Origin of the sequence: Rhodococcus sp. IEGM 1330 (assembly GCF_033142445.1) — a bacterium.
GTDB lineage: Bacteria > Actinomycetota > Actinomycetes > Mycobacteriales > Mycobacteriaceae > Rhodococcoides.
The window spans coordinates 1-213,616 of sequence record NZ_JAWLSB010000010.1 but is presented as its reverse complement, the minus strand read 5'-3'; the positions used below and the strand labels follow the sequence as shown (position 1 = coordinate 213,616).

The window sequence follows — 213,616 nt, the reverse complement described above, 5'->3', positions numbered from 1 at the left end:
TGAACCCCACATCGACTGTCATCACGACTCTCCTCCGCTACTTGATCTCGACTCACAAGCAGCCTGGCAAAGAGGGTCAGCGCGGCTGGTTGCACCCGATTCCGACACGAAAAAGCCCGACACCTCGAAAGGTGCCGGGCTCTTCTCGTGCGTGAGGGCTGGACTCAGAAGTCCATGCCGCCCATGCCACCGGTCGGATCGCCTGCAGGCGCTCCGGCCTTCTCGGGCTTGTCGGCGACGACGGCCTCGGTGGTGAGGAACAGAGCCGCGATGGACGCTGCGTTCTGCAGTGCCGAGCGGGTGACCTTGACCGGGTCGTTGATGCCTGCAGCGAGCAGGTCCTCGTACTCGTTGGTCGCGGCGTTGAGGCCGTGACCGGCGGGCAGGTTGGAGACCTTGTCCGCAACGACGCCGGGCTCGAGGCCGGCGTTGAATGCGATCTGCTTGAGCGGGGCGGACAGTGCGACGCGAACGATGTTCACGCCGGTTGCCTCGTCACCGTCGAGCTTGAGGTTGTCGAGTGCGGGCGCTGCCTGGAGCAGAGCCACGCCGCCACCGGCGACGATGCCTTCTTCGACGGCTGCCTTGGCGTTACGCACGGCATCTTCGATGCGGTGCTTGCGCTCCTTGAGCTCGACCTCGGTTGCCGCTCCGGCCTTGATGACTGCAACGCCGCCGGCCAGCTTGGCCAGGCGCTCCTGCAGCTTCTCGCGGTCGTAGTCGGAATCGGAGTTCTCGATCTCGGCGCGGATCTGGTTGACGCGACCGGCGATGGCGTCGGAATCTCCCGAGCCTTCGACGATGGTGGTCTCGTCCTTGGTGATGACGACCTTGCGTGCCTGACCGAGCAGCTCGAGTCCGGCGGTCTCCAGGGAGAGGCCGACCTCTTCGCTGATGACCTCGCCACCGGTGAGGATGGCGATGTCGGCGAGCTGCGCCTTGCGACGGTCACCGAATCCGGGAGCCTTGACGGCAACGGACTTGAAGGTGCCACGGATCTTGTTCACCACGAGGGTGGAGAGAGCTTCGCCCTCGACGTCCTCGGCGATGATGACGAGCGGCTTGCCGGACTGGATGACCTTCTCCAGCAGCGGCAGCAGATCCTTGACGGTGCTGATCTTGGAGCTGACGAGCAGGATGTACGCGTCTTCGAGGACGGCTTCCTGGCGCTCTGCATCGGTGGCGAAGTACGCCGAGATGTAGCCCTTGTCGAAGCGCATGCCCTCGGTGAGCTCGAGCTGCAGGCCGAAGGTGTTGGACTCCTCGACCGTGATGACGCCTTCCTTGCCGACCTTGTCCATTGCCTCGGCGATGAGCTCGCCGATGGACGGGTCGCCAGCGGAGATGCCAGCGGTAGCAGCGATCTGCTCCTTGGTGTCGATCTCCTTGGCGGACGCGAGCAGGGCTTCGGTGACGGCTGCAACAGCCTTCTCGATGCCGCGCTTGAGGCCGAGCGGGTTCGCGCCGGCTGCGACGTTGCGCAGGCCTTCACGGACGAGTGCCTGAGCGAGAACGGTAGCGGTGGTGGTGCCGTCGCCTGCGACGTCGTCGGTCTTCTTGGCGACCTCCTTGACGAGCTCGGCACCGATCTTCTCGTAGGGGTCTTCGAGCTCGATCTCCTTGGCGATGGAAACACCATCGTTGGTGATCGTGGGAGCTCCCCACTTCTTCTCGAGTACGACGTTGCGACCCTTGGGGCCCAACGTCACCTTTACTGCGTCGGCGAGGGCATTGAGGCCTCGCTCGAGGCCACGGCGTGCCTCTTCGTCGAACGCGATGATCTTGGCCATTGCGAAGTGATCCTCCGGATTGGGGGTGACACATTGCTGGCCGAGCTCGGTGCCCGCGACGGACGACCAGGGGTGTCGTTGATTCCCCGGCCTCACCGTGTCCCGACCTGGCACTCACGTGTCGAGAGTGCCAACTGCATTTCTAGCACTCGACCATGGCGAGTGCAAGGTCGTCCGCCGACGGTGAACCCCGGCAACCCCTCTGCCCGACGCCACCGCGCCCGGTGGATCGCGAGCAGATGCTCACCTCATCGAATTTCCTTCACACACTGTTCACACCCGTACGCATTGTTAACATCCGAATACTGTGCACCGAACCCTCGACGCTAATACCGTTGAGCGACAACAGCTTCGACGCCAAGAAATTCGGACAAACGCCAACAAATGCGACAGTAAGGATCGAAACATGTCCGATACGGTCGACACCTCGTACGACAATTCGGCGATGGACCACGAGGAGGAGGGCTACCACAAGGGCCTCAAGCCTCGTCAGTTGCAGATGATCGCGATCGGCGGAGCAATCGGTACCGGCCTGTTCCTCGGCGCAGGCGGACGCCTCGCCAGCGCAGGGCCCGGCCTCTTCCTCGCGTACGCCCTCTGCGGAATCTTCGTGTTCTTCATCTTGCGTGCCCTCGGCGAACTGGTACTCCACCGCCCGTCCTCGGGCAGCTTCGTCTCCTATGCTCGCGAGTTCTTCGGTGAGAAGGCAGCATTCGTCGCAGGCTGGATGTACTTCCTGAACTGGGCGATGACGGCCATCGTCGACGTCACCGCCATCGCGACGTACATGCACTACTGGGGCAGCTTCGAGGTGATTCCGCAGTGGGTCATCGCGTTGATCGCGCTGGTCATCGTCATGAGCCTGAACCTCGTCTCGGTCAAGTGGTTCGGTGAGATGGAGTTCTGGGCGGCCATCATCAAGGTCATCGCCTTGGTGACGTTCCTGATCGTGGGCATCGTGTTCCTCGCAGGCCGGATCCCCGTCGGTACCCAGATGCCGGGCATCAGTCTCATCACCGACAACGGCGGCCTGTTCCCGTCGGGTGCGTGGCCGTTGGTCATCGTCATCTCGGGTGTCGTTTTCGCTTATGCCGCAGTCGAATTGGTGGGCACCGCGGCGGGTGAGACCGAGAACCCGGAGAAGATCATGCCGCGGGCGATCAACTCGGTCATCGCCCGTATCGCACTGTTCTACGTCGGCTCGCTGGTGTTGCTCGCACTGCTGATGCCGTATACCGCGTACCAGTCCGGGACCTCGCCGTTCGTGACGTTCTTCTCGAGCATCGGCCTCGGCGGTGCGGGCACCATCATGAACATCGTGGTGCTCACCGCAGCGTTGTCGAGCCTCAACGCCGGCCTGTACTCGACGGGTCGCATCCTGCGGTCGATGGCGATGAACGGCAGCGCACCGGAGTTCACCAAGAAGATGACCAAGGGCGGAGTGCCGTTCGGCGGCATTCTGCTCACCTGCTTCATCACGTTGTTCGGTGTCGCCCTCAACGCGATCGCCCCCGGCGAGGCGTTCGAGATCGTGCTGAACATGTCTGCACTGGGCATCATCGCCAGCTGGGCCACCATCGTGCTGTGCCAGATTCAGCTGTTCCGGTGGTCCGAGAAGGGCATCGTGGAGCGCCCCAAGTTCCGCCTGTTCGGAGCGCCGTACACCAGTTACGCAACGCTGGTCTTCCTGTTCGGCGTACTGGTGCTGATGGCCTTCGACGCCCCGATCGGGTCGTGGACCATCGCCACCCTGGTGGTCATCGTTCCCGCGCTGATCGGTGGCTGGTTCCTGGTACGCACCAAGGTGCTCACCGTCGCCGAGGAACGCCTCGGCTACACCGGCCAGTACCCGGTGGTGGCGAACCGCCCGACCGAACCGGAGGAGTAGCGATCTCACATGACGGGGCTCGCAGGCGCGGGCCCCGTCACGTGAATTTGAGCCAGCGCGATCGCGTGAAGGGCGACCGCCGCGGCGGCGGTTCGGGCACTCCTGCAGCCACCGCGGCCGCCACCGCGTCACTGAGTTCGACACAGGTTCGGAATCGATCCGACGGATCCTTCGCCAACGCCCGCGCGACCACCGCGTCGAGCCCCCGCGGTAGTGACCGTCGACGCCTCGTCACCGCAGGAGGCTCGGCCGTCAGGTGTGCGGCCGTGATCGCCAGCGGGGTGGTGAGCGGATACGGAGGTCGGCCGGTCGCCAGTTCGACGAGCGTCGCTCCGAGTCCGTAGACGTCCGTCTGCGCGCTCAACACTCCCCCGCGCAGTAGTTCCGGTGCGGCGTACTGGATGGACGCCAGTACCGTCCCCTCGGCCGCGAGCGGGGTCGAATCGTCGAGCATCCGCGCAATTCCCCAGTCGGACAACAACACCTGCTGGTAACCGTCGAATCGTTCGGTGGAGATCAGGATGTTCGCGGGCTTGACGTCCCGATGCACGACGCCCTTCGAGTGGGCATAGTCGAGGCCCTTGGCCACCTCGGCGACGATGCGTGCCACCCGAGAGACATCGAGGGCGATCTGCCCGCGCGCCACGAGCCGCGCGGCGCTGTAGCCGTCCACGTAATGCATCGACATCCAGAGCTGGTGCTCGAACTCACCGTGCTCGTGCACCGACACGATGTTCGGATGCACCAGTTCGGCGGCAACGGCCGCTTCCATCCGAAACTTGTTGCGTAACCGCGGTGATCGAGAGGCGTCCCGATCGAGAATCTTGAGTGCCTCCAGCCGGTCGTGGCCGCGACCGAGAACGAGGTAGACCTCGCTCATGCCACCGACCCCGAGCCGGCGCTGGACCCGAAAGCCGGCGAACTCGGACCCCGACTGTAACCGGCCGGTCATCAAATCTCCTGCTGCACAGCAGGATTCGCGGCACGACGATCAACGAGAGACCAGACCGGACACGTCCGCAGCATCGTCAGAACTGTACTGCGTGCGGGCTTGCGAGGCGACTCGGCAGCCGCTTGCGAGTTCGCTACCAGCATCGCTGTCGTTTACGCTGTTTACCGGTACTTGACCGAAACAAGAGAAAATGAACGGCAAACCGATAGTGGTCAGCCGGTTACGGTGACTCGAGTTGTAAGGAAGTCAAGTAAGTGAAAGCAATAAAAGAAGCGTGGGGCGGCCTGCTCAAGCCGGTGTTCGTCCCCGCGTCGATCATCATTTTCGTCATGATCGCCTTCTCCGTGATCTACGCGAGCACGGCGGCGGATTCGTTCGAGAAACTCAACGAGGCCATCACCGCAGGCGTCGGCTGGTGGTACATCTTGGCGGCGACCGGTTTTGTGCTGTTCGCCCTGTACTGCGGCTTGAGCCGAGTGGGCAACATCCGCCTCGGCCGAGACGACGAGAAGCCCGAATTCGGCGTCCTGTCCTGGTTCGCCATGCTGTTCAGCGCAGGAATGGGCATCGGCCTGGTGTTCTACGGCGTCGCCGAGCCGCTCTCGCACTATGTGACTCCACCCGAAGCCGGCGGCATCCCCGGCAGCACCGACGCCTCTGCGCGCCAGGCGATGGAGCTCACCCTGTTCCACTGGGGCCTGCACGCGTGGGCCATCTACGTCGTCGTCGGCCTCGGCATGGCGTACATGACCTATCGCAAGGGTCGCCCGCTGACCGTCCGCTGGCTGCTCGAGCCGCTCCTCGGCCGCAAGCGCATCGAGGGTCCGATCGGTCACACCATCGACACCGTCGCCATCGTGGGCACCCTGTTCGGCGTCGCGACCTCGCTCGGGTTCGGCGTTCAACAGATCTCGGCAGGCCTCGAATACCTGGGCTGGGTCGAGACCACCAACTGGTTCGTGATCGTGCTCATCGCCGCCATCACGGGAATAGCCACCTTCTCCGTGGTCAGTGGCGTCTCCAAGGGACTCAAGTGGCTCTCCAACATCAACATGGGACTGGCGGCTGCGCTGGCCCTGTTCGTACTGCTCCTGGGTCCGACGCTGTTCCTGATGCAGTCCTGGGTACAGAACCTCGGCGGCTACGTCCAAGCCCTGCCCGAGCTGGCCCTGCGCACCTCGCCGTTCTCCGACGACGGATGGGCCGGCGGCTGGACCATCTTCTACTGGGGCTGGTGGATGAGCTGGGCGCCGTTCGTCGGCATGTTCATCGCTCGCATCTCCCGCGGCCGCACCATCCGTGAATTCGTGTTCGGCGTGCTGTTGGCCCCGACCATCGTCGGCTCGCTGTGGTTCACCATCTTCGGAGACACCGGCATTCTGCGGCAGCGCAACGAGGGAGATCTGCTCGACGCCGAGGGCGCGGTGAACACGAACACCAGCCTCTTCCAGGTGCTCGACGGCCTTCCCATTGCAGCAATCACCAGCGTGATCGCCATCGCCGTCATCGTGTTCTTCTTCGTCACGTCCTCGGACTCGGGATCGTTGGTCATCGACATCCTCTCCACCGGTGGCGAACTGGAGACCCCGAAGATCACCCGGGTCTACTGGGCCGTGCTGCAGGGCGTGGCTGCGGCCGTGCTGCTGCTCGTCGGTGGAACGAGTTCACTGACGGCACTGCAGACGATGTCGATAGCCACGGCGGTGCCGTTCTCGGTGGTGCTGGTGCTCGCGTGCGTATCGATGCTCAAGGCCTTCCGCTACGACGTCGCCACCACACCGCGGTACGTGCGCGTGACGACCACCTCGGACATCGCAGGCGACGAACCGACGGTGTCCACACCTGCCGCGTCACGAAAGCGAGCGACGGCCGGGATCTCCTCGACCTTCTCGGGATTGACGCCGTCACAGGAGGGGCTGACCCCATCCTCAGGCGGCGGAGCCGTCGTTCTCGCGGTGCACGAGGTGTCCACCGAACAACTCGAAGTCCATCCCGAAACCGGGGCCGTCGAGTACTCCGGCGACAACGCTCCGGTCGATCCGCTGCGCGGCGAGGTGTTCGACACCCAGGAGTTCGCGGACTCGGCCGAAGGCCAGAATCAGAACAACCAACCCGGCTGATTCGACCGACCACCTTCTGACCCTCGCGAGCCTCTCGCGAGGGTCAGAGGTTTTTTGCGGACCACTCCGTGAGCGCCTGCAGTGACGGCAGCAGCGCCTCGCCGGATCGCGTCAGGCTGTATTCCACCGAGATGGGTGGCCCGTCGTCGACGGTGCGCGCCACCAGACCTGCTTTGGCGAGTTCTCCGAGTCGCTCGGACAGCACCGAATCACTGATACCACCGACGGCACGACGCAGGTCCGAGAATCCCATCGGCCCGTTCATCAACGTCGCCAACAGAATTCCGTTCCACCTCTTACCGAGGAAGCCGAAGGCCTTGGTCAGTGCTCCATCACACGCCCGAGGTTCGTGCGGCTGCTCGTTCGTGACCATGACTCCACACTACCGAGGTGCTACAGTCCGCCTTGCTGCTTCTGAATTACTAGTAGCCTCAGAAATGAAAGCAGGGCTCATGTTCATCGCAACCCTCATCGTCTCGGTCCTCCTCGCCGTCGCGCTCACGTTCTCTGCGATCGGAAAATTGACGAAGAATCCATCCGTCGTCCCGATGCTCGAGCAGGTCGGCGTTCCAGCCGACAAGATCCCGTGGCTCGCCTACCTCGAAATCCTGGGAGCCGTCGGCCTCCTGGTCGGCCTGGCGGTATGGCCCATCGGTGTGGCAGCCGCCGTCGGCGTCTTCCTCTACTTCGCCGGAGCCGTCGCCGCACACATTCGGGTCAAGGACAAGGACTTCGCGCCGGCCGCTGGATTGGCCGTCTTCACCGTCGTCGCACTGGTCCTACGGGTGCTCAGCGCCTGACCAGTCGTAATCCATCTGGCCCGCGGTGGCGAGAGCGTGATCCGCTCCCGCCCACCGCGCGACCAGATGCAACGCCAGATCCAGACCGGCGCTGATCCCGGCCGACGTCGCGAGATCGCCGTGGTCGATGTACCGAACACCCTCGTGCACGACGAGTGCAGGCCAGCTTTCCTGTAGCAATTCCAGATCTTCCCAGTGCGTGGTGACCGGTCGCTGGTCGAGCAGCCCCGCCGCCGCGAGTACGAAAGCGCCGGTGCACACCGACGCCACCAGCTCGGCGTCGGACCGAAGTCGCTTCAACCACTGCAGAACCCGGCTGTCGGCCGAGACCGCATCGACGACACCGCCCGGCACCAGGACGACGTCGTATCCACGCGGATCGTCGATCGTGGTGTCGACGCCGATCCTCATTCCGCCCCGGGCAACAACCGCCCTGCCTTCTATCCCGACGAGCGTCACCTCGAAAGGCGCTGCGCTGCCGGCGCGTTCGGCCACCCGGTCGGCAACCGAGAACACCTCGAACGGACCGCACGCGTCGAGTACCTCGACATCGTCGAACAAGAGAATTGCAACGCTTCTACTCATAACCTGGCCTTCAGCTGCTCGTGGTCGACACGATGACGGGCACCATCACCGCGGCCATCACCGCAGCGTTCACATCCGAGACGGCCTTGCGCACAGCCGCGCCGGCCCACTCTCCCTCGGCGATCTGCTTCGCGCGGTGCCCGAGCTGCTTCTTGTCCGCGTCAGCGATCACCTTGTGCGTCAGGTCCACCGCCGAGATCAACGAGATCAACGCAGCGGTGTGGGGCGACGGCGTCGTCCCGTCGACCAGCGCGCTGCGCAACGCATCTCGCAACACCTTCTCGTGCGAGGTGTCCCGAGCGGGCCATGTCGTCGTCGGAAACAGCCCCAACACCTTGTCCTTCTTCTCGGTGACGAAGCCCTGAGCCACCAGCCGCGCAACCAACACTTTCGTCAGATTCTTCTGCGACTTCTCGATCACCTTCTGCGGCTTCATCGGCCGCGATGCCGACGCGACCAGATCGAACACTCGACGCAGCAGCTCATCGCCGGGAGTGGAGCCTGCGACAACCACGTGATCTTTCTTCATCTGCTCGTCTGGCCCGGTGATGCGCAGCGATCCGCTCATGGCGAGCTCGACCACCAGAGCGCCCGCCAGTACCCGCGGCAGCTTGGTACTGTCGGCCAGCGGCTTGCCCGAGTCGTCGTCGAGCAACAACAACAGGAGGTCCTCCGCAATCAAGGTCATGACGCGAGGCTACCCAGAATGTATTGGTAGTTGTGAACCACCAGTTGCTCGAGAATCGCTATGTCCACATCGTCGAGTTTGTTCACGTACAGGCAACCCGCTCCTCGCTTGTGCTTACCCAGCTGTTCCAGCAGCGAGTCGGATTCCGGGGCGTACGTAGCGCCGTACACGGACAGACTCGACTTGCGCGGGGAGAACCCGACGACGAAACACTCGCCCCGACGGCCACTGCCCGTCGTGTAGCGGTAGGCACCGAAACCCACCATGGTCGGCCCCCACATCACTGCCGGCTGCCCGGTCACGCGACTCATCATCTCGGCGAGAGCCAGACCACCCGCACGCCGAACCGGATGTTCGACGGCCGTGAGGAAATCCTCGGCCGATACGTCGGTGGGTCGCGTCAGGTTCTCGTTCAATTGATCAGGGCCTGCCAGTTCGACGGCACCCGCTCACGCGGACCGGGGACAGTCTGATCGAGTGGATGATGTTGTGGTGGAGCCAGTTCGGGCCCGTCGTACATCTGCTCGTCTGCGTAGTTGTAGAACCAGTCCTCGCCGGGCTCGTAACTCCGCACGAACTGATGCCGGGTGGACTCGGCGTGCTTGCTGGCGTGCTGGGACGGCGAAGAGTCACAACACCCGATGTGCCCGCACTGCGCGCACCGACGCAGATGCACCCACCAACCCTCGGTCTGCGTGCACTCCACACACCCTGGACCCGACGGTGGGACCTCGGGGTCGATGCCTTCGATGGTCATGATGCCTCCTCTATCGCCGGGTTGACGGGCAGTCGCACGATGAATCGCGTGTCACCGGGTTCGGACACCACTCGCAGATCACCCTGATGCTTGTTCACCACGATGCGCCACGAGATGTCCAGGCCGAGACCCGTGCCTTCGCCGACCGGCTTGGTGGTGAAGAACGGCTCGAAGATGCGCGACCGAATCTCTTGCGGCACACCGGATCCGGTATCGCAGATCTCGATCTGGACCTGATCCTCATCCAACGATGTACGCACCGTCAACGTGCCCTTCGCGCCCATGGCCTGCACCGCATTGTCGATCAGATTGGTCCACACCTGATTGAGTTCGGCTGCGTAGGCCGGGATGGGCGGCACCGCGGGGTCGTAATCCTTCACCACGCGGATGTCGTCACCGATCTTGCGCCCCAACATGATCAGGGTGCTGTCGAGCAGTTCGCGCACATCCACCGTTCGATACGGCGCACGATCCATCTGCGAATACTGTTTCGCTGCACCGACGAGCGTGGAGATGCGAGTGGTGGAATCCGCGATCTCGTTCATCAACAACTCGGTTTCGACGGTGTAGTTGAGCCACCGGATCGCACCCTCGAGCATCGTCGGATCGTCGACCGTCGCGGAAACCTTGTCGAGCCACTGCACATCGAGACCGGCCGAGACGAACGTGGGAGCCAGATCCCAACCGTCACCGATGCCCTTGTCCTCGAACCATTCTCCGAGTTCGTCCTCGCGGTCCGACGCCTCCATCGCGGTGAGCTTCGGAGCCTTGGCCACCAGCTCAACGGCCTCGTTCTGCAGTCCGACCAGATGCGCCATGCTGCCGCGATCGAGAGTGCCGCCGGCGATCATCGCCAACTTCTGCCGCATGTGCGCCACCCGATTCCGCAATGCCGACGTCGCCCGCACCGCAGCCGCCGCCGGATTGTTCAGCTCGTGCGTCAACCCGGCCGACAGAGAACCCAACGCCAGCAGGCGTTCTCGCTGCTCCACTATCTGCTTGGTGTTCTGATTGCCGAAGAACAGACCCTCGAGCAGGTGCAGCGCCATCGGGAACCACTCCCGCACGATGGACGCGAAGCACTCGGCGTCGAGCACGAAGAACCGGGAGCGCTCGGTCACCCGCATCGAACCCTGGTACGTCTGCGGTACCCGATCACCCAGGTACGCCTGCCACGCACCCGCGTACACCCCGCGCTGCGAGGTCCGGTTGACCACCAGATCCTCCCCGCCCGAGAGCTTCGAGAGCACCACGGCTCCGTCCATCAGAACGTAGAAGCACGTCGCCGGATCACCCTCCGCATACACCGGCCCGGGCTCGATCGTTTCGATACGTCCGTCCCGGCACAACTCCGCCAACTGCGAGTCGGTGAGCTGCTCGAACAGGAACAGCGTCCGCAACTCCTCCGGATCACATGCGGGCCCACTCTGCGTCTGCTCGCTCACGGGTTCGCCAGATATCTGTGCACCAACATCACGGCCATCGCTCCCTCTCCCACTGCCGACGCGACGCGTTTCGCCGAGTCGGATCGCACGTCACCGGCCGCGAACACGCCGGGCACACTCGTCTCGAGATGGTGTGGCAGACGATCTCGGGTCCACCCGGCAGGCCCACGTCCGTCGACGACGAGATCCGGCCCGGTGACCACGAATCCATGGTCGTCCCTCACGAGCACCCCGTCGAGCCACTCGGTGCGCGGTGCCGCACCGATGAACAGGAACAGATACTGCGCGTCGACGGTCGAGGTCTCGTCGGTTGCCCGGTTGCGCAGCGTGATCGACTCGAGGTGACCGTCGCCCGACACGCCCACGACCTCGGTGCACGGCCTGACGCTGATCTTCGGATTCTCTTCGATCTGTTTGATGAGGTAGTACGACATCGACGCTTCGAGGGAAGACGCCCGAATCAGAATGGTCACCGACTTGGCCCCGCGCGAGAGGTACACCGCCGCCTGACCCGCCGAGTTCGCGCCGCCCACGATGTAGACGTCCTGCTCGGCACACCGCGCCGCCTCGGTCATCGCCGATCCGTAGAACACGCCTCGGCCGGTGAAGTCGTCGATTCCGGGTGCGTCCAGCCGACGATAGGCAACACCGGTGGACAGGATGATCGTCTGCGCACTGATGCTGCGGCCGTCTGCGAACCGCACGGTTCGCGCGGCACCGTTGGTTTCCAGGCCGACGACATCCTGGGTGGTGACCACCTCGGCACCGAACTTCAACGCCTGCCGCCGTGCCCGCTCGGCTAGCTGCGCACCCGACACCCCGTCGGGAAAGCCCAGGTAGTTTTCGATGCGTGAACTCTGACCGGCCTGGCCGCCGGTTGCGGTCCGTTCGATCAGGGTCGTCCGCAGGCCCTCCGACGCACCGTAGAGCGCAGCTCCGAGTCCCGCCGGTCCGCCGCCGATGACCACCAGGTCGTAGAACTCCTCCGACGGTGACACCGTCAACCCGAGCCGGTCGCCGAGTTCGGCGTCGGACGGCTCGATCAACGCATCGCCCTCGGTGGTGATGACCACCGGCAAGCGGCTTCCGTCCACACCCGCGGCGGCCAGCAACCGCGCACCCTCGGACTCGTCGGACATGTACCAGCGATACGGCAGCTGATTGCGAGCGAGGAACTCGCGGATCTCCGACGAGCGCGCGGACCAACGATGGCCGATGATCTTGGTGTCCTCGACGGCCCGGTGGTCGTACGCACACCAGGCCTCGAGCTGGGCGTCGAGCACGGGGTAGAGCTTTTCCTCGGGTGGATCCCACGGCTTGAGCAGGTAGTAGTCGAGATCGATGACGTTGATCGCGTCGATCGCAGCGTCGGTGTCCGCGTAGGCGGTGAGGAGGATGCGACGGGCCGTCGGAAAAATGTCCATGGCCTGCTCGAGAAATTCCATGCCACTCATCTGCGGCATGCGGTAATCCGCCAACAGAATGGCGACCGGGGTGCCGCGCAACGCGAGTTCCTTCAGCGCGTCGAGCGCCCCGGCACCGGACTCCGCGCGCACGATGCGGTATTGCTCCCCGTAGCGACGACGCAGATCGCGGGCGACCGACCTCGACACTCCGGGATCGTCGTCGACGCTGAGAATGACCGGTTTCATGACCCTCCAGGACTGGTGCTCGTCAACCTCATGAGCATGCCATCACCTGGCCGAGGATGGGAGTCGACCGGTGGCCTGAGCCTGGGAACAGCAGGGTCAGATTCGGCCGCGTCGAATCAGATCGAGTTCCTGCGGGGTGAGGAGTCGCTCGAGCTTCTCGGCGGGCCACGTACGCGGGCTACCGCTCATCCTCGCGGTTTTCAGCAGAGGGAGATCACTGCTGGTACGACGCATTATCGACTGTAATTTCACGGTGGATCACTCCGAACAATTTCTTCGTTGGTCCCGACACTCCGCTTGCTACATCGATCAGTGTCCGCCCGGTGTTAACGCCTCGGTGGGATCTCGTGCGGCGTTTCGCCGGGGTAACGCAGTTTCCACCCGCCCTGGCCGGGGTAAACCTTTCTTCAAATCTACTGATCGGGGAACGTTCGTGAACACGTCGGGAAAATCTGTTGCCAACACCGTCCAGGACAACGGCGCATTCGAGAAAGCGGCGCGCGCCGGTCACTTCGTCAGCGGAGTACTGCACATCCTCATCGGATACATCGCGATCCGCCTGGCGTTCGGCCAGGCCGGCAACGCAGACCAGTCCGGTGCACTCGCCGAATTGGCCGAGAAGCCCGGCGGAAAGATCGCGCTCTGGGTCGCAGTGGTCGCATTCGTAGCGCTGGCCCTGTGGCGAATCGTCGAAGCGATCGTCGGCAAGAAGTCCGACGCCGACGAAGGAAGTGCGCTGGATCGCCTCAAAGCAGCCGCGCTGGCCGTCGTCTACATCGCGTTCGCCTTCTCGACCTTCGGTTTCGCGACCGGCTCGGGCAAATCCAGTGGGCAGCAGAACGCCGGCTGGTCCGCGCGACTGATGGAATCCGGCGGCGGCAAGCTCGTGCTCATCGCCATCGCGCTGGTGGTCATCGGAGTCGGTGGATACCACGTCTACAAGGGCCTTTCGAAGAACTTCCTCGACGATCTCGAAGGGCACCAGAGCGGGGCCGTCGTCAAACTCGGCATCGCCGGATACGCCGCCAAGGGCACTGCCCTCGTCGGAGCCGGACTCCTCGTCGTGGTGGCAGTTCTGCAATCCGATCCGTCGAAGGCCACCGGCATCGACGGTGCCCTCAAGACCCTCGGCTCACAGCCCTACGGACAGGTTCTGCTGATCCTCGCCGGAGTGGGCATCGCGCTCTACGGGCTCTATGCCTTCGTCTTGGCTCGCTTCGCTCGCATGTGAGCGGGAGTGGAGCCTGCGGAACGACCCAGTTGGGCGGGAGTGGAGCCTGCGGAACGACCCAGGTGCGCGGGATTCGTAGTGGGCTACGAAGTTCCACTCACCTACCTGGCCAACTGTGTCCGTTGACACATATGATGCGCACGATTGAGTGTGACAGTCAGTTGCAGCTATCCCCACTACCTGGAGGCCCACGTTGAGCAAGACTCTCGAAGCCACGATCGACATCGCCGCGAGCCCGGAGACCGTCTGGTCGATCGTCTCGGACCTACAGCGCATGGGCGAGTGGAGCCCGCAGTGCAAGAAGATGAAGGTCTTCGGCGGGCCGGTCGGCAAAGGCACCAAGACGCTCAACATCAACCGCAAGGGCCTGCTCGTCTGGCCGACCACGGCCAAGGTCGTCACCTTCGAGCCCAACCGCGAACTCGCGTTCCGCGTCGTCGAGAACAAGACGATCTGGTCCTACACCCTCACTCCAACCGCCACCGGAACGACCGTGGTCGAGAAGCGGGAAGCGCCCACCGGCACGACCGCCGTGTCGTCGTTGCTGGTCAAGCGCATCCTCGGGGGAATCGACGAGTTCGACGTCGAACTGGTCGACGGCATGAACAAGACTCTCCTTCGTATCAAGACCGAGAGCGAAAAGTCGAGCAAGAAATAACTTTTCTCAGGAATGTTTCAGGTTCGTTTCCCAGGGGCATCCGATTGATCGAACAGACCCGTTCATCAAATACGGAAAGAGGGGGCACACATGACACCCACACTCGGCTGGATTGCCTGGATCATCATCGGCGGACTCGCTGGCTGGATCGGCAGCAAGATCATGAAGACCGACGCTCAGATGGGCATCATCCTGAACATCGTCGTCGGCATCATCGGCGGCCTGCTCGGCGGATTCCTGCTCAGCGCAGTCGGCGTAGACGTTGCGGGCGGAGGCCTGATCTTCAGCTTCATCACCTGCCTGATCGGTGCCTGCATCCTGCTGTTCCTGGTCAAGCTCGTGACGGGCCGCAGCCGCGTCTGATTTCACTCGCACCTCTCGACTGCCGGGGCCCTCACGTACGCTGTGATGGCCTCGGCAGTCGTGCGTTCACACCTCGATTGCTCACAGCACCACGACTTGCCGACACCTGTCCGACGAAAAGTTAGAGGAGACCGTGGCACGCCGTCCCGCCCCGATAGGTCAACCGCCCCGCACCGGAGTGGCTCACATCGTCGACTTGGTTCGTGAAACGGTTCCACCGCTACACCCCGCAGGCCTGCCGTTCGTCGGCGGTCCGCTCGCCGTCGCAGTTCTCGGCCGCCGTTCCAAGTGGGTCCGAAACGCCGGGCTCGTCGCCGCCGGAGCCTGCGCCACCTTCTTCCGCCACCCGTCACGGGTGCCGCCGAATCGTCCCGGCGTCGTCGTCGCTCCCGCCGACGGTCTGGTCACGCTCGTCGACACCGCCGTCCCGCCTGCCGAGCTCGATCTGGGCTCACAGCCGGTTCCGCGCGTGAGCATCTTCCTCTCGGTTCTCGATGTCCACGTGCAGCGCGTTCCCGTTGCCGGTCGAGTGGTCGAGGTCGTGCACCGCCGTGGCCAGTTCAAATCCGCCGACCTGGCCGAGGCCAGCGAGGTCAACGAACGCAACAGCATGCACATCAGGACCGACTCAGGTCACGACGTCGCCGTCGTGCAGATCGCCGGTCTCATCGCGCGACGCATCATCAACAACGCCAAAGTGGGCGACACACTGTCGATCGGCGACACGTACGGCCTGATCCGTTTCGGTTCCCGCGTCGACACCTACTTCCCCGCGGGCACCACACTGCTGGTCGAACGCGGCCAACGCGCGGTCGGTGCCGAAACAGTGCTCGCCGAGCTCCCGCAGTAGAAACCGACATGATCACCAGACGCGCCAAGCCGCCTGCTGCCATCCGTCTGCTCCCGTCCGTCGTCACGATTCTCGCGCTGTGCTCCGGCCTGTCCGCGGTCAAGTTCGCCCTCGACGGCCAGCTCGGCACCGCGCTCGCCATGATCGGTGCCGCGGCGATCCTCGACGCGTTGGACGGTCGCATCGCCCGATTGCTCGACGCCACCAGCAAGATCGGTGCCGAACTGGACTCGCTGTCCGACGCCATCTCGTTCGGCGTCGCGCCGGCGCTGGTGCTCTACGTGACTCTGCTCGAGGGCAGCAGCGGCGGCTGGATCGTGGCGCTGGTCTACGCCGTGAGCATCGTGCTCCGCCTCGCGCGCTTCAACACTCTGCTCGACGAGGACGACACACCCGCATACGCCCGCGAGTTCTTCACCGGTGTTCCCGCCCCCGCCGGAGCGCTCATCGCCATGGCACCGATCGCGGGCTTCGAGCAATTCGGCGACGGCTGGTGGGCCTCGTTCTACGTCGTCGCCGGATGGGCGATCCTCACCGCCGGTCTGATCGTCAGCCGCATCCCCACGTTGGCGCTCAAGACCGTCTCGGTGCCGCCGCGGCTGGCCGCGATCCTGCTGGTACTCGTCGCGCTGCTCGCCGCCGCGCTCATCACCTTCCCGCTGATTCTGCTGATGGGCTTGGTGCTGGCCTACCTGGTGCACATCCCGTTCGCGGTGCGCTCGCAGCGTTGGACGGCCGCGCGCCCGTACACCTGGGACGCCAAGCCGGCCGAGCGCCGCGCCGAGCGCCGCGCCATCCGACGCGCTCCGGGTAACAATCGCCGGTCGCAGGCTCGTCTGGGACTGCGTCGACCTCGCAGTTAGTGTCTCGCCGCTACTGTTGACCGTGTGACCGAATCTCGCTCGACGACGCCTGAGCTCGTTCTCACCGCCCGCCTCAACACCTCGGCCGCCGATGCCCGACGCGGCGTCGTGCGCCTGCATCCGGAAGTTCTCGCGGCCCTGGGCCTGCGGGAGTGGGATGCTGTGTCGCTCATCGGTTCTCGTCGCACGGCCGCCGTCGTCGCCGTGGCTCCCGAAGGGTCACCTCAGGGCACCGCATTGCTGGACGACGTGACTCTGTCCAACACCGGCCTTCGCGAAAATGCTTCTGTCGCAGTCGGACCCGTCACCGTCTACGGAGCCAGAGCCGTCACGGTGACGGGCTCCGCACTCGCAACCGGTTCCATCTCCGATGCCACCCTGCGCCAAGCGTTGCTCGGCAAGGTACTGACGGTGGGCGACACGGTTTCACTTCTCCCCCGCGATCTCGGACCCGGCACCTCGACCACATCGGCGACGCAGGCGCTGTCGAGGACATTCGGGGTTGCCTGGACCACCGAGCTGTTGACCGTCTCGGCCGTCGACCCGTCGGGTGGGCCGGTGAGCGTGCAGCCCAATTCGGCGGTCGGGTGGGGCTCCGGCACCGTCACCGCTGCACAGCCGCCGGCCGCGTCGATTCCCGCGCCGAAGACCGCGGCACCGCCGGTGAGCGTGGCGGATCTGGTGGGAGTGAGTGCCCAACAGTCCAAGCTCACCGAGTGGCTGAGGCTCGCGCTGGACGAGTCGGAGTTGTTGGCAACGCTGGGCGCGTCGCCGCATCTGGGTGTGCTGATCACCGGACCCGGCGGGGTGGGCAAGGCGACGTTGGCGCGCGCGGTCATCGGCGAACGCGCATGCGTCGTGCTGGACGGACCGTCGATCGGTGCGCTCGAGGCCTCGGCCCGGGTCGATCGGGTCACCGCAGCAGTGGACGAACTCGCGGGCTCCGGAGTTCTGTTGATCACCGATGTCGACGCATTGCTGCCGTCCGACCCCGAACCGGCATCGACATTCGTGCTCGATGTGCTGCGCCGGGCCGTCGACACTGCAGGCCTCGCGCTGATCGCGACGACGGCGCATCCGGAGGCCACCGATCCCAGACTGCGCGGTCAGGACCTGTGCGATCGTGAGCTCACCCTCACCTTGCCCGACGCGGCGGGCCGCAAGGGACTGCTCGAGCATCTACTCCGCAAGGTTCCGCAGGGCGACGTCGATCTGGGCGAGATAGCTTCACGGACACCGGGTTTCGTGGTTGCAGACCTGGCCGCACTGACGCGGGAGGCGGCGCTGCGAGCGGCGGCTCGCGCATCGAACGATTCGGCCGCGGCCTCGTTGACACAGGACGATCTGGTGGGCGCTCTTCAGGTGATCCGCCCACTGTCGCGTTCGGGAAGCGAAGAACTGGCCATCGGCAGTCTCACGCTCGACGACGTCGGCGACATGGTCGAGACCAAGCAGGCGCTCACCGAGGCGGTGCTGTGGCCGCTACGTCACCCGGATTCGTTCGCGCGCTTGGGAATCGAGCCGCCGCGCGGTGTGCTGCTCTACGGTCCGCCCGGCTGTGGCAAGACGTTCCTCGTGCGGGCACTGGCCAGTTCCGGGCAGCTCAGCGTGCACTCGGTCAAGGGTGCCGAGCTGATGGACAAGTGGGTCGGATCCTCGGAAAAGGCTGTCCGAGAACTCTTTCAGCGCGCCCGCGATTCCGCTCCCTCACTGATTTTCCTGGACGAGGTGGATGCGCTCGTGCCCCGACGCGGCCAGAGTTCGGATTCCGGCGTCGGCGATCGGGTCGTCGCGGCGCTGCTGACCGAGCTCGACGGCGTCGAACCGTTGCGCGATGTCGTCGTACTCGGGGCAACCAATCGACCCGATCTGATCGATCCTGCACTGTTGCGCCCCGGCCGCCTCGAGCGCCTGGTGTTCGTGCCGCCGCCGGATTCCGATGCCCGCGTGGACATCCTGAAGGCGTCGGGCAAATCCATCCCGCTCGCCGAGGACGTGGATCTGGAGTCGCTGGCGCGCGATCTCGACGGGTACTCCGCGGCCGATTGCGCCGCGTTGCTTCGCGAGGCCGCGCTGACGGCGATGCGGCGGTCTATGGATGCCGCCGACGTCACCGCCGCCGATGTCGCCGCCGCTCGGGCGACGGTGAAGCCGTCACTCGATCCCGAGCAGGTGGCGCATCTGCGGGCCTACGGGTCGTGAGCGGAAATTCGTAGCAGGCTACGAATTTCCATGCACGTGCGGCGAAGCCGCTCTCACTTCCAGCGGGCGAGGACTTCCTCGGCGCGCTTGGCGAGTGTCATCTGGAAGATCGGGCCGAAGCTGATGCGACCGACGCCGAGGGAGGCGAAGTGCGAGAGGTCGCCCTCGGCCGGGTTGGCGATCGCGTTGATCGGCAGGGGCAGTTCTTCGGCGAGGCGCTTGTAATCGGCGTCATTGTGGAATCCGACGGGGTAGAGCGAGTCGGCTCCGGCTGCGGCGCACAGCTTCAGGCGTGCGATGGCGCGCTCGACGCGGTCGCTCTCGTCGCCGATCGCCTTGACGAACAGGTCGGTGCGGGCGTTGATGACGACGTGGACGTCGGTGGCGTCGGACGCTGCGCGCAGTGCTCCGACGAAGTCTGCATGTTCCTGTGCTTCGCGGAGGCGTCCGCCTTCGCTGTGCACGGTGTCCTCGATGTTGAGGCCGACGGCTCCGACGGAGATGAGGCCGTCGATCAGTCGCTTGGGGTCCTCGCCGTACCCGGCTTCGATGTCGACCGACAGCGGCACGTCGACGGCTGCGGAGATCTGCGAGATTCGGGCGAGCAGTTCGTCGAAGGTCATGCCTTCGTTGTCGGGCTTGCCGATGGAGTCGGCGACGGGGTGGCTTCCGACGGTCAGCGCGGTGAAGCCCGCGGACACGGCCAGGTTGGCGGACCAGGCGTCCCATACGGTCGGCAACACGACCGGGTTGCCCGGCTTGTGCAGCTCGAGCAGGGCGGTGGCTTTCTGGGACAGGTTCGTCATGGAGGCTCCTTCACGGTGGCTGTGGAGAACGTACGTTCTCTCACGGACCAACATACCTGCTTCAGTCGATCAAATCGAGTGCTTTCATCCGGTCGAACACCATCAGCGACCCCGGAGCGACGTCGGGCATCGCGGCGTACTCGTCGCGGGTGAAGTACCGGATCTCGGCGATTTCGCTGGTCGGCGACGGTTCCTCGGACAGATCCGCCACAAAACACGTGATCTCGAGCGGTGTACCGGGCGGGTGCCCCCAGGCCTCGCACTCGAACACTCCGAGGAGTCGGGCACCGACCACCGCCGAGTCCAGCTCCTCCCTGATCTCCCGATGCAATGCCTGCTCTGCAGTCTCACCTGGGTCGATCTTGCCGCCCGCCATGTAGAACGCGGATTTGCCGACCGATCGCGTCTGGATCATCCGACGATCGCGGACGTAGGCCAACCCGGCAGTACGAATGAGCTTCGGATGGTTCACCGACGCACTCCCCTCCACTTGTGACACGTCCGTTCTGTACCGCATGGGACGCTGTCGACCACGCAAAGTAGGATGAACAGGTGTTCTGACGTGCTGCCATTCGGGAGCCGTTCAGTTATTTCACAAAGACTCACTTCGAATTTCACCCAGATTGCCAGACCCTACTCATCGCCGCCCTACGACCACCGCGCCGGCCTCACCGCCGATGCGACCGAGACGACGGAGTGATTTTTGCTCGCTATTCTTCTTGCGCATGCCGCGGCTGCGCTACTTGCGCCGCTTCTCGTTCGGTGGTGGGGTCGTACTGCGTTCTTCCCGCTTGCTCTCGTTCCCCTCCTGAGCCTGGGCTGGGTGTTCGGCAACTGGAACACCGAGCAGAAACTGAGCATCGAATGGGTCCCCGGCCTGTCGATGAACATCGACATGCGGTTCGACTCTCTCGCCGCCATCATGTCGCTGCTGGTCCTCGGCATCGGCGCACTGATCCTGCTGTACTGCGCACGCTACTTCGAGGACGACGAGCCACGGCTCGGCCTGTTCGCCGCCGAAATGGTCGCGTTCTCCGGGGCGATGTTCGGGCTGATCACCAGCGACAACATGCTGGTGCTCTACATCTTCTGGGAAATCACGACTGTCCTGTCGTTCCTGCTCGTCGGCCACTACGCCGAGCGAGCCTCGAGCAGACGCGCAGCCACCCAGGCACTGCTCGTCACCACCGCGGGCGGCCTGGCGATGCTGGTCGGCATCATCATCCTCGGCCAGGTGTCCGGCACCTACAACCTCTCCGAGCTGGTCGCGAACGCGCCGGGCGGCTGGTTGCCCGGTGTCGCGATCGTGCTGGTTCTGATAGGCGCACTGAGCAAGTCGGCCATCGTGCCACTTCACTTCTGGCTCCCCGGAGCCATGGCCGCGCCGACGCCGGTCAGCGGTTACCTGCACGCCGCGGCGATGGTGAAGGCCGGCATCTACCTGGTGGCTCGGCTGGCACCGGGATTCGCCGACTCCGGTCCGTGGCGCGCCACCGTGATCACCCTGGGATTGCTGTCGATGATCCTGGCCGGCTGGCGAGCCCTGCGCGCGTTCGACCTCAAGCTGATCCTCGCCTTCGGCACCGTCAGCCAGCTCGGGTTCCTGATGGTCTTGGTCGGCATCGGCTCGGAGAAGGCGATGCTCGCCGGCCTGACGATGGTGATCGCGCACGCGATGTTCAAAGCGACCCTGTTCATGGTGGTCGGCATCATCGATCACACCACCGGCACCCGCGACATCCGCAAGCTCGCCCACCTGGGCAAGAAGGCTCCCTGGCTCGCCGCGATAGCGGCGCTGGCCGCGGCCAGCATGGCCGGGCTTCCACCGATGCTCGGGTTCGTCGGCAAGGAGACGGCGTTGTCGGCCGTGATCAGCACGCCGACGCTCGATCCCACGGTCGCGGCCGTCGTCGTCGCAGGCCTGGTGATCGGCTCGATCCTCACGGTCACCTACAGCATCCGGTTCGTCTGGGGCGCGTTCGCGCGCAAGCAGCTCAAGCGGGCGAGTCCGTCGGTCAAGGCGATGCACGCGCCGTCCGCACTGTTCCTGGCCGCACCCGCATTCCTGGCGGTGCTCGGTCTGGTCGCAGGGTTCGGATCCTCGGTCGTCGACCACATCGTCAGCCCGTACGCACGAACCTTGCCGTCGTACGGCCAGGAGCCGTACCACCTGGCCCTGTGGCACGGGTTCAATCTGCCGCTCGCGCTGACGGTCGTCGTCGTCACCGGCGGTGTCGGGTTGTTCATCGCTCATCGGGTCGTCAACCGGCTCAAGTTCGAGCACCCACCGCTCGGTAATGCCGACCGCATCTACGACAACGTCCTCAAGTTCATGGACACCCTGTCCATCCGGCTCACCGGCACCACACAGCGCGGTTCGCTCCCCCTCACCCAGGGCACCATCCTGCTGACATTGGTACTGCTACCGATGATCGTGTTGCTCGTCGGCCAGGATTCCGGCCTGGACTACACGCTGTGGAACACCCCGTTGCAGCTGGTCATCGGGGTGATCATGATCGCGGGCGGTCTCGGAGCCACGGTGATGCGCAACCGTCTGGCCAGCGTTATCCTCGTCGGTCTCACCGGCTACGGCTGCGGCGTCATCTTCGCCATCCACGGAGCACCGGACCTGGCCCTGACTCAGTTCCTCGTCGAAACTCTGACCCTCGTGGTCTTCGTGCTGGTGTTGCGCAAGCTCCCGGCCGAGGTCGACGACCGTGGCTCGACCGGCTCTCGCGGACCCCGTGCCGTGCTGGCCGTCGCCGTCGGCGCGACCGTCAGTGTGCTGGGCGCATTCGCGATGAACGCCCGCAACACGGCCCCGGTGTCATTGCTACTGCCGGACGCCGCGTACGAACTCGGCGACGGCAAGAACGTCATCAACGTGATCCTCGTGGACATCCGCGCCTGGGACACCCTCGGCGAGATCTGCGTGCTGCTCGTCGCGGCAACGGGCGTGGCCAGCCTGGTCTTCCGCAACCGCCGGTTCGGCAGCGCTCCGCGGGTGTCCGACGCCCCCGCATCGTCCTCGGATGGGAATTCAGCTGCGGAGACGACGTGGCTGCTCGGCGGCGATCTGATCGATCCGAGACATCGCTCGTTGATTCTCGAGGTCACGACGCGGTTGATCTTCCCGACGATCATGGTGCTCTCGATCTACTTCTTCTTCTCCGGCCACAACGCTCCGGGTGGCGGTTTCGCCGGTGGCCTCACTGCCGGATTGGCGCTGGTGCTGCGGTACCTCGCAGGTGGGCGCTACGAGCTCGGCGAGGCGGTGCCGATCGATGCCGGGAAGATCCTCGGTCTCGGGTTGATCTTCGCGGCCGGTACGGCGGTGGCGTCGATGTTCCTCGGTGCCCCGGCGTTGTCCTCGGCGACATTGGAGATGACGTTGCCGATCCTCGGTGACATCAAGTTGGTCACCGCGCTGTTCTTCGACCTCGGTGTGTATCTCATCGTGGTCGGGTTGGTACTCGACGTGCTCCGTAGTCTCGGTGCCCGTCTCGACGCTCAGGTGGAAATGCAGAGCCAAGGCCGAGTGAGCGCCCCATGACCGCAGATCTCGGAATGCTGATCATCACCGGCGTCCTCGTCGCATCGGGCGTGTACCTGCTGCTCGAACGCAGTATCACCAAGATGCTGCTCGGACTGCTGTTGTTCGGTAACGGCGTCAATCTGCTGTTGCTCACCGTTGGCGGGCCTGCAGGGGCACCACCCATCGTGGGCCGCGACAACGCCGTCAACCAGGAGATGGCCGATCCTCTGGCCCAGGCGGTGATCCTGACGGCAATCGTCATCACGATGGGAATCGCGGCGTTCGTCCTGGCGCTGGCCTATCGGTCGTTCACCCTCAACACCAAGGACGACGTCGAGAACGACCCCGAGGACACCAAGGTCTCCCAGCGCCGGTCGATGGCCGAGGCACCCGACCGCGACCGCTCCGACGACCCGGTGACGGGCGAGCCCAGCTTCGGCGGCGACGCGTTCGACTCGAAGGGCAACCCGATTCCGATCGAACAACTCCTCAATCGCGAGGACCTCGAATGCTACGAGGATCTGCACGACGGTGACTTCGACAACGACGACGACGATCCGCAGGTGCGCGGGCTCGACGGCATCGACACCGCCGAGAAGGACGACAGCAGGCCCGAGAAGAAGGGAGACGACCAGTGACGATCTCCCCAGGAGTGATCGACGTTCTGACTCCGCTGCCGGTGCTGATTCCGATGCTTGCGGCGGCCCTGACGTTGGTCCTCGGCCGCAAGCCCCGCGCGCAGCGTTTCATCACCATCGTCGCGCTGACCGCTGTGGTCGCGATCTCGTCGGTGATGCTCTACCTCGCCGATCGCGACGGCACCAGCGCCCTGCAGGTCGGCGGTTGGGACTCCCCTCTCGGCATCTCCCTCGTGGTGGACCGCCTGTCGGCGATGATGCTCGTCGTCTCGTCGATCGTGTTGCTCGCCGTCATGGTCTACTCGATCGGCCAGGGCATCCGCGACGGCAGCGAGAACCAGCCCGTCTCGATCTTCCTGCCGACCTATCTCGCGTTGACCGCAGGTGTCTGCAACGCGTTCCTCGCAGGGGACCTGTTCAATCTGTTCGTCGGCTTCGAGGTGCTGCTCGCGGCGTCGTTCGTGCTGCTGACACTCGGCGCGAGTGCGGACCGCGTGCGCGCGGGCGTGTCGTACGTGATGGTGTCGATGGTGTCCTCGCTGATCTTCCTGATCGGCATCGCGCTGGTCTACGGCGCAACCGGGACGCTGAACCTGGCCCACATCGCGGTACGGATGGACGACATCAACCCCGGAACCAGAACTGCGATCTTCGCGGTCCTGCTGGTGGCGTTCGGCATCAAGGCCGCGGTGTTCCCACTTTCGACGTGGCTGCCCGACTCGTACCCCACTGCCCCGGCACCGGTCACCGCCGTGTTCGCAGGCCTGCTGACGAAAGTCGGTGTGTACGCGATCATCCGCGCGCACACCCTGCTGTTCCCCGACGGCTCGCTCGACAACGTACTGATGGTCTGTGGCCTCCTGACGATGCTCGTCGGCATCCTCGGCTCCATCGCACAGAGCGACATCAAGCGATTGTTGTCGTTCACCCTCGTCAGCCACATCGGCTACATGATCTTCGGCGTCGCGCTGTCGACGCAATCGGGACTGTCCGGCTCGATCTACTACGTCGCCCACCACATTCTGGTGCAGACGACACTGTTCCTCGTCGTCGGCCTCATCGAGCGTCAGGCCGGTTCGTCGTCGCTTCGACGCCTCGGCGGTCTGGCTGCGGCCAGCCCGGTTCTGGCGATCGTGTTCCTGGTGCCGGCCCTCAATCTCGGTGGCATTCCGCCGTTCTCGGGCTTCATCGGTAAGGTCGCACTGCTTCAGGCCGGTAGCGAGCAGGGCAGCGTGTTGGCCTGGCTGCTCGTCGCAGGCGGAACGGTCACCAGCTTGCTGACGCTGTACGTCGTCGCCCGTGTCTGGACGAAAGCGTTCTGGCGGGCCCGCGCCGATGCCCCCGAGGGCGATCTGGCGGACAACAGCCCGTCCGCTCTGCTCGACGACTCGTCGGACATTCAGTTCGGTGACCGCGAGGATGTGGGCCGGATGCCCGCCTTCATGTTGATCCCGACCATCGGGCTCGTTGCCGTCGGCTTGGCCATGACGGTGTTCGCCGGCCCCATCATCGACATCAGCGACCGCGCTGCGGCAGACCTTCGCGATCGCTCGGTGTACATCGATGCGGTACGCGGAGCGGAATTCGTCGGCGATCAGGTCTACGAGCAGTCGCGCACGAACGAGGAGGGCACCCGATGAAGATGAACCGCTCCGTTCTGCTGCGCCTGTGGACGCTGGCATGGCTGACGGCAATCTGGGTACTGCTGTGGGGCAACGTCTCTGCGGCGAACATCCTCGGCGGCATCGCGGTGGGGCTGCTGATCATGGTGCTGCTGCCGTTGCCTCGCGTACCGGTCGAGGGCCGCATTCATGTGTTCTCCCTCGTCAAGCTCGCAGCCGTATTCCTTTACTACGCAATCGAATCCAGCGTCAGCGTGGCGTGGTTGGCGATCCGCCCGAAGGCCCCACCGGTCACCGGAGTGCTGCGCTGCCGCATCGCGATCAAGTCCGATCTGGTGCTGACGCTGTTCGTCGACGCGATGAACCTCGTGCCCGGCACCATGGTGCTCGAGATCGACCGGACCAGACGCCTGCTGTACGTGCACGTACTGGACATGGGCACTCAGAAGGCCGTCGACGGCTTCTACGCCTACGTCCGAAACCTGGAGAAACTCTTCATCGCGGCATTCGAGCGAGATTCGGACTGGAAGCCAAGCCCCCTGCACTACCAGGAGTACGAGCAGTATCACGGGGTGCTCGGCGACGATCCGGCCGCACAGGATCTCGACGCCCCTCGGGACGACAAGAAGACCGACGACAAGAGGAAGGGGGACTGGTCGTGACCGTTGTCCTGGCGATAGCCGGAGCCCTCCTGATCGGTGCCGCGATCCTCACCGCGTACCGACTGCTCGACGGCCCCAGCACGCTGGACCGTCTCGTCGCCATGGACACGATCCTCGCGGTCTCGATGTGCGGGCTCGGGGTGTGGGCCGTATACAGCCGCGACACCACGCTGGTTCCGGCGATCGTCGCGTTGTCGCTGGTCAGTTTCGTCGGATCGGTCAGCATCGCACGATTCAGAGTGAGGGACGAATGAGCACCGTAGCCCAGGTCATCGCCTCCGTCTTCATCCTGTTGGGGGCGTTGCTGGCCTTCACGGCCGCCGTCGGCATCGTGCGCTTCCCCGATACCCTGTCGCGGATGCACGCGGCCACCAAGCCACAGGTGGTCGGCTTGATCATGGTTCTGATCGGAGCCGTCATCAGCCTTCGCGGCAACGTCGACATCTGGATGCTCGTGCTGGTGGGTATCTTCACCCTGGTGACCGCCCCGGTGATCGCGCACACCGTCGGCCGCGTCGCCTACCGGGAACAGCGCGGCCGCGACGGACTGCTGATCGTCAACGAGATGGAACCGAACGAATCGGATCAGTAGGGCGACCGGATCAGGATCGGAGGTCGGTGACCAACGATTCCACGACCGCTCGCAGATCGCCGTTGGATTTCGCGGCCACCGCCCGCTGGCGCTGGTACGACGCCCCCAGCCGCGGGATGTCGGCCACCGCTGCCAACTCGTCGACGCAATTCAGTCGCACCGCCGTCGGCGTCAGCTTCTCGAGCAGGTCGTTCAGATCGTCGGTGACCAGACGTTCGTTGCTGTCGGAGTCGAGAATGATCTCGGCATCGAGGCCGTACCGAGCGGCCCGCCACTTGTTCTCCTGGACGTGCCACGGCGGTATCGACGGCAGGGTCTCCCCCGCTTCGAGACGTTCGTCGAGATGGACGATGAGGCAGTGTGTCAACGCGACGAGAGCCGCGAGCTCCCGCTTGGTCGACGCCCCGTCGCACACCCGGACCTCGATCGTTCCCCACTTGGGGGCGGGCCTGATGTCCCAGTGCATGCCGCCGAGTTGTTCGATGACACCGGTCTTGAGCTGATCGCGAACAAATCCCTCGAACTGGGACCAATCCTCGAACTGGAACGGCAGACCGGCCGTCGGCAGTTGCTGGAACATCAGCGCGCGGTTGCTGGCGTAGCCGGTGTCGTTGCCCGCCCAGATCGGTGAGGACGCCGACAGCGCCAGCAGGTGCGGGTACTGCAGCAGCAGTGAGTTGAGAATGGGAAAGACCTTGTCGGGAGACGACACTCCCACGTGCACGTGTACACCCCAGATCAGCATCTGCCGACCCCACCACTGGGTCCGAGCGATCAACTCGTCGTAGCTCGGGGAACTGGTGAGCTGCTGAGTGGACCACTCGGCGAACGGATGGGTGCCCGCCGAGAACAGATCGATCCCCAACGGATCCGCGGCGCGGCGCACCAGGTCCAGAGAGCCACCGAGATCGTCCATCGCTTCCCCGACGTTCTCGCACACTCCGGTGACGAGTTCGACGGTGTTGCGCAACAGTTCCTTCGTCACCCGCGGGGTGTCCCCGGCCAGATCGCGAACGCCGTCCATGACCGCCTCGGCGGAGTTGACCAGGTCTCGCGTGTTCTTGTCGACCAGCGCGATCTCCCACTCGACGCCGAGCGTCGGGCGCGGTGAACTCGCGAAGTCGATCCGGGGAGCGCTCAAACTACTGCAGTACCGCGCATGCCACCCGACCGCCGGCATCGCCGGTCATCAGGGTCGTCATGTCCGGCACAGCGGCACCGTCGGGCAGCGTGTATCGCGGCGGGATGTTGGCGAAGTTGTCGGCACCCTCGTGCACCATCACCGCGGTTCCGGCACCGTCGGCACGCAGATCGTCGAGTGTGATCGCATCGGTGGTGGTGGTGAGCATCCCGGTGCCGTCCTCGCCGACCTGGATGGACGCCAGATCGCCGCTGGCGGGATATTCGGTGCGGCCGTCGACCTGCAGGTGACCGCCTGCGGACAGGAAGTTGCCCGGCTCCCCGCCGGTGGGCGCCACGGAGTTGGGCTCGCAGGCGGCAACGCTGTGGACGTGGAAGCCGTGAAATCCGGGGGTCAGACCCTCGACCTCGGCGGTGACCGTGAGCTTTTCGCCCTCGGACGCGAACGTGACCGTGCCCACCTCGGCACCGGCAGCGTTGCGCAGGGTGCCCTCGATGGTCTCGCCGGAGCCGGACTCGGCCCGGCCGTCACCCGCGTCGGCTGCTGCCGACGGATCGGCTTCGCCGGTCCAGACGGGCGGCACGGTGCCGGGCGTGTCGGACGCGACCTCTCCGTTGCTGCAGGCAGAGAGCCCGAGCGCAGCGATCGCGAGGACCGGGGCCACGTACCGCATCGAGCGGGTCGCAGCAGTGCGTCGCTTGAACTTGTCCATCGGAAATCGCTCCTCTTTCAGGCATTTCGCCGGGCTCGGAAATGATAACGTGCCGACCGATTCGGCCGAATCGGGCATGGAAGTCGATGCTGTGGAACTGGCCGCGGTAGGACTACTGGGTCACGATGACGACGACGCCTGCCGTGGATTCGAGTGAGGTCGGCTTGGGTTCGGCCGGGACGCCGAGCTGCGTGGCGATCGTCTGCGCAGCCTGTTCCTCGCCTGCTGTCGTGCCGTAGTACACCGCGGTCTGCGCGAACTGGGCTTCACTGAAGTTGCCCGTCTCGGCGACGTTCCAGCCCTCGGCGGTCAACGTGCCAGCTGTGCCTGCCGCCAGGCCGGAGACGTTGGAGTTGTTGAGTACCCGCACCTCGACGTCGGCTGGTGTGCCCGACGTGGTGGTAGCTGCAGAACCGGTCGACGCTCCGGCGGCCGGTGCCTGCGCTGCCGGAGCCTGTGCGGTGGGTGCGACTGCGGCCGGTGCACTCGTCGTCTCGGCGGCGGGCTCGGCGGCCGCCTCGTCGGAATCGGAACCCGTCAGCGACAACGCGCCGATGGCTGCGAACAGGATCGCGAGCGAAATCAACACCATGGCCAGGGCACGGAGTGGTGGCCCGGTCTGTTCCGGGTTGGGGCTGCTCACGTAGTCGACCCTAGCCGACCGTCGACGGCGCCTCGGCACACGGAATGGAAGAACCTGCTCAGACGTCGAAACCCAGCCGACGTGCCGCACGAGCCTTCTGCCGACTCGCACGCAACCGGCGCAGGCGCTTGACCAACATCGGATCCGCGGCGAGTGCCTCGGGACGATCGACCAACGCGTTCAGGATCTGGTAGTAGCGGGTTGCCGACATGGAGAAGAGTTCTTTGATGGCCTCTTCCTTCGCCCCGGCGTACTTCCACCACTGCCGCTCGAAGGACAGGATGTCGTGCTCTCGTCGACTCAGTCCGTCTGCACCGACCTCGTTCGGATCCTGAGAGCCGTCCGAACTTCCCGGTTGCTGAGACTGGTTCGAGTCACGCGCTGCTGCGCCGTCCATCCCACTCCTCGACTTCTCGACTCCCCCGGGTCTGCACGATCACCTACCCGGAGAAATCTGCTTCCCCCAGCACTGCCGGCACCCGTAGGAGCACCGACCGAATTACACAGTTGTACTTCGGGGATCATTCAACCATGCTCGACGGCTCGAGTACGGCTCCCGCGAGGTACCGGCGCGTGGCGTGTTCCACGTGCTCGACCACATGCAGCAGGCACTATCCTTGTCGACCATGGCAATTCTTCCCATCCGGATCGTCGGCGATCCGGTGCTGCACACCGCAACCGCTCCCGTCACCGAGTCACCCGCCGAGCTGGCCGAGCTGATCGCCGACATGTACGAGACGTTGGCCGCCGCGAACGGCGTCGGTCTCGCCGCGAATCAGGTCGGCGTCGGCAAGCGTCTGTTCATCTACGACTGCCCCGATCAAGGCGAGGACGGCAAGATCTTCCGCCGCCGCGGCGAGGTCGTCAACCCGGTGCTCGAGACGTCGGAAATCCCGGAGACGATGCCTGATCCGGACGACGACGACGAGGGCTGCCTGTCCGTTCCCGGCGAGCAGCACCCCACCGGGCGCGCCGAGTGGGCCCGGGTGACCGGTACCGACGCCAACGGCGATCCCGTCGACATCGAGGGCCACGGCTTCTTCGCTCGCATGCTCCAGCACGAGGTGGGTCACCTCGACGGCTTCCTCTACACCGACGTTCTCATCGGTCGACATGCGCGGGCCGCGAAGAAGGCCATCAAGCGCGCCGGGTGGGGCGTGCCCGGGTTGAGCTGGACGCCCGGCACGGTGGACGACCCGTTCGGGCACGACGACGACGAGGACGACGACTGACCGTCCCGGTGGGTACGCGGGTGATGCTGCGCTACCGGTTGCCACCCGGCCACACCCACCCGATGACGGACGTGATCGGCGAACTGGTGTCCATCGACGCCGGTGCGGTCTCGGTTCGCAGCAGGGACGGCGCGCTGGTGCAGGTCGCCGCCGAACGAGTCGTAGCATTGAAACCCCTGGGGCCCAAGCCGATTCGAACGTCGGAGATCCGCTCGCTCGAGGCTGCTGCCGCCGACGGTTGGCCGGGCGTCGAGCGGGAATGGATCGACGGTTGGCAACTGCGTTTCGGTCACGGGTTCACCGGCCGCGCCAACTCGGCGGCCCCGCTCGAGCCCGGCGCCTCGATGACGGCCGAGACTCTCGCGGAGATCATCGACCGATACGCCGCTCGCGGACTGCCGCCGACGCTCTCACTCCCCGACCGTCTCGGCAGCGCGCCGGCCGGGTGGCGGACCTACAACGAAACTTCCGTCATGGCTGCGGACATCTCGAAGCTCGTTCTGCGCGAAAGTGATTCGGCCATCGCCGTGACCGCGGTGCCGACAGCCGAGTGGTTGACTTCCCTGCGCTACCAGGGCAGGGAGGCACCTGCGGGCGCCGCGGAGGTGGTCGCCGCAGTCCGGGGCGGCACCCTTGGTTTCGGCATGATCGGGGCGCGCTCGTCATCGGCAGTCGCTGTCGGTCGCGCGGCCGTCACCACCGCCCCGGACGGTCGATGCTGGGTGGGACTGACCTCGCTCTGGGTCTCCCCCGAGCACCGCCGCAACGGGCTCGGCACCCTGATGTGCGGAGAACTGGTGCGCTGGGGACGCGGGCACGGCGCGACGCACGCGTACCTGCAGGTGGCCGTCGACAACACCGAAGCCGTTGCCCTGTACCGAGACCTGGGCTTCGAGGACCACCATCGGTATCGCTATGCCCGGCCCGAGAACGCGATCGGTCCGAACCCTGTCGGAGGCGTTAGATAGGGTTCCTACCCGTGCGCTTGGCTACTTGGAATGTGAACTCCGTCCGCTCTCGTCAGGATCGAATCGTCGATTGGCTGCAGCGATCCGATGTCGATGTCCTGGCGATGCAGGAAACCAAGTGCAAGGACGCACAGTTTCCGTATCAGCGGTTCACCGACATCGGGTACGAGGTCGCCCACGTCGGGCTGAGTCAGTGGAACGGCGTCGCGATCGCCTCTCGCGTCGGCCTGGACGACGTGCAGGTCGGGTTCGAGGATCAGCCCGGGTTCAGCAAGGATCCCGAGATCGATCCCGCCCAGGAGGCCCGCGCCATCGGTGCCACGTGCGACGGGGTCCGCGTCTGGAGCCTGTACGTGCCGAACGGCCGCGAACTCGCCGATCCGCACTACGCCTACAAGCTCGAGTGGCTCGCTGCGCTCAAGGTCGACGCACAGGCGTGGGTGGCGGCCGATCCGCAGGCGCAGATCGCGCTCGTGGGCGACTGGAACATCGCGCCCACCGACGACGACGTCTGGGATCCTGCACTGTTCGAGGGCAAGACCCACACCTCCCAGGCCGAACGTGATGCCTTCACCGCATTCGGCGACGCCGGCTTCACCGAGGTGACGCGGCAGTTCACCCCCGAACCCAGGACGTACACCTACTGGGACTACACACAGTTGCGGTTCCCCAAGAAGCAGGGTCTGCGTATCGACATGGCGCTGACCTCCCCTGCCCTGGCGGCTCGGGTGACCGGCGCGTCCATCGACCGCGAGGAGCGCAAGGGCAAGGGGGCAAGCGATCACGCTCCGGTGATCGTGGAGATCGGCTGAACAGAGTCCACCGACCTGTCTGCCATCGCCCTGGCGGCAAGAATTGCCCCGACGGCGATCAGCACTCCGTGCGCAATTCGCACGGCCGGCGGGGTGTAGAACTGCGGAAGAAAAAGCACGAACCCTGCAGCGAGCACCGCGGCGTAGCGGTTTCGTAGAGCGAATGTCGCCAGCCCGACGGCGATCAGCACGAGTCCGAGCCCGAACATGACGGACTGCACGAGCGAGTACCGAATCGGGTCGGCCAGATCGATCAGGCCCGGATTCGCGTTCTGTGCGGCATCGACACCGAGTGCATGCAGCGCGAAGGTTTCCGCGCCGTAGTACGGAAGTACCAACCCGACGCCGATCCAGGTGGTCACGACCGCAAGATCGGACCGTCGACCCGTGTAGAGCACGGTCAGCCCGAGCGCGATGAAGCCGAGCATGGCGAAGGTGTGGGAGAGCACCCAGTTCGAGGATGCGAAGGCGTCGGCTCCCGCGCTGCCCACCTCGTCCGAGTAGGGGCGCAGTGCGGGATATGCGGCGAACATGACTCCGACGAACAGATACAGGGCTACACGCATCGGGGAATGCCATCCTTTCGAGAGCGGCGCTCTCTACAGGAAGCAGTATTCACCCATTCGTCTGCTGAAACAAGAGCACCGCTCTCTATTCGGCGATCAGATCCAGGAATTCCTCATGTTGCGCCAGATACCGCCGGACGTAGGTGCAGATCGGAACGATGCGCCACTGCCGATCACGAGCGGTGTTCAGCGACGCTCGTACAAGCACGCCCGCCCACCCGCGGTCGCCGTATTCCTCCTTGACGACGGTGTGCATGAGCGCGACGACCGGGCCGACGCCGCCGTCGTCGCCCTCACCGAAGCGATATCCGAGAATGCCGACGAGTTCGTCGTCGACGAAAAGATCGAATCTGTTGTGATCGAGGTCGTCCTCGATACGAACGACGGGCCGGTCGATCGGAGCGTGCCCGTGAACCCGCCGTGGAAGTATGTGACTCATGTCACTCATGAGACCAGTGTTGTCCATGTGACGCGAGGCGAGTGCTTCGATCGTCGCCGAGTCGAGTCCTTAATGTGACCAGCCCTACCGTGACCAGCCCTACCGTGACCGAGCGATATCGCAGGAACCGAACGTCAGAGAGCGACGAGCATGTCGTTGTACTCCGGATTGGCCGCGGCGAAGCGCTGCACGTAGGTGCAGACCGGCTTGACCTTCCAGCCGTAGGACCGAGCACTGTCGAGCGCGCGCCGCACCAGAATGCCGGCCAGACCCTGATGACCGAAATCCTCGGTGACGACCGTGTGCATGAAGGACACGACATGAGTACGCGTCGCGCGCGGGCCGTTTCCCTCCACTTCGAAGAATCCGACGATCCCGACGAGATCGCCGTTCAATCGAAGCTCGAACCGGTTCTGGTCTTTGTTGATCGAGACATCAGCGCTAGGAGAACTCGCAAGCATGGGACGCCTCCTTCGCTGTGTATGGAGTGGTGAACGAATGAACTCGATGTGACGTGCACCACTATTAAACATGCGCACGGTGGGTCTGTCACCTTTTCTACCAACAAACCTTCGGATGCGTAGGTTCGTCGGCCGAACACAACACGAATGCTGGTACGGATCATAAGCGACCCTGTTCGACGTTGTGATACAACAACATTCAAGACCGACTCATGATTTCGCCACATACTCGGCAATCCCGTACACCTGCGGAGACCGCCGTCGCCCCGCCCGCCGGTACTGTCTTCTCTCGTGAAGTTCCTACCGCTCACGCCCAACGGCGAGACTCCAGTCCGCGCGCTGACCATCGCCGGAACCGACTCCGGCGGCGGTGCCGGAATCCAGGCGGACAGCCGAACGATGGCCCTGCTCGGCGTCCACGCCTGCGTTGCTGTCGCTGCGGTCACGGTCCAGAACACCGTCGGCGTGACGGGCTTCCACGAGATTCCGCCGGACGTCGTCGCAGCGCAGGTTCGCTCCGTCGTCTCCGACATCGGTATCGGCGCAGCGAAGACCGGAATGTTGGCCTCCACCGCGATCATCGAAGCGGTCACGGCCGTCTGTACCGAGGTGGGCATCGGCAGAGATCAGCCGGTTCCCCTGGTCGTCGATCCGGTGTGCGCGTCGATGCACGGGGATCCGCTACTGCACGCCGAAGCCCTCGACGCCATCCGCCACACCCTGTTTCCCATCGCCTCGCTGGTAACCCCCAACCTCGACGAGGTTCGGCTCATCACCGGCATCGACGTGGTCGACGACTCCAGCGCACACCGCGCCGCGGAGGCCCTGCACGGCTTGGGCGCGCAGTGGGCCCTGGTCAAGGGCGGTCATTTGCGGACGTCCACCCATAGCACCGACCTGCTGTTCGACGGCGACAAGTTCCTCGAATTCACCAGTGACCGCATCGACACCGGCAACGATCACGGCGGCGGCGACACCCTCGCTGCGTCGATCGCGTCGGCGCTGGCGCACGGATACTCCATGCCCGACGCGGTGGCGTTCGGCAAGGAGTGGGTCACTCGTTGCCTGGCCGCGTCCTACGATCTGGGCGCGGGCCACGGACCGGTGTCACCGCTGTGGCGACTGCACGAGTCGAAGGATGCGTAGGTCGTCGGGTGCGCCCTTGATCTTCGGCGCGAAGAAGCTGCGGCGATAGGGCTTGGAGACCACGCGCAAGGCGTCGAGCACCTCCGGCGGGACCCCCTCGAGGGCCGCCGCGGAGATCATCACGTTGCCGTTGCCGCCGGTCTGCATCACCCGGGCGGCGACGGTGACGTCGACGCCCAACCAGTCCGATCCCACCTGACGCGGGCTGCCGGTGTGGATGCCGACGCGCATCGTCGGGGTGTAGCCGTCGACGTCGACGCCCTTCAGGGCCTCGCGGGCCGCGAAGACCGCATCGACTGCTTTGCCCGCATCGGCGAACACCGCCATGATGCCGTCGCCCAGCCTCTTGACGACGTGGCCACCGCGGAATGCGACCTCGGGTTCGACAGCTTTCGAGACCTTGCGCAGGAGCGTCAGGGTGGCGGTGTCGCCGGCCCGGAGCGACCACGACGAGAACCCGACGAGGTCGGTGAACACGATGGTGACGTCGAGCTCGCCGCGGCCTCGGCCTGCACGTTCGAGGATCGCCTGCCACAACTGCAACGCCCCGAGGCCCACTTCGCGGGACGCGCCGGGTTCGTCGTCGAGTCCGTTCGCAGCCAGGAACCTGTCGGCGACGCGGGCGACGGCCAAGGCTCTGCCTGGACCGTCGATCGAGAGGGGATCGCCGAACGTGGGGTCACCGGGTAATGCGCGGCGCACACGCCGAACCGCCCCGACCACCGCGGGCGCTCGGTTGGTGGTGCGGACCCACTCCACGACCGAGGAGACGACTGCGTTCACAGCATCGAGCGTAACCCACGGTTACACATACTTTCCCTATCCTTCGGCGCGTGCGGCCTCACGGGCAGCACCTACCGGAACCCCGTTGGGGCCCTCCACCGACTGCGCGTAGACGCCGATGCCGTAGGCCACTGCCGCACCGTTCTTCGCCAGCGCGGCGCGGTCGACGTTCGCAAGAGTGTCCTGGTCGGTGTGGTAGTTCTCGTCGAAGGTCTGATCCGCGGTGCCGCCCCACTTCTCGGCCTGCGCAGCAGTCTTGTTCTCGTCCGCTCCGCTGAACACGCCACCGGAGGGGATGCCGACCTCGATGAACGGGCCGTAGTCCGAGCGACCGTCGAAATCGGTCCCGTCGACGGCTACGTCCTCGGCTGCCAGGTGCTCGACGAAGGTGCGCTCGATGGCGTCGGATCCGGCCGGTCCGGCGGGCTCACCCACCTGGTCGGAGTCGTCTCCGTCGTAGGCGAGGTAGCCGGCGTTGTGCGAGCCGATCATGTCGAAGTTCAAGTACAGCGCGATGTTTCGCTTGTCCTCGTCGGACAGGCCCTCGACGTACTTGGTTGAACCGACGAGTCCGTTCTCCTCGGCACCCCAGAACGCGAAGCGCACCGCGTTGGTGACCTCGGGGGCACTGCCCATCTGCAGTGCGGTCTCGAGCACTGCCGCCGTGCCGGTTCCGTTGTCGTTGATGCCGGGGCCCTCGGGGACGCTGTCGAGATGTGCACCGGTGACCACCACGTTCTCGGTCGAACCGGTGGTGGTCTGCGCAATGATGTTGCGGCTCGTGGTCGTTTCGGTTTCGGTGACGAGTGTCAGCGTCACCTCGGGTGCGGCCAGAACGGCCGCGCCGTCCTCCTGGCTGACACCGCCGGTCGGAATCCGGGCGGTGTCGGCGTCGCCGAGCGTGCCCGAATCGAGCGGTCCCGGTTCGTTGTTGACGACGATCGCGGCGGCCGCTCCCAGTTCTGCTGCGACGGTTTGCTTCACACCGAACGGGCACACTCCTCGCGGCACGACCGCGACGGCTCCGGCCAGGTCGAGGCCGGTGTAATCGGCTGCCTCGCAGCCGTCTGCACCGGCGGGAGCGCCGACGACGCGTGCGGTGATCCCCTCGGCGGTGGTGGTCGGCGAGTAACTGAGCGCGAACACCGGGATCTCGGTGCCCGCCAGCGACAGAGTTTGGGTCTGCGCCTCGAAGGTTTCGAACTCGAACTCCGGAGTGGTGACCTCGAACCCGGCCGATTCGAGTTGCGAGACAACATAATCGACACTCGCGTCGTAACCGGCGGTCCCGGCCGCGCGATTTCCGTCGTTCTCGGCGGCGATGGCTTCCAATTGTTCGAGGTGCCCCACCAAGGCCTCCTCGGTGACCGCGGCAGACAGGCCGGGCCCGTCGGGTGTCGCGAAAACTCTGGCCGGTTCCTCGTCCGAGGTGGACGAGCAACCGGCCAGAATCAAGACAGTGACAGCGCTACCTGCAAGCAAGGAAATCCGCATAGCGGACACCCTACCGGCGAGCGGCGTCAGGCGTCCCGACGATTGACGACGAACACCGCTGCCCCGAAGATCACTGCGGTGAAGGCGACGAAGTAGATCAGGCTACCGATCGGACCCCAGTGGAAGTCGATGCCGCCGCTGGAGCCGAGGAAGTGATTGGCATTGAGAAACGGCATGAACGGCTGGATCTTCTCGCCCACCTTCGGGATGAGGCCGATCACGTTCTCGATGAGCAGCGGCCACAGCAGCAACACGGCGATGGCGCCGGCGGACTGCCGAATGAGCGCACCCACTGCTACTGCCAGAACGATCTGTACGAACGCCAGGATCGCCGCGCCGTAGACGACACGCCACGTACCGTCCACATCGAAGCCGAGGAGCGCCCCGGCCTCCTCGCCTGCAATCGACTTCGCCAGGAACAGCGCACCGAACGCCAGGATGAGAGACAGCACCGCGCCGTACACACCGACGATGAGAGCCTTCGCACCGAGGACCGAAGCCCTATTGGTGACCGACTGGAACGTCGTACGGATCAGACCGAACCGGTATTCGCTGGTGACGGTCAGTGCCGCCAGAATCATCAGCACCATGATGCCCAGCCCGCCCACACCGCTGGCGACGACGTCGTATGCAGTCGTCGGAGGCAGGCCTTCCGGTGCGTCGGGTCCGATGGCGGTTTTGGCCGCCCACCCGAGGATGGCTCCGAAGCCGAGGCCGAACACCACCACTATCGCGCTGCACCACCACGGCGACTTGGTCGAGGTGAACTTGATTCTTTCTGCTGCCAAGACGCCCATCAGAGTGACCCGCCCATCGCTTGCTGAGAATTGGGATCTTCGGCTCCCGCGCCGTGATATTGCACTGTGTCTCCGGTGAGTTTCATGAATGCTTCCTCGAGCGATCCTCGCTGGGAGGCCAACTCGTGCAATGTGATTCCAGCTCGGCCGGCGATGTCACCGATCGCGTCGGTGCTCGAGTTCAGCACCACGAGCGAGGGCTGCAGCTCGTCCGTCTTGTCCGGCTCACGCACGGTGAGACCGGCCGTGGTCAACGCCTGGCGCAGACCGTCGAGCTGCGGGCTGCGAACGCGCACCGATGCCTCGGAAGCGTGGTCGATGAATTCCTGCACCGACGAATCGGAGATCAGCTTGCCGCGTCCGATGACGATGAGGTGTTCCGCGGTCTGCGCCATCTCCGAGAGCAGGTGGCTAGAGACCAGCACTGTGCGGCCCTCGGCTGCCAAGCGCTGCATGAACTTTCGGATCCAGACGATGCCCTCGGGATCGAGTCCGTTGACCGGCTCGTCGAACAGCAACACCTTGGGGTCACCGAGCAACGCGCCGGCGAGTCCGAGCCGCTGCGACATACCGAGCGAGAAGCCACCGGCATTCTTCTTCGCGACCTCGGACAGGCCCACCAGACGCAGAACCTCGTCGACTCGCGACTTCGGAATGCCGTTGGAGGCCGCCATCCACTCGAGATGTGCACGCGCCGAACGGTTCGGATGTACCCACTTGGCGTCGAGCAGAGCGCCGACGGTACGCAGTGGTTGCTTCAGATGGCTGTAGCTCTTGCCCTCGATGGTCGCCGTTCCCGAGGTGGGGCGGTCGAGACCGAGGATCATCCGCATCGTGGTCGACTTGCCTGCGCCGTTGGGGCCCAGGAAGCCGGTCACGATGCCGGGTTTGATGGTGAAGGTGAGGTTGTCGACCGCCGTCACCGCGCCGTATTGCTTGGTCAGTCCTGTCACTTCGATCATGGGTACAACTGTCCCCCACAGTCAGCGTCCGCACATCGACCCACAGTCGCCGATCGCGTCATCCTTTCGGATGACACACACCCTGAGACAGTCGGTCACATCGGCGAGCTCGCCTGCGCCCAGAATCGTTTCGGGATGCGGCCGGCATGTCGGGCCTGGTAGCCCGCGGCCACCGCGTTCCGCATCGCCGACGCCATCAGCGCCGGATCTTTCGCCCGGGTCACCGCGGTCGCGAGCAGCACCGCGTCGCAGCCGAGTTCCATCGCGAGGGTGGCGTCGCTGGCCGTGCCGATGCCCGCGTCGAGGATCACCGGAACCGATGCGGCGTCGACGATCATCTCGATGTTGTGGGGGTTGGAGATGCCGAGGCCGGTGCCGATGGGCGAGCCGAGCGGCATGACGGCCACGCAGCCGATGTCCTCGAGTCGCTTGGCCAGTACCGGGTCGTCGGTGGTGTAGGGCAGCACCTGGAAGCCGTCGTCCACGAGTTGTTCTGCGGCCTTGACCAATTCGATGGCGTCGGGCAACAGGGTTCGCTCGTCGGCGATCACTTCGAGTTTCACCCAGTCGGTCTCGAGCGCCTCACGGCCCAGTTGGGCGGTGAGCACTGCCTCGGCCGCACCGCGGCAGCCTGCGGTGTTCGGCAACGGGGCGATGTTCAACCGGCGCAGCAGATCCAGCACTCCCGTCCCACCCGCGGCGTCGACGCGGCGCATCGCGACGGTGGTCAATTCGGTTCCCGACGCGACGAGGGCGTCCTCGAGTACCGCGAGATTGGCCGCTCCCCCGGTGCCGGTGATGAGCCGGGAGGTGAAGGTGCGATCGGCGATGACCAGTTGCTCAGCCACCCTGAACCGCCGTGAGAACATCGATGGTCCAACCCTTTTCGACGCTGGTGGTGTCCCAGCGACTCTTGGGCACCACCGCTCCGTCGACGGCGACGGCGATGCCCTTCTCGGGCAGCCCCAGGAATTCGAGCAGCCGACGCATGGTCATGTCCTCGGTGAGCAGGTGATCCTCGCCGTTGACGGTGATACCGATCGCGACCTGTGTCATAGTGTCCTTTCGATTCGAGAAGAGTCGATCTGTGGGAAGCGTTCGGGTGTGGCTGCTTTCGCCTCGGGCAGCGTCTCGCCGGAGATCAGCGCGGCGACGGCGTCGGCGGTGATGGGCGCGAGCAGGATGCCGTTGCGGCCGTGGCCGGTCGCGACGACGACGTTCTCGGTCAGCCTGCCGATCAGCGGCAGTCCGTCGGGGCTCATCGGCCGTAGACCGGCAGCAGTTTCGTACAGTTCGTATTCGCCGATGCTCGGCATGAGTCGTTCGGCGTCGGCGATGAGGTCTCGTACCCCGGCAACGGTGACCTGGGTGTCCTGACCGGATTCGTATTGGGTTGCGCCGACGACCAATCCGTCGCCGCGCGGTACCAGGTAGATCGCGCGACCGTGCACGGTTCCGCGGACGGTGCGCGATGGTGGCGGTGCGGCGCTCGGCCGTCTCCGCAGTCGCAGGATCTCGCCTTTGACCGGCCGGACCGGCAGCGCGGGCCACAGTGCCGCCGACTGCGCCCCGGCGGCCAGAACCACCTGGTCGGCGTCGGGCATGATCTCCACCGGGGTGGTCACGAATTCCACGCCCGCATCCAGGCATCCCTGCTCGAGTGCGGCGATCAGCACCCGATTGTCGACCGACAGTTCGGTCGGAGCCAGCAGGCCCAGTCGAATGTTCTGTGCCAGAGCAGGTTCGAGCTCACGTAGCTGCGCCCGTCCCAGAATCTCGAGTTCGTGCCCCTGTTCGCCCACCCACTCGGCGATGGTTCGTAGATCGGCGGCGTCGGCGGAGTCGAGGGCAACCGTCACCGATCCGCTCGCGGAGAACACCGAGGGGCCGGGGAGGCGTCGGGCGAATTCCGGCCACCGCGCCAACGAGGCAGCGCCCAGGTGCAGCAGTTCGTGTTCGCCGGGCCAGCCCTCGGACAACGGTGCCAGCATTCCGCCTGCGACCCAGGATGCGCCCTTGCCCACAGCCGGATCGTGAACCGAAACTCGGTGGGCGTCCTGGGCCAGGCGCAGCGCCGTCGACAACCCGATGACGCCTCCGCCGATCACAACGATGTGCACGCGATGTCTTCCTCACTCCCTGCGCCCGCATGATCGGGTTCAGGTATTGACGGTAAGGGCGGCGAACCCACTCTCAGCCCCACGATCCTCGGGACTCCCGCGATATCTCGGCCACTCCGTTTTCGGTGGCGGCCACCATGAGAATACAGTTCGTTTCGTGCATCCATCTCAGACCGCCCGCAACCAGACTCCCCGTGAGCGTCTTGCGTCCGCACGCCTGTACCTGTGTACCGATGCCAGGCGCGACAAGGGCGACCTTGCGCAGTTCGCCGAGGCCGCGTTGTCCGGTGGCGTCGACATCATTCAGCTGCGCGACAAGAATTCCGCCGGCGAGCGCGAGTTCGGTCCCCTCGAAGCCAAGGACGAGCTCGCTGCGCTGGCGATTCTGCTCGCTGCGACCAAGCGGCACGGCGCGCTGCTTGCGGTCAACGATCGCGCGGATCTGGCGTTGGCCTCGGGTGCCGACGTGCTGCATCTGGGTCAGGGCGATCTGCCGGTGCACTACGCGCGGCAGATTCTGGGGCCGGACGTGGTGATCGGGCGCTCGACGCAGAACCGCGCTCAGTCCTCGCTCGCCGCGATCGAGGACGGCGTCGACTATTTCGCCGTCGGGCCGGTGTGGCCGACGCCCACCAAGCCCAATCGCAAGGCCGCGGGACTCGAGGCTCTGCGGGCGACGGCGGACGCACTCCCGGAGCGGCCGTGGTTCGCCATCGGCGGCGTCGACGCGACCAATGTCGATCAGGTTCGGGCGGCCGGTGCCGACCGCATCGTGGTGGTCCGCGCGATCACCGAAGCCCGGGACCCGCAGGCGGCCGCTCGTTCGTTGGTGCAGGCGCTCCAGGCCTAGAGCCCTGGAGCCACGCGAGAACCGTGGACGGCGTCAGGACCTGCACCGATTCCGGCAGGCGGTCGCGTAGTCCGCGGTCGGCGGTCACCAGCGCCGTCAGATCTCCATCGAGGTTGGCCTGGTCGGCGAGGGTGTCATCGCCACTGCCGTCGGCGAGAATCGTCCGGGTGCGCGGGTCGTCCACCACGGCGTCGCGGGCCTGGCCTTCGAGCACGGCTTCGATGCGGGTGAGCCAGCCGTACTGACCACTGGGCAGTTCGACGGTCCGCGGCAGCGTCTCGGCGAGCGAGGTCAGCAGTGCGCCGGTGGATCCGGCGCGGTCCTTCCACCATCCGTTCGGTCGCGAGCCCAGCACGTTCGCGGTGTCGAGCAGCACCCGGAGCGGCACGGTGCGCAGGGACGGCCAGCTGGACGCGAAACCCGGGTGCAGCGGGAGTTCGTCGACGATCGACTCCGGTACCCAGCGCAGCTCGGTGCTCTCCCCGTTGGGCACGGTGGTCAACGGATGATCGGTATCGGCGACGACGGTGGTGTAAGACCAGCCGCTCTCGACGCTCGCGGTGACGCGCTCGCTGCGCACACTGACCTGCTCGGCCGAGATACCGGCTTCTTCCTGGGCCTCGCGCACCGCCGCGTGCGCGGTGCTCTCGTGGGAATCGCGGGCCCCGCCGGGTAGTGCCCAGGTTCCGCCCTGGTGGCTCCACAGTGCGCGGTGCTGCAGCAACACCATCGGCTCCCCGCTGCTGGACGGCCCGCTCGACGGTGCACGCAGCAACAGTCCGGCCGCACCGTGCTTTCCCCAGTGCCGAGTGCCGTTCTCGCCGATCACCCAGCCGTCCCCGTCACCACGCATGCTCACCACCCTAGGTGAATCACCTGCCTGTAGTGGCTGCAGTACCGTCCGCCTACTTATATGCTCGGGTGCGTGATCGCGGCCGGTATTACCCCATCCGCTGCCGTCCCCCCGACAACGGCTACGCACGTCGGTGTCGCTGCAGGCAAGCCACCGGTTCGCTACACGATGCGTTCGACGCCTGCGCGGTTGGTCGCGATGGGAACCGCGCTGGTGGTGCTCGCGTTGACGGTCGGAAATCTTGCGTCCACGGCCGTGACCGATCGGGTCGATACTCTGGGCACCCTGTTGGTGCGCACCGAGCCCTTCGCGAACTCGGCACAGAATCTGTACGGGGCCCTGTCGGTGGCCGATGCGGCTGCAGCCACTGCGTTCATCGCCGGCGGTCTCGAGCCGCCCGAGGTACGCGAGCGCTACTCGCAGGCGCTGGGCGAGGCGTCGTCCGAGCTGATCGCAGCCTCGGCCGGGGTGACCGAGAACGACGCGGCAACCAGCGCGGTGCTCACGCAGATCGCCGCCGGGTTGCCGGTATACAGCGGTCTGGTCGAGACTGCGCGAGCCAACAACCGCAGCGGAAATCCGGTGGGCGCGGCGTATCTCGGCGAGGCGTCGACGATGATGCAGACGAGTTTGCTGCCGCTGGCCGAAAAGTTGTATACCGAGCAGGCCTCGCGGGTATCGGCCGATCAGGAACGGTTCACCAGTCCTCCCCTGTTCGCGATCGGCTCGCTGGTGTTCCTGTTGCTGATGACCGGCCTGGCTCAGTGGTACCTGTCGCGGACTACTCGCCGGACGTTGAACGTCGGATTCCTCACTGCCACAGTCGCTGTCGCCGGGCTACTGGGCTGGATGCTGGTGGTGGGACTGGTGTCCTCGATCGCCACCGATCGCGCGATCGACCGCGGAGTCTCTCCGCTGAAGTCCTACACGACGGGTTTCATTCTGGCGCAACAGGCCAGAGCAGACGAGACCCTGGACCTCGCCCGCCGCGGCGGCGGTCAGGATTACGGAGAATCGTTCGACGCCAACGTTTCTCGGCTCACGGAGATGTTTCAGGGCGACACCGCGGTGATCGATGCCCTGAACACGTGGTCGGTCTCGCACTCGAGGATCGATTCCGCACTCGAGGTCGGCGATTTCAACGGCGCGGTCTCCATTGCCACCGGCACCGGCGAGTCCGATTCGGCGGCCGCGTTCACCGCGCTGGACAGCGTTCTGGTCGACGGAATCGAGAATGCGCGAAGCGAACTGCGGTCCAACATCGACCGATCGGTGTGGGTGCTGTCCGGACTGTCGAACGGCGCGTACGTGCTCACCGTCGTCGCGTCGGTCGCCTTCGGTGTCGGCCTGTTCCCGAGGCTGCGGGAGTACCTGTGAAACGTCTACTCGCCGTCGGCATCCTGGCCACCGCCCTGTTGGTCGGATGTTCGCCGCCGGAGAACTCTGGGCCGCAGGTCGACACGACGTTCACCGAACCGCCACTACCGGAAGGCGCGTCCGTCGCCGCTCGGCCCACCGAGAGCCCCGCCGACGACGAGTGCGCCCGCCCCACCGCCAGCCTGCGACCACAGCAGGCAGGCACCGATGCTCCGCCACCGCCCCAACCCACGATCGACGCACTGCGCGCCAAGGGCCGGTTGGTCGTCGGGTTGGACACGGGCAGCAACCTTTTCAGCTTCCGCGATCCGATGACCGGGCAGCTGGTCGGGTTCGATGTCGACATCGCGCGGGAAGTCTCACGAGACCTGTTCGGCGATCCGAACCGGTTGGACTTTCGCATCCTCACCTCCGCACAGCGGCTCGAAGCTCTGCAGGATTCTTCGGTGGACATGGTGGTCAAGACAATGACCATCACGTGCGCTCGCCGCAAGGATGTCCAGTTCTCCACCGTGTATTTCCAAGCTCAGCACCGTGTTCTGGTGGTGCAGGGCTCGGGCATCCGCGGAGTCGAGGACCTGGCGGACAAGCGAGTATGCGCCGTGGAGGGCACCACCTCGCTGCGACGCCTCCAACGCGTCCAGCCCGCCGCCACCGTGGTGACGGTACCGATGTGGTCGGATTGCCTTGTGGTGCTGCAACAACGGCAGGTCGACGCCATCAGCACCGACGACGCGATCCTGGCCGGTCTCGCAGCACAGGATCCGTACCTCGAGATCGTCGGAGACAGCCTGAGCCCGGAGCCGTACGGGGTGGGAATCAACAAGAACAACGAGGATCTGGTGCGCTTCGTCAATGGGACGTTGGCGCGTATCCGCTCCGACGGCACCTGGAATCGCATCTACAACCGGTGGCTGACGGTGCTCGGCCCCTCCCCCGGTCCGCCCAGCGCGACGTACAGCGATTAGGGGCCGTGGATATGGACGACGACGAACAGCAGCAGCCCACGGCCCCGGCCGAGCGAACGCAGGCGGTCTCGCGTATCGACGACAGCGAGCGCACCCGGGCAGTGTCGCGAACACCGGCCGGAGCGAATACCGACGGCGTCTCGGGAACGGACGGTATCGAGCGCACTCAGGCCGTCTCGCGGTCACCGGTCGATGATCGGACACCGACATCGACTCCGTCGCACTCTGCCTCCACCCGCTCCAAGACGGGTCGGTCGAGATCCGGTCGATCGCGCAGCACCGGCATTCGGCGACGACTCGGCGGCGGTCTGGTTGACGTGCCTCGCGTCGAACCGATCGATCCTGCCACTGCAGTGATGCGGGATCCGACGGTGCCGCAGCACAAGCGGTTCTGTTGGAAGTGCAATGCCAAGGTCGGCCGCAGTGAACCGGGTGGGCCCGACGTGGCGATGGGCATCTGCCCGCACTGCGGGGCAACGTTCGACTTCACACCGTTGCTGGAACCGGGCGATCGCGTGGTCGGCCAGTACGACGTGCAGGGCTGCATCGCGCACGGCGGACTCGGCTGGATATACCTCGCCATCGACCGCAACGTCAGTGACCGCTGGGTGGTACTCAAGGGCTTGCTGCACTTCGGTGACGAGGAAGCCCACGCCGTCGCGGTCGCCGAGCGCCAATTCCTCGCCGAGGTCGCCCATCCCGGCGTGGTGAAGATCTACAACTTCGTCGAGCAACCCCGTAGCGACGGGTCGACCGTCGGCTTCATCGTCATGGAATACGTCGGTGGCCGTTCACTGCGCGACATCCTCACCGCCTGCGGTGACGGCACCCGTCTGCCGGTCGAGCAGGCCTTGGCCTACGTTCTCGAAGTGCTTCCGGCACTGGGCTATCTGCATTCGATCGGGCTGGTCTACAACGACCTCAAACCGGAGAACATCATGGTCTCCGACGACCAGATCAAACTCATCGACCTCGGTGCGGTCGCGGGTATCGAGGACTACGGCTATCTGTACGGCACGGTGGGCTACCAGGCACCGGAGATCGTGAAGACGGGACCGACGGTGGCGTCGGACATCTTCACGGTCGGCCGCACGCTCGCGGTGTTGACGCTGGACATGCCGTCGAAGAACGGCAAGTACCTCGACGGCCTCCCCTCGGCGGAGGAATCCGAAGTACTACAACAGTTTCCGTCGCTGCATCGCCTGTTGCTGCGCGCGACGCACGAGGACCCCAGTCGGCGGTTCCGATCCGCGGACGAATTCGCCGGGCAGGCCACCGGCGTGCTGCGTGAGATTCTGGCCATCAGGACAGGTGTCGAGCGGCCAGGGCTGTCGACGGTATTCAGCCCGCCACGTACGACATTCGGCACCGAGCAGTCGGTGGGACGCACCGACACCTACGTGGACGGCACGGTACGGCACGAACGGATGACGGCAGCCGAAGTGGTTGCCGCGCTTCCGGTTCCGCTGGTGGACCCCAACGACCCGAGCGCACCGCTGTTGGCGGCGGCAGTACACGTCGAACCTCGACAGACCCTGGACTCGCTGCAACACGCAAAACGCAACGGCATCGAACGCATCACCGCCGGAGCCGAATCGAACCGTTCCGCAGGCTCCTCCAGTCCTGTGGAACTGAGTCTCGAGATCACCCTCGCCGAGGTCAAGGCCCATCTGGATCTCGGCAACGTCGTCGAAGCAACCGACATTCTGGCCAAGGTGCAGTCGACCGAACACACTTCGGACCCGTGGCGAGTGCAGTGGTACGCAGGCCTGATCGCGCTGCTGCATCACGAATACGATTCTGCGTTCACCAATTTCGACAACGTGCTCGGTGCGATGCCCGGCGAACTCGCACCCAAGCTCGCTCTCGGAGCCACCTCCGAACTGCTCGGGCATGTGGCCGCGGGCAACGGCGAGGAAGCCGAGAAGTGGCGGGCTCGCGCCGAGGGTCTGTACCGAGCGGTGTGGCGAACCAATCGCGGCATCGTCAGCTCGGCGTTCGGCCTGGCCCGGCAGTTGCAGCGCCGCGGCGATCAGACCGGCGCCATCGCCGCGCTGGATCAGGTGCCGATCAGTTCGCGGCACTACTCCATGGCACGCATGACCAGTGTGTTGACGTTGCTGATGGACCGCTCGCGAGCCGAGCTGTCCGAGGCCGATTTCCGTTCTGCTGCACGACGAGTGGCGTTGCTACCCAAGGCCGAGAGCCGGGCGCTGCAGATGCGGACGCTGGTGCTGGCGATGGCCCTGGACTGGATCGTCTCCGGCCACGCCGCCACAGCCGAGCGAGAACCCATCCTCAGCGTGCCGTTCACCGAGGACGGGTTGCGGCGCGGCACCGAGAAGGGCCTGCGCGCACTGGCCCGCAGCGCCACCGATCGCGCCCACCGCTTCTCGTTGGTGGATCTGGCGAACGCGATTCGGCCCCGGTCGTTGTTCTAGCTGCCTTCTCGGACGAGGTCGTCGGCCGCACGCGCGATCGCCAGCTCCTCGTCGGTCGGCACAACCAACACCGTGACGGTGGACGAGTCGGTCGAGATCACCCGAGCCTGCTTGCTGCGCAGTGCATTACGCTCGGCGTCGATCTCGATGCCGAAGCCCTCGAGATTCGCGAGGGCGTCCGCGCGCACCGCTGCGGCGTTCTCACCGACACCGGCGGTGAACGTGATGGCGTCGAGCCGACCCAGCCCGATCATGTACGCACCGATGTACTTGCGCAGACGATGAATGTAGACGTCGTACGCCAGGCGTGCGGAGGCGTCGCCGTCGTCGATCCGTTGCTGCAGTTGCCTGAAGTCGTTGACCCCGGACAGGCCGATCAGGCCGGAGCGACGGTTGAGCAGGTCATCGATGTCGTCGACGCTCATGCCCGCACTGCGACGCAGGTGCATGATCACGCCGGGGTCGATATCCCCACTGCGGGTACCCATCACGAGACCTTCGAGGGGAGTCAATCCCATCGAGGTGTCGACCGCCTTGCCGCCTGCGACGGCCGAGGCCGAGGCACCGTTGCCCAGATGCAGCACGATCTGGTCGATGTCGGCGAGGTCGCGGCACAGGAACTGCGCCACCTGCTCGGACACGTAACGATGCGAGGTGCCGTGGAAGCCGTAGCGTCGGATGTCGTGCTCGGCAGCGACGGTCGCGTCGATGGCGTAGGTCGCGGCCGCGTCGGGCAGGGAATGAAAGAAGGCCGTATCGAACACTGCCACGTGCGGCACGTTCGGCAGTTGCTTCCTGGCGACCTCGATGCCCAGCACGTTCGGCGGATTGTGGAGCGGTGCAAGGTTGCTCAGATCGGAGATCTGCTGTACGACGGCGTCGTCGATGATCGTCGGACGGTAGAAGACCGTCCCGCCGTGGACCACGCGATGCCCGACCGCGGTGACCGATTCCAGTTCGACGCCTGCGTCGGCGAGCATCTCGAAGGCCAGAGCCAGACCTGCACCGTGGTCGTCGATGTGCTGGATTCGCTCGACACTCTCGCCCCGGTGATCGAGTTCGACTCGGCCGTCGGATTCACCGATCCGCTCGACGAGCCCACTGGCCACGGACTCCCCCGAGGCGGGGTCGACGAGTTGGAACTTGACCGAGGACGAACCGGAGTTGACGACGAGGATGCTCACTTGCCCTCCTGATCGGCTGCGGCGGCAATGCCCTGTGCCTGGATCGCTGTGATGGCGACGGTGTTGACGATGTCCTCGACCAGCGCACCGCGCGAGAGATCGTTGACGGGCTTGCGTAGGCCCTGCAGAACGGGTCCGACGGCAACCGCACCGGCGCTGCGCTGGACGGCCTTGTAGGTGTTGTTGCCGGTGTTGAGGTCCGGGAAGATGAACACCGTCGCTCGGCCTGCGACGTCGGAATCGGGCAGCTTCGACGCAGCGACGGACGGCTCGATTGCCGCGTCGTACTGGATCGGACCCTCTACGAGCAGTTCCGGATTCCGTTCGCGCACAAGTGCTGTGGCTTGCCGAACCTTGTCGACGTCGGCCCCGGAACCGGACTCGCCGGTGGAGTACGACAGCATGGCCACCCGCGGCTCGATACCGAACTGGGCCGAGGTCTGCGCCGAGGAGACGGCGATGTCGGCCAGCTGCTCGGCCGTCGGGTCGGGTACGACGGCGCAGTCACCGTAGGCGAGAACACGATCGGACAGGCACATCAGGAAGATCGACGACACCGTCGACACGCCCTCGGTCGTCTTGATGATCTCGAACGACGGCTTGATGGTGTGCGCGGTGGTGTGCGCGGCACCGGAGACCATGCCGTCGGCAATTCCCTTGTGCACCATCATCGTTCCGAAGTACGAGATGTCGGCCATGATCTCGCGGGCGCGGTCGATCGTCATGCCCTTGTGCTTGCGCAGCTCGGCGTACTCCGCCGCGAAGTCCTCGGCGTAGTCGCAGTTCTTGGGGTCGAGAACCGTGGCACTGTCGAGGTCGACCCCCAGTTCCGATGCGCGTCGTCGAATGGGACCTTCCTCACCGAGGATCGTCAGGTCCGCGACCTGGCGCTGCAGCAGACGTCCGGCGGCCCGGAGGATGCGATCGTCACCGCCCTCGGGGAGCACGATGTGCTTGCGGTCGGCGCGGGCCCGGTGGATCAGCTGGTACTCGAACATCTGCGGGGTCGTGATGGTGGGAATGGCGATGTCGAGCCGACCCAGCAGGGTTTTCGCGTCCACTCGCTGCTCCATCAACCCCAGTGCGGTGTCGACCTTGCGCTGCGATCCCACCGCGACACGGCCCCGGGTCTGCGCCGCGGCAGAAGCAGTGTCGAACGTGCCGAGATCGGTGGTGAGGATCGGCAACCGGGGGCCGAGTCCCGCCACCAGACGCGCGATCGCCGGATGGGGTTCGATGCCACCGTTCATGATGATGCCGGCCAACGACGGAAAGCCCTCCGCCTCATGGGCATTGACAAGGGCGAGCAACACGTCGGATCGGTCTGCGGGTGCGATGACGACGACGCCCTCGGTGAGGCGTTCGAGGATGTGCTCGGCCGTCATGCCACCGACCATGACCCGCAACGCTTCTCGCTGCAGCAGCGACGAGTCACCGGAGTACAGCGCGCCGTCCACCGCCTCGAGCAGTTCAGCCATCGTCGGCGCGACGAGGAGCGGAATCTCCGGCAGAGACCACGCAGGTACGCCGACCGACGCCAATGCGTCGGTCACCGCATCGAGATCGTCCGGCGCGCAACGGTTCGCCACGATCGCAGCGAGGTGCGCATGATGCTGACGCAGTTCGCCCTGGCACAGAGTGGCCAGCTGGGCGATCTCGTCGGGCGTGCGACCGGAGCCGCGCAGTGCAAGCAACACGGGGGCACCGAGATTGACCGCGATGCGGGCATTGAAGCCGAGTTCACTGGGGCTGCCGACGTCGGTGTAGTCGCTACCCACGATCACCACGGCGTCGCACTGGGCGGCCACCTCGTGGTACCGGTTGACGATCTCGCTGAGCGCTGCATCCGCATCGGCGTGCACCTGCTCGTACGTGACACCGAGCGACTGCTCGTACGTCAGATCAGCGGTGGTGTGCTCGACGAGCAACTCGAGGATGTAATCGGGCTCGTCGGTGGATCGGGCGATGGGACGAAACACCCCAACCCGGGCCGCGGACGCGGCGAGCATCTGCAGCACACCGAGCGCGATGGTCGACTTCCCGCTGTCCCCTTCCGGTGACGCGATGTAGATGCTCGAGGGATACATATCCGACGCGTCGGTGCCGCTGGGCTCAGCCATACCGGCAAGCTTAGTAGGTGGGGTGTTGACACCGGGCGCGGTCGGGTTGTCCCATGAACCATGGCCGAATCACCGTTCCCGGATGTGCGCTGGGGCAGCGAAACCTCGTTCATCCGCAAACCCGCCGTGAAGTTCGCGTCGACGAAGCCCGGTTCGTGGGTCATCAGGAACCTCGCAGGCGTCGACCGATGGTTGCTGACCAAATCCGACGGCCGCTTCACCGTCCTCGGGCCGATCGCGGCTCCGGTGGTGTTGCTGACCACCACCGGCCGCAAATCCGGCAAGCCCAGGACGAGCCCGCTGCTCTACTACCGCGAGGGCGACAAGATCTACGTCGTCGGCTCCAATTTCGGTCAGCAACACCACCCGGCGTGGACGTCGAACCTTCTCGCAGACCCGACGGCTGTCGTGGCCATCGGCGGCAAGAAGATTCCGGTGGTCGCCACCCGCATCACCGGAGACGAGAAGGCTCGCATCTACCGCCAGTTCGACGCGATGGTCGAGGTGTACGGCGAATACGAAACCAGGACCGACCGTGACATGAGATTGTTCGCACTCACGGCCGATCTCTAGTCTCGTCGGGCGTCAGCCGAGCTTGCGCAGGCGCGGCGCGAGGTCCTTCTCGAAGAGTTCGAGGAACCGCTTCTGATCGTGGCCCGGTGCGTGGAACACCAGGTGATTCAGACCGGCATCGGTGTACTGCTTGACCTTCTCCACTGCCTCGTCCGGATCCGATGCCACGATCCACCGCTTGGCGACCTGCTCGATCGGCAGCTCGTCCGCGGCCTTCTCCATCTCGATCGGATCCTCGATCGAGTGCTTCTGCTCCGGCGTCAGCGACAGCGGGGCCCAGAAGCGGCAATTCTCCAGCGCCAGTTCGGGATCGGTGTCGTAGCTGATCTTGATCTCGATCATCTTGTCGATCTCACCGGCGTCGCGCTCGGCCTTGCCCGCGCCCTCCTCCACGGCCGGAAGCAGCTTGTCGGTGTAGAGCTCCATGCCCTTGCCCGAGGTGCAGATGAATCCGTCGCCCGCACGGCCTGCATAGCGGGCCACCACGGGACCGCCTGCAGCGATGTAGACCGGGATGCCGCCCTCGGGAACGTCGTAGATCGACGCGCCCTTGGTGGTGTAGTACTCGCCCTCGAAGTCGACGCGGTCACCGAGCCACAGCTCGCGCATCAACCGCACCGACTCACGCAGGCGCGCGAATCGTTCCTTGAACTCCGGCCATTCGCCGGTGAACCCGGTGGCAATCTCGTTGAGAGCTTCGCCGGTGCCCACACCCAGCATGATGCGTCCGGGATACAGGCAGCCCATCGTCGCGAACGCCTGAGCGATGACCGGCGGGTTGTAGCGGAACGTCGGCGTCAGTACCGAGGTGCCGAGCTGGATCGTGTTCGTTCGTTCCCCGACGGCCGTCATCCAGGCCAGTGAGAACGGCGCGTGGCCGCCCTCGTGCCGCCACGGCTGGAAGTGGTCGCTGACCGTCGCCGAATCCATACCGTGCTGCTCGGCGAGCACACCGAGCTCGACCAACTCGCGCGGTCCGAACTGCTCCGCCGATGCCTTGTACCCCAGCTTGAGACCCTGCGCCACGCCGAACTCCTGTCGTTGGTCGTCCTAGTTCTTCGATTGTGCACCTGTGATGGTCGGCTGAGTACTACTGGATCCCCAGAACGGTGACCACTGCAGCCAGCAAAGCCACCGCACCGATACCGATCGCGAAGATCCACAGGTCTCGAGACTCCGGCATCGGTGCACCGTTCTCGAGGGCATCGCGAACTCGCATCCACCGCCGCAGGCCGATGATCGGTGCTGCGGCGGCAAGTCCGATCAGAACCAGACCGAGTGCCGTCCGCACCCATCCGGTACTGAAATCGGGAACGAGGTGGACGATCGCAATTCCGCCTGCGAGTAGCCCGAGTGATGTCCGCAGCCACGCGAGAAAGGTGCGTTCACTGGCGAGCGTGAACCGCTCGTCGGGGCGCGTCACGCGCGTGCGGTCATGCGCTCGCGAATCAGATGGGCAACCAGTTCGGGATCGTCGGGGGTGAAAACCGGCGAGATGCGGCGGATAGTCAGCACTACTGCAGTGTCCTTCTTGGGGCGCATCACGTCCAGCGGAAGCCACTGGCGACCCACTGGCTCTCGTCAGTCGGCATGCCCCGCGTTCGGCGCGGGCGTTCTCACCAACGTCAGGTGCGATGTCCGACGCAACTCGAATCCGATGGAGAGGTAGAGGTCGATGGCCCGCACATTTGCAGCCGACGCGTGCAGGAACGGTTCATCGCCGCGGGCACGGATACCGTGACCGATCGCACGCACCAGGTCGGTGGCCAGCCCCTGCCCGCGGAACGCCGGGTCGGTGCACACAGCGCTGATTTCCGTCCACCCCGGCGGATGCATGCGCTCACCGGCCATCGCGATCAGCGCACCGTCGCGTCGAACTCCGAGGTACGTGCCGAGCTCGATCGTCCGGGGCAGGAACGGGCCGGGCTCGGTACGGCTGACCAGATCGAGCATCTCCGGGACGTCCGCTGCTGTCAGCTCGACAGCCTCGCCGAAAGGCCGCGTCTCGAGGTGCGTGCCGACGAGTTGCACCAAACCGAAGGTCTCCACATGCGACCACCCCTCGGGCAGTGCGCGTTCCGGTCCGTTCAGCGCCACCACGGTTCGGGGGCCGAACAGTGCCGCGATGTCATCCCAGTCCTGGGACTCGAGGACGTCGGGGTGCACCAGGAACGGAGAGACCTGAGGATCGGCACGGATTATCCGCCCGCGCCTAACCGCGAACCGCAAGAGTGAGCCCTCGAGGGAATTGCGGACGGGGTCGTCGAGAGGATGAGCAGACACAGCAAATAGAGTCGCACGAACAGCCTATGGGCCGACGCACCGTCAGAGCCGGGCACCAATACTTATACCGGTATAGTTATTCGTCATCCGACGAAAGGCAGCACATGATCGAAATTCTCCCACCGAGCAAAATTCCCCTCGCGCGTGAATCAGGCGCACTCGTCGCCGAGATTCTGGGGACCGTCCGAGAGCGCGCGACCGTCGGCACCAACCTGCTCGAGATCGACGAGTGGACCAAGGACATCATTCTCGGAGCAGGGGCAACGTCCTGTTACGTAGACTATGCGCCGTCCTTCGGCCGCGGACCGTTCGGCCACTACATCTGCACTTCTGTCAACGACGCTGTGCTGCACGGCCTCCCATACGACTATGCGCTGGGCGACGGCGATCTTCTCACCCTCGATCTCGCCGTGATACTCGGCGGCGTCGCAGCGGACTCGGCCATCAGCTTCGTCGTCGGCGAGCCACGAAAAGAAGACACCGCCATGATCGACGCCACCGAACGGGCTCTGGCTGCGGGGATCGCAGCGGCACGTCCGGGAAACAAGATCAGTGACATCTCTCATGCCATCGGCACGGTCCTTCGCGAGGCGGGCTACCCGATCAACATGCAATTCGGCGGCCACGGCATTGGGTCCACGATGCATCAGGACCCACATGTGTCCAACAACGGGCGGCCGGGCCGCGGCTACCGCCTTCGCCCCGGCCTGATGCTGGCACTCGAGCCCTGGATCATGGAAGACACCGATGAACTCGTCACCGATGACGACGGATGGACTCTGCGCAGTACGACGGGGTGCCGTACCGCGCACAGCGAGCACACGGTGGTCATCACCGACGACGGTGCCGAGATCATGACGTTGCGCGCGTAGCTACAGACGTTTCTCGAAGGTGTTCGAGAAGGGCAGCACCTCGTAGGGAGGGAACACCGGAATTCGGGTGTAGCCGCTCTTCTCGTACAGCCGAACTGCGTCGGGCTGCCTGTCCCCGGTCTGCAGTATCAATCGTGGCAGGCCCTGGTCGCGGGCGGCATTCTCCGACGCCTGCAGCAGGGCAGCCGATACTCCCGTGCCGCGATGGTCGGGATGAACGAACATTCGCTCGAGCTCGAGATCGGATCCGTTCCACCGCAGCGCTGCATGTCCGACGGCGCGCTCGACGCCCTCCGAGTCACGGCGATACACGACGAACGTCCGGTGCACAGAGCTCTCGTCGACGGCGTTGGCCTGGGTCTTCGACATCAGAGCGGCCCGGTCGGCGTAGCGCGGACCCACCTCGGCGGCCATCGCCGCACGCAGGGCTTCGGCGTCGGGATGATCCCAGTCGACGGTGCGGACCGTGAGTTCGGTTCGTGGTTGGCATACATCGGTCACGCCCGATCGCAACATGCCGGGGATCGTCGGGTCAACAGTTGCAATCACGGTGAGCAGATCCATGGCGAACCGTTGCTCCATCGTCGACCATGTGTCTGTGAACGAGAACTGTCGCTGCCACCGCTGACCAACTGCCCGGTATCCGCAGCACACCCTTGTTTCAGGAGTTCTCCACCATGACCACCGAAGCCACCGTCGTCGTCCACATATCCGATTCCGGAACGTCATCCCTGCAGGGGTTGACCAGACCGCAGTTGCACGCACTGGCCGAGGCACTCCGCAGCGCCGCCAAAAGCTATGCGCCGCAGGCAAAGATCCTCACGCGCTTCGATGTGCGGGTCAATGAATTGAACGCTCCCCTTGTCATCGACATCCCAGCCCGCGACGTGATCCTCGGAGGCAAGAGCGTTCGCCTCAGTCACACCGAGTTCGAGATCTTCGCGTACCTGGCGCGGCGTCCACGTGTAGTCGTCGGCAGATCCGAACTCAGCACATCCGACGGCGGACGCAGCGTCGACGTTCATCTGTCTCGGGTGCGAACCAAGCTCGGTCACTTCGGCCGGCTGATCACCACCGTCCGCGGTGCCGGTTACCGATTCGACCCGGAGCCGGGCATCCGCGTCGTCACCGAGCCGGCCGTGCTGCGGAGCGCCTGACCGTCACTGAGACAGCGCGACGGACCTGCGACGACGGTTTCGGCGCACGACCACGAAGACCAACAGAGCAACGAGGACCACGGCGATGATCGCACCCAATGCCGTCGCGCCACGGAATCCCGGCGCACTGGTGTCGAGGGTGCGTTCACCTGCGTGGGCCGCGTTGCTGGTGCCGAGGACGATCGTGAGCGTCAACAGATTCGGGATGGCGGTAACGACAGCCAGGATCACCGATCCGATGGCCAATTGCTTGCCCGCTCGACCCTTGCGGACCGACCATGCACTCCAGAAGAACACCAGCGGCGCGAACGTGCAGACGATGCCGAACAGCAATCCCCACAGGATGCCCTTGGTGAACGTGCGATCGGCCAGTTCCTCGACCCGCAGACTCCACCAGCGAGGAAGAAACGCCGCCAGGATGAAGTACGCGATCAGCAGAAGCACGATGCCCGCTCCGACGAGGATGGCGCGGCGCTTCCAGTTGGCCGAACTGGTCGACGGTGCGGGCGTGGTCGGATCGGCAGTCATGCCGATAATCGTAGAGCCTGCACAGCAGTGCAACGGTCGTGTCGAGACCCGATCGTTAGCTGAAAAATCCGCAGAGACTCCGCAGAGACGAAAACTAGCGCCGACCGGCCGAGACTTCGTCCAGCGAGCTCTTCTCGGACTCGCGTCCCTCGGTAGGAGTGCGATACGGCCACAGCGCTCGTGCCAGCAGGCCGACCGACAGTCCGATCCACATCCACGCCAGATCGCGTTGTACGAACGTGAGCGCTGCTCCGGCAAGCGTGATCGCGGAGCCGATCCCGATGCGAACCAGATTCACCCCGAATTCGCCGCGACCGAATTCCACCCCGTCCCGAGTGAACGCCACCGCGCCCACCACGAAGCTCAGTGCCGAGAGCCACCAGATCGACCGCGCCGCCGTCTGCACGTCGACAGAGGCAGACAACAGCCGGGTCACCCACGGACCGATCGCGAGAACGACTACCGCAGATACACTTCCGAGCCACAGCGATCCGATCAGGACAGTTTTCTCCACTTCACGCCGCTCGTGTACCGACTCCGACGAGGACACCAGAATCTGGGCCGCAGACTTCCACCCTTCGACGGCCAGAACCACCAGCAACCACACCTGGTAGACCACCAGGTGTGCGGCCGCGTCCACTGCAGAGGAATGAACAGCAGCCGCTGTCATCACCAACGTCGCACCGCCCAGCATCGCCGAGCGCACCGCGAGCAAGCCTGCCGCCCCGAGGGCGGACTGCCATCGGTCCATCCCGGTGCGGAGTGACGGCGTCCGCGCGGCCAACAGGCCGCGGCGCTTCAGTATGTGCACTCCGACGACGGCCACGGCCAGCTGCGACAGGCCCGACGCGGTGCCGATACCGACGATGCCCATCCCTTGATGCGTGGCCACGACCACGATCCCGATGTGCACGGCTGCCCCGCCCAACGCGAGTGCCGTGACATCGGATACTCGGCCGACCCCACGCAGCGCGCCGTAGCCTGCCAGGACGACGGCCGAGACAGGTAACCCGGCCGCACGAGCCAGCAGATACGCGCGGGAATCACCGTCGGGAACAGTGGACAGTGCGAACACCGTGACAGCACAGCCGAGCACTAGTCCCCACACTGCCGCGATCACGACGGACCGTCGCACGGCCACCTGCACCTGCGCCCGATCGCCACTGACCCCGAGCTGAGCGATCTGCGTCGTTTGCGCGAACATCAGCGGGGCGAGCAGCCAGGTAGTGGTGGTCACGACACCGGATCCGAGAGCGAGTGCACTCTGCTCGGATATCCCCAGAGACCCGGCCGCTGCTGTATCTGCCAGCCCGCTGAGTGGTTCTGCCAGTAGGGCAACTCCCGCCAGGCCTGCCAATCGAGCAGCGGAGCGGAGGATCGCAGTGTTCACGACACTCTTTTTCGGTGCTGCCGCACATGTACGCGGGTCGCACAGCGGCGCGTGCAGAACCGTTGGCGCGCAGAGCGACTGAAGTCCACGAACGCGTTTCGACACGAGTCGCACACTCCCAATCGCAGTGCACCCGATGGGTCGGCCACGACCGTCGCGAGCGCAACGAGACAGTTGACGCGGAGCCGCTCCGCGATGACAGCCGAGGTGCCGTCGTAGTGCAGATGCGGGGCGAAGTCGTCCGACACCGAGACGGTGACGCGAACATCGACCGAGGCCAGCACTCTGTTGAGCGCATCGGCCGCCGAACGAGAGTCCCCGACCTCGAAGACGGGCGACACTTTCTGAGCGAACTGTTCCAGGACTGCCTGAGCGTCGACGATGTCGGCCGGACCGACAACACCGCGATGCCGGACGGGCAACAGTTCCCGCGCCAGTAGTTCTGCCACCCATTCAGGGTCCAGAGCCTGCGATTTCCAGGCATTGACGATCTCGACAGCCAATTCCGCGGCTGGTCTGTGAACGGTCATGCCCCCAGAGTGCAGTAAGCGTCTACTTCATTTCAACACTTACATTACAAGTGCATCATCAGCCGCGGACGCCGAAGTCGACAGCTGCGTGGGTGCACGCGGGCTGCGTTCCGAGACGATCGATGATCGCTGCTACTCGTGCTTTGAGCCAGGTCATGGACCCGACGCTAGACTCGCCGCCAAGATTCTGCACCGGTTGAAATCACGCTGATTCGAACGACCCGGGCGGCCGAGACCTCACACCCCCTCGTGCCGACCGATCACTTCTGATCTGACCAGAGTTGGAGTGAACGGCGGGAAAATGGGTGTGAAGTTGCCCGAACAGGTCAGGGAATCAGGACGAACTTTCCGCGCGGGTGCGTCGATTGCAGTTCAGCATGCGCCTTCGCGGCGTCGTCGAGCGGAAAGGTCTTCGCCACAGTCACCTCGAACACGCCTGCACCTGCCTGCCCCAGCAGCACCGGTGATGCGAGGCGTCGACGCTCCATGCTCGCCGGCCCACCGACGGTGAGGAACCCGTCTGCCGATGCCCGCCCGAAGGCTGCCGTGCTGACCAATCTCGATCTGTCCGTGAGTAATTCGAGAGACACGTCGACGGCCTCGTCGGTGCCCACCGTGTCGATTGCCGCATCGACCCCATTCGGCGCGGCTGCCCGCACACGGTCGATCAGTCCGTCGCCGTATTCGACGGGCTCGACACCGTAGGCCCGGAGTGCATCGTGATTCTGTCGGCGCGCAGTCCCGATGACGGTGGCGCCGCGCTCGAGAGCGAGCTGAGCCACAACGGACCCGACGCCGCCTGCCGCGCCGTGCACGAGAACAGTGTCTCCGCTCTCGAGACCGACGGATTCCATTGCGTCGTAAGCAGTTCCAGCCACGGCGAGGACACCCGCAGCAACGTTCCAGTCCAAAGCTTCCGGCTTCGGAAACACGAACCGCGCGGGAACCAGAATCCGCTCGGCGTATGTACCGTTCTGGCCGGACACGACAACCTCGTCGCCGACGGCGATAGGCCCGCCCGGTCCCTCGACGGCTCCGCCGACCGCAACCACGATGCCCGACGCTTCACTGCCCAGCGCAATCGGCAGCTTCGAGGCGTCGGTGCCGAACGCACCGCTGTAACTCTTGTAGTCGAAGGGGTTGACACCGATCGCCTTCAGCTCGACCAGAACCTCGCCTTCGGACGGTTCGGGCAGCTCTCGTTCGACGATCTCGATGGCGTCCGGTCCACCGTAGGACGCTGCAACTGCGGCTCGTGTCATGCGCAGTACAACGGTCGACACCACGCAAATGTTCCACTCAGACCCGCAGACGCGGCAGTCCCCATTCCTTGCCGAGCAACTCGTACGAGCGCAGCCGGTCCGCGTGCTCGTGAGTCACCGAGGTGAGCACCAGTTCGTCGGCTTCGGTGGCCTCCTGCAGCGCGTCGAGTTTCTCCGCGACCGTCGCCGCAGACCCGACGACCTGGGTGTCCACTCGATCCGCGACGAGCTCGTATTGCTCGCCGGTCAGCGGTGCGGTGTTCTTCGGATCCGGGTACTCGATCGCGCCATGACCGCTGCGAATGCTGTGTACCCACTGCGGGAACGATGCTGCCAGGTCTCGGGCCTGCGAATCCGATTCTGCAACAATCACATCGGCCGACACCGCCACGTACGGCTCGGACAGCCGAACCGATGGCACGAAAGCACGGCGATACTCGTCGATCGCCTCGAGGGTCGTCCCCGGGCTGAAGTGATAGCTCGCCGCGAACGGCAGACCGCGGGCACCGGCCTCACGTGCAGTCGGCCCGGCGCTGCTGCCGAACAGCCACAGCGCCACGTCGGCCCCGACACCCGGCCGTGCCGTCAGAGCAACCCCGTCGCGCTCGTAGCTACCGGCAAGCAACGCAGCGAGGTCGTCGAGTTGCTCGTGGAAATCCGGGGCCTGAGCGTGGGGTTGCTGCAACGCAGCCACAGACGCGGCCAGCAGCGGCGTCTTCCGCGGGGCCGCCGCGGCGGGGGCGACCGGGAACAGTCCACCCGGCTCCGAGGACACGGCGCGTTCGGGCGCAGACTCACGAATATCTGCCAGAGCTTCTGTGCGCCGCTGCCCGGACCTTCCCACCCCGAGATCGATGCGTCCCGGATACAGGGCGTCGACTGTTCCGAAGGATTCGACGACGGCAGCAGCTGTAGTGAAACCCAGCTGGACCGCAGCCGATCCGACACGAATCCGGTTGGTGGCAGCAGCAATCAATCCGATCAACACAGCGGGTGAAGAACTGGCCGCGGCCACGAAGTGGTGCTCGGCCACCCAATAGCGCTCGTAACCCCATTCCTCGGTCTGGCGTGCCAGGTCCACTGTGTTTCGCAGCGCTTGCTGGACCGTCGACCCTTCACTGATCGGAGCCAGGTCGAGAACCGACAACGGAACGCGCGTCATCGGGGGTTCTTCTCCCCGGCCTCGACTGCGACGGTCAGTCTGTTCTCGGCAGGCGCGACCGGGCACGTTGCGTAGTCGGTGAACGCACACGGAAGGTTCGACGCCCGATTGAAATCGAGAACGACGGAACCGCTCTCGGGTGCCGCTATCGAGAGGATCCGCGCTGCCGGATAGGTGGTCACCCCGCTCGTGGCATCGGTGAACAGGACCTTCAGACCATTGCCGCTGCCGCCGAACGCAATCAGCTGCTGCGCGGTGCCGGCCAACTCGAAGTCGAGAGTGCCCACCGCCGTGTGATGGTGTTCGAGTCCTTCCACCACTGCCCCAGTGGTCACGGTGACCGGCGAGTCGTACGGCGTGAACGTCCCTGTGGCAACGACCTTCTCGCTCGGCTCGTAGGTCGGGATACCGCTGTAGGACTGCAGGGTCTGTGCTTTAGGGTCGTGCACCCGCAGCGCGACAGAACCGGTCCGCCGGATCACCTCGATACGCCGATCTCCATCCTCGACCAGGATGCCGGGTGCGCCCTCCACCGGATTCAGCGCCGTCACGCCGTCGAACCCCTCGACAGTCACCGAATCGGCGTCGGCCTTCCAACGGCCGGGAAGGTCCGCGACGGTCTCGAATTCATCGGTCAGCCAATACAAACCGGTCAATGACACCCAACCCAGCGGATCACCGTAGGACGCCTCTCGGTCGGCATGCCATTGCTTCCAGTCCTGCTCGAAATCGCTCATGATGCTCGCACTCCTTCACGCTGTTCGTACGGGTGCCGCAGACCGAGATGGTCGCGCAAGGTGGTTCCGGCGTATTCGGTGCGGAAGCTGCCGCGGTCCTGAAGTTCCGGAATCACCTTGTCGACAAATTCATCGAGGCCGGCTGGGGTGATGTGCGGGACGAGGATGAAGCCGTCGCTCGCGTTGTTCTGCACGTAGCTGTCGATTTCCTCGGCCACTCGCGCTGGGGTTCCGACGAACTGCTGCCGCGTCGTCATCGCGATGATCAGTTCACGAATGCTCAGGTTGCCTGCTTCGGCGCGCTCGCGGTACTGCTGGGCAATGGTTCTGGGGTCGCCGTGTCGCGCACGGCCACGGGTGATGGATACGTCGCCGCTGGGTTCGATATCGGGCAGCGGACCGTCCGGGTCGTACGCGGACAGGTCCTGTCCCCACACCTGTTCGAGGAACGAAATAGCCGTTTTACCGCTGACCTGCTGATGCCGGATGTGGTCCGCCTTGTCGACCGCGTCCTGCGCAGAATCGCCTAGCACGAAGGTCGCCGCCGGCAGCACCTTCAGGTCGTCGTGCTCGCGGCCGTACTTGGCGAGCCGACCCTTGACGTCGGAGTAGAACTTCTGTCCGTCCTCGAGCGTGCCGTGGATGGTGAAGATGGCGTCGGCCTTCGCCGCACCGAACTCGCGGCCCTCGTCGGAATCGCCTGCCTGCAACAGAACTGGATGTCCCTGCGGACTACGCGGCAGTGTGAAGCGGCCCTCGACCTCGACCTGCGGCCCGGTATGCCTCACGGTTCGGATCTCGGACTCGCGGCCGAAGATTCCCCGCTCCCGATCGACGACGAAGGCGTCGGTCTGCCAGCTGTCCCAGAACTGGCGTGCCACATCGATGATCTCGTTCGCGCGCACGTACCTGTCCGCCCGATCCAGGTAGCCGCCCCGGCGGAAGTTCTCACCGGTGAACGCATCCGAGGACGTCACCATGTTCCATGCCGCCCTACCGTCGGACAGGTGGTCCAGCGACGAGAATTGTTCGGCGAGCTCGAACGGTTCGTTGAACGTCGTGTTGATCGTCCCGGCCAGTCCGAGCTTGGTCGTCACCGATGCAAGAGCGTTGAGGACGGTGAGCGTATCCGGTCGACCGACCACGTCGAGATCGTGGATCTTGTTGCGGTGCTCACGCAGTCGCAGTCCTTCGGCGAGGAAGAAGAAGTCGAACAGACCGCGCTCGGCCGATTCGGCGAGGTGTACGAACGAATCGAACTCGATCTGGCTCTTCGATTCCGGATCGGCCCAGACGGTGGTGTTGTTGACGCCGGGGAAATGGGCACCCAGGTGTATCTGCTTCTTCGTCACAGGCTCTTCCCTTCGAGTTCATAGCGATTGACAGGACGCGTCAGGCCGAGACGCTCGCGCAGAGTCGATCCGCTGCGAGTGTCCGTGGCCGGGAGAGCTGTTACTCCCGACGGCAACGCGAGCGGTACCAGGGTGACCCCGTCCAGGCCGGCCGCTTCGATCGAACCGAGCAGGAGATGCAAGCCTGCCAGGTCGCCGACATGCGACACGCTCTCAGCGGCTCTGACGTGACCCGCCCAGTTGTCGAGCTGAGCGAGTTCCTGAGCGGCAGAATCGGATACGATGGTCTCCACGTCCAACAGGACGAACACCTCGGCCGGGTCACGGCCTTCGGCAACGACGGCCCGTCGAATGCGGGCGGCGGTCGTCGCCGCGTCCTCGAACGTGTCGGCGACGATGCGGACGATGTCGGCACGCGCGGAGGCCACCGACACGGACTCCGCGGAGTCGACGCGAATCACGACGAGCGGCTGCCCCTGCGGAGATCTCGGAGTGATCGACGGACCCTTGACCGAGAAGTTCTCGCCCTCGAAGTCGATGTAGTGCAGCTTGTCTCGGTCGATGAACCGTCCCGACTCGACATCACGGATCTCCGCGTCGTCCTCCCAGCTGTCCCAGAGCCTGGTGACGACCTCGATTGCCTCGCTCGCTTCGCGCCACAGGCTGCCGTTGTCCTGCTCCGCTTTCCGACCGAACAGCGCTGCCTGCTCGGCACCCGGACTCACCTCGACCTGCCATCCGGCCCGTCCGTGGGAAGCGAAATCGAGGCTCGCGATCTGCTTCGAGATGTGGAACGGCTCGGTGTGCGTGACGGTGATCGTGGGCACCAGCCCGATCTTCTCGGTGAGCGCGGCTGCCCGTGCCGCGATAGCTGCGGCCTCGAGAGTCCGACTGGCGAACGAATCGCCCAGGAACGCGAGATCGATACCCGCTCGGTCTGCAGCCTGGAGCTGGTCGATCCAGAACCCTGCTGTGAAAACCTCTTCCGCGCGAGAATCGGGCCGACGCCAGGCCTGCGGATGTGCGCCGGTGCCTTTCAGCTCTATCGCGGTCAGGAACAGCTTGTCAGACACTGGTGCTCGCTTTCTCGTGCGCGCTTCCGGGAATGGCCCCGAGTAGCTCGCGGGTGTAGTCCTGCTGTGGATTGTCGAACAGTGCTGTGGTGTCGCCGTATTCCACGATGACGCCGGATTGCATGACGGCCACGGTGTCGCTGATCTGACGGACCACGGCCAGATCGTGCGAGATGAACAGGTAGCTCAGACCCAGCTCGGACTGCAAGTCGTCGAGCAGCGTCAGGATCTGTGCTTGCACCGACACATCCAGGGCCGAGACCGGCTCGTCGAGCACCACCAGTTCCGGTGCGAGAGCCAACGCTCGTGCGATGGCGACGCGCTGGCGCTGCCCGCCGGAGAGCTCGGCCGGCCGGCGGGCCAGGTAATCGCCGGTGAGCGCCACCTGATCGAGTAGCGTCCGGGCACGCTCGGAACGCTCACGCGAGGAACCGACCTTGAACGCGTCCAACGGTTCTCGCACGATCTCGCCGACCCGCAACTTCGGGTTCAGTGAGGCGTACGGGTTCTGATAGACGATCTGAACACGCCGCCGCAGTTCGCGCCTGGCCTTGCCACGCAGACCGGTGATGTCCACACCGTCGAACGTGACCGAACCCGACGACGCGGTCTCGAGACCGATCGCGATACGCGCCAACGTGGACTTGCCGGAACCGGATTCGCCGACGAGCGAAACGGTGCGCCCACGTTCGACGGTCAACGTGGCTCCCGTGACCGCATCGAGGTGTACACCGCGGCCTATGGTGAACCGCTTCGAGACGTCGCTGATCGTCAGGATCGGCTCGGCTGCCGTGGTGCGCGCGGGTCGTACGGTTGTGTTCAGAGACGGTGCCGCGGCCAACAGTCGACGTGTGTACGCGTGCGTCGGGTTCGCCAGTACCTCTGCGGTGGGACCGGTTTCGACGATCCGTCCTGCGCTCATGACGATGAGGCGATCGGCTCTATCCGCAGCCACGCCCAAGTCGTGGGTGATCAGCAGAACGGCGGCACCGGTCTCGGCGATCCTGGCGTCGAGATGGTCGAGAATGCGTCGCTGCACGGTGACGTCGAGGGCGCTGGTCGGCTCGTCGGCGATCACCAGTTCCGGGCGGCACGCGAGAGCGATTCCGATCAGTACGCGCTGACGCTGCCCACCGGACAGGTCCTGCGGATACTGACGCGCCCGAACTTCGGGGTTGTCCAGACCTGCTTCGGCGAGGATGCGAATTGCCTCGACCTTCGCAGAGCGGCGATCTGCGAGACCGTGCACCCGCAGCACCTCGGCAACTTGGTCGCCGACGCGAACCACCGGGTTCAGCGAGGTGGTCGGATCCTGCGGGACGAGCCCGATGTGACGGCCGCGCAGCCGGTTCAACGTCTTGTCCGAGGCGGTGTCGAGCCGTTCCCCGTCGAACGTCACCGATCCACCTACGACGCGCCCGGAACCCGAGAGCAGCCCGATGAGGGCGTGCGCAGTCGTCGACTTTCCGGAGCCCGATTCACCGACCACGGCCACCACTTCACCGCGGTCGACGGTGAACCCGATGCCGGCGACGGCAGTCGTCTCACCGTAATTCACGTGCAGATTCTCTACTTCGAGAATGGGACTCATTGTGATCGCCTCTCGAGAGCATGACCGAGGCGGTGCGCGGACACGACGACGGCCACGATCACCAATCCCGGCAGTGTGGTCATCCACCAGGCGGTGGCCAGAAAGTTGCGGCCCTCGGAGATCAGCGATCCCCACTCCGGGGTGGGCGGAGCAGCGCCGAAACCGAGGAAGCTCAGCGCCGATACTGCGAGAACTGCCATACCGAATTCGACAGCAGCGAGCGCGATCACGGGGCCGTACGAGTTTCTGAGGATGTGCCTGCGGAACACATCGAACCACCGCACACCCGAGGCGTAGGCCGCTTCGACGTACAGCGATCTGCGCACCCGCAGTACCTCCGAGCGCATCACTCGGGCGAAATTGGCGATCAGCGTGACGCCGACGGCAATAGCGACGTTCACGGTGCCGAAGCCCAGAGCGGTCACCAGCGCCAACGAGAGCAACAGAGTTGGAATCGACAGCAACACATCGACAATTCGCATCAACACCGCATCGACTATTCCGCCGACGGCCCCCGAAACCAGACCGATGATCGAGCCGACCACCAGGGCCATGCCGACTGCCAACAGCGTTGCCGTCAGCGACAATCCGGAACCGTGGACCACTCGGGTGAAAACGTCACGGCCGATGTTGTCGGTGCCGAACCAGTGCGACTCGCTCGGTGCCTGCAGTTTATCGGCCGGTGTACCGACCAGCGGGTCGCCGCTGGCGAAGACGGACGGGAACAGCGCGAACCCGAGAGCCAGCAACAGCACGACCACGGAGGCACCGAGCCAGATGTGCTTCAACACGTCTCGCGGACCCCGGCGCCGCGTGGGTGCCGGTGCTTCTTCGACTACCGGGGGAACTGCCGAATGGACGGCAGTCTCGCGAATCAGGATGTCAGACATGAGCTTTCTCCGGTTCTGCACTGGCCTGCACGGGCCGGTATTCGCGCACGATGCGCGGATCGATCAGCGGATAGAGCAGGTCGACTGCGAGATTGACCAGGACGAAGACCAGCGAGGTCAGAACGACGATGCCCTGCACCACCGGAATGTCCTGGGCCAGCACCGATGTCTGGGTCAGCCGTCCGACTCCGGCGCGCGAGAATACGGTCTCGACCACCACCGATCCGGCCAGCAGGGTGCCCACCAGAACCCCGGCAATCGTGAAGGCCGGGATGGACGACAGTCGCAGAACGTGTCGCGTCTGCACCCGAAGGCGTGAGACCCCCTTGGCGCGAGCCACATCCACGAATGGCTGCTTCCATGTGGTCGCCATACTGGTGGCGAGCACCTGAGCGATGACAGCACCGGTGGGCAATGCCAGCGTCACCGCAGGCAGCACCAACGACGCTGGCCCGGCGTCACCGAACGCCGGGAACCAGCGCAGTCGGAACGAGAACAGTTGCAGCAGAAGCAGACCCACCCAGAATGTCGGCACCGCCACCCCGAGCGGTGGGAGCGCGAGCAACAGGTTCTTCAGCCAGACGATCTGGGTGTACGTGGCGGCATAGGCCACCGCGGATCCGAACACGACGGCCAGCACCAGGGCTGTCGCCGCCAAGCCGAGGGTGCTGGGCACCGCGTCGAGAATGGCCGTCGTCACCGGTTGGCCGGTGGCAATGGACAGTCCGAAGTCACCTTGCACGGCCCCGACCAGCGAATGCCAGTACTGCACCAACACCGGCTGATCGAGACCGTAGCGAGCCTGCAGTTCAGCGATGGCCGCAGCATCCGCCGGAGTGCCCGAGCCGGCCGAGTCCACGGCAAGACTGACCGGGTCCGAGGGAAGGAGGAAGAGCACGATGAACGAGATGGTGAATGCAGCCCACAGCACTGCCAGTGCCTGCAGTACTCGCTGTCCGACGTAGCAGGTCATGGCTCTACTGCCCGCTCAGCCAGGTGTCGAAGAACTGCAGGCGAGCGGAGGCCTCGAACTTCAGATCCTGCACTGTCGACGCCGCGCCGACGGCCTGCGAGAGCTCGATCGTGGGAATCCACAATCCGTTGTCGAGCACCTGCTGCTGGGCGGTTGCGAGGATCTCGTTGCGCGCCGCAACGTCGGTGGTCGAGAGCTGGTCCGTCAACGATGCATCCAGATCCGGAATCGGGCCGCGCGCGTTCAGGTTCCGTCCGTCGACGGCAAACGAGGTACGAAGAATGTCACCGTCGGCGCGGGTGCTGTTGTAGTACGTGGAGTCGTAGTCCTTGGTACCTTGCCGTGCGGTCGCCTCCGAAGTGGACACCAGCTCGAGCTGTAGGTCGACGCCGACGGCGCGCAACTGCTGCTGGGTCAGCTCGAGGATCGCCTGGTTGCCGGCGAACACGGCCGAGTACATGACCTTGAAGCTCAGCTTCTGCCCGCCCTTTTCACGGACCCCATCGGCACCGGGAACCCAGCCCGCTGCATCGAGCTGCGATTTCGACTTCTCGGGATCGTAGGTGACATCGGCGAGTTCGACGTACCCCGGAGTGGCGCTGGCCAACGTGCTTGTCGCCGTGCGGAAGTCGGGTCCGAGGACGGTATCGACAAGTTCCTGACGGTTGATCGCCGGCACCAGGGCCGTCCGGACGGCGGGATCCTGTAGCGCACCACGAGTGACGTTGGGCTGAATGCCGAACGGAACGCCCGGGTTCGATGTCGTCAGGATCCGGCCACCGGTCGCCTCGATCTGTGGAGCATCCTGCGGTAGCGCGTCACTGACGGCGTCGAGCTGGTCGGAGGAAAGACTGCCGGTACGTACACCCGACTCGGGCACGATGGTGAACTCGATACGATCCAGGTACGCCTCGCCCTCATGGCCGAATACCGCAGAGCCCCAGTTGTATCCGATTCGCTTGGCCAAGGCGACGGAGCGGTCCTGCTGATAGTCCGCGTAGGTGAACGGTCCCGATCCGATGTTGGCGCCCAGGCACCGCGACTCGGCAGACTGCGCCGAGGTCGCGATGGATTGGATTCCGAGCTGAGGCGTCGAACTCGCCTGCAGGAACTGCGCATTCGGTGCCGCGAAGTCGATGCGGACCGTGAGCGGGTCGACCACCGTGGCACCTTCGTACCCGGTCAGGTAACTGGCGGCCAGAGGTGCCTTGGCTGCACCGAGAGTGCCGGTGATGGCGTCGAAATTCGCCTTGACGGCAGCGGCATCGAGTGCGGTGCCGTCACTGAACGTCACACCGTCTTTCAGCTGGAAGGTGAACGAGCTCGCGTCGGGACTTACTTCCCAGCTTTCGGCCAACCACGGCTCGACCTCGCCGGTTTCCGGGTTCTGATCGGTGAGCGAGTCGACCACTTGGCGGGTGACGTAGATCGTCTGATTGGTGCCGGATTGTGCCGGGTCGGAGCAGGTGGGAGCGCCGGACAGGCCGTAACGCAGGGTCCCTCCTGACTGCGGGGGTCCGGCGTCGGCGGCCGAGGTGGTGGCGCTACCTGCGCACCCGGCGAGCAGTGTGGCGGTGGCGGCGATTACTCCGGCCACCAAAAGTACAGGGCGAGTGGACACGTGGGTGTCTCCGGTATCTGGTCGATCGCATAGGAACTCCCTCGTCCGAGCCACGTGTGCCCAGGAAGGAGTTCGTGCAGATGATGAGGTGTGGTGTCGAAAAGTACGGGTGCCGAAATGTCAGCTAAGACAGGTCGAACCGTTCAGACGGCACAGATCGACATGAATCCGACGGCATCCGTCGACGAAGCCTGCAGCTACTCGGGTATTCATGTGCATTTCCTCCATCGGTCCCGGCGGTAGCACCCGCACCCGACGAGCGGGGGGTTGCTGCGACGTCATCGAGCCAGGTCTCTCGGTCGCTCTGGATGGTCCTACGGTTTCCGATACTACGAGAGGGTCGGGGCAGTTGCCAACCGGGGTAGGAATCGACTCACCGACGGAAGATCCGAAAAGTACGAACGGGACGACCCCCACCAGTCAGACGGCAACTGTCAGCTCAGAGCCTTCTCGACCGATCGGACCTGAATTGTACTGCTGCTCAGCCATTTTCGAAGACCAAAGTTTCACGCGCCCCATCCAGTATCCGATCGTTTCACCGGAGGCGAACTGATCCAGCACGTCCATGCACAGCCAGGTCGCGACTGAGAAATCTTGCTCCACACCGTCGAGCCCGATCAGTGCCAACTCGTCGCCCACGGCGATGAGAGCGCGATCGACACCGGAACTACCGCGCTCGAGCCATCCCAAAGCCCGCCGGAGATACTCCCAGTCGGCCGCAGGGACAGACTCGGTGGCCGATTGCCTACACAATTCCGCCGTCGCAACGAGCGCGTCCACAACCGGCGTCGACAGTGCACCGTCGAGTTCGACGAGCATGCCCCGATCGGAATCTATGAGGTCGGCCATGTAGCGCCAACGGGCCGGAAGGGCAACATCCTCCGGCCACAGGTCCGTCGTACCGAACTGAAGTCGAGTGATCAGTTCCTTCGGTGAACTGCACGAAGCGGCGAAACGAAATGCGTCGTTCATGTCGATCATCCCCACTGGGTCAACACAACATTGGATACCGGCTCGACACTCGAGTTCGGAGATACAGCAAGCAGTGGCTTTCGTCGCCGAATCAAGCAACACTGCTGTGGTCGTTACGTCCGCCTTGGGAGATATTGAACGCCGCCACCAGCATCTACGCGACTCGTCGTTGCTTGAAATCGATAACGTCACATTTGTCATCGATGTGTAATCCACCACATAGTGCGGTACTCCGACCCCGACTGGACCGTTTCGACAGCGGAGCACTAACGGGAACGCATGTTCGAATACTTGTCGGTGGGTCGCGATAGATTCTGTTCATGCTTTCGGGGGACGGCGGATCAGGGGTGGACGGCATCGAGACGGTGCCGCCCGCCCCTGACGTGTCCGATCCGCAGTTGTCGGCGTTGGTGGATCAGGTCGAGTCCGCGGTCGCCGAGTTGGCGGATCAGGCGTCGGTGTCGTGGACGAATGCCGACCGGCGTGCAGTGATCCAACGGATGGAAACGATGACCAGGTCTGTGACGGCGTACTCGTACACCTGGCTCAACGAACTGATCGCTCAACACGGTCTCGATGTGTACCCGGGGTCGGTGCCGTCCTCGGTGGCGTGGATGCTGCGGATCACCCCACGAACAGCAGGAGCACGAGTGCGCCTGGCCGGGGAGTTGGGTGATCGCACCGCGTTCTCCGGCGAAGTATTGCCCCCGCTGCTGCCGAGAACCGCGGACGCGTTGCGGGCGGGGTTGCTCGATGCCAAGCATGTGCAGATGATTCGGGAGTTCTTTCGCCATCTGCCGTCGAGTGTCGATCCGCAGACACGGGATCTCGCCGAAGAGCAATTGGTGGGCTACGCATCGACCCGACGACCCGACGACTTCGCGCCGCTGGTGGCGCATCTGGACTCGATCCTCAACCCCGACGGCGATCACGACGAAGACGAAGACGAGGACGGGAAGCCACCGAAGCCACCGAAGCCGCGGAAGCGACGGGATGCGTTCTTCTACCTCGGCGAGCAGGGTGCCGACGGTATGTCGGAAGGAAACTTCTGCGTCGACCCCGAACTACGGGCCTACCTCGAGGCCCTGTTCTCCAAAGCCGCGAAACCCGGAGTCAACAACCCGGCCGACCCGACATCGATCGTCCACGACGAAACCAGCAGCGACGACAACAGCGGGAGCGGCAGCGCCACTGCTCCCAAGTCCAAGCCCAAGCCCACTCCCCGCGATGCCGGATCCAGTGACGCAGGACTGTGGGATGGAACGGACCGCAACAGTGACGACGACTGCGATGACGACGACTGCGGTGACGGGACCGACTGTGGTTCCAGGACCGACTGTGGTTGCGGCACAGAGGCAAATGACTCCGACGACACTGCAGGCGCTACTGAACCCGGCGGGCACTCCGGATCCGATACCGGCGTCGACGACGACACCGTGGACAAGGCAGCTGTGCGGGACGCTGCTGCCGCTCGTGATCGACGAACCCAGCGCGAACGTCACCACGACGCCCTGAAACTAGCGCTTCGGCAGACACTCGCCTCCGGGACACTCGGCACCCACCGAGGCCTGCCCGTCACCGCGATCGTCACCATGACCCTGAAAGATCTCGAAGCCGGCAGCGGATACGCCATGACCGCCACCGGATCCCGCATCTCCATCCGCGACGCCATCCGCATGGCCTCCCACGCCCACCACTACCTCACGATCTTCGACGACCACGGCAGAACGTTGTACCTCGGCCGATCGAAACGGATAGCCTCCGCCGACCAACGGATCGTGCTCATCGCCCGAGACCGCGGCTGCAGCTTTCCCTCCTGCACCCGCCCAGCAACCTGGTGCCAAACCCACCACGTCACCGACTGGATCGACGGCGGCTACACCGACATCGACGCCCTCACCTTCGGCTGCGACATGCACCACGCACTCGTCGGCACCGGACCAGGCAAGTGGGCGACCACCAAAACCACAGCAGCCCATCGCTATCCGGGCCGCACCCTCTGGCATCCACCCACTGGAATGGACCCCAAGCGCCGTGGACTCATCAACCACGCACACCACCCAGAAGAAGTCCTCTACCCACCCGACCACCACGGGGATGTCAGAGACGAGGAACCACGACAACCCGCATGACGATGCGAATCAGTCGCAAGGCACAGCCCTGCCCGCCGCACGTGCGTCTCTGCCGGAATAGTCGTTGGCAGGGAGATGAACACAGACAGCGTTGCCCCCGCAGGTTCTGGCCGGTTCGGTCATCTCCATCCTCGAATCACACTGATTCGAAACGTTGTGCGCACTCGGGAATCCGGTGACGATCGGACGATGTCGAGGAACAGCACGATTGCCACAATCGAGCGCGGAATCTACCCTGCCGTCGAATCCTGGGACTGGCAGGTCGACGCACTGTGCCGCGGGCAGGACTCGGAGATCTTCTTCTCTCCGCACGGCGAAGCGCGCTCCGCTCGCCGTGAACGTGAGGACCGGGCGAAGCAGGTGTGCGCCGGGTGCACGGTGGTCGAGGCCTGCCGCCGATTCGCTCTGGCAGCGAACGAGCCGTTCGGAGTCTGGGGCGGAACGACGGCTCGGGAGCGGCAGATACTCAGAACCAACTCCCGACGTGTCGCCGAGCGACAGGCGAGTTAGTACCGGTAGTCGAGCCTGCGGCGCGACCGGGTAGTTCACAATGGAAGGGTGAGCGAAACCGAGAAGCCTCAGCAGTGGACGTATCTGATGGACATGGACGGCGTACTCGTCCACGAGGACCACTTGATTCCCGGTGCCGACACGTTCCTCGCCGAGTTGCAGGCCAACGAGATTCCGTTCATCGTGTTGACGAACAATTCCATTCGTACCCCGCGTGACCTGCGGGCCCGCTTGGCGTTCACCGGTCTGGACATTCCCGAGAAGTCGATCTGGACCTCCGCTCTCGCCACCGCGACGTTCCTGGGCAATCAGCGGCCCGGCGGTAGCGCCTATGTCGTCGGCGAGTCGGGTCTGACCACCGCCCTGCACGACATCGGCTACACGCTCACCGATTCGAGCCCGGATTACGTGGTGCTCGGCGAGACCCGCACGTACTCGTTCGAGGCCATCACCACCGCTATTCGTCTCGTCGAGAAGGGCTCGCGCTTCATCGCCACCAACCCCGACGCCACCGGACCGTCCCGTGAAGGCTCGCTTCCGGCGACCGGTTCGGTGGCCGCGCTCATCACCAAGGCCACCGGAAAGGAGCCGTACTACGTGGGCAAGCCCAACGCGCTGATGATGCGGTCGGCTCTGCGTGCGATCGGCGGCCACTCCGAGAACACACTGATGATCGGTGATCGGATGGACACCGACGTGCTCTCCGGTCTCGAAGCCGGGCTGCAGACCATCCTGGTTCTCACCGGCATCTCGACGGTCCAATCCGTCGAGCAGTACCCCTACCGACCGACCAAGGTCCTCGATTCCGTCGCAGACCTGGTAGGCCGCACTCAGAACCCGTTCTGATGACACTCGAATTCGTCCTTTCCCGCCAGGATCACCACGTCGTCGGGCTGGGCGTCCGGCACGCGTTTCCCGATATCGCCGACGCAATCGCGGCGGTGCGGGAGGGCCGAAACGTCGTCGGCGCAATGCCTTTCGATATGTCCGACGCCACCGCCCTGATCGAGCCGGAGGAGTTCTACCGACTCGAGGGGCCATGGGCGACCGCGGACGTTCTGCCGTCGCTACCGGCGGTCACCATCGCGCGGCAGATTCCCGACCCGGACGTTCACGTGCAGCGAGTGCGGGATGTCGTAGAGCAGTTGAAGGCCGGTGTGGCCGAGAAGATCGTGCTGGCGCGGGCCATCGAGGTGACCGCGGATTCGCCGATCGAACCTGCCTCGGTGTTGAGCGCGCTGGTCACACGTGATCCGATGGGCAACGGCTTTCTCGCGGACCTGTCGCCCGCTGGCATGGCCGGCACGCACATCGTCGGCGCCAGCCCGGAACTGTTGGTTCGCAAGCGCGGCAACATCGTCACCTGCCATCCGTTCGCGGGGACGGCGGCGCGTTCCACCGATCCCGCCGAAGAGGCACGCATCTCCGCGGCGTTGGCGGCGAGTGCGAAGGATCAGGCCGAGCACCGATTCGTCGTCGACGAGATCCGGGCTGCGTTGACGCCGTTCTGCGAGACGCTCGATGTGCCCGAGTCACCCCAGCTCAGCAGCACTCCGCAGCTGTGGCACCTGTCGACACCGATCGTCGGTGTGCTTGCCGACCCTGCGACCTCGGCGCTGGACCTAGCGCTGGCACTACATCCGACCGCTGCCGTCGCAGGCGTTCCCCGAGCCGCGGCCATGGCTGCGATCGCGGCCGTCGAGGGCTCCCGAGGCTTCTACGCCGGAGCCGTCGGATGGACCGACGGCAGCGGCGACGGCGAGTGGATGGTGTCCATTCGCTGCATCGAGCTCTCGGCGGATGGGTTGTCGGGTACCGCTACTGCCGGCGGCGGCATCGTCGCGGATTCCGACCCCGACGCCGAACTCGACGAAACGACGGCCAAGTTCCGCACCGTTCTCAGCGTCTTCGAGAACTGACGTAATTCCGGACACCGGTACCGATCGAATGTCGCGTTGAGATCACGGTGAATCGAACTGTGTACATCGTCGATCGACAATGGTCAGCTTGTTGAATTCCATACTGCACCGGTGCAATTCGTGCAGTGCTTCAACCAGCGAAAGGTACCGACATGTCGGTGGACACTCTTGTCGAGAACAAGACAGCTCTGCGTGCGATCAAGATCGGCGGCAATCTCGGCGCCCGCATCGAGGGAGTACGACTCGGTGGCGATCTGGATGCGAACACCGTCGAGTTCGTTCGGCGCGCTCTGCTCGCGCACAAGGTCATCTTCTTCAGCGGCCAGCACCACCTCGACGACGAAGGCCAGTACGCGTTCGCGGAACTACTCGGATCACCGACCACTCCGCACCCCACGGTCACTTCTCGCGGCACCAGAACGCTGTCCATCGACTCCGATTACGGCAAGGCCAACAGCTGGCACTCGGATGTGACCTTCGTCGACCGCATCCCGAAGGCCTCGATCCTGCGTGCGGTCAGCCTCCCGGAATACGGCGGGAACACCACGTGGGCGTCACAAACTGCCGCCTACGCGGAGCTGCCGGATTCGTTGAAGGCGTTGGTGGACAACCTGTGGGCCACCCACTCGAACACCTACGACTATGCGGCGACAGCGGCGGAGAAAATTCAGAACTCCAAGACCGAGGAATACCGGAAGGAATTCCAGTCCACCTACTTCGAGACCGAGCATCCGGTGGTGCGAGTACACCCCGAGACCGGTGAGAAGACCCTGGTTCTGGGCCACTTCGTGAGGAACTTCCTCGGGTTGTCGACCAAGGAGTCGCAAACGCTGTTCGATCTCCTACAGAATCGAGTGACCAAGCTGGAGAACACCGTTCGCTGGACATGGAGCCTCGGCGACGTCGCCATCTGGGACAACCGCGCCACCCAGCACTACGCCGTCGCAGATTGGGACGATCAGTACCGTCGCCTCGAACGCATCACCCTGGCGGGAGACGTGCCGGTACACCCCAATGGAGAGAAGAGCCGAGTGGTAGCCGGCGATGCCGCGCACTACTCCCTCATCGACAAGCCGGTGCCGGTGACACTCTGATCCAGCTACTTCAAGGCCTGGTCCAGGTCCCCGATCAGATCCTCGGTGTCCTCGAGGCCGATCGAGATGCGCACGACGCCGTCGGTGATGCCCACTGCCGCACGGCCTTCCGGCCCCATCGCGCGGTGCGTGGTGGTGGCCGGATGGGTGATCAGTGTCTTGGAGTCGCCGAGGTTGTTGGAGATGTCGACGATGCGCAATGCGTCGAGCACCTCGAAGGCACGCTTCTTGCCCTCTCCCTCGGGAGCATCGAGCTCGAACGTCACGACGGTACCGCCGCCCGACATCTGCGACTTGGCCAGCTCGTACTGCGGATGTGATTGCAGGAAGGGATATTTCACCCAGCGCACCGACGGATGGCCTTCGAGGAACTCGGCGATCTGCAGCGCGGAATTCACCGAATGCCGCACCCGCACCGGCATCGTCTCCAAACCCTTGAGCAGCGTCCAGGCGTTGAACGGGCTCAGCGCTGGACCGGTGTGCCGCATCAGAGTCTGCACCGGACCGTCGATGTACTCCTTCGAGCCGAGGATCGCGCCGCCGAGCACCCGCCCCTGACCGTCGATGTGCTTGGTGCCCGAGTACACGACCACGTCGGCACCGAGTTCGAGGCTGCGCTGCAGCAGCGGCGTCGCGAACACGTTGTCCAACACCACCGTTGCGCCGGCCGCATGTGCCAGCTCGGAGACGCGTCGAACGTCGACCAACGACTGCATCGGGTTGGACGGGGTCTCGAAGAACACCGCCGTCGTCGGCACCGACAGCGCCTGCTCCCACTGCTCGAGGTCTTCACCGTCGACGAAGACGGTTTCGACGCCCCAGCGCGGCAGAATCTCGTTGCAGACGACGAAGCAGGAGCCGAAAAGGCTACGCGCAGCAACCAATCGGTCACCGGCCTTCAACAGCGCACCGAGTGCGGTGAACACCGCGGACATTCCGCTCGAGGTGCCGAAGCATGCCTCGGCACCCTCGATCAGACGCAGCCGCTCCTCGAACATCTTGACCGTCGGGTTGCCGTAGCGCGAGTACACGAAATGATCGATCTCGCCGGTGAACGCCTGCTCCGCAGCACCGGCACTCTCGTAGACGAAACCCGAAGAGAGATAGAGGGCTTCGGCGTTCTCGTCGAAGCCGGATCGCATCAGACCGCCGCGTACCCCGAGCGTTGCCTGACCGACACCCTCGGGCAGGGGCTTGTCGAATCCCCCACCTCGTGGAATCCCCTTGTCGCTTCGCTCCTGCCCGCCGCCCGGAATACTCACGACTGCCGCCAAGGCAACCCGACCGCACGCCAACCCGTGGCTCCGCGGTGGCCGTCGGCGTCGGTGGCACCTTCGAAACCGTCGAGCACGTTGTAGGACGGACCGATTCCCGCAGCCGTCGCGGCCTCGGCGGCACCGATGGATCGCTGACCGGAGCGGCACAGGAACACCACCGGTCGATCACCGTCCACGCCTGCGGCTTTCAAGTCGTCGACGAAGTTGGTGTTCCGGGCACCGTCGGGGAAGCTGACCCATTCGATCAAGTGAGTGGGGCGTTCGATGCCGGAGGTGTCGGGAACTCCGACGTACTGCCACTCGGCGCGCGTACGAACGTCCACGAGCACGGCCTCGGGGTTGCTCTGCAGCAACTCCCAGGCAGCTTCCGGGGTTATGTCACCTGCGTAGGTCACTTGATCAGCCTTCCGTCGCTTGCCGTTACGTCACACATACCCAGATCAGACATTGCACACCAGCCACTTGTCGTCGACGCGGACGAACTTCCACTCGTTGTCGGTCTGCACTCCGGATTTCTCTTCCTTCAGCGGGACCGTGACAACACCTCGATCGCCGTTGACCTCGTACGCCGACGGCACACCGTCGATGGACGACTCGCCGTTGCGCTCGACCTCACCTGATCGATCGGTTCGATACTGCGCATCGTCACCCGGGATCAGGCGCTCGACCTGATCGAAGCAGGTGTTCTGACGCAGCAGATCCGCGTCGCCGGTGTTCTGCGCTTCGAGGAATCCGTCGACGGCGTCGGTGAGCAGCTGTGCCTGCGTCACGTTGTTCTCCGCGGGGGCGAACTTCGACGCTGCGAAGATGCCGACGAGCAGAACGACGACGATGCCGACGGCGATGATGAACGGCCACGCGTTGGGCGGACGCTGCTCACCGGAGTCGGCGGCCGCCTCGGACGCGTTGTTGCGCGCTTCCTCACGACTGTCGACCCACTGTTGCCTACGTTCACTCCACGACGCCATGTAGGCAATCTTCCTCGATCCGACGGCTCTGTGTTCAGCTGGGTCCTGTCAGTGCGAGGGTCCGACGGGGATGTCTCCTCGCAACGTGATGCGGTGCATCTTGCGGTGCTCGGTGCCGTAGTCGCGGTTGGCGTAATGCGAGGTGCTGCGGTTGTCCCACAGCACCAGATCGCCCAGCCGCCAGCGGTGCCGCACGATGTGTTCGGGTTTGGTCAGGTGCGCGTAGAGCAGATCCAGGATTCCACGGCTCTCGGCCTCCGACACACCCACGATGTGGGAGGTGAAACCCGGATTGACGAACAGCCCCTTGCGGCCCGTTTCCGGGTGGACCCGCACGACGGGATGTTCGACGGGGACCAGCGCGGTGACTTCCTTGCCGTCCCACACGTTGCCCTTACCGCCGCGCTTCTGCGCGAGGTAGTAGCCGAATTCGCGGTTACCGTCGTGCATTGCGGTGAGTCCGTCGATCATTCGGCGGACCGGTGCGGACAGCGACTCGTAGGCGAGCTGACTGTCGGCCCAGTTGGTGTCGCCACCGTGCGGTGGCAGAACGACGGGACGCAGGATCGAGCCCATCGGCGGACGTTCCATGAACGTGACGTCGGTGTGCCAGACGTCGGCGAAACCGTTGTCCTGACTGTCGAGGGCGTAGACCTCGGGGGCGACGTGTCCGCTGTCGTGCACCGGGTGGCCCGCGGTGAGATCACCGAGCCTGCGACCGAATTCGATGTGTCCCGCGTCGTCGATGGACTGCCCGCGCAGCACGAGGACCTTGTATTCGGCGAGGGCTCGACGAACGGCGTGTATCTGTGTGTCGGACGCCGAGGCGACGTCGAGGCCGATGACCTCGGCACCGAACGATGGGCCGAGCTTGTCGACTGTGAGCGTGGAGGTCTGTTCCAGAGTGGTCATGTGTCCTCGAATCTGTGCACGGCCGGGCGCTGATCTTCGGCAACGCTGCCGTCGAGAGAGGGGTCCCGTCCTGCTGGAGGAGGGGAAGGGCGTCGGGTCAGGTCACCGACAACACATGTTGGTGCAGGTACGACAGAAGTCGACGGTGAACCGTCGGACCAGGTATGTCGTCTCCACAGAGCAATTCCTACCGGAAACCGGGAAATCCAGCAAGTTTGCCCACTGCCCCAGCTCAGGTTGTCCTTAATTTATGCTGGGGTGTCCGCACTTCCCTCGAAGAAGGTAGCTCGCTGCACATGACTGATCAGACTCGTCCACTCCGCGTCGCCATCGTCGGTGCCGGACCGGCAGGCATCTATGCCGCCGACGCGCTCATGAAGTCCGACCACAATGTCAGCGGACCGGGCGTGAGCATCGACCTCTTCGAGCGCATGCCCGCGCCTTTCGGACTCATCCGCTACGGCGTGGCCCCCGACCATCCGCGGATCAAGGGCATCATCACTGCACTGCACAAGGTGCTCGACAAGCCCCAGGTTCGCCTGCTCGGCAACATCGACTACGGCACCGACATCGCGTTGGACGACCTGCGTCGCTTCTACGACGCCGTCATCTTCTCCACCGGTGCCAACGCGGACCGCGCCCTGAACATCCCCGGCATCGACCTGGAGGGCAGCTACGGCGCCGCCGACTTCGTCTCCTGGTACGACGGCCACCCGGACGTGCCGCGCACCTGGCCACTCGACGCCGAGAAGGTCGCAGTCCTGGGCGTCGGAAACGTTGCCCTGGACGTCGCACGCGTCCTCGCCAAGACCGGTGACGAACTGCTCCCCACCGAGATCCCGGCGAACGTCTACGAGGGCCTCAAGGCCAACAAGGCCGTCGAGGTGCACGTCTTCGGCCGTCGTGGACCGGCTCAGGCCAAGTTCACCCCGCTGGAGCTGCGCGAGCTCGACCATTCGCCGAACATCGAGGTCATCGTCGCCCCTGAGGACATCGACTACGACGAGGGCTCCGAGCAGGCCCGCCGCAGCTCCAAGCAGATCGACATGGTCGCCAATACCCTGCAGGACTGGGCCATCCGCGACGTCGGCGCTCGCCCGCACAAGCTGTTCCTGCACTTCTTCGAGTCCCCGCACGAAGTACTCGGCGCGGACGGCAAGGTCGTCGGTCTGCGTACCGAGCGCACCGAGCTCGACGGCACCGGCAACGTCAAGGGCACCGGCAAGTACAACGACTGGGACGTTCAGGCCGTCTACCGCGCCGTCGGCTACCTCAGCCAGAACATCAGCCAGCTCCCGTTCGACGAGCAGGCAGGCACCATCCCCAACGAGGCCGGACGCGTCGTCGAGTCCCCGTCCTCGACCACACCCGTTCCCGCCACGTACGTCACCGGCTGGATCAAGCGCGGACCCGTCGGCCTCATCGGTCACACCAAGGGCGATGCCAACGAGACCGTCGCCAATCTGCTCGAGGATGCGCCGAGCTTCGTCGGTGCGGCCGAGCCGGACCTGGATGCCGTCACCTCGTTCCTAGAAGGCAAGCAGGTTCCGTTCACCACCTGGGACGGTTGGTACCGCCTCGACGCGCACGAGCGCTCACTCGGTGAGCCCGAGGGCCGCGAGCGCGTGAAGGTCGTCGAGCGCGAAGACATGCTCAAGGCCTCCGAGCCCGACAAGGCGTAGAGCGGCTGCGCCGCATGTGAGTGGAAATTCGTAGCAGGCTACGAAGTTCCGCTCACATGCGCGGAGCGCTCTATACCCGAACCGCCAGCAGCTTTCCCTCGGTCTCGATTTTGCGTTGATGTTCGTTGAAATCCGGTGCAGCGCAGACGAACAGGGTGCGGCCGTCGGATCCGCCGAGTCCGCAGGCGAAAACGCCGAGATCGAAGTCGAGCTGGTCGAGAATCTCCCCGCCCGGTGCCACGTGCAGCACTCGTTGCCCCAACGCGTCGGCGATCCACATCGTGCCGTCGGTGTCGATGCAGCAGCCGTCGGCGGCCACCTTCAGCTCGCTCATGGCAGTCGCCATATCCGTCGACGACGGCAGCTCGCCGAACGTCGCCCAGTCACGCCGCTCGCCCAGGGACCCGTCCTCCTCGATATCGAAGGCACTGACCCGGTTGCCGACCGTCTCGTCCACCAGCAGCTCGCCTGAAGCCGTGAACGCCATCCCGTTGGGGAAGTACAGATCCGAGGCCACGACGTGCGCGGAACCGTCCGGGTCGACGCGAATCAGGTCGGCCGTCTCGACGGGCGCGAAGTTCATCAGATCGAAGCCGAAGTTCCCGATGTACGCGCGGCCCTGCGCATCGACGAGCATGTCGTTGAGATTCGCCCGAACATACGTCGACAGATCGGCGTGCACGGTCAGCGTGCCGTCGTGCTCACGCAGTAGCAACTTGTAGTCGCGCATCGACACGATCAGCAGCCGCCCGTCGGGCAACCATCCCAGGCCCGACGGCTGATTGGGCACCTCGGCTTCGACTCGTACGTCGGAACCGTCCTCGAGGGCGGACACGACGCGATGGGAGTAGAAGTCCGATACCCAGATCCTCCCCTCGTGCCATCTCGGACATTCGAAGTAGGTGTATCCGTCGAGAACGACTGTGGTCTCCGGTTTCATGTTTCGAATTCAAACACCGCGAACGGTGGCTGCGACGCCGAATGCGTGAGCTGGCATGCTGGGGGCCGTGTTCGACGCCCACCTACACATCATCGACCCGAAGTTTCCGCTCATCGAGAACCACGGTTTCCTGCCCGATCCGTACACCATCTCGAACTACCTCTACGACGTCGACGGGCTCGGTATCACCGGCGGCGCGGTGGTGACGGGATCGTTCCAGGGCACCGATCAGACCTACCTGCTGGCCGCGTTGGAGACCCTGGGACGCGGCTGGGTGGGCGTCACTCAGATCGATCCGGAATGTTCCGACGAGGACATCGTCGCGCTGAACGACGCGGGCGTGCGCGGTATGCGGTTCAATCTCAAACGCGGCGAGACGGATCTGCAGATGCTCACCACTCAGGCGCGTCGTGTCCACGATCTGGTGGGGTGGCACGCCGAGCTGTACGTCGAGGCGTCCCTGCTGCTCTCGCTCGAACCCATACTCGCGAAGCTGCCGGCCGTGAGCATCGATCACCTGGGCCTGTCGACGCAGGGTCTGCCGTATCTACTGAACCTGGTCGACCGCGGAGTACGCGTCAAGGCAACGGGATTCGGCCGGGTGGACCTCGACATCATCGACACACTGCAGCAGATTCATCGCGTGAATCCCGCAGCGTTGATGTTCGGCACCGATCTACCGGGCACCCGTGCCCCGCGTCCGTTCTCGGAGACCGACATCGACATCATTTCTCACGCCGTCGGCGGCGATCTCCCGGCGGTGCTCGACGGCAATGCCCGGGCTTGGTATCGCGTCCCTTGATTCAGCAGGGCCCTTGATCTAGACGAGCACGGCTCCGCCGAGCCACACCGCCGAGGCGAGCAACGCGCCGAACAATTCCACCAGGATGGACAGCCCCGCGGCCTTGGTGGCGTGCACGGTCGATCGCCAGGCCTCGGAATGATTGCGATGCCTGGGCACTTCGGCCACGTAGACGCCGGCGATGAAGCCGATGAACAGACCGACGAGGGGGATGACGAAGAATCCGACGATGCCGAGCAGTCCGCCGATCATCAGCGATCGCATCGGGACGCCTGCCTCCCGCATCCGCCGCCCGGGCCAGGTGTATTTCACGACACCGCTGATCACCAGCAACACCGCCGCGATCGCGAAGACGGTCCACGCGGCGGCTCCGCCGGTGACCCACGCCCACACTGCGACGGCCGCGAAGATCAAGATGGTGCCCGGCAGAATCGGGACGACGATACCGACGAGGCCGACCAGAATCACCAGGCCGACCAGGACCTCACCGAGCACGCTCATGGGCTCAGTGTGCCCTGTCCCGGCATCTGACGCTGCGTCGGACGGCCGGATCAGACGGTGGGGCGAACCTTGCCCGCTGCCTCGCGTGCCCTGCTTCGCGCAGTCTCGATGTCCGAGGCCGTCGACACCGCAACGCCCATCCGACGCCTGACGAAACTCGTCGGCTTGCCGAACAGGCGAAGATCGGTCTCGGGGACAGCCAGCGCATCGGCGACGCCGTCGAAGTGAATGCCGTCCGCGTCGACACCGCCGTAGATCACCGCCGACGCACCGGGCGAGAGCAGAGTCGTGTCGATCGGCAGACCCAGTACGGCGCGGGCATGCAGCTCGAACTCCGAGAACCGTTGCGTACGAAGCGTCACCAGACCCGTATCGTGCGGACGAGGACTGACCTCGGAGAAGTACACGTTGTCGCCCTGCACGAACAATTCGACGCCGAACAACCCGCGCCCACCGAGCGCCGTCGTGATCCGCTCGGCAACATCGCGCGCACCGGCCAGGGCCGCGTCGGACATCGGTTGCGGTTGCCAGGATTCGACGTAGTCGCCGGATTCCTGCAGGTGCCCGATCGGCTCGCAGAACGAGGTTCCATTGGTCGCTCGGACGGTGAGAAGTGTTATCTCGTAATCGAAATCGACGAATCCCTCGACGATGACGCGACCGAGGTCGACGCGGCCGCCTTTGAGCGCGTACTCCCACGCCGCCTCGACATCGACCTCGGTGCGAACGACGGACTGCCCCTTGCCCGACGAGGACATGACGGGCTTGATGACGGCGGGAAAGCCGATGGTGGACAAGGCTTCTCGCACGCCCGCCAGCGAATCGGCGAACGCGTACGGTGACGTCGGCAGCCCGAGCTCCTCGGCCGCGAGACGCCTGATGCCCTCTCGGTTCATGGTCAACTGCGTCGCGCGAGCTGTCGGGATCACGACGCTCCTACCCCGCGCTTCGACCTCGGCCAGGGCATCGGTCGCGATGGCCTCGATCTCCGGCACCACGAAATCCGGCTGCTGCGAATCGATCAGCGCCAGTAGTTCTTCGGGGTTGCTCATGTCGATCGTGAACGCGTGATGGGCCACCTGATGACCAGGGGCGTTGTCGTAGCGATCGACGGCAATCACCTCGACGCCGAGGCGCTGGAACGCGATGATCACCTCTTTGCCCAGCTCACCTGAGCCGAGCAGCATCACCCGGGTGGCCCCGGGAGTGAGCGGAGTACCGATACGGACGGGATCTGGGGCAGTCACAGCCCTATTATCCACACCCCAATCGGTTGGACGACCTAGTACAAGTTAGTCTCCATTCACATTCGCAGCTGACGAGTCGGAACGAGGCAAATAACGTGTCGAACACTGGTGGACCACTCGCAGGGCTCCGCGTAGTCGAGCTCGCGGGCATCGGGCCCGGCCCACACGCCGCACTCCTCCTGGCCGACCTCGGCGCAGACGTCGTACGCGTCCAGCGTGCCGGGCAGATCTCTCCCCACGACCACCAGCTGCGCAGCCGCACCATCGTCGAGGCGAACCTCAAGGATCCGGCCGACATCGAGAAAGTGCTGGGTCTGGTCGAACGCGCCGACGTGTTGATCGAGGGCTTCCGCCCCGGCGTCACCGAACGACTCGGCCTCGGACCCGACGACGCCCTCGCCCGCAACCCGCGCCTCGTCTACGGTCGCATGACCGGCTGGGGCCAAGAAGGCCCGTGGGCGCAGACCGCAGGCCACGACATCAACTACATCTCCGTCACCGGCGTACTGAACGCAATCGGCCGCGAGGGCGAGCGGCCCGTGCCACCGATGAACATGGTCGGCGACTTCGGCGGTGGCTCGATGTTCCTCGTCTTCGGCATCATGGCGGCGCTCTACGAGCGACAGAACTCCGGAGAGGGACAGGTGGTCGACGCGGCCATGGTCGACGGCACCGCCGCACTCTCGCACATGATCTGGGCCTGGCGTGGCGTCGGAGCCTGGAGCGACGAGCGTGGCACCAACCTGCTCGATACCGGCGCACCGTTCTACGACACCTACGAGACCTCCGACGGCCAGTACATTGCAGTCGGCTCGCTCGAGCCGCAGTTCTACGCCCAGCTGCTCACCGGTCTCGGCCTCTCCGATGCAGACCTTCCCCCGCAGATGGACAAGTCACGATGGCCCGAACTGCGCGAGAGATTCACCACGACGTTCCTGTCCAAGACCCGAGACGAATGGGCCGCGATCTTCGACGGCACCGACGCGTGCGTGTCACCGGTCCTCACCTTCGCCGAGGCCCCGAACCACCCGCACATGAAGGACCGAGATTCGCTGATCGACATCGGCGGCGTCACCCAACACCGGCCGGCTCCTCGATTCTCCCGCACCGCAAACGAAGTCCCGACGCCACCGCCCGCCACGGCAACCGACATCGCGTCGGTCTGGGTATAGCTCGGGTCAGAACACCAGCGCCGGCTGTTCCGATTCGGAGCTGGGGGCAAGGGCTCGGTACGCAGCAGCCGTGGCCATCACCGCGGCCCGCAGCTCCTGCGGCTCACGGGTGTACGGCAACCTGAGGTAGCGCTCGAACGCACCCTCGACGCCGAATCGCGGGCCTGCCGCCAGCACTGCGCCGAATGCGGGCGCGGTGGCGGCGAGCGCGCTCGACACCGGTGCAGGGAGCTGCAACCACAGCGACATGCCGCCCTCGGAGCGGCGGTAGCGCCAGTCCGGAAGATGTTCGGCCAGAGCATCTTCGAGTACGTCGCGGCGCTCGCGCAGGTGCGTTCGGCGTAGCTCGAGCGCAGGTTCGGCGTCCTGCAGCAGGAACGACGACGCCAACTGATCCATGATCGAGGTGCCGAGGTCGTGCGCTGCCCGCGAGCCTGCCAGCTGCGAGACGAGCGACGGATGCGCCCTGATCCAGCCGATACGCAGGCCGCCCCAGAACGACTTGGATGCCGAGCCGATCGTGACGATGTCGGACCCCGAGACCCGCCCGAACGACGCGACCGGCGGCGGCGGCGGGGCGTCCAGCCACAGATCGACCATGGTTTCGTCGACGATGAGCGTCATGCGGGTGTCGCGCGTGATGCGTGCGAGTTCGGCCCGCCCCTCGGCACCCAGCACCTGCCCGGTGGGATTGTGGAAGTCCGGGATCAGGTACGCAACCTTGGCTGCGGTTTGCCTTGCAGCACTGCGGATCCCGTCGAGATCCCAGTCGCCGTCGGCCGGACGTACCGGCACCGGTACGGGACGGGCACCCACCCGCCTGATGGCTTCGAGGGCGTTGGGGTAGGTCGGGTGATCGATCAGCACCCGGTCACCCGGCGAGGTCAAGGTGCCCAGTAGTAGCCGAACTGCTTGCTGTGCACCGGAAGTCACCATGATCTGATCGGCCGTCGTCGGCAGGCCACGCGCGACGAAGCGTTGCGCGATGGCCTCCCGCAGCACCGCCAGACCGATGGGCTCCATGCCGTGCGTCGGCAGATAGGTCGGAAGTGCTTGCAGCGCAGACTCGTACGCCGCGGTCATGGTGCCGTCCGCCGCTGCCATCGCTGCGTGAGACATGTCCACGACCGGACCCGATGGCGATGTCGACTGGATCAACAATCCGTTGGGGGTGGGTGCAGCGGGCAGCGCGACGGTACTGCGCGAGCCCTGCTTGCTGATCAGATAGCCCTCGTCGCGCAGCACCGAATACGAGGACGTGATGGTGGTACGACTGAGATCGAGAGCCGCCGACAGATCACGCTCACTGGGCAGACCGACACCGAGCGGAATGCGACCGTCGTGAATCAGTAGTCGAACGCCATCGGCCAACGCGCGATACGTCGGACGCGACGCCTTGCGCCTACCGGATCCATCCGAGGACGCGTCGCCGCGCCAGCTGCCGAGATCGCGGGCCAGTGACGTTGCATTGAGAACTCTCGAGGCCATGCACCCCAGTATTCGCCCACTGGCCTCCCACTTTCAAGTCCATTACGCATTCCACTGGACTGCCGCTCGGGGTCAGGTGGATACTGGACCGATGCCGTGCCGCACGCTCTTCGATACCGCCATCGGCCGCTGCGGAATCGCCTGGACAGCCGACGGAGTGCTCGCAGTCGCCCTGCCCGAGCCGTCGGATGAGGCGCTGGTGGACTACCTGACCGGCTTCGGTGCAGCGGAAGGACCTGTCGATGCGCTCGCGGCCGACGCGATCGAGCGAATTGTCGCACTGCTCGATGGACGGACTGTCGACATGAGCCCGATTCCGCTGGTGCTGGACATCTCGGAGTTCGACGCCTCGGTGTACACCGTATGTAGCGGGATTCCCCGGGGCGCGACGCTCACCTACGGCGACATTGCCCGCCGACTCGGCCACCCCGGAGCGGCCCAAGCCGTGGGTGGTGCGCTAGGACGTAATCCTGTGCCGATCATCGTCCCGTGCCATCGGGTGCTCGGCGCAGGCACGGAAGTCGGTGGCTTCTCGGCACCGGGTGGTACGAATACCAAACAAAAGATTCTCGGTATCGAAGAGGTGCCGGGATTCGACGAGCCGACGTTGTTCTGAATTACTACATATTCGAACGAAACTGTTCGTCCGAATAAACCTGCCGAAACGGGGACTTGGTCCGGATTTCAGGCAGATATACCGAGAGCCGCGATCGGAGTATCGACTGCCGACACCGTTACGGCTTCCGGCCCTGGGCTGACATCGGATTCCTCCGAACGACCGCCGATCGTGAATGCACCCACATCCGGCAACCACCCGATAGCCCCGCGCTGAAAGAGGTTGTACCGACCGGAACCAGTGGGCGTTGGACGCTCATTGCTGATCGGATAGCCAAGTGCGCCATAGGGTCCGCCGTGGCCGAGGTACCAGTCGAGGATCGGACCATGAACCTCGTGGGCACCGCCCTCCGGAAGGGCGAATACGGTGGCGCGCGTGAATTCCAGCATTCCTCCACCTTCGGGACCCAGCATGAATTCACCGGCCTGTGCGCCGATCCAAGGATGTTCGTAAGCGAAGCGATCGAATTGGTAGCCGAAAACTTCCAATCCATTGTAATTCTCAGTCATCGCCCGACCTTTCGTCGCCCAACCTGGTCGCAATTATCCACGCCGACGAGCAGATGCGCAGTTCGATTCGGACATATATGTAAATGAGCGCTATTGCAGGAGCGCGAGAATGTCTGCCGGAATCTGATCCGTGTCCGCCGGATCGATCACCGTGCGAGACCACGAACCGCCGGTGCCGTCGAGACGAGCGAGCTGATCGGGACCGAGTAGCCACAGCTGATCCCCCGCCGACCAGTTCACGCCGTAGCCGTATGCCTCACTGGAACTGGCGGGAGCGCTGTACTGGATTGCTCCGCTGGCGTCGACGATCTGCAGAGTCGCAGCGCCGTCGATGTCGACGACCCGGGCAGTCGACGCACCTGACGGCGAGGTCACCGGGGCGGACAGAGCCGCGGGAGCCGGCGTGGTGGTCGTGGTGGTCGGCGGCGGCATTGGCACAGTCGTTGTTGTGGTTGCAGGAGGAATAGTCGTCGTTGTCGGAGGGACGGTCGTCGTGGGCACCACGGATTCGGTGGTGCCGGTCGGGGCCGTCGTCGTCGGCGGAGGGGCCGTCGTCGAGAGCACGGTCGAGGGCGTCGACGGTGCCAGCGCCTGCGGGGCACTTCGGGCGGCTGCACCGGCCGGAGCACTGGCAGGTGCCGGCGTGCTGGAAATGCAGGTCGTGATCGCACCCGTTAAGAAGTTGACCGTCCACGTACCTGCCGACGCCGAACGAAAATCTCCCAGCCTGGCGCGAAGAGTGAACGTCCTGTCGCCGATCATCGCTGTAGTGAAAAGTGACCCCACGTCATACGTTCTCGTCGCAGCGGCGGACGGACCCAGGATGATCGGATTGGTCACACCGGTTGCTGCAGGTGTGAAGTCGAGTTGATAGCTGTAGGCGGTGTTGACGTTCGGCCAACTCAACCGAGCACCGACCAGGAAGACGTTGGTGCAATTGAACGACGCCGGTCTCAGCAGAAGGGTTCTGAACTCCCCGCTGGTTGCAACTGCCGAATCACCCAACTGTGCAAGCGTGGTGGGGACGTGCGTCGACGACAGGCCCACCGCGCTCAACGTCGCCACCGCGATCATCATCGTAAGCGGAGTTCTGCTGTGCCTACCCCTGGGTCGATCCTGTTCTCCGCCTTCGGGTTCCGCTGTAATCGTGCGGCCCCTTCCAGGTGACCACGCGACCATCAGCAGCACGCCCACCAGAACGCCGCCGGCGAACACGGCCACCGGGCCGCTCAACCAACTGACCGCGTAACCGAGTTTCGGCACGCTGGCGACCACCCGCCCGACCTCCGAGACGATGTACGACTCCGAGTCTCGCTCTGCGTTGGCGTCTCCTCGGAGGAACAACTGGGCGCTGTCGGTGCCGACTGCGCCGATCTCCACGACCCGGTGCGTGATACGGCTGCCGGCTGCGTTGGTGACGTTGACGATGTCACCGACCCGTACCTCGGTCGCCGCGGTCTCCTTGCTGATGGCCAACGCCCCGGTATCGATCGCGGGAGCCATGGATCCCGATCGGAACACGAGCGGCGTCACTCCGAACAGAAGCGCACAGGCGGCGATCGATACGCACAGCAGACCAGCGAGCGCCCCGACCGTGAGTGCAACCTCGCGAACGACGTTTCGTCGCCTTGTGGGAGGCAACTCCTGCCCGGGCCGAGGATTCGATTCCGACATGGTCAGCTCGAGGTCGCTTGAAGCGTGTAGACGACCGTGCCGGTTGCACCCAGCGCGGGGACTGCGGTCCCTGCCGGCATCGTCACGCTGATACACAGCTGATCGGTTGCACCGACCGCGATCGACCGAGGGAAACTCGTGAACGACTTGGAGGTTCCGAGTCCGGTGACGGTACTCAGAGCAGTTCCGCCACAGGTGGCGGCCGCGAACACCGACGAGTTCAACAGGGTGCCGATTCCGGTGTTGCTCGCGAGGACGGACAGCGTGTAACTGAACGGGACGGTTCCGGAGTTGCTGACCAGCAACGGTGCCGAAACGACGTTACCGGGAATGATGGCAGTGTTCGTCAGAGCCGTACTGAATGCCGCCGGATTGTTGTCCTCGGCCGGGTTGCCCACTTTGATATCGATACGCCCGGTGGTGAACACACCCGATGTGGCTGTGGCCGTATCCGACCATGCAGCAAGGGTTCCCACCGCGCCGAGGCCGAGGACGATGCCGATGGACATGATGGCTCGAGCTCGTGCGCTGATGAGCGCCGTACCGACCCGGCGAAGAACAGCCGCGAATCCAACGGTGTCTTTGTGACGCGCCATCAGCGCTGCGCCCCTTCCTGCTCGAGTCCTCGGCCCAGAAATTCCGAGCACGCGGGGGTGGTGCGGTCGTCCCACTCCACAACGAGATCGATGGCAGCAGAGGAGGCTCGGGTGTCGTTTCCGGCCGAGTCGGCCATCGTGATCGTGGCGTCGATGCGCCTCTTCTCCCCGGCCGCGACATCCGCCTGTGCACACGCGCCGAACGATTGCCCGGCAATCGACACACTCAGCGCACGGGTGAACGCCGGATTGTCACTGTCGAGAATCACTTGCACGCGGCCGTCTGCGTCGGTGCCGTTGTGGATGTGGAACTGCGATGTTCTGCTGTCACCCGGAACCCATCGGATGCCATTGTCCAACAACGGCTCCGACAGTGCCGGCAACCATGCTCTGCCGTCACTGCTGTAACTGACGGCTTGGACCGTTCGCGCTGTCCCGGCACCGATCAGCACGACGATCGCCAGCACCACACATCCGGCGGCGGCGACCACGGACACGTTGTGGGTCATGACGCTGTGGACTCCTTCCGCTTCCTTCGGTGATCGACGGCTGCACCGGCGAACATGAACAGTGCGTAGCCGGCCAATCCGATGACGATGACCGTCACGGTGATCTTTCGCTGTTCACCGTTGAGCCAGTTGTTGACGTAGCCCATGTACGGCACCGAGTACCAGACTTTTCCGCGAATCTGCCCGATCTGCACCGGGTTCTCGTCGTCGGATCCGTTGTTGTCCCCGCGTGTGACATAAGTGGTGATGCCTTCCCCGCTCTGCTGGGTCGCCACGATGCGGTGAGTCACCACTTCGGGCTCGCCCGAACGGATTTGATAGGTGATCGCAGTTCCGACCTCCAGCTCGTCTGCCGCTGCGGGCTTGACGACAACCAGACTCCCCGGCGGGTACGTCGGCTTCATCGAGCTGGTGAGAATCGTGTACGGCGTCGAACCGGTGACTTTCGGAACGACGACGGTCACCCCGAGAACGAACAACATCGCCGCCAGAAGCGTGTACGACGCGATCCGGCTCACCCACCACCAGACACCGGTCCGTTCCTTCTCGGAAACGATTGCTGCAGTGTCGATCACGTCCGTATCGTCATCGGCCGTCATGTCTGATCCGCCCTGAACGAGAACGTCACCGTCGACGAAGCGCTTTGCGGCGGGTTGCCGTCGACTGCAAGCCGGAAGCACCACACTTCACGTGCACCCGCGGCCAACAACCGCGCCGCCGGCGCTGTCGGGGCTTGAGCTCCAGCCGCACTACCTGAGTACAGCAGTGTGGTCGGACCGGTCGGTGTGCCTGTCACCGGGCAATTCGTCTCGGCCGCAACAGTTGTCGCAGTCAAGACAAGGGGGACCGTTCCGGTCGAGGTGGTTCCTTGCAGCCGAAAGTTGAACGGAACGTTGCCGGAGTTCCGGATCGAGAGCGGTGCCTGGGAGAAACCGTTCGGTCCGAGATTGGCCGAACCGAGTGCAGCGAGAACGTAATCATTCACTTCCGCTCCGTTCGGGCCGACCTTGATGTCCAAGGTGCCGGAGTTGATGGTCCCGCCTCCGACGACCTCGTCGTCACGCCACAACGCGCCCGTCGACTGCGCCGATCCGAAGACCACCACCGCGACGGACGCGGCTGCGAGCGCCCAATAACGACCGTGCTTGTTCGTCACTGCAACAGATCAGGGACGAACCTGGTCGAGCGTCAGGGTGAAGGCGTTGAGATCGACGCTCTCGTTCTGCGCGATGAGACCGGCAGTGGTCTCGTCGAACGTGATCGTCACCTCGACGGAGATGGTCTGCGGAGACGTCGTCAGCGGAAGGGCGACGGCCGAGCCGTTGGGCAACGATGTTCCACCGTTCACCGACACCTCGGTATCGAGGGCAGCCGCCAGTGCAGGGTCGCCACCCACAGCGGTGAAGTCGGCCGTGATCGAGGCGCGGAGATTGTCTCCTGCCCAGTCGACGGTGTACTGGGTCGAGTATTCGAGAACGTCGCCCGGCACGATGAGGAAACCGGAAGGATCGGCTCCAAGCGCGGCGTTGGGCGTGACCGAGGTTTCGGTCCAGGCCGCCGTTCCGGCGACCGGGGCGAAGTTCAGCTCGCCGGAGTTGATCGTGCCACCCGTGACCGTTTCGGTGTCCTGCCAGAGTGCATAAGATCCCAAACCACCGAGCAGCAGTACAGCTGCCGCCCCCGCGGCTATGGCGCCTTTGGTTGCCTTGTTCATTGCGTCTACTTTCTACGGTGGCCTTGTTCAGGAGGCCGAGGGGGTGACCCGGTTGGGTCGTCGACCATCCGAAGAGGCCTCCGCAACTGGTGCGATGCTCATTGTTTCGCAACGACCAACTGGTCCGTTACCCATGTAGCAGTAAAAGTCCATAGAACTTTTTAGCCTTGCTCTCGCAGACTCGACGGATACCTACGTTTACACATAGTCACTGCATGTAAAGAAGCGTCGGATTCGAAAACTCCTGAACTCCAGCAGATCTCCGCTGTTCAAACGCAGTCTGGCAGCGAATGCATTGAGAATTTCGATCTTTTTCCAGGTATATCCGCCGTTTCGTGCATGCCCTAGAGGTCGACGGCCGTTGCGCTGTCCGCGGCACGAAAAAGCCCCGAGGCTGCTTGCCTCGGGGCATTTATTTCGCGCGAATCACCTACCGCAGAATGTCGCGTCGCACGATGGTCTCGTCGCGGCCCGGTCCGACTCCGATGCACGACATGTACGCACCCGAGAGCTCTTCGAGACGCAGGACGTAGTTCTGCGCGTTGATCGGCAGTTCCTCGAACGTGCGAGCGCCGGAGATGTCTTCCCACCACCCGGGCATCTCTTCGTAGATCGGCTTCGCGTGATGGAAACCGGTCTGTGTCATCGGCATCTCGTCGTGCCGGACGCCGTCGACGTCGTACGCGACGCAGATCGGCACCGTGTCCAAGCTGGACAGCACGTCGAGCTTGGTCAGGAAGTAATCGGTGATGCCGTTGACGCGGGTCGCGTACCGCGCGATGACGGCATCGAACCAGCCGGTGCGGCGCGCGCGACCGGTGGTGACGCCCACCTCGCCGCCCTGCTTGGCCAGGTATTCGCCGTGATTGTCGAACAGCTCCGTCGGGAACGGGCCCGAGCCGACACGCGTCGTGTACGCCTTCAGGATGCCGAGGACGGTGGTGATCTTGTTGGGACCGATGCCGGACCCGACCGACGCGCCACCGGCCGTCGGGTTCGAGGACGTGACATAGGGGTAGGTGCCGTGATCGACGTCGAGCAGGGTGCCCTGCGATCCCTCGAGCAGAATCGTGTCGCCGCGCTCGAGTGCCAGGTTCAGCTGCAGCCTGGTATCGGTGATGCGGTGCTTGAAGCCCTCCGCCTGCTCGAGCACCTCGTCGACGACCTGCTGCGAATCCAGCGCCCGCCGGTTGTAGATCTTCGAGAGCACCTGGTTCTTGAATTCCAGTGCAGCCTCGACCTTTTGGGTCAGGATCTTCTCGTCGAGCACATCGGCTGCGCGGACGCCGACCCGAGCGAGCTTGTCCTGGTAGCAGGGCCCGATGCCGCGGCCGGTGGTGCCGATCTTCTTGGCTCCGAGGAAGCGTTCGGTCACCTTGTCGATGGCCACGTGGTACGGCATGATCAGGTGCGCATCCGCGCTGAGCAGCAGGTTCGTGGTGTCGACGTCACGCTTCTCGAGGCCGTCGAGCTCAGTGAGCAGCACACCAGGGTCGACGACGACGCCGTTGCCGATGACGTTCTTCACGCCGGGCGTGAGAATTCCCGACGGGATCAGGTGCAGCGCGAACTTGTCACCGTTCGGAAGGACCACGGTGTGGCCGGCGTTGTTGCCGCCCTGGTAGCGAACGACCCACTGGAGGCGTTCGCCGAATAGGTCGGTGGCTTTGCCTTTGCCCTCGTCGCCCCACTGGGCGCCGATCAGGACTATCGCCGGCATGTGCTCTCCTACGTTGCTTTCGTGCGAGGACGTGCTGCAGATATTGCTCGATCGAACGCAGCCGTCACCATTTGTCGCAGGCGCGACAGTGGCCGGGAGAACAGTCTAGCCGAGGCGGTGAGCTGGCCCGCATGCCGCTACGGTGGAGCCGAAACGAAGGCACTATGGTCGTTCGAGGGTTCACCGAAGATCTAGGAGCGCCGTGACACCGTTCGTTCTGCACTGCGGAAACCCGCCGTTGCCGATCACGCTGACCGACGTCCCACTGCGCAACGCCGATGCCGTACCGACCGACGACGACTGCAGTGCGCTGTTCGCAGACATCGAATCCGCCCCGGCCCCCCGCATCATCGTCCTGGGCAACGACGCCTCGCTGGCCGCCGTACTCACCAGGTTGATGCGCACCGACCGTTTGCACGTCGAAGTCGCGTTCGTACCGGAGACCGCGACCGACGCCGCCCACATATACAAGCTCGGGACAGGATCCCGCGCCGCCAAAGTCGCACTGACAGGAAAGGCGTCGAGCACGCCCCTCATTCGCGACGACGCGGGCAAGGCCGTTGTCGGTCGGGCGCTCCTCGGCGGTGCCGGCGGCGCGGAACTCGAGGGCGAGGCATACGTCGACGACACTCGGTTGTTCTCCGGAGTCGTACCCGGCGTCGAGGTGGCACCAACCCCTGAGTTGCCGGGACTTCGCGCGCGCGTGATCAGCCGTCGGCGATTCCTGCCTCGCCGCTGGGTGAGCGGACGCGCGATGCAGCTCGGCTCCCCCGCCGCAGTCCTGATGCGCGACGGCATCGCCGGCGACCGAACCGTGAAGAGGTCGACGTTCTACCGTCACCATGAAGAGTGGTTACTGGTCCGATGACCGTTCCGCTGCGCCGCAGTCCCGTTCTGCCGAGCCCGGTGTTCGTGGCCGTTCTGGCGGTCGCCGGAGTGGGCGGGGCCCTCGCCTGGACGACCGAGGACGTTACGTCCTTCACAGCGCGGCTCGGGGTGTTCGTGCTGGTTCTCGCCGGATGGATCGCCTCGGTGTGCCTGCACGAATTCGGTCACGCGTACACCGCTTTTCGGGCAGGCGACCGGGAAGTCGAACTCCGCGGCTACCTGACGCTCAACCCGCTGAAGTACACCCACCCGTTGCTCTCGATCATCTTGCCGGTGGTGTTCATCGCAATCGGCGGAATAGGACTTCCGGGCGGTGCCGTGTACCTGCGGACCGGTCAGTTCTCGGCGTCGACGCAGCGGCGCATCGCCCTCGCCGGACCATTCGCCAACGCCGTTGTCGCCGTGATACTCCTGATCGTCGTTCGCATGTTCGGCACCGACGGCACCCACCAGGCCTTCTGGTACGGGCTCAGCTTCCTGGCGTTCCTGCAGATCATGGCCACGATCCTCAACCTGATTCCGGTACCGGGACTCGATGGATACGCCGCACTCGAGCCCTCGCTCTCGCCCGCCACCCGTGCATCGCTGAACCAGTTCAAGGGCTACGGAATCCTCGTTCTCGTCGCGTTGCTGTTCGTGCCCGCAGTCAACTCCGCATTCTTCGGGGCGATCTACGCCCTGTTCGGGCTGTCCGGTGTTCCCGAGTTCTTCGCAGGCAACGGCAACTACCTGATGCGATTCTGGCTCTGACTATCGGCTCATCCGCACGACGGATCCAACCCGCGCGCGCGGAAACTGTGGGAAGAACTGCACGGTATCGACCGCGATCGACGGGATTCCGTCGATGCAAGGGCAGAGCGTGCAGACGTTCCCAATTCTGTCGGTGCCGCATCACATAATGTGCGCATGACGACGTGGAACGACTTCTCGACAGCCGCCCCGAACCTGGCCTCGGCGGTGCGGGCCAGATTCACCGCCCACAAGCACCATGTACTCGCGACGCTCCGGGCGGACGGCTCACCGCGCGTCAGCGGAACCGAGGTCGAGTTCGACGACAGTGGCGTACTGCGTCTCGGTTCGATGCTCGGTGCCGTCAAAGCGCGAGACCTACAGCGCGACGGGCGATTCGCGCTGCACAGCAATCCGGGTCACCATTCGATGGTGGGCGGGGACGCGAAGATCGGCGGGTGTGCCGTCGAAATCACCGATCCTGCTGTGCTGCAACCGATATTCGACGCCGCTCCGGACGAGCTGGTGCCGTACCACGTGTTCGACCTCGACATCACCGAGGTCGTGCTGACGTCACTCGTGGACGATCACATGCAGATCGACGTGTGGCGTCCCGGCTCCGACGTGCGCACCGTCACCAGGTGAGCTCTTCCTTGCAGGTTCGGCCGTGCGCGGCGGGTTCGACCTGCACCGTGGCATGGTCGAGGCCGTAGGTGGACAGCAACGACCGGGCTCGGTCGAGCACCATCGACGACGAGCCCTCGCATTCGAGATGCACTGTGGCCACATCCATTCCGGTGGTGAGTGTCCACACGTGCAGATCATGAACTCCCGTCACGCCCGGTAGTGCGCTCAGGTCGCCGGTCAACGCGTCGACGTCGACGTGTCCGGGACTGGCCTGGGTGAGAATGCGCAGTGCCGAGGCGGCGAGCTTGATCGCGCGCGGGATCACCCACAGGGAGATCAGGACGCCGACGACGATGTCTGCCCAGGTCCACCCGAACACGAGCATCAGCACGCCGGCCACGAGCACACCGACACTGCCGACCGCATCGGCAAGAACCTCCATGTACGCACCGCGGACGGCCAGGGAATCCTTGGCGTCGCCGCGAATGAGCAGCATGACGACGATATTGGCCGCGAGACCCGCCGTCGCGGTGAGAATGAGTGCTACGCCGGGGATTTCAGGCGCATCGCCGATGCGTGAGATCGCCTCGTACATGATGAAGGCCGCAACACCGAGCAGCAGAACGGCATTCGCGATGGCGGTCAATACTTCCGCCCGATGCCAGCCGAATGTCCTTGCCGCTACGGCACTTCCCTTGCGGGCGAGCATCAGCGCGATCAGACCCATCGACATACCGAGCACATCGGTGAGCATGTGGCCCGCGTCGGCGAGCAGGCCGAGAGACCCGATCGCCAAGGCCACGGTCGCCTCGACGACGAGGAACACCACCAGAATGGCCAGCGCGACGATCATCTTGCGCACGCGAGACCTGGGCGGCCCCGCACCTGCGGGCGTGTGGCCTCCCACGCCGTGACTGTGCCCGTGACCCGCGCCCATGATTCCCCCCTGGTGACCGATATCGACTTCCGGAAGTCACCATATGCGTACATACGCATATATGCAATGGTGTGCTCGGGTCACAACTCCGGCGGGACGTGCGGGTGCTTCACCGTCGGCGGAAGCGTCGCCAACGCAGAAATACGCTTGAGCCCGGCGACCTGCAGCAAGTCGACGATGATCGACCGCAACTGCGCCAACACCACCGTCGCCGACAGACCGGCGTTGGAGATCAACTCCGGTTTGGCACCGGCTGCAACCGACCGCAACACTCGCGCGGCCTCTGCCGCGTCCGGCTTCTGACCCGGATCGGCGAGAATCATCTGCCGCAACACCTCCACCGCATGCGCCAACTTCTCCACCTCGTCGACAACACGCGGATCGAGGATCTCGTCGTCGCGCACCAACGTCAGCGACCGTCGCGCGAGCACCCGGATATTGCGGACGGCGTTGTCGATGGGATCGGCCGTTGCCGCGAGCGCCGCAAGACGATTGCGGTGATTCCAGTACATCGGAGAAATTCGCGCGATCTCCCGGCCGCCCTTGAGATCGGTCCGCAGAGCATCGATACCGGACTGCGTCGCACGAGCCTTCTGCAAAGCCTCCGCGATGGGCTTGGGGTCGTTGGCCATCAACCCGTCGGCCACCTTCTGCAACACACTCGCAGCCGTCGCCAACACGCTCGCCGCATCCTTGCGGGCCCGCCACACCGGATGCGTCGGGATCAACGCCACGATCGCGATGCCCACCAGACCGCCGACCAACGCGTCGACCATGCGGTTGGGGCCACCCATGTTGCCGGGCGGAATGAGTGTCGCCACCAGCACGGCGGACGATCCGGCCTGCATAGCGATGATCGGACCACCGTCGAGGAACACCGCAGCCGACATCGCCAACACGACCACCAACGCGATCTGCCACGGCCCGCTGCCGATCAGCGAGATGAGCAGATCTCCGATGCCGATGCCCACCGTCACTCCGACGACGAGCTCAGCCGATCGGCGCAGGCGAGCACCGAGCGAGACGCCCAGCGAGACGACAGCGGCGATCGGTGCGAAGAACGGGCTCTCGTGACCGACGATGTCCGTCGCGACGAACCACGAGACACCTGCGGCCAGCGCGCACTGAATGATGGGCAGCAGCGACAACTTCAGCCGAGCACTGCCCGACTTCAGCCGGGTCCGGCCTCGCGCTCGGCTGGCGCGGGCCCGATCAGCCCAGGCCGAGCGCTTCTGCGGCCTTGGGGTCACAGTCTTCGAGGAGGTCGAGGCAGCGGGCGTACTCGTCGTTCTCGTTGATGTCGCGGGCGGCTTTGGCGAGGACTGCGACGCATCGGAGGAATCCTCGGTTGGGCTCATGGCTGTACGGGACCGGCCCGAATCCCTTCCATCCGTTACGACGCAACTGGTCAAGACCTCGGTGGTAACCGGTACGAGCGTAGGCGTACGCCGTGATGGTGGCACCCGACTCGAGCGCGGCCTCAGCCAGGTAAGCCCACGCGATGGACGCCGTCGGATGCGCCGCCGCGACAGTCTCGGGCGCTTCGTGGTCGAGCAGCGCGGATTCGGCCTCGTCGTCGCCGGGCAACAGTGTGGGTTGGGGTCCGAGCAGATCACCGAAAGAAGTCATGGCGCTCATTGTGCCCCTACGTCACCGAATCGTGTCCGAACACCCCCGCTTCGCTCGCGCGCGGCCGCAGACACGGTCGATAGGCTGCCAGCGGACGAAATCGAGACCACACGGCTCGTGGAAGAATTCGGTGAACGAGGGAGAACGCATGCCGGACGAGAAGAAGAATGCGCCCTCCGAGGCCGAGGCAGCCACCGAGAAGATCGACCTGGGCAAGAAGAAGCAGGTCGACGAGCCCGCCGACACTCCGACCGAGAAGATCGCCACTGCTCCAGCCGAGGAACCGGCCGCAACGCACGCGAAGCCGACCGCAGCCCCGCGTCGTATCCCGCCGCGAAACCCGTCCGAAGCCCCAGCGAAAGATGTTGCGGCAGAGAAGAAATCGCCTGCCGTTGTGCCGCAACCAGTCGGGCCGAGAAAGATCGAACCGCAGCAATCAGGGCCGAAGCAGGTCGGTCCCCAGCGCATCGGACCCGCACCGGCGGAACCCGGCAAACCGAGTCGGAAGAAGTGGTGGGCGGCACTGGTGGCCGCGGTTGTCGTGATCGCGGCAGTGGCCGCCGGTGCGTACCTGCTGATCGACCGCACGAGCGTCGACGACTCCCCCGAGGCCCGGATCAGGACGACCGTCGAGTCGTTCACGCGGGCATTGGCCGGCGGCGACCTCGCCACGCTGCGCAGCACCTCGTGCGGTGACCTGGCGACGTTCTACCGAGACATCCCGGACGCGGAATTCGCCGATGTTCATCGCGTCTCGCTCGAGCAGGGCAACATACCGAATCTCGACAGCATCGACGCAATCCAGATCGGCGACGACACCACCGCGATCGCTCAGGTCATCGCGCACACCGATGCCAACCCGAACGATCGATCGCCGCGCACCTTCGACCTGCGCCTCGAAGGCGATCAGTGGAAGGTGTGCAGCTGAACGATGTGAGCGGAACTTCGTAGCCTGCTACGAAGTTCCACGCACATGCGGCGAAGCCGCTCTAGCCGGCACTCACGCTGCGACCGGCGGACTTGAGGTCGTTGCAGGCCTCGACGACACGGGCGGTCATGCCGGCCTCGGCCTTCTTGAGGTAGCTGCGCGGGTCGTAGGCCTTCTTGTTGCCGACCTCGCCGTCGACCTTGAGCACACCGTCGTAGTTGGAGAAGAAGTGTCCGGCGATGGGACGGCTGAATGCGTACTGGGTGTCGGTGTCGACGTTCATCTTCACCACGCCGTACTCGAGTGCCTCTTCGATCTCGCTCTTCGCCGATCCCGATCCACCGTGGAACACGAAGTCGAACGGCTTGGAACCCGATGCCAGGCCCAGCTTCTCCGACGCGACACGCTGACCGTCTGCCAGCACCGATGGCTTGAGCTTGACGTTGCCCGGCTTGTAGACGCCGTGCACGTTGCCGAACGTCGCAGCCAGCAGGTAGCGCGAGCCCGCGTCGCCTGCACCGAGGGCCTCGACGGTCTTGAGGAAGTCCTCGTTGGAGGTGTAGAGCTTGTCGTTGATCTCGGCCTCGACGCCGTCTTCCTCGCCGCCGACAACACCGATCTCGACCTCGAGAATGATGTTCGCTGCCGCAGCGCGGGCGAGCAGATCCTTGGCGATCTCGAGGTTCTCGTCGATCGGGATGGCCGAGCCGTCCCACATGTGCGACTGGAACAGCGGGTTCTTGCCTGCGTCGACGCGTTCCTGCGAGACCGCGATCAGCGGTCGCACGTACGTGTCCAGCTTGTCCTTGGGGCAGTGGTCGGTGTGCAGAGCGATGGTGACGTCGTACTTGGCGGCGATCACGTGCGCGAACTCGGCGAGCGCCACAGCGCCGACGACCATGTCCTTGATGCCCAGTCCTGATCCGAACTCGGCTCCGCCGGTCGAGAACTGGATGATGCCGTCGCTACCCGCGTCGGCGAAACCCTTGATGGCGGCGTTGATGGACTCGGAACCCACACAGTTGATTGCCGGAAAGGCGAATTTGTGTTCCTTCGCCCGGCCCAGCATCTCGGCGTAGACCTCGGGAGTTGCGATAGGCACGGCGTCATTCCTCCATTGAAAGTTCGATTGTGTCCTGTGCAGTATGGCAACCTCGCGCCCCTGTGTCGTGCGTACCCGCGTCCATCGGGCCGTTCCGCAGGCTCCACTCACGCTCACCGGCAGGCAGCGAAGCGGCCATCGCATTCACAGCCGAGCGACACCAGCTATTCAGGACTTACCAGTTTCGGCCGGTAAGGTGGGCGCGGTGAGTCTTCTTGCTGCTTCGGAATCGGTGACGACCAATCTGGCACTTCTGCCCGGATTCCTCGACCCGGTGAACCTGCTCAACTCCTTCGGAACCTGGGTGCTGGTCGGGCTCCTCCTGGTTGTGTTCATCGAATCGGGGTTGCTGTTTCCCCTGCTACCCGGCGATTCTCTGCTGTTCACCGCAGGGTTGATCGCGGCGTCTAAGTCCACCGATATCGAGCCGTTCGCGTCGATCTGGACGCTCGTGATCCTGATCCCCATCGCGGCGATCCTCGGCGATCAGGTCGGCTTCCTCATCGGCACCAGGGGCGGAGCCGCCCTGTTCAAGAGCAACGATTCGCGATTCTTCAAGAAGAAGTACATCGACGAATCACACGAGTTCTTCGAGAAGCACGGCCCGATCACGATCATCCTGGCCCGCTTCGTGCCGATCGTGCGTACGTTCGCACCGGTCGTCGCCGGTGCGTCGCACATGAAGTACTCGCTGTTTCTCACCTACAACGTGGTCGGCGGAATCCTCTGGGGTGCGGGCGTGACCGTGCTGGGGTACGTGCTCGGACAGATCGCGTTCATCCGCGAGAACGTCGACATCATCTTCCTGCTCATCGTCGCCGTCTCTGTCCTCCCGATCGTCATCGAGGTCGGCAAGCGCATGATCAAGGCCCGCAAGACCCCGCTCGGGGAGGCAGCCGACGTGATCGAGGCCGACGCCCCGGACACCAAGTCCTGATCGACATCCTCCGAAAGTGATCGAGTCCATGTCGTCGATTACCACTGCGCTGCCGACCGTGTCCGTCCAGGCCGTCGGCAGTTTCGGTCCGCTGGAGACAGCAGGCCCACTCGTCGTGTGGATCGTCGTGATGACCTTCGTGTTCATCGAATGCGCAGTGATCATCGGGTTGTTCCTGCCAGGAGATTCGATGCTGATCACGGCAGGAATCGTGATGGCGACCCATGCGTCGGGCACCGGTCACATCTGGGCGCTGTCGCTCGGTGCGATGGTCGCCGCCATTGCAGGCAACCAGGTGGGGTACTCGATCGGTCACCGGACCGGCTCGACGCTGGTGGCCCGCAAGAACGGCAAGTACCTCAACACGAAGAACCTGCACAAGGTCAATCTTCTGCTCGAGAAGCACGGATTCTGGGCCGTGCTGGTCGCGCGGTGGATCCCCTGGGTGCGTACCTTGTGCCCGCTGGTCGCAGGTGCCGCGAAGATGGATCACCGCAAGTACACGATCGCCAGCACTCTCGGCGCCATCATCTGGGCTCCGGTGCTGCTGCTGATCGGGTTCTACTTCGGGTCGTTCATCGAGGGCATCCCGTGGCTGATGCCCCTCGTCCTGATCAGCATGGTGGTGCTGCTCGTCGTCGGAACCGGGCTCGGCATCTGGCAGTACCGCAAGGAAATGGCTCGGCCCGAGGAGACCATCGAAGTCGAAGAGGTCCTCGAGTAAGGCAGAGCGACTCAAAAACCAGCTGCCGAAACGCGGTGGGCGGCTTCCATCAGCATCCAACCGCCCAGTTGCACCGAGAGGTCCCGTTCGGGCACGTCGGACGGTCGGACCGTTCCTTCGGTGAAGCTGGCGATGTGCAGGCCTTGCCCCGGGAAGCGGGCTTCGCGGGTCCAGTCGGCTCCGAACAGTGGGTTGTCCTCCACTTCGAGGCGGTTCTCCCACGCTGACTCGGCCGAGTTCAGCACGATCGCTGCTGCGAGTTCGCGTGCTCGGTCGTCGGCGTCCGAGTCTCCGGGTAGCTCCGCCGCGACCATCGCCAGGTAGCGCGCGAGGATCGGGTTGAACAGGCCGCCGTCTCCCCCACCGCCGCCGGTGATGACGAGGTTGCGGGTCAGGTGGTTCTCCACCGCGTCGACCAGCGCGTGGACCCGCTCGGCATGCCTGGGGTGGCCGAGCCGAACCGCGAGTTCGGTTTCGAGGCCCAACGTGACGCCCTGGCAGTAGCTGTAGACGGCGCGTTCCATCTCGCCGGGCTTTCCGGCGTCGACGAGTGCGCGAGTGGAGTGCATTCCGTCCAGAATGAGCCCCGTGCGCGGGTCCTTGAGGGTGCGGTCCATCCAGTCGGCCATCTCCTGGGCACGCCACAGCCGACCGGTGCGCGCCAGCATGATCGCGGCCGGACCGTTGGCGGGTGCGTTGTAGAAGTCGGACTTCGTGCGCCACGGAATGCCGCCGCCCTCGGCCGGAGCCCAGGCGTCGAACAATTCCATCTCGATCTGCTGGATGCCACCGCGATTGCCGACGAAGTGCTGCCGCTGCGCGCGTTCGAGCGCCAACCCGAGCCACGCCATGTCGTCGTAGTAGTTGTTGGTCCACCCGCTGACGTTGCGAGTTCGGTGCGCTCGGGTGATCTTGTTCAATCGCCGACGGCGCTTGGCGGTGAGATCGCGATCTGCGGCGTCGACCGCGCAGTCGAGCAGGTGGGCCTGCCACCAGTAGTGCCAGCGCAGGAACATCCGTTCCTTGCGTACCGGTGGCCAGGCGACGACTCCCAACGTCGTGCCCGGCAGCCCCCACAGCCGACGCATGTGCCGCGCGACGACGGCCCCCTCCGCAGCGTCCGCACGCTGCGACCACAACTCCTGCATGCCTGCAATCCTGCCACTACCGTTGCTGATTCGTTACATCCCGCCCCGGAAACCGCCCCGAAACCGCTGCGGCTTCACCACGCAGTATCGAGGTCGGCATGCCGCCGAATCCACGAGTGCATGGCGATCCCAGCGGCGACACCTGCATTGATGCTGCGGGTGGAGCCGAATTGGGCGATCGATACCGTCATCGAGGCCGATTCGCGGGCACTGTCGGTGACCCCCGGTCCCTCTTGCCCGAAGAGCAGCAGGCAGTGACGCGGCAGCTCTGCTGTCTCGATCGGTACCGACCCCGGGGTGTTGTCGACGGCCACGACGACGAGGCCCTGCTCCGCGGCGAACGCCATCAGCGCCTCCACCGAGTCGTGGTGATGGATGTGCTGGTACCGGTCGGTGACCATCGCACCGCGACGGTTCCACCGACGACGCCCGACGATGTGGACCGCCTGCGCCGCGAAGGCGTTCGCGGTGCGCACCACCGTTCCGATGTTGGCGTCGTTGGTGAAGTTCTCGATGGCGACGTGCAGCGAATGCCGTCGGGTGTCGATGTCGGCGACGATCGCCTCGCGTCGCCAGTAGCGGTAGGCGTCGACGACGTTGCGGCGGTCACCACCCGCGAGCAGTTCCGGGTCCAATCGGGGATCGTCGGGTGGCGGTTCGGTGTGCGTGTCGAACCACGGTCCGACGCCGTTGGGGTTCTCACCCCACTCGGTGGGGCCGGCATCGTCCGACGACGGTTCGCGGCCGATCGTGTTCTCGCTCAATAGATTTCGTTGCTGTCCGGTGCGATGCGGAAACCGTGTCCGGTTGCATCGTCGACGCACGAGATGCCGTTCTCGGCGGACGTGCAGGTGAATCCGTTCTCGGCGATGGTCGCGCCGACCGCGAGCGGAGGATCGATCGTTTCGCCACCCGAGGTGTAGACCACGCCGCCGGAGCACATGAACGCCGCCGGCCCTGCGTTGGTGACTCGAATACCGTTGCCCCAGTTGATCATGCAGTCCTCGGGCCGCGGCGGCACCGGAGTGGTGGTGCCCTGGCACCCGGCCTCGGTACGACTCGACAGCGGCACGATTCCGCACTGGAACAGACCGTCGGGGGAACTGAAGTAGTACGCACCGCCGATGGCGGCGTACGTCGTCTGCGGTTCCGCGGTGGGCGGCGGCTCGACCGGAGGCGGAGGCGGAGCGAGCGGTTGCTCCGTGGTCGTCACGGGCGCAGGGGTGGTGATTGCCGTCGTCGTCGGCGGCGCGAGGGTGGTGGTCGACGCAGGTGGCGGAGGCTGGGCAGCGGACTCACTGCTGCAACCGGTGAGAACGAGCGCCGTACCGGCCCCGATTCCGACCAACCAGGCTCGCGCCCAACCCATTTGCCTTGTCCTGCCCGATCCCCGCCTGCTCGAACCCCACGTACTCAGCATGAAGAAACCCCGACCCACCTTTCGACACCGATTGCTCGAAAGACCGACGATACCGGCGGAGCGCCGGCACCGTCCGACGAGGAGTTCTTAGGTGTGGCTCAGGCGCCGGTTGACCTCGCGAGTGAGCCATGCAGGCGAGAAGCGCGAGCCGAGTGAGAGCGCCTTGGAAGGCAAGCCGACCGGGAAATGCACCTTGTGCAACCGACGCTTGACCGGACGGGTCGCGTCGAAGATCGCGTCGGACACATCCTTCACGGTGAGCTTGACACCCAGCGAGCTCGTGGTGCCCGTCGACACGCCATGGGTCATCGCCGTTTGGACGAACAGCGGCCACATGGCCTTGACCGAGATGTCGTACTTGCTCCATTCGAGATCCAGCGCCTCGGTGATACCGCGCACCGCGAACTTGGACGCGCCGTAGGTCACCAACTCGGGCTGACCGTAGATGGCCGACGCGGAGCACATGTTGACGACCTGCGCGCCTGCGGTGTCCTTGAGGTAGGGGAAGGCCGCGAGGGTGCCGTAGATGACCCCGTTGAAGTTGATGTCGATCTGACGTCGGTGCACAGCCAGTGGCATGTCCTCGAAGGCACCCGCGGCAAGAATTCCGGCGTTGTTGATCAGAATGTCGAGTCGACCGTCGCCCTCACCGACGAACTCCTTCAACCGGGTTTCCCACTGGTCGGAGTTGGTTACATCCAAGACGCCGGTAACTACACGACCGCTGAGCGAGGCAGCTTCCTTGCCGAGCGATGCCAAGCCGGTCTCGTCGATGTCGTACGCACCGACGAGGTAGCCACTGGCTGCGAACTTGAGAGCAGTCGCGCGGCCGATACCTGCTGCTGCGCCGGAGATGAAGACAGTTGGTCGAGTCACATCGAACACCGTACATGTAACCCTACTTACCGGTAACCCCCTATCGTGAAATACTGAATCACCGCCGCAAGCGGGCCAGGAGCATCGAAGTGAACAACGCGAGAATCGTACGAGCCGTCGTCGTCGTGACGATCGTGTACGCAGTTGTGCTGGCAATCTGGATCGGCTGGGTGAACAAACGAACCCCGCCCGGAACGCTTCCGTACCAGCTTGCAGCCCTGGTCGCCGGATTCGGCGCAGCTCTCGGCCTGGCCATGATGATCGCCGGACGGCCGACGCGTGAGCAGAAGGAACTGATCGAGCACGGCGTGGAAGGGTGGGCGACGGTGGATGCCATCCGCCGCATCGACGACGACACCGCCGAGTTGGACCTCGAATTCACCGTGCCCGGCTCGAGCAGCTACTTCGGCAAGATCGTCTACGACATCCCTGATGCCGACACCTCCCGGTTCGAGCCGGGCACGGTTATCGCCGTTCGCGTCGACCCGGCCCATCGCGAACGGGTGCTGCTATTGCCTCGACCGCAAGGCCTCGACGAGTAGGACCTGCGCCGCTACGTACGTCGACAGGATGATCGCTTCCGCGGTCCGCCGCTGACGGTCCTCGGTAAGGAACAGTCGACGGAACACGATCAGCGCGTCGGATGCAGTGAACAACGCGCCGCCGATCATCAGCCTCCGATCGCCGCCGCGTGAGACAGGACGAGCAGAGAGAGTCGACGTGGTCGCGAGCACCGCACCGTACGCGATCAGGGTCGACGCCACCGCGGGCTGACGCCTGGCAAGCAGCGTCGCCGCGGCCGCCCATCCGGCATACCGCGGAATCGCGTCGATCAGCGCCGGACGCGCACCCCTGCGAAACAGCAGGTACGTATAACTGCCCTGCATCACGGCGAACGCACGCGCGCCCCATTCCAGAGCGGAATCGTCGTCGGGGTCGATCAACAGAACATCGCCGACCGTGGCCGCCGCAAGACCCGCCAAGAGCACCCGATCTCGCGTTGGATCGAGCCCGCTCGCCAGTGCCGGGACAATCAGAGGCTTGGCCATGCGCTGCACGGGCATCGACCCCGTCCATGCACCGACCACGGTCACCGCACCCGCTACCAGCGCGGCCGCGCGAGCCCGCCGAACCCGACCGACAACCATTGCAGACCTCCACCGAAATCTCGTCACAGTGAGCGTCACATGTGACGCTGACCCCTATCGCTTGATACTCGCAGGTCGCGTCGCCATCGTGGAAAGGTCGGTCGGATCATTTCGAGGTAGTGGGGACCATCATGCGCCGCAAACTCACCGGGCAGGACAGTTCGGGTCGCTCTGCCTTCGCCGGCCACCTCAACCCTTTGCTCCGCGACTGCGACGTACGCCAGGCACACATCAAGCACTGGGTGACTGCGCTCCTGATACTCATGGTTCCGGTGTCGCTGTGGATCGGTGCCACCGCCCACACCGATCAACAACAACGACTCGAGGACCAGAAGAGTTCGATTCACCAGGTCACCGCGACCACGACGGCCGTTGCTCAGACCACGTCCGTCGCATCGACCGAATTCGGCTCGTCCGGTGCTGCAGCTGCGACCGCCGTCGACTCCCGGTGGGTCTACCGAGGCGTCGAGCACACCGGACGCGTCAGCGTCGACACCGGATCGCCTGCCGGTACCACCACGCAGATCTGGGTCGACAACCGCGGCGATCTGAGCATGCGACCACTGACCTCCTCGGACGTCGTCGCCGCGTCCATTTTCAACACCATCGGTAGCTGGGTGCTCGTGGCGACCGTTCTCATCGGTGTCTATCAGCTGATGCGCTTCCGCTACGACGGTCGACGGGACGCCGAGTGGGACCGCGACATCGCCGCTCTCCTCCGCCAGTACTGACCCGCCGCCGCCGAGCCGTTCCGCGGCCGCCACGCGGTTTCGTAATGGATAGTTAGCGTATGTAATAATAATCCAGTGAGTCACTCCGACGCAGACATCCGGGACCTCCTGTCGCAATTGGTCACCAGCTCGTCACGCTTCGTCCGGTTGGCCGCACGGTTCGGCAGCGACGAATGGCCGAGAGCGTGGATGCGAGCGCTGTCGTTGCTCGAGGAATATCAGCCACTGCGTGTCAGTACGTTCGCCGAGCTGGACCGCTGCTCCCAACCGTCGGCGACGGCCTTGCTCGCCAAGCTGAGCAAGAGTGGCCTCGTCACCCGAACCGCCGATCCCGACGATTCCCGTGCCGTCCTCATCGAGATGACCGACGCCGGCCACCGCTGGCTCGCCGCGAGTCGACGCCACATCGTCGACGGATTGGTGCCGTACCTGTCCGACCGCGACCCGGAACAGATTCAGAAACTGACCGACGGACTGAGCGAGCTTCGCAGCATCCTCGAGCCCGTCGATCGCGGAATGAGAGGAACTTCTTCGTGACCACCAGCGCCTCCCCCGACAGCCTGCTGAAGCAACCGCGTGCGGTGTGGGCCGTCGCGTTCGCCAGCGTCATCGCCTTCATGGGCATCGGCCTCGTCGATCCCATCCTCAAGCCCATCGGTGAACAACTCGATGCCTCGCCGTCTCAGGTGTCGTTGCTGTTCACCAGCTACATGCTCGTGACCGGTGTCGCGATGCTGATCACAGGAGTGGTGTCGAGCCGCTTCGGACCCAAGCGCACCCTGCTGGTGGGACTGGCGATCATCGTCGTCTTCGCAGCCCTGGCAGGCACGTCCGGATCGGTCGGCGAGATCATCGGTTTTCGCGCAGGCTGGGGACTGGGCAATGCCCTGTTCATCGCGACGGCGCTGTCGACGATCGTCGGTGCCGCATCCGGAGGTGTCGCTCGCGCGATCATCCTCTACGAGGCCGCGCTGGGCATCGGTATCGCCACCGGCCCCCTCGTCGGTGGAGTTCTCGGCGGGTTCAGCTGGCGCGGACCGTTCTTCGGGGTTGCCGCACTGATGGCCGTCGCGTTCATCCTGCTCATCGTCATGCTCCCGGACACCCCGAAACCAGCGCACACCACGTCGATCCTCGATCCGTTCCGCGCGCTTCGTCACCGCGGCCTGCTCACCGTCGGCATCACCGCGCTGCTCTACAACTACGGATTCTTCACCCTCCTCGCCTACACCCCGTTCCCGTTGGACATGGGCACGTACTCCATCGGATTCATCTTCTTCGGCTGGGGCCTGTGCCTGGCGATCGCGTCGGTGTTCATCGCACCGAAGCTGCAGCGGGCCTTCGGAACGCTGAACATGATGATGCTCGCGCTGCTGCTGTTCGCCCTCGATCTGGGCGTCATGGCGATGTTCACCGAGAACAAGACCGTCCTCATCGTGGGAACCGTCGTGGCCGGATTGTTCCTCGGCGTCAACAACACGCTGATCACCGAGACCGTGATGATCTCGGCACCGGTCGAGCGCTCGACGGCATCGGCGGCCTACAGCTTCGTTCGCTTCACCGGCGGGGCCGCGGCACCGTATCTCGCGGGCAAGCTCGGCGAATCGAACATGCACGTTCCGTTCTGGGTCGGTGCCGCCTGCACCGCGTTGGCGATCGTGGTCCTGGCCACCGGCCGGAAGGTGCTCGCTCACGTCGACGACCACGAACCTGCACCTCACAGCATCGACGAGGCCCGTGCGGTGACCGTCGGCGACTGAATTACGGTCACCTGAAAGGGTTTTCGCGGCGGTCGAGATGTACGCGTCTCGACCGCCGTTGCGTGTCGGGAATCTCTCTCGCCACATGAGTCCCATCAGTAACACTTTCATAACCAATTCTCAGGTAAAGCCATTAACGGTTTGCGAGACCGGCCGGTTGGTTTACGGTCACGTCAACACGGTTGTTCGTGTGACTCACCAACAACACCCGTTCCGCGTGGGAGGGCGGGTGCGCGCAGCACGATGCTGCCACTGACCGAAGGGCCACCATCTTCATGTCGCAGAAGTCGATCGCCAGGTCCAAGAAGGCACGCCTCGCCGCTGCCGGGGCCGCCATGGCACTGTCCCTCTCCATCGCTGCACCGGGAATCGCCAGTGCACAGGAGCCGAGCACGCCGGAAAGCTCCGCCGTCGAGCAGCCGGCCACCGAAGGCGGCACCGAATCCGGAGCCCCGACCGCAGGGGAGGGCGCAGCGGTCGAAGGATCCGCCACCGTCGACGGGCAGATCCAAGCACCCGCTGTGACCTCGGAGGATGCGGCTGCCGCCGCGGCCGACGCTGCGGCTGCCGTCGCTGCGGTCCCGGCCCCCGAAGCACCGTCGAGCATCCGACCCCTGCCCCAGATCGTCCCCGGCATCGTCATGAACGAGGACGGAACCGCGACGGTCAACCTCGACATCATCCCGCAGCTCTCCGACGCCGAGAAGAAGGCAATTGCCGACGCCGAAGCGGCCAGCAAGCTTGCCGCTGAAGCATCTGCCGCCGCTCAGGTGCGCCTCGACACAGCCAAGGCCGCCGACACCGCCGCGAGTAGCGACGCCACCAAAGCGGAGGTTGCCGCGGCCGAGGCCGACGTCAAGGCAAAGGCAGCCGTCACGGCCGCCGCATCGGCCAAAGTCCAAAGCGAGGCCGCGAGTGCGGCAGTCACCGCAGCCAAGAACGACGCTGCCGAGCTGAAGACCACGGCCGACGAGGCCACGGCTGCAGCGGACCAGGCCGCAGCCGACGCCAAGACTGCAGAGGATCTGGCCGTCGAGCTCGAGGCCGCAGCGGTATCGGGCGATCCCGAAGCCACCGCCGCAGCCACGGCCGCCCGCGCCGACGCGAATGCGAAGGCCGAGCTCGCTGCCAGCGCCAAGGTCGAGGCCGATGCGTCGACCAAGGCAGTCGAGGACTCCGTCCAGGCACTGCAGGACTCGTTCAAGAACTTCAACCTCGCCAAGGTCGCCGCTGCCACCAGGGCCGCAGCCGCCACCGCGGCCAAGTCGCTCGCCTTGCACATCGAGGCTCAGACCGCAGCTGCAGTGGCCGCTATGGCCGAGCAGAACGCCAAGAACCTCGAAGCCGCAGCCGACGCTGCCGCAGGCGAGGAGACCGAATCGGAGAAGGCCGCAGCCGACGCCCGAACAGCAGCCGACGCGGCCAAGGCCGACGCCGACGCGAAGGCCGAGGCAGCAACCGCAGCCCAGGCCGCACTCGACGCCGCTCCGTCCGACGCCGACATCGCTGCGTTGGAGGCCGCGGCTGCCGACGCCGCACAGGCGGTGACGGACGCCAACGCCGCAGTTGTGGCTGCCGATGCAGATCTGGCAACCAAGACCGAGGCAGCCGCCACAGCCAAGACCAACGCCGCCGCAGCAGCCGCCACGCTCAAGACCGCACAGGACGAAGCAACGGCCGCGAAGGCCAACTCCGACGCCAAGGCCAAGGTCGAAGCGGATCTCAAGGCCGAGGCCGCCGAACTGGCCGCCAGCGGACCGAAGTTCGAGTGGACGATCAATCTCGGAAATGTTGTCCGCGAGGACGTTCCGGTCACCGAGGTCGACGAGAACACCGTCGTCGTCGACAAGACCGGAGTCTCCCTCGTCGGTGTCAGGAACGAGGACGGATCGTTCACCGTCGCGGATTACTTCACCACCGACGAGAACGGCGTCGTCAGCGTTGCCGGCGATCTGCCGCCGGTCGATCTCGCTCTCGGCGATTCCTCCGACGAGGCGTCGGGCGGATCGGACAGCTCGTCCAACACCCCGGTGATTCTGGCCGGAGTCGGCGTGGTCGTGGTCGCGGCAGCAGGCGGAGCGTTCTACCTGCGTCGCCGCAGCTCCACCGATGCCACCTCGTAACACCCGCTGGCTGTGGACGGCGATCCTGACTCTCGTTCTACTCGTATCTGGTTGCGCGAGTGACGAAGTCGGGATCGCCGCGCCCGACCGCTCGCCGGTGCAGTCACAGATCTCGGTGGCTGCACCGGCGAGCGACGTCGCGCCCGCTCAGCCGGAATACATCGAACTCCGGTCCTCGGACGGCACGACCTATCTGAGCAGCCCCATCCATCCCGACCCGCTCTACCGCGGCGGCGACAGTGGTCAGGTACTGAACCCGGTCGACGAACTGCCCGCGTGGTGGGCCGAGAGCGGCATGCCGGGAACCTCGACCGAACAAACGGTAGTGGTTGCGGGACATAACTATTCGAAGCGCGATGCTCCGTTCAAGACGTTGCGCGTGGTGACACCGGGCGACACCGTCGCGTTGCGCACAGCGAGCGGCACCCTGGAGTACGCGGTCGAATCGGTCGGCCCTCTACCGAAGGGATCCCTGCTGGCGGACAACGAGCTCCGACGCTCGGTGCCGGGGCGATTGATCCTCGCCAACTGCGACGTCCAAGGCGGCGAACCCACCGACGACAACTTCGTCGTCGTCGCGCAACTGGTTCGCTGACTCGCTCTTTCGGGACCGGGGTTACAGGCCGAGGTCCGCCAGGCCGAGGAGGGATCGATATTCGAGCCCCTCGGCGGCGATGACCTCGTCCGCCCCGGTCGCCCGATCGACCACCGTGGCCACTCCGACGACCGTCGCACCCGCGTCGCGCAGAGCCTGCACGGCAGTGAGGGGAGAATTTCCGGTAGTCGTCGTATCCTCCACCACCAGAACACGTTTGCCGACGATGTCCGGTCCCTCGATCTGACGCTGCATGCCGTGCGCCTTCGCGGCCTTGCGCACCACGAACGCATCGATCGGACGCCCCTCGGCATGCATGATCGACATCGCCACCGGATCTGCACCCATCGTCAGACCGCCGACCGACACGAAATCCCAGTCGGCAACCAGGTCACGCATCAACGAACCGATCAGCGCACCCGCCCGATGATGCAGAGTCGCGCGACGCAGATCCACGTAGTAGTCGGCTTCTTTGCCCGAAGACAACGTGACCTTCCCGTGCACGACGGCAAGCTCTTTCACCAAATCGGCCAGTTCCTGCCGGTCCGAATTCGCGGCACTCTCGGCCATGTTCGGATTCCTCTCGTCGCACCACGGATCTTCGATAGGTCGGTACGAACTTACCCACCGACGCCCGCCAGCGCTCCCGCCGGCTCCGCTGATCGTTCTGCTACTAGGCAGCGATCTCGGCCGACTGCTGCTCGTCGAGCTGTTCCTTGGTCTCCACGAACGGTTCCGGTGCGGTCAACGAGCGAGACCTGGCGACGAGCGAGGACGGGAACGTGCCGATCGCCTGCGACAACCGGTACGCATTGTCGTTGTACACGCGCACCGCGCCTGCGATACGACGCTCGGTGACGTTCAGTTCTCCGGCCGGGCCTTGAAACGACCAATTACCCAACGCATTCTGACGCGCATCGGCATCGGCGAGCACAGCATGAAACGAGGCGGACAACGCATTCTCGGCAGCGGCCTGCGCCTGCAGACCCAGGCTACGATCGCGTACGGCCTTGGACCACGAACGCGCACCGCCGAGCTGACGCAGCAGATCACCGGACAGCCCGGTGGCCTCCGCCGCGGCGAGGAACGGGCCCAACTGCTCGTGACGCCGATCGAGCTCGACGTCGACCAGCCGCAGACTCTGCTCCGTCTGCTCGCTGTATCGAGCGAGTCGACGCACCGCGATCACCACGTAACCGACCACGACAACCAGGACCAGGACCAGGACTGCCACGACAACACCTGAAGAAACCGTCACAAGGTACGAATTTAGCCGCGTAAGCGCGTCTGCGCCCGTAAACACGCCGAACTTTCGTCAGGGCTGATTGCGTCGGCGCTCCGAGTCGAACGGAATCGGACGCGATGCGGGCGGACGCGGCACCGGACGAGACGGACTCGCCGAACGTGCGGCCTGCGGACCGGCCGCATCGGGCCTCGGCGGACGCGGCCTACGTCCCGGCTCCTGCGGACGCGGCTCCGGGGTGCGGGGCTCCTGAGTACGGGGCTCCGGAGTACGGGGCTCAGCTGCTCGAGGAGGCCGAGCCCGCGGCTCGGGTGTCTTGGGAGCAGGGGTTCTCGGCTCGGCAACGCGCGACTCCGGGCTTCGAACCGCCTGGATACGGGGTTCCACCACGCGGGGCTGGGGATTCTGCGGCACGCGCGCTTGCTGAGTGCGTGCCTCCTGCACCAGTGGCCTACCCGGATCGCTCCGATCACGGCCGGGATCGCCGGGGCGAGCGCCGTAGACCGCGCTTCCGCGAACCGGGGGCAGCACGTGCAACATGCCCGACAATCGCGCGACCGCGTCGATCGCGGCATCCCAATCGCGACCGGAACTGCTCAGCGGCAGAGATCCGAGCGTCCAGTCCTTCTCGCTCCACAGGAGCTGCAGATTCGCCGGGATGGACTCGGTGAACGCAGCCATCCGCTGGTCGCAGACACGCCGAGCGATATCGACGTCGGTGGCGAACACCACGCGCGGACCGATGGAGCCGAGCAATTCCATGTCCTCGTCGCGCGGCGGTGGCGTCGAGCGGGGCCTCAGGTCGATGTCTACATCGGATCCGACCGAGCGCTGCACGGCCACGATGGTGCCCGTCTCCTCGACGTCGAAGAGAACGAACTCCTCACCTCGCCGAACGCCGGTCACCACTCCGAGAGCCACGTCGAACTCGGGCTTGGACAGGGCAGCGCGAGAGAACCGAGTGACCAGTTCTCGATCGTGCGGTCGATACTCGTACCCCTGCGCCTTGGCCCACATCTGCCGTACACGTCCGGACTGATCTCGCTTGGACCTGTCGATGTAGAGCAGCGCCACTGCACCCATCAGTGCAATTGCCGCAAGGCCGAACCACATTGCCGTCATCGCGAACCACCTTAATCGACATCAACACCTTCGTAGCCCACCACCGCCGGGTCCTGTGAACGGTCCCTACAGCAACTCGGGCTGCTATCCGCCGAGATTCGGCGTTTCGATGATGACGTTCGCGCGAATCGTTCCGTCCTCGACTGCCTCGCCCTGCACCACAACCCCCGCGCCGACGGTCAGAGACGCGACGTCGCTGCCGCTCAACGAGATGATCTGGGTCTGGGGAGTGGTCTGCACCGTCACCGGAGCGCCGTCGAGTCCGTCGATGGTGAGCGTCGAACCGTCGTTCGCGGTGATCGTCCCCACGGCCGAACCGAGCTGCCCGAGAATCTCGGGAATTCCCCCCGGGATCAGCTCGGGCGTGGTGGCCGTGCCCGATTCGGTGGGCTGCGGCGTGGTCGTGGGCGCACTCGAGGTAGGCGGCCGAATCGACGTCGACGTCGACGGACCGGTGGCAGTGGTGCTGGGCTCGTCCGATCCACCGCTCAGGAAGGAAATTCCGAACACCACGACGATGGCGAGGACGACGAGTCCGATCAGCGCCAGAACCCACGGTCGGGGCCCCTTGCTGCCGGAGTCGGCGGCGTTCGGTTCTTGGGTGGGAGGCGGAGCGCCGTACTGCTGAGGCTGGCCGAATTGCTGAGTGTGACCGTACTGCTGGGGCTGCCCGTACTGCGCTGTGTCGTATCCCGGGGCCTGGTTGTACTGCTGGGGCTGGCCGTACTGCTGGGTCTGGCCGTAGGCCTGATTCGCCGCCGCCTGCTGCTCGGGGTCGTAGGGCGGAAATGCCTGCGTGGGCTGATAACCGGGCGGATAGGCCTGCGGGTCCGGGTTCTGACCCGCCTGTGTCGGATACTGCTCCGTCGGTTGCGAGCCGTCGGGATACTGCTGGGCACCGGGGTACTGCTGTCCGTAGTCCTGGGTCGGCTCGGATGACTCCGCCTGGCGTGCCGCGTCCTGATCGCGTTCTCGAGGTGACCGCGGGTCGTCCGGATTCGTCATTCCACGAGCGTACCTACCCGGTACACCCCGGTTGAAGGCACAAAACAGGCCCACACGAGCAGTGCTCGTGTGGGCCTGTTCCGGGAAGACCTCGGCTAGCCCAGGATCAGGCGTTCGCCATCCGGGCTGGCATTGACCGACACCACATCGCCGTCGTGGATGTCGCCGGCAAGCAACAGCTTCGCCAGTTGATCTCCGATGGCCTGCTGGATCAGCCTGCGCAGTGGCCGGGCACCGTAGAGCGGGTCGTAGCCGCGGGCCGCGAGCCACATCTTCGCCGGCGACGACACCTCGAGCGTCAGGCGACGGGCCGCCAGGCGCTTGGCGAGGAAGCCGAGCTGGATGTCGACGATCGACTCGAGCTGATCCTCGGACAATTCGTCGAACACCACCACGTCGTCGAGTCGGTTGACGAACTCGGGCTTGAACGAACGCCGCACCGCGTCCATCACCTGCTCCTTGGTACCGCCGGCACCGAGGTTGGAGGTGAGGATCAGGATCGTGTTGCGGAAGTCGACGGTCCGGCCCTGGCCGTCGGTGAGCCTGCCTTCGTCCAACACTGCGAGCAGGATGTCGAACACGTCGGGGTGCGCCTTCTCGACCTCGTCGAAGAGCACCACCGTGTACGGACGCCTGCGCACCGCCTCGGTCAGCTGGCCACCGGCCTCGTACCCGACGTATCCCGGAGGTGCACCGACCAGGCGAGCGACGGCGTGCTTCTCGCTGTACTCGCTCATGTCGATGCGCACCATCGCGCGTTCGTCGTCGAAGAGGAACTCCGCCAACGCTTTCGCCAGCTCGGTCTTACCGACACCGGTGGGTCCCAGGAACAGGAACGACCCCGTCGGACGGTTCGGATCGGCCACACCGGCGCGAGCACGTCGGACGGCGTCGGACACCGCTTGTACTGCGTCCTTCTGTCCGACGACTCGCTTGCCGAGTTCGTCTTCCATGCGAAGCAGCTTCGCGGTCTCGCCTTCGAGCATCCGGCCCGCCGGAATTCCGGTCCAGGCTGCGACGACGTCGGCGACGTCGTCCGGTCCCACTTCCTCCTTGAGCATCACGTCGCCCTGAGCCGGCGAGTCCTCGGTCTTGGCGGCGAGCTCCTTCTCGAGAGTCGGGATGCGTCCGTAGCGCAGCTCGGCGGCCTTGCCCAGATCGCCGTCGCGCTCGGCGCGGTCGGATTCGCCGCGCAGGTTCTCGAGCTCCTCCTTGAGGACCCGCACCGAGTCGATGGCGTTCTTCTCGTTCTGCCAGCGTGTGCTGAGCCCGGCGAGCTTCTCCTGCAGATCGGCCAGCTCCTGACGGAGCTTGTCGAGCCGGGCCTTCGACGCGTCGTCGGTCTCCTTCGCCAGGGCCATCTCCTCGATTTCGAGACGACGGACGGCACGTTCGACCTCGTCGATCTCGACGGGGCGCGAGTCGATCTCCATCCGCAGACGGGATGCGGCCTCGTCGACGAGGTCGATTGCCTTGTCGGGCAGGAACCGCGCTGTGATGTACCGATCGCTCAGGGTTGCCGCGGCGACCAGGGCGGAGTCCGTGATGCGGACGCCGTGATGGACCTCGTAGCGTTCCTTGAGTCCACGCAGGATGCCGACGGTGTCCTCGACCGAGGGCTCGCCGACGTAGACCTGCTGGAAGCGCCGCTCGAGCGCAGCGTCCTTCTCGATGTACTTGCGGTACTCCTCGAGGGTCGTCGCACCGACGAGTCGGAGTTCGCCGCGGGCAAGCATCGGTTTGATCATGTTGCCCGCGTCCATCGCGGATTCGCCGGTCGCGCCCGCTCCGACGATGGTGTGCAGCTCGTCGATGAACGTGATGACCTGGCCCGCGGAGTTCTTGATGTCGTCGAGCACGGCCTTGAGCCGCTCCTCGAACTCACCGCGGAACTTCGCGCCTGCGACCATCGAACCGAGGTCGAGGGAGACGACGGTCTTGCCGCGCAGGCTCTCCGGAACATCTCCCGCGATGACGCGCTGCGCGAGTCCTTCGACGATGGCCGTCTTGCCGACGCCGGGTTCGCCGATGAGCACCGGGTTGTTCTTGGTGCGCCGTGAAAGAACCTGCACGACGCGCCTGATCTCGGTGTCGCGTCCGATGACGGGATCGAGCTTGCCTTCTCGGGCCAGCGCGGTCAGATCGGTGCTGTACTTCTCCAGCGCCTGATAGGTGTTCTCGGGATCTGCGCTGGTGACCCGAGCGCTGCCACGGACGGCTTGGAACGCGTCGCGCAGCTCGTTGGGTCCGGCTCCGTGCCCGGTCAACAGCTTGGCGACGTCGTCGCTGCCGGCAGGAGTGGAGCCTGCGGAACGACCAGTTCCACCAGCCAGGCCCACCATGATGTGCTCGGTGGAGACGAACTCGTCGTCGAGTTCGGTGGCCAGGTGCTGCGCTGCGGTGATCGCGGCGAGGGTTTCACGGCCGAGTTGCGGAGTGGTGGTCGAACCGGTTGCCGAGGGCAGTCGGTCGACGAGGCTCTGCGCTTCTCGGCGCACCGTTGCAGGGTCGACGCCGACGGCCTTCAGCAGTGGAGTGGCGATGCCGTCGGTCTGATCGAGCAACGCCACCAACAAATGTGCCGGACGGATATCCGGGTTACCGGCCGCGGATGCGGCCTGCAGAGCAGCGGAAAGTGCTGCCTGCGACTTCGTGGTGGGAGTGAAACTGTCCACCGGTCACCTTCTTTCCAGAGTGGAGTGCAAAGCCTGTCGATGACTACAACCATAGACAAGTTGAGTCTGTTCCGCTCAACCTTGTTTTTCTCCACATCAGGTGAAATGCGGGATATCCTCGATCGGTCTACTTTGGTGACGGTCGGCGGTGACTGTGCATCAGCAGTGATTCGGTGGGGTGGAGGTGGATCGATGCTCGACGCACGCACGATCTCCCTGGTTCGCACCGGCTTCAAGTCCGTCGTGGCCGCTCAGGACGGCCCGGCGCGGCTGTCCCGGTCCTTCTACGGCCATCTCTTCGCCGAGCACCCCGACTTCCGCACTCTGTTCCCCGCGTCGATGGATGCATTGCGCGAACACTTCGCCATGGCACTCGGTTACATCTTCGAGCATCTCGATGACCCCGACCGAGTCGAACCGTTCCTCGAGCAACTCGGCTGGGACCACCGCAAGCACGGAATCTCCGGCGCGCATTTCCGTGCGGGCAGCTCGGCTCTGATCAGCGCGTTCCGCACCTTCGCCGGCAACGAGGTATGGACCGACGAGGTCGAGACGGCTTGGAGCGACGCACTCACCGTCGTGAGCACTGCGATGGCCGTCGCCGCCGACGACGACGAGCTACCGCCGTTCTGGAGTGCCACGGTCGTCGAACATCAGCGGGTGCTCGACGACCTCGCGGTGGTGCGGCTGAAGACCGACGGCGAAATCCCGTACTTCCCCGGGCAGTACGTCAGTGTGCAGATTCCGCAGCGGCCCAAGCTGTGGCGATATCTGTCCCCTGCCATCCCCAGCAATCCGTACGGCGAGATCGAGTTCCATGTTCGACGCGTCTCCGGGGGTTGGGTGTCGCCGGCGATGGTCACCGAGACCGCTGTGGGTGATCGCTGGTCCATCAGCCCGCCGCTGGGCGGGATGCACGTCGATCGCGCGATCCGCGAGGACGTGCTGATGATCGCGGGAGGCACCGGCCTGGCTCCGCTGCGCGCGCAGGTCATGGAGATGGCGCAGCGCAGCAACAATCCGCGGGTGCATCTGTTCGTCAGCGGGACGTATCCGTGCGATCTCTACGATCTGGACACTCTGTGGCAGTTGTCGCTGTCGAATCCGTGGCTGACAGTCGTTCCGGTGACCGAGGAGCTCGAAAATCCGTGGTGGTATTCGGGCACACCTCGCGAACTACCGTGGGGAATGCACCACCGTCTGCACGGCGCGGTGGGCAAGGTGGTGACCCAGTTCGGCTCGTGGGCCGATCGGCAGATTCAGATCTGCGGGTCGCCGTCGATGGTACGGACGACGATCTACGCCCTCCGCAAGGTCGGCACGCCGATGGAGCACATTCAGCACGATCCGTTCTGAATTTCGTTGCGCTGCAAGGAAATCAGCTCGACAAAGACTTCGGCGGCAGATCCTCGACGATTTCGCCGGCCACCAGTCGCGGACTCCAGGTCTCGGTGATGAGTCGGCCGTCTCCGGTGATGATCGCGTCGGGATCGGGATCGATCAGAATGGGATATCCGGTGTCCGCGGTGGCCAGGACGTTCTGCACCAACAGGCCGTTCTCGATGGTGTAGTACACGCGAACCGGATGCAGGTCGGAGTCGAAAGCCCATGGGCGGCCGATGAATATCACTGCATCGCCGAGATCGTCGAGTACCGACACCGAGCCGTCGTGCTCGAGCCGCAGGCTCCACCGGGGCGGCATGGACGTGGCGAACTCGAACCTGTGGGGCGCTCGCGCGTCGAGCAGGTGGATCATCAACAGCGCACCGTCCCGGGGATCTCGTTGCGGGACAACCACTTCGAACGATCCGCATTCGTAGAACCTGGACCCGAACGGTCCCGGGATACCTGCGCCGAGATCGTCTGCGATGGCGAGTTCGAGCCGAACGAACCCGGAGCCGTCCTCGGCCCGGAGCATGATCCCCTCGGACGGGTGCGGCATGGGCGACTCGTCCCGCGGGGCGTAGGACAGCACTGCGCGCAGCAGCGGCTCGACCACCTCCGCGTCACCGTCTCGTGAATCGAACGTTCGTCGACGACCGGTCATCTCCACCCCCTTCGCCTGGCAATACAGTCTGCCACCGAGGCTCTGATCACGCGTCCGATTCTGCGGAAAACCATTCGTTCGACCCAGTTTCCTGGGCACCCGGCTGCGCAGACTCGGCCCCGCACGTCACCCACCGCATGAAACCGATCAGTACGATTTTCGGATGAATTTCTGCAGGTCAGCCACGGTTCGCCGGAATCACGGCAGCGGCTACTATGAGCCGGTTCGGTCCGCGGCGGACCGATCTGCCCGGGTGGGCAGCGGCTGTATCAGGAAGGCACACACATCCCCGATGTCCGCTGATTTCGCCGCACGTCTGAACCATCTGTTCTCCACGATCCACCCGCCCGGACGCAAGCCACACACCAACGCCGAGGTCGCCGACGCACTCGCCCTGCGCGGGCACCAGATCTCCAAGCCGTACATCTCGCAATTGCGGTCGGGGCAGCGCGCCAATCCGTCCACGGACACCGTGGCGGCGCTGGCCGCGTTCTTCAAGGTCAAGTCCGACTACTTCTTCGACAACATCTATGCGTCCAAGGTCGATCACGACCTCGAACTGCTCACCCAACTGCAGGGATACGGCCTACGCCGCCTGTCCGCCCGGGCATTCGACCTGTCCGAGGAATCCCAGAACCTGCTCAGCTCGATGGCCGAGAAGCTCCGCGTGAGCGAAGGACTCCCCGCGGTACCGCCGGACAGCACCCTCTAGGACAGAAACCCTCCAGGACCTACCCTCAGGACCCGGCCTTGGCCGCAATTCGCGCCTGCACTTCGGGACGCCTCAGCGGCGGCACCGTTGGCGGTGGCTGACGCCGCTCCGGAAGCGCATCGAGGAGCCGGTGCGTCGTTGCCGTCACCTCGGCGACGGCCAGCTCGAAGGCGTCACGGGTGGCGTCGGACGTCTTCTGCACGCCACTGATCTTGCGGACGTACTGACGCGCGGCCGCTTCGATCTCCTCGTCGGTGGCGTGGGGTTCCAGGCCTCGCAGGGTGGTGATGTTTCGGCACATGCGTCGACGATAACCCTGCAGCTCACACCTCGAGAAGACCTGCAACGGCACGTAGACATACTGCACGGATCTGTTCTCGGTCGAGAGTTCTGCGCTCCACCCAGTCCAGACACACCGCTCGCACGAAGGCCACCCACCCGCGCAGCGCGGTACGGACCATTTCGTCGTCGCGAAATCTTTCGGGCAGAGCAGCCAGGATCCGCTCCTGCTGAATCTCGAACTCGCGCGTGAGGATGTCGTCGATTCGTCGGTCTCCCAGCAGGGACCCGCGGTTGACGGCTCGGACGCCGTGCGCGTGCTCGTCGGTGTAGGAGATGTAGGCATCGAGCCCGGCGGCGATCTGCTCGAGGACCGGAAGCGAGGTGTCCGGTGCGGTGAGGTCGAGGTTTCGCTCGGATTCGGTGCGCACGATCTCGACGAAGAATTCCCGCTTGGACGGGAAGTAGTGGTACATCAACCCGCGTGAGACGCCCGCGAGATCGGCGACCTCCTCGATCCACACGTCCTCATAGGGCCGCTCGGCGAACAGCGCCGAGCCGATCTCCAGTAGTTGGGCACGCCGTTGCGTCGGCGTCATCCGTTTGCGGGGTGTGGTCATGGGCCTCGAACTTTACTTGACACGAGTTCAACAGTGAGTACGGTCACTATTGGACACCGATTCAACAAGCCGAAACCATGGAGTGACGATGTCGACAGAGTTCGCGGTACGAAACGGCGCTCTACCGCATCCCCCGTACCGAATTCCCGTGCTCGGCGACATCGTCGGCGTCGACCCGCGCACCCCGGTTCAGGATTCGACCGCCATGGCCGGCCGCCTCGGCCCGATGTTCGAGCGGAACATCCTCGGCCGACGCTTCGTCTTCGCCTCCGGTGTCAACGTGGTGGGTGAACTGTGCGACGAGAAGCGGTTCGAGAAGTTTCTGCCTCCCGGCGTCGAGAATCTGCGCGACATCGGGGCCGACGGGCTGTTCACCGCCTACAACCACGAACCGAACTGGCAACGCGCCCACGATCTGTTGCGTCCGGCGTTCACGGCCGGCGCCATGCGCGGCTATCACGAGATCATGGTCGACGTCGCCGACGATCTGATTCGGCACTGGGAAGGCCGCGCACGCACCGGCGCAACGACCGACGTGTCCTCGGACATGACAAAACTGACGCTCGAGACCATCGGTCGCACCGGATTCAGTTACAGCTTCGGTTCGTTCGAGCGAACCGAGCCGCATCCGTTCGTCTCCGCCATGGTCGGCGCACTGACCTACAACCAGCGGCGGGCGTTGCTGAAGATCCCCGCGTTCGCCAAGCCCCTGTTCGCCCGATCCGACCGCGAATACGCACACAACAAGCGGTACTTGGCCGACGTCCTCACAGATGTCGTCCGAACTCGTCGCCGGTCCACCGAAGACTTCGACGATCTGCTGCAGATCATGATGGACGCGGCACGTGAGGTCGACAATCCGAATGCATTGAGCGAAGCCAACATCGGCTACCAGATCCTGACGTTTCTGATCGCCGGGCACGAAACCACCTCCGGTGCACTGTCGTTCGCGCTGTACTACCTGGCGACACATCCGGAGGTCTTCGAGCGGGCCCGCGCCGAGGTCGACGAGGTCTGGGGTGCGGGCAAGCCCGAGTTCGGGCAGGTCCCCAAGCTGCGGTACGTCCGCCGAGTCCTCGACGAATCACTGCGCCTGTGGCCGACGGTTCCCGCGTTCGGCCGCGGAGCACGGACGGAGACCACCGTCGGCGACGGCTACCGAATGGCGGCCGGGGATTGGGCGATCGTGCTGGTGACGGCCCTGCATCGCGATCCGGTATGGGGCGATCGCCCCGGCGAGTTCGACCCGGACAATTTTCTACCCGACCGCATCAAGGCCAGACCGGCTCATGTCTACAAGCCCTTCGGCACCGGTGAACGCGCGTGCATCGGAAGGCAATTCGCCATTCACGAGGCAGTCCTGGTCCTCGGAACGATTCTCCAGCGTTTCGATCTGCGAGCCGACCCGTCGTACCACCTGCAGGTCGAGGAGCGACTGACCATGATGCCCACAGGCTTTCGGGTGCAACCGATGACACGACAGTAATCAGTCCGGCAACAGCGGAACCGAGATTCCCGGATCGCGGCCGAGCAGCACCCCACGCGTGAGCGACGTCGATCCGAACTTCTTGTGCACCCCGTCGAGCGCGCGGTCGAGAGCCGATGCCTCCGGCGGCGTCCGCACCGACGGTGCATCGAACTGCAACTCGAGCTGTTCCGCTCCCCCCTTGTCGATACTCGAGACGGTGACGCCGACCAGGGTGATGCCCTTCTCCGAGATCAGCGGTGCCGCATCGCGGAGCAGTTCGAGTGCGGCGTCCAGGATGTCTCGGGTGTCGGCCGTCGCGCGATCGAGAGTGTGCGACCGGGTGGCGCGAGTGAAGTCGGCAAAACGCAACCGCAACATGACGGTTCGACCGGTTCGCTCCGCTGCGCGCATCCGGTGCGTGACGCGGTCGACGAGCCCGATCAACGAGGCCTCCACCTCGGCCGCGTCGTGCCTGCCGCGCCCGAGTGCTCGCTGCGCGCCGATGGAACTACGAGACTTCCCGGGTTGGACGCGTCGCGGATCCCGGCCCATGGCCAGCGCGTACAGGTGGGCACCCGCACCTTTGCCGAGCACCGAGGCCAACGACCGCTCGCCGTACGCCGCGATGTCGCCGACGGTCCTGATGTCGAGAACGTGCAGCTTCTCGGCGGTCACTTTGCCTACACCCCAGAGCCTTTCGATGTTCAGAGGATGCAGGAACTCGAGCTCGCCGCCGGGCGGTACGAGCAGTAGGCCGTCAGGCTTGGCGAAAGCACTGGCTACCTTCGCCAGAAACTTGGTGGTGGCGATCCCGACGGTGATGGGCAGCCCTACCTGCTCGGCGACCTCCTGCCGCAGTCGCTGTCCGATCTCCGTGGCACTGCCCGCAATCTTCTGCAACCCGCCGACGTCGAGAAATGCCTCGTCGATGGAAATACCCTCGACCAGCGGGGTGGTGTCGTGGAAGACGTCGAACACGTCCTTGCTCGCCTGCGAGTACGCCTCCATGCGCGGCGGGACCACGATGGCCTGCGGGCACACCGCGCGTGCCTGCCCGCCGCTCATCGCCGTGCGCACCCCGAAGGCTTTGGCCTCGTAGCTGGCGGCGAGCACCACTCCCCCGCCGACGATCACCGGCTTACCGCGCAGCCGCGGATCGTCACGCTGCTCCACCGAGGCATAGAAGGAGTCCAGGTCGGCGTGCATGATGCTCGCCAAATTCTGAGTGTTCGACTCCACGAAACTATGCTCGCACGTGCTACCGACACTCCTCCATGCACAACCCGATCAATCAGGGTGGACGAAGTGACCCAGATCACCGAGTGTGACATTGTTGAAGCCGTCGGATCGGCGTGAACGGCTGGAGAAAATCGTGACGGCCTGGTGGCGGTGGTACGCAGTGCTCGGCGCTTTCGGCTGCGCCGCCTACTTCGTGGTCCCGACCACCGTCTGGGGCCAGTCGGTCTTCGTTCTCGTCGGGGCCTCTGCCGTCGCCGCCACCGTCATCGGCACCAGGATGCACCGGCCTCGTAACCGCACAGCGTGGCTGGCCATCGCCGCAGGTACAGCCCTGTGGGTGCTCGGCGACATCGTCTACGAGTGGATCCACATCACGCGGGGCAGCGTCCCGTATCCGTCGCTCGCAGACGCGATGTACCTCCTCGGCTATCCGGTCTACGGTTTCGGCCTGTTTCTTCTCGCTCGCCACAAGTGGCGAGCGAGCGAACGCGGCCATGTCGCCAACAGCGCCATCGTCATGGTCGCGTTCGGACTGCTCACCTGGGTGTTCGCGGTGCAGCCGTCGCTCGCCGGAGAGGGTATCTCCGGAATTGCCGGTCTGGTCGAGGTCGTCTACCCCGCAATGGACATCTTCCTGCTGGGACTGGTGGCCCACTTCGTCGGCTCACGGCAGTGGCGAGCCCTGTCCTATCGACTGCTCACCGCGGCCGTTGCGCTGCTCGTCGTCACCGACACCGTGAACAACTTCGCGATGGTGTCGGATTCCTCGTCCGACAGGTCTCTGTTCGACCTCGGATGGACCATGTCCTACGTCCTGATCGGCGTCGCCGCCCTTCACCCGTCCATGCGTCGCATCACCAACCCGAACATCGAATCCGACGCCCATCTGATGGCATCGTTCACCACTCCCACGGTCGTCGTGCTGACCGCCGCCACGCTGACTGCGCCGATCGTGATGTTCATCGAGGTCGTTCGCGACGAGCCGATCGCCCAGTGGGGATGGGCGGTGCTGCTCTGTGCTCTCGCATTGGTGGTCCTGGTGATGTTCCGCATCACGGATCTGCTGCGGTTGTTGCACACTCAGACCGTCCAGCTACGTGCCGTCGCCGATACCGATCACCTCACCGGCCTGGCCAACCTGCGCGCCCTCGAACATCGACTCTGGGGCAATGCGGGTGAATCGACTTTGCTGACCGTCGATATCGATCGATTCAAGGAGATCAACGACACCTTCGGACGCGGCCTCGGCGACCAGGTCCTCGTGGTGGTCGCCGAGCGCCTGCGCGGCGTCGCCGATGACTCGATTCTGTTGGCGCGCTTGGCCGGTGACGAGTTCGTCCTGTGTGGGGCATCGGAGTCGATGGACCCGGCCGCGTTGGCACACGAGATTCAACTCCGGTTCGCCACACCCTTCGAGGTGGGGAATATGACCCTGCTGATCGAAGCGAGCGTCGGTGTCGCGTCGAATTCTCCGGCCGGCGACGGTGAGGACGAGACGACACCCGATCGCCTCGTGCAGCGCGCCGACCTCGCCGTCCAGGCCGCGAAAGCCGCTCAGTCACGCGTCGCGTACTACGACCGGTCGATGGACCGGGACAAGAGCGAGCAACTCATCATGCTCGGCGAACTCACCACAGCACTGGAAACGGATCAACTTCGACTGCACTATCAGCCGCAGGTCGACCTCACGACGATGACCGTCGTCGGCGTGGAAGCACTGCTGCGGTGGCATCATCCGAACGGCACCGTCCTGTCCCCCAGCGCATTCCTACCCACCGCCGAACGCACCGGGCTGATCCGGCCACTGACCAGCTACGTCCTCACCCACGCCCTCGCCCAACGCGGGCAGTGGATGTCCGAGGGACTGGAGTTGAGCATCGCCGTCAACATCTCGACCCGCAATCTGTTCGACGACACCCTCATCGGGCAGGTGTGCACGGCGCTGAAGGAATTCGATTGTCCACCTGGTCGATTGACCTTGGAGGTGACCGAGACCTCGGCGATGACCGACCCGGTGGGCGCGACCGAGACGCTGTCGATACTGCATGCGATGGGTGTGCAGGTCGCCATCGACGACTACGGCACGGGCTACAGCTCGCTCGCCTACATCGAGCGGTTGCCGGTACAGGAGTTGAAGATCGACCGCACCTTCATCGGCGGCATGGCGCACAACCCAGCGCACGAAGCCATCGTGCGATCGACCGTCGAACTCGCCCGTACGCTGGGATTGTCGGTGACAGCAGAGGGAGTCGAGGACGAGGTGACGATGACGGCGTTGCGCGAGCTACGGTGCGGACGAGCGCAGGGTTACCACCTCGGCCGTCCCACCTCGGCAGACCGACTGCCCGCCCTGGTCGCCGAGCTGAACGCGCGTCTGAAAATTGCTACAGGAGAACGGATATCATGACCGAGGCAGCCCTGTCGGTGTACGCAGCGATTCGATCTCGACGCGACGTCCGCGCCGAGTTCGACGGAACCGTCGTCGACGACGAGACTCTGCGCCGAATCCTCGGAGCGGCGCATCAGGCCCCGAGCGTCGGCAACACCCAGCCCTGGGACTTCGTCGTCGTCCGCAAGCCCGATACTCTGAGCGCATTCGCCGCCCACGTGGCCGGTTGCCGACAGGACTTCGCAGACAAGCTCGACGCCGAACGCCGAAGGACATTCGACCCCATCCGCATCGAGGGAATCGAGACGAGCGGAACCGGTGTGGCGGTCACCTACGATCCCGACCGTGGAGGACGGCACGTCCTCGGCCGCGACACCGTCGACGACACCGGACTGTTCTCCGCCGTACTCGCCATCGAAAACCTCTGGCTCGCAGCGATAGCCGAGAACGTCGGCGTCGGCTGGGTCTCGTTCTACGACGAGGCATACCTCACCGAACTGCTCGACATCCCCGCACCGGTCCGCCCGATCGCCTGGCTGTGTGTGGGCCCGGTCGAATCGTTCCAGGAGGTACCGGATCTGGAGCGCTTCGGTTGGCGCACCCGGCGTCCCCTCGACGACGCCCTGCACTTCGAGCAGTACCGCCGATGAGGGCGCGCCTGGTTGCGGTGGCCACTGCCTGTCTGCTCGTGGCCGGCTGCTCTGCTGCCGAATCACCTACCGAACCGTCCGCTCCGGCAACCACTCCGGCGGCCGAGCCCGCACAGGCTCCGGATTCTGCCGACCCGATCGGCACCGTCGTACCACTTCCGGGCGCCCCCGAGGGTGTCGTGGTCGGAACGTCCGGGATCGCTGCTGCCGGGGTGCGTGAGCCCGACGGCGTGGTGCTGTTCGACGCGGCCACCGGTGCCGTGCGGCAGATGGTCACGACGACGGGTGCGCCGCGTCATCTCTCACTGGCCGGTCCGGACGGCCCGGTGTTGGTTCCGCTCGAGGGCAGCGACGAACTGCTCGAGATCTCGCTCGCCGACGGCGCGATTCTGTCGACCGCCACCGGCGTCGGCCGTCAACCACACGATGCCGTGCAGACCTCCGACGGCACCATCGTGGCCACCAACGAGATGGGCGGCGGGGTGATATTCCTGCGTGACGGGTCGGTGGTGTCGGAACTACCGCCGGGGCCCGTCCAACCCGGTGGTATCGCGGCGCTCGGTCCGTTCGCTGCTGTCGCGGACGTCCAGGGCAACGGTGTGTGGGTCTACGACGGTGCGACGCAGCAGGAGGTGGCGCAGGCTCTGATAGGCGTCAAGCTGACGCACGCGGTGACGGTGAATCAGACGGTGGCCGGGTTCGCCGACACCGACGGCGGCACGGTCCTCCTCGCATCGGTCGACGCGGCCGGGGGCATTCGTCAGATCGCGTCGATCGATGCGCCCGGCAACCCGTACGGGCTCGCCGTCGATCCCGAACGCCGGCTGCTGTTCGTGACGCTGACCGCATCGAACGTGCTGCGGGTGGTCGATGTGTCCGATCCCGCTGCTCCGCGCACCCTGGGCGATGTTCCGACGGTGACTCAGGCCAATTCGGTCGCGGTCGATCCGCGGACCGGTGACGTGCTGGTGACCGGCAGCGACCCGGGCGCGAGCAGTTCGATTCAGATCATCACCCGCGCCGAGTTGCCTGGTAGTTAGGCCGTCACCAGCCGTAGGACCCCGGGATCCCTTTGAACGGGCCGACCACGTCGTCGGTGATCCAGCCCTCGTAGAACCCGCCTTCCTGGGGCCGGACCGCTTCGCCGTCGATCTCGCAGTCCAGGCGGCTCGGCGAGAACGCCAGATAGCCGGCGATCTCGGCGAACCGAGGAGTGGGGTTCTCGTAGCTCCACCCCGCGGCGGGTGCGACCGCGTCTCCGCCGTGTACGTCCCAGTAGGTGGCAGCACCCTTCCACTCGCAGTGCGTCGACCGGGCGTCCGAGGGCCTCAACGCACCAGGAACCACGTCTGCAGGCGAGATGTACCAGGTGGGTGGATGGCTCGTCTCGAGCACTCGGTACGCGGCGGTGGTGCGGGCGACCACCTCGCCGCCGAGCCGAACGACGAGGGAACGGTTCGAAGACTCGAGCTTGGGAGGACGGGGGTAATCCCAGACGGACTCCTGGCCCGGCTTCGGCTTCTCGGGAACGACGGATCTCGGCAAGTGTGAACTCATACTTCGATGGTGCCACCGGCCGTCACGGTGCGTCGACGGGATAGAGATCGTCCACCCGTTCCTCGTCGAGAATCCAACGATCCACCTCGTCGAGAGGCTCGACCGTGCGCACCGAGGTGACCGGGGCTTCGGACGGACGCCGTTCGGTGCGGACCGGCTCGGTGCGGACCGGTTCATTGCGGATCGGTTCAGTGCGGATCGGCTCGGTGTGGACCGGTTCGACGCGCTCCATCGGGGCGTGTGCCGGTATCTCGGGGGTGGGGAGTTCGGGCGCAGGTGTCGCGGGTTCGGCTCTCGGGACCGCGATTGCCACCTCTTCGGGGGCGGGCTCTTCGTCGGCGATGTCGGTGGTCTTCGGCAGTTCCGCCGGCACCCGAACGAGGATGCCGAGTCCGTGGGTTGCGGCCAACAGGCTCACCGGGGCGACGGTTGCAATGGCCGCCGACAGGGCCGGATGCAGCGTTCCGGCGTCGGAGATGAAGGCGTGCATGGCATTCGCGCCGATACTCACCAGAGCTGCCGTGATCAACACGCCCCAGAAGAAGCGTCGACCACTGCGTTGATCCTCGAATTGGGCGAGCGCGATGACAGAGATCGTGGCCTGCAGGATGGTGCCGTCGACGATCACCGGCCACAGCCACGACAGCGAACGCGGGACGCCAGCCATCGTGGCGAGATCCCACAGAGCGGCGAAACTCAGAACGAACGACGCAATTCCGATGACGGTGGTGATGACGACCGCACTGACGAGCGTCGCACGCAGGACCTTGTTCATGGATCGTCATGAAACACGAAGGCACCGACAAGTTCGGCAGGAGTGGAGCCTGCGGAACGACTCAGGGTGGAGTGGAGCCTGCGGAACGACTCAGGGTGGAGTGGAGCCTGCGGAACGACTCAGGGTGGATCCTGACCAGGCGCGAGAGTGGATCTTGCAGACGAATGACAGAATCGTTGTTCGTCTCGCATGGAATTAGGAGCTGTTGCAATGTCGACGCGGAGGATAGATCCCGGGGCGGTGCGGCGGCGGGTGGTCGAAGCCACCGTCGAGTGCCTGGTAGAGCACGGGTATGCGGGAACGACGACGCAGCGGGTTCAGGTTCAGGCCGGTGTGTCCCGCGGCGCCCTGTTGCACCATTTCCCGAGCAAGCCGGCGATGTTTCTGGCCGCGGTGTCGCATGTGGGGGAACAACAGGATTTGGCTATTCGAGCGGCGGCCGAGCGTAGCGTCAGCGGATCCGATCGATTGGAGTTCGCGTTCGAAGTGTTGCACGACGCGATGTCGGGACCCTTGTATCTGGCCGGCTACGAATTGTGGATGGCGGCGCGAACGGACAGCGATCTGCGTTCGGTCCTCGCTCCGTACGAGCGGAAGGTCGGGCAGAACCTGCGGGAGCTGGGCGTCCTGATTTTCGGGCCCGAATTCTCCACGCAGCCGGGGTTTCCGACGGCTTTCGAGTCACTGGTTCAGATGTTTCGGGGTCTTGCACTGACCGGAGTGCTTCGCGAGAACCCTGATCGGGAGAAGGAGTTGATCGCCGCATGGCGCGCGGTCTTCCCCGCTTTGTGCAGCTTGCCGCATCAGTAACTGGCTGGCACTGCCGACGCGTCACCGGTAGAAACGAATGACGGCTTCGGCCACGCACGCCGGCTTGGTGGTTTCGGCCACTCGATCGTTGCCGTCAGTGTCAGCTGCACGCAGTTGGTTGCCACTGGTTCCACGGCCGCCACGTCCGCAGTGGCGCGGATGCGCGCTGCGCTCGGGACGGGCGCGGGGAAGCGGACTTTGTTCGATCCGTAGTTCACTGCCATCGAGATTCCGCGGACTTCGAACAGATCCGGTAGCAATCGAGCCAGTATCGACAGAGTGAGATATCCGTGCGCGACGGTGGCACCGAATGGTCCGCTGCGCGCTCGTTCCGGGTCGGTGTGAATCCATTGATGATCGCCGGTGGCGTCCGCAAACTGGTCGATCATGTTCTGGTGCACTACGATCCAGTCGGTCGCACCCAGGCTCTGACCGACTGCGCCACCGAGGGAATCGATCGAATCGAAGGTGCGCATCAGCCGATCAGCCCGCCGCTGCACGCGAGGACCTCGCCGGTGATGTAGTCGGACTCGGGTAGGCACAGCAGGTACACGGCACCGGCCGCTTCCTCCGGGGTGCCGAGCCGACCGAGCGGCGCACTATGTTGCGCTGCTTGCAAGATCATCGGATTGACACCTACTTTGATTTCACGTCCCTCGATGTCGACGGTGGCATCACCGTCGGCGCTCGCTTCGGTGAGCCTGGTCTTGATCAGGCCGAATGCCACTGCATTGACCGTGACGTGGTAGCGGCCCCACTCCTTGGCCATGGCCTTGGTCATTCCGAGGATGCCCGCTTTGGCCGAGGAATAGTTGACCTGGCCCGCGTTTCCGTAGAGGCCGGCAAGCGAGGAGATGTTGACCACTTTGCGGGTAATGCGCTGCCCAGCAGCTGTTTCCCGCTTCGCGGCGGTGCTGATGACGGGTTGGGCGGCGCGCAGAATTCGGTACGGTGCTTTCAGATGGACGTCCAGGATGGCATCCCACTGTTCGTCGCTCGTCTTCTGTATCACGCCGTCCCAGGTGTATCCGGCGTTGTTGACGATGATGTCGACTCCGCCGAACGAGCTCACTGCGGTGTCGACGAACCGTTCTGCGAAACCTTCTGCAGTCACGTTGCCAGCGCAGGCGACGGCGGTGCCGCCTGCGCTTTCGATGTCGGCGACCACTGCGTTCGCGGTTGCCGAGTCAAGGTCGTTGACGACTACGTTGGCACCGTGAGCGGCCAGCGTGTGCGCGATAGCGGCTCCGATACCGCGTCCGCTTCCGCTGACGAGTGCGGTCTTGCCGGTGAATGTGTTCATTGTTCGATGGTCCTTGTCGATGAATCGAACGATCCGTGGCGGCCGGCACCGTCGGCGAACCGGCCGGCACCTGCAATGGCGTCGCTTCCGATCGAGACGAGTCCGTGGCGATATTCGTTTGCTGCAGCATCTGTTTCGGACAAGCCGCTCTGTTCGAGCAGAGACATACGGTCGTGGCGCATGCACGTCTGAGGGAAGGCGCTGAGCTCGTGAGCGAGTTCGACAGCCGCGCCGACAGCCTCACCGGTGGGCACTACCCGATGAACCAGGCCGATCCGCAGGGCCTCGTCGGCATCGACCGGACGACCGGTGAGGATGAGATCCATCGCGCGACCGGTCCCGATCAGCCGCGCGAGACGGTAGGTGCCGCCGTCGATCAGGGGCACACCCCACCGGCGGCAGAAGACGCCGAAAATCGAATCCTGCGCTGCGATACGCAGATCCGCCCAGGCCGCCACTTCCAGTCCGCCGGCCACGGCGTGGCCTTCGATCGCAGCTATCACCGGTTTCGACAGGCGCATGCGGGTCACACCCATCGGAGCGTCACCATCGGGCGCGAACCGATTTGCGTTGCCGGATGCCACTGCCTTCAAATCGGCGCCCGCGCAGAAGGCTTCGCCTCGACCGTGCAGGACGGCAACAGAAGCCGCCGAATCGGCGTCGAATGCGCGAAACGCATCCGCCAATGCTTCCGCAGTGGCTCGGTCGACAGCGTTTCGGACGTGTGGGCGGTTGATGCCGATCAGCGTGACGGGTCCGTCGCGTTCGATGAGCACAGTCTTGTCGGTCATGTTTCACCTGTTCCGGTCACAACGAGCGAGCGATGAGTTCCTTCATGATTTCGTTTGCCCCTCCGTAAATGCGTTGGGCGCGTGCGTTCGCGTACATCTCGGCGATGGGGTAATCGCGCATGTAACCGTTGCCGCCGAAAAGCTGGAGACAACGGTCGACGACCTGACACTGGATGTCGGTTGTCCAATACTTGGCCATCGACGCGGTCGCTACGTCGAGAGTGCCCGCAAGATGTTTGGTGACACAGTCGTCGACGAACACTTTTGCCACTCGAGCGAGAGTGGCGCATTCCGCGAGCTCGAATTTCACGTGTTGCTTCGCGAACAGCGGCTTTCCGAACGCGTTGCGGTTCTTCGTGTAGTCCACCGCGAGGTCGACCGCTCGCTGCGCGCTCACTGCGGCTGCGACCGCCAGAAGCAATCGCTCCTGAGGCAGCTGCGTCATGAGCTGAACGAAGCCCATGCCTTCGACTTCGCCGAGAAGACTGTCGGCCGGTACACGCGCACCGTCGAAGAACAGTTCCGCAGTGTCCCCGCTGTGTTGACCGAGCTTGTCCAGCACCCGGCCGCGTTGAAATCCGGGACAGTCGTTCGGATCGACCAGGAACAGGGATACACCGTGCGCTCCGCCTGCGGGGTCGGTCTTGGCGGCGAGCAGGATCAAGTCGGCGGATCCGCCGTTGGTGATGAATGTCTTCGCACCGTCGATCAGGTACTGATCGCCGTGTCGGACTGCCCGGGTCGTCATGCTCGCCAGGTCGGATCCCGCACCCGGCTCGGTCATGGCGATGGCGGCCACGACCTCACCCGACGCCATGCGGGGAAGCCAGTGGTGGCGCTGCTCCTCGACTCCGTAAGCGAGCAAGTACGGTGCCACGATGCCGCTGTGGACGTGATTGCCGAAGCCTGGCTCATCGATGCGACTTTGCTCCTCGAGGACAACCATGTCGTGTGCGAAGGTTCCTCCTCCCCCGCCGTACTCCGCAGGTACCGCCAAACACAGCAGACCGAGCTTGCCCGCCTCGAGCCAGAATTCCCGATCGATGAATCCTTGTTCAGCCCAGCGCTTTTGGTTCGGAACGGCGAACGTCTCGAAGAATTTGCGTGCGGTCTCCCGCAGTGCCTTTGCTTCGTCGTCCGAAGCCCATGGGGCTGCGATGTTCATCGTTCGATGATAACAGTCCGTCCAGACGGACTGTCAACAAGGACCGGCACCCTCGGGGTTCGATCCGAACCTGGCTTGATTCTCGGAGCACCGTTGTTCACTGTATGGAACTTCGAGGTGGGACGCCTGGTCGCGCGACCAGAGGGTCGAATTCACGAAACATCAGCTGGCCTCGATGCACGCGATCGAAGCGTGGGTCGAGACGGTGTTGATGCAACTGTCGGTCCATCAGGCGTACGACGCGGACAGTGCAAGCGCCAATGCATGGCACTTGTACACCGAGATCGCCGACGAGTGCCGACACTCGACGATGTTCAGCCGGATGGTGGCGGCCGCCGGAGACGAAGCCCTACAGCCGCTGGTTCGAAGGATCATCCACATCCACGTGATCGAGGAATCACGTCACCTCGAGTTCGCGCGCGCAGAAGTGGGCCTCCGAGCACTCGATGCGCACCTTCGCCGAACTCGGCATCCAAAACCGCTTCGGCGACGCGCTGTGCCGCGTCGGCGGCGTCCTCTGGGCCCGCGGTGGTCCACGTCGTCACGGGTGCCTGCTGCAGCGACGCCCGCTGAGTCACGGCCTGTCCGTTCGATGTGATCCATCCCCGCCCCGACGAACCTGAGTTCGCGACGGTAGAAATGCCCTTGCCTACGGCACTGCGATATGGGAAGCCGCACTACGCATTTCGGGTCGAATCCCTGCGAGTACAGACCACAATCAGGCGCTTCGGATCGCCCCGCGGTAGAAGTCGGCGCGATCGTGTGCCGACATTCCGCCCCACACACCGTAGGGCTCGTTCGCTTCGAGGGCGTGCTGGCGGCATTGTTCGAGTACCGGGCAGCGGCCGCAGACCTGCTTGGCGGATTTCTCGCGCGAGGTGCGGGCGCGTCCTCGTTCACCTTCGGGATGGAAGAACACGGACGAGTCCAATCCGCGACACAGGCCGTCGAGTTGCCAATCCCACACGTCTGCGTTGGGCACGGGAAGTTGGACCGGCCTGGCGGGTGCGCCTCGCACCATGAGCTGTCTCCTCACTGAAAAGTGAACAAGCTCACTATCTCGCATTCGTCATACTTTTACAAGTCCTTTCGGTCATTCGTAGTACTTAAAAGCAAGCATGCTTGCTTGAATTTTCCTCGATCAGTGACTCTCCGACATTCCCGCCCGCTTCTCGAGTTCGAGCAGAATGTGCTCGGCGATCTTGGTCGGGGGTGGACCGATGTCGACGACGATGGAGTTCTCGTCCTCGCCCAGCGGCTCGAGGGTCGAGATCTGCGTGTCGAGCAGTGACGACGGCATGAAGTGGTCCATCCGTGCATTGAGGCGACCGCTGATCCGATCCTTGGTTCCGGCCAGATGCACGAAGATCACCTCCGAGCCCTCCCTCGACCCAGCAGCCAGCACGTCCCGATACGTCCGTTTGAGCGCCGAGCACGTCACGATCCCCGATCGGCCCGTCGTGGTGTGGTCGGTGATCCACTCGGCGATGATGTCGAGCCACGGCCACCTGTCCTCGTCGGTCAACGGCTGACCCGACGCCATCTTCGCCACGTTGGCGTCCGGATGCAGGTCGTCGCCCTCTTGCAGGTCCCATTTCAATGCTCCCGCGAGGATGCCCGCCACCGTGGATTTACCCGATCCGGACACTCCCATCACCACGAGAACCGGATGATGCGCTCTGCCTGTCGTCTGTGCTGCCATCCCTCGATACTGCTCCATCGCGCCCGGGCGGATCGGACAGACGCGAGAAACCGGGCGACCCGTGGGACGATCGATCGGACATGAGCGAGACCAGCGACTTCCGCCAGCTTCACGATTCGGTGCTCGACGAGCTCGGTCGCGACATCGTGAGCGGCGCGATCCCGAGCGGGACCCGAATCTCGGCCGACGACGTCGCCGTGCGGTTCACCGTGTCGCGGACCGTCGTCCGAGAAGTGGTCCGCGTTCTGGAATCGCTGGGGTTGCTCACCGTGCGTCGGCGCGTGGGGATCACCGTGCAGGGCTCGCAGAACTGGAACTCCCTCGACCCGGTGGTCATCCGTTGGCAACTGGCCGGGCCCGCCCGCGCCGAGCAGTTGCTCCTGCTCAGCGAATTACGTTCGGGCATAGAACCTTTGGCAGCCAAGCTCGCGGCGCATCGAGCAACGCCCGAGCAATGCGGCGCGCTGACCGCCGCCGTCATAGGAATGTCGTCGACGTCCCGGGCCGCGGACTCCGACGCCTACCTCGAACACGACAGCAATTTCCATCGCACGTTGCTCGCGGCCTCGGGCAACCCGATGTTGCGGTCGATGTCCGACATCGTGGTGGAGGTGCTCGCCGGCCGCACCCGCCACGCCCTGATGTCGCGGCAGGCCGACCCGGAGGCGATCCGGCTGCACGGCGTGGTCGCGTCGTCGATCCAATCCGGCGACGCAGACGGCGCGCAGCGAGCCATGTTGGCGATCGTCACCAAGTCCGCGGCCTCGATGTCGGCGGCCTCCGGTGTGACTCCGTCGCCCGGTCTGGTCCCCGACCAGCAGTGATACATCGCGCGCACAAAGCCAGGTACGCCGAGGCGGGGTTCATCGCCTAGATTCGACTGGTGACTGCTCTCGAATTGCCGCTCGAACTTCGCCGCGCACTCGTCGGAGTAGCTCGGACTCCGCGTCTGCTCGTCGCGTCCGATTACGACGGCACCATGGCACCGATCGTCTCCGACCCGCAGAAGGCCTTCCCACACCCCGAGTCGGTCAGCGCGATGCGCGGGCTCGCCTCCCTGGCCGGCACCAACGCTGCCGTCATCTCCGGACGTGCCCTCCGCGATCTCGCGATCCTCTCCCGCCTGCCGTCCGAGGTGCAGCTGGTAGGCAGCCACGGCAGTGAGTTCGACGCCGGATTCATCAACGCCATCGACGATAACGCCAAGAAGCTCCTCACCGTCATCACCGGCGAACTCCAGGCCATCGCCGACGCCCATCCCGGCGTGACCATCGAGACCAAGCCGGCAAGCGTCGCGCTGCACGTCCGCAACGCCGAGACCGCCGCCGGTGACGAAGCGCTCGCAGCAGTGCGATCCGGCGCAGCTGTGCGGGACGGCGTTCAGGTCACCGAGGGCAAGTCCGTCATCGAACTGGCAGTCATCGTCACCGACAAGGGCGTCGCCCTCGACATTCTTCGCCACCAGGAAGCCGCAACTGCCGCAGTCTTTTTCGGCGACGACGTTACCGACGAGAAGGCGTTCGGACACCTGCACGGGCCGGACATCGGCGTCAAGATCGGGCCGGGAGACACCCTCGCGGAGTTCCGCATCGACAGCACCGAGCAGGTCGCGCTCGCCCTGGCTTTTCTGCTCGAAGAGCGACGGCAGTGGCTTTCGGGAGCCGACGCCCCGCGCATCGAACGACTGACGATGTTGGCCAGCCCCAATGCCGTTGCGCTGCTGACCCCCGACGCCGACGTCACCTGGCTGTGTCACCCCGAACCCGATTCCGCGGCCGTGTTCGCGCACCTGCTCGGCGGCGATCAGGCCGGCCACTTCAGCGTCGGACCCACCCGCGAATCACTCCCGCTGAGTCAGCAGTACGTGGACGGCACGATGACGGTGCAGACCAAGTGGGCCAGCTTGCAGGTCACCGATTACCTGCCGCACGACATCGGCCAGGGCCAGACCGCGCTGACGCGAGTCATCACCGGCAAAGCCACCGCCGTGGTCACCTTCGCACCGCGTCCGGAATTCGGAAAGGCTTGGGCCTCACTCGAACCCGACGTCGACGGCCTGCGCATTCTCGGTACGGCCGACCCGATGGTGCTGCGCAGTCCCGGCGTCACCTGGAACATCGTCTCCGACGGATCTCAGCAGACGGCACACGCCGAGGTCGATCCGTCCGACGGACCGATCGTTCTCGAATTGCGGCTCGGCACAGACGATCTGAGTGAGCACCCATGGGACGAGGTGGAGCGTCGCCGCGCGTCGGAGGCGTACTGGAAGGACTGGGCCGACGGCCTGGACCTGCCTCCGCTCAAGCGCGATCTGATGAAGCGATCGGCACTGACCCTCCGCGGCCTCGTCCACGCCGAGTCCGGCTCGATCATGGCCGCGGCCACCACCTCACTGCCCGAGGACATCGGCGGAGTACGCAACTGGGACTACCGCTACTGCTGGCTGCGCGACGCCGCACTCACCGCATCCGCGCTGGTCGACGTCGGCTCGATGGCCGAGGCCGAGAACTACCTCTCCTGGATCCACGGGGTACTGGAGTCGGTCTCCGGCCCCGAGCGTCTGCACCCGCTCTACACCATCTGGGGTCTCGGACTTCCGCCCGAGGCCGTCATCGACGAGCTGCCCGGCTACGCCGGTTCGCGTCCGGTGCGCGTGGGAAATGCTGCCAATCAGCAGGTTCAGCTCGACGTCTTCGGTCCCATCGTCGAACTGGTGTCCGCACTCGCCCATGCACGCAAGGCCGCCGGATCGGACCACGGTCTCTCCGACGACGATTGGGAACTCGTCCGCGCCATGGTCGAAGCCGTCGAGCGTCGCTGGTTCGAGCCCGACCACGGCATCTGGGAGATCCGCGACAACCCCCGTCACCACGTCTACTCCAAGGTGATGGGCTGGATCACCGTCGATCGCGCCATTCGACTGGCCGAAACCTTCGGTCGCACAGCAGAATCGAGCTGGGCGCCGCTGCGCGAGACCATCCGAGAGGAAGTTCTCGCCAACGGATGGAACGACGAGGTCCAGTCCTTCACCGCTGCCTACGACGGCATCGACCTGGACGCGGCAACGTTGTACATCGGACTGTCCGGACTGATCGATCCGGCAGACCCACGCTTCGCGGCCACCGTCACCGCCACCGAAGCCGAACTGCGCAGCGGCTCGACCGTCTACCGCTACCGCCACGACGACGGTCTGCCCGGCGGCGAAGGTGGTTTCCACCTCTGCGCAGCCTGGCTCGTGGAGGCATACCTCCTGGTGGGACAGCGCGCCGAAGCCGAAGCACTGTTCGCCCAGCTCGTCAGCGCCGCAGGCCCCACCGGACTGCTCAGTGAGGAATACGACCCCATCGCCGAACGCTCACTCGGCAACCATCCGCAGGCCTACAGTCACCTGGGTCTACTGCGTTGCGCGAGGTTGCTCAGCGCCCAACCTGCCTGACCCCCTCCGCGCTCCGCGTCAATGGACCATTGCATACGTCTGAGCCCTGCAATGGTTCAGTCACCCACTGGGGTCTGCTGCGTGAATGGCACATTGCATACGTCTGACCCGTGCAGTGGTCCATTGACGCGAATGGGGGGGCGGGCGGGCGACGGCGGTCAGGCGATAGCGGGCGGCTGTTTCGGCGGCGGTCCTGCGGTTCGGCCGCGGAACAGTTCGGTCGGCAGGGTTTCGGCGGCGACGATGCCCGAGTGCGAGGACGAGAGCACCAGTTTGCCTGCTCGACGGCCTTTTTCTTCGGCGTCTTGGCGCACGGTGGTGAGGTTCTCGCGGATGGCGTCGGAGATACCGTCGAATCCGGTGACCGAGAGTTGGCCCGGCACATCGATTCCAGAGACTCGGGCGAAGTTGAGTGCGCCGAGAGCGATGACGTCGGTGGTGCAGAGCAGAGCGGTGGTTTCGCGGTTCGCCTGGAGTGCTTGGGCTGCAGCGGAGTGGCCGGAGCGGACGGTGTGGTCGAAGCGTTCGACGACGGTGAGGATGTCGGGGTCGAGTCCGGCGTCGATCATGGCGGCTTGGACTCCAGCGATGCGTTCGCGCTGGACGTGGAAGTGACTGTCCGCCAACCGCCCCGGAGGTACGACGCCATCGCGGCGGTCGCGTCCGAGTCGCATGCACAGAACGGCAAGATGCTCGTGCCCTTGCGAGATGAGATGTGCAGCAAGCATTTTCATTGCGCCTCTGTCGTCGATGGCGACGAGGGCAGCTTCGGGGATGTTGCGGGGTTGGTCGCAGACGACGATCGGTAGGTGGCGTTCGCGAACCGCCGCGAGATAGGGGTCGTCGTCCGCGACGGAGTAGACGACGAAGCCGTCGACTCCTGCTTGTTGGACGACGGCGGCGGCTTGCACGTCGTCGCGTTCGGCTCCGGCGGGGATGAGCAGTAGGCCCTGTCCGGCGGCTTCGCAGGATTCGGCGAGTCCGGCGAGGAAGCTCATCGCGGCGGGGTCGCGGAAGGAGTAGCTGAGCGCTTCGGTGAGGAGCAGCCCGATGGCTCCGGCTTTGCGGGTGCGGAGCGATCGCGCGACGGGGTCGGGTCCTGCGTATCCGCGGCGCTTGGCGGCCTGGAGGACGCGTTCGCGGAGTTCAGGGGAGAGCTGATCGGGTCGGTTGTAGGCGTTCGAGACGGTGGTGCGCGATACCTTCAGCTCGGCTGCGATCGATGCCAACGTCGCCTGACGTCGAGGTTCGCTTGACCTGGCCATAACCGGGACGTTAGTCCCACAACGCGGCGTAGAGAAACTGGAGGTCGCGTTCGTCCGATTCGATCCGCCACCTGCTGCGCGCTAGAGTACAACGGTAACGGTTTCCATTAGCGTCAAGCACTGCTCATCAGGAGTACATCGATGTCGTCCATCCATCGCGCGTCCCGGACCAAGCTCACGGCCGCACTGGTCCTGACCTGCGCCGCAGCGATCACGCTCAGCGCATGCAGCTCCACCGACTCCGCGAGCATCGAGTCCGCTCCGGCCACCCCCGTCGACGGACCGATCACGATCGTCGCGTCCACCAACGTCTGGGGAAGCGTCGCCGAAGCGGTGGCAGGCGACCTCGCGACAGTGACTTCGCTCATCGCCGACCCGTCGGCGGACCCGCACTCCTACGAGGCGAGCCCCGCCGACGCCGCTGCCGTCGCCGAGGCGTCGCTCGTGGTCTACAACGGCGGTGGCTACGACCAGTTCATCGAGGACATCCTCGGCTCCGAGGGCAAGGACGTGCCGTCGGTCGATGCCTTCACCCTGCTCGACGACAGCCACGATCACGACTCCGAGCCCGCCTCCGACGAAGCGACGCCGGAAGCAGAAGCAACGGACGGTGACGGCCATTCGCACGGCGAGGTCAACGAACACGTCTGGTACAACGCCGAGGTGGCAGCGCACACCGCCGAGGAGATCGCCGACAAGCTCGGTCAGCTCGATCCCGACAACGCTGCGCAGTACACCGCCAATGCCGAGACGTTCCACGAGCAGGTCCACGGAATCACCGACGTGACGGCGAAGATCGCTGCCGATCACCCCGACGCACCGGTGGCGCAGACCGAGCCGATCGCGCACTACCTCATCGAAGAGTCCGATCTCGACGATCGCACCCCCGAGGACTTCAAGGACTCCATCGAGGAGGGCAACGACCCGTCTCCGGCATCGATCGCCGCAACGCGTGATCTGTTCACCTCGAACTCCGTCCGAGCGCTTGTCTACAACATCCAGACCGAGGATGCCGTCACCCAGGACATTCGCTCCACCAGTGAGGCCGCGGGCATCCCCATCGTCGAGGTCACCGAAACTCTGCCCGCCGGGATGACGTACATCGAATGGCAGACCAAGGCAGCGACGGATCTGCAGGCCGCCCTCGCAACCGCCCCTTGAGCCGATCCGACTCCTGATCTCGGACCGGCTGATGGAAAGCTGTAGTACATGCCTGCTGTAGAACTGCGCGATGCCGGACTGGCGTTCGGTGAGCGCACGCTGTGGCAGAACCTGGATCTGGCGGTCGAGAAGGGCGAGTTCGTCGCCGTTCTCGGCCCCAACGGGTCGGGCAAGACGTCTCTGCTCAAGGTGCTGCTCGGCCAGAATCAGCTCACGTCCGGCACAGCCGCGATCGACGGCAATCCCGTCCGTCGCGGCCAGTCGGGCGTCGGCTACGTGCCCCAGCAGCGCAACATCGACGACGATCTACCCCTGCGCGGACGCGATCTCGTCGGGCTCGGCTGGGACGGCCACCGCTGGGGCATGGGCCTGCGCGGCATGCGGCAGCGCAAGGAAACGGTGCAGCGCGCGATCGATCAGGTCGACGCCAACTCCTTCGCGGGCGCGCCCGTCGGCTCGATGTCCGGCGGTGAACAGCAGCGGCTGCGAATCGCCCAGGCACTCGTCGGCGATCCGTCGGTGCTGCTGTGCGACGAGCCCCTGCTCAGCCTCGACCTCGCCAACCAGTCTCTGGTCTCGAGCCTCATCGATCGCCGACGGCGGGAGCACGGCACGGCAGTGCTGTTCGTGACGCACGAGATCAACCCGATCCTCCCGCTCGTCGATCGCATCGTCTACATCGTCGACGGCCGATTCCGCATCGGAACTCCCGAGGAGGTCATGACCACCGAGGTGCTCTCCGAGCTGTACGGCACCGAGGTCGAGGTGCTGAAGGTTCGCGGCCGGCTCATCGTGGTCGGAACCGGTGACTCCATCGATGCACTCGGCTCGGCAGGCGCACACCACCCACCCGTGCCGAACAAAAGAAAAGACAAGGCATGAACGAGAAGGTTCTCGACGCATTCTCGAAGATGCTCGACTTCGACACCACCGCCAATCTGCTGACCTACGACTTCGTCCAGCAGGCACTGCTCGCCGCCGCGATCCTCGGATTGCTCGCCGGCGCACTGGGCCCGCTGATCGTCAGCCGCCAGTGGGCGTTCGCGGTGCACGGTTCGAGTGAACTCTCGCTCACCGGTGCGTCCGCCGCACTGCTCGTCGGCATCACCGTCGGCCTCGGGGCCATCGTGGGGTCCGTCGTCGCGGCGGTGATGTTCGCGCTGCTCGGCAGCAAGGCCCGCGACCGTGACTCGGTCATCGGCGTCATCATGTCCTTCGGCCTCGGCCTGTCGGTGTTGTTCATCTGGCTCTATCCCGGCCGAACCGGAACCAGCTTCTCACTGCTCATCGGCCAGATCGTCGGCGTCGGGCAGAGCGGCATCCAGTTGCTGCTGGTGTGCGCCGTCCTGGTGCTGATCGTCCTCACCGTGGTCTATCGGCCACTGCTGTTCGCCAGCACCGACCCCGAGGTGGCACTGGCCCGCGGCGTCCCCGTCCGCGCACTCTCGGTGGTCTTCGCCGTACTCGTCGGCGTCGCCTGTGCACTCGGAGTCCAGATCGTCGGAGCCCTGCTGGTGCTCTCGCTGCTCATCACCCCGGCCGCAGCCGCCGCACGGGTCACGGCCAGCCCACTCAAGGCGACGCTGCTGTCCATCCTGTTCGCCGAGATCGCCGCCGTCGGAGGCATCCTGCTCTCCCTCGCCCCCGGACTCCCGGTGTCGACGTTCGTCACCACCATCTCCTTCGTCATCTATCTCGTCTGCCGCGCGATCGGCGGAACCCGCAAGGCCAATTCCGGACGGCTCGTCGCCGCCTAGGATGTCCAGGGTGACGTCCATCGACCTCAACGCCGATCTCGGCGAAAGCTACGGTGCATGGACTCTCGGCGACGACGACGCGATGCTCGCCCTGGTGTCGAGCGCCAACGTTGCGTGCGGCTTCCATGCCGGTGATCCCACCACTCTGCTGCGTACGTGCCGCTCCGCCGCGAAAGCGGCCGTGCGAATCGGAGCGCAGGTCGGTTATCAGGATCTCGCCGGGTTCGGCCGACGCTTTCTCGACGTAGCCCCTGTCGATCTCACCGCCGACGTGATCTATCAGATGGGCGCACTCGACGGCCTCGCTCGGGTCTCCGGTTCGGCCATCGCCTACGTCAAACCGCACGGCGCGCTGTACAACGCCATCGTGCACCATCGCGGCCAGGCCAAGGCCGTGGTCGACGCCGTCACCGCGTACGACGCGACGTTGCCGGTACTTGGCCTCCCCGGTTCGGTGTTCCTCGAGGAAGCCGAACGAGCCGGATTGCGCACCGTCGCAGAGGCTTTCGCCGACCGCGCGTACACCCCGCAGGGAACGCTGGTGTCCCGCTCGGAACCCGGTGCCGTGCTGTCCGATCCCGACGCCGTCGCCCAGCGCGTGCTGACCATGATCACCGAGGGCACAACACTGGCGGTCGACGGCTCGCGCATCGAGGTCGTGGCCGAGTCGATCTGCCTGCACGGCGACTCCCCCGGCGCGGTCGCGATGGCCACGGCTGTCTCGGAGTTGCTGCGCGCCAACGGTATCGATATCACCGCTTTCGTCTGATGCGCATTGTGCCGGCGGGCGAGAATGCGGTACTCGTCGAGTTCGACGGTCTGGACGAGACGATGGCGTATTACCGTGCGCTTTCACTGCACACACCGGCAGGCGTCGTCGATCTGGTTCCCGCCGCCCGCACCGTGCTGGTGATGTTCGACGGGCCGAAGCAGCCGATACTGGACTGGATCTCGGCCACCGAACCCGCAGTCACCACAGACGACGACCGGTCCGACACCGTGACCATCTCGGTGGTCTACGACGGCGAAGATCTCGACGAGATTGCCCGCCTGACCGGCCTGTCCACCACCGAAGTCGTTGCCGCACATATCGACCAAGCGTGGACCGTCGCATTCGGCGGCTTCGCACCCGGCTTCGGCTACCTCGTCGGCACCGACACGCGACTGCACGTTCCGCGGCGCACGTCACCGCGCACCAGCGTTCCGGCCGGTTCGGTGGGACTGGCAGGTGAGTTCTCGGGCATCTATCCGCGCTCCTCCCCGGGCGGCTGGCAGCTGATAGGACGCACCGACGCGCCACTGTGGAACCTCGACCGTGACCCACCCGCGTTGCTGCGGCCCGGCACCACCGTCCGATTCGAGCAGGCATGAGAGCCGTGACCGTTCTGCAGACGGGACCACTGTGTACCGTCCAGGATCGCGGTCGCCCAGGGTATGCGTCGATCGGAGTCGGCTGCTCGGGTGCCGCGGACCGGCACTCACACGATGCCGCGAACCGATTGGTGGGCAACAACTCCGACGCCGCGACCCTGGAGGTGACCTTAGGTGGCCTGAAGCTACGCGCCGAGTTCGACGCCGTCGTGGCCGTCACCGGGGCGCACGTGATCTGCCGCGTGGACGGCACCGTGCAGGGACTGAATTCGACGCTCGTGGTCCGAGCCGGACAGGAACTGGAATTGTCCGCGCCCACATGGGGTCTGCGTAGCTACCTGGCCGTGCGGGGTGGGATCGACGTCCCTGCCGTCCTCGGCAGCCGTGCGACGGACACGATGTCCGGTCTCGGGCCCGAACCACTTTCCCCCGGCACTGTGCTCGCCGTCGGCAACGACAGCGGTAGATGGCCCGCCGCGGATTTCGGTATTCCGCCGCCATCGAGCCGAGCCACACTGCATGTCACGTTCGGGCCGCGCGAGAACTGGTTCACCGAGCGCGCACGATCGCTTCTGCTCGAGCAGCCGTGGACGGTCACACCGGACACCGATCGCGTCGGAATCAGGCTCGATGGATCCGAACCGCTGACTCGCGCAATCGACAGCGAATTGAGCAGTGAGGGAATGGTTCTCGGGGCGTTGCAGGTTCCGCCGTCGGGCCAGCCGGTGCTGTTTCTCGCCGACCATCCCGTCACAGGCGGTTACCCGGTGATCGCCGTCGTCACTGCGGCCGATGTATCCGCCGCCGCGCAGCTGACGCCCGGAACGCAGATACGTTTCCGGGCCCGCTGACCGTTGCTACCCGCGGCGTTGACGCGCGATATCGGCCAGCACGACGCCCGCGGCGACGGATGCGTTGAGTGATTCCACCGGCCCTGCCATCGGGATCGACAGGATGTGATCGCAGGTCTCGCTGACCAGACGCGACAGGCCCTTGCCCTCGGATCCGACGACGATGACGACCGGACCCTTGCCGTCGAAGGTGTCGAGTTCGGTGTCGCCACCGGCGTCGAGGCCGACGACGGTGACGCCCTTGGACTGCCAATCCTTCAGCGTACGAGTCAGATTCACTGCTCGCGCGATGGGCAGGCGAGCTGCGGCACCGGCACTGGTACGCCATGCCACTGCGGACACGCTGGCACTGCGCCGCTGCGGAATCACGACGCCATGGCCGCCGAAGGCAGCCACCGATCGCACGACGGCACCGAGGTTGCGGGGGTCGGTGATGTTGTCGAGCGCCACGAGCAGAGCCGGCTCCTGGTGCGTGCGCGCGTTCGAGATCAGATCGTCGGGATGCGCGTAGCGGTACGGCGGAACCTGCAGGGCCAGGCCCTGGTGCAGGCCGTTGGCGCTGAGCTTGTCCAGATCCGAACGGGGAACTTCGAGGATGGAGATCCGCGCATCGCCTGCGCGCTGCACGGCTTCCTTGAGTCGATCGTCGCTGTCGGTACCGACGGCAACCCACAGTGCGGTGGCGGGCACGCCTGCACGCAGGCACTCGACGACCGGGTTGCGCCCGAGTACCACCTCGGGACCGTCTTCGGCCTTGCGTCCGGCCGGTCGTCCACCCGCGCGGCCACCGGTGGTGCCGCCGCGGTTCGTTGCGGACTTCTCGGCGAGCTTGGCCCGACGCGCGGCGGGATGCTTGGTGCGCTCGGAGGCGGGAGGCGTCGCGCCACGGCCCTCGAGGCCCTTACGACGCTTGCCGCCGGAACCGGCGACCTGCCCCTTCTTGGTGCCGTCCTTGCGGATCGCGCCGCGCCTACTCGAATTGCCTGCCATCACAAACCTGCTTCGTCGGTCTTGCTCGTACCCAGCGACCATTCGGGCCCGTTGGGTGTATCTGTCACGTCGACTCCGGCCTTGGCCAGTCGATCGCGAATGTCGTCGGCGGCGGCCCAGTCCTTGGTCGCCTTCGCCGTTGCTCGACGCTCCAGCTCGGCCTGGACCAGGACGCCGAGTGCGTCCAGAGCTGCTGCGTCGGAACCACTGTCGTTGCTCCAATGCGGATCGAGCGGGTCGACACCGAGGATGTCGAGCATCGCTCGCACGCTGCCGGCGTACTCCACCGCTGCCGGTAGGTCACCGGATTCGAGTGCGGTGTTGCCGAGTTTGACGGTGGCGTGAATCTCGGCCAGCGCCTTGGGAACTCCGAGGTCGTCGTCGAGGGCCTCGGCGAATCCGGCCGTCCACTTGCCCATCGGTACCTCACCGGTGCGTTCGACGGCTCGTCGGATGAACCCTTCGATACCCCGGTATGTCACGGCTGCGGTCTCGAGTGCGGTATCGGAGTACTCCAGCATCGAGCGGTAGTGTGCTCCGCCGAGGTAGTACCGAAGCTCTTGCGGTCGAACCTTTTTCAGCACGTTCGGTACCGAGAGCACGTTGCCGAGGGACTTCGACATCTTCTCGCCGCCCATCGTCACCCACCCGTTGTGCAGCCAGTACCGCGAGAAGCCGTCTCCGGCCGCCATGGACTGCGCGCGCTCGTTCTCGTGATGCGGGAACACCAGATCGAGCCCGCCGCAGTGAATGTCGAAATCCGCGCCGAGATAGTTCTCCGCCATCGCCGAGCACTCGAGGTGCCAGCCCGGACGGCCGGGGCCCCACGGCGTCGGCCACGACGGCTCGTCGGGCTTCGCGCCCTTCCACAGCGTGAAGTCGCGCGGGTCACGCTTGCCCTCGGCGACGCTCTCGCCCTGGTGCACGTCGTCGAGCTTGTGCCCGGACAGCGCGCCGTAGCTCGGGAAGCTCTGCACGTCGAAGTAGACGTCCCCGCACGAATCGGCGTAGGCATGGCCACGTTCGATCAACCGCTCGATCATCTGGACCATCTGGGTGATGTGCCCGGTCGCGCGCGGCTCCGCGGACGGCGGGAGCACCCCGAGGCGGTCGTACGCCCAGGTGAAGGATCGCTCGTAGGTAGCAGCCCACTCCCACCACGGACGGCCGGCATCACGCGCCTTGTTGAGGATCTTGTCGTCGATGTCGGTGACGTTGCGAACGAAGGCGACGTCGTAATCGTGCGCCAGCAACCAGCGGCGCAGAACGTCGAACGCGACGCCGCTGCGAACATGGCCGATATGGGGTTCACCCTGCACCGTCGCCCCACACAGGTACACCGATACATGGCCAGGGACCAAGGGGGTGAATTCCCGCAGGGCCCTCGTCTCGGTGTCGTGTAGGTGAAGGGTCACGACCAGCAATGCTACCGGTGGTTTTACCTCGTCATGACAAGTGCGGTCGCGATGGCCGCGATTCCTTCGCCGCGACCGGTCAGCCCGAGCCCGTCGGTGGTGGTCGCAGACACCGATACCGGCGCACCGAGCACCCGCGAAAGAACTTCCTGGGCCTCGACGCGGCGCGGTCCGATCTTGGGCCTGTTGCCGATGATCTGCACCGCAGCGTTGCCGATCGCGAATCCGTCCGCGTCGAGCAGCCGCTTGACCTCGGTCAACATGGCTGCTCCACTGACCCCGTCCCATTCCGGACGACCGGTCCCGAACACCGATCCGAGATCGCCCAGTCCTGCCGCGGACAGCAGCGCGTCGCACAGGGCGTGCGAGGCAACGTCGCCGTCGGAATGCCCGTCGAGTCCGTCTGCGTCCTCGAACAGCACACCGGCCAGCCAACAAGGCCGACCGGGTGCAATGGGATGGACGTCGGTGCCGATGCCGACTCTCATGGCTCGTCTCGACTGTTCACAGCAGGGCCTTTGCCAGTAGCAGGTCGTGTGGAGTGGTGATCTTGAACGCGAGTGCATCGCCGACGATGGAGTGCACCGTCTCGCCGATTCGCTCGACGAGGCCTGCGTCGTCGGTGGAGATATCGGATGTTGCGTCGTAGGCGCGACGCAGGACGTCGGCGTCGAAGCCCTGCGGGGTCTGCACAGAGCGCAGACTCGCGCGGTCCGGGGTACCGACCACTGCGCCCATGATGTCGACTTCCTTGATGGTGTCGACGACCGGGAGAACCGGGATGACGGCGGAGCGTCCGGCTCGTACCTCGGCCACGACGCGGGCGATCAGCGTCGGTGGGGTGAGGGCGCGGGCGGCATCGTGGACGAGCACAACGGCTGCGTCGCCGACAGCGGCGAGACCGGCACGCACCGAATCGGTGCGCTCGAGCCCTCCGGCCACGACGGTGACGTCGTCGCCGACATGACAGCGGGCCGCGTCGAGCAGCTCGGCCGGCACGATGACGACGATGCGATCGACGGCACCCGACGCCAGGAGACCGTCGACGGACCGTTTCAGAAGAGAGTCGGTACCCAGACAGACGAATGCCTTCGGCTCGTCGTATCCGAGCCGAAGGCCTTTGCCTGCAGCGGGTACCAGGGCGACCACGTCGCCGGCAGTACCGTTCACTCTAGGAAGCTGTTGCGAGAACTTCGTCGAGCATGGTGTCGGCCTTGGCCTGATCGGTTCCTTCGGCAAGTGCGAGCTCGCCGACCAGAATCTGCCGAGCCTTGGCGAGCATGCGCTTCTCGCCTGCCGACAGTCCGCGGTCCTGCTCACGTCGCCAGAGATCGCGGACGACCTCGGCAACCTTGTTCACGTCACCGGAAGCAAGCTTCTCCAGGTTGGCCTTGTACCGGCGCGACCAGTTGGTGGGCTCTTCGGTGTGCGGCGCGCGGAGCACCTGAAAGACTTTGTCGAGGCCTTCTTGCCCGACGACGTCGCGAACGCCTACGTACTCTGCGTTGTCCGCGGGAACTCGAACGGTGAGGTCGCCTTGCGCGACCTTGAGAACCAGATACTCTCTCGGTTCACCCTTGATGGTGCGTGTCTCTATCGCTTCGATCAGCGCCGCTCCGTGATGGGGGTAAACGACGGTGTCTCCGACCTTGAAAATCATGTGACAAGTGCCCCTTTCGATTTACCCAGAATACCACGGCTCATATCAACGGTGCAGGTCAGGGGCATAGCGGTGCCGAATCAGGGGTTGACACAGACGGATCGACGTGTATCCGGGGCCACATTTTCCCGTGGGTCGTTCCGCGGTCCCCGCGCCTGACAGGCACCCTCACCTGGCGTCATCGGGCCGCTGGCAGACCCCACGAGCGGCCGGTGGACGAGAACTACTACTCTGCCTAGTGGACGAGATGGACCGAGCCGGCCCGGCACCACATGGAGGACGACCGAAGTGACTGCAATCGACGCTGTGACACCGCTTGGCCGCCATCGCAGGACGGCCGCCGCCCTCGCCCTTCTCGCCGGTGGCGCATTCGCCCTCACCGCGTGCGGCGCTGGTCAGATCTCCCAGACGGCTACTCAGGTAGCAGCCGTCAACGGCAACTCCGCCGACGTCGGGGACATCCAGCTGCGCAACGTGCACGTGGTGTACCCCGATTCGCAGGAGTACAGCATCGAGCCCGGCGGCACCGTCGAGCTGGGCTTCACAGCCATCAACGCCAGCCCCGCCGTCGCCGACGAACTGACCGGCATTTCCTCCCCCGAGGCCCAGGTCACCATCGTCGACGAGGCGGAATCGGGCAGCAACGAGATCGCTCCACAGACCGCGCTCGGCGCAGGTTCGCCCGCCGACGTTCAGCTCGACGATCCGCTTCTGCCGATCCAGTTGATCAAGGTCGAGATGGCCGACATCAGCCAGAATGTTCGACCGGGCCTGACCCTGCCGATCACGTTCGAGTTCGCGAATGCAGGCGAGGTCGTCGTCAACGTGCCGGTCGACGCCGGTCACGAGCTCGAGCGCTCCGAAGACGCAGTATCCGAGCACAGCGAAGGCGAGTAGCCGCCGCCCCGACCCTGTCGGTGCCGATCGTTAGGCTTCCGACGTGGTCAAACTGAAGTCGAGCTACCGCTGCTCTGCGTGCCGTCACTCGGTCGCGAAATGGGTCGGTCGCTGTCCCGAATGCGGCGACTGGGGCTCGATGGACGAGGTCCAGGCCACTGCCGCTCCGCTCGCGACACGCGCAGGCGCATCGGCCCTGCGTTCGGGCGGCGGGGCCATGATTCCCACGACGCCCGCTGCGGCTCTGACGACCATCAGCAGTGCCACCTCCCAGGCCAACGCCACCGGGATCGACGAGTTCGATCGTGTTCTGGGTGGCGGCCTCGTCCCCGGTTCGGTCGTGCTCCTTGCCGGCGAGCCCGGAGTCGGCAAGTCGACGCTGTTGCTCGAGGTGGTGCATCGGTGGGCCCGCTCGGCACTCGATCGCCGTGCGCTCTACGTCACGGGCGAGGAGTCCGCGGGACAGGTGAGGTTGCGGGCCGATCGCACCGGCGCAGTACACGAGCGCGTCTTCCTCGCCGCCGAGTCCGACCTCGCCACCGTCTTCGGCCACGTGGAGCAGGTCAAGCCCAGCCTGCTGATCGTCGATTCCGTGCAGACGATGCTCGCCGCAGACGTCGACGGCGTCATCGGCGGCGTCACCCAGGTTCGCGCCATCACGAGCGCCCTGACCACGCTGGCCAAGACGACCGGGGTTGCGGTGCTGCTCGTCGGGCACGTCACCAAGGAGGGCGCGGTGGCAGGTCCGCGGTCGCTCGAGCACCTCGTCGACGTGGTGCTCAACTTCGAGGGCGACAAGCACTCCACTCTGAGGATGATCCGCGGCGTCAAGAACCGGTTCGGCGCATCCGACGAGGTCGGCTGCTTCGAGCTGCGCGAAACCGGAATCGTCGGTATCAGTGACCCGTCCGGGTTGTTCCTGCATCATCGGGGCGACGCCGTGCCCGGAACCGCCGTCACCGTCACGATGGACGGCAAACGGCCGCTGCTGGCCGAGCTGCAAGCGTTGATCGTCGACACCGCGATGCCGTCGCCCCGGCGCGCGGTCAGCGGGCTGGATCATTCCCGCGTGGCGATGATCCTGGCCGTGCTGGAACGCCGGTGCGGGGTCAAGGTGTCCAAGGCGGAGGTCTATGCGGCGACGGTCGGCGGGATGCGCACCAGCGAACCGTCCGCTGATCTCGCGTTGGCTGCGGCGGTCGCATCTGCGGTCCGCGATCAACCACTTCCCCCGGGCATGGTGATTCTGGGCGAAGTGGGTCTGGCAGGCGAGGTGCGCCGCGTCGCCGGGCTGGGTCGCCGTCTCGCCGAGGCCGCCCGATTGGGGTTCAACTACGCCATCGTCCCCGAGGACGCCGGCCCCATACCGGACGGCATCAAGGTCAAGACCGTCACCAACGTCGGCGAGGCGTTGACCTACACGCGTATGCGGCCGGTATGACACCGGGCAGTATTCTTTGTCGGGCTGCCCACATGCGGCAGCGCAGTACTCTCTATCCGCACGGAACATAACCACCGCACGAGCAGACACTCGGCCGCGCTTGAACGACACGAGGGGGGTTGGCCATGGAGGGCACCACGCCGTCCCCAGCGTTGCGCGAAACCATCGCGCGGCTCGCACCGGGAACGGCCCTGCGCGACGGTCTCGAGCGAATTCTGCGCGGCCGCACCGGCGGCCTGATCGTCCTCGGATACGACGACGAGGTCGAGGCGATCTGCGACGGCGGGTTCGAGCTGGATGTCGAGTTCGCGCCGACCAGACTTCGCGAGTTGTCGAAAATGGATGGCGCAGTGGTGCTTTCGACCGACGGCAAGCGAATCGTCCGCGCCAATGTGCAGCTTGTCCCCGACCACAAGATCCCCACCGTCGAATCCGGCACCCGACACCGCGCCGCCGAGCGAACTGCCATGCAAACCGGCTATCCCGTCGTCTCGGTGAGCCAATCGATGAGCATCGTCAGCGTCTACATCGGCGGTATCAGGCACGTCGTGGAAGGCTCGGCCACCATCCTCTCGCGCGCCAATCAGGCCGTCGCGACCCTCGAACGCTACAAGGCCAGGCTCGACGACAACACACGTCAACTCTCGGTGGTCGAGATCGAGGACTTCGTGACCCTGCGCGACGCCCTGACTGTCGCGCAGCGCCTCGAGATGGTGCGGCGAGTGTCGGTGGAGATCGAGCAGAACGTCCTCGAACTCGGCACAGACGGTAGGCAGCTCGCGCTTCAGCTCGAAGAGTTGTTGGGCGACAACGACGTCGATCGCCAACTGATCGTGCGCGACTACCTCGCCGGCAACGAACCGTCGAGCACCACCGGAGTCGAGAAAGCGCTCGCCGCACTGGACAAGCTGACCGACGTCGATCTGCTGGATCTGACGACGCTGGCCCGCGCCTTCGGATATCCCGCGACCATCGAGGCCCTCGACACCCCGATGAGCCCTCGCGGGTACCGGGTACTGACCCGAGTTCCGAGGTTGCAGTTCAGCCAGATTCACCGACTGGTCGGCGCGTTCGGCACCCTGCAGGGTCTGCTCGCGGCCACCGCAGCCGACCTGCAGTCCGTCGACGGCATCGGTGGACTGTGGGCTCGTCACATCCGCGAAGGCCTCTCCAGACTGGCCGAGGCCTCGATCTCGGGTCCGTACGACTAGGACTTCTTCTTCGTCCCCGGCAGGAAGCCTGCGTCGATCACGGCCTTCACGTACGGCCGGGCACTGGTGATCAACTGCTCTGCGTCCGGAACGTTCTTCCATACGGCCGACGCCATGATGTCGGTGCGATCCTCGATGTGCTGATCGAGCGCGACGCCGTCAACGGTCAACGTCTCGCCCTCCGCAGAGATGGTGAGCAGTCCGCGAACAGCGAGTCGCTCTGCAGCAGAACCCCATTCGCTCTCGGACCACTGCCTGGTCAGCTGCGTGATGCGCTTGCCGAGCGCCCGACGGCCGGGCTGCGGGGTCGGCCGGTCGGCCTCGTGGAAGACGGCGGCCTCGACCGCGTCGAGTTCTGCGTCGATCAGTGCGGCCAGGTGTCCGTCACCGCGCCATTCGCGTAGCACGGTGATCGAGTGCCAGAGGGCGAGATGCGGTACCTCGGGTCGAGCGGCGGAGTGCCACGCGGCCGCGAGCGGTCGGCCCGCGAACGAGGCGGTGTCGCCGATGTCGCCCAGACGGCCCGCCAACGTGGCGAGCGCAGGGTCGTCCGCCAAAGAGCCGAGAGCCGCTCCGAGGACGGAGTCGAGCAGGGTCAACCGACGATCGGACACCGCCTCCAGGCCGATGGCAACGGCGGCAGGCCACGCACGCTCGATCAGTGCCGGATTGAAGTTGTAGAACGCAGCTGCGACGACACTCGGCGCGCACGGACCCATCGGTGCCGCCCGAGCCCCGACGTACCAGGCGTGCCCGTCGAGGCCGGTGTCCTCGTACGCCGATCCCAGTTCAGGATTGAAGTACGCAGTGACGTGAAAGGGTTCGAGCGTCTGGTAGGCGGCGCGGGCGAGAGCTGTCGAGGTGGTCATGAGATACGAACGTACTCAGCCGGTGATGTTGAACGGCTCCGGCACGCTCTTGAGCTCGCCGAGCTGGGCGATCGTCTGGTAGGCACCGACGCCGACCGGGATGCGCTCTTCGCCGCAGCCTGGGACCGAGTTGGTGCCGGACCATTTGACGGTGAAGCCGGCCTGTTCGCCGGGCTTGAAAGTGCGCAGATCCGACGCGGCGTTGGGGAAGCAGTCGATGTTGGACCAGATGCGCTGATTGTCGAGGGTGTAGACGAGCGCCTGCTGCAACCCGGCACCGACATCGCGCTGGCATTCGGTGGAGCTGATGTTGGTGATGACCACGGTGAACACGGGCTCTTCGCCCAGACGGTAGGTGGCCTTGTCCGGCGTCACCTTGATTGCGAGTGACTGATCCGGGCACTGGTTGGAGATCACCGGGGCCGGCGCGCCACTGGTGGTCGCAGCTGCGCCACCACCGGCAGCGGAGTCGGTGGCTCCACCGGAACCACCCGAACCGCCGCCGGAGCCACCCGCGCCGCCGGAATCGGCGTCGGTGGCAGAAGAGCTGGGTGACGGCAGAGCCGAGGACGTCGCCGGAGCCGCAACAACGCCTGCGGGGGCGGCCTCGGTGTCGTCGGAACCACCACTGAGCGAGGCGATGAACCACACGATCAATCCGAGGACGACAACGGCCGCACCGATGGCTAGCGCACGGCGTCGCCAGTAGATTTCGGGAGGCAAAGGCCCGGTCGGTTCCAACACGAATCAACCGTATGCGGCCGAAGCCACGCTATCCCTGAGCCCACGCGGCGTGTCGCGTCGTTGAACTCACCGAGGTGGGGTCCGAGTTGGTTCAGGCAGGCATTTCACCGATGTCGCCGATGACCTCTCGCAACTGCGCATGGCCCTTCGACAGTTGGTAGGTGAGGCCGACGATCGCGAGTTCCCCTGCTTCGACCTTGTCGGCGATGATTCGCGAGCGCTGCATCAGCAGATTGCCCGTCTCCTGTACGTGCCGTGCCTCGAACTCGTCGACGGCTTCGTGACCGTCACGTCGGGCCGAGAGCACCGACGGGGTGACGCGTTCGACGACGTCGCGGATGTATCCACCCGGGACGTCTCCGCTTTCGAGTGCATCGACGGTCGCCTGGACTGCGCCGCAGTGATCGTGGCCGAGCACCACGATCAGCGGCGCATTGAGCACCGCGACGCCGTACTCGATGGATCCGAGAACGGCGGAATCGACGACGTGACCAGCGGTGCGGACGACGAACATGTCGCCGAGACCCTGGTCGAAGATGATCTCGGCAGCAACACGCGAGTCGGCGCAGCCGAACAGAATGGCGCCGGGATGCTGAGCACTTTCGAGGCGAGCACGGTCCTCGATGCCCTGCGACGGGTGCAGGACCTCTCCGGAGACAAACCGTTGGTTGCCTTCCTTGAGGGACTTCCAGGCAGCGATGGGATTCGAAGCAGGCATGGTTTCCATTGTGCACGCGCAGCGGGCGCACAGCGAGTTGGGATCACGTGGATCGGGCTACCGGCGAGTCGGGTTGACTACTGTTGGGGCCGATCACAGACACGACGAGAAGGGCGACCACTTGCCGATCGATGCCGACGCTCTGCTCGGGTGGTTCGACACCGACGGACGCGATCTGCCGTGGCGGCGGCCAGGCGTCAGCGCGTGGCAGATCCTGATGAGCGAGATCATGCTGCAGCAGACGCCGGTGGTGCGGGTCGCGCCCATCTGGGAGCAGTGGGTTCAGCGTTGGCCGGTGCCTTCCGCGATGGCCGCGTCCTCGCAGGCCGAGATACTCCGCGCGTGGGGCAAGTTGGGCTATCCGCGTCGAGCACTGCGGTTACACGAATGCTCCCGCGTGCTCGCCGAGGAGTACGGCGACGAGGTGCCCGCCGACGTCGAGACACTGTTGGGCCTGCCGGGCATCGGGGCATACACCGCGCGCGCAGTGGCGTGTTTCGCCTACGGTCAGCGAGTTCCGGTGGTCGACACCAATGTTCGACGCGTCGTCGCGCGTGCGATGCACGGCAACGCCGAGCCTGGAAATCCATCCACGACACGGGATCTCGCCGACGTCGAACAGTTGCTCCCGGAGAGCGTCCCGCGTTCCGCCCGCTACTCGGCGGCGTTGATGGAACTGGGCGCACTGATCTGTACCGCCAAGAATCCGGCATGCCTGCTGTGCCCGCTCCCGGAGTGCGCCTGGATCGAGGCCGGCAGGCCCGCGCACACCGGCCCTGCCAAGAAGGTCCAGAAGTTCGCGGGGACGGATCGTCAGGTGCGAGGAAAGCTCATGTCGGTACTGCGCGAGAGCACCGGCCCGGTCGAGCGCGCCCAACTCGACATCGTCTGGCCCACCGACCCGACGCAACGCGACCGAGCTCTCGATTCACTGCTGACCGACGGATTGATCGAACAAACCGAGTCGGGATTGTTCGCACTCGCGGGTGAGGGTTCGGACGGCTAGGACGCCAGAAACTCCACGAGAGTCGCATTGACCGCATCCGGGCGTTCGAGGTAGCCGAAGTGACCGGTGTCGGCGATCTCGACGTAGCGCGCACCCGGTATCGCGTCGGCGACGTCGCGGCACTGATGCACCGGGATCATGCGGTCGTCCGTGAATCCGATGACGAGCGACTTGGCCGCGATTCTCCGGTACGCCGCCAATCGATCTGTCCCGGTGCGCATTTCGAGTCCGATCTGCGCCCGCATGCCCGCAGTCTTTCTGCCACCGGAGTATTCGAGGATCGCCAGCCAATCACCGATCGCCGAGTCGTCGGCCAGCGTCTTCGGTGAAAAGTTCTGCATTGCAGTCATCGCCGCCCGGTACGACGCGGGGAGTTCGATTCCAGCGTCGTGAAGATCTTTCTCCCCCTTCGACAGTTGCTCGCGGAAGGTACCGGACTTCCCGTAGGTGGCCATCATCACTGCATGCGAGACCAGATCCGGCCTGGCCAAAGCCAATTCCTGGGTGACGCGGGCACCCATCGAGGTGCCCACGACGCGTGCTGCGCCGCCCCCGAGGTGCTCGATGAGGGCAGCGGTGTCGCCGACCAGGTCGTCCAGCGTCATCCCGCTCGCACACTCGGAAGACGGTGCGATACCGCGATTGTCGAAGGTGACGACCCGGTACCCCTGCTTCACCAGCACCGGAACCTGATGTGTTCGCCAGACTCGTCCCGGGCTACCGGTGCCCATCACCAACACCACGAGCGGACCGTCGCCGGTGACGTCGTAGTTGAGGTCGATTCCGTTGAGCTTCGCGAGCGGCATTCGGATCATCCTAGTGCGCGCAGGAACTCCTCGACCGCCGTGCGATACCGCTCGGGTGCCTCGTCGTGAATCAGATGGGCCGCCTTATCGATCCGCACGTACGCCGATCCGGGCTTGCGCGAGTGCATCTGCTGCATCTGACCGGCTGGGGTGATGGTGTGTTCACCCTCGATCAGCAACACCGGAGCGTGAACGGCATCCCACTCGTCCCAGAAGTGCCGGGTCCCCCACTCCTGCGAGATCGCTTCGAAGAAGTCCACCTCACCGTGCAGGCGCCAGCCGTCGTCGTTTCGCACGAAGGAATCCAGAAAGTATTGTCCTGCAACATCTCCGAAGAATGCGAGCATCGCATCGGCGTCGGGAAAGGGTTGCGGCCACGCCCGGATCATCGCGGCCCAGTGCTCTGCGGTGCGGCCCCGAAAGTCCGGGGCGATGTCCTCGACCACCATGGCGGTAACCAGGTCGGGTCGTTGGGCGGCCGCACACCAACCGTGCAGTGCGCCCATCGAATGACCGACCAGCACACTGGGACCCAACCGGTCGAGATGCTCGAGCAGGTCGGCCACGAAGAACTCGGTCGTGAGCTCGGGCGGCGGGGGGCGACGGTGCCCGGGCGCATCGTAGGTGTGCACGTGCCCGAACTCTCGAAGCCACGGAACCTGCCGTCGCCAGGTGGCGGCGCTGCCCATCAGCCCGTGCAGCAGCAGAATCGAACGGCCGGATCCACCCTCGTCGTAGAGCATCACCGCCGAGCATATCGGCGGAGTAATCTCGCGGGCATGGCCATTGTGAAGATCAATGCGATCGACGTACCCGAGGGCGCAGGCCCCGAACTCGAGAAGCGCTTCGCCGCGCGCGCCGGGTCGGTCGACGGCTCCCCCGGCTTCCTCGGATTCCAACTGCTGCGGCCGGTCAAGGGCGAGTCACGCTACTTCGTCGTCACCCAGTGGGAGGACGAGGAGTCGTTCCAGGCGTGGTCCGGTGGACCGTCTCGTCAGGCACACGCCGGTTCCGGTGAGGGCAAACCGGTCTCGTCCGGAGCATCACTGCTCGAATTCGAGGTCGTACTGGACGTGCCTGCCACATCGTGAGCAACGCTGCTCAGATACGTTCGCGGGCGAGCTCCCATTCGAGTTTCGTCGGCATCTCCGAATCCAGTTTCGCCACAACATCGGCCAGGAACTCGGCGGGCATCGGCCTACCGAGGAAGTAGCCCTGAGCACTGTCGCAGCCCAACTCTCGGAGCGCATCCAACGTGCCCTCGTCCTCGACTCCCTCGGCCATCACCCGCACCCCGAGGCTTCGAGCCAAGTCGATGGTCGAGCGCACGATCGATGCGTCGGTCTCGTCGGTGTTCATCTTCGACACGAACGAGCGGTCGATCTTGAGAGTCTGCACCGGCAGTGTCTGCAGATAGGCCAACGAGCTGTAGCCGGTGCCGTAGTCGTCGATCGCGATGGTGACGCCGAGGCTCCGCAGGGACGTCAACGCGTTCACCGAGCGCACCGGGTCGGTCATCGCAGTCGTCTCGGTGACCTCGAATTCCAACGCGTGCGCGGGAACCGAATACTTCGCCAGCACGGCGGCGACCTGTTCGGTGAGTGTCTCGTCCAGGAGGTTTCTCACCGAAAGATTCACCGAGACAGACAAAGTTATGCCGCGTCGACGTAATTCGCTGCACTGCGCCAAGGCCTCGTCCAGTACGAGGGCGGTGATGGCGGGCAACATGCCGGTACGCTCGGCGTCGGGCAGGAACATCGACGGTCCGATCAAACCCTCACGTGGGTGCTGCCACCGCAGCAACGCCTCGACGCGATCGACACTGCCGGATTCCAGATCCAGACACGGTTGAAAGAACACTCGAAGCTGGTGGTCACGAATGGCCGTGTCGAGTTCCCCCAGCAACCGCATCTGATCGTGGCGGTCGCGATCCATGTCGGGTTCGTAACGACCGACGCGGGTGTGGCCGGCCTTCGCTGCCGTCAACGCCACGTGGGCGCGCTGAAGCATCGCCTCACCGTCGACCGGACTCGCCTCCGGCTCCTCGATGCCGATCCGACTCACCTCCGGCTCCTCGATGTCGATCCGACTCGGCTCCGGCTCCTCGGTCGACGCGATTCCGACGGCCGCATCGAGCGCCACGTTGATGTCGTGCACGAACATCGTTCTACTGACTGCGAGCTGGAGCCGCTCGGCGGTGTCCGATACGTCGATCTGGGCCGGACGCCGGCGCATGGCGACGACGAACTGATCCCCACCGAGCCGTCCCACGAGGTCGTCGGATCGCACCGATGCGACAAGGCGATGACCGATCTCGCGCAGCACACTGTCGCCCACGCTGTACCCGAAGGTCTCGTTGATCTGGGCGAAGCGATCGATGTCCACCACCAACGTGAAAACGTCCGCGTCGCCTCTCGTGGCGAGCATCGTGTCCAATCGCTCCCGGAGCAGTCGACGGCTGGCAAGTCCGGTGACTGCATCCGTCCGAGCGACGTCCTCCAGTACGGCGGCCTGCCGACGCAAGGTAGCCAGGAAACATGCCAACCGGCACCCGACGAGAGCTATGACCAGTGCGGAGGACGCCACGATCACCCAACCCCATTGTCCGACGGGAACTCCGCGGGCCAGTTGCACTGCCATCGCCAGCGGCGTGACTGCCACCGCGAGCGCAAGGCTGAGAAGCCTCGCCCGTCCGAATGCGAACGGGCTGGCCCGATCGACGCGCGCGACCGTCCCGTCCGGAACGTGCAGAGCGATCACTCCGAAGCACACGTAGGCCGCCAGCCACAGCGTGTTCAGAAGCGTCGACCGGTAGAGCTCGGAACTGCTGACCGTGGCATAGGTCGCGAAGTCCGCCAGCACGAGAAACCCGATGCCTGACGCGGCAGCCAGGAAGGGAACAGTGGTCGAGCGCGTCAGCAGGTACAGGCTTCCGACCAGCGTCAGCAAGAATGCATCGACGGTGAGGTACGCCGTGGCGGGCAACGTGGCGATCGCCGACGACAACGACCGTGCCGAATCGTCGGAGATGACGAACATCCAGGTGGCGAGTCCGACACCGACCGCGATGACCAAACACTCCAGTAGCTCTTCGCGCCCGAATACGAAGCCGTTCTCGTCGGCGGCACGGGCGAAGCCGACAGCGATGAGTGCGTATCCCAGAATGTAGAACACATCCGCGGCCGAGAAGGTCGGCACCCGACCACCGCCGGCTTCCATCACAGCTATCAGTGCATCGGCGATTCCCCAGCCGCCGATGCCGAGGGCCATGTACTTCCACGTTCGCTTGTCCGGACCGGGTTCACGGAGGTAGCGGTGCACGAATGCAGCGACTGTGGCCAGGAGCACGATTGCGTATATCGCATCTTGGGGTATACCGGGCGTGGCAAGTGCGTACGCCGCGACTGCGAGTGCACCGAGGCCCAGGAAGCGCGTCCACAACATAGTGGGGCAGATCCTTCCTAGGCCGGTCGGCGCATACCCCGAACGTACGCATCAGCCGATCGAACCCGACGTTTGAACACGATTCGTTACCGAATCACCCTGCAGATGGGTCAAGGAACGAACTATTTCAAACCTGACGATTGTTCGCCAGCCTCACATCGGGTGATTTGTTCGTTCAGCCCTCGAGAGCTGCGTCCAGTGTGATGTCGACGCCGGTGAGAGCCTTGCTGACGGGACAGGTTTCTTTTGCCGCCTGGGCTGCTTTCGCAAAGCCATCGGCGTCGAGGCCGTCCACCTCTCCTCGAACGGTCAGCTTGATGCCCGTCAACTTGAACCCCGGCTGGTCGGGACCGAGCGAGACATCGGCAGTGACCTCGAGGCTCTGCGGGGTGCCGCCCGCCTCGGCGATCAGCGCCGACAACTGCATCGCGTAGCAACTCGAATGAGCCGCGGCGATCAATTCCTCGGGACTGGTGGTGCCGTCGGCATTCTCGGCGGCGCGCTTGGGAAACGACACATCGAAAGTCGCTGCGCCGGAACTGGACAGCTCGACCTGGCCGGAACCTTGTTCCAGCGTTCCGTTCCAAGCTGTGCGTGAAGTACGAGTTGGCATCGAACCGATTCCTTTCGTTGTCGACCCTGACGTAGGCCTGTTTCTCAGGCTAACGTCAGCGGGGTGACCGGGCTACCGAGTGCGAAAATGTCGACACGACAGCTGCGACAATCGAGAAACTTCTCGCGCGCGGCAACGATCGCGGCAACCGCGATCCTGTCGATCGTGGGATTCTCGACGCCGACGGCCGTCGCCGGACCCCTGGCGGACTTCTACGACGCGCCGGTGGCGACGGTCGGCACCGGCACACTCGGCGAGGTGGTCCGAAGCCTGCCCGTCAACTCGCCCAAAGGGTTCGGACTCGGATTCGACATCGAACGGATTCTCTATCGGTCCAGCGACACGCACGATCACCCCATGGTCGTATCGGGATACACCATGACCCCCACAGCTCCGTGGACCGGCCCCGGACCCCGGCCGGTGATCGCGTACGCGCCCGGCACTTCCGGTATGGCGGACCGCTGCGCCGGATCGGCAGTTCTCGGGACAGTCGGCTCGTCCCCGGCCATCCTGCCGCTGCTACTGGCCGGATATCGCGTCGTCGCAACCGATTACCAGGGACTGGGCACCCCCGGCGGCCATACGTACTTGAACCGGATCGCATCGGGCCGAGCTCTGCTCGACGCCGCCAGAACCGCAGACGTCGAATCCACCACCCCGGTGGTGCTGTTCGGCTATTCCGAAGGCGGGTTCGCGTCCGCGTCCGCTGCCGAACTCGCCGCCACCTACGCCCCGGAGCTCGATATCCGGGGAGCGTATGTCGGTGCACCACCGGCAGATCCGACGCTCAACATCGACACACTCGACAACACCGGCCTCGGCAGCGCCGTGCTCTTCGCGGTCGACGGGATGATCAACGCCTACCCGGAACGAGCAGCGGGTATCCGCGACCTCTTCGACTCCGACGGGATCGCCGCGCTCGACGCCGCACAGAACTGGTGCACCACCGACCCCGCGGCCACCGAGACCGTGCGAACGACCGAGCTGACCCGCGACGGCCGACCACTCACCGAGCATTTGAGCAACCCGGCTCTGGCCGACATCACCGAGACGAACACCGTCGGGCGCATCGCCCCTGCCATGCCGGTGTACCTCTCGCACGCAGTCGAGGACGACACCGTACCCATCGAGCAGAGCCGCACCCTGCTTCTGCGCTGGCGCGATCTGGGCGCAGACATCACCTACCGCGAATACGACCTCCCGGCCATCCCGGTCGAGGGTGCGAACCACCTACCCGGGGCCCTGGCGGCCTACAACGACGTGATGCCGTGGATCGCCGGCCTGATTCACCGATACTGATCTCAGGTAGGAAATCAGGGTGTTCACCGAGGCGTCGACCCCGCTGAGGTTGGTTCACTCCATCCATGCGCATCGTCCACGCCCTGCTGACAGTCGTAGTCGTCCTGACCGCAGGCTCCCCCACCCCACCGGACCCCGGCGTGGCGTCGGACATCGAAGTTGTCGCCGAAGAACTCGGACTGCCGGGGGTCGCGTTCCGCGTCGTCTCCGAGCACGAGGTGTTGGAGAACCTCGAGTACGGGCTGGACGGAGACGGTGCGCCGATCGACGAGAGAACGTCGTTCGTGTGGGGTTCGGTCTCGAAGTCGGTGACGGCGGCGACCGTGTACTCACTCGCCGAACATCAAGCCCTCACATTGAATGGAACCGTGAATTCGATTCTCCCGGAGAGCGACTCGATCGTTCCGGGCGACGTCACGATCCACGACCTGATCCACCACACCAGCGGGCTCCCCCACGACGTCACCGAACTGGACGTGTGGGGGCGCACGGAGCGAGCGCTCGACGTCGTTCCCACCCTGCACGTCACCGTCGCCGACCGCGGCACCTTCCGCTACTCGAGCCTTAATTACCTACTGCTGCAGGCGATCGTCGAGAAGGTCACCGCCGAACCCTTCGCCGACGTCGCCGCCCGTGAGACCGGAGTGCACACCGCCGCCACCGTCACACCCGGCCACGTACCGTTCTTCACCTTCCCCCGAAGCATCGATACCGGAATCGACTCCGCTGGAATGGGTTACGGCTATCTGAGCGGATCCATCGACGAGCTCTCACGCTACGCATCCCGGCAACTGAGCGCTCCGGCGTCGAACAGTCCCGATACGGTGCCGACGGGTTCGGGCGCGGCGTACGGATACGGGTGGTACGTCGAAACACTGCCCGACGGTACCGAGATGCGATGGCATTCCGGGGCGGTCCCCGGCTATTTCACTCACGTCGCACTCGTTCCGGAACGACACCTGGCCGTAGTCTTCGCGACCAATCGATACGGCGAACTCGAGGCCGACAAGCTCGCCTCGGCCGCCCGCTCCCTCGTGCTCGCCCGACTCGGCGTCGACGAGCCTCGTGCCGCCGGCTTCGGTCGGTACGAAACAGCGCTGATCGCGTCGACCACACTCGCGGTGTTGCTGGCGCTCTGTGCGATACGAATCCTGTTCGGCTTCAGAACTGCCCCGGGTCGATGGGCCCCTGCGCACATCCTGATGGCCACCATTGCCGGAGGTGTGCTGTACTTCGCGACGCCGATGGTCGCCGGGGCACCGATTTCGACCCTTGCCCATTGGGCGCCTGATGTGACTCTGCTGTTCTGGATCGTGCTCGCCGAACTTGCGGTCATCGCTGTTGCCCTCGCCGCTCGGGTCTGGATCAATGCGCCTTTGTTGCAGTCTGAGTGACTGAAGTCCACATTGATCCACAAAGGGGGGGTGGGCGCGAACGGGCGGGGGGGTGGGCGCGAACGGGCGGGGGGGTGGGCGCGAACGGGCGGGGGGTGGGCGCGAACGGGCGGGGGGTGGGGTGTGGGGCGGGTGGGCATACGACAACGGGCGACCCTCTCGGAAGAGGATCGCCCGTTGTGTGGAGCTGGTGACACTTACTCGCTGTCGCTGTCTCCGGCGGCCTTGGCCAGGTCGACCGGGACCTCGTCGGGGACGATGATGGCCTTCTTCTCGCCGCGGAACGTGAACTTCGCGTCCTCGCCTGCGCCTTCGCCGTCCCAGTTCTCGACGTCGACCAGGATGATCTGGCCGGCTTCGATCTCGCCGAAGAGGATCTTCTCCGACAACGCGTCCTCGATCTCGCGCTGGATGGTGCGACGCAGTGGCCGTGCACCCAGTACGGGGTCGAATCCACGCTTGGCCAGCAACGACTTGGCCTTCTCGGTGACCTCGATCGCCATGTCCTTGTTCTTGAGCGCACCCTCGACTCGGTTGAGCATGAGATCGACCATCTGGATGATCTCGTCTCGCGTGAGCTGGTGGAACACGACGATGTCGTCGATGCGGTTCAGGAACTCGGGGCGGAAATGCTTCTTCAGCTCGTCGTTGACCTTGAGCTTCATCCGCTCGTAGTTGGACCCGGTGCCTTCACCCGAGGAGAAGCCGAGACCGACAGCCTTCGAGATGTCTGCGGTACCGAGGTTCGAGGTGAAGATCAGCACGGTGTTCTTGAAGTCGACCGTGCGTCCCTGGCCGTCGGTGAGACGACCGTCCTCCAGGACCTGAAGCAGAGTGTTGTAGATCTCCGAGTGGGCCTTCTCGATCTCGTCGAACAGCACGACGGAGAACGGCTTGCGGCGGACCTTCTCGGTGAGCTGGCCACCCTCTTCGTAGCCGACGTATCCGGGAGGAGCACCGAACAGACGCGAGGCGGTGAAGCGGTCGTGGAACTCGCCCATGTCGATCTGGATCAGTGCGTCGTCCTCGCCGAAGAGGAAGTTCGCGAGAGCCTTCGACAGCTCGGTCTTACCGACACCCGAGGGGCCGGCGAAGATGAACGAGCCCGACGGACGCTTCGGGTCCTTCAGACCTGCACGGGTACGACGGATCGCCTTGGAGACGGCCTTGACTGCCTCGACCTGACCGATGATCCGCTTGTGCAGCTCGTCTTCCATGCGGAGCAGACGAGTGGTCTCTTCCTCGGTGAGCTTGAAGACGGGGATGCCGGTCCAGTTGCCCAGAACCTCGGCGATCTGCTCGTCGTCCACCTCGGCGATGACGTCGAGGTCGCCCGAGCGCCACTGCTTCTCACGCTCGGCACGCTGACCGACGAGGGTCTTCTCCTTATCGCGCAGGTTCGCAGCCTTCTCGAAGTCCTGAGCGTCGATGGCCGATTCCTTCTCCCGGCGCGCGTCGGCGATTTTGTCGTCGAACTCGCGCAGGTCTGGCGGCGCGGTCATCCGGCGGATGCGCATCCGCGCGCCCGCCTCGTCGATGAGGTCGATTGCCTTGTCGGGCAAGAACCGGTCGTTGATGTACCGGTCGGCCAGCGTGGCGGCCGCGACGAGGGCACCGTCGGTGATCGAGACGCGGTGGTGAGCCTCGTAGCGATCGCGGAGACCCTTGAGGATCTCGATGGTGTGCTCGACGGTCGGCTCGCCGACCTGAACGGGCTGGAAACGACGCTCGAGCGCCGCGTCCTTCTCGATGTACTTGCGGTACTCGTCGAGGGTGGTGGCACCGATGGTCTGCAGTTCGCCACGAGCCAGCTTGGGCTTGAGGATCGACGCTGCGTCGATGGCACCTTCGGCGGCACCTGCGCCGACGAGCGTGTGCAGCTCGTCGATGAACAGGATGATGTCGCCGCGGGTGTTGATCTCCTTGAGCACCTTCTTCAGGCGCTCTTCGAAGTCACCGCGGTAACGGCTGCCGGCCACGAGCGAGCCGAGGTCGAGGGTGTAGAGCTGCTTGTCCTTGAGCGTCTCGGGGACCTCGCCGTTGACGATGGCCTGAGCCAGGCCTTCGACGACTGCGGTCTTACCGACACCGGGCTCACCGATGAGGACGGGGTTGTTCTTGGTACGACGCGAGAGCACCTGCATGACGCGCTCGATTTCCTTTGCGCGTCCGATGACCGGGTCGAGCTTTCCTTCGAGTGCGGCCTGGGTGAGGTTGCGACCGAACTGGTCGAGGACCAGGGACGTCGACGGGGTACCCGCCTCGCCACGGCCGCTGCCGCTCTCGGACGGTTCCTTGCCCTGGTAGCCCGACAGCAGCTGGATGACCTGCTGGCGCACGCGGTTGAGGTCGGCTCCGAGCTTGACCAGAACCTGAGCTGCGACGCCTTCGCCTTCGCGGATCAGTCCCAGCAGGATGTGCTCGGTGCCGATGTAGTTGTGGCCGAGCTGCAGCGCTTCACGCAGGCTGAGCTCGAGTACTTTCTTGGCGCGCGGGGTGAACGGAATGTGACCGGACGGAGCCTGCTGACCCTGCCCGATGATCTCCTCTACCTGGCTGCGTACTCCTTCGAGGGAGATGCCCAGCGACTCGAGAGACTTGGCGGCGACGCCTTCGCCCTCGTGGATGAGGCCGAGCAGAATGTGCTCCGTGCCGATGTAGTTGTGGTTGAGCATCCGGGCTTCTTCTTGAGCCAGGACGACAACACGCCGCGCGCGATCGGTGAACCTCTCGAACATCGCTCTCCCTCACTTCTTGGCGGGTGGTAGCTCGCCCACCAGTTCTTCTAGCGCCGCAGTGTCCAACACGCCGGGTCGCTTGTGCATTTGAAGGTAAGACTGCTTCTCACTGTAGTTGGCCGACGTTACGAACGCCGACCCTCCACCCCTGAAATGCTGCGCAACGGCCCACCAATGCGGACTGCCTTGCCTGCTTACTGTTCATAACGCAGGCACAATGCAAAACGTTTCCCATTCACTGTCCGCTGCTGGCGAACAGCGCTTTACCTACCGATCAGGCCTGGGACGGCTTGACGATCGGAAACAGGATCGTTTCGCGGATGCCGAGGCCGGTCAGCGCCATCAACAAACGGTCGATCCCCATGCCTGTTCCGGTGGTCGGCGGCATGCCCTGTTCCATCGCGGCGAGGAAGTCCTCGTCCAGAACCATGGCCTCGTCGTCACCGGCAGCGGCTTGGCGCGCCTGGTCCTCGAAACGCTCGCGCTGGATGATCGGATCGACCAGCTCGGAGTAGCCGGTGGCCAGCTCGAATCCACGGACGTACAGATCCCACTTCTCGGTGACGCCGGGCTTGCTGCGGTGCTGACGGGTCAACGGGGACGTCTCGACCGGGAAGTCGCGGACGAACGTGGGCTCGGTCAACGCGTCGCCCACCTGGTGTTCCCACAGCTCCTCGACGAGCTTGCCGTGACCGTAGATCGGGACACCGTCCTTGCGCGGCACCTCGACGCCCACCTTGTCGGCGATCGCGAGCAGCTCGTCGACGGTGGTGTCGGGGGTGACGTCGAACCCGAGCGATTCCGACAGCGACGGGTACATCTCGAGCGTCGTCCATTCGCCGCCGAGGTCGTAGGTGGTGCCGTCGGGCAGCGTTACGACCGTGGATCCGAGGGCGGCCATGGCCACTTCCTGGACCAGCTCACGCGTCATCGTCGCCGAATCGTCGTACGTGCCGTAGGCCTCGTACGTCTCGAGCATCGCGAATTCCGGCGAGTGCGAGGAGTCGGCACCTTCGTTGCGGAAGTTGCGGTTGATCTCGAAGACCTTCTCGATGCCGCCGACGACGCAGCGCTTGAGGAACAGCTCCGGCGCGATCCGCAGGTACAGGTCGGTGTCCATCGCGTTCGAGTGGGTGACGAACGGGCGAGCCGCTGCGCCGCCGTGCAGCGTCTGCAGCATCGGCGTCTCGACCTCGAGAAATCCACGACGTTCGAGGGCGTTACGGAGCTCCCGGACGACGGCGATGCGCTTGCGGGCGGTCTCGCGTGAGGTCGGGTTGGTGATCAGATCCAGGTAACGCTGCCGGATCCGCGTCTCTTCGCTCAGTTCCTTGTGCGCGACGGGCAGAGGACGCAACGACTTCGATGCGATCTGCCAGGCGTCGGCCATCACGCTGAGCTCGCCGCGTCGGGAGCTGATGACCTCACCGTGCACGAACACGAAGTCACCGAGATCGACATCGGACTTCCACTCCGCGAGTGCGTCCTCGCCGACGCCTGCCAGGCTGATCATCGCCTGCAGCTGGGTGCCGTCACCCTCTTGCAGAGTGGCAAAGCACAGCTTGCCGGTGTTGCGGACGAAGATGATGCGGCCGACGACTCCGACGATCAGGCCGGTGGTCGTATCGGGTTCGAGTTCGGGGAACTCGGTGCGAATCTCGAGCAGCGAATGGGTCCGCGGGACCGACACCGGATATGCCTCGACCCCGCGCTCGAGCAGCGCGGCGCGCTTGGCACGACGAATCCGTAGTTGCTCCGGGGTGTCGTCGGCCTGCTGGGGAGAAGCTGTGTCACTCACGCGCACACACTTTACAGACCGAGTCCGCAAGAACGATCAGTGCGCTGCGACGGCCTCGGCCTCACGGACGCAGTGCTTGGCCTGCGTCAACACACCGAGCAAACCAGCCGACTTCAGCGCCTGATAACCGCCGACCAGGTCGGTGGACCTGTGCAGACCGAGCAGCTTGAGCGATGCGGCGGCGAGTGAGGAGGTGTAGCCCTCCGAGCAGATGACGATCCACTCCACATCGTGGTCGACGGCGATCGCCAGGCGCGCATCGCTCGTCGGGTCAAGACGCCATTCGAGGACGTTGCGTTCGATGGCCAGAGCCCCGGGCAGCGTTCCCTCGACTGCGCGCTGCGCCTGCGGGCGGATGTCGACGACGACGGCGCCGCGGTCGACGGCGTCGCGCAGCTCGAAGACGGTCATTCGATCGATGGTCTCGCGTGCGGATTCGAGCATTTCGACAATGGTCATGGTCTGGATGGTCACAGCGTGGCCTTCTCGGGTTCGTCGGTGAGCTCGCTACGGGTGCGACGCAGCGTGGACCGTTCGGTCACTTCGTAGTAGGACATCGCCGTCAAGGGTGGCGAGTAGGCGTGCACGCTGAGAGTGGGGCCGGTCGTGTCGGACGCCGGATCGTGCATCACGTCGTGCACCCATCCCAGCGGGAAGGCCGCCTGATCTCCGGCGTCGAGATGACGCTCCTTCAGTTCGCTTCCTGCCCAACGGTATTCGAGCAACGATCCACTCAGAACGGTCAATGCACCGAGCGACCCGGCGTGATCGTGCAGTTCGGTGGAGCGTTCGGGAACCCAGCTGATCAACCAGACGTCCAGATCGTCGTCGGAGTGCAGGCGAGTGGCCCAACGCTCGTCGGTCGGCCAGCGACCGCCGCCGGGAAGCAGATGGTCGAAACGACCTTCGAGGACGTCGGATGCGCCCTGATCGGTGATGCGCAGCAGGTCGGGTGGACGAAGCCGCGTCGGCAGCGTCGAGATCGACCGTGGGGAAAATCTGGGACGCGTGGGTGCAGAAAATACAGGTGTGGAAAGCATGAAGCTCTACTCCAGGGGTGTGTTACGAACGAGGCAGGGTTCAGCCTCGACAACACTCCTGGGTGGCCATGCATGTCATCACGCCCACGATTCTGGCACACCCCCGCTCGATGCGCTAGTCGTTCAACGCGGGCGTCGTTTGGCCATGTTTCGTTCGTAGACCAGACGCAGCCCCTCGAGGGTCAGGTCGGGTTCGTGGTGCTCGATGGTCGTCGACTCGGGCAGGATCAACGCGGCGATGTCCCCGGTGCCGATGATCGCGACATCCGTGCCGGACACCTCGGGAACCTCTCGTCGAATTCGCCCGACGAGGCCGTCCACCAGACCCGCGAACCCGAAGATGGTGCCCGACTGGATGCACTCGACGGTGTTCTTGCCCAAAACCGAACGAGGCCGGATCATCTCCACCTCACGCAACGTGGCAGTGCGAGTCGACATGGCCGACGCCGACATCTCGAGACCGGGAGCGATGGCACCGCCGAGAAATTCCCCCTTGGCCGAGACGACGTCGACGCAGGTCGTGGTTCCGAAATCCACCACGATGCACGCCGTGCCGTACAAGTCATGTGCAGCAAGGGTATTGACGATGCGATCGGCACCGACTTCTTTGGGATTGTCGACCAGCAACGGCACTCCGGTCCGCACACCGGGTTCGACCATCACGTGCACCACGTGATCCCAGTAGCGCGCGAGCATCGTCCGCATCTCCCGCAGCACCGACGGCACGGTCGACAGTGCAGTCACTCCGGTGATCCGTTCGGCGTCCTCACCCAGCAGACCGCGCAACATCAGGGCCAGTTCGTCGGCCGTCACATGCGGGTCGGTTCGAATTCGCCAATCTCGCAGCAGTTTCGAGTGATCCCCCGTGCCGGTGAACAGACCGACCACGGTGCTGGTGTTGCGCACATCGATTGCGAGGAGCATCGAATCAGACCAGCACGGAATCGGCCCGCAGATCACGCGGCGTGATCAGACCCGAGCCCGCAGGCGCATGAGCCGGATCGCTGCCGAGTTCGACAGGCCGGTTCTTGTCGTCGACGAACACCACCCGGGGTGCGTAGTCGGCAACCTCCTGCTCGTTCATCACCCCGTAGGCGATCAGGATGACCAGGTCGCCCGGGTTCACCAGATGTGCTGCAGCTCCGTTGATTCCGATGACACCGCTGCCGCGCTCGCCGGTGATCACGTACGTTTCGAGTCGAGCACCGTTGTCGATGTCGACGATGGTGACCTGCTCGCCTTCGAGCAGGTCGGCCGCCTCCATCAGATCCTGGTCGACGGTCACCGAGCCCACGTAATGCAGATCTGCGTGCGTGACGGTGGCGCGATGGATCTTGGACTTCATCATGGTACGAAACATCGTGTCACTCTCCACTTTTCGGATCGTCCGGGTATTCCAGAAAGCCGGTGCCGACTGCGACACCGACGTTGTCGATCAATCTCGTGGTGCCCACCTTGGCTGCCACGAGCAGTCTGCCGTCTCCACGCTCGGGAGCCGGGCCGAGATGCGGGTCGCGCACCTCCAGGTAGTCGACCTGCACCAGCGGTGCCTCTTCCAGAACGGCCCGCGCCGTGGCGATGATGGCCTCGCTGCCGCCGGCCGCAGCGTGCGCGCCGGCGACCAGTGCAGCCGACAGCGCCATCGCGGCGTCTCGCTGCTCGGCATCGAGATACCGGTTGCGCGAGGACAGTGCGAGACCGTCCTGCTCGCGCACCGTCGGGACCCCGATGACGGCGACGTCGAAGTTCAGATCGCGCACCATCTGCCGGATCAACGTCAGTTGCTGGTAGTCCTTCTCGCCGAAGTACGCGCGATGCGGTGCGGCGATCTGCAGCAACTTGGCCACGACGGTGAGCATTCCTGCGAAATGTGTCGGCCTGCTTGCACCTTCGAGCTCTGCGCCGAGCGGACCGGGATTGACGGTGGTGCGCGGACCCGACGGATACATGTCCGACGCCGACGGCGCGAAGACCAGCTCGACGCCCTCGTCACGCAGCAGCGCGACATCGGCGTCGAGGGTCCGTGGATAGGCATCGAGGTCCTCGCCCACACCGAACTGCAGTGGGTTGACGAAGATCGACACGATCACCACGGCACCGGTGAGCTTGGCCTGCCGCACCAGCTGCAGGTGCCCGGCGTGCAGCGCGCCCATGGTCGGGACCAGAGCGACCTGCTTTCCGACGCCTCGCAGCGCTTTCGACACCGACGTGATCACCGCAGGATCGTGGTGAACCGTCAACTGCCCCTTGGTGTAGCTGCCCGCGAGGGTCATCGATTCCCTTCCAGAAGTTCGATCAGGTCTGCCTTGGCACCGATGCGCTGCGCCGATCGCAACGACAGCGCGCGGTATCCGGCTGCGATCCGCGAATCCACGGACTCGAGCACGTCGAGATGCTTGCCGACTGCAGCGGTGTCGCCGCGGGCCACCGGCCCCGTGAGCGCCGACTGTCCGTTGCGCAGCGCGTTGTCCAGCGCGGCTTCGAGCAATGGAGCCAGAACACGCTCGGGCACACCGCGTTCGGAGTCCGAACCGGGGAAACCCGGTCCGGCCAATGCAACTCGGAGCGCTTCGACCGCGTCGACCACCAGAGTGACGAGGTGATTGCTGCCGTGCGCGAGCGCGGCATGGTAGAGCGCCCGGTTGTTCTCGGGCACGTGCACGGGCTCGCCGCCGATCTCGAGGACGAGAGCCTGCGCCACCGCGTAGCCGATCTCGTCGCCTGCAGTGATGCCGAAGCACGCAGCCGTCATCCGGTCGGTGTCCTCGACTCCGCCGCTGAACGTCATGGCCGGGTGGATGGCCAACGGCACGGCCCCTAGAGCCGCCAGAGGCTCGAGCACCGAGATCCCGTTCGCGCCGGAGGTGTGCACCACCAACTTTCCCGGTGCAACCGCCCCGGTGGACGCCAGGCCTGCGACTATCGACGCCAACTCGCTGTCCGGTACGGCCAGAACGAGCAGTTCTGCGCGACGAGCAACCTCGTCGACGGGCAGAACTTGGGACTCGGGGAGCCGCTCACGCACCCGCGCGATGGATGCATCCGACACGGCAGCGGCACCGACGACAACATGCCCGACGCGTTCGAGCGCCTCACCGAATGCGGTACCGACCCGTCCCGCCGAGACGACACCAACCGTCAAGCGAGCCGGAGACAGACCACCAGTGAACCCAGATGAGGTCACCGAAAATTTCCTCTCGTTCGTTCCAGTCCCGCTCTGCGGGTACCAGACGTCCTGCACGGAACAATAGCGACCGCGACCCCTCGCAGGCCATGGGAGAGCTGTGTGATCTGGTTCTCAGTCTGCGCGACGGCGACGGCGACGGGTACCCGGATCGGTCATGGCCGCATCACCGGATCCTCCGCCTTGCAGTCCGGCCATGATCTCGGCAACGGATCGACCGTTCGAGTGTGCGCCCGACGCATCCTCGTCGTCGGCCGACTCCGCGCGCCTACGACCGCGTCGGGGCGAGACGGAAGTCTCCTCGGCCGGTGTCTCGTAGTCGTGATCGGCCGCGAAGAACGCATCCGCCGATTCACGCAACGAGGCGCGAGACGCGGAGAAGGCGTCGCCGCTGCGGTCCGCGTCCGATCCGTGTGCAGGCTCGGACCCGTAGTCCGCGGCAGGCTCGGTTGCGTATTGTTCGTCCGGCTCCGAGTGCGACTCCGCCGCATACGGCTCAGCCGAATACGACTCCGTGGAATACGACTCCGTGGAATACGACCCGGCCGAATCGGCCTCCGCATGCCCGGTCTCGTAGGTCTCGGCGGTGGCCTGCGGCTCGAACTCCGCCGCCGGTTCCGGCTCTGCAGCAGGTCGACGCGTCTGCTCGAAGTCGTATGCGGTGAAAGGCGAGCTGGGCGGGGTGACGCGCCCCGCCGGTCTCGGTGCGCCGTAGGGACGTGCCTGCGCTGCAGGTCGCTCGTACGGGTCCTCGTCCGCAACGGACGCGTCCGTGTCGTATCTCGTCTCCTCGAACGAATCCTCGGCGTACGGATCCTGAGCCGACTCGGCAGCCGCCGGTGCCGGCGCGGAAGCCGTGGCCTGCGGCATCTCGTCCGGATCCTCCGGGTACACCACCGACGTCTCGGCCGTGACCGGCTCGTCGTAGGGAGTTCCGACACCGTTGAGGCCGGTTCCCGGTCCCATCGAGCCGTTGCCGTTCCCGCGACCGGGGACGTACAGGCCGGACGGCGCAGGTTGGTAGCTGTCGTAGCCGCGTCCGCCGAGTTCTTGCATCCTCATGGCTTCGGCACGCAGTGCGACACGTTCGGTGGGCAGATTGCCGTCGAAGAGCACCTGCAGGTTCTGGCGAAGGGCAGCGAGTTCGGTGCGCAACGCTGCGACCTCGTCGATCTCGAGCTGCGATTCGCCGCGAACCCGAGCTTCGACGCTCATCTCGTACTCGCGTCGCGCCGAGATCTCCCGGGCCAACTGCAGCTCGTAGACCGTCTGCAGGTCCTTGGCCTTGGTCTGATCGGCGGCCGCCTCGCGCCTGTACTTGGTCATCGCGAACGCACCGATCACCGCAGCCCACAGTGCCGAGAGAACACCGACCCTCATCCACTGCACGCTCTCGGTGAAGAGCAACAACACACTGGCGATGATGCCGAACACGACGAGCGCCGCGAGGAACAGCTGGCTCGCACTACGCCTCTTACGGCGCCCCTTCTTTGCGCGAGTCTGATCTGTCATGTTCACAAGGGTAACTGGCAAATCGTTCGCAAATAGTCATCCTCGACCGATCACTTACACAACCGAGGTAACAATCAAATGTTTCGAGCGTTACCGAGAACGCTCGTCGTCACGGTCTTTCGGGGTACGGCAGCACTGTTCGAGCCACATCGCGGCAGCGACGACGGCCAGTCCTGCCACCAGCGCGACGACGGCTCCGGCCCGATCCGACGACGCTGCCCGCACCGTCGCCGCGCGCGGCATCACGTACACCAGAAATCCGACGCACACTCCGACGACAGCGGTTCCCACCAGCATCGATGCCTTCGCCAACACCAGCGCCCTGAACACCGTCAACGGGTGCAGGTCATGCAGACCGCCGCCCACCCGATGCTCGGCGATGCGATTGCGAACGATCACCGCAGTCACCACTTGCACCACCGCGACCAGGTACAACGACGCCCCGGCGTACACCGGAATCGGTGGCAGCGAGCCGTAGAAGACCCGAACCAGCAGCCACGTACCGATCGAGGCGACGAGGAAAAGACCCAAGACATCCCAGACCTTGGTGGGATTGGTCACCACAAGCCATCACCGACGCCTTTGTGCTCGATCACTCCCGCACGCTCCTCCGGGCTCAGTCGCGCGAGCAATTCGGTCACCGGAACGTCGTCGTCACCGACGCGCAGGGTGGCGTCCGGTTCGACGTCCAGCCACGGCAGCAGGACGAACGCCCGCTCGTGCGCGCGCGGGTGCGGAAGAATCAAACGAGGGTCTTCGCTGATCAGGTTCTCGCAGACCACCACGTCGACGTCGAGGCTCCGCGGCCCCCACCGCTGCACCCGAACGCGATCGGCCGCCTCCTCGAGGCGCTGGCCGAGGCGCAACCAATCCCAGGCGTCGAAGGCATCGTTCTGGGCCACGACGACGGCATTGAGGAAGTCCTGCTGCTCGATGCCACCCCACGGAGCGGAGCGATACACCGGCGAGCAGGCCACCAGCCGCGACCCCAATTCGGCTGTGACAGAGCGCAAGTGGGCGAGTGAATCACCGACGTTGCTGCCGATGGACAGCACCGCCCGGGTCACGGCCGCTCCCGGTACGCCACCACGGCAACGTCACCGAACGTCAACGGGATGGGGGCCGACGGCTTGTGCAGCACCACTTCCACCGCGTCGACGCGCGAGTCGTACGCCAGCACGACCTCGGCGATCTCGGCCGAGACCGTCTCGATCAGGTCCCTGGACGGGCCCGCGACAACGGCCGCGGCGCGCTCGGCCAGTTCTCCGTAGTGCAGCGTTCGGCTCAGGTCGTCGGTCTCGGCCGCGGGCCGCAGGTCCATCCACACGGTGATGTCGACGACGAAGTCCTGCCCGTCTCGCTTCTCGTAGTCGAAGACGCCGTGATTGCCGCGCACCGTCAGGCCACGCAGTTCGATGCGGTCGCTGCGACGCGTCCCGGCACCGACGCGGCTGCTGATCTCGCTCATGCCCGATCACCCTGCCATGCCCGTACGACAGCGACCGCGTCGAGTGATGCTCGAGCGTCGTGCACGCGAACACCCCAGGCTCCCCCGGCGACGGCGAGCGCCGACACCACGGCCGTGGCGATCTCGCGCCCGTCCGGCGGTCGCGGAGAACCGTCGTCGCCCGCCAACAGCGATCCGAGAAAACGCTTTCTGGAAGCACCTACGAGAACCGGGAAGCCGGCCGACACCAGGTCGGGAAGGCCACGTAGCAGTTGCCAGTTGTGTTCGGCATTCTTGGCGAATCCGAGGCCGGGGTCGAGCACGAGCATCGCCGTGTCCACTCCCGCCGCCACTGCATGATCGACCTGTTCGAGCAGTTCGCTGCGGACGTCGGCGACCACGTCGTCGTATCGATCGGCCGGACCGGCGTGCCGGTATTCGGATCCGGCGGCCCGCCAATGCATCAGGATCCAGGGCAATCCGCCGTCCGCAATCACCCCGGCCATGGCCGGATCTGCCCGACCGCCCGAGACGTCGTTGACGATCGAGACCCCGGCCTCGATCGCGGCCTCGGCGACCGAGGCGCGCATGGTGTCGACGCTGGTGACCACCCCCGCTTCGGCCAGGGCGGCGATGACCGGGACTACCCGCTGCGCCTCGAGGGTCGGATCGATCCGGTCTGCTCCGGGACGCGTCGACTCACCACCGACATCGACGATGTCGACTCCGCGACGATGCATCGCCAGCCCGTGTTCGACGGCAGCATCGACATCGAGGTATCGACCGCCGTCGGAGAACGAATCAGCAGTGACGTTGAGGACACCCATTACGACGGGTGCCGGGGGGATACTCCGCATCGGGCTCATCGAGAATCGACCGGACGCGTCATTTCCGCAGAATCAGGTCCAGAGCTTCCGAACGCGATGCCGCGCTGGACTGCAACAGACCCCGCACCGCCGACGTGGTGGTGCTGGCACCCGGCTTGCGAATCCCACGCATGGCCATGCACAGGTGTTCGGCCTCGATCACGACGATTGCACCGCGCGGGTCGAGCTTGCGCATCAACGCGTCGGCGATCTGGCTGGTCAGACGCTCCTGCACCTGCGGGCGCTTGGCGTACATGTCCACCACGCGCGCCAGCTTCGACAGGCCGGTGACCTTGCCGCTCTTGCCCGGGATGTAGCCGACGTGTGCAACGCCGTGGAACGAGACCAGGTGATGCTCGCACGTGGAGAACATGGGGATGTCGCGGACGAGGACCAGTTCCTGGTGCCCCTCGTCGAACGTCGTGTTCAGCGCCGTGTCCGGGTCGGTGTAGAGCCCGGCGAAGATTTCGCGGTAGGAACGCGCGACGCGGGCCGGGGTGTCGAGCAGACCTGGACGGTCGGGATCCTCGCCGACGGCGATCAACAGCTCACGCACGGCGGCCTCGGCGCGAGGCTGGTCGAAGACCGCGCCGGTGGCGTAGGCCACTGTTTGTTCCACTGCCCGCTGCTGCGCTGCTGGGACTTCTGCCGAGTCGATTGCCGACTCGTCGGTCCGGTTGACTGACACGAGAACGTACCTCCGGTTGGGCTCCGCGAATGTGACAGCTGGGCCGACCTGCACCTGCTCTTCACAGAGCAGCTGCGCCGACCTTCAGCACGGTTCGAACGACGGACTGGGCCGACCGAAAGGGTCGACCCAGCCAGCCTAATGATCGACCTAGCGGTACGAACCGCCCGGCCCTTCCCAGCGTTGCGTCCGCGGACCTTCGTCGCCGTCGTCCTCGGCTCGCTCGTCTCGCCGCGAGTCCTCGGACGGGCTGCTGGAGGGACGATCGTCTCCGGGCAGCGGGTAGCTCTGCGATGGAGTCGGAACCTCCCAGGTGGGAGGCGACACCTCGGCCGGTGCGGCATCGTCCTGGTTCTGGCCGTACGGGGGCTCGTGCCGAGAGGTACGACCCTGGTCCCGAGCGTCCGGCCGGAACGGATCAGGCTGATACTGCGGCTGCTGATATTCCGGCGGTTGATTCGCCGGCGGTTGGTTCGACGGCGGTTGGTTCGACGGCGCAGCGGCCGGCGGCTGATATGCCTGTGGCTGCTGATAGGTGGGGTGCTGTCGGTACGTCGGCGGCTGTCCCTGCGGCGGCTCGTACCGATTCTGATCCGGTCGATCCGATTCCGGCTGTTCGCGGTTCGGTTGGTTCGCAGCCGGCGGCGTGGTCGGTCCCTGGTAACGGGGAACCGAAGACTGGTCACGCGGCGGCCATCCCGGAGCCGACCATCCTGCCGGGGCACCGTAATCGGGGCGCGAGCCCTGGCCGGGGCCGCTCGGGCGAGGTTCCTGCCGGCGATAGCCTTCGGAGTATCCGCCCCCGTTGGGAGCACCTCCGTTGACCGGGCCGCCGTAACCTCCGTTGGGCCCGCCGTTGTAGCCACCGCCGTTGAAACCGCCGGTTGCGGGGGCGCTGCGTCGACCACCACCGGTGTTCGGCGCATCGACGTCGCCGGTGCTCGGCGATCCGTTGACCGGGCCACCGTTGGTCGGAGCGCCGTTCGATGGGGCACCGTTGGTGGGGGCACCGTTGGTGGGCGCACCGTTGGTCGGAGCGCCGTTGTATCCGTTGCTTCCGTTCGGGTAGCCACCCTTGCTCAGCTGCGGCGAACCGGCGTAGCTGGGCTGCGGAAACTGTTGCGGCGGAAGCTGCTTCGGGGCCGGGGGTACCGGAGGCCACGGCTCGCCGCGCTCGGCGGCGAGTTCGCGGGGAGTCTTGACCGGCGGCTTGTCCGAGGGCTTGCGATCACCGAAGTCGTTGAACAGGGTGATGCGCGGCCGCTTGGTGACGCTGTGGAAGATCTTCTCGAGGTCCTTGCGGGTGAGCGTCTCGCGTTCGAGCAGCTCCGAGGCAAGGGTGTCGAGCAGGTCGCGGTACTCGTTGAGGATGGCCCACGCCTCGGTGTGCGCAGCCTCGATGAGCTTGCGCACCTCCTCGTCGATCTCGCGGGCGACCTCGTGCGAGAAGTCGGACTGCTGGCCCATCGAACGGCCGAGGAACGGGTCGCCCTGTTCCTGCCCGTACCGGACGGCTCCGAGCTTGCTGCTCATGCCGTACTCGGTGACCATCGCGCGAGCGATCTTGGTGGCCTGGTCGATGTCCGAGGACGCACCGGTGGTCGGCTCGTGGAAGACGAGCTCCTCGGCCGCGCGGCCACCCATGGCCATCACGAGGCGAGCGATCATTTCCGACCGCGTCATCAGGCCCTTGTCGTCCTCGGGCACCGTCATCGCGTGGCCGCCGGTGCGACCGCGAGCGAGGATGGTGACCTTGTAGACGGGCTCGATGTCGGGCATCGCCCATGCCGCGAGAGTATGACCACCCTCGTGGTAGGCGGTGATCTTGCGCTCGTGCTCACTGATGATGCGGCTCTTGCGGCGCGGGCCACCGACGACGCGGTCCACCGACTCTTCGAGGGACGCCTCGGTGATGACGGTGCCGTTCTCGCGAGCGGTGAGCAGTGCAGCTTCGTTGATGACGTTGGCCAGGTCGGCACCGGACATTCCGACGGTTCGCTTGGCGAGACCTTCGAGGTCGGCGTCCTGCGCAACGGGCTTGCCTGCCGAGTGCACCTTCAGGATCGCCCGACGGCCTGCCAGGTCGGGGGCACCGACCGGGATCTGGCGATCGAAGCGGCCCGGACGCAGCAGCGCGGGGTCGAGGATGTCGGGGCGGTTGGTGGCGGCGATGAGGATGACGCCGGTGCGCTCACCGAAGCCGTCCATCTCGACGAGGAGCTGGTTGAGCGTCTGTTCGCGCTCGTCGTGACCGCCGCCCATACCTGCGCCGCGCTGACGACCGACGGCGTCGATCTCGTCGACGAAGATGATGCAGGGGCTGTTCTGCTTGGCCTGCTCGAACAGGTCGCGCACGCGGGACGCACCGACGCCGACGAACATCTCGACGAAGTCCGAGCCGGAGATGGTGAAGAACGGCACGCCAGCCTCGCCTGCGACGGCACGCGCGAGCAGCGTCTTACCGGTTCCGGGAGGGCCGTACAGCAGCACGCCGCGCGGAATCTTGGCACCGAGCGCCTGGTAGCGCGCCGGGTTCTGCAGGAAGTCCTTGATCTCGTAGAGTTCTTCGACAGCCTCGTCCGCGCCCGCGACGTCGGCGAAGGTGGTCTTGGGCATGTCCTTCGTCAGCTGCTTGGCCTTGGACTTGCCGAAGCCCATGACGCCACCGCGTCCGCCGCCCTGCATGCGGCTCATCACGAAGATGATCACGCCGAGGATCAGCACCATCGGGAGGATCAGCAGCAGGAACGAGCTGAACCAGCTCTCCTGAGTGACGGTGGTGTTGTAACTGTCGAGACCCTGCGAGTCGACCTTGTCGAAGATCTGCTCGGACGCCGAGTCCGGATACTTCGCAATGATCTGCGTCGGACTGTCCGTGGCGTCAATGGCCTCTTTGAGGGTCAGCCGAATCTGTTGCTCACGGTCGTCGATCTGCGCGGACGCGACATTACGGTCGTCGAGCTGGGCGATCGCCACAGACGTGTCGACCGTCGTCCAGTTTCGCGTGTCGTTACCGAAGTAACTGAAGGCATAGATCACCAACAGAATGCCGAAAACGATGGCAAGATTTCGTATTACTGTCTTCCGATTCATACAGCTTCAGCCGAGTCGGCCGTGTCCTTTCAGTCCGCTCCCGCGCGCTGGCTGCTCCCTGCCCGCCGGATGCTCCAGGCTAGCGCGAGACTCGGACATCTGACTCGCTCATACCTGGCGCTGTGCGTCCACGCACCTGTTTGCGTCGACGCTTCTTCCCCTCCAACGACTGCACTCCCCCGGCAGTTCCCCACCTCTCGGGCACCCTATCCGCATCGATGGACCATTGCATACGTCTCGGCGCGGCAATGGTCCATTCACGCGGGTCCACTCACGCGAACCGGGTGGACCGAAGGAACGGACTCAGCTGTAGACCTTGGGATCGAGCAGGCCGATGTACGGCAGGTCCCGGTAGCGCTCGTTGTAGTCCAGGCCGTAGCCGACGACGAATTCGTTGGGGATGTCGAAGCCCACGTTCGCGACCTCCACGTCGACCTTGATCGCGTCGGGCTTACGCAGCAACGTCACCACCGACAACGAGGCAGGCGACCGGGTCGCGAGGTTGCGCTTGAGCCAGCTCAGCGTCAGACCGGAGTCGATGATGTCCTCGACGATCAGCACGTGGCGTCCGGTGATGTCGCGGTCGAGGTCCTTGAGGATCCGGACGACGCCCGAGGACGAGGTGGACGACCCGTAGGAGCTGACCGCCATGAACTCGAGCTGCGCCGGGATGGGCAGGGCCCGGGCGAAGTCGGTCATGAACATGATCGCGCCCTTGAGGACGCCGACCAGGAGCAGGTCACCTTCCGGTGAGCCTTCGGGATACCGCTTGGCGATCTCTTCTGCGAGTTCCGCAGTGCGCACTTTGATCTGTTCCTCGGAAATGAGAACCGATTCGATGTCGCCCTCGTACACGGGGTTTCCCTTCATTCGTTCTCCAGGCCGACGCTCAGCCTGCCATGCCGACGCGAGCACACCAACCTGGCGCCGGGCGTTCCTCCTGGCAGCGCAACTCCGCCCTGACCCGTCCACCGTCCGACGAGGGCATCGACGGACCGGATCTGCCGGTCGGTCAGCGACGTCACACCCCGGCCGAGCAACCATCGGCGCAGTACTCGCCGGCGAACGGCGGGATCGAGCGGGTCGAGCGCCGCCACCTCGAGGTCGGGGGCATGGGCGTCGACGACGGATTCGGCCATTGCGTCGAGCACCCGACCGTCCTCGCGCAACTGCTCGGCGGTCCGCGCGAGTGCTGCGGCGACACCACCGCCGAGCACAGCCTCGAGCAGGGGCAGCACCTCGTGACGCAACCGCACCCGAGTGAAATCGGTGTCGGTGTTGTGCGGATCCTCGAACGGCTCGATCCCCAACTCGACGCAGGCAGCCCGGGTGACGCTGCGTCGAACTCCGAGCAGCGGCCGACCCCACGGCGCATCGAAGGCCGCCATGCCCGCGATCGACCGCGGTCCCGATCCGCGCCCCAACCCCAGCAGAACTGTTTCGGCCTGATCGTCGAGCGTGTGCGCCACCAGCACCGACGCGTCGCCGCGGGCCCGGTTCAGCGCGTCGTACCTGGCTCGGCGGGCGGCCGATTCCATCCCACCGGAACCGGTCACCTGCACCGTCAGAACACGCGCGTCATCGACGCCGAACGCGCGGGCACGCGCCGCCGCGGTCGAGGCCACCTCAGCCGAGCCGGCCTGCAGACCGTGATCGACGACCAACGCCAGCACACCCGGAGCCTCGGCCACGGTCGCTGCGGTCAAGGCCAACGAATCCGCTCCACCGGACAACGCGACGGCCACCGGCCCGGGATGCACGGACAACCAACCCCGAACCGCGTGCCTGATCTCCAGCAGGGCAGGCCCCTCTGGTAAGAGCACTAGCCCAGAACTCGGGCGATCCAGGCGTCGGGGTCCTCGATCTCCGACAGCAACGGCAGGGTGTCGGGCCCGGTCCACACGGTGTTGAAGCGTTCCATCCCCACCGTGGCGACGACGTGGTCGACGAATGCCTTACCGCGCACGTACTGCGCCATCTTCGCGTCCATGCCGAGCAGTGCCCGAATGACGCGTTGAAGCGGGTTCACCTTGCGTAGGCGGCGCTGATCGAACGCACCGCGGATCTGTGTCACGGTCGGCACGACGGCCGGTCCGACGGCGTCCATCACGTGGTCGGCGTGGCCCTCGAGCAGGGTGCCCAGCACCAGGAGTCGGTCGATGGCGTCGCGCTGGGGCTGAGGTTGGGTGGCGCGCAGCAGTCCGACGATGCCTGCGTCCTCGGACTTGGACGACCCGCTCGGATTCTTGCGGGCCTTCAGCGCGCCGGTCAGCCGGTTGGCGACATCGGAGAGCGGCTCGTCGGTGCCGTCGGAGAGCACCCCCACGTTCTCGCGCATGTAGCCGCCGAGCCAGGGAGCGGAGGAGAACTGGACTCGGTGCGTCACCTCGTGCAGGCACACCCACAACCGGAAGTCACCGGGAGACACGCGAAGTGCACGCTCGACGGCAATCACGTTGGGCGCGACCAGGAGCAGCGTTCCGTTCTCGCCGGTGAACGGGTCGTACTGTCCGAGAATGGCGCTGGACAGAAAGGCCAGCATCGCCCCGGCTTGCAGTCCGGCCGGCTTTCCGCCGAGCAGACCGGACGGCGGCGTACCGTCGTCGTCTCCGGTCAGGTGTTTCATCGACGACGCGGCCGCGGCGATCCAGCCGGCGCGGTCGACCACCTGGGCGTCGGGCACGGGGAGTCCATCGGCCAGGCCGGTGGTCTCGCGAACCGGTCCCTCGGCCCTGATCGATGCGGCGGCAAGCTCTTCCACGGCTGCCGCGGCGGTGTATCGAGACGTGGCCGGGCCCTTGCGGGCCAGCTTCGCTCCGGTCTTCGCTGCCACGGACCAGTCGACGGCACCGGCGAAACCGGAGGTGGTTTCGCTGTCGTCGGCCTTCGCTGCTGCGTCCGTGTTCACTGGCAACCACACAATCTCAGGGTCGATGCGACGGCATCGAGGGCGGGGCGACTGACATCGGGTGGCCGGTCGTTGGACATCAGTGCGAAGGTCAGGATTCGGCCGTCGACGTCGACGACATATCCTGCCAAAGCGCTTGCAGCAGAAAGAGTTCCAGTCTTCGCCCGAACCCATCCCGCTCCGGTTCGGTTCCCCGAGGCGTACCGATCCGTCAGGGTTCCGGTAGCGCCGGCAACGGGAAGATAGTCGAGCATCGGACGCAGCGTCGGCTGCTCGGTTCCGGCTGCCGAGGTCAACACCTGATCGAGCAGCCTGGCCGGAATCTTGCCGTCGACCGAGAGCCCACTGGCGTCCTCCAGCGCGAGTCCGGCCATGTCGAAGCCTGCGGAATACAGGGTCTGCCCGATCGACGCCGTTGCACCGGAAAAGCTTGCGGCCGTGTTCATCTCGAGCGAGAGTTCGCGTCCGACGGCCTCGGCGAGGACATTGTCGGAGCGATAGATCATCTGCTGCAAGCGGTTTCGCAGCGGCGCGGATTCGACGGATGCGATCTGATCGGCCCCGTCGGCCGCCTTGCCGGTCGTCACCGCTGCCGGGTCGACGCCCAACCCAGCGGCCAGTGCGCGGCCCGCGTCCAGTGCCGGGGTGGTGCTACGCGGCGACTCGTCGACGAGTGGGTCCGATCTTCCGCCGTCGAGCATGATCGGTTCGATCGGCGTGATCGAACCGGCGGCGATGTCGGCGGGAAACCAGCCCTGAGCCATCGTGTCACCGGAGTAGATCGAGGTGTCGACGCCGATGCTGCGCACGACCGTTCCGCTGCGCCGAATCTGCTCCACCAGGTCGTCGATGCGTGCCGCGCCTGGATAGAACCCGTCGGTTCCGACCGGCAGCGCGGTGAGCGTGGGGTCGCCGCCCGCGATCAGCACGATGTTGCCCTCGCCGCTGCCCTGGACCACGCGGGTGGTGACGCGGTGATCCGCCGGGAGCCCGAGCATCGCCGCCGCAGCGGTGAGCACCTTGGTGGTCGAGGCAGGCGTCATCGGAGTGTCTGGGTTCTGGGACCAGAGCACCTGCCCGGTCTGCGCGTCGGCGACGGTTCCGGTGAACGTGCCGAGGGCGGGATCGTCGACCACTTGGGCCAGCGCAGCTGCCAGACCTGCCGCGTTCGGCATCGGTGCCGATTCCGGGAACGGGGTGATCGCAGGGTTGGGCAGCACCGTCTCGGGTGGGGGCTCGATTGCGGTCTCGGCTCCGTCGGACACCGACGGCAGCACCAGCGCGGCGGTCGTCACCGCGAGGATCACCACGAACAGAGCGCACAGCGTCAGGATCACGCGCTTCTTCCTGCGCCGTCGACCCGCTGTGGGGCCGAGGAAGTGCCGTGTCAGCCCCGCCACCGTTCCTCCGTAACTGCCGTGGTCGTACCCATGATCGTTCAGTCAACAGTATCCTCGGGTTCGGTAGCCTTGCGCCGCCACCATCGACACATTCGCAAAGACTCGAGCCGTTCCGGCTCGACGACGACAGTGAGGACTGCACGTGCCGTTCGACGTCACCATCGAGATCCCCAAGGGGCAGCGCAACAAGTACGAGGTAGACCACGTCACCGGACGTGTTCGCCTCGACCGCTACCTCTACACCGCGATGGCGTATCCAGCCGATTACGGCTTCATCGAGAACACGCTCGGCGAGGACGGCGACCCGCTCGACGCACTGGTTCTGCTGCCCGAGTCGGTGTTCCCCGGCGTCATCGTCGAAGCACGCCCCGTGGCGATGTTCAAGATGGTCGACGAGGCCGGCGGCGACGACAAGGTGCTGTGCGTTCCGGCAGGCGACACCCGCTGGGACCACATCCAGGATCTGAGCGACGTCTCGACGTTCGAGCTCGATGCGATCAAGCATTTCTTCGTCCATTACAAGGATCTCGAACCCAACAAGCACGTCACCGGGGCAGACTGGGTGGGGCGCGCAGAGGCGGAGGCCGAAATCGCTGCATCATTCAAGCGCTTGGCAGACAATCCGGGTCACTGATCGTTTCGGCATCACACACCTCGTCTCGGCCGAGCGCCGACGAAACATAGTTTGGGGAGACGTATGACCGACAGCACTTCCAACGGTGATCGGCGCAATCTCGATTCGCGACCGATCTCGGATCCGACGCAGTTTCCCGATCTGCCGGTGACGGTCGTCCTCGACCGGATCCCGGTGCCGATCCTCGCGGTCGATCCCACCGGTGCCATCGTGTTCGCGAACGAGGCCTTCGACGATCTGTTCGGTCTCGACCGCACCGAGCGGGAGGACTTCCACCTGCACGACATCTTTCCCGACCGGGCACCGGAGGGCGTCAATGTCGCAGACATGTTCCTCACGACGGTGGCCACACGCGCCGATTCCCTGTGGCGGATGACCGACAAGACCGGCGATATCGTGCAGGTGCGCGCCAGCAAGTCGATCCTGCGACGCACCGAGGACACCATCGTGCTCGTCGCGTTGGAAGACTTCACCGATCAGCTGTGGAACGACCCCAAGAGCGCCTTGCGCTGACGCACGGCACACGTTCTTCCCCGAACGACGAACGGTGTACGTCGGCGAATCATTCGCCGGCGTACACCGTTGCTCTGTTTCCGCCCGCGTGCTTGGACTCGTACATTGCCGTGTCTGCGTCGAGCAGCACGTTGTGGACCAGGTCGGCACCGTCACCGGACTCGGCGGCGGTGAACCATCGGCCGCCGTCCAGCAGGGCCACCCCGACACTGACGGTCACTGGCACGTCGTCGTCGGGGTCGTGAATCGACTCGAGAATCTCGTGGGCGATCCTGTGCGCAGCGGCATCGTCGACCGGTACCGCGATCGTGAACTCCTCACCGCCGGTACGCGCCACGCACGGCCGTCCGCCCGTGACCGCGTTGAGCCTGCGGGCCGTACGGCGCAGAACTCGGTCACCCACTGCATGGCCGTAGGTGTCGTTGACCCGTTTGAACTGGTCGAGATCGACCACCATCAGCGCGACCGAGCGTTCCTCGTCCAGCGAGTTCATCATGCGTTGGAGCCGCAATTCCAGGCCGCGTCTGTTGAGCAGTCCGGTCAGCGAGTCCGTGTTGGCGAGATCGAGCTGGCGCTGGATCACTGCCCGAAACGCGAGCACCGAGTTGACGACCAGCAGCGTGACAAGAGTCCTGGCGACGGTCGAGGCCAGATCGTGCGAGTCTTCGGCGAAGGCCAGTGCTGCCAGCACCACGACCACTGCGTTGACGAACAGCATGTGGAATTCGAGCACTCGCCGCCGAGAGAAGTAGACGATGTAGATCCCGATCACCGCGAACAGTGCCGCCACGTTCAGGGCCAGGTCGCGTCCGGCGAAGGTGAGCAGCATCGCCGCGACGCCAACGTCGGCGTACACCACGAACCATCCGGGCATGTGCGACGCGTCCGCCGAGCGAAGAAGCCACCACGCCCCCACCGGAATGGTCGAGATCAGCACTAGTGCGCAGGGGATTTTCGCTGCTGTGCCTCCGGGTCCGTCGGCGGAGAGCATCGCGATGACCCCGATCAGACCGAACGACGGAACCAAGGCGGCGATTCCCCGGGCGACGAAACGTTCGAGCCGCACCGAGCCCGATCGCGGCCCGTTCGCCAGACTGTGCGGCGGTCGATCGCGATCGAATGGCACCGCGTTCCCTCCGTCCGTCCGTCTGACTGTTCGAGCGAGCATGCGGACCTGTGCAGCGGCCGGTCGTCGAGCGTGTCAGGTAGCGCGATCGTTCATTTGCGCATCAGACGTTACCGGCGCGCCGCTCGGGCAGGTCCGGCCTGATCATTTCGTAATCGGTCAAGAAACGATCGAGCAACGCGACGAGCGATTCCCGGTCCTCCCGTGTCCACCCCTCGATCACCCGTCCGAGATTGTCGGTTCGTCGTTGCTGGATCGCCGCCGCCGCTTCCTGACCCGACGCAGTCACCGCGAGCACGAACGCTCGACCGTCAAGTTTGTCGGGCAGCCGCTCGACGTGCCCCCGTTCGACCAGCTGAGCCACCTGCCTGCTCACCGTCGACGGATCGGAATTCACCATGGCGGCGAGTTCACTGGACCGCATCGGTCCGTCGCGCAGGAGCCGGAACAAGCATACGTACGCAGCACCGTCGACACCGCCCGAAGACGAGATCGCAGCGATGTTGCGCTCACGCAGGCGTTGCAGGCGAACCAGCTGGGTGCCCAACTCCTCGGCGAACTCGACCACGTCAGTTACCGGTGAACTGCGCCGGTCGCTTCTCGAACACCGAGGTGATCGCCTCGGTGAGGTCGTGCGAGGCGAGGAAGGCGGCGTTCCAGGCCGCGACGTAGCGCAGCGAATCGTCGACGCTCGACGATCGGGAATGATCCAGCACGGTCTTGATGCCCTGCACCACCAGAGGCGGATTGGCAGCGATGGCGGCGGCGCATTCGCGAGCAGCGGCCAGGGCGGCGTCGTGGTCCTCGAACACGTCGTTGACCAGGCCGATCTTCTCGGCGCGCGCGGCATCGATGTCCTTGCCCGTCAGTGCGAGCTCACGCATGTGGCCATCGCCGATGATCGCAGGCAGTCGGGCCAACGAGCCCATGTCCGCGACGATCGCAACCCGCACCTCGCGCACGCTGAACTTCGCGTCGGCGCTCGCGTAGCGCACGTCCGCTGCGGTGATGAGGTCGACGCCACCGCCGATGCACCAGCCCTGAACCGCCGCGACGACGGGTTTGCGGCAGTCCGCAACCGCGTTGATGGCCTTCTGCATCGTCTTGATGGTGTCGTGGAACGACGTTCGGGGACCGGCCAGTGCCTTGTCTGCCATGAGCGGACCGAACGTGCCTGCCATCGCGGCGAGGTCGAGTCCGTAGGTGAAGTTCCTCCCCGAGCCCGCGAGCACGACTGCACGAACCTCGGGATCGGCGTCGAGCTGCGCGAACAGCTCGGGGCTTTCGCTCCAGAAGTCCGGGCCCATGGCATTGCCCTTGTTGGGTCCGAGCAGTGTCACTTGCGCGATGTGGTCCGCGATCTCCACGGAGAAGGCTTTCCAGGTTCGTTCCGTCATGCCTGCGAGCCTAGCGGCAGCCTCGCACACTCCAGCACCGCATGTTACGGCGCGTAACGTCTGCGCTAAGTCCCTGCTCAGCTCTGGTACATACGCCGAATCGGGCCCATCATCGACTCATGCTGATGCATCAGGGACTCGGCCTGGAGACGTTCAACGATCTGCCGCGCCGCAAGGCGGTGCATGCGCTGTACGAGTGCTGTTGCTCGGTGGCGTGGGCGTCCAGGGTGGCGGACGGCCGCAGGTATCGCTCTCGAGCAGACCTGTTCTCGGCAGCCGACGCCGAACTGACCGAACTCTCGGACGGCGATGTGGATTCGCTCGCAGCGACGCTGCCGGAGCCGAGCAAGGTGTGCGCGGCCATGGATTCCGACACTCGCGGGGCATTGGGAACCGCGGCCCGGGCATACGACGATCGGTTCGGCTACCCGTACGTGTCGAGTCGGTTGTTCGAGCCCCAGGGCTTCGAGCCGCGCGACATCCTGGTGGATCTGGGCCATCGACTCGACAACGACGACCAGACCGAGCGCAAGATCATGCGCGACGAGCTGGCGAAGATCAATCACATTCGATTGGATCGCCTGCTGGGGCCCGAGGGCGGTTGGCCGCGGTACTGACCGTCGGCCGCAATACTGACTCTCCGGCGACCCGGGATCAGCCGAACAGACCGACGACGCGACCGATCAGTCCACCGGCGATCAGGATGGCCAACAACACCACCACGCAGATGATGGCGATCGGCATCACGCGGCTGCGCTGCGGCGGTTCGTGGTTCGGCCCGCCGATTCCCGTTTCGGCGGGCGGGGTGTCTCCTGGCGTGACGCCGCCTCCCGCTTCGAGTCCTGCGGTGACGTCGGGATCCGGATTCTGAGCATTCATCTGCCCCGGTTACCCGGTGCGGTGTCGCTCAATCGAGATGTGCCCTAGCTATCGCTCCCGCGAACAGTTCGGACACCGCGTCGGCGATGACTCCCTCGTCGATCTCCTCCGGATCCACCGAATGTTCGACGGCCAATCCGGAGATCAATGCCGCCAAAGACGTGGCGAGGCGTCGGGCATCGAAGTTCTTGCCGACGCCCCACTGGTCCGCGCGCTCGGCGATGAGGCGTTCGAGTTCGCCGCGCAACGCGCGACGGTCGGTGCGGTAGCGCTCGGCGACGATGGGGTCGCGTCCGGCGAGGATGCCGAATTCGACGGTCAGCAGCGGCCAGCGTGGTTCGGCCACCACCCAGGACGCGATTTCTCCGCCGCCTGCTCCGGCCGCTGCACGCGAGTCCAGATCGGATACGTGGGCCAGCACGCGGGCGGCGAGGTCGAGGGAACGCCGGGCGAGCAGTTCGGCGAACAGCGCTTGCTTGGACTCGAAATTGGAGTAGACAGCCCCCTTGGTGAAGCCGGCCCGGTCTGCGATATCGGTGAGTTTGGCTGCGGCATAGCCACGTTCGGTGAATTCTTCGGCTGCCGCGGCGAGCAGTCGGTCCCGTACGTCGGTGCGTTGAGGTCGTCGCCGATCCTGTGTCGACCCCCACTTTTCTTGCTCGTCGGCATTCACGATACCTAGAGTATTGAATACCTCGGGTATCGACAAGATTCAGGAGTCACCCATGCGCAAGATGTCATTGCTCGCCGCCGCAGTGCTCGTACTTCAGCTCGGCTTCATCCTCAGCTACGTCTCGGCGTTCCATCAGCCGACTCCGCACGCGATCCCCATCGCGGTGGTGACCGAGGCCGGTCTCCCCGAGGGGCTGGACCAGCAGACCGCCGACCGTCTCGACGCCATCGACGGCACCCCGCTCGAGGCACGCACCGCGGCCGACACCGCGGAGGTCCGTTCACTGCTCCGCGATCGGGACATTCTCGGGGCGTACGTCATCGGCGCCAACGGAACGGACACCCTCATCACCGCGAGCGCGGCGGGCAGTTCCGTGGCCACCGCGCTGGAATCGATCTTCACCGAGGTCGACGCCGCGCAGGGTCGCCAGTTCGTGGTCCGCGACGAGATTCCGGTCGGCGTGCACGACAACCGAGGGCTGTCCGGCTTCTACCTCTCGGTCGGCTGGGTCGTCGGCGGGTACCTGCTGGCTGCCGCCTTCGGACTGCTCATCGGCGCTCCGACCTCCCGCCGCGAAACCTACGTCCAAGTCGGCATTCTCGCGGTGTACGCGGCCGCATCGGGTGCGCTCGGAGCCTTCCTCACCACCCATGTCCTGGAAACCTTTGCCGGCCACTGGTTTCCGCTCACCCTGCTGGGTTCCGCGGTGGTCTTCGCCACCGGGTTGTTCACCATGGGCCTGCGCGCACTGATCGGCGTTGCCGCGGTTCCCGCCGCGATCGTACTGTTCGTGATCCTCGGAAACCCCAGCGCAGGAGGTGCTTTCGGGGCAGACGTCCTACCGTCGCTCTATGCTTCGATCGGTCGGTGGATCACCCCGGGCATCGGCACCGAGGGCGTTCGCAGCATCGTGTACTTCTCCGGCACCGGGCTGGGGCAACCCGCACTCGGCCTGACGCTCTACATCGCGATCGGCGCACTGCTGATGGGCGCGGCCGCAGTGCGTCGCCGGTCCGTGCACAACCCGGTGAGCCGACGCGAAACCAGTAAAGTGTGATTCCATGACCTCCACTTTCCCTCTGCCATTGCCCGATCTCGCCGTCCGCACACTCGGAGGCGCAGTCGTGTGGGCGAACGACGAGACGTTCGCGGAGAAGGAGAATCTCGTCCGGCCGGGCAAAGCCGACTATTCGACGGCGACGTTCGGACACAAGGGTCAGATCTACGACGGGTGGGAGACGCGACGCCGACGCGAGGCCGGGTACGACGAGGCGATCGTGCGTCTCGGAGCGCCAGGGGTCGTCTCGGCTGTCGTCGTCGACACCGCGTGGTTCACCGGAAACTATCCGCCGGAGATCTCGATCGAGGCCGCCGAGGTCGACGGATTTCCATCACCGGAAGAGCTTCACACCCAGACCGAGTGGACCACCATCGTCCCGCGCAGCCCGGTCAACGGCGACAGCGAGAACAGGTTCGCTGTTGCCTCCGACGCGCGGTGGACGCACGTGAAGCTGTCGATCTATCCCGACGGCGGAGTGGCGCGGTTGCGGGTGCTGGGTCGCGGCAAGCCCGACCCCAAGTTCCTCGCTGCCGGTCCGGTCGACCTGGCTGCACTCGAGAACGGTGCGTACGTCTCGGCGTGCTCAAACATGTTCTACAGCTCACCCAACAACCTGCTCTTCCCCGGTCCCCCGCGGTCGATGGGTGAGGGCTGGGAGACCTCGCGTCGACGCAACGACGCGAACGACTGGGTTCAGGTGCAGCTCGCCGGTACCGGGCACATCTCTCTCGCCGAACTCGACACCACCTGCTTCCTCGGAAACGCGCCAGGTGCGGCATCGCTGCGGGGCCGGCTCGGCGACGGCGAATGGATCGAACTGTTGCCGCGAACGACGCTGCAGCCCGACACCCGGCATCGCTTCGTACTCACCCACGACACCCCGGTCTCCGAGGTGCGAATGGACATCTTTCCCGACGGCGGCATGGCGCGATTGAGACTGTTCGGTGATCTCGCGGGAGTGGAGCCTGCGGAATGACCAGATGGGCAAGCCTTCTGCGTAAACGGTCGCGGGGCAATAGGGTTGGACCATGTCCCGGCTACTTCATCCGAATGCAGCCCATGTGGCCGACACTCTGATTTCACGTGGTCATCACGGGGTGGTGGTGAACAGTCCGGAGGGCACACACACTGCCGCCGATGCCGCTGCGGCACTGGGCGTCGAGGTGGGCGCGATCGTGAAGTCGATGGTGTTTCTGCTGGGCGACGAGCCGGTGCTGCTACTGGTCTCCGGTGCCCACAACGTTCATCTCGAGCACACCGGTGAGCGTCTCGGCGGCACGTTGATGCGCGCGCCTCTCGACACGGCCAAGCATGCAACCGGGCAGCCGATCGGGGGGATCGCCCCGGTCGGCCACCCCACCAACCTGGACACGTTCGTCGACCAGGATCTGGCCGGATACGCCGAGGTGTGGGCGGCCGCCGGTCACACCAACACGATATTTCGGTCCACGTTCACCGAGTTGGTGCGGATCACCGCAGGTCTGGCGATCGACGTCACCTGACCGTCAGCTCAGGACGCGAGAGTCGGGGCGATCGGTGCGCCGAGGACCGCGTCGACGACGTCGATGTCGAGTCGGGTGCCGCGGGATTCGAGCAGCGGCAGTACTCCGTTGTTGATCAGACCCGACTGGCGAGCGACATCGCCGAGCACGGTCAACGTCACGCCGTCGGCCACATCGGCCGCAGTGACATCGGAGATCAAACTGGCCAATCCCGCCGGCGTTCCGACGTAGCGGATCGACGACGGGCTGGTCGGCGCATCCAGTGCGGAGAATTCCCGACGGGCCGTCCGGGCATCGGCCGCGATGTGGATCTCGAGGTCGAGAAACACTGCCGTGCTGTCGGCAGATTCGCCGCGGTCGACGGCCTCGGCCCGCACCCGGGCTCGATGTTGCTGGGATTCCCGCAGGTCGGAGGCCTGGATTCGGACTACGTCCGTCTCGGGAGCGGCGGTCAGTTCGGTCCAACCCGCAGTGAATTCGACGGCGACGCGGGTGAAGTTGTGCGACATGAGTGATGGTCCTGATTCTTCAGTCGGTGAACGCATTCGGTCGGAGCGGAGCCGAACTCGAACACGACCCGGACGCAGTGCGGCACAGATCCACGTATCTGTTGCACCAATGGCGGTTGCCCGTCCACACGACACTCACGGTCATGACGCCATGCTAACTGTCTGCGGGGGTGCACGGGGATCCAACCCACGCGGCGCTGTGCCCACCCACCCCGTCCACCCGTCCGGCCAGCTCGGGGAAGGGTCGCGGGTCGGGTACGGGGTTCCACCAGCCGGCGTCCTCCGCGTAGTGCCAGTTCGGTCCCGACTCGACCAGGGCGGCGAGGGCGTCGACGAGTCGATCCACATCGGCCGACGAGCTGCCGAGGCCGATACTGGCTCGAACCGCTCCGGCCGCGTGCCCCAGCCTGCTCAGCAGTGGGTGTGCGCAGAACTTTCCGTCGCGCACGCCGATTCCGTGTTCGGCGGACAGGTACGCAGCGACCTCACCGGGATCGCGTCCGGCGACGGTGAAGGTGACGATGCCGACACTGTCGGGTGAGTCGGCCCACACCTGGAGCTGCTCGACGCCGTCCAGTGCGGCCAGCCCGTCGCGCAAGCGGGACGATAGCTCGTGCTCGTGTTCCTGTAGTTCTGCGTCGTCGAACCCGGCGATGGCCTCGCAGGCCGCAGCGAGTGCGGCAACTCCGAGCACGTTGGGCGTGCCTGCCTCGTGCCGCTGCGGTGCCGGAGCCCAGTCGGTGTGTTCGATGCTCACGCTGCGCACCGCGCCGCCGCCGGCCAGGTGCGGCTCACCGAGGTCGAGCCAATCACGTTTTCCCACAAGCACTCCCGCGCCGAACGGGGCGTAGAGCTTGTGCCCGGAGAACGCGAGGTAGTCCACGCCGAGTGCGTCGATGTCGACCCGACGATGCGGCACCAGCTGAGCACCGTCCACCGCGATGCGCGCGCCGTGCCGATGTGCAAGAGCGGCGAGTTCCGCGATGGGCAGCACCTCACCGGTGACGTTAGATGCACCCGTGATCGCCAGCAGCGCAGCAGGTTTCGCGGCGAGTTCGGCGTCGAGACGCGCGATGGTCTCGGCCAGGGTCGACGCAGCCACCACCACTCGTCGATCACGCCACGGGAGCAGATTCGCGTGGTGTTCGATGTCGAGCACCACGGTCTCACCCGGCACGCATGCGGCCAGCAGGTTCAGCGAGTCGGTGGTGTTCCGCGTGAACACCACCACCGAGTCCTTCTGCGCACCAACGAAATCGGCGACGGTCACCCGAGCCTTCTCGTACGCCGCCGTGGAGACCCGTGAGGCGTAGCCGGCACCGCGATGCACACTCGAGTAGAACGGCAACAGCTCCGCGATCCGATCGGTCACCGCGCCCAGTGCCGGCGCGCTGGCGGCGTAATCGAAGTTTGCGTATGTGCATGTGCCGCCCTGCACCAGCGGTACCTGCAGATCCGTGCCCGAAACAGGGGCAAAAGGAGCACAGGGGCGGGAAAGTACAGATGTCATGACAGATCAAGCCCTCACGTTCGAGGGACCCGCAACCGAAGGATGTGGTGAACGAGTCCGCGCTTGCCGCGCCGGTTTTCCGGCGTCAGCCTGGTCGTCACCCGGAGCACCCCACCGCGGAGGAGGGTTGCCGACCAGCTAGCCGGGGCTTGATGCTGGTACTCGTGACCGTGGGGAAGACGATCGCAAACTCGCTGCGGTTTTGTCAAGCCGGGACTCACACGTAGGCAGCAGTAGGATTCCCGCGGTGGGAAGGCGCGCTCGTTCACCTGCTGGCAAACAGAACGTGAGATAACCAACGGCGCTGCTGTTCGTCAGCACCACAGAGTCATTTGCCAACGCAGAGTTACATGCAAAACGAATGAGAAGGACGCCCGGTTGTCTGTGCATCAAGAGAACGATCTGCCGGGTTCGAGCGCGGACATCGCACCTGCACCGGCGGCGTTTCTTCGCTCACCCCAGGCTCCACCCGCCCGGACGCTCATCGACGTTCTCCACGACACGGCCCATCGCTTTCCCGACGCCCCCGCCATCGACGACGGAACCGTGTCGGTCAGTTACTCGGAGTTGTTGGACGACATCGCCGAGGGCGCTCAGTGGCTCGCCAACGCCGGTGTCAGGCGCGGCGATCGCGTCGGCATCCGCATGCCGTCGGGGTCGTTCTCCCTCTATGTCGCGATCCTGTCGATTCTGAACGTCGGTGCCGCCTACGTTCCGGTCGATGCGGACGATCCGGAGGAGCGCGCCGAGTTGGTCTTCGGTGAGGCACAGGTGACGGCCATCGTCACTGCGGGCGGCATCGCCGCCGGTACTGCCCCGAAGCAGGACGTTCCTCAGCACGACCTTTCCGAACACAATGCCGGACCGCCCACCCCGCAGGACGATGCGTGGGTCATCTTCACCTCCGGTTCCACCGGCACACCCAAGGGCGTTGCGGTCAGTCATCGCAACGCGGCGGCGTTCGTCGACGCCGAGGCCCGCATGTTTCTGCAGAAGGACCCGCTCGGTCCGGGCGATCGGGTGCTGGCCGGACTGTCGGTCGCGTTCGACGCGTCGTGCGAGGAGATGTGGCTGGCGTGGCGGCACGGTGCGTGTCTGGTTCCCGCGCCCAGGTCGTTGGTGCGGTCCGGTTTCGATCTGGGCCCGTGGCTCGTCTCCCGCGACATCAGTGTCGTCTCGACGGTGCCCACGCTCGCGTCGCTGTGGCCCGCGGTGGCGCTGGAAGCGGTGCGGTTGCTCATCTTCGGCGGCGAGGCATGCCCGCCGGAGTTGGCCGAGCGCCTCGCCGTCGAAGGCCGCGAGGTCTGGAACACGTACGGCCCCACCGAGGCGACGGTCGTCGCGTGCGCGGCGATCATGGACGGCACGGGTCCGGTCCGGATCGGGCTCCCCCTCGACGGGTGGGACCTGGCTGTGGTCGACGCCTCCGGCACTCCGGTGCAGATCGGTGAAGTCGGCGAGTTGGTCATCGGCGGCGTCGGGCTCGCTCGGTATCTCGATCCGGCCAAGGACGCCGAGAAGTACGCGCCCATGCCGTCCCTCGGGTGGGACCGGGCGTACCGCAGCGGCGATCTGGTCAAGCTAGAGCTCGAAGGTCTGTTGTTCCAGGGTCGCGCCGACGATCAGGTCAAACTCGGCGGCCGACGCATCGAGCTCGGCGAAATAGACAATGCGCTGCAAGCACTTCCGGGCGTCGGCGGTGCGGCGGCCGCCATCCGCAAGACGGCCGCAGGTAACTCGGTGCTCGTCGGATATCTCGCCAGCACCAACCCCGATTTCGATCTCGAAGCCGCTCGCGAATTGCTCGCCGAGCAGTTGCCTGCAGCGCTGGTTCCGCGGCTCGCTCTGGTGGACGAGATGCCCACGCGCACCTCGGGCAAGGTCGACCGCAATGCGCTGCCCTGGCCCCTGCCCGGCATGGCGGGCGCGTCCTCGCTCGGCGGCACGGCGGGGTGGGTGGCCGAACTGTGGACCAACATCCTCGGCGCGCAGGTTTCCGACGAGAACGCCGATTTCTTCGCCAACGGCGGTGGCTCGCTCTCGGCTGCTCAGTTGGTGACGGCGTTGCGCGAGCGGTTCCCCGAGATCACCGTCGCGCAGCTCTACGACCACCCGCGACTGGGTTCGCTGGCACAGTATCTCGACGACCTCGAGCCTGTCGTCGAGGCCATTCCTCGTGAGGTCGCACCGACGTCGCGCACCGCGCAATGGGCGCAGATCGCGGCAACGGTTCCGTTGACCACCCTGACCGGATTGCAGTGGGTCACCTGGCTCGGGCTGCTGTTCAACGTCATGTCGTGGTTCGGCGACGTGCCCTGGGCTCCGACGCTGTCGTGGTGGTGGGTGCTCGTCGCATTCATCCTGTTCATCACTCCGGTCGGCCGCATGGCGATCTCGGTGATCGGATCTCGCATCCTGTTGGCGGGCTTGAAACCGGGCGCGTACAGGCGCGGCGGCAGCATGCACGTCAGGCTGTGGGCGGCAACGAGATTGACCGATGCCAGTGGTGCGTCGAACCTCTCGGGCGCACCGTGGATGGTCTACTACGCGCGCGCTCTCGGTGCCAAGATCGGCAAGGGTGTCGACCTGCACACGATGCCGCCGGTCACCGGCATGCTCGAACTGGGCGACGGCTGCTCCATCGAGCCCGAGGTGGATCTGTCCGGGCATTGGATCGACGGCGATCTCGTCTACATCGGCGGCGTCGAGATCGGTGCCGGCGCCACCGTCGGCGCCCGCTCGACGTTGTTGCCCGGAACCAAGGTCGGCAAGAATGCCGTCGTCACCGCGGGCTCCGCCGTCGTCGGTCGAGTGAAGGCCGGTCAGATGTGGTCCGGTTCGCCGGCCCAGAAGGTCGGCAAGGCCGATCACCCGTGGCCCGCGGAAACGCCGCCGCGCGCGACGAAGTGGGTGTTCGCGTACGGCGTCGCGTCTCTGTTCCTGTCCGGCATGGCACTGTTCTCGATCGGTGTCAGCCTGGTGCTGATGGGCTGGTGGATTCACACCGCGGACTCCGTGTTCGACGCCTTCGTACGTGGTCTGGTGATGTTGCCCGTCGCGACGTTGGTGTCGTTGGCGGTGTTCGCGGTGATCACCGTCGTCGCGGTGCGGTTGCTCAGCATCGGGCTGATCGGCGGCTACCACCCGGTGCGTAGCCGCATCGGCTGGCAGGTGTGGGCCACCGAGCGCCTGATGGACTCGGCGCGCACCTTCTTGTTCCCGCTCTACGCGTCACTGTTGACGCCGCATTGGCTGCGGTTGCTGGGCGCGAAGATCGGCAAGGACGTCGAGGCGTCGACGGTGCTGATGATTCCCAAGTTCACCACCGTCGCCGACGGCGCGTTCCTCGCCGACGACACCATGGTCGCCAGTTACGAACTCGGCGGCGGCTGGATGCATCTGGGCGACGCCAAGGTGGGCAAGCGGGCGTTTCTCGGTAACTCCGGCATGACCGGGCCCGGGCGAACCGTCCCGAAGAACGGCTTGGTCGCTGTGCTGTCCGCGACTCCGGACAAGGCGAAGTCCGGCTCGTCGTGGCTCGGCAGTCCGCCGGTGCGGCTGCGTCGTGCCGCCGGTAGTGCGGACTCGTCGCGCACGTTCGATCCGCCGCGGAAGCTGAAGGTCGCCCGTGCACTCGTCGAGACGTGTCGGTTGATTCCCGTCGTCGTGACGTTCGGTATCGGTCTGGCCGTGTTGTTCGGGCTGACCGCCGTCGCCGACGCCGTCGGGTACTGGTTGGCTGCGTTGGTCAGTGGTCTCGTGTTGCTCGTCGCCGGTTTCGTGGCTGCTGCGGTGTCGGCGTTGGCGAAGTGGTTGTGGGTGGGCCGGATCGGCAAGACCGATCATCCGCTGTGGAGTTCCTTCGTGTGGCGCAACGAGGTGGCAGACACGTTCGTCGAGACCGTTGCCGCGCCGTGGTTCGCGCGCGCCGCCGAGGGCACCGCAGTGCTGAACATGTGGCTGCGGTGGCTCGGTGCGGATATCGGCCGCGGGGTCTGGTGTGAGACGTACTGGCTTCCCGAGGCCGATCTGGTGACGTTGGCCGACGGTGCGACGGTCAACCGAGGGTGCGTTGTGCAGACGCACCTGTTCCATGATCGGATCATGTCCATGGACACGGTCGATCTCGGCAGAGGCGCAACCCTGGGACCACACTGTGTTGCTTTGCCTGCATCGGGTATAGGTGATGGTGCGACGGTGGGGCCTGCCTCCCTGGTGATGCGCGGCGATACGGTTCCCGCGCATACTCGTTGGCAGGGCAATCCGATCGCGCCGTGGGCCAAGGGTGATCCCTTTCCGCGTATTCGCGACGACCGAAACGAGGGGTGATCTTCAATGCCGGACAGGCTTGTGGCACCGGTGTTCGACGTCGACTCCAGTGACAATCCGATCGATACGTATCTTCCGCAGAACGGCAATCGCGGCTATCGCGTCTCGCGCTACGAACTCGACCTCGAGTACAAGGTCGAGAGCAACCGGTTGACGGGCAAGGCGAAGATCACCGCGGTCACCACAGCGACGGTGTCGAAGTTCGCGTTCGACCTCGGCCCGGCGATGAACGTGTCGAAGGTGTCGGTCAACGGTTCACGTTCGGTGAAGTTCAGCCACCAGCGCGGCAAGCTGAAGATCACGCCCGCCAAGCCCATCGCGTCGGGTGCGGCACTGGTGGTCACGGTGGCGTACGGCGGAACACCCAAGCCCATCAACGGTTTCTGGGGTGAGGTCGGCTGGGACGAGCTCACCGAGGGCTCGATCGTCGCGAGTCAACCGAACGGTGCCGCGTCGTGGTTCCCGTGCGACGACCATCCGGTGTCCAAGGCCAGCTACGGCATCACCATCACCACCGATTCGCCGTACTATGCGGTGGCCAACGGAACGTTGGTGCGCAAGCAGACTCGCGCCAGCCGCACCACGTGGGTGTACGAGCAGCCCGAACCGATGGCCAGCTACCTCGCGACCATCCAGATCGGTCCGTACGAGCATCGCATCGTCAGCCCGGGGCCGGTGCCGATGAAGGCCATCACTCCGCCGCGCCTGCGAGCGCAGTTCGATCACGACTTCGGCCGTCAGCCGCAGATGATGGATACATTCGTACGGCTCTACGGCCCTTACCCTTTCGCGTCGTACACCGTGGTGGTGACCGACGACGATCTCGAGATTCCGATCGAGGCGCAGGGGCTGTCGATCTTCGGTGCCAATCACTGTTCCGGTTCCCGGTACTACGAGCGTCTGGTGGCGCACGAGTTGGCGCACCAGTGGTTCGGCAATTCGCTGACCCTCGGCAAGTGGGCCGACATCTGGCTGCACGAGGGATTCGCCTGCTACTCCGAGTGGATCTGGGCCGAGAACTCCGGCGGCGCAACGGCTCACGACAAGGCCAAGCGCGCGCACACCATTCAGCGCGGTTTGGCCATGGACATGCAGCTCACCGACCCGGGGCCTGCTCGCATCTTCGACGACCGCGTCTACAAGCGCGGCGCACTGGCACTGCACGCACTACGACGCACCATCGGCGACGAGCGCTTCTTCGGACTGATCCAGGAGTGGACCTCCAAGTACCGCTACTCGACGGTCGCAACGTCGGACTTCACCGACCTCGCTTCCCGCTTCGGTTGCCCCCGAAGTCTCTGGGACGCATGGCTTGTGGACAAGCGACTGCCGTCGTTGCCGTAGATTCCCGGCTGCAAATCGGCTCCCCAGTTTCGGATATCAGCCTGCAATCGGAGGCCTGAATCCAAGTCTGGGGAGCCGATCTGCCGGTCAAACCCGCCGGCGCCGCTTCTGCGCGTAGCCGATGGTCAAGAAGCCCGCTGACATCGACGCGAAAAGATTGATCGGCGACGCGATCGCACGGCCGACACTCGCATCGAGTGCCACGACCTGAAACAGCACCCAGAACACGATGACGCCCAGCACAGCGAAAATCGGCCAGGGTCCGGAGTAGTTGTATTTCACGCTCGCTCCCGTCGTTCGAGGCTGACGCGGTCCACCGTACCTACCGACTACGCCTGCTCAGCGCTACGCGAGCGACACCGTCAACCCAGCAATCGCGTAGCCGTACAGCGCCGTCGTTGCCAGTGCTTGGCGCCAGAACCCTCTCGGGAACGACGCTGCCCAGCGTCCCTTGCCGTCCAGTTGCAGATCGCAGGGGAAGTCGCTGATGGCCATGGCAGACGACGGGTGCTTCGAGTGCGCGAGCACCACCCCGGTGGTGAACGGCAGTCCCCGAACGAACAGGTGACCGCGCGCGTCCCCGGCCCGGTAGCGCACTGCGGATTCGGTGACAACCCCTGTGTACCAACGCCGTTGGACGTTCCAACCGGTGGCGTGCGCGAGGCGAAGGTTGCGGTCGCCGCGCAGTGCGGTGTCCACGCTCTCGACGTCGGCGATCACTCCCCAGCGCAACATCGACATCCACCGCACGATCGTCCCGACGCGGAATGTCGATGCACCCAGCAGCACGATCGCGAACACATAGGGCACCAGAGCGGGATATCTCGACCAGCTTGCGGCCGGCACGATCACGGCGATCAGAAACCAGTACGCCTCATGTCGGTTCCATACGGTCGCACCCGCGAGCGCCACCGTCGGAGGTACCCGATGCGGCGGGACCGTGCGCGAGGACTGCAGCATGATGCCGCTGATCCTAGAGCCGAACCGGTCAGCGTGCACCCACGCACGGAGCGCTCTGTCCATTCAGAGAATGGCACGATGCCTGCGTACCATCCACTGATGTCGAAACGGTGGTGGGGACTTGTCATTGCAGCCGCGATCACCGTGGCTCTCGTGTCGCTCGCGTCGAATATCACGAGCGAAAGCCAGTTGTCTGCTCAGGCAAACACAGTGCTGGCCGTGCGCTCGACCCTCAGCAAGTTGGTGAATTCGGGTGCCGTGTGGGCCGGCCTGCCTATCCTGTCCGGCTGGCTGGTCCGCCGTCCACTGCACGCATTCGCGGCAGGGATCGTCGCGAGTCTGCTGGCGTTGGTGGTGCACTACGGTGTCGGGCAGCTGCTCGGGATGTTCGACGTGACCGTGTGGGCGGGGAACCGAATGTGGTTCGCTCTCGCCCTTGTCATGGGCGGCCCGTTGGGTCTGATCGGGGTCGCAGCACGAGGCGGCAGCGCGTCAGGTTTGATCGCGCGTCTGGTCGTCCCCGCCGGCGCCATGATCGAGCCGTTCTTTCGGGGCATGTTCAGCGTGCCGACGATACTGCCGTGGCCCGAGCGCGTCGCCAGTGTCGCCGCAGGCGTAGTCCTCGTCGCAGCGGGAATCGTGGGTGCCGCGGTGTTGATCCGCCAGCGGCGCAAGCAGTTCGGAGCGCAGCACAGATCCAACCTCCGTCCTACGGCAAGTGAGCAGACGTCTTCGATCGCACCACCAGTCCGCAGATTCCGGCCATCACCGCGCCGAACCCGAAGATGATCGGATAGGTCACCACGCCGGGCCAGGTCTCGGTGAGCGCCGACAGCACAGCGGGCACCGCGAAGCCGAGGTACGTCAGCGAGTAGAACACCGCAGTGAGGCCGGCGAGATCATCAGGGCCCGCAATGCGTTGCACCTCTTGCAAACCCGACACCAGCGCCATGCCGTACCCACATCCGAGCACCGCTGCGGCGATCAACGCCGCGGCAATGGTCAGCACTGACGCAGCCCATGCCGCGACAGCCATACCGACCACCAGCAGAGTCAGCGCAACCAGAGCCCCTCGCGCATTGGCGGGTGTGTCGATCCGCCGCCCGACGGCTTGAATCGCAAAGCCGGAGCCGAGAGCGATCACCGCCATCGCAGCAGAGAGGGCCACGGGGTAGCCGCCACCGGGCTCGTCGGCCAATGCGTCGGCCATCAGCGACGGCAGCACCGCGTAGGCGACGCTCGCCGCACCGAACACCCACGGAGCCAACGGCAGCACGACGAACAGGAACCGCCGATGGGATGCGGACGGGATCCTCAGGTCGTCGAGCAGGCGCTTGTTCTTCGATGCCACTGTGGTCGTACGTGTTTCGGGAACCGAGAGCATGCCGACACCGGCGACGATGCAGATGAGCACGTGCACGCTGTAGGCGAGGTGGGTCGGCCAGGGTGCCCACTGTGCGAGCACACCGGCAACTCCGGCGCCGAGGGCAAAGCCCGCGGTCAGGGACATCGCGGCGCGGCGCGCTCCGGCACCGGGCTTGGCAGTGGCATCGCGGCTGGAGAGTTCCTTGACCCAGCTACCGCCCACGGCCATGCCGATTCCGAGCGCGATTCCGCTGAGCACGCGGCCACCGAAGAGCAGGTACGCGTTGTCCGGTCCGAGCGCGATCAGGATGGACCCGGCCGCGGCAATTGCGGGGGCGGGCAACATGATCGGGCGTCGACCGAGCCGATCCGAGAGCGGCCCACAGACCAGCATCGCCGGAATGATGCCCAGGACGTAAGCGAACAGGAACGTATCGACCACCACGGCCGAGAAGCCATGATCGAGCCGATACATCACCAATAGTGGCGTGAACTCGTTACCGCCCCACGCCACGGCGAACATGCCCGACGCGACCAGCAGCCAGCGTCGTGCAGTCAGCTCGATATCTCGATCGTTCGTGATCGTTTCACTCATCGCGATCCCCCTCTGTCCGGTCGTAGGCCGTGCACCCCGAGCATGTGTTGTTCGACGGCCCGCTCGAATCCGTCTGCGTCGCCCGCCTCGATCAGGTCGGTGAGTCGGCGATGGTCGTCGACGATGCGCGAGATCTGACCCGGATCACGCGTCACCGAGGCTGCCGTCATCCGCCGCTGACGCTCGCGAAGTCCGTCGTAGAACGCGTCGAGCAACGGGTTGCCGCCGGCACGGACGACGGTGCGATGGAAGTCGGCGTCGACAGCGCTGAATTGTGCGGCGGTACCGTCCAGGGCCAGCTGTTCTTGTAGCTGCAAGTTCTCGCGCAGCGCGGCGACCACAGATTCGCGGGCTTTCGCGTCGTCGATGAATGCGCGGACACTGCCCGCCTCGACGAGTCGACGCGCGTCGACGACACTCTCGGCCTCACCCACCGCGATCGGCACCACCAGTGCCCCGCGCTTGGGGTACAGCCGCATCCACCCCTCTACTTGCAGACGCAGAAAAGCCTCGCGTACGGGTGTGCGACTGATCTCGAGCCGGGTCGCGATCTCACCCTCGCTGACAAGCTCACCGCCGGGAAGTTCTCCCGAAACGATGAGCTCCTTGACCGTCGCATACGCCGTATCGGCAGCAGACTTCGTCTCGGACACAACATAGATACTAGATGCACCTCAACTGCGCACCAAACCGTGCCGAGGAAAGGGGTCGGTCAGGGCACCCAGTGCCGTGCGGCGATGTCGTCGATGATCGGGTCACCGTCCTGCGCCGCGTCGAGTGCGTCGAGGTCGTCGCGCAGGGCGTTCAGGCGTGGGTCGTCCCCTTCCGCCTGTTCGGCGGCGGTGCCTCCGTCGTCGGCGAGTTGCGCGAGGAGTTTCGCGCGGACGCGATCCTTCAGTGTGTCGCTCATTCGTCGTCACCCTTCTTGAACACGCGGCGGGCCGTGGGGATGAGCGCGATGAGCACGCCCAGCAGCACGATGATCGAGAAAATTTCCAGCAGCACAGCTACTCCTAGTCGTGTCAGGTCGGGGCGATCGCGGTGCCCCACGGGGTGTTGCGCACCACGGTGAAGACGGTCAGGGCGACAACGAGCACCGCTGCACTGGGGCGACTCGGTCGAGGAAGTGCCGGCCGAGTTCCTGTCCAACGCGCCCGGAGCCACAACCCCCACAACCCGACGGCCACGACAACGCACACAACCGCAACGACATTGCTCGACGCGGCCGCGGCGACATCTCCGCGGGTGAGGTCGCCGAGAGCCCGGGTCGTACCGCATCCGGGGCACCACAGTCCGGTCAGAGCGTGGAGCGGGCAGGGGAGATACGTCGAGGTTCGTGGGTCACGGACGTGCAGCAGGACTGCCCCACCGACAGCGGCAGTGGCCACGCCGAGGGGTGCGGCGATGCTGCGTCCTCGCGTCGGTGCCGTCATGCCCCTGAGCTTAGGAGTTTCAGGGCTCGACGACGATAGATGCCGTCATGTCCGGATGCGGGGTGCAGTGGTAGGTGAAGGTGCCCGCGGTCTCGAAGGTGTGCGTGAACTGTCCGGTCTCCATCACTGCGCTCCGGAACGAGTTGTCGTCGGCCACGACGTTGTGGGCCATGCCGCGGTCGGCGAACACCCAGGTGACGGTCTCTCCCACCGAGATAGTCAGCGTTTTCGGCGAGTACATCCGATCGGCGACGGTCACCTGGTTCTCGGCGACGGGTTCGGCGGGTGCGGCCGGGGTGGTTGCGGTGGAGCAGGCAGTCAGGGTCGACGTGATCATCAGTGCCGCGAGGAGTCCGAATGCCTTCATGTCCCCGACGGTACCCAAAGGGCTCATTCCCGCCGGCCGAGGATGTATTCGGCCGTCAGTGCAATCGAGCGGTCGGTGTCCTGCGCCAGTCCGTGCAAAGCCTTCGATGCCGCCGACCCCGGGATGCTCGCCAGCGCCTGTGTCACTCGCAGTCGCGTCGGCACATCTCCTGGCCCGTCCATCAGCGCCGCCACGATCGAGTCAGCGGATCCCAGCGCGCCAAGGGCATCGGCGGCGTCCACATCGTTGGTGCCTTCGAAGACCATCTCGATCAGCGTCGGGACCGCATCGGCAACCCCGCGCGCACCGAGTTCCAGCGCAGCGACCCGCCGGACCTGATCGTCGTCGTGAGAGAGCGCCTCCCGCAGCACGTCGGCCGCGGCGGGATGTCGAATCTCCACGAGCGTGTCCACGGCGCGGCGTCGAACTTCGGGATCCGGTGAGTCCAGGCCTTCCCGGAGCGCTACGACGGCGTCGCCTCCGGTCCGAGCGAGGGCCCACCGAAGTGCGCCTGCCACATTGGGCGCAGGCTCGCGCAGCACCGCTTCGGCCAACGCGTCCGCCGGAATGGGCCGATCTCCTGCGGCAGACAGCGCCGCCGACTGGCGCTTCCCCGCACTGACCGACTCGAGATCACCGAGTAGCGCGACGGTGCCGAGTACATCCTCCCAGTCCTCGGGCCGCGGGTCGCCGATTCGACGCAACCGCGTGAGCAACTCGGTATCTCGCGCGATGCGTTCCTCGGCACGGGCGGCGAGCTCGTCGACGAGTCCGGAGGCCGCGAAACTCGGGTCGTCGAGCGCGCGACCGACGTCGTTCAGCGACAACCCGAGCGAACGAAGAGACTCGACGTGGAAGAGGCGTCGAACATCCTCCGGGGCGTACTCGCGGTAGCCGGTGCTGCTGCGCGAGGTCGGGCACACGAGCCCCAACCTGTCGTAGTGCCGGAGCATGCGCGCACTGACGCCCGACCGCTGCGCCACCTCACCGATCAACATTGTTCCATCTCACCCCGCCGTGTCGACTACGCCAAGGGCATCGACACGCTTGGCCTCGAACACTGCGAACCCCGCGTCCGGATCTCGGAGCAGCGCCTCGGTGGCCAGCGCGTGGGCGCGCACGGCAACGTCCTTGCTCGACGAGGCGTGCAGGAGCATCGGTTCGATCACCGATCCGAGCGCCACGAGCGCGCGGCTGAGGCTTCGCTGAACGTCGTGCCCACCTCGGCCGAGTTGAGTGGACAGCATCGTCGCCAATGCTGATTCACCTCCTGCCGGCACCAGGACCACCGCTGCCCGCCATGCGCTTCGTGCCACCTCGTCGTCGCAGTCGGCAATCAACGGCTCGGTGATGACCTGCCACGCCGCTTTATCTTTGACCTTGGACAACGTGTGCAGTGCCTGGCTTCGAGCGAGGACTCCTCCGGTGCGCACCTGATCGATCAGCCGCGGAACCGTCAGCGGCGAGGGAAGCCGAATCAACGCCCAGGTCAACATTTCCCGCACCTGAAAATCAGGTTCGACAGCGCACCGCTGCAACAGGGCGTCGAGATACCGCGGGTCCGGTGAAGTCCCGATGTCGAGTGCAGCCCGGAGACGGACCGACGGATTGCCGTGCTGGAGTGTTTGGTTCATGACGGTCAGCCAAGACCTTGTCACGGTGTGAAGGTCAAGCCCCACCCAGCACATCGGCCAGTGTTCGGTTCATCGTGTTCAGTGCCCGCACCGCGCCCCGCAGCGGGCCGGGCGCATTGGTCGAGGTGAGCATCACGTCCAACACCGTTGTCTCGGTGATCTTCTCGGGCGGATCGACGTGCTCCCCGGCGACAACTGCCTCCACCTGGCGTACGGTGTCGCGCACCAGGGCCGCGGCGTCGCGCAGAGCTCGGGCGGTCTCTGCCGAGGGTGCCGTGTCGGGGTCGGCGCGTGACGCCAGCACACCGGCTCGGGCCAGTGCGTGCGCTGATCGACTGCTGACGGCCAGCACACGCAGCAGTCGCTTCGCGCCGCGTCTGCTGCGGGTCGTGGGCCCGAGTACCAACGGCTTTCCGGACGTCAGAACGTCTTTCAGGGCATTGTCGAGTGTGCGCGTCGACGCCACCAGGTCGGTCGCACCTCCCGGCGCGAGAACCGATTCGACACTCGTGTCGATCAACGCGTCCAACTGTTCGAGGTAGGTGTCGACGTTGCCCACCAGTGTCTTTCGGGTGCTCGTCGAGAAGATGAAGTAGGCCGAGGCCATTCCGACGGCACCGCCGACAGCGGTCTCGACGATGCGAAGCTCGAGCACCTCGATACTGAACGTGCCCAACAGCCCGTAGAGCATCGCGAGCAGGATGGTCACGAAGAACGACAGCAGCGCATACGCGACCGTCACCAGGTAGAACGCGAAGAAGACGCAGACGACGATCAGCACCAGTTGCACGGGCTGGTTGCTGCCCACCAGTGCGGCGATCACCACGCCTGCGAGCACGCCCGCAATGGTTCCGAGGACGCGTTGGCCTGCCCGCGTGAGGATTTCGCCTCTCGTCGACGCCCCCGTGAACACCAGGAACGCCGTCAACACCGCCCAGTACCAGCGGTCGGGAGAGACGAGTTCACCCAGCACCGTTGCGGCACTGGTCGCGACGGCTACCTGGATCGCGGCCTTGGTGCTGGGGTTCAGTCCGCTCGGCGCGTCCTTCACCACGGGGTCGGACGGCTCGATATCGGGGTCCGCCGATGCCGAGACTGCATTGGTGGTGATGTGATGAATAGCGATGTGCGCCTGCGCGGCTCGCTGCGCGGAAACGGTCGCGATTCCGGCGGGGGTGGACGGGTCGGCCCGCTCAGCTGCTGCCGCCGCCAATCGGCGAGCCGCCCGCAACTGTTCCGAGGACGGTGTGTTCTGCAGACACGACCCGAGCGCGGTGGTCGCCTGCCCCAGGGCCGTCGGCCACGGTTTGGCGGGATCGAGAGCCCACAGCGAGCTGACGAGCTGCTCGGTCGCGATCTGGGCGTCGAACACTCGGAGCGAGAGATCGGCGCTGGTGACGCTGAGCAGCTGCCCGGCATCGTGTCGGTCGAGCCAGTCGTCGATCATCAACGCGGTGTTGCCGAGCCGATCGAGCCTGCGGCGCACCAGGTTCAGGTCGCGGCTCTCCCCTGCCGACGCCGCCTCGAGCACCGAGGCCGATACCGCCCGCATCTCGAACAGCAGCCGGCGCACCTCCACGACCGGCCGGTCCGGGAAGATGACGGCTCGCACGAACAGGGCGATGACCAAGCCGCCGAGGATGGCCGCGATCAACATCGGCAGCTGCCCCGGAGTCGCGCGCAGGAACAGTGCGAAGAAGTACGAAATGAACGACACCATCCCCAGCGCCGTGCCGCGAGGGCCGAATCTGCGCACCCACACCGCCGCGAACAGCACCGCGATGAATCCGACATCGGCCACCTTGCCGAGCTCGGAGAGCAACGCCGCCAACGTCACTGCCGCCGATGCAGGCAGCGCCATCAGCGCGGTGGTGACCAGCCGACCGCGCTGATCCCTGTCCTTCACCGCCGCCGACGCCTGCATCGCAACGACGGTTCCGAGCATCGCGACCGTCACCGGTTGGCCGATGGCGCGGGTGGTCAGCACCAGAGTCACCATCGCCAACAGCACCGTCAGCGTCGTCGCCGACGCACTGCGCAGCCGTACCTGCCCCGGATCCGAGGCGTCGAGGATTCGGGCGAGGCGCTTCATTCCCCGATTCTGCGCTACGGCTCAGCCTCGTGCCGCCCGGATCGCAGGGGCCGACGAATGCGGTAGCAACCGACTCATGTCCGACGGCGTGATCACCTCCACGATCGCCGATTCGTCCAACCGATACGGCTGCGTGGAGATGATGCCCGCGAGGTGTTTGCGCAGCCGCGACATCTCGGCCCGCACGGTGATCGCGCGGCCGTCGTCGCCGAAGAGATCCGCCGCCATCTGCGCGGCAGTCCGCCCCTGGCGATCGGTGGCGAGCAGGTACAGGATCTCGGCGTGCCGAGGCGTCGGCTCGTGGGTCCACTCCCCCACCTCGCTGCGCACTTCGATGCGAGGCTTCTGCGAATTGCGCAGGTCGATGCGAATTCTCGTCGATCCCACATCGGCGACGCCGGAATCCGTTGTGCTGGTCGGTCGGACGAGCCATCCGCCCGGCAGCGGCTCGAAGTCGCACACGCCGAGGGTCGGCAGCCAGAAGCGTCCCGTCGCCAGGTCCTCGGGCAGCAGGATGCGATTGCGCAGCGCCACCGATTCGACTGCCGCGACCCAGCCGTTCGCGTCGACGGCCAGGGCCGGGGATTGCAGTCGCGCGAGCATCGGTGCGGCCACCGAACGCAGTCGATCGAGTGTGCTCCGATGAATTTCGCGCAGTTGGGATTCGGCCAACCGTGCGACGGCGTCGACCAGCGCGATGGTGGTGGGATGTACTGTCTTGGCCGGTCCGCTGACGTCGATGGCTCCGAGTACTTGACCGGTTCGCGGATCACGAATGGGCGCTCCGGCGCAGGTCCACGAATGATGGCTGCGCACATAATGTTCGGCCGAGAAGATTTGCACCGCACGGCGTGAGACCAGGGCCGTTCCGATGGCGTTGGTGCCCACCGAATCCTCGGCCCAGTTGGCTCCTTCGACGAAACCCAGGCCGTCGGCCCGGTCCAGCACCGAGGTCGATCCGCTGCGCCACAGCACCCGGCCGTTACGGTCTGCGACGACAAGGATGTTGTCCCCGTCCTGCACCACCGATTCCAGGCCGCGAGCCAGATCGTCGAGGATGTCGAACAACCCCGATTCCCGACGGCTCAGCTCGAGGTCGGAGACATCCATCTGCGTTTCGGCGGGGTTCCCCAGCTCGGGGTCGATACCCAAGGTCTGCAGCCGTCGCCACGAATCGCCCACGACCTCCCGGGGGCGTGCGGGCGACTTGCCGCCGGTCATGGTCGCGTCGTACACGGCAGTGAGAATCTGCGCGTAGCGGCGCGGGTCTTCGCCGGCCGCCAGCGCAGGTTCGGGACCTGTCGACTGCGTCATCACAGTCAATTGTGCTCCAGCTCACAGATCGACATCAACGGGGGCTACCGATAGACCAGACCGCCGTCGATCAACGGTGCCTGGCCCGTCATGTAGTCCGAGTCGGGTCCGGCGAGATACGAGACGAACGCCGCCACGTCCTCGGGCGTCTGCGCACGACCGAGCGCGATGCCACCGACGAACTTGTCGTAGGTTTCACCCTCCGCGGCACCGGTCAACTCGGCGAACCGCTTGTCGATGGTCACCCACATGTCGGTGCCCACCACGCCGGGGCAGTACGCGTTGACGGTGATGCCGTCCGAGGCGAATTCCTTGGCAGCGGCCTGAGTCAGCGCTCGAACGGCGAATTTCGTTGCGCTGTAGACCCCGAGCATCGCGAACCCGTCGTGCCCGGCGATCGAGGACGCGTTGATGATCTTGCCCTTCGAGCCCTGCGCCTTGAATTTCGCTGCGGCAGCTTGGATTCCCCACAGCACACCGTCGACATTGACGGCCCAGATCTTCGCGACGTCCTCCGGCCGCACATCGTCGATCGGGGCGACCTGCGCGATGCCCGCGTTGTTGACGATGACATCGAAGCCACCGAGCGCCTCGTGGGTGTGTTCGACGGCGGCGAACACCTGGTCGCGATCGCTGACGTCGGCGACGAATGTCGTTGCCTTCGAGCCTGTTCGACGTACCTCGTCGGCCACGCCTGCAATCTTGTGCTCGTTCAGATCCGCCAGGGCGATATCGTGACCGTCGTTCGCCAACCGCAACGCGATGGCCCGGCCGATGCCCTGTCCCGCTCCGGTCACCAATACCGCGCTCATGAGACTGCTTCTGTCGAAGGATCGACCAGAACCTTCATCTTCGTGCCTGCGTGCAGCGCCTCGAACCCGTCGTCGATGACCCCGTCGAGCGCGATCTTGTCGACCCACCCCGTCGTGTCGTAGTGGCCCTGGCTCATCAGATCGATGACGGCCTCGTAGTCGGCGGCGGTGTAGCAGAGCGAGCCCTGGATTCGGGATTCGTTCATCACCAGCTTCTGCAGCGGTGTGGTCAGGGGCTTTTCGTAGATCGCGACGCTGACCAACGGCTTGCGCGCACCGATGCAGCCGAGCGCGGCCTCGACAGCAGGTTGCACGCCTGCCGCGTCGTAGATGGCGTCGGCACCCTTGCCGTCGGTGAGGTCGGCGATGTAGGCGGGGATGTCGAGAGCCGTCGGATCGAGAGTCTTCGCGCCGAGGGCTTCGATCGATGCGCGACGCGTCGGCGAAGGTTCGACGACGTAGACGTTGTCGAGTCCCTTGCCGCGCAGCGCGAACCACAGTCCGATGCCGATGGGGCCGGCCCCGAACACCATAGCGGTGTCCTCGAGCTTCGGATCCCCCAGTGTCGCAGCATGATAGGCGACCGACATCGGCTCGACGAGGGCTCCGAGTTCGAGGGAGACGTTGTCGGGCAAGGCGTGAATCATGTCGGTGGGCACCACGGTGTACTCGGCCATTCCGCCGTCGGACATCAGTCCGTGGAAGCCGATCTGAGCGCAGATGTTGTAGTTGCCCGCGCGGCACGGTCCACAGTGGCCGCAGCGGTACAACGGCTCGATGGCAACGCGGTCGCCGACCGCGATGCCGGTCACGCCTGCGCCGAGCTCGGTGACGGTTCCCGAGAACTCGTGCCCGAGTATCAGCGGCATCTCCTGACCGGTGAGCGGGTGCGGAGAGGTAGGAATGAAGATCGGGCCTGCGTAGTACTCGTGCAGGTCGGTTCCGCAGATTCCGTTGAACCCGATCTTGATCTTGACCTGGCCTTCACCGGGATGGGGCTCGGGAACGTCGGTGATCTCCACCTTGTTGGGTCCGTAGTACACAGCTGCGCGCATCGGTTTTCACTCCTGACTGGATTGGATATGCACACAGGTCTATGTGACCCGGAGCACAACCGCCAGGGTTGCAGCACGTTGCATCGCAGTCAGGCCACCGCGTCGACGGTGCCGCAAGGACATCAGGATTCCATGACGATCACCTGTGCACCGCCGCCGAGCAACGTCACCGCTGACAGACCGAACATCGCGTGAAAGGCGGTGCTGAAGTGCGATGGTGAGGCGAAGCCTGCCTCGATGGATGCCCGGGTCAAGTCATCGCCAGCGGCAACTGCGGCACCGACGTGAAGCATCCGCGCCCACAATCGATATCGGCGAAAGCTGGTTCCTGTCTCGGCAGCGAACACGTGCAGAAATCGTGACGTCGACAAGTTCACTGCAGCAGCCAGATCGGCGGCCGACCCAACGGCTCCGGGTTTTCCGCGCACCATCTCCATCGCGTCCAGAATTCGCTCGTCGATCTCCAACAGTTCCGGACCGCGTATGCATTCCGAGATCGCGACCGGGTCAGGTTCGGGCAACGACGCCAACTCCATCAGCGCAGATTCGGTGTCGAGGGTGAGCCCGAAGTCGCCGTGCCTCGTCACCGTGCGATCGAGTATCGCCTGCGCTCGAGAAGCTCCGGGATCGAAGTACGCGAACAACATTCGGTCTCCATGCGACTCGATTCGGTGGACTGTCCGCGGCGCGACGGCAGCACTGCGAACGCACCATTGTCCTGATGCTTTGTCGCGCAACGTGAACGGCGCGTCGACCCCGGCCGCGAAGCACAATACCGATCCGGAATGAAAGTCGAGCTGCAGCGACGGTCCGAGGTAGACGGCATGCCCGGCCCACAACCACAGTGTCGCTGAGGAACAGCACGTTTCTGGAAGCGCTCGAGCCGGCATGCCCGCCATGCTGTCACCACGCCCCGCGCAGGGGAAGGGCTTCCGACACAAAACTCGAAGAGGGGCTGCAGACTATGGATCTCCGCAACGAACTCGGTGAATCGACGACGATCACCGTGGACTCCGGACCTGTCCGCGTGTACGAGCAAGGTTCCGGTGCCACGCTCGTCTTCGTCCACGGGCTGTTCGCGAACGCAGCAGTGTGGCGCAAGGTCGTACCCGCACTCGCCGAAAACTATCGATGCATCACTGCGGATTGGCCGTTCGGTAGCCACAGGTTACCGATGAAGTCCGATGCCGATCTGACTGCGACCGGTCTCGCCGCAATCGTCGCCGAGGTTATCGAGGCCATGGATCTACGCGACGTCACCCTCATCGGCAACGACGGCGGCGGCATGCTCACCCAGCTGACGATCACCCGTCATCCCGAGCGCATCGCCCGCATCGTGCTGACCCCGTGCGATGCGTATGAGAATTTCCCGCCTCCGATGTTTGCGTACCTGTGCTGGATGGCCCGCGTTCCGGTGACCTTCGAGCTGGTCAGTGCTGCGATGCGGGTTCCTCTCCTGCGCCGACTGCTCGGGCGGTCACCGATCGGCTACGGCGGACTCAGCCATCACAAAATCGACGACGAGCTGCTGGACCATTACTTCACACCGGTGCTCGAGCGTGGAATTCGACGCGATGTTGTGCGGTTCTTGCGCTCGGTGGACCGGAGCTACACGCTCGACGCTGCCCCATCGTTTCCGGAAGTCGATCGACCTGTGCTTGTCGTGTGGGCCTCGGACGACAAGTTCTTCCCCCTCGAACACGGTGAACGCCTGGCACGGGACTTTCCCCACTCCCGATTCGTCCTGCTCGAGAACTCCCGCACCTGGGTTTCCGAGGACCGACCCGAAACATTGATATCGCTCATCGATGAATTCGTCCGTGAACCCGAAATCGGGTGCAACCGACCGCGGTGACGCTCGATGTCAAGCTGTCTGGAGTCGGTTGTCGTTGATTCCCACGCTCGATGCGGGCCGGGGTGT

General features: G+C 65.2%; 219 protein-coding genes, 2 pseudogenes and 3 riboswitches. Of the genes and pseudogenes, 80 read left to right on the top strand and 141 right to left on the bottom strand.

The features are described from left to right. Positions 1 to 164: 164 nt before the first annotated feature. Positions 165 to 1,790 (bottom strand): chaperonin GroEL, encoded by a 1,626-nt coding sequence (gene groL, locus R4P57_RS22095; protein ID WP_094641012.1) that lies wholly within the window; start codon positions 1,788 to 1,790, stop codon positions 165 to 167. Positions 1,791 to 2,196: 406 nt separating this feature from the next. On the opposite strand from groL, the gene R4P57_RS22090 reads away from it, so the two are divergent. Continuing rightward, a complete protein-coding gene (locus R4P57_RS22090; RefSeq protein ID WP_317804989.1) occupies positions 2,197 to 3,678 on the top strand; it encodes an amino acid permease in 1,482 nt (493 codons plus the stop codon). 37 nt (positions 3,679 to 3,715) lie between these two features. On the opposite strand, the gene R4P57_RS22085 is transcribed toward R4P57_RS22090, so the two are convergent. Further along, a complete protein-coding gene (locus R4P57_RS22085; protein ID WP_317804988.1) occupies positions 3,716 to 4,630 on the bottom strand; it encodes a serine/threonine-protein kinase in 915 nt (304 codons plus the stop codon). Positions 4,631 to 4,884: 254 nt separating this feature from the next. Here R4P57_RS22085 and R4P57_RS22080 point away from each other — a divergent pair, with 254 nt between their 5' ends. Continuing rightward, on the top strand, positions 4,885 to 6,750 hold the full coding sequence (locus R4P57_RS22080) for a BCCT family transporter (protein WP_317804987.1): 1,866 nt from the start codon (positions 4,885 to 4,887) through the stop codon (positions 6,748 to 6,750). Positions 6,751 to 6,793: 43 nt separating this feature from the next. Here the strand turns inward: R4P57_RS22080 and R4P57_RS22075 are convergent, their stop codons facing one another. Next, positions 6,794 to 7,123, bottom strand: coding sequence for a helix-turn-helix domain-containing protein (locus R4P57_RS22075; RefSeq protein WP_317804986.1), 330 nt, complete (start codon positions 7,121 to 7,123; stop codon positions 6,794 to 6,796). A gap of 79 nt (positions 7,124 to 7,202) precedes the next feature. Here R4P57_RS22075 and R4P57_RS22070 point away from each other — a divergent pair, with 79 nt between their 5' ends. Next, on the top strand, positions 7,203 to 7,550 hold the full coding sequence (locus R4P57_RS22070; RefSeq protein ID WP_317804985.1) for a DoxX family protein: 348 nt from the start codon (positions 7,203 to 7,205) through the stop codon (positions 7,548 to 7,550). Here R4P57_RS22070 and R4P57_RS22065 read toward each other — a convergent pair. Genes R4P57_RS22065 through R4P57_RS22040 form a run of 6 tightly spaced genes read right to left on the bottom strand, consistent with a single transcriptional unit; the run spans position 7,530 to position 12,677 of the window. Beyond that, on the bottom strand, positions 7,530 to 8,135 hold the full coding sequence (locus R4P57_RS22065) for a DJ-1/PfpI family protein (RefSeq protein ID WP_317804984.1): 606 nt from the start codon (positions 8,133 to 8,135) through the stop codon (positions 7,530 to 7,532). The two genes, R4P57_RS22070 and R4P57_RS22065, sit on opposite strands and share 21 nt — an antisense overlap. 10 nt (positions 8,136 to 8,145) lie before the next feature. Next, positions 8,146 to 8,823 carry a GOLPH3/VPS74 family protein gene (locus R4P57_RS22060; RefSeq protein WP_317804983.1) on the bottom strand — a complete coding sequence of 226 codons (678 nt, stop codon included), beginning with the start codon at positions 8,821 to 8,823 and terminating at the stop codon, positions 8,146 to 8,148. Then, positions 8,820 to 9,239, bottom strand: a complete 420-nt coding sequence (locus R4P57_RS22055) for a DUF1801 domain-containing protein (protein ID WP_317804982.1) — start codon at positions 9,237 to 9,239, stop codon at positions 8,820 to 8,822. The genes R4P57_RS22060 and R4P57_RS22055 overlap by 4 nt, the downstream gene beginning before the upstream one ends. After that, complete coding sequence (locus R4P57_RS22050; protein WP_317804981.1) at positions 9,236 to 9,580, bottom strand: UBP-type zinc finger domain-containing protein; 345 nt, start codon at positions 9,578 to 9,580, stop codon at positions 9,236 to 9,238. Before R4P57_RS22050 ends, R4P57_RS22055 begins: the two co-directional genes overlap by 4 nt. After that, complete coding sequence (locus R4P57_RS22045; RefSeq protein ID WP_317804980.1) at positions 9,577 to 11,025, bottom strand: ATP-binding protein; 1,449 nt, start codon at positions 11,023 to 11,025, stop codon at positions 9,577 to 9,579. Before R4P57_RS22045 ends, R4P57_RS22050 begins: the two co-directional genes overlap by 4 nt. After that, the gene (locus R4P57_RS22040) at positions 11,022 to 12,677 is read right to left on the bottom strand and encodes an FAD-dependent oxidoreductase (protein WP_317804979.1); all 1,656 of its coding nucleotides are present in this window, start codon (positions 12,675 to 12,677) and stop codon (positions 11,022 to 11,024) included. The genes R4P57_RS22045 and R4P57_RS22040 overlap by 4 nt, the downstream gene beginning before the upstream one ends. 433 nt (positions 12,678 to 13,110) lie before the next feature. Here R4P57_RS22040 and R4P57_RS22035 point away from each other — a divergent pair, with 433 nt between their 5' ends. The 6 genes from R4P57_RS22035 (at position 13,111) to R4P57_RS22010 (ending at position 18,844) form a co-directional block, all read left to right on the top strand. Further along, entirely contained in the window at positions 13,111 to 13,908 is a 798-nt protein-coding gene (locus tag R4P57_RS22035; protein ID WP_317804978.1) for a DUF1206 domain-containing protein, read from the top strand. Positions 13,909 to 14,101: 193 nt separating this feature from the next. Further along, positions 14,102 to 14,566, top strand: coding sequence for an SRPBCC family protein (locus R4P57_RS22030; protein ID WP_317804977.1), 465 nt, complete (start codon positions 14,102 to 14,104; stop codon positions 14,564 to 14,566). 90 nt (positions 14,567 to 14,656) lie between these two features. Next, complete coding sequence (locus R4P57_RS22025) at positions 14,657 to 14,929, top strand: GlsB/YeaQ/YmgE family stress response membrane protein (protein ID WP_094632631.1); 273 nt, start codon at positions 14,657 to 14,659, stop codon at positions 14,927 to 14,929. A 133-nt stretch (positions 14,930 to 15,062) separates the two neighbouring features. After that, positions 15,063 to 15,779, top strand: coding sequence for a phosphatidylserine decarboxylase (locus tag R4P57_RS22020; RefSeq protein WP_317804976.1), 717 nt, complete (start codon positions 15,063 to 15,065; stop codon positions 15,777 to 15,779). A gap of 8 nt (positions 15,780 to 15,787) precedes the next feature. Next, positions 15,788 to 16,642 (top strand): CDP-diacylglycerol--serine O-phosphatidyltransferase, encoded by an 855-nt coding sequence (gene pssA / locus R4P57_RS22015; protein WP_317804975.1) that lies wholly within the window; start codon positions 15,788 to 15,790, stop codon positions 16,640 to 16,642. Between the two features lie 24 nt (positions 16,643 to 16,666). Beyond that, complete coding sequence (locus R4P57_RS22010) at positions 16,667 to 18,844, top strand: AAA family ATPase (protein WP_317804974.1); 2,178 nt, start codon at positions 16,667 to 16,669, stop codon at positions 18,842 to 18,844. Positions 18,845 to 18,897: 53 nt separating this feature from the next. Here the strand turns inward: R4P57_RS22010 and R4P57_RS22005 are convergent, their stop codons facing one another. Next, the gene (locus R4P57_RS22005; RefSeq protein WP_317804973.1) at positions 18,898 to 19,650 is read right to left on the bottom strand and encodes an isocitrate lyase/phosphoenolpyruvate mutase family protein; all 753 of its coding nucleotides are present in this window, start codon (positions 19,648 to 19,650) and stop codon (positions 18,898 to 18,900) included. Between the two features lie 61 nt (positions 19,651 to 19,711). Beyond that, the gene (locus R4P57_RS22000; RefSeq protein ID WP_411742411.1) at positions 19,712 to 20,122 is read right to left on the bottom strand and encodes an NUDIX hydrolase; all 411 of its coding nucleotides are present in this window, start codon (positions 20,120 to 20,122) and stop codon (positions 19,712 to 19,714) included. Between the two features lie 231 nt (positions 20,123 to 20,353). Here R4P57_RS22000 and R4P57_RS21995 point away from each other — a divergent pair, with 231 nt between their 5' ends. From R4P57_RS21995 to mnhG, 6 genes are read left to right on the top strand one after another with little or no spacing between them, the layout of a single operon-like run. Beyond that, complete coding sequence (locus tag R4P57_RS21995) at positions 20,354 to 23,203, top strand: Na+/H+ antiporter subunit A (RefSeq protein WP_317804971.1); 2,850 nt, start codon at positions 20,354 to 20,356, stop codon at positions 23,201 to 23,203. Continuing rightward, entirely contained in the window at positions 23,200 to 23,823 is a 624-nt protein-coding gene (locus R4P57_RS21990; RefSeq protein WP_317804970.1) for a Na(+)/H(+) antiporter subunit C, read from the top strand. Before R4P57_RS21995 ends, R4P57_RS21990 begins: the two co-directional genes overlap by 4 nt. Beyond that, the gene (locus R4P57_RS21985; RefSeq protein WP_317804969.1) at positions 23,820 to 25,463 is read left to right on the top strand and encodes a Na+/H+ antiporter subunit D; all 1,644 of its coding nucleotides are present in this window, start codon (positions 23,820 to 23,822) and stop codon (positions 25,461 to 25,463) included. The genes R4P57_RS21990 and R4P57_RS21985 overlap by 4 nt, the downstream gene beginning before the upstream one ends. Before the next feature lie 2 nt (positions 25,464 to 25,465). After that, positions 25,466 to 26,107 carry a Na+/H+ antiporter subunit E gene (locus tag R4P57_RS21980; RefSeq protein WP_411742414.1) on the top strand — a complete coding sequence of 214 codons (642 nt, stop codon included), beginning with the start codon at positions 25,466 to 25,468 and terminating at the stop codon, positions 26,105 to 26,107. Then, complete coding sequence (locus R4P57_RS21975; protein WP_032393772.1) at positions 26,104 to 26,361, top strand: monovalent cation/H+ antiporter complex subunit F; 258 nt, start codon at positions 26,104 to 26,106, stop codon at positions 26,359 to 26,361. Before R4P57_RS21980 ends, R4P57_RS21975 begins: the two co-directional genes overlap by 4 nt. Then, positions 26,358 to 26,699, top strand: a complete 342-nt coding sequence (mnhG, locus tag R4P57_RS21970; protein WP_317804967.1) for a monovalent cation/H(+) antiporter subunit G — start codon at positions 26,358 to 26,360, stop codon at positions 26,697 to 26,699. The genes R4P57_RS21975 and mnhG overlap by 4 nt, the downstream gene beginning before the upstream one ends. Before the next feature lie 10 nt (positions 26,700 to 26,709). On the opposite strand, the gene R4P57_RS21965 is transcribed toward mnhG, so the two are convergent. From R4P57_RS21965 to R4P57_RS21950, 4 genes are all read right to left on the bottom strand, one after another. Further along, complete coding sequence (locus R4P57_RS21965; RefSeq protein ID WP_411742410.1) at positions 26,710 to 27,879, bottom strand: glutamate--cysteine ligase; 1,170 nt, start codon at positions 27,877 to 27,879, stop codon at positions 26,710 to 26,712. Then, the gene (sodC, locus tag R4P57_RS21960; RefSeq protein ID WP_317804965.1) at positions 27,842 to 28,552 is read right to left on the bottom strand and encodes a superoxide dismutase[Cu-Zn]; all 711 of its coding nucleotides are present in this window, start codon (positions 28,550 to 28,552) and stop codon (positions 27,842 to 27,844) included. The genes R4P57_RS21965 and sodC overlap by 38 nt, the downstream gene beginning before the upstream one ends. A gap of 112 nt (positions 28,553 to 28,664) precedes the next feature. Beyond that, complete coding sequence (locus tag R4P57_RS21955) at positions 28,665 to 29,195, bottom strand: LytR C-terminal domain-containing protein (RefSeq protein ID WP_317804964.1); 531 nt, start codon at positions 29,193 to 29,195, stop codon at positions 28,665 to 28,667. A 58-nt stretch (positions 29,196 to 29,253) separates the two neighbouring features. After that, complete coding sequence (locus R4P57_RS21950; protein ID WP_032393769.1) at positions 29,254 to 29,592, bottom strand: DUF3263 domain-containing protein; 339 nt, start codon at positions 29,590 to 29,592, stop codon at positions 29,254 to 29,256. Positions 29,593 to 29,821: 229 nt separating this feature from the next. On the opposite strand from R4P57_RS21950, the gene R4P57_RS21945 reads away from it, so the two are divergent. From R4P57_RS21945 to R4P57_RS21935, 3 genes are read left to right on the top strand one after another with little or no spacing between them, the layout of a single operon-like run. After that, complete coding sequence (locus R4P57_RS21945; protein WP_317804963.1) at positions 29,822 to 30,427, top strand: peptide deformylase; 606 nt, start codon at positions 29,822 to 29,824, stop codon at positions 30,425 to 30,427. Positions 30,428 to 30,450: 23 nt separating this feature from the next. After that, positions 30,451 to 31,395, top strand: a complete 945-nt coding sequence (locus R4P57_RS21940; protein ID WP_317805001.1) for a GNAT family N-acetyltransferase — start codon at positions 30,451 to 30,453, stop codon at positions 31,393 to 31,395. Positions 31,396 to 31,406: 11 nt separating this feature from the next. Beyond that, complete coding sequence (locus R4P57_RS21935; RefSeq protein WP_317804962.1) at positions 31,407 to 32,207, top strand: exodeoxyribonuclease III; 801 nt, start codon at positions 31,407 to 31,409, stop codon at positions 32,205 to 32,207. On the opposite strand, the gene R4P57_RS21930 is transcribed toward R4P57_RS21935, so the two are convergent. The 3 genes from R4P57_RS21930 to R4P57_RS21920 form a co-directional block, all read right to left on the bottom strand. Beyond that, positions 32,177 to 32,773 carry a hypothetical protein gene (locus R4P57_RS21930; protein ID WP_317804961.1) on the bottom strand — a complete coding sequence of 199 codons (597 nt, stop codon included), beginning with the start codon at positions 32,771 to 32,773 and terminating at the stop codon, positions 32,177 to 32,179. The two genes, R4P57_RS21935 and R4P57_RS21930, sit on opposite strands and share 31 nt — an antisense overlap. An 85-nt stretch (positions 32,774 to 32,858) precedes the next feature. Continuing rightward, the gene (locus R4P57_RS21925) at positions 32,859 to 33,212 is read right to left on the bottom strand and encodes a GNAT family N-acetyltransferase (protein WP_317805000.1); all 354 of its coding nucleotides are present in this window, start codon (positions 33,210 to 33,212) and stop codon (positions 32,859 to 32,861) included. A 134-nt stretch (positions 33,213 to 33,346) separates the two neighbouring features. Continuing rightward, positions 33,347 to 33,673 (bottom strand): GNAT family N-acetyltransferase, encoded by a 327-nt coding sequence (locus R4P57_RS21920; protein WP_317804960.1) that lies wholly within the window; start codon positions 33,671 to 33,673, stop codon positions 33,347 to 33,349. A 291-nt stretch (positions 33,674 to 33,964) separates the two neighbouring features. Here R4P57_RS21920 and thiD point away from each other — a divergent pair, with 291 nt between their 5' ends. After that, entirely contained in the window at positions 33,965 to 34,819 is an 855-nt protein-coding gene (thiD, locus tag R4P57_RS21915; protein WP_317804958.1) for a bifunctional hydroxymethylpyrimidine kinase/phosphomethylpyrimidine kinase, read from the top strand. Here the strand turns inward: thiD and R4P57_RS21910 are convergent. From R4P57_RS21910 to thiO, 7 genes are all read right to left on the bottom strand, one after another. After that, positions 34,781 to 35,602, bottom strand: a complete 822-nt coding sequence (locus tag R4P57_RS21910; protein WP_317804957.1) for an adenylate/guanylate cyclase domain-containing protein — start codon at positions 35,600 to 35,602, stop codon at positions 34,781 to 34,783. The two genes, thiD and R4P57_RS21910, sit on opposite strands and share 39 nt — an antisense overlap. A 36-nt stretch (positions 35,603 to 35,638) precedes the next feature. After that, positions 35,639 to 37,096 (bottom strand): M20/M25/M40 family metallo-hydrolase, encoded by a 1,458-nt coding sequence (locus R4P57_RS21905; RefSeq protein ID WP_317804956.1) that lies wholly within the window; start codon positions 37,094 to 37,096, stop codon positions 35,639 to 35,641. Between the two features lie 26 nt (positions 37,097 to 37,122). Beyond that, complete coding sequence (locus R4P57_RS21900; RefSeq protein ID WP_317804955.1) at positions 37,123 to 37,893, bottom strand: ABC transporter permease; 771 nt, start codon at positions 37,891 to 37,893, stop codon at positions 37,123 to 37,125. Further along, on the bottom strand, positions 37,893 to 38,855 hold the full coding sequence (locus R4P57_RS21895; protein ID WP_317804954.1) for an ABC transporter ATP-binding protein: 963 nt from the start codon (positions 38,853 to 38,855) through the stop codon (positions 37,893 to 37,895). Before R4P57_RS21895 ends, R4P57_RS21900 begins: the two co-directional genes overlap by 1 nt. 95 nt (positions 38,856 to 38,950) lie before the next feature. Next, on the bottom strand, positions 38,951 to 39,724 hold the full coding sequence (locus R4P57_RS21890; RefSeq protein WP_317804953.1) for a thiazole synthase: 774 nt from the start codon (positions 39,722 to 39,724) through the stop codon (positions 38,951 to 38,953). Further along, on the bottom strand, positions 39,696 to 39,911 hold the full coding sequence (gene thiS / locus R4P57_RS21885) for a sulfur carrier protein ThiS (RefSeq protein ID WP_317804952.1): 216 nt from the start codon (positions 39,909 to 39,911) through the stop codon (positions 39,696 to 39,698). The genes R4P57_RS21890 and thiS overlap by 29 nt, the downstream gene beginning before the upstream one ends. Further along, positions 39,908 to 40,975 (bottom strand): glycine oxidase ThiO, encoded by a 1,068-nt coding sequence (gene thiO, locus R4P57_RS21880; RefSeq protein WP_317804951.1) that lies wholly within the window; start codon positions 40,973 to 40,975, stop codon positions 39,908 to 39,910. The genes thiS and thiO overlap by 4 nt, the downstream gene beginning before the upstream one ends. Further along, a riboswitch (TPP riboswitch) is annotated at positions 40,975 to 41,086 on the bottom strand. (Overlaps the previous gene by 1 nt.) A gap of 46 nt (positions 41,087 to 41,132) precedes the next feature. Here thiO and thiE point away from each other — a divergent pair. Further along, complete coding sequence (gene thiE, locus R4P57_RS21875; protein WP_317804950.1) at positions 41,133 to 41,825, top strand: thiamine phosphate synthase; 693 nt, start codon at positions 41,133 to 41,135, stop codon at positions 41,823 to 41,825. Here thiE and R4P57_RS21870 read toward each other — a convergent pair. Then, positions 41,764 to 42,678 (bottom strand): NUDIX hydrolase, encoded by a 915-nt coding sequence (locus R4P57_RS21870; RefSeq protein WP_317804949.1) that lies wholly within the window; start codon positions 42,676 to 42,678, stop codon positions 41,764 to 41,766. The two genes, thiE and R4P57_RS21870, sit on opposite strands and share 62 nt — an antisense overlap. Positions 42,679 to 42,750: 72 nt before the next feature. Here R4P57_RS21870 and R4P57_RS21865 point away from each other — a divergent pair, with 72 nt between their 5' ends. The 3 genes from R4P57_RS21865 to R4P57_RS21855 are packed head-to-tail and all read left to right on the top strand — an operon-like array spanning position 42,751 to position 47,464. After that, positions 42,751 to 44,055, top strand: coding sequence for a hypothetical protein (locus R4P57_RS21865; protein WP_317804948.1), 1,305 nt, complete (start codon positions 42,751 to 42,753; stop codon positions 44,053 to 44,055). Next, the gene (locus R4P57_RS21860; protein ID WP_317804947.1) at positions 44,052 to 45,023 is read left to right on the top strand and encodes a glutamate ABC transporter substrate-binding protein; all 972 of its coding nucleotides are present in this window, start codon (positions 44,052 to 44,054) and stop codon (positions 45,021 to 45,023) included. The genes R4P57_RS21865 and R4P57_RS21860 overlap by 4 nt, the downstream gene beginning before the upstream one ends. A gap of 11 nt (positions 45,024 to 45,034) precedes the next feature. Beyond that, on the top strand, positions 45,035 to 47,464 hold the full coding sequence (locus R4P57_RS21855; RefSeq protein ID WP_317804946.1) for a serine/threonine-protein kinase: 2,430 nt from the start codon (positions 45,035 to 45,037) through the stop codon (positions 47,462 to 47,464). On the opposite strand, the gene R4P57_RS21850 is transcribed toward R4P57_RS21855, so the two are convergent. Both R4P57_RS21850 and pta read right to left on the bottom strand, forming a co-directional pair. Continuing rightward, positions 47,461 to 48,648: an acetate kinase gene (locus R4P57_RS21850; protein WP_317804945.1), complete on the bottom strand. Its 1,188-nt coding sequence runs from the start codon at positions 48,646 to 48,648 to the stop codon at positions 47,461 to 47,463. The genes R4P57_RS21855 and R4P57_RS21850 overlap by 4 nt on opposite strands. Next, positions 48,645 to 50,768: a phosphate acetyltransferase gene (gene pta / locus R4P57_RS21845; RefSeq protein WP_317804944.1), complete on the bottom strand. Its 2,124-nt coding sequence runs from the start codon at positions 50,766 to 50,768 to the stop codon at positions 48,645 to 48,647. Before pta ends, R4P57_RS21850 begins: the two co-directional genes overlap by 4 nt. A 60-nt stretch (positions 50,769 to 50,828) precedes the next feature. Between pta and R4P57_RS21840 the strand changes: the two genes are divergently transcribed. Then, the gene (locus R4P57_RS21840) at positions 50,829 to 51,341 is read left to right on the top strand and encodes a nitroreductase/quinone reductase family protein (RefSeq protein WP_317804943.1); all 513 of its coding nucleotides are present in this window, start codon (positions 50,829 to 50,831) and stop codon (positions 51,339 to 51,341) included. A gap of 12 nt (positions 51,342 to 51,353) precedes the next feature. Here R4P57_RS21840 and fgd read toward each other — a convergent pair whose 3' ends face one another. The 4 genes from fgd to R4P57_RS21820 all read right to left on the bottom strand — a co-directional run bounded on the left by fgd (position 51,354) and on the right by R4P57_RS21820 (position 53,624). Continuing rightward, on the bottom strand, positions 51,354 to 52,367 hold the full coding sequence (fgd, locus tag R4P57_RS21835) for a glucose-6-phosphate dehydrogenase (coenzyme-F420) (RefSeq protein ID WP_317804942.1): 1,014 nt from the start codon (positions 52,365 to 52,367) through the stop codon (positions 51,354 to 51,356). 64 nt (positions 52,368 to 52,431) lie between these two features. After that, the gene (locus tag R4P57_RS21830) at positions 52,432 to 52,764 is read right to left on the bottom strand and encodes a YidH family protein (protein ID WP_317804941.1); all 333 of its coding nucleotides are present in this window, start codon (positions 52,762 to 52,764) and stop codon (positions 52,432 to 52,434) included. Next, positions 52,761 to 52,913: a hypothetical protein gene (locus tag R4P57_RS21825; protein WP_317804940.1), complete on the bottom strand. Its 153-nt coding sequence runs from the start codon at positions 52,911 to 52,913 to the stop codon at positions 52,761 to 52,763. Before R4P57_RS21825 ends, R4P57_RS21830 begins: the two co-directional genes overlap by 4 nt. Before the next feature lie 9 nt (positions 52,914 to 52,922). Continuing rightward, on the bottom strand, positions 52,923 to 53,624 hold the full coding sequence (locus R4P57_RS21820; RefSeq protein WP_317804939.1) for a GNAT family N-acetyltransferase: 702 nt from the start codon (positions 53,622 to 53,624) through the stop codon (positions 52,923 to 52,925). Positions 53,625 to 53,728: 104 nt separating this feature from the next. Here R4P57_RS21820 and map point away from each other — a divergent pair, with 104 nt between their 5' ends. Next, complete coding sequence (gene map, locus R4P57_RS21815; protein ID WP_317804938.1) at positions 53,729 to 54,496, top strand: type I methionyl aminopeptidase; 768 nt, start codon at positions 53,729 to 53,731, stop codon at positions 54,494 to 54,496. On the opposite strand, the gene R4P57_RS21810 is transcribed toward map, so the two are convergent. Continuing rightward, complete coding sequence (locus tag R4P57_RS21810; RefSeq protein WP_317804999.1) at positions 54,497 to 55,012, bottom strand: GNAT family N-acetyltransferase; 516 nt, start codon at positions 55,010 to 55,012, stop codon at positions 54,497 to 54,499. 161 nt (positions 55,013 to 55,173) lie between these two features. Here R4P57_RS21810 and R4P57_RS21805 point away from each other — a divergent pair, with 161 nt between their 5' ends. Beyond that, positions 55,174 to 55,653, top strand: a complete 480-nt coding sequence (locus R4P57_RS21805) for a winged helix-turn-helix domain-containing protein (RefSeq protein ID WP_317804937.1) — start codon at positions 55,174 to 55,176, stop codon at positions 55,651 to 55,653. Positions 55,654 to 55,656: 3 nt separating this feature from the next. Here R4P57_RS21805 and R4P57_RS21800 read toward each other — a convergent pair whose 3' ends face one another. The 13 genes from R4P57_RS21800 to R4P57_RS21740 all read right to left on the bottom strand — a co-directional run bounded on the left by R4P57_RS21800 (position 55,657) and on the right by R4P57_RS21740 (position 69,935). Continuing rightward, positions 55,657 to 56,181 carry a hypothetical protein gene (locus R4P57_RS21800; protein ID WP_032393749.1) on the bottom strand — a complete coding sequence of 175 codons (525 nt, stop codon included), beginning with the start codon at positions 56,179 to 56,181 and terminating at the stop codon, positions 55,657 to 55,659. A 94-nt stretch (positions 56,182 to 56,275) separates the two neighbouring features. Then, positions 56,276 to 57,571, bottom strand: coding sequence for an MATE family efflux transporter (locus tag R4P57_RS21795; RefSeq protein ID WP_317804936.1), 1,296 nt, complete (start codon positions 57,569 to 57,571; stop codon positions 56,276 to 56,278). After that, positions 57,568 to 58,101 carry a CGNR zinc finger domain-containing protein gene (locus R4P57_RS21790; RefSeq protein WP_317804935.1) on the bottom strand — a complete coding sequence of 178 codons (534 nt, stop codon included), beginning with the start codon at positions 58,099 to 58,101 and terminating at the stop codon, positions 57,568 to 57,570. Before R4P57_RS21790 ends, R4P57_RS21795 begins: the two co-directional genes overlap by 4 nt. Positions 58,102 to 58,427: 326 nt before the next feature. Further along, positions 58,428 to 59,363 (bottom strand): NADP-dependent oxidoreductase, encoded by a 936-nt coding sequence (locus R4P57_RS21785; protein WP_317804998.1) that lies wholly within the window; start codon positions 59,361 to 59,363, stop codon positions 58,428 to 58,430. Positions 59,364 to 59,400: 37 nt separating this feature from the next. Further along, positions 59,401 to 60,525 (bottom strand): LLM class flavin-dependent oxidoreductase, encoded by a 1,125-nt coding sequence (locus R4P57_RS21780; protein ID WP_317804934.1) that lies wholly within the window; start codon positions 60,523 to 60,525, stop codon positions 59,401 to 59,403. Next, positions 60,522 to 61,262 carry a DUF1684 domain-containing protein gene (locus tag R4P57_RS21775; RefSeq protein WP_317804933.1) on the bottom strand — a complete coding sequence of 247 codons (741 nt, stop codon included), beginning with the start codon at positions 61,260 to 61,262 and terminating at the stop codon, positions 60,522 to 60,524. The genes R4P57_RS21780 and R4P57_RS21775 overlap by 4 nt, the downstream gene beginning before the upstream one ends. Further along, on the bottom strand, positions 61,259 to 62,614 hold the full coding sequence (locus R4P57_RS21770) for an NtaA/DmoA family FMN-dependent monooxygenase (protein ID WP_317804932.1): 1,356 nt from the start codon (positions 62,612 to 62,614) through the stop codon (positions 61,259 to 61,261). Before R4P57_RS21770 ends, R4P57_RS21775 begins: the two co-directional genes overlap by 4 nt. Beyond that, positions 62,611 to 63,687, bottom strand: coding sequence for an LLM class flavin-dependent oxidoreductase (locus R4P57_RS21765; protein WP_317804931.1), 1,077 nt, complete (start codon positions 63,685 to 63,687; stop codon positions 62,611 to 62,613). Before R4P57_RS21765 ends, R4P57_RS21770 begins: the two co-directional genes overlap by 4 nt. After that, on the bottom strand, positions 63,680 to 65,278 hold the full coding sequence (locus R4P57_RS21760) for an ABC transporter ATP-binding protein (RefSeq protein ID WP_317804930.1): 1,599 nt from the start codon (positions 65,276 to 65,278) through the stop codon (positions 63,680 to 63,682). Before R4P57_RS21760 ends, R4P57_RS21765 begins: the two co-directional genes overlap by 8 nt. Then, a complete protein-coding gene (locus R4P57_RS21755) occupies positions 65,275 to 66,168 on the bottom strand; it encodes an ABC transporter permease (RefSeq protein ID WP_317804929.1) in 894 nt (297 codons plus the stop codon). The genes R4P57_RS21760 and R4P57_RS21755 overlap by 4 nt, the downstream gene beginning before the upstream one ends. Next, on the bottom strand, positions 66,161 to 67,141 hold the full coding sequence (locus R4P57_RS21750) for an ABC transporter permease (protein ID WP_317804928.1): 981 nt from the start codon (positions 67,139 to 67,141) through the stop codon (positions 66,161 to 66,163). Before R4P57_RS21750 ends, R4P57_RS21755 begins: the two co-directional genes overlap by 8 nt. A gap of 4 nt (positions 67,142 to 67,145) precedes the next feature. Continuing rightward, on the bottom strand, positions 67,146 to 68,762 hold the full coding sequence (locus R4P57_RS21745) for an ABC transporter substrate-binding protein (RefSeq protein ID WP_411742409.1): 1,617 nt from the start codon (positions 68,760 to 68,762) through the stop codon (positions 67,146 to 67,148). A 221-nt stretch (positions 68,763 to 68,983) separates the two neighbouring features. After that, a riboswitch (SAM riboswitch) is annotated at positions 68,984 to 69,077 on the bottom strand. A 105-nt stretch (positions 69,078 to 69,182) separates the two neighbouring features. Further along, positions 69,183 to 69,935: a hypothetical protein gene (locus tag R4P57_RS21740; RefSeq protein WP_317804927.1), complete on the bottom strand. Its 753-nt coding sequence runs from the start codon at positions 69,933 to 69,935 to the stop codon at positions 69,183 to 69,185. Between the two features lie 119 nt (positions 69,936 to 70,054). Here R4P57_RS21740 and R4P57_RS21735 point away from each other — a divergent pair, with 119 nt between their 5' ends. The 5 genes from R4P57_RS21735 (at position 70,055) to R4P57_RS21715 (ending at position 75,389) form a co-directional block, all read left to right on the top strand. Then, a complete protein-coding gene (locus R4P57_RS21735; protein WP_317804926.1) occupies positions 70,055 to 71,866 on the top strand; it encodes an HNH endonuclease signature motif containing protein in 1,812 nt (603 codons plus the stop codon). A gap of 189 nt (positions 71,867 to 72,055) precedes the next feature. Beyond that, on the top strand, positions 72,056 to 72,376 hold the full coding sequence (locus tag R4P57_RS21730; protein ID WP_317804925.1) for a WhiB family transcriptional regulator: 321 nt from the start codon (positions 72,056 to 72,058) through the stop codon (positions 72,374 to 72,376). An 87-nt stretch (positions 72,377 to 72,463) separates the two neighbouring features. Beyond that, a complete protein-coding gene (locus tag R4P57_RS21725; RefSeq protein WP_068053998.1) occupies positions 72,464 to 73,222 on the top strand; it encodes an HAD-IIA family hydrolase in 759 nt (252 codons plus the stop codon). Continuing rightward, the gene (locus R4P57_RS21720) at positions 73,222 to 74,295 is read left to right on the top strand and encodes an isochorismate synthase (protein ID WP_317804924.1); all 1,074 of its coding nucleotides are present in this window, start codon (positions 73,222 to 73,224) and stop codon (positions 74,293 to 74,295) included. The genes R4P57_RS21725 and R4P57_RS21720 overlap by 1 nt, the downstream gene beginning before the upstream one ends. A 152-nt stretch (positions 74,296 to 74,447) precedes the next feature. After that, on the top strand, positions 74,448 to 75,389 hold the full coding sequence (locus R4P57_RS21715) for a TauD/TfdA family dioxygenase (RefSeq protein WP_317804922.1): 942 nt from the start codon (positions 74,448 to 74,450) through the stop codon (positions 75,387 to 75,389). Between the two features lie 5 nt (positions 75,390 to 75,394). Here R4P57_RS21715 and R4P57_RS21710 read toward each other — a convergent pair whose 3' ends face one another. From R4P57_RS21710 to R4P57_RS21695, 4 genes are read right to left on the bottom strand one after another with little or no spacing between them, the layout of a single operon-like run. Next, positions 75,395 to 76,609, bottom strand: a complete 1,215-nt coding sequence (locus R4P57_RS21710) for an O-succinylhomoserine sulfhydrylase (protein ID WP_317804996.1) — start codon at positions 76,607 to 76,609, stop codon at positions 75,395 to 75,397. Positions 76,610 to 76,647: 38 nt separating this feature from the next. Next, complete coding sequence (locus R4P57_RS21705; protein WP_037190430.1) at positions 76,648 to 77,061, bottom strand: rhodanese-like domain-containing protein; 414 nt, start codon at positions 77,059 to 77,061, stop codon at positions 76,648 to 76,650. 45 nt (positions 77,062 to 77,106) lie between these two features. After that, the gene (locus R4P57_RS21700) at positions 77,107 to 77,634 is read right to left on the bottom strand and encodes a hypothetical protein (protein ID WP_317804921.1); all 528 of its coding nucleotides are present in this window, start codon (positions 77,632 to 77,634) and stop codon (positions 77,107 to 77,109) included. A gap of 48 nt (positions 77,635 to 77,682) precedes the next feature. Continuing rightward, positions 77,683 to 78,546, bottom strand: coding sequence for a TauD/TfdA dioxygenase family protein (locus tag R4P57_RS21695; protein ID WP_317804919.1), 864 nt, complete (start codon positions 78,544 to 78,546; stop codon positions 77,683 to 77,685). 296 nt (positions 78,547 to 78,842) lie between these two features. Here R4P57_RS21695 and R4P57_RS21690 point away from each other — a divergent pair, with 296 nt between their 5' ends. Beyond that, complete coding sequence (locus R4P57_RS21690; protein ID WP_317804918.1) at positions 78,843 to 80,228, top strand: FAD-dependent oxidoreductase; 1,386 nt, start codon at positions 78,843 to 78,845, stop codon at positions 80,226 to 80,228. Positions 80,229 to 80,298: 70 nt separating this feature from the next. Here R4P57_RS21690 and R4P57_RS21685 read toward each other — a convergent pair whose 3' ends face one another. After that, entirely contained in the window at positions 80,299 to 81,168 is an 870-nt protein-coding gene (locus tag R4P57_RS21685; RefSeq protein ID WP_317804917.1) for an SMP-30/gluconolactonase/LRE family protein, read from the bottom strand. Between the two features lie 67 nt (positions 81,169 to 81,235). Here R4P57_RS21685 and R4P57_RS21680 point away from each other — a divergent pair, with 67 nt between their 5' ends. Further along, on the top strand, positions 81,236 to 81,970 hold the full coding sequence (locus tag R4P57_RS21680; protein ID WP_317804916.1) for an amidohydrolase family protein: 735 nt from the start codon (positions 81,236 to 81,238) through the stop codon (positions 81,968 to 81,970). A gap of 18 nt (positions 81,971 to 81,988) precedes the next feature. Here the strand turns inward: R4P57_RS21680 and R4P57_RS21675 are convergent, their stop codons facing one another. Continuing rightward, positions 81,989 to 82,471 (bottom strand): DUF456 domain-containing protein, encoded by a 483-nt coding sequence (locus R4P57_RS21675; RefSeq protein ID WP_317804915.1) that lies wholly within the window; start codon positions 82,469 to 82,471, stop codon positions 81,989 to 81,991. A 50-nt stretch (positions 82,472 to 82,521) separates the two neighbouring features. Then, positions 82,522 to 83,718 (bottom strand): formate-dependent phosphoribosylglycinamide formyltransferase, encoded by a 1,197-nt coding sequence (gene purT, locus R4P57_RS21670; protein ID WP_317804914.1) that lies wholly within the window; start codon positions 83,716 to 83,718, stop codon positions 82,522 to 82,524. A gap of 95 nt (positions 83,719 to 83,813) precedes the next feature. Here purT and R4P57_RS21665 point away from each other — a divergent pair, with 95 nt between their 5' ends. Further along, positions 83,814 to 84,890, top strand: a complete 1,077-nt coding sequence (locus tag R4P57_RS21665) for a CaiB/BaiF CoA-transferase family protein (protein ID WP_317804913.1) — start codon at positions 83,814 to 83,816, stop codon at positions 84,888 to 84,890. Between the two features lie 6 nt (positions 84,891 to 84,896). On the opposite strand, the gene R4P57_RS21660 is transcribed toward R4P57_RS21665, so the two are convergent. Then, entirely contained in the window at positions 84,897 to 86,378 is a 1,482-nt protein-coding gene (locus R4P57_RS21660) for a PLP-dependent aminotransferase family protein (RefSeq protein ID WP_317804911.1), read from the bottom strand. 91 nt (positions 86,379 to 86,469) lie between these two features. On the opposite strand from R4P57_RS21660, the gene R4P57_RS21655 reads away from it, so the two are divergent. Beyond that, positions 86,470 to 86,994: a methylated-DNA--[protein]-cysteine S-methyltransferase gene (locus tag R4P57_RS21655; RefSeq protein WP_317804910.1), complete on the top strand. Its 525-nt coding sequence runs from the start codon at positions 86,470 to 86,472 to the stop codon at positions 86,992 to 86,994. A 68-nt stretch (positions 86,995 to 87,062) separates the two neighbouring features. Here R4P57_RS21655 and R4P57_RS21650 read toward each other — a convergent pair whose 3' ends face one another. The 8 genes from R4P57_RS21650 to R4P57_RS21615 form a co-directional block, all read right to left on the bottom strand. Beyond that, the gene (locus R4P57_RS21650; protein ID WP_317804909.1) at positions 87,063 to 87,503 is read right to left on the bottom strand and encodes a hypothetical protein; all 441 of its coding nucleotides are present in this window, start codon (positions 87,501 to 87,503) and stop codon (positions 87,063 to 87,065) included. 90 nt (positions 87,504 to 87,593) lie between these two features. Beyond that, positions 87,594 to 89,006 (bottom strand): S24/S26 family peptidase, encoded by a 1,413-nt coding sequence (locus R4P57_RS21645; RefSeq protein ID WP_317804908.1) that lies wholly within the window; start codon positions 89,004 to 89,006, stop codon positions 87,594 to 87,596. A gap of 173 nt (positions 89,007 to 89,179) precedes the next feature. Next, positions 89,180 to 89,773, bottom strand: coding sequence for a SipW-dependent-type signal peptide-containing protein (locus tag R4P57_RS21640; protein WP_317804907.1), 594 nt, complete (start codon positions 89,771 to 89,773; stop codon positions 89,180 to 89,182). Further along, complete coding sequence (locus tag R4P57_RS21635; protein ID WP_317804906.1) at positions 89,773 to 90,282, bottom strand: hypothetical protein; 510 nt, start codon at positions 90,280 to 90,282, stop codon at positions 89,773 to 89,775. The genes R4P57_RS21640 and R4P57_RS21635 overlap by 1 nt, the downstream gene beginning before the upstream one ends. Continuing rightward, entirely contained in the window at positions 90,279 to 90,881 is a 603-nt protein-coding gene (locus R4P57_RS21630; protein WP_317804904.1) for a signal peptidase I, read from the bottom strand. The genes R4P57_RS21635 and R4P57_RS21630 overlap by 4 nt, the downstream gene beginning before the upstream one ends. Further along, the gene (locus tag R4P57_RS21625; protein WP_317804903.1) at positions 90,878 to 91,438 is read right to left on the bottom strand and encodes a hypothetical protein; all 561 of its coding nucleotides are present in this window, start codon (positions 91,436 to 91,438) and stop codon (positions 90,878 to 90,880) included. Before R4P57_RS21625 ends, R4P57_RS21630 begins: the two co-directional genes overlap by 4 nt. Before the next feature lie 9 nt (positions 91,439 to 91,447). Continuing rightward, positions 91,448 to 91,996, bottom strand: coding sequence for an alternate-type signal peptide domain-containing protein (locus tag R4P57_RS21620; RefSeq protein ID WP_317804901.1), 549 nt, complete (start codon positions 91,994 to 91,996; stop codon positions 91,448 to 91,450). Between the two features lie 430 nt (positions 91,997 to 92,426). Continuing rightward, positions 92,427 to 93,716 carry an adenylosuccinate synthase gene (locus R4P57_RS21615; protein ID WP_317804900.1) on the bottom strand — a complete coding sequence of 430 codons (1,290 nt, stop codon included), beginning with the start codon at positions 93,714 to 93,716 and terminating at the stop codon, positions 92,427 to 92,429. 202 nt (positions 93,717 to 93,918) lie between these two features. On the opposite strand from R4P57_RS21615, the gene R4P57_RS21610 reads away from it, so the two are divergent. The 3 genes from R4P57_RS21610 to R4P57_RS21600 all read left to right on the top strand — a co-directional run bounded on the left by R4P57_RS21610 (position 93,919) and on the right by R4P57_RS21600 (position 95,978). Next, on the top strand, positions 93,919 to 94,584 hold the full coding sequence (locus R4P57_RS21610) for a hypothetical protein (protein WP_317804899.1): 666 nt from the start codon (positions 93,919 to 93,921) through the stop codon (positions 94,582 to 94,584). Further along, positions 94,581 to 95,354 carry a site-2 protease family protein gene (locus R4P57_RS21605; RefSeq protein WP_317804897.1) on the top strand — a complete coding sequence of 258 codons (774 nt, stop codon included), beginning with the start codon at positions 94,581 to 94,583 and terminating at the stop codon, positions 95,352 to 95,354. Before R4P57_RS21610 ends, R4P57_RS21605 begins: the two co-directional genes overlap by 4 nt. 156 nt (positions 95,355 to 95,510) lie before the next feature. Beyond that, positions 95,511 to 95,978 carry a pyridoxamine 5'-phosphate oxidase family protein gene (locus tag R4P57_RS21600; protein WP_317804896.1) on the top strand — a complete coding sequence of 156 codons (468 nt, stop codon included), beginning with the start codon at positions 95,511 to 95,513 and terminating at the stop codon, positions 95,976 to 95,978. On the opposite strand, the gene R4P57_RS21595 is transcribed toward R4P57_RS21600, so the two are convergent. The 3 genes from R4P57_RS21595 to R4P57_RS21585 all read right to left on the bottom strand — a co-directional run bounded on the left by R4P57_RS21595 (position 95,968) and on the right by R4P57_RS21585 (position 98,526). Next, entirely contained in the window at positions 95,968 to 96,897 is a 930-nt protein-coding gene (locus R4P57_RS21595) for a cation diffusion facilitator family transporter (RefSeq protein ID WP_317804895.1), read from the bottom strand. The genes R4P57_RS21600 and R4P57_RS21595 overlap by 11 nt on opposite strands. Positions 96,898 to 96,977: 80 nt before the next feature. After that, complete coding sequence (locus R4P57_RS21590) at positions 96,978 to 98,045, bottom strand: FUSC family protein (protein WP_411742413.1); 1,068 nt, start codon at positions 98,043 to 98,045, stop codon at positions 96,978 to 96,980. 64 nt (positions 98,046 to 98,109) lie between these two features. After that, positions 98,110 to 98,526 carry a DUF3151 domain-containing protein gene (locus tag R4P57_RS21585; RefSeq protein ID WP_317804894.1) on the bottom strand — a complete coding sequence of 139 codons (417 nt, stop codon included), beginning with the start codon at positions 98,524 to 98,526 and terminating at the stop codon, positions 98,110 to 98,112. A gap of 148 nt (positions 98,527 to 98,674) precedes the next feature. Here R4P57_RS21585 and R4P57_RS21580 point away from each other — a divergent pair, with 148 nt between their 5' ends. Continuing rightward, entirely contained in the window at positions 98,675 to 99,454 is a 780-nt protein-coding gene (locus R4P57_RS21580; RefSeq protein ID WP_317804893.1) for a hypothetical protein, read from the top strand. Between the two features lie 61 nt (positions 99,455 to 99,515). Here the strand turns inward: R4P57_RS21580 and fbaA are convergent, their stop codons facing one another. Beyond that, positions 99,516 to 100,556, bottom strand: coding sequence for a class II fructose-bisphosphate aldolase (gene fbaA, locus R4P57_RS21575; protein WP_317804892.1), 1,041 nt, complete (start codon positions 100,554 to 100,556; stop codon positions 99,516 to 99,518). A 196-nt stretch (positions 100,557 to 100,752) separates the two neighbouring features. On the opposite strand from fbaA, the gene R4P57_RS21570 reads away from it, so the two are divergent. Both R4P57_RS21570 and R4P57_RS21565 read left to right on the top strand, forming a co-directional pair. Continuing rightward, complete coding sequence (locus R4P57_RS21570; protein WP_411742412.1) at positions 100,753 to 101,493, top strand: VTT domain-containing protein; 741 nt, start codon at positions 100,753 to 100,755, stop codon at positions 101,491 to 101,493. 28 nt (positions 101,494 to 101,521) lie between these two features. Beyond that, complete coding sequence (locus tag R4P57_RS21565) at positions 101,522 to 102,217, top strand: DedA family protein (protein WP_317804890.1); 696 nt, start codon at positions 101,522 to 101,524, stop codon at positions 102,215 to 102,217. Between the two features lie 11 nt (positions 102,218 to 102,228). Here the strand turns inward: R4P57_RS21565 and R4P57_RS21560 are convergent, their stop codons facing one another. The 4 genes from R4P57_RS21560 to R4P57_RS21545 form a co-directional block, all read right to left on the bottom strand. Further along, positions 102,229 to 103,365, bottom strand: coding sequence for a glycoside hydrolase family 76 protein (locus tag R4P57_RS21560; protein ID WP_317804889.1), 1,137 nt, complete (start codon positions 103,363 to 103,365; stop codon positions 102,229 to 102,231). Between the two features lie 74 nt (positions 103,366 to 103,439). Then, positions 103,440 to 104,129 carry an RNA methyltransferase gene (locus R4P57_RS21555; RefSeq protein WP_317804888.1) on the bottom strand — a complete coding sequence of 230 codons (690 nt, stop codon included), beginning with the start codon at positions 104,127 to 104,129 and terminating at the stop codon, positions 103,440 to 103,442. Beyond that, on the bottom strand, positions 104,126 to 104,734 hold the full coding sequence (locus R4P57_RS21550) for a DUF6636 domain-containing protein (protein WP_317804886.1): 609 nt from the start codon (positions 104,732 to 104,734) through the stop codon (positions 104,126 to 104,128). The genes R4P57_RS21555 and R4P57_RS21550 overlap by 4 nt, the downstream gene beginning before the upstream one ends. Positions 104,735 to 104,872: 138 nt before the next feature. Then, positions 104,873 to 105,661, bottom strand: coding sequence for an SDR family oxidoreductase (locus R4P57_RS21545; RefSeq protein ID WP_317804885.1), 789 nt, complete (start codon positions 105,659 to 105,661; stop codon positions 104,873 to 104,875). An 89-nt stretch (positions 105,662 to 105,750) separates the two neighbouring features. Between R4P57_RS21545 and R4P57_RS21540 the strand changes: the two genes are divergently transcribed. After that, entirely contained in the window at positions 105,751 to 106,203 is a 453-nt protein-coding gene (locus R4P57_RS21540) for a hypothetical protein (RefSeq protein WP_317804884.1), read from the top strand. Here the strand turns inward: R4P57_RS21540 and R4P57_RS21535 are convergent. Beyond that, positions 106,171 to 106,809 (bottom strand): lysoplasmalogenase family protein, encoded by a 639-nt coding sequence (locus R4P57_RS21535; protein WP_317804883.1) that lies wholly within the window; start codon positions 106,807 to 106,809, stop codon positions 106,171 to 106,173. The two genes, R4P57_RS21540 and R4P57_RS21535, sit on opposite strands and share 33 nt — an antisense overlap. Before the next feature lie 131 nt (positions 106,810 to 106,940). On the opposite strand from R4P57_RS21535, the gene R4P57_RS21530 reads away from it, so the two are divergent. The 5 genes from R4P57_RS21530 (at position 106,941) to R4P57_RS21510 (ending at position 112,018) form a co-directional block, all read left to right on the top strand. Then, positions 106,941 to 107,540 carry a hypothetical protein gene (locus R4P57_RS21530; RefSeq protein ID WP_317804882.1) on the top strand — a complete coding sequence of 200 codons (600 nt, stop codon included), beginning with the start codon at positions 106,941 to 106,943 and terminating at the stop codon, positions 107,538 to 107,540. A 75-nt stretch (positions 107,541 to 107,615) separates the two neighbouring features. Next, on the top strand, positions 107,616 to 108,077 hold the full coding sequence (locus R4P57_RS21525) for a MarR family winged helix-turn-helix transcriptional regulator (RefSeq protein WP_317804881.1): 462 nt from the start codon (positions 107,616 to 107,618) through the stop codon (positions 108,075 to 108,077). Continuing rightward, on the top strand, positions 108,074 to 109,300 hold the full coding sequence (locus tag R4P57_RS21520; RefSeq protein WP_317804880.1) for an MFS transporter: 1,227 nt from the start codon (positions 108,074 to 108,076) through the stop codon (positions 109,298 to 109,300). Before R4P57_RS21525 ends, R4P57_RS21520 begins: the two co-directional genes overlap by 4 nt. 275 nt (positions 109,301 to 109,575) lie before the next feature. Next, on the top strand, positions 109,576 to 111,423 hold the full coding sequence (locus tag R4P57_RS21515) for a hypothetical protein (RefSeq protein WP_317804879.1): 1,848 nt from the start codon (positions 109,576 to 109,578) through the stop codon (positions 111,421 to 111,423). Further along, positions 111,410 to 112,018 (top strand): class F sortase, encoded by a 609-nt coding sequence (locus tag R4P57_RS21510; protein WP_317804878.1) that lies wholly within the window; start codon positions 111,410 to 111,412, stop codon positions 112,016 to 112,018. Before R4P57_RS21515 ends, R4P57_RS21510 begins: the two co-directional genes overlap by 14 nt. A 21-nt stretch (positions 112,019 to 112,039) precedes the next feature. Here R4P57_RS21510 and pyrE read toward each other — a convergent pair whose 3' ends face one another. The 5 genes from pyrE to clpB all read right to left on the bottom strand — a co-directional run bounded on the left by pyrE (position 112,040) and on the right by clpB (position 118,063). Continuing rightward, on the bottom strand, positions 112,040 to 112,588 hold the full coding sequence (gene pyrE, locus R4P57_RS21505; RefSeq protein WP_317804877.1) for an orotate phosphoribosyltransferase: 549 nt from the start codon (positions 112,586 to 112,588) through the stop codon (positions 112,040 to 112,042). Positions 112,589 to 112,691: 103 nt separating this feature from the next. Beyond that, positions 112,692 to 113,252 (bottom strand): LemA family protein, encoded by a 561-nt coding sequence (locus R4P57_RS21500; protein ID WP_317804876.1) that lies wholly within the window; start codon positions 113,250 to 113,252, stop codon positions 112,692 to 112,694. An 81-nt stretch (positions 113,253 to 113,333) separates the two neighbouring features. Next, the gene (locus tag R4P57_RS21495) at positions 113,334 to 114,383 is read right to left on the bottom strand and encodes a hypothetical protein (RefSeq protein WP_411742408.1); all 1,050 of its coding nucleotides are present in this window, start codon (positions 114,381 to 114,383) and stop codon (positions 113,334 to 113,336) included. An 84-nt stretch (positions 114,384 to 114,467) separates the two neighbouring features. After that, on the bottom strand, positions 114,468 to 115,388 hold the full coding sequence (locus tag R4P57_RS21490) for a DUF5666 domain-containing protein (RefSeq protein ID WP_317804875.1): 921 nt from the start codon (positions 115,386 to 115,388) through the stop codon (positions 114,468 to 114,470). A gap of 95 nt (positions 115,389 to 115,483) precedes the next feature. Next, on the bottom strand, positions 115,484 to 118,063 hold the full coding sequence (gene clpB / locus R4P57_RS21485) for an ATP-dependent chaperone ClpB (protein WP_317804873.1): 2,580 nt from the start codon (positions 118,061 to 118,063) through the stop codon (positions 115,484 to 115,486). A gap of 192 nt (positions 118,064 to 118,255) precedes the next feature. On the opposite strand from clpB, the gene R4P57_RS21480 reads away from it, so the two are divergent. After that, positions 118,256 to 119,419: a globin domain-containing protein gene (locus tag R4P57_RS21480; RefSeq protein ID WP_317804872.1), complete on the top strand. Its 1,164-nt coding sequence runs from the start codon at positions 118,256 to 118,258 to the stop codon at positions 119,417 to 119,419. Between the two features lie 22 nt (positions 119,420 to 119,441). On the opposite strand, the gene R4P57_RS21475 is transcribed toward R4P57_RS21480, so the two are convergent. Then, complete coding sequence (locus R4P57_RS21475) at positions 119,442 to 120,110, bottom strand: hypothetical protein (RefSeq protein ID WP_317804871.1); 669 nt, start codon at positions 120,108 to 120,110, stop codon at positions 119,442 to 119,444. Positions 120,111 to 120,402: 292 nt separating this feature from the next. Here R4P57_RS21475 and R4P57_RS21470 point away from each other — a divergent pair, with 292 nt between their 5' ends. Next, positions 120,403 to 120,822 carry a helix-turn-helix domain-containing protein gene (locus R4P57_RS21470; RefSeq protein WP_317804870.1) on the top strand — a complete coding sequence of 140 codons (420 nt, stop codon included), beginning with the start codon at positions 120,403 to 120,405 and terminating at the stop codon, positions 120,820 to 120,822. Positions 120,823 to 120,847: 25 nt separating this feature from the next. On the opposite strand, the gene R4P57_RS21465 is transcribed toward R4P57_RS21470, so the two are convergent. Both R4P57_RS21465 and R4P57_RS21460 read right to left on the bottom strand, forming a co-directional pair. Then, positions 120,848 to 121,123, bottom strand: coding sequence for a DUF2277 domain-containing protein (locus R4P57_RS21465; RefSeq protein ID WP_094614592.1), 276 nt, complete (start codon positions 121,121 to 121,123; stop codon positions 120,848 to 120,850). Between the two features lie 22 nt (positions 121,124 to 121,145). After that, positions 121,146 to 121,721 (bottom strand): TetR/AcrR family transcriptional regulator, encoded by a 576-nt coding sequence (locus R4P57_RS21460; RefSeq protein WP_317804869.1) that lies wholly within the window; start codon positions 121,719 to 121,721, stop codon positions 121,146 to 121,148. Positions 121,722 to 121,809: 88 nt separating this feature from the next. Between R4P57_RS21460 and R4P57_RS21455 the strand changes: the two genes are divergently transcribed. Then, positions 121,810 to 123,207 carry a cytochrome P450 gene (locus R4P57_RS21455; RefSeq protein ID WP_317804868.1) on the top strand — a complete coding sequence of 466 codons (1,398 nt, stop codon included), beginning with the start codon at positions 121,810 to 121,812 and terminating at the stop codon, positions 123,205 to 123,207. Here R4P57_RS21455 and dinB read toward each other — a convergent pair whose 3' ends face one another. Further along, positions 123,208 to 124,428 carry a DNA polymerase IV gene (gene dinB, locus R4P57_RS21450; protein ID WP_317804867.1) on the bottom strand — a complete coding sequence of 407 codons (1,221 nt, stop codon included), beginning with the start codon at positions 124,426 to 124,428 and terminating at the stop codon, positions 123,208 to 123,210. A 133-nt stretch (positions 124,429 to 124,561) separates the two neighbouring features. Between dinB and R4P57_RS21445 the strand changes: the two genes are divergently transcribed. The 3 genes from R4P57_RS21445 to R4P57_RS21435 are packed head-to-tail and all read left to right on the top strand — an operon-like array spanning position 124,562 to position 128,507. After that, entirely contained in the window at positions 124,562 to 126,835 is a 2,274-nt protein-coding gene (locus R4P57_RS21445; RefSeq protein WP_317804866.1) for a bifunctional diguanylate cyclase/phosphodiesterase, read from the top strand. Between the two features lie 11 nt (positions 126,836 to 126,846). Further along, positions 126,847 to 127,467, top strand: coding sequence for a 5,6-dimethylbenzimidazole synthase (bluB, locus tag R4P57_RS21440; RefSeq protein ID WP_317804993.1), 621 nt, complete (start codon positions 126,847 to 126,849; stop codon positions 127,465 to 127,467). Further along, positions 127,464 to 128,507, top strand: coding sequence for a hypothetical protein (locus R4P57_RS21435; RefSeq protein WP_317804865.1), 1,044 nt, complete (start codon positions 127,464 to 127,466; stop codon positions 128,505 to 128,507). Before bluB ends, R4P57_RS21435 begins: the two co-directional genes overlap by 4 nt. A gap of 4 nt (positions 128,508 to 128,511) precedes the next feature. Here the strand turns inward: R4P57_RS21435 and R4P57_RS21430 are convergent, their stop codons facing one another. Further along, positions 128,512 to 129,024 carry a DUF427 domain-containing protein gene (locus R4P57_RS21430; protein WP_317804864.1) on the bottom strand — a complete coding sequence of 171 codons (513 nt, stop codon included), beginning with the start codon at positions 129,022 to 129,024 and terminating at the stop codon, positions 128,512 to 128,514. Positions 129,025 to 129,046: 22 nt separating this feature from the next. After that, positions 129,047 to 129,799, bottom strand: coding sequence for a DUF2637 domain-containing protein (locus tag R4P57_RS21425; RefSeq protein WP_317804863.1), 753 nt, complete (start codon positions 129,797 to 129,799; stop codon positions 129,047 to 129,049). Positions 129,800 to 130,009: 210 nt separating this feature from the next. Here R4P57_RS21425 and R4P57_RS21420 point away from each other — a divergent pair, with 210 nt between their 5' ends. Next, entirely contained in the window at positions 130,010 to 130,609 is a 600-nt protein-coding gene (locus R4P57_RS21420) for a TetR/AcrR family transcriptional regulator (RefSeq protein WP_317804861.1), read from the top strand. Positions 130,610 to 130,630: 21 nt separating this feature from the next. Here R4P57_RS21420 and R4P57_RS21415 read toward each other — a convergent pair. From R4P57_RS21415 to R4P57_RS21400, 4 genes and pseudogenes are all read right to left on the bottom strand, one after another. After that, a pseudogene (locus tag R4P57_RS21415) lies at positions 130,631 to 131,085 on the bottom strand (MaoC family dehydratase). Next, a complete protein-coding gene (locus tag R4P57_RS21410; protein ID WP_317804860.1) occupies positions 131,085 to 131,912 on the bottom strand; it encodes an SDR family NAD(P)-dependent oxidoreductase in 828 nt (275 codons plus the stop codon). The pseudogene R4P57_RS21415 and the gene R4P57_RS21410 overlap by 1 nt, the downstream one beginning before the upstream one ends. Beyond that, complete coding sequence (locus R4P57_RS21405) at positions 131,909 to 132,703, bottom strand: crotonase/enoyl-CoA hydratase family protein (RefSeq protein ID WP_317804858.1); 795 nt, start codon at positions 132,701 to 132,703, stop codon at positions 131,909 to 131,911. The genes R4P57_RS21410 and R4P57_RS21405 overlap by 4 nt, the downstream gene beginning before the upstream one ends. A 16-nt stretch (positions 132,704 to 132,719) precedes the next feature. Continuing rightward, a complete protein-coding gene (locus R4P57_RS21400) occupies positions 132,720 to 133,868 on the bottom strand; it encodes an acyl-CoA dehydrogenase family protein (protein ID WP_317804857.1) in 1,149 nt (382 codons plus the stop codon). A gap of 91 nt (positions 133,869 to 133,959) precedes the next feature. Between R4P57_RS21400 and R4P57_RS21395 the strand changes: the two are divergent. Next, a pseudogene (locus R4P57_RS21395) lies at positions 133,960 to 134,466 on the top strand (diiron oxygenase); the annotation flags it as partial. A gap of 120 nt (positions 134,467 to 134,586) precedes the next feature. On the opposite strand, the gene R4P57_RS21390 reads toward R4P57_RS21395, so the two are convergent. Continuing rightward, complete coding sequence (locus tag R4P57_RS21390; RefSeq protein WP_317804855.1) at positions 134,587 to 134,889, bottom strand: WhiB family transcriptional regulator; 303 nt, start codon at positions 134,887 to 134,889, stop codon at positions 134,587 to 134,589. Between the two features lie 120 nt (positions 134,890 to 135,009). After that, a complete protein-coding gene (locus R4P57_RS21385) occupies positions 135,010 to 135,570 on the bottom strand; it encodes a gluconokinase (RefSeq protein WP_317804854.1) in 561 nt (186 codons plus the stop codon). 80 nt (positions 135,571 to 135,650) lie between these two features. On the opposite strand from R4P57_RS21385, the gene R4P57_RS21380 reads away from it, so the two are divergent. After that, a complete protein-coding gene (locus tag R4P57_RS21380; RefSeq protein ID WP_037190693.1) occupies positions 135,651 to 136,394 on the top strand; it encodes a FadR/GntR family transcriptional regulator in 744 nt (247 codons plus the stop codon). A 59-nt stretch (positions 136,395 to 136,453) separates the two neighbouring features. Continuing rightward, positions 136,454 to 139,006, top strand: coding sequence for a trehalose-phosphatase (otsB, locus tag R4P57_RS21375; protein ID WP_317804853.1), 2,553 nt, complete (start codon positions 136,454 to 136,456; stop codon positions 139,004 to 139,006). A 158-nt stretch (positions 139,007 to 139,164) separates the two neighbouring features. On the opposite strand, the gene R4P57_RS21370 is transcribed toward otsB, so the two are convergent. Then, positions 139,165 to 140,271, bottom strand: coding sequence for a LacI family DNA-binding transcriptional regulator (locus tag R4P57_RS21370; RefSeq protein ID WP_317804852.1), 1,107 nt, complete (start codon positions 140,269 to 140,271; stop codon positions 139,165 to 139,167). 141 nt (positions 140,272 to 140,412) lie between these two features. Between R4P57_RS21370 and R4P57_RS21365 the strand changes: the two genes are divergently transcribed. Genes R4P57_RS21365 through R4P57_RS21340 form a run of 6 tightly spaced genes read left to right on the top strand, consistent with a single transcriptional unit; the run spans position 140,413 to position 145,411 of the window. Continuing rightward, positions 140,413 to 141,432 (top strand): metal ABC transporter solute-binding protein, Zn/Mn family, encoded by a 1,020-nt coding sequence (locus tag R4P57_RS21365; RefSeq protein ID WP_317804851.1) that lies wholly within the window; start codon positions 140,413 to 140,415, stop codon positions 141,430 to 141,432. 48 nt (positions 141,433 to 141,480) lie between these two features. Further along, complete coding sequence (locus R4P57_RS21360; protein WP_317804850.1) at positions 141,481 to 142,314, top strand: metal ABC transporter ATP-binding protein; 834 nt, start codon at positions 141,481 to 141,483, stop codon at positions 142,312 to 142,314. Continuing rightward, the gene (locus tag R4P57_RS21355) at positions 142,311 to 143,189 is read left to right on the top strand and encodes a metal ABC transporter permease (RefSeq protein ID WP_094614623.1); all 879 of its coding nucleotides are present in this window, start codon (positions 142,311 to 142,313) and stop codon (positions 143,187 to 143,189) included. Before R4P57_RS21360 ends, R4P57_RS21355 begins: the two co-directional genes overlap by 4 nt. Positions 143,190 to 143,199: 10 nt before the next feature. Next, positions 143,200 to 143,958: a 5-oxoprolinase subunit PxpA gene (locus R4P57_RS21350; protein WP_317804848.1), complete on the top strand. Its 759-nt coding sequence runs from the start codon at positions 143,200 to 143,202 to the stop codon at positions 143,956 to 143,958. Then, positions 143,958 to 144,560, top strand: a complete 603-nt coding sequence (pxpB, locus tag R4P57_RS21345) for a 5-oxoprolinase subunit PxpB (RefSeq protein WP_317804846.1) — start codon at positions 143,958 to 143,960, stop codon at positions 144,558 to 144,560. Before R4P57_RS21350 ends, pxpB begins: the two co-directional genes overlap by 1 nt. Next, complete coding sequence (locus R4P57_RS21340) at positions 144,557 to 145,411, top strand: biotin-dependent carboxyltransferase family protein (RefSeq protein ID WP_317804845.1); 855 nt, start codon at positions 144,557 to 144,559, stop codon at positions 145,409 to 145,411. Before pxpB ends, R4P57_RS21340 begins: the two co-directional genes overlap by 4 nt. A 6-nt stretch (positions 145,412 to 145,417) precedes the next feature. Here the strand turns inward: R4P57_RS21340 and rlmB are convergent, their stop codons facing one another. The 5 genes from rlmB to R4P57_RS21315 are packed head-to-tail and all read right to left on the bottom strand — an operon-like array spanning position 145,418 to position 149,476. Next, positions 145,418 to 146,401: a 23S rRNA (guanosine(2251)-2'-O)-methyltransferase RlmB gene (gene rlmB, locus R4P57_RS21335; protein ID WP_317804844.1), complete on the bottom strand. Its 984-nt coding sequence runs from the start codon at positions 146,399 to 146,401 to the stop codon at positions 145,418 to 145,420. Next, complete coding sequence (cysS, locus tag R4P57_RS21330; RefSeq protein WP_317804843.1) at positions 146,401 to 147,816, bottom strand: cysteine--tRNA ligase; 1,416 nt, start codon at positions 147,814 to 147,816, stop codon at positions 146,401 to 146,403. The genes rlmB and cysS overlap by 1 nt, the downstream gene beginning before the upstream one ends. A 23-nt stretch (positions 147,817 to 147,839) precedes the next feature. Then, on the bottom strand, positions 147,840 to 148,304 hold the full coding sequence (gene ispF / locus R4P57_RS21325; protein WP_317804842.1) for a 2-C-methyl-D-erythritol 2,4-cyclodiphosphate synthase: 465 nt from the start codon (positions 148,302 to 148,304) through the stop codon (positions 147,840 to 147,842). 16 nt (positions 148,305 to 148,320) lie between these two features. Then, positions 148,321 to 148,986: a 2-C-methyl-D-erythritol 4-phosphate cytidylyltransferase gene (gene ispD, locus R4P57_RS21320; protein WP_317804841.1), complete on the bottom strand. Its 666-nt coding sequence runs from the start codon at positions 148,984 to 148,986 to the stop codon at positions 148,321 to 148,323. 1 nt (position 148,987) lies between these two features. Beyond that, positions 148,988 to 149,476, bottom strand: a complete 489-nt coding sequence (locus R4P57_RS21315) for a CarD family transcriptional regulator (RefSeq protein ID WP_027494344.1) — start codon at positions 149,474 to 149,476, stop codon at positions 148,988 to 148,990. Between the two features lie 288 nt (positions 149,477 to 149,764). On the opposite strand from R4P57_RS21315, the gene R4P57_RS21310 reads away from it, so the two are divergent. From R4P57_RS21310 to disA, 3 genes are all read left to right on the top strand, one after another. Continuing rightward, positions 149,765 to 150,373, top strand: coding sequence for a hypothetical protein (locus R4P57_RS21310; protein ID WP_317804840.1), 609 nt, complete (start codon positions 149,765 to 149,767; stop codon positions 150,371 to 150,373). Positions 150,374 to 150,416: 43 nt separating this feature from the next. Further along, entirely contained in the window at positions 150,417 to 151,814 is a 1,398-nt protein-coding gene (gene radA, locus R4P57_RS21305; protein ID WP_317804839.1) for a DNA repair protein RadA, read from the top strand. Positions 151,815 to 151,939: 125 nt separating this feature from the next. Further along, complete coding sequence (gene disA, locus R4P57_RS21300; protein ID WP_121872158.1) at positions 151,940 to 153,025, top strand: DNA integrity scanning diadenylate cyclase DisA; 1,086 nt, start codon at positions 151,940 to 151,942, stop codon at positions 153,023 to 153,025. Here disA and R4P57_RS21295 read toward each other — a convergent pair. From R4P57_RS21295 to R4P57_RS21285, 3 genes are all read right to left on the bottom strand, one after another. Continuing rightward, positions 153,022 to 153,894, bottom strand: a complete 873-nt coding sequence (locus tag R4P57_RS21295; protein ID WP_317804837.1) for an SCO6745 family protein — start codon at positions 153,892 to 153,894, stop codon at positions 153,022 to 153,024. The two genes, disA and R4P57_RS21295, sit on opposite strands and share 4 nt — an antisense overlap. Positions 153,895 to 153,909: 15 nt before the next feature. After that, complete coding sequence (locus R4P57_RS21290) at positions 153,910 to 154,638, bottom strand: hypothetical protein (RefSeq protein WP_317804836.1); 729 nt, start codon at positions 154,636 to 154,638, stop codon at positions 153,910 to 153,912. 91 nt (positions 154,639 to 154,729) lie between these two features. Further along, complete coding sequence (locus R4P57_RS21285; protein WP_317804835.1) at positions 154,730 to 155,356, bottom strand: carbonic anhydrase; 627 nt, start codon at positions 155,354 to 155,356, stop codon at positions 154,730 to 154,732. A gap of 121 nt (positions 155,357 to 155,477) precedes the next feature. On the opposite strand from R4P57_RS21285, the gene R4P57_RS21280 reads away from it, so the two are divergent. Continuing rightward, a complete protein-coding gene (locus tag R4P57_RS21280) occupies positions 155,478 to 156,362 on the top strand; it encodes an A/G-specific adenine glycosylase (RefSeq protein WP_317804992.1) in 885 nt (294 codons plus the stop codon). On the opposite strand, the gene R4P57_RS21275 is transcribed toward R4P57_RS21280, so the two are convergent. Together R4P57_RS21275 and R4P57_RS21270 are read right to left on the bottom strand one after the other, a co-directional pair. Then, positions 156,359 to 157,168, bottom strand: a complete 810-nt coding sequence (locus R4P57_RS21275) for an alpha/beta hydrolase (RefSeq protein WP_317804834.1) — start codon at positions 157,166 to 157,168, stop codon at positions 156,359 to 156,361. The genes R4P57_RS21280 and R4P57_RS21275 overlap by 4 nt on opposite strands. Positions 157,169 to 157,173: 5 nt before the next feature. Beyond that, positions 157,174 to 157,911 (bottom strand): alpha/beta hydrolase, encoded by a 738-nt coding sequence (locus tag R4P57_RS21270; RefSeq protein WP_317804833.1) that lies wholly within the window; start codon positions 157,909 to 157,911, stop codon positions 157,174 to 157,176. Positions 157,912 to 157,947: 36 nt separating this feature from the next. Between R4P57_RS21270 and R4P57_RS21265 the strand changes: the two genes are divergently transcribed. Then, complete coding sequence (locus R4P57_RS21265; protein ID WP_317804832.1) at positions 157,948 to 158,259, top strand: antibiotic biosynthesis monooxygenase; 312 nt, start codon at positions 157,948 to 157,950, stop codon at positions 158,257 to 158,259. A 10-nt stretch (positions 158,260 to 158,269) separates the two neighbouring features. Here R4P57_RS21265 and R4P57_RS21260 read toward each other — a convergent pair whose 3' ends face one another. Both R4P57_RS21260 and R4P57_RS21255 read right to left on the bottom strand, forming a co-directional pair. Further along, positions 158,270 to 160,612, bottom strand: coding sequence for a bifunctional diguanylate cyclase/phosphodiesterase (locus R4P57_RS21260; protein ID WP_317804831.1), 2,343 nt, complete (start codon positions 160,610 to 160,612; stop codon positions 158,270 to 158,272). Positions 160,613 to 160,787: 175 nt separating this feature from the next. Continuing rightward, on the bottom strand, positions 160,788 to 161,225 hold the full coding sequence (locus R4P57_RS21255; RefSeq protein ID WP_094677893.1) for an OsmC family protein: 438 nt from the start codon (positions 161,223 to 161,225) through the stop codon (positions 160,788 to 160,790). Positions 161,226 to 161,312: 87 nt separating this feature from the next. Here R4P57_RS21255 and R4P57_RS21250 point away from each other — a divergent pair, with 87 nt between their 5' ends. After that, on the top strand, positions 161,313 to 162,524 hold the full coding sequence (locus R4P57_RS21250) for a lipase family protein (RefSeq protein ID WP_317804830.1): 1,212 nt from the start codon (positions 161,313 to 161,315) through the stop codon (positions 162,522 to 162,524). Between the two features lie 65 nt (positions 162,525 to 162,589). Then, on the top strand, positions 162,590 to 163,918 hold the full coding sequence (locus tag R4P57_RS21245) for a serine hydrolase domain-containing protein (RefSeq protein WP_317804829.1): 1,329 nt from the start codon (positions 162,590 to 162,592) through the stop codon (positions 163,916 to 163,918). Between the two features lie 197 nt (positions 163,919 to 164,115). Here R4P57_RS21245 and R4P57_RS21240 read toward each other — a convergent pair whose 3' ends face one another. From R4P57_RS21240 to dacB, 19 genes are all read right to left on the bottom strand, one after another. Then, positions 164,116 to 166,656 carry an ATP-dependent Clp protease ATP-binding subunit gene (locus tag R4P57_RS21240; protein ID WP_032364473.1) on the bottom strand — a complete coding sequence of 847 codons (2,541 nt, stop codon included), beginning with the start codon at positions 166,654 to 166,656 and terminating at the stop codon, positions 164,116 to 164,118. Positions 166,657 to 166,930: 274 nt separating this feature from the next. Further along, entirely contained in the window at positions 166,931 to 168,454 is a 1,524-nt protein-coding gene (gene lysS / locus R4P57_RS21235) for a lysine--tRNA ligase (RefSeq protein ID WP_317804828.1), read from the bottom strand. A gap of 36 nt (positions 168,455 to 168,490) precedes the next feature. Beyond that, positions 168,491 to 168,913: a rhodanese-like domain-containing protein gene (locus R4P57_RS21230; RefSeq protein ID WP_045200894.1), complete on the bottom strand. Its 423-nt coding sequence runs from the start codon at positions 168,911 to 168,913 to the stop codon at positions 168,491 to 168,493. An 11-nt stretch (positions 168,914 to 168,924) separates the two neighbouring features. Continuing rightward, positions 168,925 to 169,494 (bottom strand): cysteine dioxygenase family protein, encoded by a 570-nt coding sequence (locus tag R4P57_RS21225; protein WP_317804827.1) that lies wholly within the window; start codon positions 169,492 to 169,494, stop codon positions 168,925 to 168,927. 123 nt (positions 169,495 to 169,617) lie between these two features. Continuing rightward, a complete protein-coding gene (locus R4P57_RS21220) occupies positions 169,618 to 170,418 on the bottom strand; it encodes a type III pantothenate kinase (RefSeq protein ID WP_317804826.1) in 801 nt (266 codons plus the stop codon). A 4-nt stretch (positions 170,419 to 170,422) separates the two neighbouring features. Then, positions 170,423 to 170,854 carry an aspartate 1-decarboxylase gene (gene panD, locus R4P57_RS21215; protein WP_094664907.1) on the bottom strand — a complete coding sequence of 144 codons (432 nt, stop codon included), beginning with the start codon at positions 170,852 to 170,854 and terminating at the stop codon, positions 170,423 to 170,425. Between the two features lie 4 nt (positions 170,855 to 170,858). Further along, the gene (gene panC, locus R4P57_RS21210; RefSeq protein ID WP_317804824.1) at positions 170,859 to 171,767 is read right to left on the bottom strand and encodes a pantoate--beta-alanine ligase; all 909 of its coding nucleotides are present in this window, start codon (positions 171,765 to 171,767) and stop codon (positions 170,859 to 170,861) included. Next, positions 171,764 to 172,678: a Rossmann-like and DUF2520 domain-containing protein gene (locus R4P57_RS21205; RefSeq protein ID WP_317804823.1), complete on the bottom strand. Its 915-nt coding sequence runs from the start codon at positions 172,676 to 172,678 to the stop codon at positions 171,764 to 171,766. Before R4P57_RS21205 ends, panC begins: the two co-directional genes overlap by 4 nt. Positions 172,679 to 172,792: 114 nt before the next feature. Further along, positions 172,793 to 174,190, bottom strand: a complete 1,398-nt coding sequence (locus R4P57_RS21200; protein WP_317804822.1) for a DUF6779 domain-containing protein — start codon at positions 174,188 to 174,190, stop codon at positions 172,793 to 172,795. Positions 174,191 to 174,280: 90 nt separating this feature from the next. Continuing rightward, positions 174,281 to 174,751, bottom strand: a complete 471-nt coding sequence (locus R4P57_RS21195; RefSeq protein WP_317804821.1) for a DUF3180 domain-containing protein — start codon at positions 174,749 to 174,751, stop codon at positions 174,281 to 174,283. After that, positions 174,748 to 175,257, bottom strand: a complete 510-nt coding sequence (folK, locus tag R4P57_RS21190) for a 2-amino-4-hydroxy-6-hydroxymethyldihydropteridine diphosphokinase (protein ID WP_317804820.1) — start codon at positions 175,255 to 175,257, stop codon at positions 174,748 to 174,750. Before folK ends, R4P57_RS21195 begins: the two co-directional genes overlap by 4 nt. Then, on the bottom strand, positions 175,254 to 175,658 hold the full coding sequence (folB, locus tag R4P57_RS21185) for a dihydroneopterin aldolase (protein WP_317804819.1): 405 nt from the start codon (positions 175,656 to 175,658) through the stop codon (positions 175,254 to 175,256). Before folB ends, folK begins: the two co-directional genes overlap by 4 nt. Further along, on the bottom strand, positions 175,655 to 176,503 hold the full coding sequence (folP, locus tag R4P57_RS21180; protein ID WP_317804818.1) for a dihydropteroate synthase: 849 nt from the start codon (positions 176,501 to 176,503) through the stop codon (positions 175,655 to 175,657). The genes folB and folP overlap by 4 nt, the downstream gene beginning before the upstream one ends. Before the next feature lie 19 nt (positions 176,504 to 176,522). Then, positions 176,523 to 177,122 (bottom strand): GTP cyclohydrolase I FolE, encoded by a 600-nt coding sequence (folE, locus tag R4P57_RS21175; RefSeq protein ID WP_037195562.1) that lies wholly within the window; start codon positions 177,120 to 177,122, stop codon positions 176,523 to 176,525. Between the two features lie 219 nt (positions 177,123 to 177,341). After that, on the bottom strand, positions 177,342 to 180,284 hold the full coding sequence (gene ftsH / locus R4P57_RS21170) for an ATP-dependent zinc metalloprotease FtsH (protein WP_317804817.1): 2,943 nt from the start codon (positions 180,282 to 180,284) through the stop codon (positions 177,342 to 177,344). Positions 180,285 to 180,587: 303 nt separating this feature from the next. Then, positions 180,588 to 181,139, bottom strand: coding sequence for a hypoxanthine phosphoribosyltransferase (hpt, locus tag R4P57_RS21165; RefSeq protein ID WP_317804991.1), 552 nt, complete (start codon positions 181,137 to 181,139; stop codon positions 180,588 to 180,590). An 11-nt stretch (positions 181,140 to 181,150) separates the two neighbouring features. After that, a complete protein-coding gene (tilS, locus tag R4P57_RS21160) occupies positions 181,151 to 182,107 on the bottom strand; it encodes a tRNA lysidine(34) synthetase TilS (RefSeq protein ID WP_317804816.1) in 957 nt (318 codons plus the stop codon). Next, positions 182,107 to 183,204: a zinc-dependent metalloprotease gene (locus R4P57_RS21155; protein ID WP_411742407.1), complete on the bottom strand. Its 1,098-nt coding sequence runs from the start codon at positions 183,202 to 183,204 to the stop codon at positions 182,107 to 182,109. The genes tilS and R4P57_RS21155 overlap by 1 nt, the downstream gene beginning before the upstream one ends. Next, on the bottom strand, positions 183,189 to 184,592 hold the full coding sequence (dacB, locus tag R4P57_RS21150) for a D-alanyl-D-alanine carboxypeptidase/D-alanyl-D-alanine-endopeptidase (protein ID WP_317804814.1): 1,404 nt from the start codon (positions 184,590 to 184,592) through the stop codon (positions 183,189 to 183,191). Before dacB ends, R4P57_RS21155 begins: the two co-directional genes overlap by 16 nt. A gap of 142 nt (positions 184,593 to 184,734) precedes the next feature. On the opposite strand from dacB, the gene R4P57_RS21145 reads away from it, so the two are divergent. Together R4P57_RS21145 and R4P57_RS21140 are read left to right on the top strand one after the other, a co-directional pair. Beyond that, a complete protein-coding gene (locus R4P57_RS21145; RefSeq protein WP_068053642.1) occupies positions 184,735 to 185,226 on the top strand; it encodes an inorganic diphosphatase in 492 nt (163 codons plus the stop codon). A gap of 63 nt (positions 185,227 to 185,289) precedes the next feature. Beyond that, positions 185,290 to 185,739, top strand: a complete 450-nt coding sequence (locus tag R4P57_RS21140; protein WP_032395173.1) for a PAS domain-containing protein — start codon at positions 185,290 to 185,292, stop codon at positions 185,737 to 185,739. 49 nt (positions 185,740 to 185,788) lie between these two features. Here R4P57_RS21140 and R4P57_RS21135 read toward each other — a convergent pair whose 3' ends face one another. From R4P57_RS21135 to R4P57_RS21125, 3 genes are all read right to left on the bottom strand, one after another. Then, positions 185,789 to 186,865, bottom strand: coding sequence for a GGDEF domain-containing protein (locus R4P57_RS21135; protein ID WP_317804813.1), 1,077 nt, complete (start codon positions 186,863 to 186,865; stop codon positions 185,789 to 185,791). A 103-nt stretch (positions 186,866 to 186,968) separates the two neighbouring features. Continuing rightward, on the bottom strand, positions 186,969 to 187,433 hold the full coding sequence (locus R4P57_RS21130) for a MarR family winged helix-turn-helix transcriptional regulator (RefSeq protein ID WP_317804812.1): 465 nt from the start codon (positions 187,431 to 187,433) through the stop codon (positions 186,969 to 186,971). 1 nt (position 187,434) lies between these two features. Continuing rightward, the gene (locus R4P57_RS21125; protein WP_317804811.1) at positions 187,435 to 188,262 is read right to left on the bottom strand and encodes a crotonase/enoyl-CoA hydratase family protein; all 828 of its coding nucleotides are present in this window, start codon (positions 188,260 to 188,262) and stop codon (positions 187,435 to 187,437) included. 119 nt (positions 188,263 to 188,381) lie between these two features. Between R4P57_RS21125 and R4P57_RS21120 the strand changes: the two genes are divergently transcribed. Next, positions 188,382 to 188,879, top strand: coding sequence for a 2-oxo-4-hydroxy-4-carboxy-5-ureidoimidazoline decarboxylase (locus tag R4P57_RS21120; protein WP_317804810.1), 498 nt, complete (start codon positions 188,382 to 188,384; stop codon positions 188,877 to 188,879). Between the two features lie 37 nt (positions 188,880 to 188,916). On the opposite strand, the gene R4P57_RS21115 is transcribed toward R4P57_RS21120, so the two are convergent. Beyond that, positions 188,917 to 189,141 carry a DUF6480 family protein gene (locus R4P57_RS21115; RefSeq protein WP_317804809.1) on the bottom strand — a complete coding sequence of 75 codons (225 nt, stop codon included), beginning with the start codon at positions 189,139 to 189,141 and terminating at the stop codon, positions 188,917 to 188,919. 28 nt (positions 189,142 to 189,169) lie between these two features. After that, positions 189,170 to 189,814, bottom strand: a complete 645-nt coding sequence (locus R4P57_RS21110) for a TetR/AcrR family transcriptional regulator (protein WP_317804808.1) — start codon at positions 189,812 to 189,814, stop codon at positions 189,170 to 189,172. A 52-nt stretch (positions 189,815 to 189,866) separates the two neighbouring features. On the opposite strand from R4P57_RS21110, the gene R4P57_RS21105 reads away from it, so the two are divergent. Genes R4P57_RS21105 through R4P57_RS21095 form a run of 3 tightly spaced genes read left to right on the top strand, consistent with a single transcriptional unit; the run spans position 189,867 to position 192,376 of the window. Then, positions 189,867 to 190,871 (top strand): hypothetical protein, encoded by a 1,005-nt coding sequence (locus R4P57_RS21105; protein ID WP_317804807.1) that lies wholly within the window; start codon positions 189,867 to 189,869, stop codon positions 190,869 to 190,871. Between the two features lie 4 nt (positions 190,872 to 190,875). Continuing rightward, on the top strand, positions 190,876 to 191,850 hold the full coding sequence (alc, locus tag R4P57_RS21100) for an allantoicase (RefSeq protein WP_317804806.1): 975 nt from the start codon (positions 190,876 to 190,878) through the stop codon (positions 191,848 to 191,850). Positions 191,851 to 191,902: 52 nt separating this feature from the next. After that, entirely contained in the window at positions 191,903 to 192,376 is a 474-nt protein-coding gene (locus R4P57_RS21095; protein WP_317804805.1) for a YbaK/EbsC family protein, read from the top strand. Positions 192,377 to 192,384: 8 nt separating this feature from the next. Here the strand turns inward: R4P57_RS21095 and R4P57_RS21090 are convergent, their stop codons facing one another. Next, positions 192,385 to 192,885, bottom strand: coding sequence for a hypothetical protein (locus R4P57_RS21090; RefSeq protein ID WP_317804804.1), 501 nt, complete (start codon positions 192,883 to 192,885; stop codon positions 192,385 to 192,387). A 154-nt stretch (positions 192,886 to 193,039) separates the two neighbouring features. Further along, entirely contained in the window at positions 193,040 to 194,395 is a 1,356-nt protein-coding gene (locus R4P57_RS21085) for an aminotransferase class V-fold PLP-dependent enzyme (RefSeq protein WP_317804803.1), read from the bottom strand. A 54-nt stretch (positions 194,396 to 194,449) separates the two neighbouring features. Then, a riboswitch (SAM riboswitch) is annotated at positions 194,450 to 194,565 on the bottom strand. A gap of 214 nt (positions 194,566 to 194,779) precedes the next feature. Here R4P57_RS21085 and R4P57_RS21080 point away from each other — a divergent pair. Beyond that, positions 194,780 to 198,724 carry a Pls/PosA family non-ribosomal peptide synthetase gene (locus R4P57_RS21080; RefSeq protein ID WP_317804990.1) on the top strand — a complete coding sequence of 1,315 codons (3,945 nt, stop codon included), beginning with the start codon at positions 194,780 to 194,782 and terminating at the stop codon, positions 198,722 to 198,724. Positions 198,725 to 198,730: 6 nt separating this feature from the next. Further along, positions 198,731 to 200,068 (top strand): M1 family metallopeptidase, encoded by a 1,338-nt coding sequence (locus R4P57_RS21075; protein ID WP_317804802.1) that lies wholly within the window; start codon positions 198,731 to 198,733, stop codon positions 200,066 to 200,068. A gap of 87 nt (positions 200,069 to 200,155) precedes the next feature. Here the strand turns inward: R4P57_RS21075 and R4P57_RS21070 are convergent, their stop codons facing one another. Beyond that, positions 200,156 to 200,350 carry a hypothetical protein gene (locus R4P57_RS21070; protein ID WP_317804800.1) on the bottom strand — a complete coding sequence of 65 codons (195 nt, stop codon included), beginning with the start codon at positions 200,348 to 200,350 and terminating at the stop codon, positions 200,156 to 200,158. A gap of 63 nt (positions 200,351 to 200,413) precedes the next feature. Next, positions 200,414 to 201,028: a hypothetical protein gene (locus R4P57_RS21065; RefSeq protein ID WP_317804799.1), complete on the bottom strand. Its 615-nt coding sequence runs from the start codon at positions 201,026 to 201,028 to the stop codon at positions 200,414 to 200,416. Positions 201,029 to 201,127: 99 nt separating this feature from the next. On the opposite strand from R4P57_RS21065, the gene R4P57_RS21060 reads away from it, so the two are divergent. Continuing rightward, positions 201,128 to 201,817: a hypothetical protein gene (locus R4P57_RS21060; RefSeq protein ID WP_317804798.1), complete on the top strand. Its 690-nt coding sequence runs from the start codon at positions 201,128 to 201,130 to the stop codon at positions 201,815 to 201,817. Here R4P57_RS21060 and R4P57_RS21055 read toward each other — a convergent pair. From R4P57_RS21055 to R4P57_RS21000, 12 genes are all read right to left on the bottom strand, one after another. Continuing rightward, positions 201,738 to 202,988 (bottom strand): MFS transporter, encoded by a 1,251-nt coding sequence (locus R4P57_RS21055; protein WP_317804797.1) that lies wholly within the window; start codon positions 202,986 to 202,988, stop codon positions 201,738 to 201,740. The two genes, R4P57_RS21060 and R4P57_RS21055, sit on opposite strands and share 80 nt — an antisense overlap. Then, positions 202,985 to 203,641 carry a GntR family transcriptional regulator gene (locus R4P57_RS21050; RefSeq protein WP_317804796.1) on the bottom strand — a complete coding sequence of 219 codons (657 nt, stop codon included), beginning with the start codon at positions 203,639 to 203,641 and terminating at the stop codon, positions 202,985 to 202,987. The genes R4P57_RS21055 and R4P57_RS21050 overlap by 4 nt, the downstream gene beginning before the upstream one ends. A gap of 59 nt (positions 203,642 to 203,700) precedes the next feature. Beyond that, positions 203,701 to 203,898: a hypothetical protein gene (locus R4P57_RS21045; protein WP_317804795.1), complete on the bottom strand. Its 198-nt coding sequence runs from the start codon at positions 203,896 to 203,898 to the stop codon at positions 203,701 to 203,703. A gap of 112 nt (positions 203,899 to 204,010) precedes the next feature. After that, positions 204,011 to 204,421: a DUF2752 domain-containing protein gene (locus R4P57_RS21040; protein ID WP_317804794.1), complete on the bottom strand. Its 411-nt coding sequence runs from the start codon at positions 204,419 to 204,421 to the stop codon at positions 204,011 to 204,013. 19 nt (positions 204,422 to 204,440) lie between these two features. After that, a complete protein-coding gene (locus R4P57_RS21035; protein WP_317804793.1) occupies positions 204,441 to 204,788 on the bottom strand; it encodes a plastocyanin/azurin family copper-binding protein in 348 nt (115 codons plus the stop codon). 23 nt (positions 204,789 to 204,811) lie between these two features. After that, positions 204,812 to 205,786, bottom strand: a complete 975-nt coding sequence (locus R4P57_RS21030; protein ID WP_317804792.1) for a HEAT repeat domain-containing protein — start codon at positions 205,784 to 205,786, stop codon at positions 204,812 to 204,814. A gap of 9 nt (positions 205,787 to 205,795) precedes the next feature. Continuing rightward, positions 205,796 to 206,422 carry a HEAT repeat domain-containing protein gene (locus R4P57_RS21025; RefSeq protein WP_317804791.1) on the bottom strand — a complete coding sequence of 209 codons (627 nt, stop codon included), beginning with the start codon at positions 206,420 to 206,422 and terminating at the stop codon, positions 205,796 to 205,798. A 34-nt stretch (positions 206,423 to 206,456) separates the two neighbouring features. Beyond that, entirely contained in the window at positions 206,457 to 208,514 is a 2,058-nt protein-coding gene (locus tag R4P57_RS21020; RefSeq protein WP_317804790.1) for an FUSC family protein, read from the bottom strand. Positions 208,515 to 208,535: 21 nt separating this feature from the next. Further along, positions 208,536 to 209,828, bottom strand: coding sequence for a GAF domain-containing protein (locus tag R4P57_RS21015; protein WP_317804789.1), 1,293 nt, complete (start codon positions 209,826 to 209,828; stop codon positions 208,536 to 208,538). Between the two features lie 44 nt (positions 209,829 to 209,872). Then, positions 209,873 to 210,640, bottom strand: a complete 768-nt coding sequence (locus R4P57_RS21010) for an acetoin reductase (RefSeq protein ID WP_317804788.1) — start codon at positions 210,638 to 210,640, stop codon at positions 209,873 to 209,875. Continuing rightward, a complete protein-coding gene (locus tag R4P57_RS21005) occupies positions 210,637 to 211,695 on the bottom strand; it encodes a 2,3-butanediol dehydrogenase (RefSeq protein ID WP_317804787.1) in 1,059 nt (352 codons plus the stop codon). The genes R4P57_RS21010 and R4P57_RS21005 overlap by 4 nt, the downstream gene beginning before the upstream one ends. A 122-nt stretch (positions 211,696 to 211,817) precedes the next feature. Beyond that, on the bottom strand, positions 211,818 to 212,585 hold the full coding sequence (locus tag R4P57_RS21000; RefSeq protein ID WP_317804786.1) for an AraC family transcriptional regulator: 768 nt from the start codon (positions 212,583 to 212,585) through the stop codon (positions 211,818 to 211,820). A gap of 74 nt (positions 212,586 to 212,659) precedes the next feature. On the opposite strand from R4P57_RS21000, the gene R4P57_RS20995 reads away from it, so the two are divergent. Next, complete coding sequence (locus R4P57_RS20995; RefSeq protein WP_317804785.1) at positions 212,660 to 213,550, top strand: alpha/beta hydrolase; 891 nt, start codon at positions 212,660 to 212,662, stop codon at positions 213,548 to 213,550. The last annotated feature ends 66 nt before the right edge of the window (positions 213,551 to 213,616 follow it).

Bases quoted from the DNA above. Each gene is read 5' to 3' on its own strand.
- R4P57_RS21105 (WP_317804807.1), top strand. From the start codon at position 189,867: ATGCGCAAGATGTCATTGCTCGCCGCCGCAGTGCTCGTACTTCAGCTC.
- R4P57_RS21725 (WP_068053998.1), top strand. From the start codon at position 72,464: ATGGACATGGACGGCGTACTCGTCCACGAGGACCACTTGATTCCCGGT.
- R4P57_RS21615 (WP_317804900.1), bottom strand. From the start codon at position 93,716: ATGCCGGCGATAGTCCTGATCGGCGCCCAGTGGGGCGACGAGGGCAAA.
- R4P57_RS21870 (WP_317804949.1), bottom strand. From the start codon at position 42,678: ATGCGTGGTGACGGGGACGGCTGGGTGATCGGCGAGAACGGCACTCGG.
- R4P57_RS21030 (WP_317804792.1), bottom strand. From the start codon at position 205,786: ATGTTGATCGGTGAGGTGGCGCAGCGGTCGGGCGTCAGTGCGCGCATG.
- pta (WP_317804944.1), bottom strand. From the start codon at position 50,768: ATGGCTGAGCCCAGCGGCACCGACGCGTCGGATATGTATCCCTCGAGC.
- R4P57_RS21595 (WP_317804895.1), bottom strand. From the start codon at position 96,897: ATGGGCGCGGGTCACGGGCACAGTCACGGCGTGGGAGGCCACACGCCC.
- R4P57_RS21295 (WP_317804837.1), bottom strand. From the start codon at position 153,894: ATGACCACCTCGACAGCTCTCGCCCGCGCCGCCTACCAGACGCTCGAA.
- rlmB (WP_317804844.1), bottom strand. From the start codon at position 146,401: ATGGCAGGCAATTCGAGTAGGCGCGGCGCGATCCGCAAGGACGGCACC.
- ftsH (WP_317804817.1), bottom strand. From the start codon at position 180,284: ATGAATCGGAAGACAGTAATACGAAATCTTGCCATCGTTTTCGGCATT.
- R4P57_RS21360 (WP_317804850.1), top strand. From the start codon at position 141,481: ATGCCTGCTGTAGAACTGCGCGATGCCGGACTGGCGTTCGGTGAGCGC.
- R4P57_RS21005 (WP_317804787.1), bottom strand. From the start codon at position 211,695: ATGCGCGCAGCTGTGTACTACGGACCCAACAAGGTGGAGATCACCGAC.
- R4P57_RS22040 (WP_317804979.1), bottom strand. From the start codon at position 12,677: ATGAAACCGGTCATTCTCAGCGTCGACGACGATCCCGGAGTGTCGAGG.
- R4P57_RS21260 (WP_317804831.1), bottom strand. From the start codon at position 160,612: ATGTTGTGGACGCGCTTCCTGGGCCTCGGTGCACTCGCAGTCGCGGCG.
- disA (WP_121872158.1), top strand. From the start codon at position 151,940: ATGGAGGGCACCACGCCGTCCCCAGCGTTGCGCGAAACCATCGCGCGG.
- R4P57_RS21270 (WP_317804833.1), bottom strand. From the start codon at position 157,911: ATGCTCTACGACGAGGGTGGATCCGGCCGTTCGATTCTGCTGCTGCAC.
- thiS (WP_317804952.1), bottom strand. From the start codon at position 39,911: ATGACACAGGTCGCGATCGGTATCACCGTCAACGGCGAGGATCACCTG.
- R4P57_RS21640 (WP_317804907.1), bottom strand. From the start codon at position 89,773: ATGGCGCGTCACAAAGACACCGTTGGATTCGCGGCTGTTCTTCGCCGG.
- R4P57_RS21230 (WP_045200894.1), bottom strand. From the start codon at position 168,913: ATGACCATTGTCGAAATGCTCGAATCCGCACGCGAGACCATCGATCGA.
- R4P57_RS21425 (WP_317804863.1), bottom strand. From the start codon at position 129,799: ATGAACAAGGTCCTGCGTGCGACGCTCGTCAGTGCGGTCGTCATCACC.
- pyrE (WP_317804877.1), bottom strand. From the start codon at position 112,588: ATGGCCGAGAGTGCCGCGAATTCGGACCGGCAGGAACTGGCCGATTTG.
- R4P57_RS21675 (WP_317804915.1), bottom strand. From the start codon at position 82,471: ATGAGCGTGCTCGGTGAGGTCCTGGTCGGCCTGGTGATTCTGGTCGGC.
- R4P57_RS21120 (WP_317804810.1), top strand. From the start codon at position 188,382: ATGCTGATGCATCAGGGACTCGGCCTGGAGACGTTCAACGATCTGCCG.
- R4P57_RS21455 (WP_317804868.1), top strand. From the start codon at position 121,810: ATGTCGACAGAGTTCGCGGTACGAAACGGCGCTCTACCGCATCCCCCG.
- R4P57_RS22075 (WP_317804986.1), bottom strand. From the start codon at position 7,123: ATGGTCACGAACGAGCAGCCGCACGAACCTCGGGCGTGTGATGGAGCA.
- R4P57_RS21465 (WP_094614592.1), bottom strand. From the start codon at position 121,123: ATGTGCCGAAACATCACCACCCTGCGAGGCCTGGAACCCCACGCCACC.
- R4P57_RS21810 (WP_317804999.1), bottom strand. From the start codon at position 55,012: ATGTTGCGATCGGGCGTGACCGATGTATGCCAACCACGAACCGAACTC.
- R4P57_RS21125 (WP_317804811.1), bottom strand. From the start codon at position 188,262: ATGACGGAACGAACCTGGAAAGCCTTCTCCGTGGAGATCGCGGACCAC.
- R4P57_RS21355 (WP_094614623.1), top strand. From the start codon at position 142,311: ATGAACGAGAAGGTTCTCGACGCATTCTCGAAGATGCTCGACTTCGAC.
- R4P57_RS21650 (WP_317804909.1), bottom strand. From the start codon at position 87,503: ATGACTGAGAATTACAATGGATTGGAAGTTTTCGGCTACCAATTCGAT.
- R4P57_RS21010 (WP_317804788.1), bottom strand. From the start codon at position 210,640: ATGAGCGCGGTATTGGTGACCGGAGCGGGACAGGGCATCGGCCGGGCC.
- R4P57_RS21690 (WP_317804918.1), top strand. From the start codon at position 78,843: ATGACTGATCAGACTCGTCCACTCCGCGTCGCCATCGTCGGTGCCGGA.
- R4P57_RS21025 (WP_317804791.1), bottom strand. From the start codon at position 206,422: ATGAACCAAACACTCCAGCACGGCAATCCGTCGGTCCGTCTCCGGGCT.
- R4P57_RS21365 (WP_317804851.1), top strand. From the start codon at position 140,413: ATGTCGTCCATCCATCGCGCGTCCCGGACCAAGCTCACGGCCGCACTG.
- R4P57_RS21600 (WP_317804896.1), top strand. From the start codon at position 95,511: ATGACGACGTGGAACGACTTCTCGACAGCCGCCCCGAACCTGGCCTCG.
- R4P57_RS21035 (WP_317804793.1), bottom strand. From the start codon at position 204,788: ATGAAGGCATTCGGACTCCTCGCGGCACTGATGATCACGTCGACCCTG.
- R4P57_RS21095 (WP_317804805.1), top strand. From the start codon at position 191,903: ATGTCCCGGCTACTTCATCCGAATGCAGCCCATGTGGCCGACACTCTG.
- R4P57_RS21945 (WP_317804963.1), top strand. From the start codon at position 29,822: ATGGCAATTCTTCCCATCCGGATCGTCGGCGATCCGGTGCTGCACACC.
- R4P57_RS21055 (WP_317804797.1), bottom strand. From the start codon at position 202,988: ATGAGTGAAACGATCACGAACGATCGAGATATCGAGCTGACTGCACGA.
- R4P57_RS21490 (WP_317804875.1), bottom strand. From the start codon at position 115,388: ATGACGAATCCGGACGACCCGCGGTCACCTCGAGAACGCGATCAGGAC.
- R4P57_RS22060 (WP_317804983.1), bottom strand. From the start codon at position 8,823: ATGACCTTGATTGCGGAGGACCTCCTGTTGTTGTTGCTCGACGACGAC.
- mnhG (WP_317804967.1), top strand. From the start codon at position 26,358: ATGAGCACCGTAGCCCAGGTCATCGCCTCCGTCTTCATCCTGTTGGGG.
- folB (WP_317804819.1), bottom strand. From the start codon at position 175,658: ATGAGCGAGATCAGCAGCCGCGTCGGTGCCGGGACGCGTCGCAGCGAC.
- R4P57_RS21790 (WP_317804935.1), bottom strand. From the start codon at position 58,101: ATGACCGTTCACAGACCAGCCGCGGAATTGGCTGTCGAGATCGTCAAT.
- R4P57_RS21750 (WP_317804928.1), bottom strand. From the start codon at position 67,141: ATGACCTGCTACGTCGGACAGCGAGTACTGCAGGCACTGGCAGTGCTG.
- sodC (WP_317804965.1), bottom strand. From the start codon at position 28,552: ATGGACAAGTTCAAGCGACGCACTGCTGCGACCCGCTCGATGCGGTAC.
- R4P57_RS21470 (WP_317804870.1), top strand. From the start codon at position 120,403: ATGTCCGCTGATTTCGCCGCACGTCTGAACCATCTGTTCTCCACGATC.
- R4P57_RS22085 (WP_317804988.1), bottom strand. From the start codon at position 4,630: ATGACCGGCCGGTTACAGTCGGGGTCCGAGTTCGCCGGCTTTCGGGTC.
- R4P57_RS21285 (WP_317804835.1), bottom strand. From the start codon at position 155,356: ATGCCTGCTTCGAATCCCATCGCTGCCTGGAAGTCCCTCAAGGAAGGC.
- R4P57_RS21630 (WP_317804904.1), bottom strand. From the start codon at position 90,881: ATGACGGCCGATGACGATACGGACGTGATCGACACTGCAGCAATCGTT.
- R4P57_RS21405 (WP_317804858.1), bottom strand. From the start codon at position 132,703: ATGACCGACAAGACTGTGCTCATCGAACGCGACGGACCCGTCACGCTG.
- R4P57_RS21475 (WP_317804871.1), bottom strand. From the start codon at position 120,110: ATGACCGGTCGTCGACGAACGTTCGATTCACGAGACGGTGACGCGGAG.
- alc (WP_317804806.1), top strand. From the start codon at position 190,876: ATGACCTCCACTTTCCCTCTGCCATTGCCCGATCTCGCCGTCCGCACA.
- R4P57_RS21720 (WP_317804924.1), top strand. From the start codon at position 73,222: ATGACACTCGAATTCGTCCTTTCCCGCCAGGATCACCACGTCGTCGGG.
- R4P57_RS21480 (WP_317804872.1), top strand. From the start codon at position 118,256: ATGCTCGACGCACGCACGATCTCCCTGGTTCGCACCGGCTTCAAGTCC.
- R4P57_RS21060 (WP_317804798.1), top strand. From the start codon at position 201,128: ATGTCGAAACGGTGGTGGGGACTTGTCATTGCAGCCGCGATCACCGTG.
- R4P57_RS21840 (WP_317804943.1), top strand. From the start codon at position 50,829: ATGGCCGAATCACCGTTCCCGGATGTGCGCTGGGGCAGCGAAACCTCG.
- R4P57_RS21430 (WP_317804864.1), bottom strand. From the start codon at position 129,024: ATGAGTTCACACTTGCCGAGATCCGTCGTTCCCGAGAAGCCGAAGCCG.
- R4P57_RS21965 (WP_411742410.1), bottom strand. From the start codon at position 27,879: ATGCCGGCGGTCGGGTGGCATGCGCGGTACTGCAGTAGTTTGAGCGCT.
- R4P57_RS21980 (WP_411742414.1), top strand. From the start codon at position 25,466: ATGAACCGCTCCGTTCTGCTGCGCCTGTGGACGCTGGCATGGCTGACG.
- pxpB (WP_317804846.1), top strand. From the start codon at position 143,958: ATGCGCATTGTGCCGGCGGGCGAGAATGCGGTACTCGTCGAGTTCGAC.
- R4P57_RS22070 (WP_317804985.1), top strand. From the start codon at position 7,203: ATGTTCATCGCAACCCTCATCGTCTCGGTCCTCCTCGCCGTCGCGCTC.
- folP (WP_317804818.1), bottom strand. From the start codon at position 176,503: ATGAGCCCGATGCGGAGTATCCCCCCGGCACCCGTCGTAATGGGTGTC.
- R4P57_RS21140 (WP_032395173.1), top strand. From the start codon at position 185,290: ATGACCGACAGCACTTCCAACGGTGATCGGCGCAATCTCGATTCGCGA.
- R4P57_RS21040 (WP_317804794.1), bottom strand. From the start codon at position 204,421: ATGACGGCACCGACGCGAGGACGCAGCATCGCCGCACCCCTCGGCGTG.
- R4P57_RS21695 (WP_317804919.1), bottom strand. From the start codon at position 78,546: ATGACCACTCTGGAACAGACCTCCACGCTCACAGTCGACAAGCTCGGC.
- R4P57_RS21620 (WP_317804901.1), bottom strand. From the start codon at position 91,996: ATGAACAAGGCAACCAAAGGCGCCATAGCCGCGGGGGCGGCAGCTGTA.
- R4P57_RS21220 (WP_317804826.1), bottom strand. From the start codon at position 170,418: ATGCTCCTCGCAATCGATGTGCGCAACACCAGCACCGTGGTCGGTCTG.
- R4P57_RS21380 (WP_037190693.1), top strand. From the start codon at position 135,651: ATGAGCGAGACCAGCGACTTCCGCCAGCTTCACGATTCGGTGCTCGAC.
- R4P57_RS21740 (WP_317804927.1), bottom strand. From the start codon at position 69,935: ATGACAAATGTGACGTTATCGATTTCAAGCAACGACGAGTCGCGTAGA.
- R4P57_RS21085 (WP_317804803.1), bottom strand. From the start codon at position 194,395: ATGACATCTGTACTTTCCCGCCCCTGTGCTCCTTTTGCCCCTGTTTCG.
- R4P57_RS21535 (WP_317804883.1), bottom strand. From the start codon at position 106,809: ATGGTTGTCGGTCGGGTTCGGCGGGCTCGCGCGGCCGCGCTGGTAGCG.
- R4P57_RS21990 (WP_317804970.1), top strand. From the start codon at position 23,200: ATGACCGCAGATCTCGGAATGCTGATCATCACCGGCGTCCTCGTCGCA.
- R4P57_RS20995 (WP_317804785.1), top strand. From the start codon at position 212,660: ATGGATCTCCGCAACGAACTCGGTGAATCGACGACGATCACCGTGGAC.
- R4P57_RS21250 (WP_317804830.1), top strand. From the start codon at position 161,313: ATGTCGACACGACAGCTGCGACAATCGAGAAACTTCTCGCGCGCGGCA.
- R4P57_RS21370 (WP_317804852.1), bottom strand. From the start codon at position 140,271: ATGGCCAGGTCAAGCGAACCTCGACGTCAGGCGACGTTGGCATCGATC.
- R4P57_RS21530 (WP_317804882.1), top strand. From the start codon at position 106,941: ATGCGCCGCAAACTCACCGGGCAGGACAGTTCGGGTCGCTCTGCCTTC.
- R4P57_RS21245 (WP_317804829.1), top strand. From the start codon at position 162,590: ATGCGCATCGTCCACGCCCTGCTGACAGTCGTAGTCGTCCTGACCGCA.
- R4P57_RS21400 (WP_317804857.1), bottom strand. From the start codon at position 133,868: ATGAACATCGCAGCCCCATGGGCTTCGGACGACGAAGCAAAGGCACTG.
- R4P57_RS21585 (WP_317804894.1), bottom strand. From the start codon at position 98,526: ATGACTTCTTTCGGTGATCTGCTCGGACCCCAACCCACACTGTTGCCC.
- R4P57_RS21265 (WP_317804832.1), top strand. From the start codon at position 157,948: ATGGCCATTGTGAAGATCAATGCGATCGACGTACCCGAGGGCGCAGGC.
- R4P57_RS21515 (WP_317804879.1), top strand. From the start codon at position 109,576: ATGTCGCAGAAGTCGATCGCCAGGTCCAAGAAGGCACGCCTCGCCGCT.
- R4P57_RS21940 (WP_317805001.1), top strand. From the start codon at position 30,451: ATGCTGCGCTACCGGTTGCCACCCGGCCACACCCACCCGATGACGGAC.
- R4P57_RS22090 (WP_317804989.1), top strand. From the start codon at position 2,197: ATGTCCGATACGGTCGACACCTCGTACGACAATTCGGCGATGGACCAC.
- R4P57_RS21385 (WP_317804854.1), bottom strand. From the start codon at position 135,570: ATGGCAGCACAGACGACAGGCAGAGCGCATCATCCGGTTCTCGTGGTG.
- R4P57_RS21760 (WP_317804930.1), bottom strand. From the start codon at position 65,278: ATGAGTCCCATTCTCGAAGTAGAGAATCTGCACGTGAATTACGGTGAG.
- R4P57_RS21435 (WP_317804865.1), top strand. From the start codon at position 127,464: ATGAGGGCGCGCCTGGTTGCGGTGGCCACTGCCTGTCTGCTCGTGGCC.
- R4P57_RS21890 (WP_317804953.1), bottom strand. From the start codon at position 39,724: ATGTTCTCACGGCGGTTCAGGGTGGCTGAGCAACTGGTCATCGCCGAT.
- R4P57_RS21805 (WP_317804937.1), top strand. From the start codon at position 55,174: ATGACCACCGAAGCCACCGTCGTCGTCCACATATCCGATTCCGGAACG.
- R4P57_RS21495 (WP_411742408.1), bottom strand. From the start codon at position 114,383: ATGACGGCAATGTGGTTCGGCCTTGCGGCAATTGCACTGATGGGTGCA.
- R4P57_RS22065 (WP_317804984.1), bottom strand. From the start codon at position 8,135: ATGAGTAGAAGCGTTGCAATTCTCTTGTTCGACGATGTCGAGGTACTC.
- R4P57_RS21800 (WP_032393749.1), bottom strand. From the start codon at position 56,181: ATGACTGCCGATCCGACCACGCCCGCACCGTCGACCAGTTCGGCCAAC.
- R4P57_RS21755 (WP_317804929.1), bottom strand. From the start codon at position 66,168: ATGTCTGACATCCTGATTCGCGAGACTGCCGTCCATTCGGCAGTTCCC.
- R4P57_RS21715 (WP_317804922.1), top strand. From the start codon at position 74,448: ATGTCGGTGGACACTCTTGTCGAGAACAAGACAGCTCTGCGTGCGATC.
- R4P57_RS21635 (WP_317804906.1), bottom strand. From the start codon at position 90,282: ATGACCCACAACGTGTCCGTGGTCGCCGCCGCCGGATGTGTGGTGCTG.
- R4P57_RS21045 (WP_317804795.1), bottom strand. From the start codon at position 203,898: ATGAGCGACACACTGAAGGATCGCGTCCGCGCGAAACTCCTCGCGCAA.
- R4P57_RS21200 (WP_317804822.1), bottom strand. From the start codon at position 174,190: ATGACAGATCAGACTCGCGCAAAGAAGGGGCGCCGTAAGAGGCGTAGT.
- R4P57_RS21580 (WP_317804893.1), top strand. From the start codon at position 98,675: ATGCCGGACGAGAAGAAGAATGCGCCCTCCGAGGCCGAGGCAGCCACC.
- R4P57_RS21565 (WP_317804890.1), top strand. From the start codon at position 101,522: ATGTCGTCGATTACCACTGCGCTGCCGACCGTGTCCGTCCAGGCCGTC.
- R4P57_RS21275 (WP_317804834.1), bottom strand. From the start codon at position 157,168: ATGCCGCTCGCGAAGCTCAACGGAATCGACCTCAACTACGACGTCACC.
- R4P57_RS21225 (WP_317804827.1), bottom strand. From the start codon at position 169,494: ATGCTTTCCACACCTGTATTTTCTGCACCCACGCGTCCCAGATTTTCC.
- R4P57_RS21390 (WP_317804855.1), bottom strand. From the start codon at position 134,889: ATGGTGCGAGGCGCACCCGCCAGGCCGGTCCAACTTCCCGTGCCCAAC.
- R4P57_RS21550 (WP_317804886.1), bottom strand. From the start codon at position 104,734: ATGGGTTGGGCGCGAGCCTGGTTGGTCGGAATCGGGGCCGGTACGGCG.
- R4P57_RS21735 (WP_317804926.1), top strand. From the start codon at position 70,055: ATGCTTTCGGGGGACGGCGGATCAGGGGTGGACGGCATCGAGACGGTG.
- R4P57_RS21410 (WP_317804860.1), bottom strand. From the start codon at position 131,912: ATGAACACATTCACCGGCAAGACCGCACTCGTCAGCGGAAGCGGACGC.
- R4P57_RS21655 (WP_317804910.1), top strand. From the start codon at position 86,470: ATGCCGTGCCGCACGCTCTTCGATACCGCCATCGGCCGCTGCGGAATC.
- R4P57_RS21315 (WP_027494344.1), bottom strand. From the start codon at position 149,476: ATGATTTTCAAGGTCGGAGACACCGTCGTTTACCCCCATCACGGAGCG.
- R4P57_RS21925 (WP_317805000.1), bottom strand. From the start codon at position 33,212: ATGAGTCACATACTTCCACGGCGGGTTCACGGGCACGCTCCGATCGAC.
- R4P57_RS21930 (WP_317804961.1), bottom strand. From the start codon at position 32,773: ATGCGTGTAGCCCTGTATCTGTTCGTCGGAGTCATGTTCGCCGCATAT.
- R4P57_RS21685 (WP_317804917.1), bottom strand. From the start codon at position 81,168: ATGAAACCGGAGACCACAGTCGTTCTCGACGGATACACCTACTTCGAA.
- R4P57_RS21020 (WP_317804790.1), bottom strand. From the start codon at position 208,514: ATGAAGCGCCTCGCCCGAATCCTCGACGCCTCGGATCCGGGGCAGGTA.
- pssA (WP_317804975.1), top strand. From the start codon at position 15,788: ATGATCACCAGACGCGCCAAGCCGCCTGCTGCCATCCGTCTGCTCCCG.
- R4P57_RS21855 (WP_317804946.1), top strand. From the start codon at position 45,035: ATGGACGACGACGAACAGCAGCAGCCCACGGCCCCGGCCGAGCGAACG.
- R4P57_RS21785 (WP_317804998.1), bottom strand. From the start codon at position 59,363: ATGACACGAGCCGCAGTTGCAGCGTCCTACGGTGGACCGGACGCCATC.
- R4P57_RS22050 (WP_317804981.1), bottom strand. From the start codon at position 9,580: ATGACCATCGAAGGCATCGACCCCGAGGTCCCACCGTCGGGTCCAGGG.
- ispF (WP_317804842.1), bottom strand. From the start codon at position 148,304: ATGAGAGTCGGCATCGGCACCGACGTCCATCCCATTGCACCCGGTCGG.
- R4P57_RS21895 (WP_317804954.1), bottom strand. From the start codon at position 38,855: ATGATCGAAGTGACAGGACTGACCAAGCAATACGGCGCGGTGACGGCG.
- R4P57_RS21660 (WP_317804911.1), bottom strand. From the start codon at position 86,378: ATGGCCTCGAGAGTTCTCAATGCAACGTCACTGGCCCGCGATCTCGGC.
- R4P57_RS21730 (WP_317804925.1), top strand. From the start codon at position 72,056: ATGTCGAGGAACAGCACGATTGCCACAATCGAGCGCGGAATCTACCCT.
- R4P57_RS21015 (WP_317804789.1), bottom strand. From the start codon at position 209,828: ATGACGCAGTCGACAGGTCCCGAACCTGCGCTGGCGGCCGGCGAAGAC.
- R4P57_RS21240 (WP_032364473.1), bottom strand. From the start codon at position 166,656: ATGTTCGAGAGGTTCACCGATCGCGCGCGGCGTGTTGTCGTCCTGGCT.
- R4P57_RS21420 (WP_317804861.1), top strand. From the start codon at position 130,010: ATGTCGACGCGGAGGATAGATCCCGGGGCGGTGCGGCGGCGGGTGGTC.
- R4P57_RS21905 (WP_317804956.1), bottom strand. From the start codon at position 37,096: ATGCGGATTTCCTTGCTTGCAGGTAGCGCTGTCACTGTCTTGATTCTG.
- R4P57_RS21900 (WP_317804955.1), bottom strand. From the start codon at position 37,893: ATGGGCGTCTTGGCAGCAGAAAGAATCAAGTTCACCTCGACCAAGTCG.
- panC (WP_317804824.1), bottom strand. From the start codon at position 171,767: ATGACCCTCGCGGGCAGCTACACCAAGGGGCAGTTGACGGTTCACCAC.
- R4P57_RS22025 (WP_094632631.1), top strand. From the start codon at position 14,657: ATGACACCCACACTCGGCTGGATTGCCTGGATCATCATCGGCGGACTC.
- R4P57_RS21775 (WP_317804933.1), bottom strand. From the start codon at position 61,262: ATGAGCGATTTCGAGCAGGACTGGAAGCAATGGCATGCCGACCGAGAG.
- R4P57_RS21560 (WP_317804889.1), bottom strand. From the start codon at position 103,365: ATGCAGGAGTTGTGGTCGCAGCGTGCGGACGCTGCGGAGGGGGCCGTC.
- R4P57_RS21920 (WP_317804960.1), bottom strand. From the start codon at position 33,673: ATGCTTGCGAGTTCTCCTAGCGCTGATGTCTCGATCAACAAAGACCAG.
- panD (WP_094664907.1), bottom strand. From the start codon at position 170,854: ATGTTTCGTACCATGATGAAGTCCAAGATCCATCGCGCCACCGTCACG.
- R4P57_RS21605 (WP_317804897.1), top strand. From the start codon at position 94,581: ATGACCGTTCCGCTGCGCCGCAGTCCCGTTCTGCCGAGCCCGGTGTTC.
- map (WP_317804938.1), top strand. From the start codon at position 53,729: ATGATCGAAATTCTCCCACCGAGCAAAATTCCCCTCGCGCGTGAATCA.
- R4P57_RS21090 (WP_317804804.1), bottom strand. From the start codon at position 192,885: ATGTCGCACAACTTCACCCGCGTCGCCGTCGAATTCACTGCGGGTTGG.
- R4P57_RS21065 (WP_317804799.1), bottom strand. From the start codon at position 201,028: ATGCTGCAGTCCTCGCGCACGGTCCCGCCGCATCGGGTACCTCCGACG.
- R4P57_RS21255 (WP_094677893.1), bottom strand. From the start codon at position 161,225: ATGCCAACTCGTACTTCACGCACAGCTTGGAACGGAACGCTGGAACAA.
- R4P57_RS21780 (WP_317804934.1), bottom strand. From the start codon at position 60,525: ATGACGCGCGTTCCGTTGTCGGTTCTCGACCTGGCTCCGATCAGTGAA.
- R4P57_RS21645 (WP_317804908.1), bottom strand. From the start codon at position 89,006: ATGGCTCCCGCGATCGATACCGGGGCGTTGGCCATCAGCAAGGAGACC.
- R4P57_RS21115 (WP_317804809.1), bottom strand. From the start codon at position 189,141: ATGAATGCTCAGAATCCGGATCCCGACGTCACCGCAGGACTCGAAGCG.
- R4P57_RS21340 (WP_317804845.1), top strand. From the start codon at position 144,557: ATGAGAGCCGTGACCGTTCTGCAGACGGGACCACTGTGTACCGTCCAG.
- R4P57_RS21700 (WP_317804921.1), bottom strand. From the start codon at position 77,634: ATGGCGTCGTGGAGTGAACGTAGGCAACAGTGGGTCGACAGTCGTGAG.
- groL (WP_094641012.1), bottom strand. From the start codon at position 1,790: ATGGCCAAGATCATCGCGTTCGACGAAGAGGCACGCCGTGGCCTCGAG.
- R4P57_RS21950 (WP_032393769.1), bottom strand. From the start codon at position 29,592: ATGGACGGCGCAGCAGCGCGTGACTCGAACCAGTCTCAGCAACCGGGA.
- R4P57_RS21460 (WP_317804869.1), bottom strand. From the start codon at position 121,721: ATGACCACACCCCGCAAACGGATGACGCCGACGCAACGGCGTGCCCAA.
- R4P57_RS21000 (WP_317804786.1), bottom strand. From the start codon at position 212,585: ATGCCGGCTCGAGCGCTTCCAGAAACGTGCTGTTCCTCAGCGACACTG.
- R4P57_RS22005 (WP_317804973.1), bottom strand. From the start codon at position 19,650: ATGACGAACCTGTCCCAGAAAGCCACCGCCCTGCTCGAGCTGCACAAG.
- R4P57_RS21075 (WP_317804802.1), top strand. From the start codon at position 198,731: ATGCCGGACAGGCTTGTGGCACCGGTGTTCGACGTCGACTCCAGTGAC.
- R4P57_RS21510 (WP_317804878.1), top strand. From the start codon at position 111,410: ATGCCACCTCGTAACACCCGCTGGCTGTGGACGGCGATCCTGACTCTC.